Annotated in this window: 202 protein-coding genes, 1 tRNA gene, 2 pseudogenes and 1 riboswitch (1 of these 206 running past the window's edge); of the genes and pseudogenes, 133 read left to right on the forward strand and 72 right to left on the reverse strand. The window is 63.7% G+C overall.

All coding sequences use genetic code 11. The features are described from left to right. The first annotated feature begins 310 nt into the window (after positions 1-310). The gene (locus AT302_RS00460) at positions 311-550 is read left to right on the forward strand and encodes a hypothetical protein (RefSeq protein WP_058376715.1); all 240 of its coding nucleotides are present in this window, start codon (positions 311-313) and stop codon (positions 548-550) included. Here the strand turns inward: AT302_RS00460 and AT302_RS00465 are convergent. Both AT302_RS00465 and psrA read right to left on the reverse strand, forming a co-directional pair. Next, complete coding sequence (locus tag AT302_RS00465) at positions 544-1,851, reverse strand: MFS transporter (protein ID WP_058376716.1); 1,308 nt, start codon at positions 1,849-1,851, stop codon at positions 544-546. The genes AT302_RS00460 and AT302_RS00465 overlap by 7 nt on opposite strands. 292 nt (positions 1,852-2,143) lie before the next feature. Next, complete coding sequence (gene psrA / locus AT302_RS00470; protein WP_058376717.1) at positions 2,144-3,250, reverse strand: iron-containing alcohol dehydrogenase PsrA; 1,107 nt, start codon at positions 3,248-3,250, stop codon at positions 2,144-2,146. 165 nt (positions 3,251-3,415) lie between these two features. On the opposite strand from psrA, the gene AT302_RS00475 reads away from it, so the two are divergent. The 3 genes from AT302_RS00475 (at position 3,416) to AT302_RS00485 (ending at position 9,416) form a co-directional block, all read left to right on the forward strand. Next, positions 3,416-4,279, forward strand: coding sequence for a LysR substrate-binding domain-containing protein (locus AT302_RS00475; protein ID WP_058376718.1), 864 nt, complete (start codon positions 3,416-3,418; stop codon positions 4,277-4,279). An 88-nt stretch (positions 4,280-4,367) separates the two neighbouring features. Continuing rightward, entirely contained in the window at positions 4,368-5,483 is a 1,116-nt protein-coding gene (locus tag AT302_RS00480; RefSeq protein WP_058376719.1) for a Fic family protein, read from the forward strand. Between the two features lie 297 nt (positions 5,484-5,780). Then, complete coding sequence (locus AT302_RS00485) at positions 5,781-9,416, forward strand: hypothetical protein (RefSeq protein WP_058376720.1); 3,636 nt, start codon at positions 5,781-5,783, stop codon at positions 9,414-9,416. Between the two features lie 80 nt (positions 9,417-9,496). Here AT302_RS00485 and AT302_RS00490 read toward each other — a convergent pair whose 3' ends face one another. Then, on the reverse strand, positions 9,497-10,351 hold the full coding sequence (locus AT302_RS00490) for an undecaprenyl-diphosphate phosphatase (RefSeq protein WP_058376721.1): 855 nt from the start codon (positions 10,349-10,351) through the stop codon (positions 9,497-9,499). 258 nt (positions 10,352-10,609) lie between these two features. Continuing rightward, entirely contained in the window at positions 10,610-11,929 is a 1,320-nt protein-coding gene (locus tag AT302_RS00495; RefSeq protein ID WP_058376722.1) for an O-acetylhomoserine aminocarboxypropyltransferase/cysteine synthase family protein, read from the reverse strand. Positions 11,930-12,200: 271 nt separating this feature from the next. Between AT302_RS00495 and AT302_RS00500 the strand changes: the two genes are divergently transcribed. Beyond that, on the forward strand, positions 12,201-13,154 hold the full coding sequence (locus AT302_RS00500) for a dienelactone hydrolase family protein (protein ID WP_084655950.1): 954 nt from the start codon (positions 12,201-12,203) through the stop codon (positions 13,152-13,154). A gap of 471 nt (positions 13,155-13,625) precedes the next feature. On the opposite strand, the gene AT302_RS00505 is transcribed toward AT302_RS00500, so the two are convergent. Continuing rightward, positions 13,626-13,928 (reverse strand): DUF4148 domain-containing protein, encoded by a 303-nt coding sequence (locus AT302_RS00505; RefSeq protein ID WP_058376723.1) that lies wholly within the window; start codon positions 13,926-13,928, stop codon positions 13,626-13,628. A 312-nt stretch (positions 13,929-14,240) separates the two neighbouring features. After that, entirely contained in the window at positions 14,241-14,663 is a 423-nt protein-coding gene (locus tag AT302_RS00510) for a hypothetical protein (RefSeq protein ID WP_058376724.1), read from the reverse strand. 187 nt (positions 14,664-14,850) lie between these two features. On the opposite strand from AT302_RS00510, the gene AT302_RS00515 reads away from it, so the two are divergent. Beyond that, positions 14,851-15,195: a DUF2288 domain-containing protein gene (locus AT302_RS00515; RefSeq protein ID WP_058376725.1), complete on the forward strand. Its 345-nt coding sequence runs from the start codon at positions 14,851-14,853 to the stop codon at positions 15,193-15,195. A gap of 28 nt (positions 15,196-15,223) precedes the next feature. Here AT302_RS00515 and AT302_RS00520 read toward each other — a convergent pair whose 3' ends face one another. Together AT302_RS00520 and AT302_RS00525 are read right to left on the reverse strand one after the other, a co-directional pair. After that, positions 15,224-15,598, reverse strand: coding sequence for a hypothetical protein (locus AT302_RS00520; RefSeq protein WP_058376726.1), 375 nt, complete (start codon positions 15,596-15,598; stop codon positions 15,224-15,226). A 71-nt stretch (positions 15,599-15,669) separates the two neighbouring features. Next, the gene (locus AT302_RS00525; RefSeq protein WP_058376727.1) at positions 15,670-16,563 is read right to left on the reverse strand and encodes a LysR family transcriptional regulator; all 894 of its coding nucleotides are present in this window, start codon (positions 16,561-16,563) and stop codon (positions 15,670-15,672) included. 197 nt (positions 16,564-16,760) lie between these two features. On the opposite strand from AT302_RS00525, the gene AT302_RS00530 reads away from it, so the two are divergent. Beyond that, the gene (locus AT302_RS00530; protein WP_237172033.1) at positions 16,761-18,164 is read left to right on the forward strand and encodes an MFS transporter; all 1,404 of its coding nucleotides are present in this window, start codon (positions 16,761-16,763) and stop codon (positions 18,162-18,164) included. A 26-nt stretch (positions 18,165-18,190) separates the two neighbouring features. Here AT302_RS00530 and AT302_RS00535 read toward each other — a convergent pair whose 3' ends face one another. Continuing rightward, positions 18,191-19,099: a LysR family transcriptional regulator gene (locus AT302_RS00535; RefSeq protein ID WP_058376728.1), complete on the reverse strand. Its 909-nt coding sequence runs from the start codon at positions 19,097-19,099 to the stop codon at positions 18,191-18,193. A 202-nt stretch (positions 19,100-19,301) separates the two neighbouring features. Here AT302_RS00535 and AT302_RS00540 point away from each other — a divergent pair, with 202 nt between their 5' ends. Then, positions 19,302-20,492: an MFS transporter gene (locus AT302_RS00540; RefSeq protein ID WP_058376729.1), complete on the forward strand. Its 1,191-nt coding sequence runs from the start codon at positions 19,302-19,304 to the stop codon at positions 20,490-20,492. 81 nt (positions 20,493-20,573) lie between these two features. Here AT302_RS00540 and AT302_RS00545 read toward each other — a convergent pair whose 3' ends face one another. Together AT302_RS00545 and AT302_RS00550 are read right to left on the reverse strand one after the other, a co-directional pair. After that, positions 20,574-21,425: a TOBE domain-containing protein gene (locus tag AT302_RS00545; protein ID WP_058376730.1), complete on the reverse strand. Its 852-nt coding sequence runs from the start codon at positions 21,423-21,425 to the stop codon at positions 20,574-20,576. A gap of 702 nt (positions 21,426-22,127) precedes the next feature. Further along, positions 22,128-23,729 carry an EAL domain-containing protein gene (locus AT302_RS00550; RefSeq protein ID WP_084655952.1) on the reverse strand — a complete coding sequence of 534 codons (1,602 nt, stop codon included), beginning with the start codon at positions 23,727-23,729 and terminating at the stop codon, positions 22,128-22,130. 437 nt (positions 23,730-24,166) lie between these two features. On the opposite strand from AT302_RS00550, the gene AT302_RS00555 reads away from it, so the two are divergent. Continuing rightward, entirely contained in the window at positions 24,167-25,399 is a 1,233-nt protein-coding gene (locus AT302_RS00555) for an MFS transporter (RefSeq protein WP_058376732.1), read from the forward strand. Between the two features lie 111 nt (positions 25,400-25,510). Here the strand turns inward: AT302_RS00555 and AT302_RS00560 are convergent, their stop codons facing one another. Both AT302_RS00560 and AT302_RS00565 read right to left on the reverse strand, forming a co-directional pair. Further along, positions 25,511-25,909 carry an RT0821/Lpp0805 family surface protein gene (locus AT302_RS00560; RefSeq protein ID WP_058376733.1) on the reverse strand — a complete coding sequence of 133 codons (399 nt, stop codon included), beginning with the start codon at positions 25,907-25,909 and terminating at the stop codon, positions 25,511-25,513. Positions 25,910-26,052: 143 nt separating this feature from the next. Beyond that, entirely contained in the window at positions 26,053-26,964 is a 912-nt protein-coding gene (locus AT302_RS00565) for a MurR/RpiR family transcriptional regulator (RefSeq protein ID WP_058376734.1), read from the reverse strand. A 252-nt stretch (positions 26,965-27,216) separates the two neighbouring features. Between AT302_RS00565 and AT302_RS00570 the strand changes: the two genes are divergently transcribed. From AT302_RS00570 to AT302_RS00615, 10 genes are all read left to right on the forward strand, one after another. Then, complete coding sequence (locus AT302_RS00570; protein WP_058376735.1) at positions 27,217-28,560, forward strand: aspartate aminotransferase family protein; 1,344 nt, start codon at positions 27,217-27,219, stop codon at positions 28,558-28,560. Continuing rightward, complete coding sequence (locus AT302_RS00575) at positions 28,557-29,387, forward strand: BKACE family enzyme (RefSeq protein WP_058376736.1); 831 nt, start codon at positions 28,557-28,559, stop codon at positions 29,385-29,387. Before AT302_RS00570 ends, AT302_RS00575 begins: the two co-directional genes overlap by 4 nt. Positions 29,388-29,551: 164 nt before the next feature. Then, positions 29,552-31,201, forward strand: a complete 1,650-nt coding sequence (locus AT302_RS00580) for a methyl-accepting chemotaxis protein (RefSeq protein ID WP_058376737.1) — start codon at positions 29,552-29,554, stop codon at positions 31,199-31,201. Between the two features lie 36 nt (positions 31,202-31,237). Then, complete coding sequence (locus AT302_RS00585) at positions 31,238-31,750, forward strand: chemotaxis protein CheW (protein WP_058376738.1); 513 nt, start codon at positions 31,238-31,240, stop codon at positions 31,748-31,750. Continuing rightward, positions 31,747-33,243 carry a CheR family methyltransferase gene (locus AT302_RS00590; RefSeq protein WP_058376739.1) on the forward strand — a complete coding sequence of 499 codons (1,497 nt, stop codon included), beginning with the start codon at positions 31,747-31,749 and terminating at the stop codon, positions 33,241-33,243. The genes AT302_RS00585 and AT302_RS00590 overlap by 4 nt, the downstream gene beginning before the upstream one ends. A 5-nt stretch (positions 33,244-33,248) precedes the next feature. Beyond that, positions 33,249-33,926, forward strand: a complete 678-nt coding sequence (locus AT302_RS00595; RefSeq protein WP_058376740.1) for a chemotaxis protein CheW — start codon at positions 33,249-33,251, stop codon at positions 33,924-33,926. After that, positions 33,923-36,349 (forward strand): hybrid sensor histidine kinase/response regulator, encoded by a 2,427-nt coding sequence (locus AT302_RS00600; protein ID WP_058376741.1) that lies wholly within the window; start codon positions 33,923-33,925, stop codon positions 36,347-36,349. Before AT302_RS00595 ends, AT302_RS00600 begins: the two co-directional genes overlap by 4 nt. Next, positions 36,349-37,362, forward strand: a complete 1,014-nt coding sequence (cheB, locus tag AT302_RS00605; RefSeq protein ID WP_058376742.1) for a chemotaxis response regulator protein-glutamate methylesterase — start codon at positions 36,349-36,351, stop codon at positions 37,360-37,362. Before AT302_RS00600 ends, cheB begins: the two co-directional genes overlap by 1 nt. A 13-nt stretch (positions 37,363-37,375) precedes the next feature. Next, positions 37,376-38,422: a diguanylate cyclase gene (locus AT302_RS00610; RefSeq protein WP_407668816.1), complete on the forward strand. Its 1,047-nt coding sequence runs from the start codon at positions 37,376-37,378 to the stop codon at positions 38,420-38,422. Positions 38,423-38,482: 60 nt separating this feature from the next. Further along, positions 38,483-39,220 carry a glutathione S-transferase gene (locus AT302_RS00615; protein ID WP_058376744.1) on the forward strand — a complete coding sequence of 246 codons (738 nt, stop codon included), beginning with the start codon at positions 38,483-38,485 and terminating at the stop codon, positions 39,218-39,220. A 10-nt stretch (positions 39,221-39,230) separates the two neighbouring features. Here AT302_RS00615 and AT302_RS00620 read toward each other — a convergent pair whose 3' ends face one another. The 3 genes from AT302_RS00620 to AT302_RS00630 all read right to left on the reverse strand — a co-directional run bounded on the left by AT302_RS00620 (position 39,231) and on the right by AT302_RS00630 (position 42,394). Further along, on the reverse strand, positions 39,231-39,797 hold the full coding sequence (locus tag AT302_RS00620) for a GNAT family N-acetyltransferase (protein ID WP_058380003.1): 567 nt from the start codon (positions 39,795-39,797) through the stop codon (positions 39,231-39,233). Positions 39,798-39,982: 185 nt separating this feature from the next. Next, a complete protein-coding gene (locus tag AT302_RS00625) occupies positions 39,983-41,401 on the reverse strand; it encodes a TAXI family TRAP transporter solute-binding subunit (RefSeq protein WP_237172034.1) in 1,419 nt (472 codons plus the stop codon). A gap of 72 nt (positions 41,402-41,473) precedes the next feature. Continuing rightward, on the reverse strand, positions 41,474-42,394 hold the full coding sequence (locus tag AT302_RS00630; RefSeq protein ID WP_058376745.1) for a LysR family transcriptional regulator: 921 nt from the start codon (positions 42,392-42,394) through the stop codon (positions 41,474-41,476). A gap of 273 nt (positions 42,395-42,667) precedes the next feature. On the opposite strand from AT302_RS00630, the gene AT302_RS00635 reads away from it, so the two are divergent. From AT302_RS00635 to AT302_RS00645, 3 genes are all read left to right on the forward strand, one after another. Further along, the gene (locus AT302_RS00635; RefSeq protein WP_084655954.1) at positions 42,668-43,864 is read left to right on the forward strand and encodes a M20 aminoacylase family protein; all 1,197 of its coding nucleotides are present in this window, start codon (positions 42,668-42,670) and stop codon (positions 43,862-43,864) included. Then, positions 43,861-45,171 carry an MFS transporter gene (locus tag AT302_RS00640; RefSeq protein WP_167365765.1) on the forward strand — a complete coding sequence of 437 codons (1,311 nt, stop codon included), beginning with the start codon at positions 43,861-43,863 and terminating at the stop codon, positions 45,169-45,171. Before AT302_RS00635 ends, AT302_RS00640 begins: the two co-directional genes overlap by 4 nt. A gap of 255 nt (positions 45,172-45,426) precedes the next feature. After that, on the forward strand, positions 45,427-46,257 hold the full coding sequence (locus tag AT302_RS00645; RefSeq protein ID WP_058376747.1) for a hypothetical protein: 831 nt from the start codon (positions 45,427-45,429) through the stop codon (positions 46,255-46,257). A 93-nt stretch (positions 46,258-46,350) separates the two neighbouring features. Here the strand turns inward: AT302_RS00645 and AT302_RS00650 are convergent, their stop codons facing one another. The 7 genes from AT302_RS00650 to AT302_RS00680 form a co-directional block, all read right to left on the reverse strand. Beyond that, entirely contained in the window at positions 46,351-47,853 is a 1,503-nt protein-coding gene (locus tag AT302_RS00650; protein WP_058376748.1) for a M81 family metallopeptidase, read from the reverse strand. Continuing rightward, positions 47,850-49,112, reverse strand: coding sequence for a Zn-dependent hydrolase (locus AT302_RS00655; protein ID WP_058376749.1), 1,263 nt, complete (start codon positions 49,110-49,112; stop codon positions 47,850-47,852). The genes AT302_RS00650 and AT302_RS00655 overlap by 4 nt, the downstream gene beginning before the upstream one ends. A gap of 120 nt (positions 49,113-49,232) precedes the next feature. Further along, positions 49,233-49,934, reverse strand: coding sequence for an ABC transporter ATP-binding protein (locus AT302_RS00660; protein WP_058376750.1), 702 nt, complete (start codon positions 49,932-49,934; stop codon positions 49,233-49,235). Beyond that, positions 49,931-50,698 (reverse strand): ABC transporter ATP-binding protein, encoded by a 768-nt coding sequence (locus tag AT302_RS00665; protein ID WP_058376751.1) that lies wholly within the window; start codon positions 50,696-50,698, stop codon positions 49,931-49,933. Before AT302_RS00665 ends, AT302_RS00660 begins: the two co-directional genes overlap by 4 nt. Further along, entirely contained in the window at positions 50,695-51,690 is a 996-nt protein-coding gene (locus tag AT302_RS00670) for a branched-chain amino acid ABC transporter permease (protein WP_157125643.1), read from the reverse strand. The genes AT302_RS00665 and AT302_RS00670 overlap by 4 nt, the downstream gene beginning before the upstream one ends. Continuing rightward, the gene (locus AT302_RS00675) at positions 51,690-52,547 is read right to left on the reverse strand and encodes a branched-chain amino acid ABC transporter permease (RefSeq protein WP_058376753.1); all 858 of its coding nucleotides are present in this window, start codon (positions 52,545-52,547) and stop codon (positions 51,690-51,692) included. Before AT302_RS00675 ends, AT302_RS00670 begins: the two co-directional genes overlap by 1 nt. 160 nt (positions 52,548-52,707) lie before the next feature. Next, entirely contained in the window at positions 52,708-53,913 is a 1,206-nt protein-coding gene (locus AT302_RS00680) for an ABC transporter substrate-binding protein (protein ID WP_058376754.1), read from the reverse strand. A 290-nt stretch (positions 53,914-54,203) separates the two neighbouring features. Between AT302_RS00680 and AT302_RS00685 the strand changes: the two genes are divergently transcribed. Then, complete coding sequence (locus AT302_RS00685) at positions 54,204-55,250, forward strand: FadR/GntR family transcriptional regulator (protein WP_058376755.1); 1,047 nt, start codon at positions 54,204-54,206, stop codon at positions 55,248-55,250. Between the two features lie 11 nt (positions 55,251-55,261). Here AT302_RS00685 and AT302_RS00690 read toward each other — a convergent pair whose 3' ends face one another. From AT302_RS00690 to AT302_RS00705, 3 genes are all read right to left on the reverse strand, one after another. Further along, positions 55,262-55,849, reverse strand: a complete 588-nt coding sequence (locus AT302_RS00690) for a molybdopterin-dependent oxidoreductase (protein ID WP_058376756.1) — start codon at positions 55,847-55,849, stop codon at positions 55,262-55,264. Between the two features lie 1,587 nt (positions 55,850-57,436). Further along, the gene (locus AT302_RS00700) at positions 57,437-59,818 is read right to left on the reverse strand and encodes a BTAD domain-containing putative transcriptional regulator (protein WP_058376758.1); all 2,382 of its coding nucleotides are present in this window, start codon (positions 59,816-59,818) and stop codon (positions 57,437-57,439) included. A gap of 421 nt (positions 59,819-60,239) precedes the next feature. Further along, positions 60,240-61,277: an aliphatic sulfonate ABC transporter substrate-binding protein gene (locus AT302_RS00705; RefSeq protein WP_058376759.1), complete on the reverse strand. Its 1,038-nt coding sequence runs from the start codon at positions 61,275-61,277 to the stop codon at positions 60,240-60,242. Positions 61,278-61,960: 683 nt separating this feature from the next. Between AT302_RS00705 and AT302_RS00710 the strand changes: the two genes are divergently transcribed. Both AT302_RS00710 and AT302_RS00715 read left to right on the forward strand, forming a co-directional pair. Beyond that, entirely contained in the window at positions 61,961-64,222 is a 2,262-nt protein-coding gene (locus tag AT302_RS00710) for a TonB-dependent receptor (RefSeq protein WP_058376760.1), read from the forward strand. A 165-nt stretch (positions 64,223-64,387) separates the two neighbouring features. After that, the gene (locus AT302_RS00715) at positions 64,388-65,074 is read left to right on the forward strand and encodes a Fe2+-dependent dioxygenase (RefSeq protein ID WP_058376761.1); all 687 of its coding nucleotides are present in this window, start codon (positions 64,388-64,390) and stop codon (positions 65,072-65,074) included. 154 nt (positions 65,075-65,228) lie between these two features. Here the strand turns inward: AT302_RS00715 and AT302_RS00720 are convergent, their stop codons facing one another. Beyond that, positions 65,229-65,792, reverse strand: a complete 564-nt coding sequence (locus AT302_RS00720) for a periplasmic heavy metal sensor (RefSeq protein WP_058376762.1) — start codon at positions 65,790-65,792, stop codon at positions 65,229-65,231. 243 nt (positions 65,793-66,035) lie between these two features. Next, positions 66,036-66,443: a DoxX family protein gene (locus AT302_RS00725; protein WP_058376763.1), complete on the reverse strand. Its 408-nt coding sequence runs from the start codon at positions 66,441-66,443 to the stop codon at positions 66,036-66,038. A gap of 374 nt (positions 66,444-66,817) precedes the next feature. On the opposite strand from AT302_RS00725, the gene AT302_RS00730 reads away from it, so the two are divergent. The 3 genes from AT302_RS00730 to AT302_RS00740 all read left to right on the forward strand — a co-directional run bounded on the left by AT302_RS00730 (position 66,818) and on the right by AT302_RS00740 (position 68,922). Continuing rightward, positions 66,818-67,414 carry a hypothetical protein gene (locus tag AT302_RS00730; RefSeq protein ID WP_058376764.1) on the forward strand — a complete coding sequence of 199 codons (597 nt, stop codon included), beginning with the start codon at positions 66,818-66,820 and terminating at the stop codon, positions 67,412-67,414. Positions 67,415-67,629: 215 nt separating this feature from the next. Next, positions 67,630-68,031: a PaaI family thioesterase gene (locus AT302_RS00735; protein ID WP_058376765.1), complete on the forward strand. Its 402-nt coding sequence runs from the start codon at positions 67,630-67,632 to the stop codon at positions 68,029-68,031. A gap of 42 nt (positions 68,032-68,073) precedes the next feature. Continuing rightward, positions 68,074-68,922, forward strand: coding sequence for a patatin-like phospholipase family protein (locus AT302_RS00740; protein ID WP_058376766.1), 849 nt, complete (start codon positions 68,074-68,076; stop codon positions 68,920-68,922). A gap of 96 nt (positions 68,923-69,018) precedes the next feature. Here AT302_RS00740 and AT302_RS00745 read toward each other — a convergent pair whose 3' ends face one another. Further along, positions 69,019-70,029 (reverse strand): D-2-hydroxyacid dehydrogenase family protein, encoded by a 1,011-nt coding sequence (locus AT302_RS00745; RefSeq protein WP_058376767.1) that lies wholly within the window; start codon positions 70,027-70,029, stop codon positions 69,019-69,021. Between the two features lie 580 nt (positions 70,030-70,609). Here AT302_RS00745 and AT302_RS00750 point away from each other — a divergent pair. The 3 genes from AT302_RS00750 (at position 70,610) to AT302_RS00760 (ending at position 73,446) form a co-directional block, all read left to right on the forward strand. Next, positions 70,610-72,490, forward strand: coding sequence for a phosphoenolpyruvate carboxykinase (GTP) (locus AT302_RS00750; RefSeq protein WP_058376768.1), 1,881 nt, complete (start codon positions 70,610-70,612; stop codon positions 72,488-72,490). A 231-nt stretch (positions 72,491-72,721) separates the two neighbouring features. Next, the gene (locus AT302_RS00755) at positions 72,722-73,009 is read left to right on the forward strand and encodes a DNA-binding protein (protein WP_157125644.1); all 288 of its coding nucleotides are present in this window, start codon (positions 72,722-72,724) and stop codon (positions 73,007-73,009) included. A gap of 14 nt (positions 73,010-73,023) precedes the next feature. Beyond that, complete coding sequence (locus AT302_RS00760; RefSeq protein ID WP_322788723.1) at positions 73,024-73,446, forward strand: type II toxin-antitoxin system VapC family toxin; 423 nt, start codon at positions 73,024-73,026, stop codon at positions 73,444-73,446. Between the two features lie 24 nt (positions 73,447-73,470). Here the strand turns inward: AT302_RS00760 and AT302_RS00765 are convergent, their stop codons facing one another. Both AT302_RS00765 and AT302_RS00770 read right to left on the reverse strand, forming a co-directional pair. After that, complete coding sequence (locus tag AT302_RS00765) at positions 73,471-74,103, reverse strand: response regulator (protein ID WP_058376770.1); 633 nt, start codon at positions 74,101-74,103, stop codon at positions 73,471-73,473. Next, positions 74,100-75,482, reverse strand: coding sequence for a cache domain-containing protein (locus AT302_RS00770; RefSeq protein ID WP_058376771.1), 1,383 nt, complete (start codon positions 75,480-75,482; stop codon positions 74,100-74,102). The genes AT302_RS00765 and AT302_RS00770 overlap by 4 nt, the downstream gene beginning before the upstream one ends. Positions 75,483-75,758: 276 nt before the next feature. Between AT302_RS00770 and AT302_RS00775 the strand changes: the two genes are divergently transcribed. Together AT302_RS00775 and AT302_RS00780 are read left to right on the forward strand one after the other, a co-directional pair. Continuing rightward, positions 75,759-77,825, forward strand: a complete 2,067-nt coding sequence (locus tag AT302_RS00775) for a carbon starvation CstA family protein (protein WP_058376772.1) — start codon at positions 75,759-75,761, stop codon at positions 77,823-77,825. Positions 77,826-77,964: 139 nt separating this feature from the next. Continuing rightward, positions 77,965-78,162, forward strand: coding sequence for a YbdD/YjiX family protein (locus tag AT302_RS00780; protein WP_058376773.1), 198 nt, complete (start codon positions 77,965-77,967; stop codon positions 78,160-78,162). A 7-nt stretch (positions 78,163-78,169) separates the two neighbouring features. On the opposite strand, the gene hemN is transcribed toward AT302_RS00780, so the two are convergent. Next, on the reverse strand, positions 78,170-79,816 hold the full coding sequence (hemN, locus tag AT302_RS00785; protein WP_237172035.1) for an oxygen-independent coproporphyrinogen III oxidase: 1,647 nt from the start codon (positions 79,814-79,816) through the stop codon (positions 78,170-78,172). Between the two features lie 377 nt (positions 79,817-80,193). Here hemN and AT302_RS00790 point away from each other — a divergent pair, with 377 nt between their 5' ends. Beyond that, positions 80,194-81,162 (forward strand): LysR family transcriptional regulator, encoded by a 969-nt coding sequence (locus tag AT302_RS00790; protein ID WP_058380007.1) that lies wholly within the window; start codon positions 80,194-80,196, stop codon positions 81,160-81,162. 105 nt (positions 81,163-81,267) lie between these two features. Here the strand turns inward: AT302_RS00790 and AT302_RS00795 are convergent, their stop codons facing one another. From AT302_RS00795 to dprA, 3 genes are all read right to left on the reverse strand, one after another. Beyond that, positions 81,268-83,961 (reverse strand): DNA topoisomerase III, encoded by a 2,694-nt coding sequence (locus tag AT302_RS00795; RefSeq protein ID WP_058376774.1) that lies wholly within the window; start codon positions 83,959-83,961, stop codon positions 81,268-81,270. Positions 83,962-84,136: 175 nt separating this feature from the next. Then, positions 84,137-84,523 carry a thioredoxin family protein gene (locus AT302_RS00800; protein ID WP_058376775.1) on the reverse strand — a complete coding sequence of 129 codons (387 nt, stop codon included), beginning with the start codon at positions 84,521-84,523 and terminating at the stop codon, positions 84,137-84,139. 76 nt (positions 84,524-84,599) lie between these two features. Beyond that, complete coding sequence (dprA, locus tag AT302_RS00805; RefSeq protein ID WP_237172036.1) at positions 84,600-86,039, reverse strand: DNA-processing protein DprA; 1,440 nt, start codon at positions 86,037-86,039, stop codon at positions 84,600-84,602. 131 nt (positions 86,040-86,170) lie between these two features. Here dprA and def point away from each other — a divergent pair, with 131 nt between their 5' ends. From def to AT302_RS28385, 20 genes and pseudogenes are all read left to right on the forward strand, one after another. Then, on the forward strand, positions 86,171-86,674 hold the full coding sequence (def, locus tag AT302_RS00810; RefSeq protein ID WP_058376777.1) for a peptide deformylase: 504 nt from the start codon (positions 86,171-86,173) through the stop codon (positions 86,672-86,674). A gap of 255 nt (positions 86,675-86,929) precedes the next feature. Beyond that, positions 86,930-88,753, forward strand: coding sequence for an ArnT family glycosyltransferase (locus AT302_RS00815; RefSeq protein WP_058376778.1), 1,824 nt, complete (start codon positions 86,930-86,932; stop codon positions 88,751-88,753). A 70-nt stretch (positions 88,754-88,823) separates the two neighbouring features. After that, on the forward strand, positions 88,824-89,807 hold the full coding sequence (fmt, locus tag AT302_RS00820; RefSeq protein WP_058376779.1) for a methionyl-tRNA formyltransferase: 984 nt from the start codon (positions 88,824-88,826) through the stop codon (positions 89,805-89,807). Positions 89,808-90,034: 227 nt separating this feature from the next. Next, positions 90,035-90,895, forward strand: coding sequence for a zinc metalloprotease HtpX (gene htpX / locus AT302_RS00825; protein WP_058376780.1), 861 nt, complete (start codon positions 90,035-90,037; stop codon positions 90,893-90,895). 216 nt (positions 90,896-91,111) lie between these two features. Next, entirely contained in the window at positions 91,112-92,425 is a 1,314-nt protein-coding gene (gene rsmB / locus AT302_RS00830; protein ID WP_058376781.1) for a 16S rRNA (cytosine(967)-C(5))-methyltransferase RsmB, read from the forward strand. Beyond that, positions 92,422-93,006, forward strand: a pseudogene (locus tag AT302_RS00835) (DUF4390 domain-containing protein); the annotation flags it as partial. The gene rsmB and the pseudogene AT302_RS00835, both read left to right, overlap by 4 nt. Positions 93,007-93,337: 331 nt before the next feature. After that, entirely contained in the window at positions 93,338-95,629 is a 2,292-nt protein-coding gene (locus AT302_RS00840) for a sensor histidine kinase (RefSeq protein WP_058380008.1), read from the forward strand. Continuing rightward, positions 95,630-96,367, forward strand: coding sequence for a response regulator (locus AT302_RS00845; RefSeq protein ID WP_058376782.1), 738 nt, complete (start codon positions 95,630-95,632; stop codon positions 96,365-96,367). A gap of 111 nt (positions 96,368-96,478) precedes the next feature. Further along, positions 96,479-96,554: transfer RNA gene (locus AT302_RS00850), tRNA-Phe, on the forward strand. 211 nt (positions 96,555-96,765) lie between these two features. Continuing rightward, the gene (gene queC, locus AT302_RS00855) at positions 96,766-97,509 is read left to right on the forward strand and encodes a 7-cyano-7-deazaguanine synthase QueC (protein WP_058376783.1); all 744 of its coding nucleotides are present in this window, start codon (positions 96,766-96,768) and stop codon (positions 97,507-97,509) included. A gap of 22 nt (positions 97,510-97,531) precedes the next feature. Beyond that, on the forward strand, positions 97,532-98,167 hold the full coding sequence (queE, locus tag AT302_RS00860; protein WP_058376784.1) for a 7-carboxy-7-deazaguanine synthase: 636 nt from the start codon (positions 97,532-97,534) through the stop codon (positions 98,165-98,167). 9 nt (positions 98,168-98,176) lie between these two features. Beyond that, a complete protein-coding gene (queD, locus tag AT302_RS00865) occupies positions 98,177-98,620 on the forward strand; it encodes a 6-carboxytetrahydropterin synthase QueD (RefSeq protein ID WP_058376785.1) in 444 nt (147 codons plus the stop codon). Between the two features lie 630 nt (positions 98,621-99,250). After that, positions 99,251-99,394 (forward strand): hypothetical protein, encoded by a 144-nt coding sequence (locus AT302_RS27460; RefSeq protein WP_157125645.1) that lies wholly within the window; start codon positions 99,251-99,253, stop codon positions 99,392-99,394. Between the two features lie 59 nt (positions 99,395-99,453). Continuing rightward, positions 99,454-99,876, forward strand: coding sequence for a DsrE family protein (locus AT302_RS00875; RefSeq protein WP_058376787.1), 423 nt, complete (start codon positions 99,454-99,456; stop codon positions 99,874-99,876). Between the two features lie 181 nt (positions 99,877-100,057). Continuing rightward, positions 100,058-100,768 (forward strand): tetratricopeptide repeat protein, encoded by a 711-nt coding sequence (locus AT302_RS00880; protein ID WP_157125646.1) that lies wholly within the window; start codon positions 100,058-100,060, stop codon positions 100,766-100,768. A 294-nt stretch (positions 100,769-101,062) separates the two neighbouring features. Beyond that, positions 101,063-102,268, forward strand: coding sequence for a PrgH/EprH family type III secretion apparatus protein (locus AT302_RS00885; protein WP_058376788.1), 1,206 nt, complete (start codon positions 101,063-101,065; stop codon positions 102,266-102,268). A gap of 54 nt (positions 102,269-102,322) precedes the next feature. Next, entirely contained in the window at positions 102,323-102,574 is a 252-nt protein-coding gene (gene sctF / locus AT302_RS00890) for a type III secretion system needle filament subunit SctF (RefSeq protein ID WP_058376789.1), read from the forward strand. 69 nt (positions 102,575-102,643) lie between these two features. Continuing rightward, a complete protein-coding gene (sctI, locus tag AT302_RS00895) occupies positions 102,644-102,976 on the forward strand; it encodes a type III secretion system inner rod subunit SctI (protein WP_058376790.1) in 333 nt (110 codons plus the stop codon). Continuing rightward, on the forward strand, positions 102,973-103,734 hold the full coding sequence (locus AT302_RS00900) for an EscJ/YscJ/HrcJ family type III secretion inner membrane ring protein (protein WP_218918981.1): 762 nt from the start codon (positions 102,973-102,975) through the stop codon (positions 103,732-103,734). Before sctI ends, AT302_RS00900 begins: the two co-directional genes overlap by 4 nt. Positions 103,735-103,805: 71 nt before the next feature. Next, positions 103,806-104,078, forward strand: coding sequence for a hypothetical protein (locus AT302_RS28385; RefSeq protein ID WP_407668855.1), 273 nt, complete (start codon positions 103,806-103,808; stop codon positions 104,076-104,078). Here the strand turns inward: AT302_RS28385 and AT302_RS00905 are convergent. The 6 genes from AT302_RS00905 to AT302_RS00930 all read right to left on the reverse strand — a co-directional run bounded on the left by AT302_RS00905 (position 103,988) and on the right by AT302_RS00930 (position 111,393). After that, complete coding sequence (locus AT302_RS00905) at positions 103,988-104,905, reverse strand: hypothetical protein (protein WP_058376791.1); 918 nt, start codon at positions 104,903-104,905, stop codon at positions 103,988-103,990. The two genes, AT302_RS28385 and AT302_RS00905, sit on opposite strands and share 91 nt — an antisense overlap. 274 nt (positions 104,906-105,179) lie before the next feature. After that, entirely contained in the window at positions 105,180-106,328 is a 1,149-nt protein-coding gene (gene rodA, locus AT302_RS00910) for a rod shape-determining protein RodA (RefSeq protein WP_058376792.1), read from the reverse strand. Further along, on the reverse strand, positions 106,328-108,622 hold the full coding sequence (mrdA, locus tag AT302_RS00915; protein WP_058376793.1) for a penicillin-binding protein 2: 2,295 nt from the start codon (positions 108,620-108,622) through the stop codon (positions 106,328-106,330). The genes rodA and mrdA overlap by 1 nt, the downstream gene beginning before the upstream one ends. Positions 108,623-108,674: 52 nt before the next feature. Further along, on the reverse strand, positions 108,675-109,187 hold the full coding sequence (mreD, locus tag AT302_RS00920) for a rod shape-determining protein MreD (protein ID WP_058376794.1): 513 nt from the start codon (positions 109,185-109,187) through the stop codon (positions 108,675-108,677). Between the two features lie 9 nt (positions 109,188-109,196). Then, a complete protein-coding gene (gene mreC, locus AT302_RS00925; protein ID WP_058376795.1) occupies positions 109,197-110,165 on the reverse strand; it encodes a rod shape-determining protein MreC in 969 nt (322 codons plus the stop codon). A 184-nt stretch (positions 110,166-110,349) separates the two neighbouring features. Then, positions 110,350-111,393: a rod shape-determining protein gene (locus AT302_RS00930; protein ID WP_010805637.1), complete on the reverse strand. Its 1,044-nt coding sequence runs from the start codon at positions 111,391-111,393 to the stop codon at positions 110,350-110,352. Positions 111,394-111,942: 549 nt separating this feature from the next. Here AT302_RS00930 and gatC point away from each other — a divergent pair. From gatC to AT302_RS01005, 15 genes are all read left to right on the forward strand, one after another. Next, positions 111,943-112,242 carry an Asp-tRNA(Asn)/Glu-tRNA(Gln) amidotransferase subunit GatC gene (gene gatC, locus AT302_RS00935; RefSeq protein ID WP_058376796.1) on the forward strand — a complete coding sequence of 100 codons (300 nt, stop codon included), beginning with the start codon at positions 111,943-111,945 and terminating at the stop codon, positions 112,240-112,242. 117 nt (positions 112,243-112,359) lie between these two features. Continuing rightward, entirely contained in the window at positions 112,360-113,850 is a 1,491-nt protein-coding gene (gatA, locus tag AT302_RS00940; RefSeq protein ID WP_157125647.1) for an Asp-tRNA(Asn)/Glu-tRNA(Gln) amidotransferase subunit GatA, read from the forward strand. A 74-nt stretch (positions 113,851-113,924) separates the two neighbouring features. After that, positions 113,925-114,386, forward strand: coding sequence for a hypothetical protein (locus AT302_RS00945; protein ID WP_058380012.1), 462 nt, complete (start codon positions 113,925-113,927; stop codon positions 114,384-114,386). 118 nt (positions 114,387-114,504) lie between these two features. Further along, the gene (gene gatB / locus AT302_RS00950; RefSeq protein WP_058376797.1) at positions 114,505-115,977 is read left to right on the forward strand and encodes an Asp-tRNA(Asn)/Glu-tRNA(Gln) amidotransferase subunit GatB; all 1,473 of its coding nucleotides are present in this window, start codon (positions 114,505-114,507) and stop codon (positions 115,975-115,977) included. A gap of 247 nt (positions 115,978-116,224) precedes the next feature. Next, complete coding sequence (locus AT302_RS00955) at positions 116,225-117,031, forward strand: polyphosphate kinase 2 family protein (RefSeq protein WP_058376798.1); 807 nt, start codon at positions 116,225-116,227, stop codon at positions 117,029-117,031. 212 nt (positions 117,032-117,243) lie between these two features. Then, positions 117,244-118,680, forward strand: a complete 1,437-nt coding sequence (locus tag AT302_RS00960; protein WP_064675015.1) for an efflux RND transporter periplasmic adaptor subunit — start codon at positions 117,244-117,246, stop codon at positions 118,678-118,680. Continuing rightward, the gene (locus AT302_RS00965; RefSeq protein WP_084655960.1) at positions 118,677-121,832 is read left to right on the forward strand and encodes an efflux RND transporter permease subunit; all 3,156 of its coding nucleotides are present in this window, start codon (positions 118,677-118,679) and stop codon (positions 121,830-121,832) included. The genes AT302_RS00960 and AT302_RS00965 overlap by 4 nt, the downstream gene beginning before the upstream one ends. Before the next feature lie 526 nt (positions 121,833-122,358). Then, the gene (locus tag AT302_RS00970) at positions 122,359-122,985 is read left to right on the forward strand and encodes a type II secretion system protein (protein ID WP_167365766.1); all 627 of its coding nucleotides are present in this window, start codon (positions 122,359-122,361) and stop codon (positions 122,983-122,985) included. 315 nt (positions 122,986-123,300) lie between these two features. After that, positions 123,301-123,540: a toxin co-regulated pilus biosynthesis Q family protein gene (locus AT302_RS27795; RefSeq protein WP_058376800.1), complete on the forward strand. Its 240-nt coding sequence runs from the start codon at positions 123,301-123,303 to the stop codon at positions 123,538-123,540. Positions 123,541-123,590: 50 nt separating this feature from the next. Beyond that, positions 123,591-125,351 (forward strand): secretin N-terminal domain-containing protein, encoded by a 1,761-nt coding sequence (locus AT302_RS00980; protein ID WP_157125648.1) that lies wholly within the window; start codon positions 123,591-123,593, stop codon positions 125,349-125,351. A gap of 1 nt (position 125,352) precedes the next feature. Further along, a complete protein-coding gene (gene pilO2 / locus AT302_RS00985) occupies positions 125,353-126,651 on the forward strand; it encodes a type 4b pilus protein PilO2 (protein ID WP_058376802.1) in 1,299 nt (432 codons plus the stop codon). Continuing rightward, entirely contained in the window at positions 126,641-127,099 is a 459-nt protein-coding gene (locus AT302_RS27800) for a hypothetical protein (protein WP_167365767.1), read from the forward strand. The genes pilO2 and AT302_RS27800 overlap by 11 nt, the downstream gene beginning before the upstream one ends. Then, positions 127,083-128,807, forward strand: coding sequence for a GspE/PulE family protein (locus AT302_RS00995; RefSeq protein WP_058376804.1), 1,725 nt, complete (start codon positions 127,083-127,085; stop codon positions 128,805-128,807). Before AT302_RS27800 ends, AT302_RS00995 begins: the two co-directional genes overlap by 17 nt. A 57-nt stretch (positions 128,808-128,864) precedes the next feature. Further along, a complete protein-coding gene (locus tag AT302_RS01000; RefSeq protein ID WP_058376805.1) occupies positions 128,865-129,956 on the forward strand; it encodes a type II secretion system F family protein in 1,092 nt (363 codons plus the stop codon). 2 nt (positions 129,957-129,958) lie between these two features. Beyond that, complete coding sequence (locus AT302_RS01005) at positions 129,959-130,849, forward strand: prepilin peptidase (protein WP_058376806.1); 891 nt, start codon at positions 129,959-129,961, stop codon at positions 130,847-130,849. Here the strand turns inward: AT302_RS01005 and AT302_RS01010 are convergent. Further along, entirely contained in the window at positions 130,820-132,499 is a 1,680-nt protein-coding gene (locus tag AT302_RS01010; RefSeq protein ID WP_058376807.1) for a GMC family oxidoreductase, read from the reverse strand. The two genes, AT302_RS01005 and AT302_RS01010, sit on opposite strands and share 30 nt — an antisense overlap. Positions 132,500-132,811: 312 nt before the next feature. Here AT302_RS01010 and AT302_RS01015 point away from each other — a divergent pair, with 312 nt between their 5' ends. After that, positions 132,812-134,476: an isovaleryl-CoA dehydrogenase gene (locus tag AT302_RS01015; RefSeq protein WP_058376808.1), complete on the forward strand. Its 1,665-nt coding sequence runs from the start codon at positions 132,812-132,814 to the stop codon at positions 134,474-134,476. A 199-nt stretch (positions 134,477-134,675) separates the two neighbouring features. Continuing rightward, on the forward strand, positions 134,676-136,064 hold the full coding sequence (locus tag AT302_RS01020) for a coniferyl aldehyde dehydrogenase (protein WP_407668856.1): 1,389 nt from the start codon (positions 134,676-134,678) through the stop codon (positions 136,062-136,064). A 243-nt stretch (positions 136,065-136,307) separates the two neighbouring features. On the opposite strand, the gene metK is transcribed toward AT302_RS01020, so the two are convergent. Further along, on the reverse strand, positions 136,308-137,486 hold the full coding sequence (gene metK / locus AT302_RS01025) for a methionine adenosyltransferase (RefSeq protein ID WP_058376809.1): 1,179 nt from the start codon (positions 137,484-137,486) through the stop codon (positions 136,308-136,310). Between the two features lie 192 nt (positions 137,487-137,678). Between metK and AT302_RS01030 the strand changes: the two genes are divergently transcribed. The 5 genes from AT302_RS01030 to AT302_RS01050 all read left to right on the forward strand — a co-directional run bounded on the left by AT302_RS01030 (position 137,679) and on the right by AT302_RS01050 (position 142,736). Further along, entirely contained in the window at positions 137,679-138,575 is an 897-nt protein-coding gene (locus tag AT302_RS01030) for a lipid A biosynthesis lauroyl acyltransferase (protein ID WP_058376810.1), read from the forward strand. A 42-nt stretch (positions 138,576-138,617) separates the two neighbouring features. Continuing rightward, positions 138,618-139,469 carry a diaminopimelate epimerase gene (gene dapF / locus AT302_RS01035; protein WP_058376811.1) on the forward strand — a complete coding sequence of 284 codons (852 nt, stop codon included), beginning with the start codon at positions 138,618-138,620 and terminating at the stop codon, positions 139,467-139,469. 168 nt (positions 139,470-139,637) lie between these two features. Continuing rightward, a complete protein-coding gene (locus AT302_RS01040; RefSeq protein WP_058376812.1) occupies positions 139,638-140,315 on the forward strand; it encodes a DUF484 family protein in 678 nt (225 codons plus the stop codon). 171 nt (positions 140,316-140,486) lie between these two features. Further along, positions 140,487-141,374: a tyrosine recombinase XerC gene (xerC, locus tag AT302_RS01045; RefSeq protein WP_084656500.1), complete on the forward strand. Its 888-nt coding sequence runs from the start codon at positions 140,487-140,489 to the stop codon at positions 141,372-141,374. 147 nt (positions 141,375-141,521) lie between these two features. Then, positions 141,522-142,736: a class I SAM-dependent rRNA methyltransferase gene (locus AT302_RS01050; protein ID WP_058376813.1), complete on the forward strand. Its 1,215-nt coding sequence runs from the start codon at positions 141,522-141,524 to the stop codon at positions 142,734-142,736. Between the two features lie 44 nt (positions 142,737-142,780). Here AT302_RS01050 and AT302_RS01055 read toward each other — a convergent pair whose 3' ends face one another. Next, positions 142,781-143,656, reverse strand: coding sequence for a DMT family transporter (locus AT302_RS01055; RefSeq protein WP_058376814.1), 876 nt, complete (start codon positions 143,654-143,656; stop codon positions 142,781-142,783). 135 nt (positions 143,657-143,791) lie between these two features. Between AT302_RS01055 and AT302_RS01060 the strand changes: the two genes are divergently transcribed. The 7 genes from AT302_RS01060 (at position 143,792) to hslU (ending at position 151,809) form a co-directional block, all read left to right on the forward strand. Beyond that, positions 143,792-144,286, forward strand: coding sequence for a Fur family transcriptional regulator (locus AT302_RS01060; protein ID WP_058376815.1), 495 nt, complete (start codon positions 143,792-143,794; stop codon positions 144,284-144,286). A gap of 91 nt (positions 144,287-144,377) precedes the next feature. Next, positions 144,378-145,466 carry a CobW family GTP-binding protein gene (locus AT302_RS01065; protein ID WP_058376816.1) on the forward strand — a complete coding sequence of 363 codons (1,089 nt, stop codon included), beginning with the start codon at positions 144,378-144,380 and terminating at the stop codon, positions 145,464-145,466. A 389-nt stretch (positions 145,467-145,855) separates the two neighbouring features. Beyond that, on the forward strand, positions 145,856-146,275 hold the full coding sequence (dksA, locus tag AT302_RS01070) for an RNA polymerase-binding protein DksA (protein ID WP_058376817.1): 420 nt from the start codon (positions 145,856-145,858) through the stop codon (positions 146,273-146,275). A 294-nt stretch (positions 146,276-146,569) separates the two neighbouring features. Next, the gene (locus AT302_RS01075; protein WP_058376818.1) at positions 146,570-147,040 is read left to right on the forward strand and encodes a hypothetical protein; all 471 of its coding nucleotides are present in this window, start codon (positions 146,570-146,572) and stop codon (positions 147,038-147,040) included. A gap of 295 nt (positions 147,041-147,335) precedes the next feature. Next, on the forward strand, positions 147,336-149,426 hold the full coding sequence (locus AT302_RS01080) for a TonB-dependent receptor (RefSeq protein WP_084656501.1): 2,091 nt from the start codon (positions 147,336-147,338) through the stop codon (positions 149,424-149,426). A gap of 284 nt (positions 149,427-149,710) precedes the next feature. Further along, positions 149,711-150,262, forward strand: coding sequence for an ATP-dependent protease subunit HslV (gene hslV, locus AT302_RS01085; protein ID WP_058376819.1), 552 nt, complete (start codon positions 149,711-149,713; stop codon positions 150,260-150,262). Between the two features lie 188 nt (positions 150,263-150,450). Then, the gene (hslU, locus tag AT302_RS01090; protein ID WP_058376820.1) at positions 150,451-151,809 is read left to right on the forward strand and encodes an ATP-dependent protease ATPase subunit HslU; all 1,359 of its coding nucleotides are present in this window, start codon (positions 150,451-150,453) and stop codon (positions 151,807-151,809) included. Between the two features lie 105 nt (positions 151,810-151,914). Here the strand turns inward: hslU and AT302_RS01095 are convergent, their stop codons facing one another. Then, the gene (locus AT302_RS01095) at positions 151,915-152,457 is read right to left on the reverse strand and encodes a response regulator transcription factor (protein WP_058376821.1); all 543 of its coding nucleotides are present in this window, start codon (positions 152,455-152,457) and stop codon (positions 151,915-151,917) included. After that, entirely contained in the window at positions 152,454-153,722 is a 1,269-nt protein-coding gene (locus tag AT302_RS01100) for an ATP-binding protein (RefSeq protein ID WP_058376822.1), read from the reverse strand. The genes AT302_RS01095 and AT302_RS01100 overlap by 4 nt, the downstream gene beginning before the upstream one ends. A gap of 218 nt (positions 153,723-153,940) precedes the next feature. Here AT302_RS01100 and AT302_RS01105 point away from each other — a divergent pair, with 218 nt between their 5' ends. Further along, complete coding sequence (locus AT302_RS01105) at positions 153,941-154,441, forward strand: copper chaperone PCu(A)C (protein ID WP_058376823.1); 501 nt, start codon at positions 153,941-153,943, stop codon at positions 154,439-154,441. 171 nt (positions 154,442-154,612) lie between these two features. On the opposite strand, the gene AT302_RS01110 is transcribed toward AT302_RS01105, so the two are convergent. Next, a complete protein-coding gene (locus AT302_RS01110; RefSeq protein WP_058376824.1) occupies positions 154,613-154,939 on the reverse strand; it encodes a hypothetical protein in 327 nt (108 codons plus the stop codon). A gap of 498 nt (positions 154,940-155,437) precedes the next feature. On the opposite strand from AT302_RS01110, the gene argB reads away from it, so the two are divergent. From argB to AT302_RS01135, 5 genes are all read left to right on the forward strand, one after another. Then, positions 155,438-156,343: an acetylglutamate kinase gene (gene argB, locus AT302_RS01115; protein ID WP_058376825.1), complete on the forward strand. Its 906-nt coding sequence runs from the start codon at positions 155,438-155,440 to the stop codon at positions 156,341-156,343. Positions 156,344-156,472: 129 nt separating this feature from the next. Beyond that, positions 156,473-157,165, forward strand: coding sequence for a Dph6-related ATP pyrophosphatase (locus AT302_RS01120; protein WP_058376826.1), 693 nt, complete (start codon positions 156,473-156,475; stop codon positions 157,163-157,165). A gap of 82 nt (positions 157,166-157,247) precedes the next feature. After that, the gene (locus AT302_RS01125; RefSeq protein WP_157125649.1) at positions 157,248-158,261 is read left to right on the forward strand and encodes a hypothetical protein; all 1,014 of its coding nucleotides are present in this window, start codon (positions 157,248-157,250) and stop codon (positions 158,259-158,261) included. A 375-nt stretch (positions 158,262-158,636) separates the two neighbouring features. Then, positions 158,637-159,365: a hypothetical protein gene (locus tag AT302_RS01130; protein ID WP_157125650.1), complete on the forward strand. Its 729-nt coding sequence runs from the start codon at positions 158,637-158,639 to the stop codon at positions 159,363-159,365. Between the two features lie 37 nt (positions 159,366-159,402). After that, positions 159,403-160,326 (forward strand): hypothetical protein, encoded by a 924-nt coding sequence (locus AT302_RS01135; RefSeq protein ID WP_058376829.1) that lies wholly within the window; start codon positions 159,403-159,405, stop codon positions 160,324-160,326. Between the two features lie 42 nt (positions 160,327-160,368). On the opposite strand, the gene AT302_RS01140 is transcribed toward AT302_RS01135, so the two are convergent. Next, entirely contained in the window at positions 160,369-161,274 is a 906-nt protein-coding gene (locus AT302_RS01140; protein ID WP_058376830.1) for a LysR substrate-binding domain-containing protein, read from the reverse strand. Between the two features lie 186 nt (positions 161,275-161,460). On the opposite strand from AT302_RS01140, the gene mdlC reads away from it, so the two are divergent. The 3 genes from mdlC (at position 161,461) to AT302_RS01155 (ending at position 166,140) form a co-directional block, all read left to right on the forward strand. Beyond that, positions 161,461-163,089, forward strand: a complete 1,629-nt coding sequence (mdlC, locus tag AT302_RS01145; RefSeq protein ID WP_058376831.1) for a benzoylformate decarboxylase — start codon at positions 161,461-161,463, stop codon at positions 163,087-163,089. Positions 163,090-163,184: 95 nt separating this feature from the next. Then, positions 163,185-164,645 (forward strand): aldehyde dehydrogenase, encoded by a 1,461-nt coding sequence (locus AT302_RS01150; protein WP_058376832.1) that lies wholly within the window; start codon positions 163,185-163,187, stop codon positions 164,643-164,645. Positions 164,646-164,754: 109 nt separating this feature from the next. Then, positions 164,755-166,140 (forward strand): MFS transporter, encoded by a 1,386-nt coding sequence (locus AT302_RS01155; protein WP_084655964.1) that lies wholly within the window; start codon positions 164,755-164,757, stop codon positions 166,138-166,140. 23 nt (positions 166,141-166,163) lie between these two features. On the opposite strand, the gene AT302_RS01160 is transcribed toward AT302_RS01155, so the two are convergent. From AT302_RS01160 to AT302_RS01175, 4 genes are all read right to left on the reverse strand, one after another. Then, a complete protein-coding gene (locus AT302_RS01160) occupies positions 166,164-167,162 on the reverse strand; it encodes a M24 family metallopeptidase (protein ID WP_058376833.1) in 999 nt (332 codons plus the stop codon). Between the two features lie 196 nt (positions 167,163-167,358). Continuing rightward, the gene (locus AT302_RS01165) at positions 167,359-168,303 is read right to left on the reverse strand and encodes a PDR/VanB family oxidoreductase (protein WP_058376834.1); all 945 of its coding nucleotides are present in this window, start codon (positions 168,301-168,303) and stop codon (positions 167,359-167,361) included. Beyond that, on the reverse strand, positions 168,300-169,358 hold the full coding sequence (locus AT302_RS01170; RefSeq protein WP_058376835.1) for an aromatic ring-hydroxylating dioxygenase subunit alpha: 1,059 nt from the start codon (positions 169,356-169,358) through the stop codon (positions 168,300-168,302). The genes AT302_RS01165 and AT302_RS01170 overlap by 4 nt, the downstream gene beginning before the upstream one ends. A 93-nt stretch (positions 169,359-169,451) precedes the next feature. Next, positions 169,452-170,120 carry a GntR family transcriptional regulator gene (locus tag AT302_RS01175; protein ID WP_058376836.1) on the reverse strand — a complete coding sequence of 223 codons (669 nt, stop codon included), beginning with the start codon at positions 170,118-170,120 and terminating at the stop codon, positions 169,452-169,454. Positions 170,121-170,334: 214 nt separating this feature from the next. Between AT302_RS01175 and AT302_RS01180 the strand changes: the two genes are divergently transcribed. The 20 genes from AT302_RS01180 to AT302_RS01275 all read left to right on the forward strand — a co-directional run bounded on the left by AT302_RS01180 (position 170,335) and on the right by AT302_RS01275 (position 190,245). Further along, the gene (locus AT302_RS01180) at positions 170,335-171,177 is read left to right on the forward strand and encodes a gallate dioxygenase (RefSeq protein WP_058376837.1); all 843 of its coding nucleotides are present in this window, start codon (positions 170,335-170,337) and stop codon (positions 171,175-171,177) included. Next, the gene (locus tag AT302_RS01185) at positions 171,174-171,533 is read left to right on the forward strand and encodes a protocatechuate 3,4-dioxygenase (protein WP_058376838.1); all 360 of its coding nucleotides are present in this window, start codon (positions 171,174-171,176) and stop codon (positions 171,531-171,533) included. The genes AT302_RS01180 and AT302_RS01185 overlap by 4 nt, the downstream gene beginning before the upstream one ends. Positions 171,534-171,546: 13 nt before the next feature. Continuing rightward, the gene (locus AT302_RS01190) at positions 171,547-172,887 is read left to right on the forward strand and encodes a LysR family transcriptional regulator (protein ID WP_058376839.1); all 1,341 of its coding nucleotides are present in this window, start codon (positions 171,547-171,549) and stop codon (positions 172,885-172,887) included. Between the two features lie 395 nt (positions 172,888-173,282). Then, complete coding sequence (locus tag AT302_RS01195; RefSeq protein WP_058376840.1) at positions 173,283-174,479, forward strand: ABC transporter substrate-binding protein; 1,197 nt, start codon at positions 173,283-173,285, stop codon at positions 174,477-174,479. A gap of 109 nt (positions 174,480-174,588) precedes the next feature. Beyond that, a complete protein-coding gene (locus AT302_RS01200) occupies positions 174,589-175,461 on the forward strand; it encodes a branched-chain amino acid ABC transporter permease (protein WP_058376841.1) in 873 nt (290 codons plus the stop codon). A 13-nt stretch (positions 175,462-175,474) separates the two neighbouring features. Then, entirely contained in the window at positions 175,475-176,551 is a 1,077-nt protein-coding gene (locus tag AT302_RS01205) for a branched-chain amino acid ABC transporter permease (RefSeq protein ID WP_058376842.1), read from the forward strand. After that, the gene (locus AT302_RS01210; RefSeq protein WP_058376843.1) at positions 176,548-177,297 is read left to right on the forward strand and encodes an ABC transporter ATP-binding protein; all 750 of its coding nucleotides are present in this window, start codon (positions 176,548-176,550) and stop codon (positions 177,295-177,297) included. The genes AT302_RS01205 and AT302_RS01210 overlap by 4 nt, the downstream gene beginning before the upstream one ends. Further along, positions 177,290-178,000, forward strand: a complete 711-nt coding sequence (locus AT302_RS01215; RefSeq protein WP_058376844.1) for an ABC transporter ATP-binding protein — start codon at positions 177,290-177,292, stop codon at positions 177,998-178,000. Before AT302_RS01210 ends, AT302_RS01215 begins: the two co-directional genes overlap by 8 nt. A 50-nt stretch (positions 178,001-178,050) precedes the next feature. Continuing rightward, on the forward strand, positions 178,051-178,806 hold the full coding sequence (locus AT302_RS01220) for a PIG-L deacetylase family protein (RefSeq protein ID WP_058376845.1): 756 nt from the start codon (positions 178,051-178,053) through the stop codon (positions 178,804-178,806). After that, complete coding sequence (locus AT302_RS01225; RefSeq protein WP_170936061.1) at positions 178,803-179,516, forward strand: 4-carboxy-4-hydroxy-2-oxoadipate aldolase/oxaloacetate decarboxylase; 714 nt, start codon at positions 178,803-178,805, stop codon at positions 179,514-179,516. The genes AT302_RS01220 and AT302_RS01225 overlap by 4 nt, the downstream gene beginning before the upstream one ends. A 2-nt stretch (positions 179,517-179,518) precedes the next feature. Next, positions 179,519-180,667 carry a 4-oxalomesaconate tautomerase gene (locus AT302_RS01230; protein WP_058376846.1) on the forward strand — a complete coding sequence of 383 codons (1,149 nt, stop codon included), beginning with the start codon at positions 179,519-179,521 and terminating at the stop codon, positions 180,665-180,667. Continuing rightward, complete coding sequence (locus AT302_RS01235) at positions 180,664-181,422, forward strand: alpha/beta fold hydrolase (RefSeq protein WP_058376847.1); 759 nt, start codon at positions 180,664-180,666, stop codon at positions 181,420-181,422. The genes AT302_RS01230 and AT302_RS01235 overlap by 4 nt, the downstream gene beginning before the upstream one ends. Then, on the forward strand, positions 181,419-181,889 hold the full coding sequence (locus tag AT302_RS01240; protein ID WP_058376848.1) for a nuclear transport factor 2 family protein: 471 nt from the start codon (positions 181,419-181,421) through the stop codon (positions 181,887-181,889). Before AT302_RS01235 ends, AT302_RS01240 begins: the two co-directional genes overlap by 4 nt. 188 nt (positions 181,890-182,077) lie before the next feature. Then, a complete protein-coding gene (locus tag AT302_RS01245) occupies positions 182,078-183,124 on the forward strand; it encodes a porin (RefSeq protein ID WP_174554622.1) in 1,047 nt (348 codons plus the stop codon). Positions 183,125-183,530: 406 nt separating this feature from the next. Next, a complete protein-coding gene (locus AT302_RS01250) occupies positions 183,531-184,925 on the forward strand; it encodes an MFS transporter (protein WP_237172038.1) in 1,395 nt (464 codons plus the stop codon). A 189-nt stretch (positions 184,926-185,114) separates the two neighbouring features. Next, positions 185,115-185,918: a pyrimidine 5'-nucleotidase gene (locus AT302_RS01255; protein WP_084655965.1), complete on the forward strand. Its 804-nt coding sequence runs from the start codon at positions 185,115-185,117 to the stop codon at positions 185,916-185,918. 10 nt (positions 185,919-185,928) lie between these two features. After that, entirely contained in the window at positions 185,929-186,585 is a 657-nt protein-coding gene (gene slmA / locus AT302_RS01260) for a nucleoid occlusion factor SlmA (protein ID WP_058376852.1), read from the forward strand. A gap of 389 nt (positions 186,586-186,974) precedes the next feature. Then, positions 186,975-188,165, forward strand: coding sequence for a homoserine O-succinyltransferase MetX (metX, locus tag AT302_RS01265; RefSeq protein ID WP_058376853.1), 1,191 nt, complete (start codon positions 186,975-186,977; stop codon positions 188,163-188,165). Next, entirely contained in the window at positions 188,162-188,836 is a 675-nt protein-coding gene (gene metW, locus AT302_RS01270) for a methionine biosynthesis protein MetW (protein ID WP_237172039.1), read from the forward strand. Before metX ends, metW begins: the two co-directional genes overlap by 4 nt. 125 nt (positions 188,837-188,961) lie before the next feature. Beyond that, a complete protein-coding gene (locus AT302_RS01275) occupies positions 188,962-190,245 on the forward strand; it encodes an AmpG family muropeptide MFS transporter (RefSeq protein ID WP_058376854.1) in 1,284 nt (427 codons plus the stop codon). Here AT302_RS01275 and AT302_RS01280 read toward each other — a convergent pair. The 3 genes from AT302_RS01280 to AT302_RS01290 all read right to left on the reverse strand — a co-directional run bounded on the left by AT302_RS01280 (position 190,230) and on the right by AT302_RS01290 (position 192,805). Continuing rightward, the gene (locus tag AT302_RS01280; RefSeq protein WP_058376855.1) at positions 190,230-190,967 is read right to left on the reverse strand and encodes a hypothetical protein; all 738 of its coding nucleotides are present in this window, start codon (positions 190,965-190,967) and stop codon (positions 190,230-190,232) included. The two genes, AT302_RS01275 and AT302_RS01280, sit on opposite strands and share 16 nt — an antisense overlap. Before the next feature lie 11 nt (positions 190,968-190,978). Then, positions 190,979-191,752 carry an exodeoxyribonuclease III gene (locus AT302_RS01285; RefSeq protein WP_058376856.1) on the reverse strand — a complete coding sequence of 258 codons (774 nt, stop codon included), beginning with the start codon at positions 191,750-191,752 and terminating at the stop codon, positions 190,979-190,981. A 90-nt stretch (positions 191,753-191,842) separates the two neighbouring features. Then, positions 191,843-192,805 (reverse strand): LysR family transcriptional regulator, encoded by a 963-nt coding sequence (locus tag AT302_RS01290; protein WP_058376857.1) that lies wholly within the window; start codon positions 192,803-192,805, stop codon positions 191,843-191,845. 198 nt (positions 192,806-193,003) lie between these two features. Here AT302_RS01290 and AT302_RS01295 point away from each other — a divergent pair, with 198 nt between their 5' ends. The 14 genes from AT302_RS01295 (at position 193,004) to AT302_RS28390 (ending at position 206,234) form a co-directional block, all read left to right on the forward strand. Further along, entirely contained in the window at positions 193,004-193,462 is a 459-nt protein-coding gene (locus tag AT302_RS01295; protein WP_058376858.1) for a CidA/LrgA family protein, read from the forward strand. Positions 193,463-193,592: 130 nt separating this feature from the next. After that, positions 193,593-194,276, forward strand: a complete 684-nt coding sequence (locus tag AT302_RS01300) for an LrgB family protein (RefSeq protein WP_058376859.1) — start codon at positions 193,593-193,595, stop codon at positions 194,274-194,276. 123 nt (positions 194,277-194,399) lie between these two features. Further along, a riboswitch (S-adenosyl-L-homocysteine riboswitch) is annotated at positions 194,400-194,527 on the forward strand. 32 nt (positions 194,528-194,559) lie between these two features. Then, the gene (gene ahcY, locus AT302_RS01305; RefSeq protein ID WP_058376860.1) at positions 194,560-195,975 is read left to right on the forward strand and encodes an adenosylhomocysteinase; all 1,416 of its coding nucleotides are present in this window, start codon (positions 194,560-194,562) and stop codon (positions 195,973-195,975) included. 115 nt (positions 195,976-196,090) lie between these two features. Continuing rightward, on the forward strand, positions 196,091-196,450 hold the full coding sequence (locus AT302_RS01310; RefSeq protein ID WP_058376861.1) for a phage holin family protein: 360 nt from the start codon (positions 196,091-196,093) through the stop codon (positions 196,448-196,450). 75 nt (positions 196,451-196,525) lie between these two features. Beyond that, the gene (locus AT302_RS01315; RefSeq protein WP_058376862.1) at positions 196,526-197,383 is read left to right on the forward strand and encodes a TlyA family RNA methyltransferase; all 858 of its coding nucleotides are present in this window, start codon (positions 196,526-196,528) and stop codon (positions 197,381-197,383) included. Positions 197,384-197,420: 37 nt separating this feature from the next. Beyond that, a complete protein-coding gene (gene metF, locus AT302_RS01320) occupies positions 197,421-198,251 on the forward strand; it encodes a methylenetetrahydrofolate reductase [NAD(P)H] (RefSeq protein WP_058376863.1) in 831 nt (276 codons plus the stop codon). Between the two features lie 441 nt (positions 198,252-198,692). After that, on the forward strand, positions 198,693-200,333 hold the full coding sequence (locus tag AT302_RS01325; protein WP_058376864.1) for an ABC transporter substrate-binding protein: 1,641 nt from the start codon (positions 198,693-198,695) through the stop codon (positions 200,331-200,333). 200 nt (positions 200,334-200,533) lie between these two features. Then, positions 200,534-201,538, forward strand: coding sequence for an ABC transporter permease subunit (locus AT302_RS01330; RefSeq protein WP_058376865.1), 1,005 nt, complete (start codon positions 200,534-200,536; stop codon positions 201,536-201,538). 12 nt (positions 201,539-201,550) lie between these two features. Further along, the gene (locus tag AT302_RS01335; protein ID WP_058376866.1) at positions 201,551-202,471 is read left to right on the forward strand and encodes an ABC transporter permease subunit; all 921 of its coding nucleotides are present in this window, start codon (positions 201,551-201,553) and stop codon (positions 202,469-202,471) included. Next, entirely contained in the window at positions 202,468-203,493 is a 1,026-nt protein-coding gene (locus AT302_RS01340) for an ABC transporter ATP-binding protein (protein WP_058376867.1), read from the forward strand. Before AT302_RS01335 ends, AT302_RS01340 begins: the two co-directional genes overlap by 4 nt. Continuing rightward, positions 203,490-204,536, forward strand: coding sequence for a peptide ABC transporter ATP-binding protein (locus tag AT302_RS01345; protein WP_084655966.1), 1,047 nt, complete (start codon positions 203,490-203,492; stop codon positions 204,534-204,536). Before AT302_RS01340 ends, AT302_RS01345 begins: the two co-directional genes overlap by 4 nt. Positions 204,537-204,586: 50 nt before the next feature. Then, positions 204,587-205,534, forward strand: a complete 948-nt coding sequence (locus AT302_RS01350; RefSeq protein ID WP_322788724.1) for a TraB/GumN family protein — start codon at positions 204,587-204,589, stop codon at positions 205,532-205,534. A gap of 146 nt (positions 205,535-205,680) precedes the next feature. Continuing rightward, a complete protein-coding gene (locus AT302_RS01355; RefSeq protein WP_058376869.1) occupies positions 205,681-205,935 on the forward strand; it encodes a hypothetical protein in 255 nt (84 codons plus the stop codon). Between the two features lie 47 nt (positions 205,936-205,982). Beyond that, positions 205,983-206,234 carry a type II toxin-antitoxin system RelE/ParE family toxin gene (locus AT302_RS28390; RefSeq protein WP_084655967.1) on the forward strand — a complete coding sequence of 84 codons (252 nt, stop codon included), beginning with the start codon at positions 205,983-205,985 and terminating at the stop codon, positions 206,232-206,234. A gap of 33 nt (positions 206,235-206,267) precedes the next feature. On the opposite strand, the gene ureG is transcribed toward AT302_RS28390, so the two are convergent. The 17 genes and pseudogenes from ureG to urtA form a co-directional block, all read right to left on the reverse strand. Then, on the reverse strand, positions 206,268-206,906 hold the full coding sequence (gene ureG / locus AT302_RS01360) for an urease accessory protein UreG (RefSeq protein ID WP_058376870.1): 639 nt from the start codon (positions 206,904-206,906) through the stop codon (positions 206,268-206,270). A gap of 81 nt (positions 206,907-206,987) precedes the next feature. Further along, complete coding sequence (locus AT302_RS01365) at positions 206,988-207,713, reverse strand: urease accessory protein UreF (protein ID WP_058376871.1); 726 nt, start codon at positions 207,711-207,713, stop codon at positions 206,988-206,990. A 196-nt stretch (positions 207,714-207,909) separates the two neighbouring features. Beyond that, positions 207,910-208,542: pseudogene (ureE, locus tag AT302_RS27995) on the reverse strand (urease accessory protein UreE); the annotation flags it as partial. Positions 208,543-208,677: 135 nt separating this feature from the next. Continuing rightward, the gene (gene ureC, locus AT302_RS01380; RefSeq protein WP_058376874.1) at positions 208,678-210,378 is read right to left on the reverse strand and encodes an urease subunit alpha; all 1,701 of its coding nucleotides are present in this window, start codon (positions 210,376-210,378) and stop codon (positions 208,678-208,680) included. Further along, positions 210,375-210,680, reverse strand: coding sequence for an urease subunit beta (locus AT302_RS01385; RefSeq protein WP_058376875.1), 306 nt, complete (start codon positions 210,678-210,680; stop codon positions 210,375-210,377). Before AT302_RS01385 ends, ureC begins: the two co-directional genes overlap by 4 nt. Positions 210,681-210,711: 31 nt before the next feature. Beyond that, a complete protein-coding gene (locus tag AT302_RS01390) occupies positions 210,712-211,347 on the reverse strand; it encodes a HupE/UreJ family protein (protein ID WP_058376876.1) in 636 nt (211 codons plus the stop codon). Between the two features lie 51 nt (positions 211,348-211,398). Then, positions 211,399-211,701, reverse strand: a complete 303-nt coding sequence (locus AT302_RS01395; protein ID WP_058376877.1) for an urease subunit gamma — start codon at positions 211,699-211,701, stop codon at positions 211,399-211,401. 171 nt (positions 211,702-211,872) lie between these two features. After that, positions 211,873-212,595 carry an amino acid ABC transporter ATP-binding protein gene (locus AT302_RS01400; RefSeq protein WP_058376878.1) on the reverse strand — a complete coding sequence of 241 codons (723 nt, stop codon included), beginning with the start codon at positions 212,593-212,595 and terminating at the stop codon, positions 211,873-211,875. Next, positions 212,582-213,232, reverse strand: coding sequence for an amino acid ABC transporter permease (locus AT302_RS01405; protein WP_058376879.1), 651 nt, complete (start codon positions 213,230-213,232; stop codon positions 212,582-212,584). Before AT302_RS01405 ends, AT302_RS01400 begins: the two co-directional genes overlap by 14 nt. Further along, positions 213,229-213,909, reverse strand: coding sequence for an amino acid ABC transporter permease (locus tag AT302_RS01410; protein WP_058376880.1), 681 nt, complete (start codon positions 213,907-213,909; stop codon positions 213,229-213,231). Before AT302_RS01410 ends, AT302_RS01405 begins: the two co-directional genes overlap by 4 nt. An 18-nt stretch (positions 213,910-213,927) precedes the next feature. After that, the gene (locus AT302_RS01415; RefSeq protein ID WP_058380020.1) at positions 213,928-214,698 is read right to left on the reverse strand and encodes a transporter substrate-binding domain-containing protein; all 771 of its coding nucleotides are present in this window, start codon (positions 214,696-214,698) and stop codon (positions 213,928-213,930) included. Between the two features lie 368 nt (positions 214,699-215,066). Next, positions 215,067-215,924, reverse strand: a complete 858-nt coding sequence (locus AT302_RS01420) for an urease accessory protein UreD (protein WP_058376881.1) — start codon at positions 215,922-215,924, stop codon at positions 215,067-215,069. A gap of 104 nt (positions 215,925-216,028) precedes the next feature. Beyond that, positions 216,029-216,730 (reverse strand): urea ABC transporter ATP-binding subunit UrtE, encoded by a 702-nt coding sequence (gene urtE, locus AT302_RS01425; protein ID WP_058376882.1) that lies wholly within the window; start codon positions 216,728-216,730, stop codon positions 216,029-216,031. A 2-nt stretch (positions 216,731-216,732) separates the two neighbouring features. Continuing rightward, entirely contained in the window at positions 216,733-217,602 is an 870-nt protein-coding gene (urtD, locus tag AT302_RS01430; RefSeq protein ID WP_058376883.1) for an urea ABC transporter ATP-binding protein UrtD, read from the reverse strand. After that, complete coding sequence (gene urtC, locus AT302_RS01435; protein WP_058376884.1) at positions 217,599-218,810, reverse strand: urea ABC transporter permease subunit UrtC; 1,212 nt, start codon at positions 218,808-218,810, stop codon at positions 217,599-217,601. The genes urtD and urtC overlap by 4 nt, the downstream gene beginning before the upstream one ends. Beyond that, positions 218,811-220,442 carry an urea ABC transporter permease subunit UrtB gene (gene urtB / locus AT302_RS01440; protein WP_084655968.1) on the reverse strand — a complete coding sequence of 544 codons (1,632 nt, stop codon included), beginning with the start codon at positions 220,440-220,442 and terminating at the stop codon, positions 218,811-218,813. Positions 220,443-220,614: 172 nt separating this feature from the next. Continuing rightward, positions 220,615-221,811: an urea ABC transporter substrate-binding protein gene (gene urtA, locus AT302_RS01445; RefSeq protein ID WP_407668839.1), complete on the reverse strand. Its 1,197-nt coding sequence runs from the start codon at positions 221,809-221,811 to the stop codon at positions 220,615-220,617. Positions 221,812-222,401: 590 nt separating this feature from the next. Here urtA and AT302_RS01450 point away from each other — a divergent pair. From AT302_RS01450 to AT302_RS01475, 7 genes are all read left to right on the forward strand, one after another. Continuing rightward, positions 222,402-223,691: an MFS transporter gene (locus tag AT302_RS01450; protein WP_058376887.1), complete on the forward strand. Its 1,290-nt coding sequence runs from the start codon at positions 222,402-222,404 to the stop codon at positions 223,689-223,691. A gap of 98 nt (positions 223,692-223,789) precedes the next feature. Further along, positions 223,790-224,776 (forward strand): GlxA family transcriptional regulator, encoded by a 987-nt coding sequence (locus tag AT302_RS01455; protein WP_058376888.1) that lies wholly within the window; start codon positions 223,790-223,792, stop codon positions 224,774-224,776. Between the two features lie 265 nt (positions 224,777-225,041). Continuing rightward, positions 225,042-225,200, forward strand: coding sequence for a hypothetical protein (locus AT302_RS27470; RefSeq protein WP_157125652.1), 159 nt, complete (start codon positions 225,042-225,044; stop codon positions 225,198-225,200). Positions 225,201-225,279: 79 nt separating this feature from the next. Further along, positions 225,280-226,452, forward strand: coding sequence for a radical SAM protein (locus tag AT302_RS01460; protein WP_058376889.1), 1,173 nt, complete (start codon positions 225,280-225,282; stop codon positions 226,450-226,452). Further along, entirely contained in the window at positions 226,453-227,460 is a 1,008-nt protein-coding gene (locus AT302_RS01465) for a hypothetical protein (protein ID WP_058376890.1), read from the forward strand. 56 nt (positions 227,461-227,516) lie between these two features. Next, positions 227,517-228,770, forward strand: coding sequence for an HlyD family secretion protein (locus AT302_RS01470; protein ID WP_058376891.1), 1,254 nt, complete (start codon positions 227,517-227,519; stop codon positions 228,768-228,770). A gap of 57 nt (positions 228,771-228,827) precedes the next feature. Then, positions 228,828-230,686, forward strand: the 5' portion of a protein-coding gene (locus AT302_RS01475) for a peptidase domain-containing ABC transporter (protein ID WP_167365768.1). 265 nt of this gene lie beyond the right edge of the window; 1,859 of the gene's 2,124 nt are visible here — the first part of the coding sequence; it begins with the start codon at positions 228,828-228,830; its stop codon lies beyond the right edge, outside the window.

Raw genomic sequence — 230,686 nt, forward strand, 5'->3', positions numbered from 1 at the left:
ACGCCGATCGCCACGCAGTTGCGAAGCTGCTGTGGCGTAGATGGGTGTAACCGGTTGATCCGACCGATGGGATATTGCGCGAGCCTTAGCTCGCGCGGGGTTCATGCAGCGTGAACCCTTTGCCGATGCCTCGCGATGGCTGGCAATGGTTTGGCAAGCGCGACCAATCGCTTCAACAACTCCCCGATTATTTCATTTTCAGCAATGCGTCCTTCTCCGGGACCGCGTTTTTCTCATGCGTGCGCGAGCGTAGATTGGCGGCAATGGTGGCGCCCGTCGTGGACGTCGCTTCCGACAGGAGAAATGGAAAATGAAACACGCTCTGATCGCTTCGGCCTTTGCTGCCGCCGTGCTGACCGTTGGCGCTGCCCAAGCTGCCGAAAACACGCAATCGCAACAAGCGCAGCCGCAACAAACGCAAGCTCAGGTGCAGGTGCAGCAACAAGCCCAGCCGGGTCCTGTTGCCGCCCAACAAACCACGACCGTGGCACCGGTGTATGAAGTGCCGGGTCGCGTGAACCGCGCCGGTTCGATCTACTTCGGTCAGTAAGTCTTCTTCATCGCCGCGGCGCACGCGGCGGAGAGGCACCCGACGGCGACCACATAGACCGCGATCCACCACGGTTTGTGGCCGCCGTATTCGAGCAGCGTGGCCGCCACCAGCGGCGTGATCGAGCTCGAAACAATCCCCGACACCTGATACACCACCGAGATACCCGTGTAACGCACGCGCGTATCGAACAGTTCGCAGAACATCGAGGCTTCCGGCCCGTAGACGAACGCGTACACCACGCCCAGCGGCAAGATCACCGCGAGCGACACCCACCAGATGTTTGTCGAGTAGTGCATGACGGCCAGCGCCGGAATCGACGACAACCCGCACGCCATCGCCCCCCAGCCGAACACGCGACGGCGCCCCACCCGATCGGACAGCTTCGATGCGTAGGGAATCGTCACGACGAGCACCAATGCGGCTAGCGTGACTGCCACCAGCACGGGTGTTTTCGGGAAGTGCAGCGTCCCCACCAGATAGGAAATCGCGAACACGGCGTAGACGTTGAACACGACGCCGTCGATGTAGCGCGCCCCCCAGCCGAGCAGCACGTTGCGACGGTAATCCCGCGCAATCTCCTTGAGCGGCACGTGCGCCACGTGCTGGCTGTCCTTGATGCGCGCAAACTCGGGCGTCTCGAGCACCTTCAGCCGGATGAACATGCCCACGGCCACCAGCACGAGACTGAGCATGAAGGCGAGCCGCCAGCCCCACGACATGAACTGCGCATCGGTCAGCGTCGACGAGAGCAAGGCCACGACACCGGTCGACAGGCACAACCCGACAGCCAGCCCGATCTGCGGGTAGGCCGCAAACTGGCCGCGCTTGTCGCGGGGGGCGTACTCGAAGGCCATCAGTACCGCGCCGCCCCATTCGCCACCCAGCCCGATGCCTTGCAACAGGCGCAGGAAAAGCAGGATCAAGGGTGCGGCGATGCCAATGCTTTCGTAGCTCGGCACCAGCCCGACCAGAAAGGTCGATACCCCCATGATGGTGAGCGTGATGATGAGCAGTGGCTTGCGCCCGATTTTGTCGCCGAAGTGACCGAACAGAATGCCGCCGAGCGGGCGGGTGGCGAAGCCCACTGCGTAGACGGTATAGGCCAGTGCGGTGGCGATGAAGGCATCGCCGCTGGGGAAGAAGAGCTTGTTGAAGACGAGTCCTGTGACAGTGCCGTACAGGAAGAAGTCATACCATTCGACGGTCGTGCCGATCAGGCTGGCAAGCGCGACCGTACGCACTGCCTTTTCGGCAGAGACGGTATCGCTGTTGCCGATCCCGGTGAGAACCTGTTCCATTGCGCCTCCTGTTGATGCGCCGCGCCGTGGCGGCGCGCTGCGACGCTCCGGTCTGCGCCGGGGCGTCTGTCTCCATGGTTGTCTCGTGACCGCGCGTTGGACCGGCGGCTGTTTTTTCGATAATGGCTGTTGCGGGGACTGCGGATAAGTCTCGGAAATGCCTAGGTAAGCTCAAGCGAAGCGACGCTGCAAATGGCCACGCGCCGGTACTTCAGGACTTCAGGACGACAGCGACAAACTTCGGTGGCTCGCCGCGCGCAGTGCCGCACGGCGATGAAAGAACGCAGGCCGCTCAGGCCGTCGCCCCGATGAAGTTGCGACCGCGCGGGCCGTTGAGTGCGGCGGCGATCATTGCCGTCGATTCGGGCTCGGTCACTCCATAGGCGGCGAATTCCGTCGCCACCCCCAGATCGTTCAGAAACGCCGTGAGCTTTTCGGGTGCACCGGCGATATCGCCGTCGAACACTTGCGCAAGTACGGCGTCGCGGTCCGAGCGCCGGCCGATCGCCAGCCGCATCACGGCCGGCAGCGTGAACGAGCACGCAATGCCATGCGGCAGCCCGTGGCGAATCGTCATGTCGTAAGAAATCGAATGGGCGAGCGCCGTCTTCGTGTTCGAGAACGCCATGCCCGCCTGCAATGCGGCGAGCGCAGCGGCGCGGCGCAGGTCGATATCGCCCGGCGACGCCATGAGCTGCGGCAGCACGCGCATCATGTCGCGCGCTGCGGTGACCGCGAAGGTGTCCGAGATGGGATTCGCGTTGACGTTCCAGATCGCTTCCAGCGCATGCGAGAGCGCATCGAGACCGCTTTGCAACGTCACAGAGCGGGGCAGCGAGCGAGTGAGCCGGGGATCGACGATGGCGGCTTCCGGCCACGTCTCGGGCAAATGCAGCGAGTATTTCTTACGCTTCACGTGCCGGTCCCAGAGCGTGGCCCACGGCGTGACTTCGCTGCCGGTGCCTGCCGTTGTGGGGATGGTGATGAGCCGCTTGGTGCGCGTGGGCTTGAAGGTGCCGCCCGCATCGAGCGCATCGACCAGCGTGCTGAAGCGGTCGTCGTCACCGGCGACCATCAACAACTTGGCCGTGTCGAGCGCGCTGCCGCCACCGAGTGCCACGATCACCTCGCACTGTCCGTAGCGGCGCCAGAAGTCGCCGTACATCGGTGCCAGTTCGCGCACGTCGGGGTTCGGGCTCACCTGATCGATCACGCCGGCAAGCTGGCCGCCGAGCAGGGCTTCGACCTGCCCCGTCATGCCCAGCGCCCGGGCTTCGGGCATGGTGACCAGCACAACGCGGCGCTGGCCGACCAGGGCCGGCAACTGGGCGAGGGCGCCGTCGCCGAAGTGGACGTTGACCGGGTTGTGAAAGCTAAGAATGCGCGAACGTTCAGTCATGGCGGATGGCGGGGACGATGCCGCGTTTGCCGCTTCGCACCCGGCGAAGCGAACGGTTGGCGAAAGATTGAGCTGGATTATGGTGAGCGCCGTCCTATACTTCCAATTCACATTTTTTCGCCAACCTATTGGTAAAACCTATACCTCGTCACGGGAGCGTCATCGATGCGGATTACCCAATTGCGTTCGTTCCATGCCGTGGCGCATCACGGCAGCGTGACGCGCGCGGCGCAGGCATTGCATGTGAGTCAGCCGACGATGACGACGCAGATTCGCGCGTTGGAAGAGACTTACGGCATCGAGTTGTTTTATCGGCACGGTCGCGGATTGACGCTGACGCCAACGGGCAAGGCGCTGTATTCGGTGAGCCTGCGCATCTTTGCGGACGAGGCGGAAGCGCTTGGTCTGCTCAAGGAGCATGGCGGGCTGAGAACGGGGGAGTTACGTCTCGGTGCGGTGGGACCGCATCACGCGATGGAGATCGTGGCGGCGTTTCGGCCGCGTTATCCGGGCATTGCCATTTCGATGCGTGCGGGTAACTCGGAGGAAATGATCGACGGCCTGCTCGCGTATCGCACGGATGTTGCGGTGCTGGCGCGTTATCAGGATGACACGCGCCTGCACGCTGTGCCGTACCGCACGCATCCGGTGGTGTTGCTGGTGCCACGGGGTCACCGGTTTGCGCGGCGTCGCAGTGTGAAGCTGGCGGAACTGGCGGGCGAGTCGATGCTGATGCGCGAACCGGGGTCGACGACGCGTCACGCGCTGGAGGCGGCGCTTGCCTCGGCGGGCGTGGTGCCGGACGTTTCGATGGAAATCGGCAGCCGCGAGGCGATTCGCGAAGCGGTGATTCTCGGGCTGGGCATCGCGGCGGTGTCAGCGCGCGAGCACATTCCCGATGAGCGGCTGGCAGTGGTGTCGATCAGCGACGCCAAAGTGGAAACAACCACCGTGGTGGTGTGCCTCGCAGAGCGCCGTGAGTCGCGCATGATCGCGGCGTTTTTGGATGTTGTTGCCGGGATGGTATGACGCGCTTGCGGTGAATGTCGGGTGTAATCGCCGCAGAATATGCGGTGATTAATTTGCCCCTGCGGTGAATCCTCGCCATAATCGCCGCATGGAACGCGGTGATTGGCTCTATCTCTGGCAGGCCCCCGAATGGCCGGCAATGCGCTACGACATGGCAATGCTGGCGCGTCCGCTTGCGCGTGTCAGTCGCGCGCAGGGGCGCTTGTCTGGCCGCATGGCGGATGTCGGGATGTCTTTGCGGGACGAAGCCAGTCTGGCGGCGCTCACAGAGGACGTGCTCAAGACCAGCGCCATCGAAGGCGAGCAACTCGACCCGGCGTCGGTGCGTTCGTCCATCGCGCATCGCCTCGGTGTTGATATCGACGCCCTCGCGCCCGTGGATCGCCATGTCGAGGGGGTTGTGGAGATGATTCTCGATGCGACACAGCGTAGTGCCGAGCCGGTCACGCGAGAGCGTCTCTTCGGCTGGCACGCGTCGCTCTTTCCGACCGGTTACTCGGGGATGTCGCGCATCGCCGTAGCGAGCTGGCGCGACGATGCCAGCGGCGCCATGCAGGTGGTCTCCGGCTCGCACCACCGGCAGCGTGTGCATTTCGAGGCACCCCCCGCTGCAAGACTGGACGAGGAGATGACACGCTTTCTCGGCTGGGTGAATCATGAGTCGGACGAACTCGCTCTGATCAAGGCGGGCCTCGCCCATTTCTGGTTTGTGACGCTGCATCCCTTCGATGATGGCAACGGCCGAATCGCGCGGGCGATCGGTGATTTGCTGCTCGCGCGCGGCGATGGCAGTCCGCAACGCTTCTACAGTCTGTCGGCGCAGATTCAGCGTGAGCGCAAGGGCTACTACGAAATTCTCGAGCGAACCCAAAAGGGCACGTTGGATGTCACGGCGTGGCTGCTATGGTTCTACGACGCACTGGAGCGTGCCATCGAGCAAGCCGACAAGACGCTTGATGCGGTACTTCGCAAGGCGCATCTGTGGCAGCAATGGGCGACGTTGTCACTCAACGCTCGTCAGATCAAAGTGCTCAATAGCCTGCTCGACGATTTCGATGGCAAGCTTACGAACGCCAAATGGGCGGCACTTGCCAAGTGTTCGCCGGACACCGCGCTACGCGACATGACAGAATTGCTCGATCACGGCGTGCTGCGTAAAGGCAGTGGGGCTGGGCGCAATACGTCCTACGAGTTGGCCGACTAACATGCGTCCTCACGCGCGACACACGCGTCAACGACAAAAACCGGCACGTCGCTAGCGACAGCACCCTCTGGTCAATGGCATCACCCTCTCCCGTTTGACTTGGAGAAGATGATGCCCTTCACACGCGTCGCGCCGCATCGCGCAAGCGCTTCCCATTGCGTCGGACGCTTGCCCGCCGCGCTCGCCCGAAATGACCGCGCACACGCGCGATTCCTGCTCAAACATGCTCGACAATGCGCGCCAGCCCCGCGACGCGGTGTTGCGCGCGAAACGTCCCAGATAGACTCGTCGGCGACCGTGCAGAGCGGCAACGCCGGGGCGGCTGCCAAAGCGTTGCTGTTCGGCATGTGTTTTCTCGGCGCACAGGTTTGTCGCGCGGACGTGTCGCGTCCGGCGTCGCTTGACACCAACGTGCGCACTTCCGATATCGACCGCGCCCTTGCGTCGCTATTGCCGCCATCGCCGGAGACACCCGCGCTGCGGTGCGCGGCATTGCCAGTGGCCGCCGCATCAGTCCTCCACCCGCTCAGCGTCGCGACATTCTTCTCGTGGGGCGAGGCGCGATTCTCACAGGCTTGTCCGCGTGCCCCGCTGCGTTGCTCCGGCGAGAGCGCACCCCCCGCCGTCACCGATGCGCTTCCAACGCAGGCGGATGTGCTGCGCGCAGCGCTGAGTGCCGTTCCGTCGGCCGACACCGCACAAAAAACACCGGCCGAGCGAGACTCGATAGCCCGGCAGTTCGTGACGCGCGTCGATCCCCTCATGGCGCGGCACGACGCGAGCGGTATGCGCTTCGGGAGCCTTGACTGGGCCTTGGCGCGCATCGGGTGCGCATTGATCGGCGACGAGGCGAGTGATTGGGCACCGAACGAGTTGGCTGCGGTCGCACTGGCCATGCTTCCGGCCCATGGCGACACCGAGGCGAGTGCTATTTTTCTCTCCCGGTTCATGTCCGTCGTCACACGGATGGCGCTGGCGCACGACGTTATCGAACCTGACGAAGCCAAACGTCTCGACACGGCCACCCGCGCTCGCGCGATCGCCTACTTTCGATGGCGTGTTCAAGACATGCTCGGGCAGGGCGAACGTCTTGCCGCTGCCGCCGGATTTCTGCCGACGCGTCGTGCAATCGCGCGCGAGCGCGTGGCGAGCGCAGGCGTATCCCCCGATCTGACGATTCAAGTGAACAAACATCGCGTATGGATCGGACTCTGGACCGCATCTGCCCACCCTATGGTCTTCCCGCCATGCATGCACGTCGAAGGGATGTACACGCCCGTCGATCTGCTGATGCATGACTGTCTGATCGATCTCAAGCGCGACGCCCCCATGGTGCATACCCGGCTGGTCGAGGCCGACGTGACACACGACAGCATCACCGAGTCATTCGAGGCGCACTACGCCACGGCGATTCCCGCGCTCGCTCACACGTTTCTGATGCCCGTGCTTCAGGCGCGTATCGATGCCATGAGCGACACCGACCGTCAGTTCTGGCGATGCGGCGACTGGACCCTCCATCGCGCGGCAGGAACGCTCGCGATGCAACCGTTGCCAGACGATGCCGGCGGCGCGCTGGGCGTGGTGTTGCCGGATGAAGGGGCGGGCAGAACCGACGAAATTCGCCACTTCACGTTGCTGATGTCGATTCGCCGCACATCCGCATCGGGTGTGCGCGAGGTGCGTCACTATTTGATTACACCGTCTACGCTGCAAGTCATTCGGCTTGAGGCCGATCTGGCGGCACGGCTGAACGCGGGCCAAACGCCGTTCGTCGCTGTGCCCCGTGTTGCAGGGCAGTCTGCGGATCGTAGCGGGCGGCCAATGTGTACCGACACCGTCAAGCGCGTAGATTGCGGCGCGACGATCACGGCGACGCAAGGGGCGGCGGAAATTCTTGCCGCGCCGTTCCACGCCTTACACGACGCTTCATTCGCCATGACGGCCACCGAAGCCGAACATGCGGCACGTCGTGAGGCGCTGCTTGGACTATTGCCGTTTTATCGCTGCGTGCAGGACGTGCGTGCAGCAAAGGCGGGCACCGTATTCGATTGTGCGATCGATCTGGCCGGCCTCATTCCGCTGGCAGATGCCGGACTCGATGCCGCCAACACCGCAACGCACTTGCTGACGGCGCTCGGCCCGGACGAGTGGCTTGCGTGGTCTGAAAAACCGATCGCGCACGGCTTGCCCGTATTGCGCGAGAGCACGCCGGCGCAGCTTGCCCATTGGCTCGACGTTGGGGCTCGCGACGGTATGCACCTTGCTGAGGTATCCATTCGCCTGTTCGATCCGGGCTTCGCCGCCGCTTGGCATCTCAGTCATGGTGTGGCCGGTGGCGCACACGCATTGTTCGAGCGCCTGTCGAGAATGCCGGTATTGCGGCGGCACTTGCCGCGATTTCGGGCGCGTATCGAGACACCGACCGGCGCAGCCCACGCAGCACCGTCTCGCGCGGTGCAACGGCCAGACGGTCACGAAGGCGGCGTCCAGCGTGGCGGCAGCCGTCTGCGGGTTCCCGAGGCGCGTCTCCCGGTGCATGCCTCCGCGCCTGAGTCACCGATGCTGAATCAACTGTGCCGGACCCGCCGCAGCCCGCCGGAACATGACAGCGCTTGTTCGCAACTCGCCCCGGTGGGTGGCTACGTCCGGCCGTATCCACAGGGGGGCGGCGAGACGCGCTATCAGTTCGATGCCGGCACGCAGCGCTTCGAGACCTTCGACAGTCAAGACGCCGCCATGAGAACGGTCGTGGTCGATGATGTGACCGATGCCGGGCAACTGGTGGAACGAGAGTATCTGTTGATCGGCGGCGATGTTGTCTGGCGGCATCTCGATAGCGCCCGGATGCTCGTGACGGCGATCAATCGCGTCACGCAGGGGGTCCTTCACGATTTGTTGTCGCTCAAGGGCGCATTGGGAAAGGCCCCTCGCTATGTCGTCGCCGATGTGCCAGTCACCACAGTGGGTGGCGACGTACGCACGGTGCAGATTGCCGCACGTTATGCCACCTTCGCGGACCATCACGGACACTGTACTCATGTCGTGCGAGTGCAAGGTACGCACTACGTGTTCAAAATCGAGCACGGGTGGACTGCCGAGCCTGTGGCGGGACACCCGGTTACCCTGTTTCGCGCCACCGATGTCGACGTTGCGAATTACCTCCAGTTCAGGGCACTGCTGCACACACCTTACGCGGGCGACATCGTGGTGTACGAAGGCGTTTCGCAATTCCAGCGGGTGGCGTCTTTGTCCCGCACGGAGCAGATGCGTATCAAGCGTATTGTTTTACGCGTGCAAAAAGTACAGCTCGACGCGCTGCTTTGGCTGACAGACCCGATGAATCGTGCGGAAACGGAGTTGCTCCTGCAACGGTTTACGTCCATCGGGCAGGTCGCGAGTCTACGTGTTGCGCTCATGGGCGCGCTCGAATCGATGACAAGAGCCGCGCCGAAGTTCGTTGCGAACTATCGGACCCGGGTTGCCGTTGCCTTGATGGTGGATCCTGCGATGCCAGGCACCGCGGCGGTCGGCGGGCTGCAATCGCAGGTGGTCAGCAATCGGGCGAAGATGCCGGTGGTCTATCTCAACGAAGATGGGCTGAGCGAGCGCACGACAGAGAGTCTGGCGGGCGTCATGCTCCATCAAATGACGCGGGCGGTGCTTGGCGCTGCGGATCGGCTGTCCGAGGCATCGTCCTTGCCCGCGGCCATTGAGGACTTTGGCGAGCTGGTGGATCTCAGACCACTGGTCGCGGTCACTCAATCGGTGCCGCCCGAGGTGCTGGTGCGGCATGCGCCCACGCTGGAGCATCTGATCTTCATGTGCGCCTATTTGCGCGATCCGGCACGTGCGGAAGAGGTCAGGCGTTTCACGTGGCGCTCGACAGACTCATACTGGCGTATGAGTCCGTGGAGTATTGACGATACCGTGTGAAGTCCACCAACTAGGAAGACAAAGGCCGGTGCTATTTTCTCTGGCGTCACCGGCCTTGAGCTTGAACACACGCGAAAACGTCAGCTCAGATACTGGCTCGAGAACAGCACCACGGCCGAGGCCACGAGGCAGTAAATACCGAACAGGTACCAGCGGCCATGCTCCAGCCAGCGCGAGAGCCAGCGCAGAGCGATCAGGCCCGCGAAGAAGCTGAACACCATACCGACGAGACACGGCGTGAGCACCGTCATGAAGTGGCCCGAGAAGGCCTGCGTGGCGCCCGACTTGTACAGGCGGTAAGCCTCCTTGACGATCACCGGCGGGGTGAGCACCACGGCCAGCGCGAAGCTGAATTCTTCAACACGAATCTTGTCGAGTCCGCGCAGCATGCCGGTCGAAATGGTCGAGCCCGAGCGCGAGAAACCACGGAACGGCAGGCACACGCCCTGCACCGCACCGATCCATGCGGAGTCGGCGGCACGCATCGGACGGTCGCCCATCGGCGGGCGTTTGCGGCCCGAGATGAGGATCAGGATGCCCGCCATCGCCAGTCCCGCCGAGATGATGTACAGATTGCCGAACAGATGCTCGATCTCGGAATGCTGCGTGCCGCGCATCAGCACCTTCTCGATGAACAGCATCAGCGCAATGCCGATCACGCCGGTGAAGGCGGTGGCGACAATCACTTGCTTGGCGTTGTGGACGAAGTCGCGGCGGGACGAGAAGTAACGCTCGCGCCACGATTTCCAGAAGTACACGATCACCGCCAGCATCGTGCCGGTGTGCAACATCACCAGCAGCAAGGTCATCTCGGGGGCAGTCGGGTCGAGCCCCATCAGTTTCTCGGCCATGATGACGTGCGCAGAGCTTGAAACGGGCAACAACTCCGCCACGCCCTGCACAATCGCGAGCACCAGCACTTGCAAATAGTCCATGCGCAATCCTTGGGAAATGGGCAAGCACACTACGCTGCAATCATGTCGTTTTGGTGACAGTCATATGACGGCGTCGCCGATCCCTGCCCCCGACCAGCTGCCGCGCATGATACCCCGTCACAATTGGCTTGGAATGAGGACTTTGAACACGCACTTTGCCGGCCGCCAGCACGATGTCGCGCTGAAATGACAACGGGCGCCCGTGGGGATGCCCGTTGTTTCATCAGCAGAAACGTGCAGAGAAGACTACGCCGCGTTTCAGAGGCGTGCGAGGGCCTGATCCAGATCGGCCAGCAGGTCGTCGATGTGTTCGATACCGATCGACAGGCGCACGGTTTCTTCGCTCACCCCCGCCTTGCGCAATTCTTCCGGCGAGAGCTGGCGGTGCGTGGTCGATGCCGGGTGCGTGGCCAGCGACTTGGCGTCGCCGATGTTTACGAGGCGCGTGAAGAGCTGCAATGCATCCTGGAACGACGCGCCGGCCGCACGGCCGCCCTTCACCCCAAACGTCAGGATGCCCGGACCGCGCCCCGACAGGTACTTCTTCACAAGCGCGTTGTCGGGATGCTCGGGCAAACCGGCGTAGTTCACCCACTCGACCTTCGGATGCTTCTTGAGGAACTGCGCCACCTTCAGCGCGTTCTCGGTGATGCGGTCCAGACGCAATGCCAGCGTCTCGATGCCTTGCAGGATCTGGAAGGCATTGAACGGCGAGATGGCCGCGCCGGTGTTGCGCAGCGGCACCACGCGCGCGCGGCCGATGTACGCGGCGGGACCAAAGGCTTCTGTATAGACCACGCCGTGATAGCTCACGTCCGGCTCGTTCAGGCGCTTGAAGCGCGTCTTGTGGTCGGCCCACGGGAATTTGCCGGAGTCGACGATGGCCCCGCCCAGACTCGTGCCGTGCCCGCCCAGATACTTGGTGAGCGAATGCACGACGATGTCGGCACCGTGCTCGAACGGACGCAGCAGATACGGTGACGGGACGGTGTTGTCGATGATGAGCGGGATGCCGTGACGATGCGCGATTTCCGCCAGTTTGGCGATGTCGGTGACGTTGCCCAGCGGGTTGCCGACGGACTCGGCAAAGATTGCCTTGGTCTTCTCGTCGATGAGCGGCTCGAACGACTCGGGCTCACGCGGATCGGCAAAGCGCGTGGTGATGCCCGAGAGCGGCAGCGTGTGCGCGAGCAGGTTGTAGGTGCCGCCGTAGAGGGCGCTCGCTGCCACGATGTTGTCGCCCGCCTCGGCAATGGTCTGAATCGCATACGTGACGGCCGCCTGACCCGAGGCGAGGGCCAATGCCGCGATGCCGCCTTCGAGCGCCGCGACGCGCTGTTCAAGCACGTCCTGCGTCGGGTTCATGATGCGGGTGTAGATGTTGCCGGGCACCTTCAGGTCGAACAGATCGGCGCCGTGTTGCGTGTCGTCGAAGGCATATGCCACGGTCTGGTAGATCGGTACCGCCACCGCACGCGTGGTCGGGTCAGGGCGATAACCCCCGTGCACGGCCAGCGTTTCCAGGCGCCACTTCGGCGCTTGGGCGTTCTCTTCGGTGCTCTGTGTCTTCTCGGTCATGTCGATTGTCTCCGGATAAACATGACGTTCCATTTATGGAACGGGTGGGTTGGCAGGTTGATTGGCGAGTTTGCTTAGCGCATTTGTTTAGGTATCCGAGGACATTCTAATGGCCCGCTCAGAGACGCCTTATCTCTGATCGGCACATGCTTAGCTCTGCCCGGGTGCAACGGTTCGTAATATCGCGCGTAATAGCGCTTACGTTTGGGCGTTATTCGGCTGGATATACTCGATTCACGCTGATTCACCATCGCTACGGAGTTGCCCGATCATGACGTTTCGTTCTGCGCTTTTTGCGCGTCTCAGCACGCACGCCGGTGTGCCGGGGCGTGCCGCTTTGCGATGTGCGTTGGTGTTTGCCTGCATGGCGGGCGCGTGGTCGGCGACGGCGCATGCGCAGGAGAAGATCAGCATTCCTTCGCTGGATATGGATACCGCCGGTAAGCCAGTGATGCTCGACGCGTACCTCTTTCGCGCGCCCAACGCCAACGGGCCGACGCCTGCGGTCGTGTTCATGCACGGCTGTAACGGCATGATCACGCGTAAGGGCAAGATCGACAGCCGCGAGCTCGATTGGGCGCAGCGATTCAATGCGCAGGGCTATACGGTGCTGGCGGTCGACAGCTTTACGTCGCGCGGGCAGGCCAGCGAATGCCGGGGCGGCGGGGACGTTCGACCGTCAGTGGAGCGTCCGCGCGATGCCTACGGCGCGTTGCGGTATTTGCAGCAGTTGCCGGGCATCGCGCCAGATCGCATCGCGCTGATGGGCTGGTCGCACGGCGGTGGCACGGTGCTGTACTCCGTGGGGCCGCGCAGCCCGGGCAAAGTGCCGGTGGCCGCGCCCGTCTCAACGGCGCCCTCACCGCCTGACTTTGTGGCAGCGGTCGCGTTCTATCCGGGGTGGTGCAACACGAAGGCGCAAGGGCCCGGCTGGTCGACGCGTATCCCGTTGCTCGTGCTGATCGGTGCCGATGACGTCTGGTCCAAGCCGGTGCCGTGCGATGCGTTTGTTAAGGACGTGACGGCCAAGGGCGCACCGATCACCTTCCACATGTACCCGGGCGCGTATCACGACTTCGACTATCCGAATCTGCCGCTACGCGAGCGCCCCGAGTTCACCAACCCGAAAACCCATATCGTGCCGATCACAGGCACGCAGCCGGAAGCCCGCGACGACGCTATCGCTCGCGTTACCGCATTTCTAGCGAAGGCTTTTGCATCCTGATTTTCTGACGGATCAAAACAGCTAGGGAATTTCGGCAAACGATGCAGATGCCCGGCAGGCGGGCATCTGCGGGCGATTCGTAGAAAGTTGTGCACCGGGTATCCACAGGTTAATCACCGTAAAACCCCCGGATCTCCACAGATAATCCACTGGTAATGCCGGGGTTATCCACGGCATATCCACAGCTTGTTCACGGCTTATCCACGCGATATCCACTCGAACAAGGCGACTTATCCCGTAGTTATCCCTGTGCCATCCACTGACTGTCCACAGACTTGTCCCCGTGCGAATCACAGCTTGTTCACCGGGTTATCGACAGACTTATCCACAGTTTGCTGAAGTGGCATCGTTTCGCGCAGATAAAACAAAATCGGCCGCTGGAATTGCGGCCGATTTGTCATCGGTGTGGGTGCGTGACCCGGAGTCGCGTCGCGCCTAACAGCGGCGCTGGCTCACGGGCACATACGGCGATCAGCTACCGAAGTAAGTGCTACCTGCGCTGGCAACGTTGGTCACCGAACCCGCCATCACCGGCTGTGCGGCGCCGCCAACCTTGGCAACCGTCGTCGGATACACCGAGTCGTGTTGTTCGAGCAGACCGGCTTGCTCGGCTTGGACCAGTTCCGTGCGGACCTGTGCGCGGCTCACGGCGCTCGTTTGCGGAACCCATGCGAATTCCGAAGGACCTTCGAAAGCGTCGCTGGCAAAGGCCGAACCGGCCGACACAGCAAGCATTGCGGAAACCAGAGCCGAGGTAATAAGCGTGCGTTTCATGATGTTTTCTCCTGTCGTTTGAACGTTGGCGGTGTTCGTTTCACCGTCGACAGTTGCAGTCTATTGCTCGTATCAATCGCAATAAAGTCGATAATTGTCTATTTTAAATTGCTGTTTTAGAAATAATGTGCGCAAGACAGGACAGCCGTATGCGCGCGAGTGAGCGCTAACGCAGCGGTGGCGGGGGTTTCGGGCTGAGGGAGGTCTGAATGCGACACCGCCGCCCGGGCGTGAGCCTCGGGCGGCGGTGTGGTGGATCAGCGAATCAGGGGCTGATCGCTGGATCGCTGTACGGCGAGATGCCTACGCGGCTCAGGCGTCGTCGTCGAGCCAGGGCACTTCGACGTCGGTCAGGAACGCGACCATGGCGAGCGGACGGGCTTCGTGATGCCCCAGCTTGCCGTCGGCGCGATGCCATTCGACCTGGAACGTCTCGGGGTACTTGTCGGCACGAAGCTGCACGGTGCGCAGTTCCTCTTCGTCGGCTTCGTCGATCGGGCCGTCGAACGACAGCACGAGCGATTGCGGCCACACGCCGTCTTCCGGGTCATAAATCTTGTCGCCACCCGGCACGTCCACGACTGCGTCGACGCCGATCGTCTTCGATGCGGCCACGATCATCTCGCCAAGGGCACGCAGCAAGGCAGTGGCGCGCGCGGAGTTGATCTGGCGCATGGCGAGATCGCCGCGCGTCAGGGCTTGTTCCAGCTTGGGATCGGTTTTTTGTTTGGTCATGCGGGTCCTCGGTAAAACGTTAGTCACCATGCAGCGCGGCGAGTGATACCACTTCCGACTTCAGCGGCGTGCGTGGGGTTCCGATGCTACCACCGTCGCGCGCGCCGGGGCGCATTACAATGCGGCTTTCGTCATTTGAATTACCCCGGGTGCAGGCAATTTTCAGCCTGCGCCGCCTGGAGCCGTCATGGATTCACCCAAGCAAGATCAAGCCCCGCAAGCCACCGCCAACACCGCCAGCGAGACGTATGGGCGTCTGCTGGGCGAGACCGCCAAGATCGACTGGAAGGATCTGGAATCGTTTTTCGCGCGCGGCGTGCTGCTGTACGTGGCGCCGGGCGTCGATCTCGTCTCGGTCGCGGAAGCCGTGGCCAACGACGATACGCCGGTCGTGACCCAGTGGCTCTCGTCCGGTCTGGTGCAACGCATGCAAGCCGAACATGCCAGCGATTTTGCCGCCCGCACGCCCGAGTTGTGGGCCGTGGTGGTCGCGCCGTGGGTGCTCGTGCAAGAGCGCTCCGTCAGTCTGTGATGGCAGTCTGCGAAGTCAGTCGGCGAGGTCAGTCGGTAATGCCGGCTTCGACCAGTCGCCGCGTGCAGTCTTCCAGCAGATCTTGCGCGACGGTTGACGCAAAGGCGTAGTCCGCGTCGAGCGATTCCGTCATCTCATGCGCTGTGTACAGACCTGCTTCGCGCGAGAGCGTGCCGGCCAGTTCGCGCGCGAAATCGTCGCTCAACTCTGACAACACGCGCCGCTCTGCCAGCGGCAATTGCAGTTTCGAGCGCGACAGCCAAAGCTGCGCCAGCGACGCGCCCTGCTTGTCGGTCATCCACTGCCCATGTTCGTAAAAGGCCGACAGCCGCTCGGCCGTCAGCGCGAATAGCAGCGCGCGACGGGTGTTGAAATTCAGACGAATCGGTGTGGCTTCCGGCATGACGATTGCACTCTCCGGTGAATGTTGAACAAGGGGCAAGTGAGCAGGGGTACGCAAGGGCGCCAAAGGTATCACGCAAACAGCCGCAGCAGCGCGGTGCGCGCGTGGCGGATCAATTCGGTCTCGTCGGCACGTCCGGGTATCAGATGGAATTCGGCGCGCGGCAGCGGCGGCAGACCTAACGACGGCGGGCACACGATGAGGTCGGACGTGAGCGCCGACTCATTCAGACACGAAATTCCCAAGCCTGCCCCCAACGCGAGTTGCATCCCCGCGACACCCGCGGCCGAGTGCGAGACGCGATATGGCACCTTGTGACGCTCCAGCACAGTGAGCACGAGACTTTGCAGCGCACATGACGGCGGCAGCGTGACGAGGGGCAGCGGCTCGCCCAGCGGTTCGGCGAGCGTGGACGACATCGCCCAGACCAGCCGCTCGCGGCGCACCAGTGTGCCCGGTGCCCGGTAGCCCAGCGTCTTCGCGCCCTTGCCTACATCTTCATTCATCAACCGCAGCGCCAGCCCCACATCGAAATGTTCGCCGGTCAGCGCCGTGCGCTCGATCTGCGCACTCTGCATCGCACTCACATGCAAACGCAGGCGCGGGTACAGGCTCGCGAAGCGCTTGAGCACGCGGCCCACATCGTGTGGGCGGTAGTAATCGGTGATGGCGATGCGCAACTCGCCGTCGAGCAACACGCCTTGCAAGTCTTCAAACGCGGCCTCGGACAGGGCGGAAATCTGCCGCGCATAGGCAATCAGGCGCGTGCCGGCCGGCGTCGCGCGCATGCCCTTGCGTGAGCGCACCAGCAGCGGCTGACCCGCCCGCTCTTCCAGCTTCTTCAATTGCTCGCTGACCGTCGATTGCGACAGGAAGATCAGTTCGGCTGCGGCCGAAATGCTGCCCGCATCGTGAATGGCGATGAAGGTACGTAACTGCGTGAGGTCAAAGGCACGGGCGTTCATGACGGCTCCCGGGAGGGCGGTATCGCTGCGGTATCTCGTTGGGTGAGGCCGATCCTGCGCCCCTCGGCGTAGATAATCCGGAAAACACGATATAAGGCATCGAATTTTCCCGCTTTTCCGATGGATTGTCTATCCGTACGATGCGTAGCATCCCTCCTCCTCTGCGACGTGCCTCCGGGCCGTGCACCGTGTCACTCATGAACGATCGCCTATCGTGTACCGCCGCGCCGCCCGGCCCGGCAATTCCCCTGATGCCGCTCAACCCCGGCCCTGCGCCGACGGTATTGCCCGCCGCTGACGCGGGGCTGCGCCGTGGCGGCGTCCGTCCGCTGGGGCGTGAGCACCGCTGGAAAGTGCTGGGCGTGGGGGTGGCGGCCAACGCCAGCTTTGCCGCCGCCTTGGGCGGCCTGCCGGCGACGGCCGTGCAGATGCGCAGCGACTACGCGCTCGCCAACGGCGACCTCGGCCTTGTGCTCGGTTTGATCGGGCTGGGCATCGCCGTCTCCGAATTGCCCTGGGGCATGCTCACCGACCGTTGGGGCGACCGGCGCGTGCTGCTGGTCGGACTGATGGTGACGGCGGCGGCATTGTTCGCGATGGGTATCTGGGTGGTGCCGACACCCCGGCATGTGCCGCCGATTCCGTTGCTGGCCGCAGGCATGCTCGCCATCGGCGTGCTGGGGGGCAGCGTCAACGGGTCGAGCGGGCGCGCGGTGATGCGATGGTTTCATGACGGCGAGCGCGGGTTGGCGATGAGCGTGCGGCAGTGCGCGGTGCCGCTGGGTGGCGGCATCGGGGCAATGCTGCTGCCCGGGGCCGCGCTGCATTTTGGTTTCGCCGTCGTCTATATCGGGTTGGCAGTCGCCTGCGTTGCGGCAACGTACATGGCGTGGCTATGGCTGCTCGAACCGCCGGAAGAAGCGCATGAGTCGGCCGATGCCGCACGGGTTGCGCCAGTGCGTGCCGGTGCAGCCGCCAGCGCGCCCGTTCAGTACTCGCCGCTGCGCGACGCACGGTTGTTGAGTACGGCGCTGGGTATGGCCGTGCTCGCCATGCCGCAAATCGCTGTGCTGACGTTCGGGACCGTCTTTCTGCATGACTTTGCGCATGTGAGCGTGCTGACGATTTCGCTCACGCTCGGGGCAGTGCAGACCGGGGCGGCGCTCACCCGGGTCTGGAGTGGGCGCTATACCGACAAGCACCGCAATCGTCCGCAATATCTGCGCGTGTGCACGGTGACGGTAGGCGTCGTCTTTGCGCTGCTGGCGACACTGGTGGCCGCGCTGACGCTGCGCCCGGACTGGGTGGCGCACGGCACACCGTGGCTCATCGCGCTGCTGATCGTGGGCGGCATGGTGGCGTCGGCGTGGCACGGCGTGGCGTTCACCGAACTGGCGACGCTGGCGGGCGCATCGCGTGCCGGGACCGCGCTTGGCATCGGCAACACGGGCGTCTTCATGACGATGTTCGTCACGCCGCTTTCGATTCCGTTTCTGCTCTCGATCGGTGGCTGGGCACTCGTGTGGTCAGGTGGCCTCTTGTGTGCGGCGCTGGCGTGGCCGTTGTTCGTGTGGTCGCATCGTTCGCGCGTGGCGCAATAGCCTCTCGTCGCCAAGTCGCTGAGCCACTACGGCAGATGCACGTGCTCGACGAGAAAATCGAGAAACGCGCGGACGCGGGCGGGCAGGTGTCCGCCCTGTCCCACATAGACGGCATGCACGGGCTCCAGATCGCCCGGGTTGTAGTCTTCGAGCACGGCGACGAGGCGTCCTTCGCGCAGGTCGGCATCGACGTGATACCGCGAGTGACGCCCGAGCCCGAGGCCTTCAACAGCAAGCTTGCGCATGATCTCGCCATTGCTCACGACCATGTTGCCGATCTGCGGGTAGTGCGTAATACCGCCCGCCCCATCGAGAAACGGCCAGCCCTGCACCTGACGGTCGAAGTTGAAGGCCATCACGTTGTGATGAATCAGATCGGCCGGGGTGCGCAGCGGGCCATTGCGCGCGAGGTAGCCGGGGGATGCGACAACGTGCATGCGACTCTCGCCGAGCTTGCGGGCCACAAGTCGCGAGTCGCGCAACGGCCCCGCCCGCACGGCGACGTCGGCGCGTTGCTCCAGCAAATCGACGACAGTATCGGTCAGCGTGAGATCGAGCCGGATTTCAGGGAATTGCGCGAGAAATGCCGGAATGACCGGCAGCAGATACAGCGTGCCGATCGGCACACTGGCGTTCACGCGCAGCAGGCCACGCGGGACCGCACCCGCTGCGGCTTCTCGCTCCGCCGCCTCGATATCGGCCAGCACGCGGGTGGCGCGCTCGTGAAACGCGGTGCCCTCGGGGGTGAGTTGCAGGCGACGCGTCGAACGGTTGAATAGCCGCGCACCCAAGCGCGCTTCGAGACGCGCAATCAACTTGCTCACGGCCGACGGCGTCATATGCAGCGCCCGTGCCGCGGCGGAGAATCCGCCCAGTTCGGCCACGCGCGCGAAAACTTCCATATCGCCGGAGCGGTTGACGTCCTGTCGACCCATCGTCGGTGCCTCTCGTACTCGCCGTTTGACGTGTTGTGACTTGAAGTCACAAATGATTTTCCTTCGCGCAGTCTATTTCATCAATGCGAGGACGTCTATATTGCGTGGCATTGGTCAGCGTTGTCTCAGCGGTTGCTGTTTTTCTTCTGACGCACGGACGCGGCCTTTCCAAAGATTCGCAATATTCAGACAGGAGTTTCTCGTGCCCATCGCCCTTTACGCCCTGACCGCCGGTGCCTTCGGCATTGGCGTGACGGAGTTCGTCATCATGGGTCTGCTGCTCAACGTCGGCGCCGATTTCGGCGTCTCGATCGCGGCCGCAGGCCTGCTTATTTCCGGTTATGCGCTGGGTGTCGTTGTCGGCGCCCCGCTCATGACCACCGCTACCGCGCGCTGGCCGCGCAAGACGGTGCTGCTGGTGCTCATGGCGATCTTCACCATCGGCAATGCGGCTTGTGCCATCGCGCCGAGCTATACCGCGCTGATGGCTGCGCGCGTGCTGACGTCGTTTGCTCACGGCACGTTCTTCGGCGTGGGCTCGGTGGTCGCCACCGGTCTCGTGTCGCGTGAGCGCCGTGCGTCGGCTATCGCCGTGATGTTCACGGGCCTGACGGTCGCCAACATTCTCGGCGTGCCGTTCGGCACGTGGCTCGGCCAGAGCTACGGCTGGCGTGCGAGCTTCTGGGCGGTGACGGTCATCGGCGCGCTCGCGTTCGTCGTGATCGCGATGTTCGTGCCGAAGATTGCCGCGCCGAAGGACGCCGGCGACTGGCGTGCCGATTTGCGTGCGCTGGCACGCCGCCCGGTGCTGCTGGGTCTGCTCACGACGGTACTGGGCTGGGTCGGTGTGTTCGGTGTGTTCACGTACATCGCGCCGCTGCTCACCGAAGTGACCGGCTTTGCCGAGCGCGCCGTGTCGCCGATTCTGCTGATCTTCGGCGGCGGTCTGGTGGTGGGCAATCTGCTGGGCGGCAAGCTCGCCGATCGCCGCGTCGTGCCGACCGTGCTGGGCAGCCTGCTGTCGCTGTCTGTCGTGCTGGGCCTGATGACCTTTGCGCTGCACTCGCAATGGCTGTCCATCGTGTTTGTCGCGCTGCTGGGCGCTACGGCGTTCGCAACGGTCGCGCCGCTGCAACTCTGGGTGATGGAGAAGGCGTCCGGTGCGGGCGAGAGTCTCGCGTCGAGCTTTAACATTGCCGCGTTCAATCTGGGTAACGCCATCGGTGCGTGGCTGGGTGGCTTCGTGATCAACCACGGCGGCCTGACGGCGGTGCCTTGGGTGGCGGCGCTGGTGCCGCTGGCGGGGGTGGGCGTGGCGCTGTTGAGCCTGCGTCTGGATCGTCGCGATGCGCGTGCGCATCTGACGCCGAACTGCGAAACACCGGCGATGTAATCGTCGACGCGTTTCAATGACGCCGGGGCGGCGGGTTCACACCCGTCGCCCCGGTTGTTATTTGGTAACCGCCGAACGATGTCAGGCGAGCACGCCGATGATGACGCTGGTGGCGGCAAACGCCGCCGTCGCGCCATTGGCTTCTGCGAGTCCCCGGTTCACCAAGGTGTCGTGTGGCATCACGGCGGCCAATCGACCGCCGCCCGGCAACGCGAGAATCACTTCGGCCTGTCCGGTGTCGTTTGTAATCGCGACCACCGTGCCGGCCAGCCGGTTGGCCGTCGGCAAACCGGCGAGGTCTGCGCCGCGTGCGATCTCGATCCATGGCGCCTTGATGAGCGCGAAGGCGTCGCCGCCGACGGCGAGGCCGAGTGTTTGCGTGCTGCGATGCGTGAGCGACGCCGTGATCGCTTCGCCGCCGGGTAGCGTGAGCGTCACCTCGTCGTTCACGCCGCAACGACGAATCGCCGTGATCGTACCGTGCAACTGATTTCGCGCACTTGTCTGCAAGCCTAGGCGCGCAATCACCTGCCACTGCTCGTCGAAGTGTTCGAGATCGTTGGCCACCCGGGCGAGAAACTGCTGCTGGGCTGCTTCCACTGCGCGAAACGCGGCCACCAGCTTCGCGCCGCGTGCCGTCAGCGTGGTGCCGCCGCCGCCGCGCCCGCCCGTGCTGCGCGCCACGAGGGGCTCGCCCGCGAGCTGGTTCATCGCGTCGACCGCGTCCCATGCCGCCTTGTAGCTCATGCCGGCAGCCTTTGCCGCAGCCGTGATCGAGCCCTGCGTGGCAATGTGTTCAAGCAGGGCGATACGTGCCTGTCCGCCGAGCGACGAATTGCCGCGATGCAGCCAAAGTGAGCCACTCACTTGCAGTGCATTATTTGTTTCGTTGCGCAAAACATCATCCGGCGTTGAAGAAGGTTCGGAAACCATAATGTTTTTTTCGATCAAACCCAGAGGTGGTCGCATTGTAGAGGCCTACGGAACCTGTCAGAAACAATAGCCGAAAGCCCGAGTGTTGCGGCGCACCAACGGAGGTCACTTCGGAGGCCTGATTGGGGGACGAATGGGGGACGTTTCTCATCTACATTGAATTTGCCGCATGCCCCCCCAATGCCGGTCGAATCCCGCCAGACCAACGGCTTCACGGTCCTGACGAGGTGCGCCCGGGAATGCGACGTTTACCGAAGTGCCCACTCACCTGACACAACAGAAACGGGGTGAAATGATGCGCGTCAGGAATATCAAGGAAACGGTTGACGGGGCTCGATACTATCGTCTGGTTCGCACACTGCCTAACGGTAAGCGACATCAGATGCAAATCTCTTTCTCCGCGGGTGAAATGCGCTTCAGGCGTTTCGTGGCACAGCGACTCTGGTTGCTGCGCGCCGAAATGCGAGACAGTACGCGTGCGGCGGCTGCCCCTGCCCCACGCAGCAATATGCCTCAGTTGGTGTTTTAACGAAGCCATACCGCAATCGAATATCTCGCCGGGCCGGATCACTCCGCCCCGGCGTTTTCGTTTATCGAATCGGAATGTGTGGCGGCGACACCCGGGCATTAGTTGGTTGTCCTTGATATCCGGGGCAGTGCGAGATGTCGATCGAACGGCCGGTCAACCCCGCTTGGCCGCCTTCAGCCTGCCTTTCTCGGCGGCAGTTCGGCAGGTCTGGGCGTCGTCTTGACGGCCATGAGCCCGGTGCCCGCATGGGCAATCGCAAACTGCACCAGTTCATCGAACGAAATTGGCCGGGCGAACAAATACCCCTGCGCATACGTGACGTCGCGCTCGCGCAGGTAATTCGCCTGCATCTCGTTTTCCACACCTTCTGCCACGATGGTCATCTGCAAGTTGTTGGCGAGCTGGATGATCGAATCGCAGATGTTGCGCGTGACGGTGTCGTCTTCCGTCACCGGCAAGAATTCCTTGTCGATCTTCAGATAGTTGAAGTCGTATCGCTTGAGGTAGCCGATCGAATTGTTCTCGGCGCCGAAGTCGTCGAGCGCGGTTTCGATGCCGCGCCGTTGCAGTTCGGACATGACATGGCGTGCTGCCGCCGTGTCGCGAATGACGTAGCGCTCGGTTATCTCGGCCACCAGCGGATAGGTGTCGTTCAGCGACCCGTACAGCCGCTCGATGTCCTGCACGATGGTGGTGTCGCGCAGGTGCCGCTCCGCGAGATTGATTCCCATATGAAAGCCTGGCGGCAGCGCCCCCATCGACATGTCGTTGCGAATCTGCCGCAGCACGGAGCGCGTGAGATCCACGATCAGGCCGTTGCTCTCGGCAATCGGAATAAAGGCGTCGGGGCGCACGAGGCCCGCGAGCGGGTGGTGCCAGCGCAACAGCGCCTCGGCACCGGCGCAGCGGTTCGTGGCCAGTTCCATGACCGGCTGGTAATACACCTTGAATTCGTCGCGCTTGATGCCGCGTGCGATCTGCCGCCGCATGAACTGCGCCGGGCCGAGGTGGCGAAACGTCATCACGCCGAGCAGAAACGCGATGACGGCGCCGAACGACAAGAAGATGGGGGCCTGACTGGCGGCCAACTCGCGCATGAGTGTCGGGCTGCCGGCGAGCGACGTCGCAAAGTGCTCCGATGCGAGTGTGACTTGCGCGCCGCGCGTAGCGACGCCGGACGACTGAAGCAGCGGCCCCTCGGAGGTGAGCGACATCTTGCCCACGGTCATCGCCGTCCACGCGAGGTCGTTGTTCTTCACGCTATGCAGCGTTTCGGTCAGGTAGACCCCGTCGACATAGCCGAGCACGCCGTCGGTCGCCGAGGTCGGCACATACAGTGCCAGCGCGGGCGCTTCGCGGGCGTAGGGCGAGCCGGGCACGAGCAGCGTGCGGGCGCCGGTGAGCATGGGGACGACTTCGGCCGGCATGGCCATGTCGAGGCCGTCGGTCGAGCGCGGGACCGACGAACAATAGAGCTGGCCGCGTGACACGAGCCAGATCGAACGGAAGTAGGGACTGAGGGTGCCGGTGGCCTGAAGCTGGTTGCCGACGTCTTCGCAGGAGCGGCCGACCCACGGGGTCACGCCTTGAAGCGTCTTTTCCGCCTGAAGGACGATGCGCTCGAGGGCATCGCGCTGACGCACGGCTTCGTCCTGGAGAATCGACTGCGACATGTGATAAATGCGCAGCCAGCCCACGAAGAGGACAACGACAAACGTGACCGCCACGACAACCCCGGTCACCAGCCACTGCACGACTCTCGAATGTTGAATCATGTGCTGCCAACCCGGAAATAAGTGGGGCCCTTGTGTGCTGTTTGTGTTGCAGGGCACAACCCGTCAATCGACTCTACACGAATCCCTGACGGCATCCAACGCCCGATAAACCCGCACGACAAAACCCTTAGGAGTGTCGCAATCGCGTCATTTCGGCACAGGATTGACGCGATTACGACGGGTTTCCGACGGGCATGAAGCCGCCTTGGGCTACGCAACTTGGGGCGTAGCGGGGCCGAATTCAGGCCGAACGCAGGGCAAATTCATGGCGGAATCGCGACAAAACTTGGCGTAACGACGATTTACGCATGCTCTACACTTCACTCATTAAATTTCTGGCGGAATTTGAGAAATATCCCAACTTTCATGCATATCTGCGCGAAAGCCGTCGGAATCTGACCGTTTTCCCAAGCTAGAGACGTCAAGTCGTTCCTCCCATGTCGAGTCAACCTGCATCCTCCCTTGCTGGCGCCCCTACGCCGGCTGCGCAGGGCACGGCGTTCCGCGTGCTGTCTGCCATCAGCTTCTCTCACTTGCTCAACGACATGATCCAGTCGTTGATCCTGGCGATCTATCCGTTGCTCAAGGCCAATTTCGACCTGAGTTTCGGGCAGGTTGGCCTGATCACGCTGACGTATCAGATCACCGCGTCGCTGTTGCAGCCTGTCGTCGGCCTTTATACCGACAAGTACCCGAAACCGTATTCATTGCCGGTCGGCATGGGATTCACGCTCGTGGGATTGCTGCTGCTGGCGGTGGCGCCTAACTTCGGCGTGCTGCTCGTGGCGGCGGCGCTGGTGGGCATGGGCTCGTCGGTGTTCCATCCGGAATCATCGCGCGTGGCCCGCATGGCTTCGGGCGGCCGCCACGGTATGGCGCAGTCGTTCTTTCAGGTGGGTGGCAACGTTGGCTCGTCGCTGGGCCCGTTACTGGCGGCGCTGATCATCGTCCCGCACGGCCGTGGCAGCGTGGCGTGGTTCTCGGTGGCGGCGCTCGTCGCGATCTTCGTGCTGTTCCACGTGAGCCGCTGGTATGCAGCGCAGCGCGCGGCCAGCAAGGGCAAGCCGGCAGCGCGTCGTGGCGGCACGGCGCACCTGTCGCGCGGCAAGGTGATGTTCGCTATCGGCATCCTGCTGGTGCTGATCTTCTCGAAGTATTTCTACCTCGCGAGCATCAGCAGCTACTTCACGTTCTATCTGATCAGCAAGTTCCACGTGTCGGTGCAGAACGCGCAGATCCATCTGTTCGTGTTCCTGTTCGCGGTGGCGGCCGGCACGATGATCGGCGGCCCGCTGGGTGACAAGATCGGCCGCAAGTATGTGATCTGGGGCTCGATCCTCGGTGCTGCGCCGTTCACGCTGATGCTGCCGTACGCCAGCCTGTACTGGACCGGCATCCTGACGGTGGCCATCGGCCTGATTCTGGCGTCGGCGTTCTCGGCGATTCTGGTCTACGCGCAGGAGCTGATTCCGGGCAAGGTGGGGACGGTCTCGGGGCTGTTCTTCGGTTTCGCCTTCGGGATGGGCGGCGTGGGTGCTGCCGTGCTGGGTCAACTGGCCGACACGACGAGCATCGACTTTGTGTACCACGTGTGTGCGTTCCTGCCGCTGCTCGGTATCGTGACGATCTTCCTGCCGAACGTCGAGGGTCACAAGAAGGCGGCGGCCTGATACGGGTCTGATCGCCTGACGGGGCGCTGCCGGAGGCTTTCCCGGCAGCGCCCAAAACAAAACGCCGGCCTGAGCGATCAGGACCGGCGTTTTGTTTTGGTATCGACTACCTTACGGCGCGGCGCGCTTTTGCAGTTCCCACTTGCCCTTCTCGCCCGCCTTGCAGGCGTTGAGCTTGAGCGTGACGTCCTGACCCTTGGCGTTGAGCAGCACGATCAGATCGCGACAGGTCTTGTCGTCGGTCTTCTGCGTGTTGGTCGCCGTGAGCTGGCCGGTGAACTGCGTGGGCGTGCCGGTGCCCTTGTTGTTCCACTCGACGGTCTCGTTGTCCTGCTTGTTGGAGAGCACGTCGTCGGCCGCTTTGGCGAGCGACGCGTTGTCCTTCGCGCGCAGCCAGGCCAGCGGCGAATTGCTCATGAACGTGAGATTGGAGGCGGCGAGCACGGGCGCGGCGGCGCCTGCGCCGATGAGAAGTGCTGCGCCAAGCGCGAGCAAACGGGTATGCGACATTCGGAGTCCTTGAGATTGTCGGGCGGGGACGGTGCCTGCCGGTGGCTGCGAGAGCAGCGCGGCCCGCACGGTGCCTGAAAACAGAACTCGCACCGGTGCGGCGGCAGGGGACGCGTCGATCATAAAAGAATCCGGGCGCGGCGTCATCCCGCCCCTTTCCCCGTGCCCGTGCCGGTCGGCGTCACATACGCGCCCGTGCCGTGCAACTGATCTTCGGCCAGCTCCAGCGCGCGCACCGCGCCGCGACCCTTGCGGGCGAGCAGCATTTCGACCAGCGTCTCCACCACGGCAATGCCCGCCGTAATCGACGGAAAGAACGACGGACTCTCGTGCGAGAACAGCACTGTGGCGTCGGCGTCGAGCGCCAGCGGCGAGACGGTGGAATCGGTCAGCGCCAGCACCCGCGCACCCGCTGCCTTGGCCGCACGCGCCACGATCAGCGCTTCATTCGAGTACGGCGCAAAGCTGATCACGACGACCACGTCGCGCGCCGAGAGCGCCCGCAGTTCCATCTCCAGCGTGCCCGCTTCGCCGCGAATCAGGTGCACCGTCGGGCGAAACAGCCGGTAGATGTACTGGAACGTGAAGGCAATCGGGAAACAAGCGCGAAAACCCGCCACATGCACGGTGCCCGCACTGGCGAGCAATTCCACGGCGGCCCCGAGCGACTGATTGGCCCCCGCTTCGGTCAGGTCGAGATTGTTGTGCTGCACCCGAAACATCTCCGGCACCATGCGCGCCGCATCGCCTTCGCGGATGACCTGCCGCGCGCGGCTCGCATACGGCTGCGGCCCCAGACGGATCGATTCGAGAAACAACTCGCGCAGGCCGTGCCAGCCGTCGAAGCCAAGATGCTGTGCCAGCCGCACGAACGTGGCCGGTTGTACGCCCGCTTCGGCGGCAATCGCCCGCATCGAGCTGATGGGCACCTGCTGGGGGTGGTCGAGCAGAAAGCGGGCGCCCGCCTGAAACTGCGGGCTGAGGTGGGGATAGCGCTCGCGCAGCAGAGTGTTGAGCTGGTCGAGCGATTGCGGCAGCACTGGGGCTTCGTTCATTGGGGGAGAGCAACACGGCAACGTAGGTGTGTAACGATTGTTGCATGAAATGCCACAAGCGCGCACGCGTAATCTCCCAGACGCTTGCCGTGCGGGGAAATGGCAGGTGTGGTAACGCTGTTGCGCGAATGTTGCGATGTTAAAATCAGTGAAACATATGTTGCAAACAACGGACGCTGAGCCTACACTTGGCGACATTGTTGGCGCGTCGCGAACGCTGGCGCGCGCATTCTTTCCGTCAGGGGTTATGGCATGACTCACGTGTTTCACCGCAATCCGCGCCAGACGCTGCCCGTCGCCGTCGGCGGCGAGGGCATCGAGCTGATCGACAGCACCGGCAAGCGCTATCTCGACGCCTGTGGCGGCGCGGCCGTGTCGTGTCTCGGGCATGGCCACCCGCGCGTGATTGAAGCGATGCAGCAGCAGGCCGCACAACTGGCCTATGCGCATACCTCGTTCTTCACGACCGAGGTGGCCGAGCAACTGGCCGATACGCTCGTCGCGAGCGCGCCGGGCGATCTGAATCATGTGTATTTCGTGAGCGGCGGCTCCGAAGGCGTCGAAGCGGCACTCAAGCTCGCCCGTCAGTACTTCGTCGAAATCGGTCAACCGCAGCGCCAATATTTCATCGCGCGCCGTCAGAGCTATCACGGCAACACGCTGGGCGCCCTCGCCATCGGCGGCAACGCCTGGCGTCGCGAGCCGTTCCTGCCGTTGCTGGTGCCCGCGCATCACGTCTCGCCGTGCTTCGCCTATCGCGAGCGCCATGAGGGCGAGACCGACGACGCGTACGTGCAGCGTCTCGCCGACGAACTGGAAAACAAGATTCTCGAACTCGGCGGCGACAGCGTGATCGCGTTCGTCGCAGAAACCGTCGTCGGTGCCACTGCCGGCGCGGTGCCGCCGGTGGGCGACTACTTCAAGCGCATCCGCGCCGTGTGCGACAAGTACGGCGTGCTGCTGCTGCTCGACGAAGTGATGTCGGGCATGGGGCGCACGGGGTATCTGTACGCCTGCGAAGAAGACGGCGTCGTGCCCGACATTCTCGTGATCGCCAAGGGGCTCGGCGCGGGCTATCAGCCCATCGGCGCCATGCTCTGCACCGACAAAATTTACAACGCCGTGGTCGACGGCTCCGGTTTCTTCCAGCACGGCCATACGTATCTGGGCCACGCCATGGCGTGCGCTGCCGCACTGGCCGTGCAACGCACGATTGCCGACGAGCATCTGCTCGACAACGTGAAGGCGCGCGGCGAGCAACTGCGTGCCCGTTTGCGCGAGGTCTTCGCCGATCACCCGAACGTGGGCGATGTGCGCGGCCGTGGCTTGTTCGTCGGCGTTGAGTTTGTGGCCGACCGTGCGACCAAACAGACGCTGCCGGCGGCCGACAAGATGAACGCCCGCTTGAAGGCGGCGGCCAAGGCGCGTGGCCTGTTGATCTACCCGATGGGCGGCACTGTCGACGGTGTGCATGGCGATCACGCACTGATCGCCCCGCCGTTCATCTGTCAGCCCAAGGACATCGACCGCATCGTCGAATTGCTGGCGGTGGCCGTGGCCGACGTGACCGGTGTTCCGGCAGGGGCTGCGGCATGACGCGCGCCTATGCTCTGGCGGTAGCCCCGAACGGTGCCCGCCGCACGCACGCCGATCACCCGGCACTGCCGATGACGCCCGACGAGCTTGGCGCGTGCGCCAAGGCGTGTCTCGACGCGGGCGCAGCCATGATTCACCTGCACGTGCGCAAGGCCGATGGCACGCATAGCCTCGAAGTGCCCGATTACGTGGCAGGTATCGCGGCGGTGCGCCGCGCCGTCGGCAACGCGCTGGTGCTTCAGGTCACGACCGAAGCCGTCGGCATCTACACCCCTGAACAGCAGATCGCGACGGTGCACGCACTGCGCCCGGAAGCGATCTCCGTGGCACTACGCGAAGTGTTGCCCGACGCCGCGCACGGCCCGGCGGCCGAGGCGTTCTTCGAATGGCTGTGGCAGGAGAACATCGCCACCCAGTACATCCTGTACGACGCCGAGGACGTGGCGCACTACTGGCGCCTGCGCGCCAAGGGTGCGATTCGCCCGGGCCGCCACTGGGTGCTGTTCGTGCTCGGGCGGTATAGCTTGGGGCAGTTGTCGGCACCGTCGGATCTCTTGCCGTTCCTTTCGTCGTGGCAGGCCGGTGGCGAGAGCGCCGGCGCTACGCCTTGGGCGATGTGCGCCTTCGGCCCGCGCGAAGCCGAATGTGCGCTGGCGGCGGTGTTGCAGGGCGGCCACGCTCGCATCGGCTTCGAAAACAACTTGTATTTGCCCGACGGCAGCGTTTCGCCGGGCAATGCCGCTTCGCTTGGCGTGTTGCGTGCCGCCGCAACCCCGCTGGCATTGGCGCCGATGTCCGCCGATGCGCTGCGCGAGCTCACCCGTTGAGCTATCCCTCGGGGGAAACCCCGGGGAAGACGCGAAATAAGGGCAAATAGACGTTTTGACCGCCGCCGCCCGGGGGTGCCGCTGTAATAGAATCGGCGTTACCTCAAAAAGCCTCGTGCCGCCCTGTGCGGCGCCGGGCGCGAACACCGACACGGGAGCGCGGCGTGAAACACTGGTCGATCCGACATCGCATTCTGGCCAGTTTTGGCCTGATCCTCGCATTGATGGCGCTGATGGCCGGCGTCGCTTACACGCGTCTCGCTGCCATTGAGCGCGAAGCGTTCAGCGTGGAGTCCGACTCCACCCCGGGCCTGTACTACAGCACCATGCTGCGTGGAGCGTGGTTCGAGAGCTACCAACTGCTGCAACAAGTGGTGGCCATCGACGACAACGACAAGTCACGCGCCGTCGACCTCGATGCGCTGCGCGCGGCCGACACCAAGATCGATGGCTGGATCAAGGACTACGGCAACACGGTCAATCGTGCGGTCGACCGCATGCAATACGACGAAGTGCGCGGCGTTCGCCAGCAGTACGGCCGCATCGGCAATGAAGTGCTCAAGCTCGTAGCCAACGGCCAGATGCCCGCCGCCCGCGCCATGCTCTCCGAACAGCTCTACCCGGAATGGGGACGCGGGCGCGCCGCGATCCAGCGTCTGGTCGACACCAACAAGACCTTCGCCGACGAAGCCACCCACAACATTGCCGAGGCAGTGACTGCCGCGAAGGCCACGCTGCTCATCACGCTGGCCGTGGCATTGGGTTGTGCGGTGCTGTGCGGCTGGTTGTTGTTCAAAGCGGTCAGCGTGCCGCTGGCGAACGTAATGCAGATTCTCGAAGTCATGCGCTCCGGCGATCTGACCAAGCGTCTCGATCTGGACCGGCGCGACGAGTTCGGTGCGCTCGAAGCGGGTTTTAACCGCATGACGGACGAGTTGACCGGGCTGGTCGGGCAGGCGCAGAAGTCGGCGCTGCAAGTGACGACCTCCGTGACGGAGATTGCCGCCACCTCGCGTCAGCAACAGGCCACAGCGTCCGAGACGGCGGCCACGACCACCGAAATCGGCGCGACCTCGCGTGAAATTTTCGCCACTTCGCGCGACCTCGCCCGCACCATGACCGAAGTGGCTGGCGTTGCCGACCACGCGGCGTCGCTGGCAGGTACCGGCCACGTCGGCCTCACGCGCATGGAAGACGCGATGCGCCACGTGATGGAAGCTGCCGGGTCGGTGAACGGCAAGCTCGGCATCCTCAACGAGAAGGCCGGCAACATCAATCAGGTCGTGACCACCATCACCAAGGTGGCCGACCAGACCAATCTGCTCTCGCTCAATGCCGCCATCGAAGCCGAAAAGGCCGGTGAGTATGGTCGCGGGTTTGCGGTGGTGGCGACCGAAATTCGCCGCCTCGCCGATCAGACGGCGGTCGCGACCTACGACATCGAGCAGATGATCAAAGAGATTCAGTCGGCCGTGTCGGCTGGCGTGATGGGCATGGACAAGTTCGCCGAGGAAGTGCGACGCGGCATGGACGAGATGCGTCAGGTGGGCGATCAGCTCGCGCAGATCATCGCGCAGGTGCAGACGCTGCCGCCGCGCTTTCAGGTCGTCAACGAGGGCATGCAGGCGCAGGCCACCGGCGCCGAGCAGATCAATCAGGCACTGGTGCAGCTCTCGGAGGCTGCGCAGCAGACGGCCGAGTCGTTGCAGCAGTCGAGTCAGGCCATCGAAGAACTCAATCACGTCGCTAATGGACTCAAGAGCGGCGTGTCGCGGTTCAAGGTGCTGTCGAGCACGCCCGCCGGGCTGGTTTGATTGCCACGCGCATTTTGACTATTCGCGGACACCGCCATGCTGTTCCTGCGCTTTGCCATCGCCACCGATCACTACGTCATTGAGGCCAGTCATGTGGCCGAGGTGCTGCCGTGGCTCGCGCTCAAGCGTCTGCCCGCCGCGCCCGCTTGGGTGGCCGGTGCGTTCAGCTATCGCGGCGAGCCGGTGCCGGTGCTCGATCTGACCCATCTCGCGACGGGCACGGCGGCGCCCGCGCGCCGCTCGACCCGTCTCGTGCTCGTGCACTACCCCGAACCGGGTCCGCAGGCGCGGCGTCTTGGCGTGCTTGTGGAGCGAGCCACCGATACGTTGCGCGCCGACGCGCAGGCATTCCGCGCGAGCGGTGTCGATTTGCCCGAGGGCCGCTATCTCGGCCCCGTGCTCGATACGGACGACGGGCTGGTGCAGTGGGTGCGCGTGGACCAGTTGCTCACCGACGAAGCGCGCGCGTTGTTGTTCGACGCCGCCCGTGACGTTTGCGATGCGCTCGAACCCGACACGCCGCCGGAATCAACGGGGAGCGCGTCATGAGCCCCGTGCAACAGATCGAGCGCTTGCTGCGCGACACGATGGGGCTCGACGCCGGCACGCTCGGCGCGAACGCTATCGAGCGTGCCGTACGCGCCCGGCTGGCGGTGCTGTCCCCCGAGACGAACGACACGTCGACCTACTGGCAATTACTCCAACATTCGCCGCAGGAATTGCAGGCACTGATCGAAGCGGTCGTCGTCCCCGAGACGTGGTTTTTCCGGCATCGCGAGGCGTTCACGGCGCTCGCGCAGATGGCGACCGAAGAACGCGCCGCGCGACGCGGCACCGTGCGTGAAGGCCAGGCGTTGCGGCTGTTGAGCCTGCCCTGCGCCACTGGCGAAGAACCCTATTCAATGGCGATGACGTTGTTCGATGCGGGCTTTCAGGTGGGCGACTTCACCATCGATGCGCTCGACATCAGCGAACGCGCGCTCACGATCGCGCGCGAGGGCGTGTATGGACGCAACTCATTTCGCGGGCCGGCCGCCAATCTGCTGTTTCGCGATCGCTACTTCACGCCGCAGGGCGAGACCTATCGCGTGAACGGCGCGCTGCGCCCGCCGATTCGCTGGCATGCAGGCAACCTGTTCGACCCCGCGCTCGTTGACCGGCTGGGCACGTTCGATTTCGTGTTTTTCCGCAACGTACTGATCTATTTCGACCGGGAAGGCCAACGCCGCGCGATTGCCGCGCTCGAGCGGCTGATGCGCATGGGCGCAACGCTGTTCGCCGGCCCCGCCGAGGGGGGGTCGCTCACGTCCAATGGCTTGTCGTCGACGGGCCACGTGCAGGCGTTTTCGTTCCGATTGGCAGGGCCGCAACGCGACGTGACCTCGGCCCCCGCCGGGGCAGTGCCCCTCACGGGCACGCTGTCGACGTTCAACGCGCAGACGTCCACACACACGTCCCGCTCATTTCACACGTTCGACGCCACCCAACATCGGCGCGTGCATGCCGTGCAGGTGACACCAGCACTCTCCACGCCGACAGCGATGCTCGCGACGCCAGTGGTCCCGCTAGCGCCGGCGGCAACACCGGGTGCGCGAGGGGTTGGCAATCCGCTCACCCCTGAAACCTCGCGCGCGGGGACCACCGCGTCCCGCCGATCTGCGCAGACCCCCGACATCGCGCGGCAACTGCAAGAGGCGCAGACGCTGGCCGATGCCGGTGATTTCGCGCAGGCCATTGCGTTGTGCCGAACGGTGCTCGCCACTGACCGTGCCAATGCGCAGGCGGAATATCTGCTGGGACTGGTGGAAGACGCGCGCGGCGACGCACAACAGGCCCTCGTGCATTACCGTCGAGCCCTTTATCTCGACCCGGGTCATTACGAAGCACTCGTGCATTGCGCGGCGCAACTCGATGCGCGCGGCGACGCGGCAGGTGCACGCCGCCTGCGAGAGCGTGCCGAACGCGCCGAGCGGATCGACCCGGCAGACCGCACGACCGACGCCCCTCATGATGCGCACCGCCACGGGGCCAGACATCGATGACTGACATGACGAACACCACGAACGGCGAATCGCCGCGCGAGCCCACGTCGCAAGACGGCCCCGAGGCGGGCCGTCAGGCTGGCGCGCGCCGTTCGGCCCTGTCGAGCGATAGCGCCCTGCATCGGCAGGCCGCCGATCTGCTCGACCGGTTGCCCGTCGTGCCCGCTGACCCGGCACCATGGCGTGCCGCAGCACACGACGAAGCCACGTCGCGCGGGGCGGCGCTGCTGTTGTTCCGTCTGGCGGATGAATGGCTCGCGCTGCCGGCTTCCGTCATCGAAGAAGTCTCGCCGATGCGGGCTTGGCACACGGTGCCGGGGCATCGGCAGCGCGCGCTGCTCGGGCTGGTCAATCTGCGCGGTGCGCTCGTGCCGTGCGTGTCGCTCGGCGAATTGCTCGGCGTGCAGCCTGCGGCGCAACCGCTGGCGACACCGGCGAACACGTGGCGCACCAGCACGTCGCGCCTGTTGGCCATGCGCCATGGCGCGCATCTGAGTGCCTTCCCGGTCACGGAAGTGCATGGCACGGTGACACCGGCGAGCAGTGCGTTGGGCACGGTGCCCGCGACGGCACTCGGTGCATCCGATGGCTTCGCCCATGCTGTACTGCATTGGCGCGAACGAGTCGTGGGCTTGCTGGACCCGGCGCGCGTGGCCGCGGCTTTTGACCGGAGCCTTGGATGAGCGACGATCTGCAAAACGCCTCGCTGCTCGATCTGTTCCGCATGGAGACGGAGACGCAGGCACAAGTGCTCGGCGACGGACTGCTCGCGCTGGAGCGCACGCCGACCGACGCCACACGGCTTGAGGCGTGTATGCGCGCGGCGCACTCGCTCAAGGGGGCGGCACGCATTGTCGGCGTCGATGCTGGCGTGGCGCTCGCTCACGTGCTCGAAGACGCCTTTGTCGCGGCACAACGCGGCACGCTCCGGCTGGACACCGCTTACATCGACAAGCTGTTGCAGGGTGTCGATCTGCTCATGCGCATGGCGCACCCACCGGGCGGCGACATGGGTTGGGCGCAAGGCGCAGGCAAAGCGGAGATCGACACGTTTGTCGCCACACTGACGGCGCAACTGGCCGAGTTGCCCGAGAACACCACGGGCAGCGCCTCCGAAGCGTTCGACTACGCGAGCTATGGCTTGTCGTCGCAGGACGTGTCGCCCGTTACACCCGCACTGTCGGCGTCATTGACCGAGATCGGGCAGACCCAAGCGACCGGTGAGGCGATTCCGCCTGCATTGGCATCGCTGACTGAATTGCATCAACCCCATGAGGCCGACAGCATCATGGGACTGCCGGGTGGATACGACACCGACGACCGGCATGACGTGGGCGAAGGCGACAATGCTGCCCGCGCGTTGCGCGTGTCGGCCGATACGTTGAACCGCCTGCTGCGGTTGTCGAGCGAAGCGCTCGTCGCCTCGCGCTGGTCGCAACCGTTTGCACAATCGTTGCAGCGTCTGAAGCGTCATCAGCACGAAGCGGGCGAAGCACTCGACCGCATGAGCACGGCATTGACGCACGCCGCCAGCACCGATGAAGACCGCCAGACGTTATTGAGTGCGCTGGCGGACCTGCGCCGTGCGCTCGGCGTCGGCAGTCAGTTGCTCGGCGAGCAACTGCACGAACTCGATCAGTTCGATCGCCGCTCAACCCAACTCTCGCAGCGCCTCTACGACGAAGCACTCGCCTGCCGGATGCGCCCGCTCGGCGACCGGCTGGGTGGCTTCGCCCGCATGGTGCGCGATCTCGGCCGCTCGCTCGGCAAGCCCGCGCAGCTCGATATTCGCGGTGCGGATACGCAGGTCGATCGCGACATTCTCGATCAGCTTGAAGCGCCGCTTGGTCACTTGCTGCGTAACGCCGTCGATCACGGGCTGGAAAGTCAGGCACAACGCCTCGCAGCGGGCAAACCGGCGCAAGGCAAAATTACGCTCAGTGCACGCCATAGCGCTGGGCTGCTGCTGGTGAGCGTCGCCGACGACGGCGCAGGTATCGATCTCGACCGGGTGCGCGATGCGGTCGTGGCGCGCGGTCTGGTGACGATGGAAACGGCGCAGCGGCTCGACGACAACGAACTGCTCGAATTCCTGATGCTCCCCGGCTTTACGCTGCGCGACACCGTGACCGATGTGTCGGGGCGAGGCGTGGGACTGGACGCCGTGCGCGCGATGGTCGCTGCCGTGCGCGGCACGGTTCGCATCGAACATTCACCGGGGCGCGGCACGAAGTTCGTATTGCAACTGCCGCTTACGTTGTCGGTGGTGCGCAGCCTGCTCGTGGAGATTGGCGGCGAATCCTATGCGTTGCCGCTGGCGAGTCTGTCGCGCACGCTTGCCCTCGCGCCCGAGCACATCGAAATGCTGGAAGGCCGACCGCACTTCACGCTCGACGGCCGTCAGATCGGTGTCGTCAGCGCGCGGCAGGTGCTTTACGGCAGCGAGCCGGTTGCGGCCCCCGGTGCCCAACCGGTCGTGGTGATCGGCGACGGCGAGGCGCGTTACGGACTGGCCGTCGACAAGTTTCTCGGTGAGCGCATGCTCGTTGTGCAGCCGCTCGATGCGCGTCTGGGCAAGCTGCCGAACATTGCCGCTGGTGCGCTGGCCGAAGACGGCACACCGTTGCTCATCATCGATCCGGCCGACTTGTTGCGCTCGATCGCAAAGGCCGTAGAGACCGGCTCGCTGGAGCGTCTGCCTGCCCGTGCGGCGCAGGGCGGCGTGGCGGTGCGCAAGCGCGTGCTGGTGGTCGACGACTCCTTGACCGTGCGCGAACTCGAACGCAAACTGCTGGCCGCGCGCGGCTACGACGTGAGTGTGGCCGTCGATGGCATGGACGGCTGGAATGCTGTGCGCAGCGAGACGTTCGACATGGTGATTACCGATGTCGATATGCCGCGCATGGACGGCATCGAGCTCGTGACGCTGATCAAGCGCGACGCGCGCACGGCGGATTTGCCGGTCATGATCGTTTCATACAAAGATCGCGAGGAGGATCGTCAGCGCGGGCTCGATGCCGGTGCGGATTACTATCTCGCGAAGGGCAGTTTCCACGACGACGCGCTCCTGCGTGCCGTGGTGGATCTCATCGGGGAGGCGCAGTGATGAAGATCGGTATCGTGAACGATTCGGTCATCGCCGTGGAAGCGCTACGTCGTACGCTTGCACAGCGCCCGGGGCTGGAAGTGGCCTGGGTGGCTTACGACGGTGCGCAGGCGGTGTCGATGTGTGCACCGGTGCCGCCGGATCTCGTGCTGATGGATCTGGTGATGCCGGTGATGGACGGTGTGGCGGCCACGCGCGAAATCATGCGCCGCACGCCGTGCCCGATTCTGATCGTGACGTCCGATGTGGGCCATCACGCAAGTCTGGTGTTCGACGCGATGGGCGCTGGTGCTGTGGACGCGGTCGACACGCCGGTGCTGGGCGGTTCCGATCTGGCGCGTCCGGCGTCGTCCCTGCTTGCCAAGATCGATGCGGTGGCCGCACAACAGGCCGAGGCCAACGCCGTCGTGCCGGTCGCCCCCATCGCGCCGCCGATAACGCCGCGCACCGACGCACTGATCGCCATCGGCGCATCGGCGGGTGGGCCGGCCGCGCTAGCGACATTGCTTGGCCGGTTGCCTGCGAATTTTGCGGCCGGGGTGATCGTCGTCCAGCACGTGGACGACGCGTTTGCGCCCGGCATGGCAGCATGGCTCGATCAGCAGACGCCGCTCACCGTGCGGCTGGCGCAAGCAGGCGACCGACCGCTGGCGGGAGAAGTGCTGCTCGCGGGCGGCAACCGGCATTTGCGACTGGACGCAAGCGGGCGTTGCGCGTATTCGGACGAACCCAAGAGCGCCGTGTACCGGCCCTCCATCGATGTATTTCTGCAAAGCGTGGCCGAGTGCTGGCGCGCCCGTGCGGTGGGCGTGCTGCTCACCGGTATGGGGCGCGACGGCGCGGCCGGGCTGGGTGCCATGCGCACGCGCGGCTTCATCACCATCGCGCAGGATCGCGCGACGAGTGCCGTGTATGGCATGCCCAAGGCGGCAGCGGAGGCTGGCGCGGCTTCCGAAATCTTGCCGCTCACGATCATCGCGCCGCAATTGATTACGCTGTTTGGCACTGTTTGACAGGACGCACATCATGACAACAACCCCACGCCAACCCACGCCGCCCGCCGCTCTGCCGACCGGCTCCGAGAGCAGCCTGAACGATTCGTCGGCGATGGTGTTGCTTGTCGACGATCAGGCGATGGTCGGGGAAGCGATTCGCCGCGCGCTGGCAGGCGAGCCGAACATCGACTTCCACTATTGTTCGAATCCCGACGAAGCGCTTCGCGTGGCCGAACAAACGCGCCCGACCGTGATTCTTCAGGATCTGGTGATGCCGGGCACCGACGGCCTGTCGCTGGTACGGCAGTACCGGTCGAGCCCGCTCACGCGCGATATTCCGATCATCGTGCTCTCGACCAAAGAAGAGTCGACCATCAAGCGCGAAGCGTTCGCGGCCGGTGCGAACGACTATCTGGTCAAGCTGCCCGACACCATCGAACTGGTCGCGCGCCTGCGCTATCACTCGCGCTCGTACATGAACCTGCTGCAACGCGACGAGGCTTACCGGGCGCTGCGCGAGAGCCAGCAGCAATTGCTCGAAACGAATCTGGAACTGCAACGGCTCACGCATTCCGACGGGCTCACCGGGCTGGCCAATCGCCGGTACTTCGACGAGTACTTCGGTGCCGAGTGGCGCCGTGCACTGCGTGAGCAGCGCGAGCTGGCGCTGTTGATGATCGACGTCGACAACTTCAAGATCTATAACGACACCTATGGCCACATCGCGGGCGACGACGTGTTGCGCCGTGTGGCCCAGACGCTGGCCGATTCGGCGACGCGTCCCGCCGATCTGGCCGCGCGCTTCGGCGGCGAAGAGTTCGTGATGGTGTTGCCGAATACGTCATCGGCCGGGGCCGCGATCATTGCGGAGAAGGTGCGCGCGCAGATCGATGCGATGGGTATTCCGCACGTCGGCTCGGCCAACGGCCGCAATGTGACGATCAGTCTCGGCGGCGCGGCGCTGGTGCCGCGCACGCACATGGCGTCGACCTCGCTCATCGAGTCGGCGGATCTGGCGCTCTACCGCGCCAAGCAACAGGGCAAGAATCGGGTGGAGATGCAGCCGGGCGTCGCGTGATACGCGATGCGTGACGTGTGAAGCGCGATTCGCTGGCCTGAAACAGCCTGAGGAGGTGGCATGACCTTCGAACTGTTCTATTGGCCGGGCCTGCAAGGGCGCGGTGAGTTTGTCCGGCTGGCCTTCGAAGCGACCGGCACGCCGTTCGTGGAAATCGTGCAAGGTGACGGGCCGGGACAGGGCATGGACGGCATGCTTCACACGATGGACGACCCCGCCTGCATCGATCCGCCCTTCGCGCCGCCGTTCCTGCGCGCGGACGGCGAATTGATCGGCCAGACAGCCAATATCCTCGCGTTTCTGGGGCCGGTACTCGGTCTCGTCGGCGAATCGCCACGCGCCCGCCGCTTCGTCAATCAGTTGCAACTCACGCTCGCCGATCTCGTCGCCGAAGTGCACGACGGCCACCATCCGATCTCCAGCAGGCGCTATTACAGCAACCAACGGGCCGAGGCGCGCAAGCGCACCGCCGAGTTGATCGACTATCGCCTGCCCAAGTTCTTCGATTATTTCGAGCGCGTGCTGGCCAATAATCCACACGCTGGTGGATGGCTCTCAGAGGGCGCGACGTCATACGCCGATCTGTCGTTGTTTCAACTGATTGCCGGGTTGAATTACGCATTCCCGCGCGCAATGGCGGGTTTTGCGAAGGCGTATCCGCGTTGTCAGGGCGTGCACGACGGCGTTGCACGGCAACCCCGTATCGCGGCGTATCTGAAGTCGCCGCGACGCATCCCGTTCAATACGACGGGCATCTTCCGGCATTACAAGGAACTGGACCGCGCGTCGCCGTTCTGACGCGCACTGCCTACTCGGGCAGCGTGGTGTCGCCCGCGTTGAGCGGGCGTTGCATGAGCACGGTATCGACCCAGCGGCCAAACTTGAAGCCGACGGATTTGAGCGTACCTGCGTGCACGAAACCACACGATGCGTGCAGACCCAGTGATGCCGCATTGCCGCTATCGCCCACGTTCGCGATCAGTTGCCGCCACGGCCCGCCCTCGCAGCGCGCGATGAGCGCGAGCAACAGCGTGCGGCCCACGCCCTGTCCGATGGCATCGGGGGCGAGATACACCGAATCTTCCAGCGTGAAACGATAGGCCGAGCGCGGCCGGTAATGCGTGGCATACGCATAGCCGAGGACTTTGCCATCGCGCTCTGCAACCAGATACGGCAACCCAGCATCGATCACCTTGGCGCACCGTGCGTGCATCTCCGCCTGACCCGGTGGCACCTCTTCGAACGAGGCCGAACCGTTCAGCACGTGGTGGGCATAGATGGTCGTGATAGCGGGGAGATCGTCGTCGCGCACGGGGCGAACGACGCAAGCGACGAGCGCCTTCTCAGTGGGAGCAGGCACGGGAGCGGAGGTCATGGCGAGCAACGGCATACGGACGTTCGGCAGCAAAGGCGCTTACGGTGGGCAGGGTGGGTACGGTGGGTGGGGTGGGCAGAGATGACTGGCATCCCCGCCCGAAACATTGCCGCAGTTTGCGCTGCACCGGTCCATAAGAAAAGCTTGTGATGGTTATGACATGCATAAGCATCGCTTTGAGGTGACTACGCGTGACCGGTCGGTGCCGGGGCGCTGTCCACACCGTCGGTACGGTCCGGGTGCGGTACGGGTTCGGCGTTCATGGTATCGAGCCGCTGCCGCACGAAACCGATGTGCTCGCGCAGCACGTAGAACTGGTCGGCATACGCGAGCGGAATCTTCAGCCGGTTCACCGCTGCCTCGATCGCGTCGAGCCGGTGACGCAGGCTCTTGTACTCGGTGTGGGCATCGTCGGCGAGCGCCTCACGCTCCAGCGCAATGAGCGCGCCATACCAGCGATACAGCCGCGATTTCACGCGCCAGCTATACAGCGACGGCACCAGCCGGAACGCCGGGATCAGCACCACAATGATCGGTACGAGCAGCACGACGATACGGTCGGCGAGGCTCGCCACCCAGAACGGCAGATGCCGGTACAGGAAGCCCTTGCCTGACTTGTAGTAGCGCGCGGCGTCGTCGGAGAGCGGAAATTCGTGCACTTGCGACGACGGGAATTCGTCGGCGCGTTGCAGCAGGTTGGCCTTGCCGTGCACTTCGCGGGCGGCTTCGATCAGCAGATCGGAGAGCGCCGGGTGCAGGCTGTCGCGCGCCACGAGTTCGACCGTGGGGCTGATGACATGCACCGGCTGCGCGGGCAAATTCTTGCCGAGATCGAACACGCCGCGCGGCAGCGTCAATTGATTCAGATAGGTGAAGCGGCGTGTGTAGGCGTCGGCTTGTGCAAAGTCCATCAACCGCACGCCGGGGGTGCGTATCAGCTTGCCCATTGTCGGGCCGGTGGCGGTATCGCCCGAGAGCATGGCGGCGTCGACGCGGCCATCGACGAGCGCCTGCGCGGCTTCCTGCCCGTCGTACGAAGTCAGGTCAGTCGGGCCGCCCGGCTCGATGCCGTTCGCTTTGAGCAAGGCGAGCGCCAGCGCGCGGGCACCGCTGCCTTCGCGGCCGATGGCGATGCGTTTGCCGGTGAAGTCGGAGAGTTTGGTGACGCGCGGGCCGCGATAAAACACGGAAATCGGCGCGTAAAACACGCTGCCGAGCGAGACGAGGCCATCGATGTCGAGCTCACCCGACACGCCGCCCTGTACGAGACCCAGATCGACATTCTGCTTGCTGTCCGCCAGACGCTCCACATTCTGGCGCGAGCCTTCGGAGGTCAGTACGTTGAGCGTGATGTCGTTGCGCGCAAGGATCGTCTTGTAGCGCTGCGCGGCGTTCCAGAACGAACTGCCTTCCGGTCCGGCACTGATCGTGATGGTGCGTGGCGGGGCGGGCTGTACGAGCCACACGGCGAGCCAGATGGCCGCGATGGCGACAAGCACGACGGGGCCGAAGGAGACGGCGAGGTCGCGCCAGGAGATCGCGACAAAGCGCGCACGCAGTCGTTTGTGGGCAGGCCCGGAGGGTTGGTTCTCGTCGGTCGTCATCGGCAGGCAGGAATATCCAACACCCGGCCGATGATACGCCATCTGCGGTGAGTGCCCCGTGTCATTGCCCGATCAGCGCTGGGCCAGACTCTGCGCGAGTTGCTTCCAGAGGTGATCGGCTGCGGGGGAAAGCCGACGACCGACCCGCGTCATCATCTGGCTGGAGAAACCGGTCGCGATCGGGTGATCGATGGGGACCGCGACGAGTTCGCCCAGTTCGATGCCGCGCCGCGCGGTAACCGCCGACATGAAGGCGACACCGAGTCCGGCGGCTGCCAGCGTTTGCGCGGTGTTGAACAGGTCGACCCGATACGCCGGAATAACGTTGAGCCGCACGGTTTCGAGCACGGAGTGGACGAAGTGCTGCACGCCGTAGGCCTCTGTCATGAAGATCAGCCGCTCGTTGGCTAACTCCGTGGGCGGCACGCTCGCCATGGTGGCAAACCGGTGCGAGGGCGCGACCACCGCGCATAACGGCTTCGCAGCGAACGGGTGAATCCGCATGGCGGGGTCGTCCGCCGAGCGCACGCACAGGCCGATGTCGACCACGTCGTCGCGCACGAGCGAGAGCACCACAGGCGTGGGGCCGGAGCGTATCTCGACGAGGATGTCCGGATACGTCATCGAGAAGCGTTGCAGGGCGCGCGCGATCAGGTTGCCGATAAAGCCTTCCCCTACACCGATGGCGACCCGTCCGCGCTTCAGATGCCGGTACTCCTCCAGCCGTGCCGAGAGGTCGCGCTGGCGGCGTTGCCCGTCGCGGTAGTAGTCGATCAGCACCTGACCGATCTCGGTCACGCTCACGTTACGTCCGCGCCGCTCGATGAGCGGGAAGCGCAGTTTGCGCTCCAGTGCAGCGATCTGGCGGCTGACGACCGACGGGTTCACGCCGAGCGATTCGGCCGCCATGCGCACGCCGCCCGTGCTCGCAATCTCGGTGAGGTACTTGAGCGGACGCTCACCGATCTCGTCCATCCATGCGTCGTTCGTCATCTCTGCTTCACTGTCCCGTTCGAGCGATTTCGTTCCCAAGGCGGCTGCCGTAGCGCTCACCACCCCAGATGCTGCATAAATGAACGAAATTCACCATAAATCTTTGATTTGTGATGGTTTTCTGGATCGTAGCCGCAACAAATCTCCCGACGTCATGCCGTCAATTGTTGCTTTGAGAGCAACATTTTGGACGGGTTTGCGTCATGGGTGGGAATTTTCGTCGGTGCAATACTCCGCTACTTCGCGGTATTCAAAAATAGAGAGGAGCCCCCGATGAGTGAGATTCGCTTCTGTGAGGTGAGCGATCTGGCCGACGCGCGTGAGCAGTTGGCCGACATTCGCCACCATATCCACCAACACCCCGAACTGTCCTACGAGGAAGTCGACACGTCACGTTACGTGGCGGAGAAGCTTGAGGGTTGGGGATATCAGGTCACGCGCAACGTGGGTGGCCACGGCGTAGTGGCATCGCTCACCGCGGGCACCAGCGGTCGCACCGTGGGCGTGCGCGCCGACATGGACGCGCTGCCGATTCACGAGCAGACCGGCCTCGCCTACGCCAGTGTGCACGACGGCAAGATGCACGCTTGCGGCCACGACGGTCACACGACCGTGCTGCTGGGCGCTGCACAGCAACTCGCCAAGACGCGCAATTTCGACGGCACCGTGAATCTGATTTTCCAACCGGCGGAAGAAGCCGGTTCGAACAGCGGCGCCGAGCAGATGATCGCCGACGGTCTCTTCGAGCGCTTCCCGTGCCAGGCGATTTTCGGTCTGCACAACCACCCGGGCGTGGCCACGGGCACGTTCGGTTTTCGCGCGGGCCCGCTGATGGCCGCCTGCGACACCGTGAAGGTGAAGATTCATGGCCGTGGCGGTCATGCCGCACGTCCGCATCTGGCCGTCGATCCGGTGATGATCGGCAGCAGCCTCGTGATGGCGCTGCAAACGGTGGTGGCTCGCAACATCGATCCGACCGAAGCCGCCGTGGTCACGGTCGGCACGTTCCACGCCGGTTTCGCACCGAACGTGATTCCCGAATCGGCCACGATGGAAATGAGCGTGCGCTCGTTCTCGGCAGCAGTGCGCGCCAAGCTCGAAGAGCGCATTCGTGCGCTGGTCACGACGCATGTCGAAGGCTATGGCGGCACGGCCGAGATCGAGTACATCCGCGGGTATCCGGTGCTCGTGAACAGCGAAGCCGAAACGGAATTCGCGCGCAGCGTGGCCGAAGAACTGGTGGGCAACGAGCACATCATTTCGCCGTTCCCGCCGATCGCCGGCAGCGAAGATTTCGCGTACTACCTGCAAAAGGTGCCGGGCTGCTTCATCCGCCTCGGTAACGGCGTGGGCGAAGGCCGCCCGATGCTGCACAACGCCAAATACGATTTCAACGACGACAATCTGACCATCGGGGCCGCCTTCTGGACGCGTCTGGTCGAACGTTTCCTTGCGAAGGACCGAGCATGAGCACTGCAACGCAATCGTTTCCGGCGAACGACACCAGCGCCTCGCCGATGACCCCGGCGCAACAGCGCAAGGTCGTCTTTGCCGCCGTCATCGGCAATCTGCTGGAGTTCTTCGACTTCACGGTCTACAGCTACTTCGCACTGACCATCGGCAAGCAGTTCTTCCCGTCGGACGATCCGATCACGTCCTCGCTGCTGGCGTTCGCCGTGTTTGCCGTGGGTTTCGTGATGCGCCCGCTCGGCGGCATCGTGCTCGGCCGTTACGCCGACCGCGCCGGCCGCAAGCCCGCGCTCACGCTCACCATCGGCCTGATGGCCATCGGTTCGGCCGCCATCGGTCTGGCACCGACGTACGCGCAAATCGGCATTGCTGCGCCGTTGCTGATCGTCGGCGCGCGCCTGTTGCAGGGTTTCGCACAGGGCGGCGAGTTCGGTGCGGCGACGGCCACGCTGCTGGAAGTGGGCGGTGCGAAGAGCCGTGGTTTCCGTGCGAGCTGGCAGTTGGCAAGTCAGGGCGCTGCTGCGCTGCTGGGCTCGGGCCTTGCCGCGAGTCTGGGCTTCCTGCTCTCCGACGACACGATGCACAACTGGGGCTGGCGTATTCCGTTCTTGCTCGGCACGTTGATCGCCCCGGTCGGTATCTACCTGCGCCGCCATATTCAGGAAGAGCCGCCCAAGGCGAAGGTCGTCGCCGGGCGCAACGATCCGAAGCGCGCCGTGTACGTGCGTAACTGGTTCCTCACGATCTTCTCGATCATGGGCATGTCGGTGTCGACGTACGTGATGATGTATTACATGCCGACGTACTGCATTCAGTACCTCGGACTGCCGCCGAAGATGTCGATGCTCGCGGGCGTTGCCGCCAGCACGATCTCGCTGGTGATGTGCCCGATCTACGGCGCATGGTCGGACAAGATGGGCCGCCGCAAGCCGCTCACGATCACCGGCCGCGTGTTGCTGATCGTGCTGCTCTACCCGGCGTTCTGGGTCATGACGCACTTCCCGTCGCTGCCGGTGGTGCTCGCGGCGCTGGTCGTGCTGATGTTCTGCTACACGATGGGTTCGGCACCGGCGTATGCGCTGATGCCGGAGAACTTCCCGAAGCATCTGCGTGCAGGTTACATGTCGAGCGCTTACGCCATTGCCGTGTCGCTGTTCGGCGGCACTGCACAGCTGGTGGCGGGCTGGTTGATTCGTGTCACGGGCAACAAGATGGCCCCGGCGTGGTACATGATCGCCTGCGTGCTGATCTCGCTTATCGCTGTGTCGATGTTTGAAGAAACCGGCAACAAGGTGCTCGACGAGTAATCGTTCGACGCTTGAGGTATCTGAGGTATCGCTTCACTGAGGCGGCGACGGGAGACTGTCGCCGCCTTTTGTTTTTTGCGGGAGACGGCGCGAATCCTGTCATGACACTGCGGTGCCGGGCATTGGGATTGCACACCGTGTGGGCAGCCGGGCACAGACCCACGGCAGTCTTCGATAGTGGGCGCGTGAGCGGTGGGGGACGATCCCGCCACGGTGTGCCGAGGGGTTCGGCGCACCACTACAGGAGCGCTCGCTATGCCGGTTATCCCTTCCGTCTCACTCTCGCCGTCGGTCTTCTCCCCGCCGGCGGCCCCACCTGCCACGGTGGAGTCACTTGCCTTCGCGGCTGCGCAGGTCACTTCGGTGCCGTTGCCGCCTGTGGGCAGCGCAAGCCCGCGCGACCGATCCCCGACGTTGGACGCACGGCTGGCGCAGTTGCTGTCCGCCGATCTGCGGTCGGCGGGCGTGCACGTCGCGGCGCGCACGCGCCGCAGCATCTACGATCATCCGGTGGTCAACAAGACCCTCACCAATCTGTTTTACGAGATGAGCGCTGCGAATGCGCGCGGCGTCGGACCGCTGTCGAATCGGGAATTGCTTAGCAGGCTGATCGAGCAGGCGCCGGAGGATGGGATATCGCAGGCGTCCATCCCGCGACTGATGGCCTATCGTTTGCCGTCGCTGTTGCTCACCGAGGATGGTTTCGAGCCGGGCACGATGAATGCGCTGTACTACAACCTTGGCAAACTGCGGTCATTCGCCTTCAGGCAGGCACCGCCGCCGCCGTACGTTGCCGAGGGGCGGGCATTGCTCGACGGTCTGATCGCAATGGACCACGAGGAGCACCTCGTCGCCGAACTCTCCCGTCGGAGCAATGTGGCGGTCATGGTCCATGCCAAAGCCAACAACGTATCCGGTCTGGAAAACTGGGCGGCTTCGGACGGCTATCCGCCGCATCTCATTGCTGCCCGCGCCGTGGTGTTGGATCACGTCAATCACGAACGCGGAGAGCCGACCGTCGTCGAGGCCGAGATCGAGGCTCGCCGCGTCGTCGCCGGAAACGATACCTTGGACAGTGCCGTGTAACGCTGCAACATCGCCCGGCAACTGTGGACCTGCGTGACGACACCGCTCGACGGCAGGCGTCGTTGATCCCGATCGCAGCGACGCCCATTTTTGCTACGGTGCGTCGAACGTGACGTCCCGATCCAGCGGATACACCGGACGATTCACGCGCGAGAACGGGAACAGCGCGTAGTTCGAACTCGTCACGCCGTTGCTGTCGCATTCCACCAGCCCCGCCGAGATCGGCACGAACACCGGGCGGCAGTACATGCGGGACTTGAGCAGCAAAAAGCGCTCGCTGCGCGGATCGAGCCCCACGCACGTGAAGACACCGTGGTCCCACGGCTCGTGCGTGCGCTCGGTGACCACGATGCGCGCTGTGCCGATATCGAACAACACCGTGCGGCCCATGTAGCAACGCTGCCCGGTGTATGTCGGCCCGGTGACGATATATTCGCCATCGCTGATCTTGCGCACGATGCCGGTGAGTACCGGTGGTGTCTTGGTGATGCCCAACTGCGGCATGGCGCGCTTGTTGCCGAGGGCAAGCGTGAGCTCCGCGCCCTCGCCTGCGGCAATGAGCGTGGCGACCGCTTCCGGATCACAGAGCGGCCCCACGCCAATGCCGGAGAGGCCACCCGCGAGCGCTGCCTCCAGCACATCCATCGTGTCGCAGGTGCCGCCGGACATGCAGTTATCGCTGTGATCGAGCAGCAGCACCGGCTTGTCGGCACCCTGCGCGAGTCGTTTCGCTTCGGCAATCGATTCGGCCAGTGGCGCACTGTGATAGACAAAACCGTCACGCTCGTCCCATGCCTGCCGCGCGATGCGATCAGCCACCGCCTGTGCGCGTGCGACACCATCATTGCCCTCGTCGGCAGTGACCACCACGCTGATGCATGGCGCCGGAATGTCGGCCAGCGAGAAGCCCGAGAAGACCGACACCGCCGGAATGCCCTCCTCGGCCTCCGCACGGCGTGCCGCATCCAGTGCGCGCTTCATTGCACCACCGTGGCTCGTGCTGCGCAGCGAGTGCACCATCAACGGCGGCTGTTGCCACACCACGCGAGGGCGGCGTTTTCCAGCCAGCAAGTCGAACAGCAGCCGTCCGGCATGCTCGCCGGTTTCGTACATGTCGACGTGCGGATAGGTTTTGAAACCCACGACGATGTCGGCGTTGGTCACGATCTTCGACGTGACGTTGGCGTGCAGATCCAGTGCGACGGCAATCGGGGTGTCTGGTGCGGCAGCACGAACGCGTTCGAGCAGATCGCCCTCGCCGTCGTCACTGTTCTCGGCCACCATCGCGCCGTGCAGATCGAGCAGAATGGCGTCGACACCCGTCGCCGCTGCGACGATGCGACGGCACAGTTCGTCATATGCCGCCGCTGCGACCGGGCCACTCGGATTCGCACCGGCAGACACCGGCGTCACCATCTCGGCGCCCGCCGCTTGCGCCAGATCGATGAAGGCCGCCATCGCGGTGCGCATGCCCTTGTTGTCGCGATAGGCCTCACCGTCATACGTCGGTCCGTGATTGCCGAACGCTTCAATCGGTGTCGGCACGGGCGAGAACGTATTGGTCTCGTGATTCATGCGGGCAATCATCACTTTCATGCGACACCTCCCGCGCGTTGCAGCATCGCCTGAAGCAGCACGTTGCAACCGGCTTCCAGATGCGCCGGATCGGCGTCTTCGATTTCGTTGTGGCTGATGCCGTCCTTGCAGGGCACGAAGATCATCGCCGTGGGCGCCACACGCGCGAGATAAACGGCGTCGTGCCCGGCACCGCTGATCGCATCCATCGACGACAGTCCGAGCGCCTGCGCGCCGCTGCGGATGGCCTCGACGAGTTCCGGTGCAAAGGGTTGCGGCGGAAAGTACACCACTTGCTCGACTGTCACATCGATCCCGTTGGTGGCGAGTGCGGTGCATTCGGCGCGCAACTTGGCATCGAGCACATCGAGTGTGGCGTCGTCGGCGGCACGTAAGTCGACGGATAACTTCACGCGCCCGGGAATGACGTTGCGCGAGTTCGGATAGTTGTCGACCCAGCCCACGGTGCCGCGCGAATGCGGGGCATGTTCACACGCGATGCGATTGACGGCCTGAATCAGTTGCGCCGCACTCAACAAAGCGTCGCGACGTAGTTCCATGGGTGTGGGGCCTGCGTGGGCTTCCATGCCGGTGATGACCACGTCGTACCAACGCTGTCCCAGTGCGCCCTGCACGACGCCGATGGTCTTGTGGTTGGCCTCCAGCACAGGACCCTGTTCGATGTGCGCTTCGAAGTACGCGCCGACGGTGCCCGGTTTTCCGATGGGGGATTCCGATCCGGCATAACCGATCGCGGCGAGCGCGTCGGCCACGCTGATGCCGTCGTGGTCCTTCTGTACCAGCGCGTGATCGAGCGTGAAGGCGCCTGCGTAGACGCCGGAGCCCATCATCACCGGCACGAAACGCGAGCCTTCCTCGTTGGTCCAGACGGCGACTTCGAGCGGCGCGTCGGTGTCGATGCCGCGATCGTTGAGCGTGCGCAGCACCTCAAGCCCGGCGAGCACGCCATAGTTGCCGTCGAACTTGCCGCCAGTGGGTTGCGTGTCGATATGGCTGCCGGTCATGACGGGGGGCAAGTTGTTGTTGCGCCCGGCGCGCCGCGCAAAGATATTGCCGATGGCATCGACACGCACGGTGCAGCCGATCTCCGTCGCCCACTTCACGAAGAGATCGCGGCCCTGCCGGTCGAGATCGGTCAGCGCCAGACGGCACACGCCGCCCTTGGCGGTGGCACCGATCTGCGCGAGTTGCATGAGGCTGTCCCACAGGCGCGCGCCGTCGATGCGCACTGCGGCAGCGGTTGGGTCGAGACGTTCCATGTTTCACCAGTCCTTAGGGGCGTCCGCCCCGCCGAGGGGCGGGCGGACGCATTGGCACAATGGCGCGCGCGCTGAGCGGCGTAGCGAGCGCGCCGGGTTCGTTGGTACGGCGTCGGGCGCTCAGGCCACGCCCACGCCGAGGTAGCGGTCTTTGACCACGTCGTCGGCGAGAAAGGCGGCGTTGTCGGCGCCGTAGACGATCACGCCCTGCTCGACGATGTAATGCCGGTCGGCGAGCTGCGTGCAGACTTCCAGATTCTGTTCGACCAGCAGGATCGCGACGCCCGCCTGTTTGATGAGTTTCAACTGCGCCACGATCTCTTCGACGATCACCGGTGCCAGTCCTTCCACCGGCTCATCGAGCATGAGCAGGCGCGGGTGATTCATCAGCGCGCGGCCAATGGCAAGCATCTGTTGTTCGCCGCCGGAGAGCTGCGCACCGCCGTTTTTGCGACGCTCCTGCAAGCGCGGAAAGATGCGGTAGATATCGGCGAGCTGCCACGGGGAATCGCGTCGCGCACCGAGCTTGAGATTCTCTTCAACCGTGAGCAGCTTGAAGATGCCGCGATGCTCCGGCACGAAGCACACGCCACGCGCCGCAATGCGGTGAGCGGGCTGACCCGCGACCGGTTTGCCGAGGAACGAAATGCTGCCCGCTTTCGGTGTAACGACACCCGCGATGGTCTTGAGCGTGGTCGACTTGCCTGCGCCGTTGCGCCCGAGCAGGGTGACGAGTTCGCCGTCACCGACCGTCAGCGAGACCCCTTGCAAGATGTGGCTCTTGCCGTAATAGCTGTGAACGCCTGCGACGTCGAGAATCATGCGCGGCCTCCGGTGATCATGTTGCCGAGATACGCCGCGCGCACGCGCTCGTCGGCGCGAATGGCATCGGGTTTGCCTTCGACCAGCACACGGCCTTGCTGCATCACGGTGATCGTGTCGGAGATGTCCATCACGATGTTCATGTTGTGCTCGATGAGCACGACGGTGTGATCGTCACGCAGGCCGCGAATGAGTTGCTTCATGTCGTCGAGATCGTCGATACCCATGCCCGAGGTTGGCTCGTCGAGAAAGATTGCCTTGGGACGTGCAGCGAGTGCCATGCCGACTTCGAGCCGGCGCTGCTGTCCGTGCGAGAGTGCACCTGCGGCGGTGTTGGCGTGACGCGTGAGGGCGAGCCGGGTGAGTACGTCGTCGACGACGGATGCGCAGGCGCGGGCACCTTCCGCTTTGCTCCAGCACGACAGCGCACGACGCGGTGTAACGCCAAGCGCCGCGAGCCGGAGGTTCTCTCGCACCGACAGGTTCTGGAACAGCGCCGTGACCTGAAACGAACGCGCGATGCCGCGCTGTACGCGCCGGTAGTCGGCTTCGGTCGTCACGTCGTGGCCATCGAACAGGATGCGCCCTCCCGAGACGGGAACGGTACCCGTGAGCATGTGAAACAGCGTGGTCTTGCCCGCGCCGTTCGGGCCGATCACGGAGTGCACCGTGCGCGGCGCGACGCGCAGATCGACGCCATGCAGGGCCGTGAACTTGCCGTAGCGTTTGACGATGCCGGCGGCTTCGATGAGAGCGTCGCTCATGTCGGGTCTCCCTGCGTGTCCAGTTTGCTGCGCTCATCCGCATCGGGCCGCTTTCCACCCAGCCGGTACCACAACGACTCGGCCACGCCCCAGAGCCCCTTGTGCATGAACAGGCTCACGGCGATGAGCAGCAGGCCGAGTAACAGCAGCCAGCGCGGCCACAACGTCGAGAGCCAGTCGGATGCCAGCACGTAGAACGCTGCGCCAAGCACCGACGCGAACAGGTTGCCGGTGCCGCCAATGACCGTCATCACGAGAATCATCTCGCTCGTGTGGTACTCGATGTTCGACAGCGGTGCGATGCCCGTCATCAATGCATGCAGTGCGCCGGCCAGCGCGGTGACCGCGCCCGAAATCGCGAAGGCCACGAGCTTGAACGTCTTCACGTGGTAGCCGATGGCCGCCGCTCGCGTTTCGTTGTCGCGAATGGCGAGCAATGTGCGCCCGAACACCGAATCGGCCACGCGCAGCAGCACCGCGAACACGATCAGGAAGATCACCGCCACGAAGGTGTAGTACTGCCACGGCGTGGTGAGCGGGATCAACGTCTGGCCGCCGACAGCGAGCGATTTGCGCGGGATGTCCAGCAGACCGTTGTCGCCGCCAGTCCAATCAGTGGCGGTGTAGGCGACGAAGTAGAACATCTGCGCGCAGGCGAGGGTGAGCATCACGAAGTACGTGCCCTTTTGCCGGATCGCAAAGCTGCCGACGACGGCGGCGATCAACGCACCGAGCACGATGGCGATGACGATGGCCAGCGGCATGGGCAGCGCCGTGCGCGTGAGCAGAATGCCGAGCGTGTAACTGCCGAGGCCGAAGAAGATGCCTTGACCGAACGACAGCAACCCGGTGTAGCCGAGCAGCAGGTTGCAGCCCAGCACTGCGAGGGCGTAGACGAGGACTTCGGTGGCGAGCGTGCCCGACGAGAGCGTCGCGGGCAGGATCAGCGTGACGGCGGCAGCCAGCAGCCAAAAACGATAGCGTACGAACATCATCCTCTCCCGAGCAGGCCGTGCGGGCGCATGAGCAGCACGGCCGCCATCGCCACATAGATCATCAGGCGTGCGCCTTCCGGCCAGATCGTGCTCATCAGACTTTGCACGATGCCGATCACCAGCCCCCCGACCAGCGCACCGGCGAAGCTGCCCATGCCGCCGATCACCACCACGACGAACGCGATGCCCAGCGCCTCGATGCCCATGAACGGTTCGACGCCGCGCACGGGGGCGGCGAGCACACCGGCGAGTGCAGCGGTGCCCGCCCCGAGGGCGAATGCGAGACTGAACACGCGAAACACGTTGATGCCGAGCAGCGACACCATCTCCGACGACTCGCTGCCCGCGCGTACCGCGCTGCCGAGCCGGGTGCCTTCGAGCAGCCACCAGAGAAGGGCGGCGAAGACCGCAGTGAAGCCAATCAGGAAGAGGCGGTACTTCGGATAGATGAAGGTGCCCCACATCACGACGCCGTCCAGTGCCTGCGGCACCGGCACGTTGTCGCCGAGCGGGCCCCACACGATGATGACCAGCTCCTGCACGACGAGGGCCAAGCCGACGGTCACGAGAATGTGGAACTCATGCGGCTTGTCATAGATGTGCGAGAGCAAGACCTTCTCGGCAATCCATGCGACGACGGCCACGACGATCGGGCACACGATGAGCGCGAGCCAGAACGACAGGCCCCATTGCATTGCCTGAAAGCAGAAATATGCGCCGAGAAGATAGAAGGCGCCGTGCGCGAAGTTCACGAAGCGCAACAGGCCGAAGATGATCGATAACCCGACGGCGAGCAGGAAGTACAGCATGCCGATGCCGACGCCGTTGATGACTTGCAGCAAATAAACGTTCATGCGCGTCCCGAAGAGCTTGAGTGGACGTGGGCCGCCGCGCGGGCGTATGCGTAGTGTTATGCGCCGCGCGGACGACAGATGCGGGGACGATGATGACGCGTCCCCGCGAACGACGACAGCCGAGTGCATTGGGTGTGCCAATAACGCACGGCTGCGCCAATCAGGCCATCTTGCACTCGGTCTTGTCGAGCGGCAGGAACGATTTACCGGCGCTCACGATGTCGGCATAGTCGTCGGGGTTCTTCATCTTCGACTTGGCCTTGCCTTTGAGCAGGTAATAGTTCTTGAGCACCTGATGGTCGCCCTTGCGGATTTCTTCCGGACCCGTGAGGCCGTCGTACTTCATGCCTTCCATCGCGGCGATGACCGCCTTCGGATCGGCGCTGCCTGCCTTGACCATTGCATCGAGCATGAGCTTGGTGCAGATATACGAGCCGGCGAGGCTGTAGTTCGGGTTCTGCTTGAAGCGGTCTTGCGTGCGCTTGACGAGGTCGAGATTGAGCGGCGAGGCCACGGCGTGCCAGTACTGCGCGCCGAAGTACACGCCGTCGCACAGATCGGCACCGAGCGTCTCGAACTGCTCCAGACCCGAGGCCCACGCCATCAGGATCGTGCAGTTGTTTTTCATACCGAAGCTCACGGCCTGACGCAGCGTGTCGGACGACTGCGAGCCGAAGTTCAGAATCAGCAGCACGTCGGGTTTGGCCGCGACGGCGTTGGTGAGATAGCCCGAGAATTCCTTCTCGGTGAGCGAGTGGTAGCTGTTGCCCACGTGCTCGATGCCCTTCTCTTTGAAGATGTTTTTCGCGGCGGTGAGCAGGCCGTCGCCGAACACGTATTGCGGCGTGATGGTGTACCAGCGTTTCGCTTTCGGGTGCGCGTCGATCAGCGGACGCACCGTTTGCTCGATGGCGCCGAACGTGGGCACCGACCAGCGGAAGGTCGCGCTGTTGCAATCCTTGCCGGTAATTTCGTCGGCGCCAGCCGTGGTGATGAAGATGCCGCCGGCTTTCTCGGCTTCCTTGCCCATCGCCAGCGCCTCGGACGACAGAATGCCGCCCGCGAAGAAGCGCGCGCCCTTTTGCTGGGCAATTTCCTGCACGCGGCGAATGGCCGTGGCGGGCTTACCTTCGGTATCGAGCGTGGTGTAGGCGAGCGGACGGCCAAGCACTTTGCCGTACTGCTCGACGATGAGCTTCATGCCGAGATCGGCAAACTTGCCGTTGGCGGCGAAGGGGCCCGACATCGGCACCGGGCATGCCAGTTGAATGGCGCCGGAGGCCTGTGCGAACGCGTCGCGGGCGGTGAGTAGGGAGCCAGGCAAAGACGCAGCGGCGGCGAGCTTCAACAGTTCACGACGATTCAAGATGGTCTCCAATGAAGGGGAGCAATCGTTCATGGGGTGCAAACGTGCAGCGCGTCACGCTCGGGTCAGGCAGCAACCTGGTAACGACGATATGCGACGTCCGGGGCCTAGGGTCTGTTCCCCCTAATTCCTATCCGTCATATTTATCATGATAAATAGGATGAATTTGATCGTAGGTATAATGCTTTTCGGTGTCAATCGGGAAAAAATACGAGATCGAAGTCACCGGAGTCACCGAACTTAACGGCGTGCCGGTCTGACCGGTGAACACGAGCCTAATGAGGCGCCACATGGCATTGGATCCGCAAACGATGCGAGAACCGTTGGAAATCAAACAGCAGAAACGCGGCGATCTCGTCGCCGAGGCCATCAAGCGTCTCATCACCGAAGGCAACCTGTTGCCCGGCGATCGGTTGCCGCGCGAGATCGAGTTGCAGCAGATGTTCGCGGTGTCGAAGAGCACCATCCGTGAAGCGCTCAAGTCGCTTGAGGTGCAGGGGCTCATCAAGGTGAGCACGGGGCCGTCGGGCGGCGGCATGGTGGTGGAGGTGCCGCTGGAGCGCACCTTCCAGTTGATGCAGAACTATCTGTTCTTCAAGGAAGTGAGCATCGACGACATCTACACCGTGCGTCAGTTGCTTGAACCGGCGTTGGCGGCCGGTGCGGTGCCGCATCTCACCGAGGAAGATTTCGCGGCGCTTGAAAACAACATGTCGTGTTGCAGCCCCGCGTCGCACGACCGGAGTGAACTGCTGCGCCAGCGTCAGGCCGACGTCGACTTTCACGATATTCTCGCGGCCGCCAATCCGAACAGTTTTCTGCGCTTCACGTGCGAACTCGTCAACGAGATGATTCGCCAGCTGATTGTGTTCGGCAACGAAACGCCGCGCAAGGAACACGAGAAGTTCGGCACGGCCAACGTCAACATCCACCGTCAGATCACGGACGCCGCGCGGGCGGGCGACGTGGAGCGCGTGCGTACGCTCATGCAGTTTCATATGCAGGAGGCGCGCACCTACATCAAGCGCATGAACGGCAAGTTGCGCGGGCGGTTAATTCTCGATTCGGATATTGCCGACATGCAGCAACGGGTTCGCTCGCAGAGTGCGGCAGCGGCAGCGGCGTCGGCACCGGTAAAGACGCCGCGCGCGCCTCGCAAGACGGCGGCGAAGGTGGCGACGAAGGCCGACCTGAAGACGGCCCCGAAGACGGACGCGAAGGCGACGGCGAAGACCGCCGCGAAGACTGTCGAGAAGGCGACCGGGAAGGCCGCAACGAAGAAAGGCCCGGCCAAGCCCGTGGCGGCCACCCGGGCGGCGGCGCGCAAGAAGGGTTGATTCGCGCTGCGTCAGCGCGTGCCGGCGCCGGACTCTGCCAGATGAACGGTGAGCCGTGTGAGGGCGCGCACCTGCCGTAATGCCACGCGCAAATCACACGTGGAAATCAGGCCGATGCCGCCTTCGTCTTCCCCGAGCGGCCGGCCGTCGCGTTCATACACCACGAGTGCACCTACGCCAACCGGCGTGTTGTACAACTCGTGCCACGAAAACATGACCGTATAGCCGTCGGCACCCTCTGCCAGCACATAGGCACGGGTGAAGTCGCGCGCTTGCGGTAAGCGCAGGCGCGCCACGTCGAGCAGCGCCGTGAGCCGCACACCCTTGTATTCGCTCGCGCTGCGCACTTTTCGTCCGGACAGACACACGACATCGAGCGCACCCGTGAGTTGGGTCGGCAGCCGCATCAGCGAGGCGAGGTCGAACGAGTGCCGTCGATTCACACAGCCAGAGACCACGACTTCGTGCGAGACGAGCGACGTGATGGGCGATGGCGGACTCACCAGCGTGAGCGACGCACCGTGGGTGGCCAGACGAGACGTATCAGAGGCGGCAGCCGGCGTGTTGGACGCCGACGCACGCAAGGGTTCGATGGGCATGTCGGATTCGGTGTACGGGCTTGGGGGCACCGGTGGCATCAATATAGCCGCCGCCCCCGGCACGGACATACGAGGTGCCTGATAGCCGCTATTCGGCGCGCAGCAAGGGCTCGCGAAGGCGCGTCATAGGCACCGGCGTGCCGGTGCGATGCCGTCAGACGGCACCGGCTGCCGGACCCACTTGCGTATCGACGTACCGATTAGCTACCGCAGCGGGCCGTGTGTCGATCGGGCAGCTTCGCCGTCACATCGGCGAGCATGGCACGGGCTTCCTGCACGTCGGCCAGACTTTCTCCGCCTTGCAGGCCATCGAGGGCTTCGCGCAGCAGCACGGCACACTCGGCATCTCCCGGTGAATTGCCACCCCCCACACGCAGCAGACTGACGGCCGCACGCAACGTGAGCATCGGCGAGGCCTGTGCGCGCGCGATCTGCAACGCATGTTCGAGCCACGGCCGTACGGCGTCTTCCGGATGATGTCCCGCGCGCAGGAAGTCACCCTTCTGCCGCAGGAATTCCGCCTGCCAGTGCCCGTCGTTGCGACGTGCCGACACGTGCGCACCGCGTTCTGCCGCATGCAGGCCCAGCGCAATGTCGCCGGTCCCCGCGCAGGCTTCCACGAGCAGACCGAAGAAGATGCCTTCCACGCCGCCCATGATTTCGCTTAGACGCCCGACGCTATCGGTGATGCGCTCCAGCCCGGCCGCGTCGCCGCGCGAGGCGAGTGCCCAGCCGCGAATCGTCTGACCCGCCAGCGCCCAAAGCGCCACACCGGTTTCTTCCGACACTTCGGTGGCTTCGCTGGCCAGCGCTTCGGCCGACGCGACTTCACGCCGCAGGCGGCGCAGCAAGGCGGCGAACACCAGCGCAAACGAGAACGAGTAGCGGCGGCCTTGCTGACGGCCCATCGCGAGCGCTTCTTCGCTGGCGGCGAGCGAGGCGTCGTGCCGGCCCGTGAACCAGTAGGCCCACGACAGGAACGACAGCCCGGTGATCTTGGCGTCTTCGCCGAGGCCCGTGTCTGCCGTCTCCGGACGGTAATGCGCGATACCGGTTTCGAGCGCCGTCACTGCGCCGCCGAAGTCGCCCTGACAGCACAGGCTGTTGCCGAGTGCGTAGTAAGCGTGCGCGAGCAGCGGCGCGTCACCAGCCTGTTCGGCGATCAGGATGAGCTTACGCGCCAGATCGACGCTGCGGTCAAAGTCGCTCCACGAACTGGAGCCGAGCCACAGTCCCCAGTAGACGGGGAACAACGCGACGTCGTCGCCCATCGGCTGGGCAAGCGCGAGCGCCGTCTCGAAGTTGTGCCGCGCGGGTTCCGAACCGTAGCCGTGCAGCGAGACGAGCGGCACGCCAAGCGCCATGCGCAGTTGCAATTCGTGCGGCGCGGTTTGGGTGCCGGGGCCCGTCTGACGCAACACGTCGAGTGCGCTCTGGTAGTGGGCGCAAGCCTCACGAAACGCCTGACGTCCGGTGGCATAACCTCCCGCCAGCCGGTAATGCTCGATGGCGGCGTCGGGTTCGTCGGCCTGACGGAAGTGCCACGCGAGCACTTCAGGTTCGGTCTGGACGATGGCCGGGTCGTGCTCACGCATGGCGAGCGCAATCCGGCGATGGGCGTCCTGACGGCGTTCCTGCGGTTGGGCGTCGTAGGCGGCTTTGTGCAGCAACGCATGACGGAACACATAGCGCCCGCTTTCCTGTCGCTGCACGAGTGCGCAGGCGACGAGCGTGTCGAGCGCGCGTTCGACGAGGGGCATCGTGCGCCCGCTCGCAGACGCGAGCAGACGCGAGCAGATCGGCGTGGAATTCCTGACCGAAACATGACGCGAAATGCGCCACCGGCTTGGCACTGCCAGCCGCATCGATGCGCGCCATCATCAACTCTTGCAGGCTCGCTGGCATGGGCATGCCGCCGGCGTTACGCCCGCCTTGCTGGGCGGCGGTCGCGCGGGCGAGTTCTTGCAGGAACAGCGGCACGCCTTCGGCCAGATGCACGATGCGCTCACGCAACGCGGCGGGCAGGGCGACGCGGGGGGTTGCCGCCCGCACGATGGACGCCGCCGCGCCCGCGTCGAGCGGCGCAAGATCGATCCGCCGCAATGCGACGGTGTGCCGCCACGGCACTTCGAATTCGGGACGCGCGCAGACCATCAGCAGACGGCCGGCGGGCGGATTCTCGGCCATCAGCGCGAGCAGTTCCTGCGTCGATGGGTCGGCCCAGTGCGCGTCGTCGAGCAGCAGCACGCCGCCATCCGGCAGCAGCGCGGCGAGCAGTCGTGGCGCTTCGTCGAGAACTGCCTGCTTCCACGCGTGCGGTGCGGCGATGTCGGCGGGCGTCTCGAACAGGTGGCGCAAACGCCGGTAAGCGAGCAGCGCCGGTTGCGGCAATTGCGAGGCTTCGGCGACCGATTGCGCACGCAGCCAGCGCACGATGGGATGGAACGGCGTACCGGCACCGTCTTGCGCGCAGGCAAGATCTATCACGCGCAAGCCGCCGGTTTCGACGAAATGGCGAGTGAGCGCCGACTTGCCGATACCGGCTTCGCCGATCACAAGGGCGACGACACCATGGCCGGTGCTCGCGTCGCGCCCGCTGGCGTGGGCTGCACCGAGTTCGGCGAGCGCCGAGTCGCGTCCGAAGAGCATGGCGGCACGACGGCGCGAACGGCGCTCGGGCGTCGGGTCAGGATTGACGCGAAATACGGGGATGTCGCGATTGGCATGGCGCTCGCGCACGCTGCCGTGCGGGGTGCTGGCCAGCGCTACGCCGATCAGACGCTGTGTCGCGTCGCACATCAGCACTTCGCCGGGCTGCGCCATGTCGGCTAGTTGCACGGCAGAGCGCGAGACGCGTCCGCCCGTGTCGGGGCTGTCGTCTGCCGCCGAGCTGATGACGAGGCCGGTGTGAACGCCCACACCGATGCTCACGCGCGCGGTGGTGGCTTGCGCACAGCGCATGGCGGCTTCTACGGCATGGCGGCCGGCGCCTTCGAGTGCCGTCGGGTAGCCGAAGTAGCCAAGCAGTCCGCCCGTGGGCGTGCGCACCGTGTAGCCCCATGACTGACGCAGGATCGTTTCGCACTTCACCAGCGGCGGGCGCATCACGCCCACCAGCTGGTCGGGGTCGTCGATGCCGTTGGGGGCGAGTTCGACGGCGACGACCGTCACCTGCCGCCGTTCGGGGCCGGTGGCGCGCTGTTCCATGCGCGCAGGCGGCGTTTCGAGCAACTGGGTGAGGGCCTCGCCCGGCAGCTCGCCGAGTTCGTCACGCAGGATGTCGCACAGGCGGCGATATTCGTTTTCCGCTTCATCGCGGCGTCCCGCACGCAACAGCAGCGCGAGCAGGCACTGCCAGCCGGATTCGTCGAAGGGCGCGAGCGAGACGAGCTGACGCGCATGGGCAAGGGCCTGGTCGAGGTCGCCCAGGCGGGCGTAACCGTCGGCCAGCAGGCGTTCGCCGAAGACCCGGCGGCGCTGGTATTCGTCGCGCTGCAACTCGATCCATTGCTCGAGGTCGGGGGTGTCGCGCACGGACAGGCCATGCAGGAACGGACCTTGGTAGAGCGCGACGGCATCGGCGAGTTGTTGCAGATGGGCGGCGAGATCGAGGCCGGTCACGCCGTCGAGCGTGCGGCTGGCCTGCGTGATCATGCTCGCGAAAACGTGCGCGTCGATCCACAGGCCGGTCTCGGGGCGCAGGCGCACGACTTGTCGGTCCGACTCGAAGAGTTCGTCGCCGAGCGTGTCGCGCAGATGGAAGAGCATGCGCTTGAGCTTGTCGCGCCCGCCCTGGCCGTCTTCATCGGGCCAGAACAGGTCGGCCAGCGCGCCGCGGGTGTGGAAGCCCGGTTGCAGGGCGAGATAGGCGAGCATGCCGCGTGCCTTCGTGTACTTCACGGCGCACGACTGTTTGCCTTGTTCGACCCGCATCGGTCCGAGCAGGTAGAGCGATCTGGTGGCTTGCATTGTCCCTGGACGGCGAATAGGCAACGTCGGCGCTCGCCCGGGGGCGAGTACCGACGTCGCGAATTTCATGATGTCGTCGTGCCTGGCCTTCGCACAGTCACGTCACGTGGCGTTCCCGGGTACCCCGGGGCCGGCGTGAGCGGGCTGGGCGAATGGCGAGTCTGGCACAACGCCAAGGGCCGTTCCGGGGGGGCTCCGGCCGTCTTTGTTCTCGTATTGCAGGCCCAAGTATAAACAGGTGTATGAATCTCGTCGGCAATACCCGAAAAATCCGTCAGTTATTGTCTGAACCGATGCGTCGCGCGCGGGGTTTTTGCAACAGTTGGCGGCCCCCGGTGCGCCTGGCGCAACGGGGGCGCCCGGTGAGGGCTTCGGCGCGCTGACGACGTCGGGCGGGTCGCCGTTTCGAGACGCGTCAGTATCAGGCGGGCGCTTGCCAGATGGTGGCGTCGGCCGCGTCGATACGCTTGGGCAGGAGTCCGGCTTGCGTGAAGACGTCGGCAATGCGTTGTTGCTCGGCAATCGCATCGCGCACGACTGGCTGCACGTCGTAGCTGCGCCGGCGGTTCGCGGCTTCGACAATGGCGGGATCCAGCCCCCACACCGGCGCCAGTTGCGCGGCGGCTTCGCGAGGGTTGGTGCGTACCCACTGACCGGTTTCGCGCAGGGTCTGATAGACCGCACGCAGCACGGCGTCGTGATCGCGGGCAAATGCGGGGGTGGCGAGGTAGTAGCGCTGGTAGCCGGCCAGTCCGCGTGCGGTGCTCAGTACGCGCACCTTGTCCTGTTGCTCGACGCTGGCGAAGAACGGGTCCCATGTGACCCACGCGTCGACATTGCCGCTCGCGAAGGCGGCGCGCGCGTCGGCCGGTGTGAGATAGGCGGGCTGCACGTCAGTGAATCGGAGTCCGACACTTTGGAGCGCGGCGATCAACAGATAGTGCACGCCTGCGCCTTTCGTCACCGCCACCCGCTTGCCCTTGAGATCGGCCAGTGAGCGGATCGGCGAGTTCTGCGGCACCAGAATGGCTTCGGCGTCGGGCGAGGGCGTCTCACGTGCGACGTAGGCAATACGTGCCCCGGCGGCCTGCGCAAAGACAGGCACTGTGTCGGCCACGTCGGCCGAAAAGTCGATGCTGCCGACGTTGAGCGCTTCAAGCAACGGCAGGCCGCTGGTGAATTCGTGCCACGTAAGCGTGACGTTGTGCGGCGCCAGCGCCTTCGCGAGAGTGCCTCGGGTCTTCGCGAGCACGATGAGGGTGGACGACTTCTGATAGCCGATGCGCAGCGTGAGCGGCGCGTCTGCGGCACGGGCGTTGCCGCTTTGCGTCAGCGAACCCAGTGCGCCGGCGACGGCGCCCAGCGTGCCCGTTGCGGAGAGTGCACCACCGGCCAGCAGCGTGCTCCCGGTTCGTTGGAGAAAGTGACGTCGGCGGGCAAGGTCGGGTGAATGGGGCATGGAAAATCGGTCGGAACGAAGCAGTCTGCGGGAAATGCAGCGGGTCCGGACCGTGACACGGGCGGCGCGCTGCGCTTGCCCGACTTGTAACGCGTCACCCCGGCAGCGCGCCAACAAGTTATTCGACTTTGCTTAGCGACGTGAGGCGCATATCGATATTTGCCTGATGGGGCGGCGAGACTTTCTCGCCATCAACGCCCCGTCATTTCGCGCCAACGGCGGCGATATTGACAGGTGAAACCAAACGCCCACTCTCGAACCCTCCCGAAACTGTCAGGTTTGCTTAAGAATTCAGCAGCCGTTGCATCTATGGCCCTAGGGAAAACCCCTGCATCGTGCTTCGGACACGCGGTATTACCGACAGGGTGTCGAGAAAGCATTTGCCATGCTTTCAGCGTCTTACCTGAGGTGCGCACGATATTGGTGCAAACGTATTACGACGTATTACAAAAAATCCCTTAATTTCATAGAGTTACCATCCTTTCGGATGCTTGAAATGAAAATCATTCCTATTTATATTCGCGCCGCAAGTCGGGGAGGGACGGGCGGCACTTCAGGGATCGCGTAGATCGGGTGCGGCGGTCGTTCTCCGGCGCAAATTTCGACGCTGGCCACGAGCACAGAGGAATGCACGGGCTCATGGACTGGCGCGCAATCAACGACGACGCACACCGACACCGATCATGATGCAACGCAAGCCGCTGGCCCTCGCGATGATGGCCCTCTTCGCAACGCCACTCGCCACCACCTTCGCTACGCCGGCGATGGCCCAAAGTACCGGTTCCAGTGCGTCTTCAAGCGCGCCTGCTACCGCCGGGGATGCTGCCGCTGCACCTGCTGCACCCGCCGCCAATGCGCCTGCCGCAGCGCTGCCGCAGACCGAGGTATCCGGCACGTCGATTCGTGATGAATACCAACGCGATATGTCGACCGTCGGCGGCAAGGTGCCGACCGCCATTCGCGACATTCCGCAATCGGTGACGGTCATCGACAAGGCCGTGATGCAGGCGCAGGGCGCGACTTCGTTCGCCGACGCGTTGCGCAATTCGCCGGCCATCACCATCGGCGGCGCAGAAGGCGGACAGATCGGCAACAACATCAACCTGCGCGGTTTCACGGCGCGCACCGACATTTATCTCGACGGTTTCCGCGACCGCGGCCAGTACTATCGCGACACGTTCTATCTCGACTCCATCGAAGTGCTGGAAGGCCCGTCGTCGATGCTGTTCGGCCGGGGTTCGACCGGTGGCGTCATCAATCAGGTGAGCAAGCAGGCCAACCTCAAGCCGCTCAACGAAGTGTCGGGCACCATCGGCACCAACGACCGCTATCGCACGTCGTTCGACGTCAACCATCCGCTCTCCGATACGGCGGCGTTCCGTATCAACGGCTTCGCGCAAGACATTCACACGACGCGCGACGTGATGAGCAATCAGGACTTTGGCATTGCGCCCACGCTCAAGCTCGGCATCGGCACGCCGACGCAGATCACCCTGTCGGCGCTCATCGAGCATAACCACGACATGCCCGACTACGGCACCGTGGGGTATAACGGTCACCCGCTGCCGATCTCGAAGAATCAGTTCTACGGCCTGACGACCGATCGCACGGTGCAGGACGTGATGAGCTTCTCGGCCAAGATCGAGCACAAGGTCGACGACAGCCTGAAGATTACCAACCAGACGCAATACAGCCGCTATGTGATCGATGCCGTCGAGACCGCGTCGCACGCGGTGGGCGTGCCCAACGGTTCGGGGGGCTTCACGACGCTGCCGACCGGGCAGACGGCGGGCATTCCGTCGTATTCGCTCGATCAACTCTGGGTGCAGTTGCAGAGTCACGACCGCAAGATCACCGACACGTCGCTCTATAACCAGACCGATGTCGTGAAGAAGTTCGACACGGGGCCGTTCAAGCACACGCTGATCGCCGGCGCGGAAGTCGGCCGCGACACGTACGAGAACCAGACGTATCTGCGCACGGGTGCGGGGCAGGCGTCGGGCTATTTGGGCTGGATTCCGGCGAATAGCCAGGCGTACTACTCGAACCTGCCGAACGTGACGCAGACCACCGGCAACCTTGCGCAGGGCAGCGCAGAGTCGGTGGCGTTCTATGCGAACGACACGATCGAGCTGACCAAGCAGTGGAAACTCGTCGGCGGTTTGCGCTGGGATCGCTACAAGGCGCAACTCTCGAACACGCTCAATGCGCCCGGCTACGCCACGCAGACCGTCAACTACACGAGCGTGCGTACGGGCCTGATCTATCAGCCGAGTGAATCGCAGTCGTATTACTTCTCGTACGGCACGTCGTTCAACCCGTCGCTCGAACAGCTCACCGTCACGAACAACACGCAGGCACTGCCGCCCGAGACGAACCAGTCGTTCGAAGTGGGCAGCAAGTGGAACCTGTTCGACGACAATCTCTCGATCAACACCGCGCTGTTCCAGGTGACGCAGAACAACTCGCGCACGCAGACCGGCACGACCGGCGAGTACTCAGACGCGGGCAAGGTGCGCATTCGCGGCGCCGAGGTCGGCGTGACGGGCCACATCACCACGAACTGGCAGGTGATGGGCGGCTACATGTTCCTGAACTCGCAGGTGCTGCAAGCGAACGACGGCACGCAGGGCAATGTGCTTGCCAACACGCCGCGTCACTCGGTCACGTTGTGGTCGACGTACACGCTGGGGCACTGGGAAGTGGGTGGCGGCATGAATTACATGTCGATGCGCTATGCGGCGAACACGAACCTGATTCGTGTGGGCGGCTACACGCGCTGGGACGCGACCGTGGCCTACCACCAGCCGAAGTACGATATCCGCCTCAACGTGCTGAACGTGTTCAACAAGAACTACTTCGACGCGTTGATTCCGTCGGATGGCGGGCGTTCGGTGCCGGGCGTCGGGCGCACGGCGATGCTCACGGGTACGTACCGGTTCTGATGGTGATGGCGTCGCCCGCGGGTCCGGTCGCCTTCACGGCTTGATCCATCGCAAGCGGGCGGCCGCCGCGCTGGCCGGCGCCGGTCAAAATGACGGACAATACGAGGCGCGAGCCGGCGTTGTCGCCGCGCTCGCGCCTTGCTATTTCACGAGGGATGCCCGCCGATGTTGCTGCATGTGCCAAATGTTCTCAGCCCCGATCAGGTGCGCTGGGTGCGCGCCAAACTGGATAACGCCGGAGATGCCTGGGTGGACGGGCTGGCCACGGCCGGCTATCAGGGCGCGCCCGTCAAACAGAATCAGCAGATCGACGAACGCTCGGCCATCGCGCGGGAGTTGGGTGACGTGATTCTCGGCGCGCTCGAACGCCATCCGCTTTTCATCAGTGCCGCGTTGCCGAACAAGGTCTATGCGCCGATGTTCAACCGCTACGGCGAAGGCATGCACTTCGGCAATCACGTCGACGGGGCGATTCGTCTGCAACCGGGCAGCGGCATGCGTATTCGCACGGACGTCTCGGCCACGCTGTTTCTCGCGAACCCTGATGAATACGACGGCGGCGAACTGGTGATCGAAGACCAGTACGGCGCGCATCAGGTGAAGCTGCCGGCGGGCGATATGGTGCTGTACCCGGCGACGAGTCTGCATCGCGTGAACGCGATCACACGCGGCTCGCGCGTGGGCTGCTTCTTCTGGGTGCAAAGCCTGGTGAAGGACGACACGCAGCGCACACTGCTCTTCGATATGGACAACGCGATCCAGCGGCTCAATTCATCCGACGCGGACGAGACCGCACGCCGCACGCTGATCGGTTGTTATCACAACCTGCTGCGGATCTGGAGCGAGACCTGAGCCGCGCGGCGCACGGGTTCGCCAGTGCGCCAGTGCGCCAGTTCGCCAGTTCGCCGATCCATAAAAAACGCCCGGTCCCAATGGACCGGGCGTGTCACGAAGCGCCGGACTGTCGCGTCCGGCTGCGCTGGCCTCGCGCTTATTGTTACTGGAGTTACTGAGCAGCCGGCGGCGTCGCTGCCGGGGCGCCCTGGGCACCCTTGTGCATCTGCTGGCGATGTTGCATGGCCTTGTCGTGCCAGTCTTTCATCTTGGCCCAGCGTGCCTTGATGGCGCTGCTCACGAGGGTCTTCTGAGCGTCATCCAGACCGTTGTAAACATTCAACCAGGCATCCTCGGTCTGGCTGCGAAGCTGACGGTTCTGATCGAATTCCTTCTCGCGGGCGGCGCGCATGCCAGCCAGATCGAGAATCTTCTGATCCTTCGCCTGCATCATCGACTGACGCAATTGCTGGCCGTTCTGGCGCATCGCGTCATGGTTCTGCTTCGACGTGGCCACCGCTTGCTGCCAGGCTTGTTCCTGTTGCGGGTTGAGCTTCAGTTGGTCATGCAACTTCTTGATGTCGCCCAGCCCCCACGGACCGTGACCGCCGCGCATGTGGTGCATTGCGGCTTGCGGACCCGTGGCCGGCGCGGTGGCGTCGGCGGCATGGGCAATGCCAAACATCGAAGTGGCGACGAGGACAGCCGACGCGGCGGCGATCTTCAGTTTGCGCATGGTGTTGACTCCTGTTGATACTGCCGGAATTGGCATTTTCAGAGTAAGTCATCGCCCCGCTGAACAGGTTGCAAAGTGCAACGGCCGTATTACTCGACGTTACCAGCGCCCGCTTTCGCAATATTCCGAAACGACTCGGCCCGCCTATGTCGTTGGTGTTCGACAGAGGCGGGCCGTTGTGAAGTTCACGTGACAGCGAGTGACGCTTTCAGTTCCCCACGTTCAGACTTGTTCAGGGTTTGCTCAATCCCACGCGCCGCGGCCACCCGACACGCTGTAGCGACCCGCGCCGAAGAGAATCACGCACAGGCCCATGAACAGATAGAAGCCTTGCAGTTCGAGTGCCCAGCCGCCGGTCTTCGACAGTTCGCCGAGTTGGCTCAGGTGCACCAGTGAGAAAGCGACGAGCATGTTGCCCACCACAAGCACGCCGCCCAGACGGGTCAGCACGCCGAGAATCAACAGTACCGGTGCGAGAACTTCGCCCAGATAGGCACCGTAAGCGAGAAAACTCGGCAAGCCATGCGACGTGATCATGCCTTCGATGAATCCGACGCCGTTGATCACTTTGCTCACGCCGTGAAACAGCAGCAGGATACCGAGGGTAAGACGCAGGATCAGTTTGCCAAGATCGTCTTTGGTGCTCTGCATAGTAAGGCTCCTTCCTTTCTTGCGGATGTGCGCAACGGGGGCTGATGGGTTCGGGGTTCGGTCGACGCGCTCAGCAGGGCGGCGCGCCGTGCAAATCGGCACCACTGTATCAAATCGTTACCGCGCTGTCTGCGGGACTCCCAACCTTTTCAGGCACTTGGCAAGAATTACCGCCGGCCTGGGGATTACAGCCTGTTACTTTTGCGGCGACGCCGTTACACGGCGGCTGTCGGCGGGCGGGCGCCGGGCCACGTTATTCGCCTTAAGGACACGGCAAACGATCGGCAATCCCGCCGACGGTACCGGGCCCCGACCGGCATCAGGCCGACGCGGTGCGCCAGCGGCCCACCGCGCAAGCAAATAAGGAATCCATCATGAACGTTCGTAAAACTCTTATCCTGAGCGCCGTGACCGTTGCCCTCGGTGGTGTGTTCGCCGGGCAAGCCTTCGCTCAGAGCACCGCGACCGAAACCTCGCGCGACATCAACCAGCAGCAACGCATCGAGAACGGTCTGAAGAGCGGCCAGTTGAGCACCAAGGAAGCGTCGAGTCTGGAGAAGGGCGAGGCCAAGATCGATCGCATGCAAGCGCACGCCGATCACACCGGTGACACGGCCGCACAGAAGGCCCGCATCGCTGCGGCGCAGAATCATGAAAGTGCCAAGATCGCGCAGGCCAAGAGCAACGGCGTTGTGGCCAACCCGAATTCCAAGTCGTCTGAGCGGATGCAGGCCGACGTGCAACGCAACGTGAATCAGCAGAAGCGCATCGCTCAGGGGCAGGCCGCAGGCACGCTCAACAACCATCAGGTCGGCAGTCTCGAGCACGGTCAGGCGCATGTCGATACCGCTGAAGCGCACGCGGGCAAGAACGGCCACGTGAGCACGGGCGAGCAAGCTGGCATTCAACACAAGGAAAACCACCAGAGCAACCGCATCCGTCAGGACAAGACGAACGGATCGAACGGATAAGGGGCTGCGCCCCGGTCAAGCGGCCTTGGCTTCACGGGTCCGCCAAAACCACACGCACGCGCGGTACTGACGCGGTATTGAAAGAAGCGCCATCAAAAGGCGCTTGCGCCACCCCTCACCGGGTGGCGCTTTTGTTCTGGGGCACGGCGTCTATCCGGTTGGGGCTATCATCGTCGTCACGAACTCAACAACGATTCACGACAAGGATGATCAGGATGGAGCTGGTGCAAGCGCAGAAGATGCTCGAAGAACTCGTCTCGCCTTGGGTGCGGCAACTGAATTTGCAGGTCGTGGCGACGGGGGCCGAACAAAGCGAGTTGCGTCTGCCATTTGACGCGGCGTTCAAACATGGCGGCGGCGTCATCTGCGGTCAGGTGTTCATGGCGGTGGCCGATACGGCGATGGTCGTGGCGTTGTCGGCGGCGCTTGGCGGCTTTCAACCGATGACAACGGTCACGTTGAACACGCAATTCATGCGCCCCGTGACGCAAGGCGATCTGCGCGTGATTGCGCGCATTCTGCGCCGGGGCAAGAATCTGGTGTTCGGCGAGATCGAGATTTTCGACGCGTCCGGCAAGATGGCGGTGCACGCGACGACGACGTATGCGTTGCTCTGAGCGCGATATCGGCAGACGTAACGGCACGGCGGGGAGGCTACGGTGTTCGATCAGATCGTATTTGCCGGCGGCGGCAATCGCTGCTGGTGGCAGGCGGGGTTCTGGGAGCGGGTGACGCGCGAGGTGCCGTTGCAACCGCGCGTCATTGCCGGTATTTCGGCCGGGGCTGCCACGGCCTGCATGCTGCACATGCGCGCGTCGGATTGGGTGATGGATTACTACCGGCAAGCGCTCGCCGGCAATCGCAAGAACGCCTATTGGGGCAACCTGCTGCGGCGTGAGCGCGTGTTTCCGCATTACCGGATCTACCGTCAGGCATTGCTCGACATTTACGACGGTCAGTTGGAGAAGCTGGCCTCCGGGCCGGAGATTCGCGTGGGGGTTTCGCACATCCCGCGTTGGCTCGGGCCGAGATCGGCGACGGCAGCGGGTCTCGTGGCGTACAACATCGATAAACACGTGCGGCGCACGCTGCACCCGACACTTGCGCGGCAACTGGGGTTTCGACCCGAGTTTGTCCGGGCGCAGGATTGTGCGACGACGTCGGATCTGGCCGATCTGATGTTGCAGTCGTCGTGCACGCCGCCGTTCACGCCGATCTTGCGGCGAGGCGGCCGGGCGGTGCTCGATGGCGGCATGGTAGATAACGTGCCCGTCGATGCTTTGGATGCAACGCCGGGGCAGGTGTTAGTGCTGGTGACGCGGCGTTATCCGCGTCCGCAGATTTTCACGCAGCATCACGCGGGGCAGGACCGGCTGTATGTGCAGCCGTCCGTGCCGGTGCCGATTTCGAGTTGGGATTACACGCGGCCCGACATGATGGGGCCGGCGTATGACCTTGGCAGAAAGGATGGCGAGACGTTCCTGCGCCATCTGGAGACGCTGGGGTAACGGGTGAGCGGGGCAACATCCCGCGCCGCAAGAAGGCGTTGCCGGGGTCGTCAGATTTGCTGCCTCCGCCGAACCCGCCTCCCGATTACCGTTCGCTTAGCGCCCGAAGCCCAGCAACGCGGCCGGGTTCGCCACATGCGCGCGGTCGCCGTTCAGGAAGTCGACGATGTTCTGGAACGCCACCCGGAAGTACAGCTCGTAGCTTTCGTGCTCGACGTAGCCGATGTGCGGCGTGCAGACGCAGTTCTCGAGGCGCAGCAGCGGGTTGCCTTGCAGAATCGGCTCGCTCTCGAAGACGTCGATGGCCGCCATGCCGGGGCGTCCGCGATTGAGCGCCGTGATAAGGCCGTTCTCTTCCACCAGTTCGGCGCGGCTCGTGTTCACGAAGAGCGCCGTCGGCTTCATCTGCTGAAGGTCTTCGAGTTTGACGATGTGACGCGTCTCGTCGTTCAGGCGCAGATGCACCGAAAGCACATCGCTTTGCGTGAAGAGTTCTTCCTTGCTGTCTGCCACGCGCAGACCATCGGCCGCCGCCGCTGCGCGCGAGCCTTCGCGACCCCAAACCATCACTTCCATGCCGAAGGCTTTCGCGTAGCCCGCGACGAGCTTGCCGATCTTGCCGTAGCCCCAGAGCCCGAGCGTCTGACCACGCAGCACCTGACCGAGACCGAAGTTCGGCGGCATGCTCGACGACTTCAGGCCCGACTGTTGCCAGGCGCCGTGCTTGAGGCTGGAGACATATTGGGGAATGCGGCGCTGGGCCGCCATGATCAGCGCCCAGGTGAGTTCGGCGGGGGCTGTGGGGGAGCCGACACCTTCGAGCACGGCCACACCGCGCGCAGTGCAGGCGTCGATGTCAATGTGATTGCCGGCGCGTCCGGTCTGACTGATGACGCGCAGACGCGGCAGTTTGTCGATGAGCTGGGCGGTGATTGCCGTGCGTTCGCGAATCAGTACCAGCACCTCGGCTTCGCCGATACGGGCGCTGAGCTGGCCGACGCCCTTGACAGTGTTATTGAAGACTTTGACGTCGTGTCCGGCGAGCAGGGAAAAGCAGTCGAGCTTGCGAACGGCATCCTGATAGTCGTCGAGAATGGCAATTTTCATGGCAAAGCGTAATCGGTTCCGCGCCCGGCTTGTGGGCCGCGCGCTGACGTAACAGTTGTCGGAGGCCGCCATGTTCGGCGGGCGCACTGGTCGTTGACTCGGCTGGCGCCTATCCGGCAAAACCCGGACAAAAACCGGGCAAAACCCGCACCAGCCTTGTTGCGACGCAGCACCGGCGCGATTTGCGCGGTGGTATGCTGACGCCTCGTTTTGCATAGTATGGCAGGTGTCCTGGCAACCATGGCGAAACCGCCCAAACACGATGGCAAAAAATCGAACCCACCCCGCAAAAGCAAGTCGGAACTGGTGAGCGAGACGCCTGCTGCGCACCTACCCGTGCGCATGTTGCCCCCTGCCTTCCCGCGTGTGCTGCACGTTGTGCGGCATGCTCAATATTTCACGCGGCCCGTGCCGGTGGGCGCCGGATTTTCCGGTGCACATGGCAAGCGCCGGGACCTTGTTGCGCGTCCGGTATCCCCAACCGGTCGTGCTGTCCCGGCGTGCCGACACCCAGCGGTGCCCGCGCGACGAACGCTCTGCGTTCGCCCCGATTTACCGACTCTGCATGGAGACAACCCCCATGACGCAAGCCAGTAGCGCGAGCGCGCTCAATTCCTCCTCGTCCAATGTCGTCACACGTGATCTGCCCTCGTGGGTGCGTCATCGCAAGTTGATCGACTGGGTCACGCAGATCGCTGCGATCACCCAGCCCGTGCGCGTCGTGTGGTGCGATGGTTCGCAAGAGGAATATGACCGTCTGTGTGAGCAGATGGTCGCCGCCGGTACGATGAAGCGGCTCAACCCGGCCAAGCGCCCCAACTCGTTCCTCGCGCTGTCCGATCCGTCGGACGTTGCCCGTGTGGAAGATCGCACGTTCATCTGTAGCGAGAAGCGCGAAGACGCCGGCCCCACCAACCACTGGATCGATCCGCGCGAAATGCGCACCACGCTCGATGGCCTGTTCGAAGGCTGCATGCGCGGGCGCACGATGTACGTCGTGCCGTTCTCGATGGGCCCGCTGGGTTCGCCCATTGCGCACATCGGCGTTGAACTGTCGGATACCCCGTATGTGGCCGTGAACATGCGCATCATGACGCGCATGGGCCGCGCCGTGTACGACGTGCTGGGCGACGACGGCGAGTTCGTGCCGTGCGTGCATACCGTGGGCAAGCCGCTGGCCGATGGCGAGAAGGATGTCGCCTGGCCGTGCAACAACACCAAGTACATCGTTCACTTCCCCGAAACGCGCGAGATCTGGAGCTACGGCTCGGGCTACGGCGGCAACGCGCTGCTGGGCAAGAAGTGCTTTGCGCTGCGCATCGCGTCGAAGATGGGCCGCGATGAGGGCTGGCTGGCCGAACACATGCTGATCCTCGGCGTGACTTCGCCGCAGGGCAAGAAGTACCACGTCGCTGCCGCGTTCCCGTCGGCCTGCGGCAAGACCAACTTCGCGATGCTGATTCCGCCGAAGGGTTTTGAGGGCTGGAAGGTCGAGACCATCGGCGACGATATCGCGTGGATCAAGCCCGGCAAGGACGGTCGCCTGTACGCGATCAACCCCGAAGCCGGTTTCTTCGGCGTGGCACCGGGCACGAGCCAGAAGACCAACCCGAACGCGCTCGCAACGCTTGGCGAGAACGTGATCTTCACCAACGTTGCGCTGACCGATGACGGCGATGTGTGGTGGGAAGGCCTGACGGATACGCCGCCGGCGCATCTGATCGACTGGCAGGGCAAGGATTGGACGCCGGAGAGCGCGAAGGAATCGGGCCGCAAGGCGGCGCATCCGAATTCGCGTTTCACGGCACCCGCATCGCAATGTCCGTCGATCGACGCCGACTGGGAAAACCCGGCAGGCGTGGCCATCGACGCGTTCATCTTCGGCGGCCGCCGCTCGACCACCGTGCCGCTCGTGACCGAAGCGCGCGACTGGACGGAAGGCGTGTACATGGCGGCGACCATGGGCTCGGAGACCACCGCTGCGGCGGCCGGTCAGCAGGGGGTGGTGCGCCGCGATCCGTTCGCGATGCTGCCGTTCTGCGGCTACAACATGAGCGACTACTTCCAGCACTGGCTCGACACGGGCGCGCATCTCGACAAGACGGGCGCCACGCTGCCGAAGATCTACTGCGTGAACTGGTTCCGCAAGGGTGCCGATGGCAAGTTCGTGTGGCCGGGTTTCGGCGAGAACATGCGCGTGCTGGCATGGATGCTGGGTCGTATCGATGGGACGGCGCAGGGCGTGGAAAACGCGTTCGGCATCACGCCGCGCTACGAAGATCTGAACTGGGACGGTGTGTCGTTCACGCCGGCGCAGTTCAACGACGTGACGTCGATGGATCCGGCCGCGTGGCACGAAGAGTTGAAGCTGCATGCTGAGCTGTTCGAGACGCTCAAGCACAACCTGCCGCAAGCGCTGCTCGATACGAAGGCAGATATCGAGCGCCGGTTGAAGGCGTGAGTCATCAGGCGTTAGTGGCAGAGGCTGTCGAACGAGGGAGATGGTTGCCTGACGATTGACGCGTCTCACCGCACACGCCGCTGTGCTGACAAACTATCCCGTCGAGGGAAACTTCGGCGGGATTTTTTATTGCTTTGTGAACTGTCCGAAAGGCTTGCCAGACGCGGTTTTCAGCGACTTCTGGCGTGTTTGCGGTGATAGCATTTCCTCCGTGGTCTGCAACGGATCACGATGATCTTTTACGAAGAAAAGGAAATGCGCATGTCAAAGAAAACGTCTGTCAGAAAGTCTTCCATGAAGGGAAAAATGCCCATGCACACGATGGTGATCGATGGCATCGATGAGCCGCTCATGCGGTCGATCAGGTCGCGTGCCGCCTTGCATGGCAGAACACCCAAGGAAGAAGTGTGGTCGATTCTGGATAACGTCGCGCGCCGACCGGGATTCCGGTCGCTAGAGGACGCTATTCTGAATTTTCCGAACGTCGGGCTCGACAGCGATTTCGAGCGCGTGAATTGAAGTAGCGGAGAGGAATGATGTATCTGCTGGATACCAACGTTATCAGCGAATGCCGGAAAGCCAGCCAAGGGGACGCTGGCGTCCAGCGTTTTATTCGTCACGCAATTCGCCACAAGATTCCGAGGTTCCTGTCGGTGATCACATTGGGCGAATTGCACAGAGGCGCCCGTGTGCTTCGCCATCGAAACGATACTGCTCAAGCGGTACTACTGGAGAATTGGATCGAATCCGTAAAGTGCGACCACGCCGAACGGATCCTCTCGATCGATCAGACCATCTGCTACGAATGGGCGCGTTTGCGCGTGCCTCGACAGGAGCACGCCATCGACAAGCTGATCGCTGCGACGGCGTTGGTTCATCGGTTGGTTGTCGTCACACGCAACGTCAAGGATTTCACGGATACCGGTGTGGAGGTACACAACCCATTTCTGCACTGAAGAGTACGACGACGGCTCTCGTCCTTACAGCCGATTCTCCACCGCGAACTTGATCAACTCCGCTTGCCCTTCGATACCGAGCTTGCGTTTGATGTTGAGTCGATGGGTTTCGACGGTGCGCACTGACAGGTCCATTTCCGTAGCGATCTGTTTGTTAGCCAGTCCGCGTGCGATGAGCGTCAGAATTTCGCGCTCGCGTGGCGTGAGCGAGTCGATGGGCCCATGCGAGGTCGATGCCTGCACGACGCGTGCTGCGATCGCTGCGCTGTAATACGCCTCGCCTTTCGCCACACGCTCGATAGCGGTCACGATTTCATGCGCCGGTGCGTCCTTGAGCACATAACCACGCGCACCAGCACGCACCGCCTGACGAACATACTCGGCGTTGTCGTGCATCGACAGAATCAACACGGCGATGTGCGGAAACTGTTCGCGAAACTGCGCCGTTAATTCAATGCCGTTGGTGCCGCGCATGCTGATGTCCATCAGCGCCAGATCGGGCGACGCCGTCTTGGCCCGCGCCAGCGCTTCCGCTGCATTGCCGGCTTCACCGACAACTTGCAGATTGGGCGCTGCATCGAAGCGCGCGCGCAAGCCGTCACGCACGAGGGGATGATCGTCGATCAGCAGCAAACGGATAGGGTGAACTTGAGTCATTGGCGTGAAGCGTTGAGCGCCGCTTTGGCGGCAGCGGGCGTGAGCGGTACCCACGCACTGATGGTGGTGAGGCCGGGCCACGATTGAATGCCGAGCGCACCGCCGACGGCATCGAGCCGCTCGCGCATATTGCGCAAGCCGATGCCGTGACGCGGGTCGTGGTGCACGTCGGTGACGTCGAAACCGCGGCCGTCGTCGGCAATCGACAGGTGAATACCTTCCGCTTTGAACACCAGCAATATCGACACGCGCGACGCGTTCGCATGCCGTTCGATATTGGTGAGCGCTTCCTGTGCGATGCGGAAGAGCATGGTCTTGATGTTGTCGTCCAGCGCCGGGGCCTCGCCCTCGACATGCATCTCGACCGGCAGGCCCGCATGCGAGCCGAACTCGCGTGCAAGTTGGTCGATAGCGGCGGCCACGCCGAGATCGTCGAGCATCGCGGGACGCAGCGCCTGTGAAATGCGCCGCACTTCGCCGAGCGTGCCGTTCAGTCGCTCAATCGCCACACCAAGCGTCGTGCTTGCCGCGGCAGGAGAACCCGGCAGACGCATCGATGCCGATTCGAGCAGCAGCTTGACCGAGACGAGCAACTGGCTGATGCCGTCGTGCAACTCCCGTGAAATACGCGAGCGCTCGACTTCCTGCGATTCCACGACCTGCCGTGCCAGTTGGCGCAACTTGGCGTCGGCCGTCTTCAACTCGGTAATGTTCACGACCAGACCGCAGAGCCCGACGATCGCCAGACACGTCGACGCAATCATCGTGATCCAGATCAGCGTGCGGTCGATGTTGCTTTGGGCGCGTTCGTCGGACTGACGCAGCGTGGCCTCCACATCGTCGAGATAAATGCCGGTGCCGATCATCCAGCGCCAGCGCGGCAGCGCGATCACGTAGCTCAGCTTGGGCGCCGTCTGCCCCAGCGACGGCTTCTCCCACGGGTACTGCACATAACCTCCGCCAGCGCGTGCCGCTGCGATCAACCGTTGAATCGTCGGCGCACCTTCCGGGTCCTTGAGCGACCACAGGTTGTGACCGACCAGCTCGGGCTGACGCGGGTGCATCAGGCTGTTGCCCTCGAGATCGTAGACGAAGAAGTAACCGTCTTTGCCGAACTCCATGCGGGCAAGCGTGGCGAGTGCCTCCGCGCGCGCCGCCGGCGTGTCCGGGCCGTTGTAGAACGGCTCGATGGCGTTGCGCGCCAGCCCGACGTAATGCAGCAGCTCGGCGCGCTTGTTGGCGAGCGATGCGGTCTGCACTGCCTCGTGCTGCGCACGTGCCAATTCATTGCCCTGATAGCGCACGGCGAGGGCGATGGCGACCATCGCGAGGGCAGCCGGCAGCAGTGCCAGCACGAAAAATTTCTGTCGGAGATTCATGACGTTCAGGAGCCTGCAAGGCCGCTTTTTAGCGGCATTCGCTACGTATTATCACGTAGTGTGCCTGCGTAGTTTCGCGCTTGTGGCACGTCAGGCAAACGCCAATACTACACGGCGAATCGTGCCCTGGTTGCTATCAGACCCTCGCTTCAAGAGGGCCATGCCTTGCGCCACGCTTCGCGACATCGACACGATGTCAAAAAACAAAGGCGGGACCGCGCCGACACGGCACAGTCCCGGGTCGCTGCCCTAAGGAGGCAGTTCCGAGGAGAGACAATGAATCGAATCTGGCAACAACTGCCCTGGGCAGCGGTGGCCGTCGTCGGCGCGTGCGCGCTCGGCACGGTCGCCCTATCGCGCGGCGAAACCATCAGCGCACTCTGGATCGTGATCGCAGCCATCTGCGTTTATCTGATCGCTTACCGCTTCTACAGCAAGTTCATCGCCACACGCGTCGCGCAACTCGACGGCTCGCGCATGACGCCGGCATGGCGCCATAACGACGGCCTCGACTACGTGCCGACCAACAAGTACGTGCTGTTCGGTCACCACTTTGCCGCGATTGCCGGTGCGGGTCCGCTGGTCGGTCCCGTGCTCGCCGCGCAGATGGGGTATCTGCCGGGCATGTTGTGGATTCTCGCCGGCGTGGTTTTTGCAGGCGCCGTGCAGGACTTCATGGTCCTGTTCATCTCCACGCGTCGCGACGGCCGCTCGCTCGGCGATCTCGTGAAGTCGGAACTCGGCATGATCCCGGGCGTGATCGCGCTCTTCGGCGCGTTCCTCATCATGATCATCATTCTTGCGGTGCTCGCGCTGATCGTGGTCAAGGCGCTCGCCGGTTCGCCCTGGGGCACGTTCACGGTCGGTCTCACGATTCCGATCGCACTATTCATGGGCGTCTACACGCGCTTCATTCGCCCGGGCCGTATCGGCGAAGTGTCGATCATCGGCTTCATCGGGCTGATGGCCGCGATCTACTTCGGCCAGAGCGTGCATGACAGCGCTACGCTCGCGCCGCTGTTCACGTTCGACGGCAAGCAACTCACGTGGATGCTCATCGGCTACGGTTTCGTCGCCTCGGTGTTGCCGGTGTGGCTGCTGCTTGCCCCACGCGATTACCTCTCGACGTTCCTGAAGATCGGCACGATTCTCGCGCTCGCCATCGGCATTCTGGTGGTCGCGCCCGAGCTGAAAATGCCGGCGCTCACGAAGTTCGTCGACGGCAGCGGCCCGGTCTGGTCGGGCAAGCTGTTCCCGTTTCTCTTCATCACGATTGCGTGCGGCGCCGTCTCGGGTTTCCATGCACTGATCTCTTCGGGCACCACGCCGAAGCTGCTCGATAACGAAGTCAATGCGCGCCTGATCGGCTACGGCGGCATGCTGATGGAATCGTTCGTCGCCATCATGGCGCTGGTCGCCGCGTCGGTGATCGACCCGGGCGTGTACTTCGCGATGAACAGCCCGGCCGCTGTGATCGGCACGACGCCGGAAGCCGTGGCGCAAGTCGTCTCGGGCTGGGGCTTCTCGATCACGCCGGACGTGCTCACCGCGACCGCCAAGGCCGTGGGCGAGAACACCATCATCTCGCGTGCAGGCGGCGCACCGACGCTGGCCGTCGGCATGGCGCACATCCTGCATCAGGTGGTGGGCGGCGAAGCGATGATGGCCTTCTGGTATCACTTCGCGATTCTGTTCGAAGCGCTGTTCATCCTGACGGCTGTCGATGCAGGCACGCGCGCCGGCCGCTTCATGCTGCAAGACTTGCTCGGCACCTTCGTGCCCGCGCTCAAGCGCACCGAGTCGCTGCCCGCTAACCTGATCGCCACGGCCCTGTGCGTGGCGGCGTGGGGGTACTTCCTGTATCAGGGCGTGGTCGATCCGCTGGGCGGCATCAATACGCTGTGGCCGCTGTTCGGTATCTCGAACCAGATGCTGGCCGCGATTGCGCTGATGCTGGCCACCTGCGTGCTGTTCAAGCTCAAGCGTGAGCGCTTCGCCTGGGTGACGATTCTGCCTACGGTCTGGTTGCTCGCCTGCACGCTGACCGCCGGCTGGCAGAAGATGTTCGATCCGGATCCGAAGGTCGGCTTCCTGGCGCACGCGGCCAAGTATCAGGCAGCACTTGCCGACGGCAAGCTGCTTGCCCCGGCCAAGTCGGTCGCGCAGATGCAGCAGATCGTGTTCAACGATTACGTGGACGCCACGCTTGCCGGTGTGTTCATGTTCGTGGTGGTGGCTGTGGTGCTGTTCGGCTTGCGCACCATCGTGCTCGCCCGTCGCGCCAACAAGCCGACAGCCAGCGAGACGCCGTTCGAACCGATGCCGTCCGGCCAGCGAGTCTGACGCAGTGCAGATCCCGATGGCGGACTACGGGTTCGCCTCGGGATCGCTGCTGAGATGGCTGACGGAATTAGTGACGGAATTAGAGACGGAATTAGTGACGGAACTACCGGCGGGATTACCCAAATGAGCAGGAGTCGCCATGTTTGAAGATGTCGGCAAGATGGGACGTTATCTCGGGCAGAGTCTGCGCCTGATGGTCGGGCTGCCCGATTACGGGACCTACGTGGCGCACATGCAGGCCACCCATCCGGACAAGCCGGTCATGGACTACGAGGCGTTCTTCCGCGAACGTCAGGAAGCACGCTACGGCGGCAAGAGCGGCGGGCGCTGCTGCTAGCATCGCCTCACATCACCTTTGCGCACCGCGAATTCGCCGCACTGCGCCGATAGCTGTCGAAAACCTGTGCGATGACGCGCACGAGTAACCGCCCGGCCGGTAGCACGCGCAAGCCGCGCGCATCGATGGCGACCAGACCGTCTTCGGCGAGGTCGGCCAACTCACCCAGCTCCGCAGCGAAGTACGCCACGAAGTCGATGTCGTGCGCCTGCTCGATCACCTCGAAGTTCAGCGACATATGGCACATCAGGCGCGAGATCACATCGCGCCGCAGCCGGTCGTCGTCAGTGAGCCGCACACCTCGCGTAATGGCCAATCCCCCCGCATCGATGGCCTCGTAGTACGTCTTGAGGGTCTTGGCGTTCTGCGCGTAGCTGTCGCCTACACGGCCGATGGACGACATGCCCACACCGATCAGATCGCAATCGGCGCGCGTGCTGTAGCCCTGAAAATTCCGATGCAACGTGCCCGCCGCCTGTGCGCGGGCGAGTTCGTCGTCGGGGCGTGCGAAGTGATCCATGCCGATGTAGACGTAACCCGCTGCGGTCAGCCGCGCGATGATCGTCTGTAACAACGCCACTTTTTCCGGACCGGCCGGCAGGTTGTCCGGCAGACAGCGCTGCATCTTGAACTGCTGCGGCAGATGCGCGTAGCTGAATACCGACAGCCGTTCAGGGGCCATCTCGATGACCGCATCAAGCGTCTTCGAGAACGACGCTGGCGTTTGATGCGGCAACCCGTAAATCAGATCGAAATTGACCGAACGAATCCCGCAATCGCGCGCGGCATCGAGCGTGGCTTCGACCAAGGCGCGCGGCTGCACGCGATGAATGGCCTGCTGCACGCGCGGATCGAAGTCCTGCACGCCAATCGACAGACGGTTGAAGCCGAGGGCGCGCAACGCGCGAATCGATGCTGGCCCGGCGCTGCGCGGGTCGATTTCGATGGAGTATTCCGCAGTGTCGTCCGGGGCCATCACGAACTGACGGCGGATGGTATCGACCAGCGACGCAATCTGTTCCAGCGAGAGAAACGTGGGGGTGCCGCCGCCCCAGTGCATCTGCGCGAGCGTACGCCCCGCGCCGAGCAGCGATGCCTGACGGGCAATCTCAGTGTGCAGGCGTGCCACATAGGCGTCGGCATGCGAGCGGTTGCCGGTGACGATCTTGGTGCAGGCGCAGTAAAAACACACGGTGTCGCAGAACGGCACGTGCACGTAGAGCGAAAGCGGTTTGCCGGAGCGCTTGGACTGCGCCGCCGCACGGGCGTAATCGCTCGTACCGAAGTCGTCGTGGAATTGCAGTGCGCTCGGGTACGAGGTGTAACGCGGCCCGTTGACGTCGTAGCGGCCGAGCAGGCGGGCGTCGACGCGCAGCGGGGGCGTCTTCGATGGGGGCGGCGCAATGATAGCGGAGGTGGCCGGTGCGATGTTCGAAGAAGCGTCCGAGCCACGCGAAGCGCAGGAGGGACACGTCCCCTGACATTTGCGTTCGGTGGCGGGGGCAGGGGCGTCCTCGGCGCGTGGCGTCGACAGGGTGGGGTGGGGTTGCATGACGAAGCCTGAAACGAGAGTGATGCCCCACTCTAGCCACGCGATGCCGGTCGAGCCGTGACCTGCGTCAAACCGTGCGCTCAAGCCCTGAAGTTGCGACATTTGGTCGCATTCAGCGCTTTTACAGGGCAAAACGGGGTCGGATGCGGGGCAAATGCGCGATGCCGGGCGCGCCTGTCATGCTCACGCATGCACGCGCCGCATGGCAGAACTGCACCGGAATCATTGCCACGTCGGGCAAATTTCGGCTGCCTACGGTAAGCTAGCGCCTTATCGAAGTCCCCCGCCGCGTCGACGGCCCTGGCGGCACGTACGCGGCCCACCCCGGAAGGTTCCGGGGCGGCGGGCCGACCGGTGCCCCGACGACCCGCAACTACCCATCGGAAACGGTTGTGGGTAGCGGCAGGTTCGCCCCCATGCTCGCAGGTGCGCAACGCATCTTCGCCGGAACGACGCGGCACATCACGATTGGAAACAACATGGACCGTCTGCAATCGATGCGCGTTTTCGTCAAGGTGGCCGATAACGGGAGTTTTGCCCGTACGGCCGCTCAGATGGATCTGTCCGCCGCCGTGGTCACACGTCACGTCGCAGAACTGGAGTCGCATCTCGGCGTTCGCCTGCTCAACCGCACCACGCGCAGTCTCTCGCTCACCGGTGCCGGGCAAGTGTATCTCGAGCGCTGCCGGCAGATCATCGACGAAGTCGACGAGGCCGATGCCCTGATCTCAAGCGCTTCACGCGATCCGAAGGGCACCCTGAAGGTCGTTGCCCCCGTGTCGTTCGGTTTGCGCAACCTCGCGCCGCTCATCAAGAAGTATCAGGAAATGCACCCGAAGGTCGTGGTTGACCTCACGCTCACCGATCGTGCGATCGATCTGGTCGAAGAAGGCTACGACTGCGGCATTCTGCTGACCCGCATGATCAACAGCGAAAGCCTGATCTCGCGGGTGCTCGCCGAGACGCGCGTGATGCTGTGCGCTTCGCCGGCCTACATTGCCGAGCACGGTGAGCCGGTGACGCCGCAGGAACTGAGCGAGCACGGCGTGCTGGGGCTGCCCAACGACTTCTGGAGCGATGACCGCGTGTTTTCGGGCCCGGAAGGCGAAGTGCGCGTGCGTGTGCAGAACAAGTTCATCTGCAACAACACGGCGCTGTTGCGTCAGTCGGTGCTGCTCGGGCACGGCATTGCGTTCCTGCCGTCGTATCTGGTGGGTAACGATGTCCGCGACGGCGATCTCGTCGCGCTGCTGCGCAACTTTACGCAAACGCCGATCGATGTCTCGCTCGTCTACCCGAGCCGCAAGTATCTGTCGGCCAAGACGCGTGGCTTCATCGACCTGACGGTCGAGTACTTCCGTCAGAACGAGGGCATCTCGGCCGCCGAGCGCTGGGTGCCGCCCAAGCTGCCGTCGCCGACCACGCCGAACGCCGAAATTCCGGTATGACAGTCTGAGCGAGCGCTACCGCGCCCCAAAAGCAAAACGGCCACTCCCGTGAGGAAGTGGCCGTTTTTCATTGACCGTGACAGTCAATACGCGACAGACAGTCGATCAGAACGGCGCATCGTCGTCGTCAAAGGCATCGCCAGCCGCGGCCTTGGTCGGCTTGGCTGCCGTTTTCGCCGCCGCCTTCTTTGCCGGGGCCTTCTTGGCAGCAACCTTCTTCGCCGGGGCCTTGGCAGCGGCGGTCTTGCGTGCCGGTGCGGCCGCTTTCTCGTCACCACCCTCATCGCCTTCGGCATCCGCCGCCTTGGCGGCCGTCTTCTTCGGCGCCTTGGCCTCGAATTCAAAGCCGATCTTGCCGTCCTTCTGCTGGGCCAGATACGCCTTGAAGTTGCGGCCCGTGCGCGACGACTTGAAGTTCGTCAGCAGGTCGGTTTTGCCTTCGGTCAGCAGCTTGTGAATCTGCTCGCGCGAGATTTCCTGCTGCAAGATCACCTTGCCCGACGTGAAGTCGCACGACTTCGGGTTGGCCACGGCGTTTTCACACACATAACGCATGCCGTGCTCGAAGACGCGACCGCCGCACTTCGGGCACTTGCCGACCGGCTCTTGACCAGTGAAGTCCGGGGCTTCCCCGTCTTCGTCGCCGTTGTCCTGACCGAAATCGAACTCCAGCTTGTAGCCCATTTCGTCGTCGGGCGAGAGCTTGAGAATGGCCGAGAACGGACGGCCCATCTTGCTGCGGAAACCCGACAGCGGCCCGATCGTCTTGTTCTTGAGCAGCTCTTCGACTTCCGGAATTTCGAACTGACGTCCGCCCGGGATCTTCGAGATCGAGAAGCTGCAATTCGAACAGGCGAAACGACGGTAGTTCTCTTTGACCACGCCGCCGCAATGCGGGCAGGGCGTGCTGAGCGTCGCGTAGTCGCCGGGAATCGTGTCCGAATCGTATTCCTTCGCGCGCTTGACGATGGTCTGCGTCATCTGCGCGATTTCCTGCATGAACTCGTCACGCTTCAGGCCGCCGCGCTCGATCTGCGAGAGCTTGGCTTCCCATTCGCCGGTGAGTTCGGGCAGCGTCAGTTCGTCCACGCCGAGCCCGCGCAGGAGCGTCGTCAGTTGGAACGCCTTGGCCGTCGGATGCAACTCACGGCCTTCGCGGATCAGATACTTTTCGCCGAGCAAGCCTTCGATGATGGCCGCACGCGTGGCTGGTGTGCCGAGCCCCTTGCCAGCCATGGCCTCGCGCAGTTCGCCGTCTTCGACGAGCTTGCCAGCGCCTTCCATCGCCGAGAGCAACGTGGCTTCGCTGTAGCGCGCCGGCGGCTTAGTTTGCAAGCCAACGGATTCGACCTTGTCGACACCGACCTTCTCGTCCTTCGCGATCGGCACAAGGGTCGGGGCGTCTTCCTTGCCGTCCTTGCCTTCACCGGCGGATTCTTTGCCGTAGATGGCGAGCCAGCCGGCTTGCGTGAGCACCTTGCCTTCAGTCTTGAAGTGATGGCCGACCACTTCCGTGATCCGCGTCGTCACCTGATACTCGGCGGCGGGGAAGAACACCGCCAGGAAGCGCTTGACCACGAGGTCGTACAGCTTCTGCTCCGGCTCGGACAGGTTCTTCGGCGCTTGCAGCGTCGGGATGATGGCAAAGTGATCGCTGATCTTGCTGTTATCGAAGATCCGCTTGTTCGGCTTGACCCAGTCCTTGGCCAACACCTGATTGGCGAACTGGTGATAGTTGTTGCTCTCCTTGAGCACGGCCATCGTCTCTTTGACGGTGTCCAGATAGTCTTCAGGGAGGGCGCGCGCGTCGGTACGCGGGTACGTCAGCACCTTGTGCTTTTCATACAGCGCCTGCGCCAGACCGAGCGTGTTCTTGGCCGAGAAGCCGAACCGGCCGTTGGCCTCACGCTGCAAGCTCGTCAGGTCGAACAACAGCGGCGAGAGCTGCGTGGTCGGCTTCGACTCTTCCGTCACCGTGCCATGCTTGCCGCGCGTGGCCGCCACGACCGATTCGGCCGCCGCCACACTCCACAGACGCGAGTCGCGCTGCTCGGGATCGAACTCGTTGCGCTTGAACTTCGGATCGAACCAGCGGCCTTCGTAGAACCCGGCCGCACAGACGAACTCGGCCCGCACTTCCCAATAGTCGCGCGAGACGAACTTGCGAATCTTTTCTTCCCGCTCGACCACGATCGAGAGCGTCGGCGTCTGCACGCGGCCCACGGTCGTCAGGAAGAAGCCGCCGCCCTTGCTGTTGAAGGCGGTCATGGCACGCGTGCCATTGATACCCACGAGCCAGTCGGCTTCGGCACGGCTGCGGGCGGCATCCGCCAGCGGCAGCATGTCTTCGTCGGTACGCAGGCGCTTGAAGCCATCGCGAATCGACTGCGGCGTCATCGATTGCAGCCACAGACGCTTTACCGGCTGCTTCGCCTTCGCGTGCTGGGCAATCAGACGAAAAATCAGTTCCCCTTCGCGCCCCGCGTCACAGGCGTTGATCAGCAGGTCGATGTCCTTGCGCTTGATCAGCTTGGTGAGCACCTTCAGGCGCGACTCGCTCTTGGCGATCGGCTTGAGGTCAAAGTGGGGGGGAATCACGGGAAGGTTGGCGAAGCTCCACTTGCCGCGTTTGACTTCATAGTCTTCCGGCGCGCCGATTTCGACGAGGTGGCCAACCGCCGACGAGATGACGTAATCGTCGTTCTCGAAGTACTCGTCATGCTTGGTAAAGCCGCCCAGCGCCCGCGCGATGTCATTCGCGACGGACGGTTTCTCGGCAATGATCAGAGCTTTTGACATGACGTTAGGTAATGTAGAGGGGGTGTCGCCAAGCGACATTCGTTGGCTTTATAACATATAGCGAATCCGGCGTTGCCGTCGGATCGGGCACAAGGCGGCCCCGAAAGCGGCACATCATAAGCGCGTCGCAGGCCGGCGGCAAGGTCGCAGGTACCCGGAGCGGGGCACCGGGGCGTCAGCCGAGCAGGTGGGCACGCAGCGCGGGTGCTGCCACACGGGTGTCGCCCAGCACACCGGCGTCGAGCATGCGCTCGAGAATGCCGATCGCAGGCAGCAGGGGCCCGAAAAACCGTGCCTCTTCACCGGTTTGGTGGGCGTCCTGCACGAGCAGGGTCGGAAAATTCTCGATGTCGTGGTCGTCCAGCCAGTCGGCGTGCGTCTCGATATCCACCCAGACGAAACACAGTTGCGGATGGCTGGCCGCCAGTTGTTCCAACGCCTCGCGGTACTCGCGACAGGTGCCGCACCACGCCGCACACAGGCAGGCCACCAGACGCGTCTGGCCGTCGGCCAGTGCCGTGGCAAGCGCGGAACGATCGGCGACAGGGTCGAGAACAGGCATGGTATCGGGGTGTCGGGGGTATCTGGGTTTTTGGGGGTGGTCGCGCCGGCCGGTCGAGTCGGTCGGCTCGACATCGTCACGCGGGTGCCTGCGGCGTCAGACGGACAAAACAGGCGCCCGGCGCGCGTGCAATCCAGCCGTCGAGTTCGAGCACGCTCAGTTGCTGGAGGACCGTGACGATGTTCAGCCCGGTGCGCGCACAAAGCGTGTCGGCGCTCGACGGATCATAACCCAGCGCTTCGAGAATCGCTGCGGCAGGCGGGGCTAGTCCGGTGGGTCGGCGTATGGCGGGGCCTGCCTGTTGGGGCCGTCGGGGCGATCCGGTCGACTCGGTCGATCTATTCGATCTATTCGGTCTGTTCGGTCGTGCAGGCGTCCGGGGTGTCGCTGGAATGGGCTTGGCCGTTGTGGTTGTCGGCGGAACCCTCCGGCCATAGACCGGCGGCGAGGCTGCCGTGTTCCCCGGCAGGCCAAGCGCCTCAAGCACGTCGTCCGGCGAGGTGACGAGTGTGGCGCCGTCGCGAATCAGCGCGTGGCAACCCGCGCTTTGCTGTGCATGGATCGAACCGGGCACGGCGAGGACGTCGCGCCCCAGCTCGCCCGCCAGACGCGCCGTGATGAGCGATCCCGACTTCGTTGCGGCTTCGACGACCAGCGTGCACCGGGCAAGTGCCGCGATCAGCCGGTTGCGTTGCGGGAAATGCGCGGGCCGGGGTGGCGTGCCGACAGGAAACGGCGAGATAACGAGGCCGTTGGCGCTAGAACCGCCAATACGTTCGGCCAGCGCCCGGTTGCGAGCGGGGTAGACGCTGTCCGGTCCGGTGCCGATGACCGCGCAGGTCCCGCCGGGCGTGTCCAGTGCGCCTTCATGGGCTGCCGCGTCGATGCCCGCCGCGAGCCCGGAAATGATGGTGACGCCCGCCTCACCCAACTCCCGCGCGAAGCGTCTCGCGTTCTCCCGGCCCTGCGGCGAGGCAAGGCGGCTGCCGACAATGGCCACTGCCGCTGACCCGGCGCGGTTCGCCAGCGTGGCGTCACCGCAGCAATAGAGCATGGGCGGGGCATCGCCAAGGTCGAACAACGCGCGCGGATAGTCCGCCTCGGCCAGCGTCAGCACGGTGCAGCCCGGCCGCGCGGCCCAGTCGAGGGTGCGGTCGATCAGCTCGCGCAGCACCGCAGAGGGGCGTGCCTGCAGCCGCACCGTGATCTCGTGTGGCACCACGCGGGCGAGCTCATCGGGTGTCGCACGAAAGATCGCATCAGGCAGCCCGAACGCCGCCAGCAGACGCCGCACGGCAGCGGGCGGCACCTGTGGCGTGGCGCAGAGCCGCAGCCATGCCTTGATATCTTCCGTGCCGGCCCCGATCTGTGAAGCGTCGATGGCGGCACCTCCCGCCTCGTTCGCGTTGACGGAGGCGTCAGTGGCCGCAATTTCGCGCCGAGGCCCGTCTGACACGGGAAGTGCGGCGCCGCCCGCCAGCGGCGAGAGGGGCGCTGTGCTAAAATTTTTCATCATCCGGTAAGCATTGACCGGGGGGCCAAGGCTGGCGAAGCCTGCGGCGCGTACGTCGCGACGTGTTTTCGCCATCGCTCGATTGTGAGTTGGCGTGAACCCCGATGGCAATGCGGCGATATCCCGTTTTCACCATGGCACTCCTGAATATTCTTCAATACCCCGATCCGCGTCTGCACAAAGTGGCCAAACCTGTGGCCGAAGTGGACGACCGCATCCGTCAACTCGTCAAAGACATGGCCGAGACCATGTATGACGCCCCCGGCATCGGTCTCGCGGCCACGCAGATCGACGTGCACGAGCAAGTCATCGTGATGGATCTGTCCGAAACGCGTGACGAGTTGCGGGTGTTCATCAACCCGCAGATCGTGTGGCGCAGCGACGAGCAGAAAGTCTACGAAGAGGGCTGCCTGTCGGTGCCCGGCATCTATGACGAAGTCGAGCGTGCCGACCGCGTTCGCGTGCGCGCCCTCGACGAGAAAGGCGAGAAGTTCGAGCTCGATGCCGATGGCCTGCTTGCCGTGTGCATTCAGCACGAGATGGATCACCTCAAGGGCCGGGTGTTCGTCGAATACCTCTCGCCGCTCAAGCGCAACCGCATCAAGCAGAAGATGAAAAAGCAGGTCGAGCGCGCGTAATTGGCTTCAAGCCGCATCCAACCGCATCAAGCGAACGCCCGCCGAGCACCAAGCGAGTGCCAGGCAGCACCCAGCGGGATATTGGCGTCTGAAGGGGATTTCACCCCGTCAGACGCTCGCCGCCTGAGATGGCGCACGCAGTAAAGTCATCTATACTTGCAGCGAATTTTTGCGCCAGCCTTGGCGCGAAACCCTGCTGCGACGGGACGTCAACGGGACGTTTACCGTCGGGCCCAACCCGATCGGTTTTCCCGGATGTCCATCGTTAATGCTTCGTCGGCGGCTTCGTCGGCATCGTCGGCCTCATCGATTTCAACATCGTCCCGTCGCCGCAAGATCTATTGGCTGAGCGCCGCACTCCTCTTCGCTTTCCTGCTTGCAGGATTGTTCGACCGTGATCCCTGGAAGGCCGACGAGCCGTATTCGGTTGGCATGGTGCTCAACTTCTTCCGTGGCCACGATCTGATCGTGCCGCGTGTGGGCGCCGATCCGTTTGTCGAAAAGCCCCCCGTCATGTATTGGACCGGTGCGATCTTCGCGCGCCTCACGTCTGCCGTGCTACCTGTGTTTCAAGGCGCCCAACTGGCCGTGTTGGCGTGGCTTCTGATTGCCGTGTTCTGCGTGGCCCGACTCGCGCAGCGTTTGCACGCGCCGATGTCGACATCCAATACCGGCACTGCCAACCAATTCAACTGGCTCGCACCCATGCTGATGGTGGGCAGCTTCGGGGCCATCGAAAACATCCACAAGCTCACCGCCGACGTGCCGCAAATGGCCGGTGCTGCACTGGCACTGTTCGCGCTCGCACGTTTGGCCAGACCGACGGCCTCGTCGTGGCGTTGGGGCCTGCTGCTCGGCACCGGCGCGGGCATCGCCTTCCTCAGTAAAGGCCTGTTGGTGCCCGGCGTGCTCGGCCTCACCGCGTTGGCTGCGTTCGCGTTGCCGGCCTACCGCACGCGTCGTTATGCCGCTGCGCTCGGTTGGGCCGTGCTGGCGGCGCTACCTTGGGTGGTCATCTGGCCGGCGCTGTTCTGGCGTGCCTCCGAGCCGCTCTTCATCGAATGGTTCTGGGACAACAACTTCGGCCGCTTCTTCGGCTTCGTCCATCTGGGTGGCGAGCGCAAGTCGTATTGGAGCGACTTCCGGAGCCTGCTGGCATTGACCTTCCCGGCAGGCTGGCTCGCCGTGGGGGCGCTGGTTGCGCAACTGCGTGGCTGTAATGAAGGCAGCGTTGGAAGCGGTGCTGAAAGCCGCGGCGCTGGACGTGGCGGCCTGCGCCGCTTCGTCACCGAGCGCCCCGAACTGGCCATGCTGTGGCTGTATGTCGTGCTGTTCGTGCTCACGCTCGTGACGTCGTCGGCCATTCGCGACATCTACATGCTGTCGATCTTCCCGGCGCTCGGCGTGCTCGGAGCGGGTGTGCGCTTGCCGAACTGGCTCGAAAGGACGTGGTCGATCGTCGCGCTGGTATTGATGAGCGTGCTGGGCGTGTTCCTCTGGGTGCGCTGGGGGCTGCAACTCGGCGGCCACGGTCATGTGGCCGCAGGCCCGATCGGCAAATGGCTGCCGCTCGACTACGTGCTGCCGTTCTCGCCCGGGCTGGTGCTGGGCGCGGTGATCATCGCCGCCCTGTGGGTGGCGGCCATCGTCTACCGCCGTCAGCTCGGCGCACTCGTGTTCGGCTTCGCCGGATTGATGTTCGTGTGGGGCACGCTCTCGACGCTGTTGCTGCCGTGGATCAACGAGGCGCGCAGCTACCGCACGCCGTTCGTTGCGATGATGACGACGTTCGTCGACGCGGGTGGAACACTCAACGGCAACTGTGTCGGCTCGTTCAACGTGGGGGAATCGGAGCGCGCGATGCTCGATTACTTCGTCGCTATCCGCCCGGTGCAACTGCCGAGTCTGGCGCAGGCGTCCGAGTGTCGGGTACTGTTGGTGCTCGACAAGGCGGCCGCGCGGATCGACGCCCCCGCCGGGTGGCGCGAAATCTGGCAGGGCGGCCGGGCCGGCGACACCAATGAGCGTTTCCGCCTGCTGGTCGCGCCCGGCGTTACCCTGACGCCATTGCGTCAATAAAGCGCTGCCACGGCGCTACGCCAACCCACGCCCCCCAAGTCCTCAAGCAGTAGGCAGGAGAACATTCGTCATGACGCTTCGTATCGTATTCGCCGGCACGCCGGAATTTGCACAAACCGCGCTGGCCGCCATCGATGCGGCGGGTTTTCCTGTCGAGCTGGTGCTCACGCAACCTGATCGACCGGCAGGGCGAGGTATGAAGTTGCAAGCGAGCCCGGTCAAACGCTACGCCGAAGCGCACGGCATGCCGGTCGCACAGCCGCCGTCGCTGCGCCGTAACGGCAAGTACCCGGAAGCGGCGATTGCTGCCATCGACCAACTGCGCGCGCTGGCGCCCGACGTGATGGTGGTGGCGGCTTACGGCCTGATCCTGCCGCAGGAAGTGCTCGATCTGCCGCGCTACGGCTGCCTGAACATTCACGGGTCGTTGCTGCCACGCTGGCGCGGTGCAGCCCCCATTCACCGCGCGATCGAAGCGGGCGATGCCGAGACGGGCATCACCATCATGCAGATGGACGCGGGTCTGGACACCGGCGCCATGATCTTGCGCGAAGCCGAACCCATCGGCCCCGAGGACACCACGGCCACGTTGCACGACCGCATGGCGGCGCTGGGCGGCAAGCTGATCGTAGACGCACTGCGCCAACTCGCGCGTGACGGTAAATTGCCGGCCGAGCCTCAGCCCGACGCCGGCGTGACCTATGCTGAGAAGATAGCCAAGCAGGAAGCGGCGCTCGACTGGCGCCGTCCGGCGCAAGCGCTGGCACGTCAAGTGAGGGCGTTCGATCCGTTCCCCGGTGCGCTGGGCACCCTGCGCGGCACGGCCGTGAAGCTCTGGCGTGCGAATGCCGTCGACGGCAAGGCCGGTGCGGCGCCCGGTACCGTGCTCGAAGTGAGCGCTGACGCCGTGGTCATCGCCTGCGGCGAAGGCGCGCTGAGCGTGACCGAATGCCAGAAGCCGGGCGGCAAGCGACTTCCGGTGCGCGAGTTTCTCGCAGGGTTTGCCATCGCGCCGGGTGACACATTCGACGCCGTGCCGGGCAGCGATGCCTGACCTCGACGCCTGACATCGGCAAGTCAATTGCGGGTTTTATTCTTCAAAATTCGATAAACGACCCGCAAACATCGGTGAAAGCGTCGGCAAGCAGCGGTAACCGCACGGAAATGGCGCGCAATTTGCTTGCGGACATTGAATTTTCGATGAGTTGCCTCATCTAACGCCCGAGGACACGCGAAGTGCGTGCAATCCTCAGGTCACCCAGATTTGCAGAGGAGAACACCATGTTCAATTGGATGAAGACCACCCTGCTGATGGCGGCCATCACCGCGTTGTTCATGGTGGTGGGCGGCATGATCGGCGGCAAGCAGGGCATGATGCTCGCGCTGGCAGTTGCGCTCGCGATGAATTTCTTTTCGTACTGGTTCTCGGACAAGATGGTGCTGCGCATGTACAACGCGCAGCAAGTCGACGAGACCAGCGCACCGCAGTTCTACAACATGGTGCGCGAGTTGTCGCAACGCGCCGGGTTGCCGATGCCGAAGGTGTATCTGATCAATGAAGATGCGCCCAACGCGTTCGCGACCGGCCGCAATCCGGAAAATGCGGCCGTGGCGGCGACCACGGGCATTCTGCGGGTGCTCTCCGACCGGGAACTGCGCGGCGTGATGGCGCACGAACTGGCCCACGTGAAGCACCGCGATATTCTGATTTCGACCATCTCGGCCACCATGGCCGGTGCGATCTCGGCGCTGGCCAACTTCGCCATGTTCTTCGGTGGACGCGACCAGAATGGCCGTCCGAGCAATCCGATTGCGAGCATTGCGGTGGCGATTCTCGCGCCGTTGGCCGCCTCCCTGATCCAGATGGCCATTTCGCGGGCGCGTGAATTCGAGGCCGACCGTGGCGGTGCCGAGATTTCGGGCGATCCGCAGGCATTGGCGGCGGCGCTCGACAAGATTCATCGCTTTGCGCAGGGCATTCCGTTCGAGGCCGCCGAGCAGCATCCGGCCACGGCGCAGATGATGATCATGAACCCGCTCTCGGGCGGTGCGATCGCCAATCTGTTCTCGACGCACCCGGCCACTGAAGAGCGTATTGCACGCTTGATGGAGATGGCACGCACCGGACAATATCCGGTCTGAGCCCGGGGTCAGATCAGCGTCAGATCGGGGCGCACCGGTACGAGAACCAACGCCAACCATCGCGAACCCCGTGAGTGAGGACTGACCGCGCATGGCCCGACGGTGTCCTGCGGGTCACCGTCCGTTGGCTGTCAGTCTGCTATCCTGTCGCCCGACAGCCGTCCGATAGCCCCATATGCCCGCCGTCGCGCGGGCATATTTGTTTGTAGAAAGCCCATGCCGCAAGCCACTCTGCCCACCGAATCTCTGGCGTACGCGCTGCAACGTGCCGCGCAAACCCTCGAATCTGTCCAGAAGGGCATGGCGTTGCCGCAGGCACTCGCACAGGCGACCGCACAGTGTGCCCCGGGCACCCGCGCCGCCACACAGGATCTGGCTTACCGCACCGTGCGCCGTCTCGGCAGCAGCCGCGCCTTGCTGGCGGTGCTGGTCAAGCCCGCGATGCAGGCGCGAGTGCGCGACATCCTGCTGTGCGCACTCGCGCTGCTGCAAGACCCTGTGGAAGACGCTGCGTACACCGAATTTACTGTGGTCGATCAGGCCGTCGAAGCCATTGCCGCGCAACGCCGCACCGCTGCCGCGAAGGGGCTGGCCAATGCCGTGCTGCGCCGCTTCCTGCGCGAGCGCGAGGCGTTGCTGGCCCAGATCGCCAAACAGCCCGAAGCCCGTTGGAACTACCCCACGTGGTGGATCAACACCGTGCGCGACGCGTATCCCGACCAATGGGAGACGTTGCTCACCGCTGGCGACAGCCGGGGCCCGATGACCCTGCGTGTGAATACGCGACGCGTGAGCGTGGCGGCCATGCAGGAGAGTCTGTCGCTCGCCGGTATGGCGTCCGAAGTGATTGGCCCGGTCGCCCTGCGCCTCGCGCAAGCGGTGCCGGTGGACCGGCTGCCGGGCTTTGCCGAAGGCTGGGTGTCGATTCAGGACGCGGGGGCCCAACTGGCTGCCCCGCTCGTGCTCGGTGAGAATCCGCAGGCCGGCATGCGAGTGCTCGATGCGTGCGCAGCGCCGGGCGGCAAGACCGGTCATCTGCTGGAACTCGCCGACGTGCAGGTCACGGCGCTGGAGTCGGACCGCACCCGCGTGCCGCGCATTTACGAAAACCTGGAGCGCCTCGGGTTGTCGGCCGACGTGCGCATCGGCGACGCGGGCAATCCGGCCAAGTGGTCGGGTGGTGGCTGGGACGGCGTCCCGTTCGACCGCATTCTGGCCGACGTGCCGTGCTCGGCGGCGGGTATCGTGCGCCGGCATCCGGACATTCGCTGGTTGCGCCGTGCCGACGACATCCCGGCGCTGGTGGCCGAGCAGCAGCGCATCTTGCTGTCGCTGTGGGAAACGCTGGCCATCGGTGGCGAGCTGGTCTACGTCACCTGCTCGATCTTCCCATCGGAAAACGAACAGCAGGCGCAATGGTTTGAACGGGTTCGCACAGATGCGGTACGATTGGACGCTCCCGGGCAATTGCTGATGACCCCTGGCGGCGCCCATGACGGCTTCTATTACGCTCGCTTCCAGAAACGGTGACTTTCTCCCAACGGCTACTGGCCTGCCTGCTGCCGCTGCTGTGCGTTGTTACGCTCGGCTTTGCGGGACCCGCACGTGCCGACAACGAAATTCAGGTGCGCGAAGCCCGGCTCGAATCCTCCGAGGGTGGGTGGACGCTTGACGCGCGCTTCGCGTTCGAACTCAACAGTAGCCTGGAAGACGCGGTCAATCGCGGTATCTCCCTCTACTTCACGACCGACTTCGAACTCACCCGCTCGCGCTGGTACTGGTTCGACGAGAAGGTCGTCACCAACTCGCAGAGTGTGCGGCTGTGGTTCCAGCCGCTGACGCGCCAGTATCGCGTCTCAAGCAACAACGGCAACAGCAGCAACAGCGGCCTGCAACTCGGCTTCAGTTCGTTGCGTGAGGCGATGGCGCTGGTGCGCAACGTGAGTGGCTGGCGCGTCATCGAGAAAGGCGTGGTCAAGCCCGGCACGCAATATCAGGCGTCGGTGCGCATGCGGCTCGACAATGCCCTGATGCCCAAGCCGTTCCAGATCGATGCGGTGAACAATCGTGACTGGAACCTGAGCTCAGACTGGGCGCGCTTCCTTTTCTCGCCACCCCAACCGCCTGCGTCAGCCAGCCTGCCGGGGGCGGGGGGCGCAAACGCGATGGCTTCTGCGGCGCCTGCGGTTGCGCCGACGCCGGCATCGGGCAATGCGCCCGCCAGCGCGTCGGGCACGTCGTCTGCCAAGGCCGCGCCGGCACTCCCGATTACATTGCTGGCCTCGCCTTCTGACGAGGACACCGCGTCGAGTCCCGTCGCGCGTCTTACCGGCCGTCTGCCGCTGGCGTTCAGCGCGGCGTTGCCGCCAGGGGCGTCTCGTGTCAAGTAACAACGGCGGCGGCCTGCTCAAGCGCATTGTCATTCGCACGCTGATCGTCACGATGGCGCTGGTCGCCATCGGCCTCTTCGGCCTGCTCGCGCTTGCCTCCGCCAACACGGAATTCTTCGATCGCTACTATTCGCTGCTCTACACGGCGAACATCGCGGTGGCGATCATCTTCGTCTTCATCGTCGGCGCGCTGATCTGGATCATTCTGGTGCGCCTGCGCCAGCGACGCTTCGGCACGCGCCTGCTCGCCAAGCTCGCGATCTTCTTCGCGCTGGTGGGCGTGTTGCCGGGCGGCATCATCTATCTGGTGTCGTTGCAATTCGTCTCGCGCAGTATCGAGTCGTGGTTCGACGTGCGTGTGGAAACCGCGCTCGACTCCGGGCTCGAACTCGGCCGCGCGATTCTGAACAACGGCTTGTCCGATCTGAGCGCCAAGGCGCAACTCGTCGCGGACAATCTCACCGCGGGCGGCGACAAGGGCGGCACGCTTACGCTGCTGCGCATGCGCGACCAGTTCGGCTTGCAGGACGCGACGATCGTCGACGGCAACGGCCGTGTGCTCGCCTCCGCGTCGGGCAACTTCAACGCGCTGGTGCCCGACTTGCCCACACCGCTGATGCTGCGTCAGGCGAGGGCGCAGTCGCGCGGCTACACGGCCATCGAGGGTGGCGGCGAGGGCTACGACCGGCACACCTCGGACGACCAGTTACGCTGGCGCGTGGTGTTGCGTATTCCCTCGAGCTACACGTCCTCGCTGCAAGACGAAGAGCGCTTCCTGCAAGTCACGCAACTGGTGCCCGCCAATCTGGCGCAGAACGCCGAGGCGGTGCAGAACGCCTATCGTGAATACCAGGAGAAGGCGCTTGGCCGGACCGGCCTGCGCAAGATGTATATCGGCACGCTGACGCTATCGCTGTTTCTCGCCACGTTCGTGGCCATGATGCTGGCGCTGGCGCTCGGGAGTCAGTTGGCGCGGCCGCTGTTCCTGCTCGCGCGCGGCACGCAAGAGGTGGCTGCGGGCGATCTCTCGCCCAAGGGCGAAGTGCGTACCAACGACGAGTTGGGCTTCCTCACGCAGGCATTCAATGCGATGACGCGGCAACTCTCCGATGCGCGCGCCACGGTCGATCGCAACCGGCTGGCGCTCGAAAGCTCGAAGGCTCACCTGGAAAGTATTCTGTCGAGCCTGACGGCCGGGGTGTTCGTGTTTGACCGGGATTTCCGGCTGACCACGGCCAACTCGGGGGCTGAACGCATCTTCAAACAGAGTTTCCAGGGCGAATTGAATCGTTCGCCTTCGCACATTCCGGCCCTCGTGGAGTTTGGCGAAACGTTGCGCCGGGCGTTTGCCGATCGCGATGCCAATGCCGATCTCGGCCCCGGCGGTCACTGGCAGCAACAGATCGGCCTGACGTTGCCCGGCGAAACCGATTCGGTGACCTTGCTCGTGCGCGGCTCGCATCTGCCCGAGCCGGCGATGGCGGTGGCGGGGGTGCCCACGCGCTCGGGTGGCGGGTATGTGGTGGTCTTCGACGACATCAGCGACGTGATCTCTGCACAGCGTTCGGTGGCGTGGGCGGAGGTCGCGCGGCGTCTTGCGCACGAGATCAAGAACCCGCTCACGCCGATTCAGCTCTCAGCCGAGCGCTTGCAGATGAAGCTGTCCGACAAGTTGCCGCCGGCCGAAGCCGAATTCCTGCGGCGCGGCGCGACGACCATCGTCAATCAGGTCGCGGCGATGAAACGCATGGTCGACGACTTCCGCGATTACGCGCGCCTGCCGCCGGCGATCATGCATTCGCTGCAACTCAACGAGCTGATCGGTGAGGTATTGACGCTGTACGGGGTGGATGAAGGGCGTGGTGCGATCCGTCCCTACCTCGGTGCAGACCTGCCGGAAATTCGGGGCGACTCGACGCAATTGCGGCAGGTTATCCATAATCTGCTGCAAAATGCTCAAGATGCAGTGAGCGGAACCGAAAACCCTCTTATCACTGTGGAAACGAAGACAGTAGAATACGCAGGTACGGACGCGGCTCCCGGAGAACCGAAGCGCACGGCAGTGCGTCTCACGATCACGGACAATGGGCCGGGCTTCCCGGCACGCATCCTGACCCGCGCATTCGAACCGTATGTGACGACCAAGGCAAAGGGCACGGGACTCGGTCTGGCGATGGTCAAGAAGATCATCGACGAACACCAGGCGCGCATCGACATCCGCAATCGCACGTTGCCCGAAGGTGAGGGCAGTGCGGGAGCACAGATTTCGATCTTGTTTACTCAATTGGCTGACGACCAGGATCTGTCGCGCAACAAGCCGGCAGAGCACACGAAGGTAGCGTAAATGGCAACCATTTTGGTGGTGGATGACGAAATGGGAATCCGGGAGCTGCTCTCGGAGATTCTGAGCGACGAGGGGCATGTCGTCGAGGTGGCGGAGAACGCACAGGAGGCTCGCGCCTATCGTGCGGCGCATACCCCCGACCTCGTGCTGCTCGATATCTGGATGCCCGATACCGACGGCGTGACATTGCTCAAGGAATGGGCGGCACAGCAACTGCTGACCATGCCGGTGATCATGATGTCGGGTCACGCGACGATCGACACCGCCGTCGAGGCGACCAAGATCGGCGCGCTCAACTTCCTCGAAAAACCGATTGCCTTGCAGAAATTGCTGCAAGCGGTCGAGCAGGGACTCGTGCGCGGCAAGCGCGACGCCGTCGGCGGAGCGCCCAGCGCGTTCGATGCCGCCGACGACGAGCTCGAGACCGGCGTGTTCGGCGAGAGCGAACCCCGCCACGCGGCAACGGGCCTGAACGGCACCACGGTGCACGCGCCGTTGGGTGCTCATGATGCCGACGGGGCCGTGGGCGTCGGTGGTGCAGGACTCGCCGCAGACATCTCGTTCGACGTACCGCTGCGCGAAGCGCGCGATGCCTTCGAGCGCGCGTACTTTGCTTATCATCTGGCGAAGGAACACGGCAGCATGACGCGTGTGGCCGAGAAGACGGGACTCGAGCGCACGCACTTGTATCGCAAGCTCAAGCAGTTGGGTGTGGAGCTTTCCAAGAGCAAGACCTGAGGTCACCGGCGAAAGTCCGGGGCGTCGAGCGGCCGGCGCGCAATTCCCGCAGGTTTTTTCGACAAAGGGCTTGCGAAAATCATCAGGGCTCTCTATAATCGCTTTTCTCTTGGCCCGGTAGCTCAGTTGGTAGAGCAGCGGATTGAAAATCCGCGTGTCGTTGGTTCGATTCCGACCCAGGCCACCAAATTCGAAGGGCTTGCGCACAGCGCAAGCCCTTTTTGCGTTTCACGGAAACGCGCCCCGATGAGGGGTATAACGCCCCGCTGATATTGCGCCGATTGCGTTATGTCGCGTGACCCTCTCCCGCACGCGGGCTGCCCCGGTAGCCTGAATCGCGTGCCCGGCCCCCGTCGTCCTGACGGCGAGGGCGATACTGATACTGCTAGCGCAAGATCATGACGACAAGCACCGATTCCGCTCTGGTTCTGTTCTCCGGTGGACAGGATTCGACCACTTGCCTCGCGTGGGCGCTCTCGCGCTATGCGCGCGTCGAGACGCTGGGCTTCGACTATGGCCAGCGTCACAGCGTCGAGCTGGAGTGTCGCACCGACGTTCTCGCCAAGATGCGCCAGCGCTTCCCGCATTGGGCACCGCGCATGGGCGACGATCACATGATCGACCTGTCGATCCTGGGGCAGATCAGTGAGACTTCGCTCACGCGTGAGACCACCATCGCGATGGCGGCCAACAACCTGCCGAACACGTTCGTGCCGGGCCGCAATATCCTGTTTCTGACGATCGGCGCAACGATCGCCTATCGCCGAGGCCTGCGCGTGCTCGTGGGCGGCATGTGCGAGACGGACTTCTCGGGCTACCCCGACTGCCGCGACGACACCATGAAGGCCTTGCAGGTCGCGCTGAACCTGGGCATGGACCAGCGTTTTATCGTCGAGACGCCGCTGATGTGGATCGACAAGGCCGACACCTGGCAGATGGCGCAGGATCTCGGCGGCAACCTGCTGGTCGAAACCGTGCGTGAAGACACGCATACGTGCTATCTGGGCGAGCGCAGCGTGCTGCATCCGTGGGGTTACGGCTGTGGCGAGTGCCCGGCGTGCCAACTGCGTCAGCGCGGCTACGAGCAGTGGCGTGCGCGCGGTAATGACGCGGATAATCATCAGACGCACGGCGCGGCCTGATCCATCAAGAATCGAGAGCATCATGACGTACGCGGTTAAGGAAATCTTCTACACCTTGCAGGGCGAGGGCGCGAATGCCGGCCGCCCGGCGGTGTTCTGCCGGTTTGCGGGGTGCAACCTGTGGACCGGGCGCGAAGAGGACCGTGCCGAGGCCGTATGCCAGTTCTGCGATACCGAATTTGTCGGTACCGATGGCGAGAACGGCGGCAAGTACCGCACGCCGGCCGACCTCGTGGCGCAGATCGTGGCGTTGTGGCCGGAAGGCGACCGCGCGCATCGCTTCGTGGTTTGCACGGGCGGTGAGCCGCTGCTGCAACTGGATGCCCCGCTGATCGCGGCACTCCATGCCGAGGGCTTTCGCATCGCTGTAGAGACCAATGGCACGCAAGTGGTGCCCGAAGGCATTGACTGGGTGTGCGTGAGCCCGAAGGCCGATGCCGGGCTGGTCGTCACGCGTGGCGACGAACTGAAGGTGGTAGTGCCGCAGGATCGCCAGCGTCTGGCCGAATACGAGACGCTCGACTTCACGCACTTCTATCTCCAGCCGATGGATGGTCCGCTGCGCGACACCAATACGAAGCTGGCGATCGATTATTGCAAGTCGCATCCGCGCTGGTCGCTGTCGATGCAGACGCACAAATACCTGAATATTCCCTGAGCCGTTGCCGTGATTACGATTACCCGGAAACTTGAATTCGATGCGGGCCACCGCATTCCCGACCACCGCAGCCAGTGCCGCAACCTGCACGGGCATCGCTACGTGCTCGAGATCACGCTCGCGGGCGAGGTGAGCCGAGAGAGCGGCGCGTCGGACAACGGCATGGTGATGGATTTTGCCGACGTGAAAGCACTCGCCAACGAGCACCTTGTCTCGGTGTGGGATCACGCGTTCCTCGTGTACGAGGGCGATACGGCCGTGCGCGATTTTCTGGCGACGATGCCCGACCACAAGACGGTCGTGTTCGATCGCGTGCCGACGGTCGAGAACCTCGCGGCCGCCGCGTTTGACAAACTGAGCGGCGTATTCGACGCCCACTACGGCCGCGACCTGCGACTGGTGCGTTTGCGCTTGTACGAGACACCGAACTGCTGGTCGGAAGTCACGGCGTAACGCATTAACGGTGCCGCGAAGCCCCCGCGAAAACGAGCCGAAGCTTGCCAAGTTTTAGGTGGGAGCTTTCCGAATTCGGTGGGCACTGACCTACCGAGACGCGAATTCGAAAGCATCCGTCGAAAGCCGGGGCAGCCCGTCGTGAGACATCCGAAAGTGTGAGCCCGCCAGATCCTGAGTCTGGCGGGCTTTTTCACTTCTGGAAGAATCATGACGAGAGTATCTGTTACCGAACTTCGATGGGCGCCGGTCGACAATGAAAGAAACGGCGGCGGCGTCCCGCCTGACATCGTGCGGGATTTGAATCAAGCGCTGAATCTGCGCCGGGTTGGCTTGCCACCATTGCAAATCGACGCAACGTCGACGATCGTGCCGCCCCCGGCATCGTACGAAAGACGTGCGGTCCTGCGCGACGCACTACGCACCGATCTCGCATCCGTACGCCGCATGCCGGACGCCGAAGAGGCCCCTCGCGCGGCACCCGACAGACACGCCCGCGGAGGGACGCGAAATCAGGACGGCAGACGCGGGAATCTGGCTGTGCAACCCGGTTGGACGCCACCCAGCGCAAGACGGGCAGCGATTCCCGCTGCATACGAGCGACGCCCCGAACCCGCCGTCGACAAAGACTTGCCCCCGTCATACGAATCGCAAGTCGCTTCGCCGCTGGCCTACACATCGCTGAACGTCCCGCCGCCGTATGCACCACCGGACAAGGCGTGGCTGGGTGCGTTCTTCGGCCAGCTCCGCCGCGCGGACGTCGATCACGGCTGAACGGCGCCATCGCGATATGATGCGAGTTGCACACCGTAACTCATAGGGGACAACTCAAAATGAAATCGCTTCTGCGCGGCTTGTTCGCCGCTTTGCTGTTGACGGCGTTTGCTTTGCCCGCCACGTCGGCGTTTGCGAAAGACAAAGTCGTGTACCACATCAATGACGCCGAAAGTCAGGCGCTCGCCGGGCTGCGCAATATCCGCAATCAGCTCGATACGGTCCCGGATACCGATGTCGTGGTCGTCGCGCATGCGAAGGGCGTTGACTTCCTGATGAGCAACTACAAGGATGCCGCGACCGTCGGGCCGCTCGTCGCCGCACTGCATGGCCGTGGCGTGAAGTTCGAGGTGTGCGAGATCACCATGAAGCAGCGCAATCTCACGAAAGACCAGTTCGTGCTTGAGGCCGACTTCACGCCGTCGGGCGTGGTGGAGCTCACGCGTCTGCAACAACAGGGCTACGCGTATATCAAGCCGTAACGCGACATCGTGGAAATGCGACTCGGGCGCGTGATGTTCGCGCCCGGTCGACGTAAAAGCCGCACCCCGAACGCCGGATATCGATCTGGTCTTCGGGGTGTTTTCGTATGCGACGTCACTCGCCGACGCGCGTCGCCGGTTTGGCGCACAATAGGCGCGTGCCCGTCCCCGGAGGTACCTCATGTCGACGTCTTACGCCATGCGCTGGCTGCTCGCCAGCACCACGCTCGCGCTAGTGAGCGTTGCGTGCCAATCGATTCCCTATGCGGTGGCGGCGGCGCAGGCCCCCGCGCAGGCACTCACCGACCGGGCAGTCCATGACTATGAGGCGGGTCAGCAGACACAGGCGCTCGATGAGTTTCGCCGGGCCGCGCAGCAGGGCAACCGGCTGGCCCAGTTCGACTACGCGATGATGTTGCTCGCAGGCGAGGGCGGCACCCCCGATCCGCAGGGGGCCGTGCAATGGCTTGATCGGGCGGCCAACGCCGGCATGACGCAGGCACAGTACGTGTACGGCAAGATGTACGACGATGGCTACGTCGTGGACAAGTCGATTCCACAGGCCAACCACTGGTACGAGAAGGCCGCCAAGCAAGGCCACGTGCAGGCGCAGGCGGCCATTGCCAACGAGTACTTCATCGGTCGTGGCGTGCCCAAGGATTACAAGATCGCCTTCGGCTGGTACGAAAAAGCGGCAAAGGGTGGCGATCTGCCGTCGCAATACATCGTGGCTAGCTACTACGAGCGCGGCTACGGTGTCGTCACTCCCGATCTCAATCAGGCCCGCTTCTGGTACGAGAAAGCCGCTGCGCAGGGGGATGTTGCTGCGCAGGGCAAACTCGATGCCTTCAAGCGGCAGGGCGCGCCGGGTAGCGCGGCGTCTACCCGCTGACCGCCCGAACTGACGCCCTCACGCCTCCCACGCCTCCCACGCCTCCCCAAGCCCTCACATCTCACTTCCGACATCGCGAGCCACGCCGCACGTGGTCGCCAAGTCGCGTCTGCAAATCATGATCACTGTCGGGAGATTTAAGAAGAATCCCATCAGGACTCGTCGGCTTAGCGTCAGTAGCATCGGCGTCAACGATGTTACTCATAAGGAGCGCGAACGCCGCAGGTCGCGGAGGACTTCGCGGGGGTTGCCGACCCGCACCGACCGCACACGCTGCCCGTTTGCGAAGAATCGATGGCGCCAGACACTTCGACGGATGCGATCGAAAGCGTGCAGCACAGTGCCGTATTGCGGCTGCTCACCGGGCCGATGCGTGGTTGCGAGTTCACGCTGACCGAGGGTGTCACGCTATTCGTCATCGGCCCGAGTGATCCGGCCGTCGACCGCGGCTGGCAAGCGGATATGCCGCCGAACGCCATTTACGTGCCGATGGATGGCGAGGGTGACAACTTCGAGGTACTCGTCGATCACGACGACCGCCCGGGTCTCTTCGTCAGAGTGTTGAGTGACGTGGCGGGCAGAGAGGTCGCTATCGACGCGACCCAGATCGCGGAGATCGGAGACGTGTGCATCGGTGTCAGGCGCGTGAATGAACCTTGGTCGACGCACGTCTCGCGCAGCATGTGCGCCCAACGTGGCCCATCCGACGCGGTACAGCACTCGGTCGGGCGCCGCCGCTGGCAACAGATGTTCTGGGGCACATTGCTGCTCGCGGTCCTCGCAGGCGGCGTTTGGTTCTACGTCCGTAGCGCGCCGCAACGTCAAGCCGAAGGCATTGCCGAGTATCTGGAGACGATCGGCGGCCGTGCACAGGTGCTGCCGGGCACCGACGGCATGATGTACGTGCTCACGGAAGACAGCGCACAGCGTCTGTCCCTGACACGCATCCTCGGTGCTGCCGTGATCCAGCGCGAGGGGCTGGTCGTGCTCGCACTCGACGAAGAGAACGAGCGCATCACGCAGTGGATCGACGCCTCGCGTAATCAGGTCCCTTACTTCAAGCTGTATTTCGACGATCCGGCGGCGCCCGAACTCTGGGTCGGCAAGCAGCATTTCCGGCTCTCGGAACACGAGGCCACACAGTTCCGCAGCCTGCTGCACGAAAAGATGCCCTACGCGAAGCGGGTGAGCATCGTGCCGCACGACGAAGCGGACGCCAGTAACGAGGCCGAAGACGCGCTCAAGCGCCAGATGGTGCCGTTTCTGCGCACCGATACCCCCGAGGGCGTGACATTTCACATCAGTGCTGAACTCGACGACGTGCAACTGCGCCGGCTGTACAGCTTCATGCAGAGCTTTGCCAAGCGCTGGGGGACCAAGCTCGTGCGCTTCAACGTTGATTTGCGCGACGACTGGACGGGGCAGAAATCGTACGCCTACGGCACGATGGCCTACATCAAAGAGGGGCCACATCAGTGGCAGTTTGTTAACCGACAGTAAGCAGTAAGCGGCAGTGACCGGCAGCGACCGGGAGCCAGCCGCCAAGGAGACGTCATGACCACCATCAATGCACCCGACGATCTGCGATCGCTCGAGAAGATATCGGCATCGTTCGACGAAAAGGCCAGGACGCTGAAGCAGCGCGTCGACGATGCGCTCGCGGCCATTCAGGGCGACGCCAGCGATGCGCAGACACTTGCCAAATATCAAGCCGTGCTCGGGGAGTACACGCTGGTGCAGAGCGCGCAATCCGCCTCCGTCAAGACTTGGCGCGATACCGCCGCCGGCATCATCCAGAAGTTCTGACGTCGCGCGCCTCACCACCGTCTGCATCGTCCGTCTTCTGCCCTTTGCCCTTCATCCAGCGAGCCCCCCATGTCGACCGCTCCCACGGCACTCTCGCCACCATCGCGCCCCACGGCGCCCCCGGTGTTTTCCACTGCCGATACTTCGACATCGGTGATCGCCGGTCAACCCGACACCGGCGATTCGCTGGCGTCGCGCTTCCTGCGCGCCGCCGCCGACATGTCCGCCCGATTCGAAGCCGATCGCACGCAGATTGCCGATGACGTCCACCGGATCGACCCGACCGACCTCGTGGCCATGAACGCCATGCAGGCCCGGCTGGCGCAATACAGCCTGGATGTGTCGATGACGTCCACGCTTGCCCGCAAGGTCGTCGGGGCCGTGGAGGCGTTATTAAGGTGAAGCATCGCTACGTCCTCGTCGTGTGTGCACTCATGCTGCTGGCCGGTTGCCGGCGCGGCGAGATGTTGCTCACGTCGCTCGACCAGCAGCAGGCCAACGAAGTCGCGGCGGTGCTGCTTCGTCACGACATTGCGGCGGAAAAGGTCGATGCCGGCAAGGCGGGCTACGCGATCCGAGTCGACGCGAACGACTTCCCATCCGCCGTCGACTGGCTCAAGACCTACGACCTGCCGTCGCGCCCGCGTGTGGAGATCGCCCAGATGTTTCCGCCCGACGCGCTGGTGGCGTCGCCGCGCGCCGAGCGCGCGCGATTGTATTCGGCCATCGAACAACGGCTTGAACAGTCGCTGCGTCTCATGCGTGGCGTGCTGGCCGCGCGCGTTCACGTGAGCTACGACGTAGAAGGTCTCGCCGCAGACCAGGGGCAATCGGCCCCTCACATTGCTGCGGTCGCGATCTATCAGAACGACGTGGATGCGACTGCGCTCATCAACGATGTGAAGCGCTTTCTGAAGAACAGCATCGACGACGTGCGCTACGAAAACATCTCAGTGGTGCTTTCGCCGCAACCGGCCGCCATCGATGTGCCAGCCAAGGCGCCGGTGAGCCACGACAACGCCGGGTCCGGGTACTGGACAACGGGGTTGCTCGCGCTGCTGCTCGCTTTCGCCGTCGTGGCCGGCATCGGCATGCTGACGCGTGCGCGTTCGCGGGCGGCAAGGCAACGCCCATTCCCGACGCTGGAGGACCTGCCATGACCCTGACGCCCGCGGGCAAGCCCTGCCTGCGCGAGTCGCCCAGTGCGATCGCGGTCAACTGGCGAATGATGATGTTCGACCCGGTGTCGTATATCCACCCGGCGCACTTCGCGTTGCCCGAGCCGTTCTCGTCGCCGCGTCAACGTGCCGTCGTCAACGAGATTCTGATCGTTGCGCTGCGGCTCATCGCGCAGGTTGGCCCCGGTGGTCCGGACAACGCCGGACAGTCGGGGCCGGTGGACACTACGCTGGATCAGAGACCGCGGTTCGCGAGCATTTGCCTGAGCAGACCCGAATTGAACCCAGACTGTTGCTGCAATTGTTCTACGAAGGTGAGGGGCTGATTCGTTTGCAGGGCACGTGCGGCACGTGCAGCACGGACAGTGTTCTGACTCGCTGCCGAAAACGTGGCGCTGCGCACGATGTCAGTGCGGGGTTTCGGCTTGGGAGGTTGCGCCGCCGTGGTGACGTCGGGCAGCGATGCGTTGCGCGGCATTGGCGTGGGACGCCCGAGCGTTGCTGCGATCGCGACCGGCACCGCACCCGGCGAACGACGCGGTGCCGCAATCGGCACGGCCGGAGCGCCCATGCCGGCCGCGCGCGCACGTGCGGCTTCAACACCGTTGCGCAACGCCTCGCGATTCATTTTCGGCGGCAGCGGCGGCGTATCGCCGGGACTGCGCGCGAGCTCCGCCATGATCTCCGGCAACAGGCCCCAGTCAGCTTTGTTGGGTATGGTGGAGGTGCCAATGCTGCCGGCACGGGCTCGCGCATCCGGTGTGATGTGCTTTGGGCTCGCCAACGCCGGTGCACTGGCGGACCGGGGGCGGTGCATCACCGATGATTTGCGTGCTTGCGCGGGCGGCGGGGAATAAGAATCGCAATGCGTTCGCAAGGTCATGATCAGGTCCTGCGTGGCGGGCTTGCTCAGGCGTAGCGAGTCTTGCTGGAGCGTCGATTTCGCGCTCTCGCAAAACTGGTTCTGCTTGAGAAATTTCAGCGCCCGATGCGTTTCCTTCGGATGCAGCAAGTACTGCATGCCCTTGTAGATCGTGAGCGAACCGTCCTTGCGGATGCCGACGCGAAGGTCTTGCGTATCGAAGGCTTCCGTTTTCAGGTACTCCAACGTCGCAGATGACTTGTTGGCAACCGAGTGCAGCGTATTTGACATGACGTAATCTCCTCTTCCAATGGGACGCACGCGCACGCTGTCCCGCGAGAGACACCGGTGTTCCGGGTGCCGCTGGCAAGGGTTTCGCGTCGGGCCGTGCAGGATCAGATTCGGTTTTACGCGATGCGCATACCAGCGACTCGCAGATAACGCTCATCGTCAGGCCGGTGAGCGGACGATGAAAAACAAACGGCAGAGCGAAGGCTCTGCCGTTGTTGTGACGACACGCTGAGCGGGTATCAGCGCATCGGTGTGAAGGGGACGTTGAGCGCCGTCAGCTCTGCATCAATCGCTTCTCGCGCGCGACACTCATCAGAATGCCAATGCCGAGACCCAGGGTCACGAGCGCCGTACCGCCGTAACTCATGAACGGCAGCGGCACGCCCACCACAGGCAGAATGCCGCTCACCATGCCCATGTTCACGAAGGCGTAGGTGAAGAAGATCATCGTCACCGCGCCCGCGAGCAAGCGGCCGAACAGCGTGGCGCCCGACGCGGCAATCATCAGCCCGCGCGCGACCAGCAGCAGATACAGCAGAATCAGCACGCCTTCGCCGATCAATCCGAACTCCTCGGCGAACACGGCGAAGATGAAGTCGGTGTGCTTCTCGGGAATGAATTCCAAATGGGCCTGCGTGCCCTTGAGCCAGCCTTTGCCCATGGTGCCGCCCGAGCCGATGGCGATCACCGACTGAATCGTGTGGAAGCCCTTGCCCAGCGGGTCGGACGTCGGGTCGAGCAGCGTGCACACGCGGTGCTTCTGGTAGTCGTGCAGGATGTGCCACTCGACGTCGGGCTGACAAATTTTGTCTTCCAGCGCGAGGATTGTGCCAATGCCGATGATGCCGGCGATGAGCACCGGCAGAATCAGCTTCCACGACAACCCGGCCAGATAAATCACGTACAGCCCGGCGGCGGCCACCAGCAGGCCGGTGCCCAGGTCGGGCTGCTTGGCGATCAGGCCCACCGGCACGCCGAGCAGCGCAAGCGCGGCCAGATAATCGAACCAGCGAATGTTGCCTTCGCGTTTCTGGAAGTACCACGCCAGCATCAGCGGCATGGCGATCTTCATGATCTCGGACGGCTGGATCACCATGCCGACGTTCAGCCAGCGCTTAGCACCCTTCTTCGTCAGGCCGAACATGGCGACGGCAATGAGCAACGCCACCCCGGCGGTGTAGAGCGGCACGGCAAACTTCATCAGCGTTTGGGTGGGCATCATCGCGAGCACCCACATCAGGATGAATGTCAGCACGATGTTGCGGATCTGGTCTTCGACGCGCCCGGGCACGTCGATGCTGGCGCTGTAGAGCGTGACGAGTCCCACGCACAGCAACAGGAACACGATCAGCGCGAGCGGCTTGTCGAAGGCGACGAACAGGCGCTTGACCTGTTCTTTCCACGTATGTTTGTCGAGCGCCATCATGGCGTTCCTCCTTGCGCGCTTTGTGCACGGATCGCCGCGCGATGGCGGGCTTCGTCGGCAACGGTCGGGCTCACGGCAGGCTGACGTTGTGGCGTTGGCGGTGCGGGTGGTGCTTTGGCAGCGTTTGCGGCACTCGGTGCCGACGCTTTGCCACCGGCCGGCTGTGCCGCGCCGGCGACGGCTGCCGAGGCAACGCCTGCGGCACCCGGCGCAACGCGCGGGACGGTCGTCGTGGCCGGATTGGCCGGGCCGTAGCCCGCCGCAGCACGCAGCCCCAGTTCGGCGGCGCTGGCGGGCGGTGCGTCAGGCGCAGCCGACACGCCCGTGCCCGCGACGCCGGACGCGGCGCCCGGTACCGACGCCCCGGCTTGCAGCGCGGCCGCCTCGGCAGCGCGCTCCTTCGGTTCGTCCACGAGGTAGTAGTCGAGCAGACGGCGCGCCACCGGACCGGCCTGCGCGCCACCCCAACCGGCGTTCTCCACGATCAGCGCGATGGCGATCTTCGGATTTTCGGCAGGTGCGAAGGCGATGAACAGCGCGTGGTCGCGCTTGAACTCCGGAATCGCGTTGTGGTTGTACTTCTCGTTCTTGCCCAGCGAGTACACCTGCGCCGTACCGGTCTTGCCGCCGGCGTCGTACGGCGCACCAGCGAATGCCTGACGGCCCGTGCCTTCCTTGATCACACCGACCATCGCGCGTTTGACGAAGTCGATGTCGGCCTGCTTGTACGGCAGACGCGCGCTCTCGTGCGGCACGGTGAGCTGGCGCGAGTGCGACACGGGGTCTTCCACCGCCTTCACGAGGTGAGGCTTCATCACCACGCCGTCGTTGGCCAGCGTGGCCGTGGCGTGGGCGAGTTGCAGAATCGTGAACGAGTTGTAGCCCTGACCGATGCCCAGACTGATCGTCTCGCCGTCGTACCACTTCTGCTGCGCAGCCGTTTTGTAGGCTTTGCGCTTCCACTCGGTCGAGGGCAGGATGCCGCGCGCTTCGCCTTCGATGTCGATGCCGGTCAGCTGGCCGAAGCCGAGCGGCTTCATGAAGTCGTGGATCGCGTTCACGCCGAGGTCGTGCGCGAGCATGTAGTAATAGGTGTCGTTCGACACCACGATCGAGCGGTACATGTCGATCCAGCCCTGACCGTTGCGCACGTCGTTGCGGAACGTGTGGTTGCCGAGCGTGAACGAGCCCGTGTCCTGAAAGCCCCAGTTGGTCGTGCGCTTGCCCAGCGTCAGGGCCGCGAGCGCCATGAACGGCTTGTAGGTGGAACCGATCGGGTAGGTGCCGCGCAGCGGACGGTTGAGCAGCGGCCGGTCGGCCGAGTTGTTCAGGGCGTCCCAGTTCTGCTGATCGATGCCTTCGACGAACATGTTCGGATCGAAGCTTGGCGCAGAGACGAAGGCGAGCACGTCGCCGGTCTTCGGCTCGATCGCGACCACGGCACCGCGCCGTCCGGCAAACGCCTGCTCGGCGACCTGCTGGAGCTTGATGTCGATGGACAGCACCAGGTTGTCGCCCGGCGTGGCAGGCGTGCGCGAGATCGTACGCACCGGCCGGCCGCCGGCGGTCACTTCGATTTCTTCGAAGCCTGTGATGCCGTGCAACTGCGTCTCGTAGCTCTGTTCCACGCCGATCTTGCCGACGTAGTCCGTGCCCTTGTAGTTGTTCACGTCGCGGCGGATGTCGTACTTCGCGCTATCGCTGTCGTTCTCGTCGCTCATCGCCTCGATGCGCTGGCGATCGCGTAGCGAGATGCGGCCGATGTAGCCGATCACGTGCGCGGCGGTCTCTCCCAGCGGATATTGCCGGAACAGACGTGCGTGCACGTCGACCCCGGGGAAGCGGAAGCGTTGTGCGGTGAAGCGGGCGACTTCGTCATCGGTCAGGCGCGTGCGGATCGGCAGGCTCTCGAAGCTCTTGCTGTCGTCCATCAGCTTCTTGAAGCGGGCGCGGTCGCGTGGCGTGATGTCGATCACGTCGGACAGATCGGTAATCAGATCTTCGAGCGGACGGCCGATCTTCGACGGCGTGATTTCCAGCGTGTAGGCGGAGTAGTTACGCGCGAGCACTACGCCGTTGCGGTCCATGATCACACCGCGGTTGGGCACGATCGGGGCGAGCGAGACGCGGTTTTCGTCGGCTTGCAGGGCGTACTGATTGTGGCGGAAGACTTGCAGATAGACGAAACGGACCGCGAGCAGGCTGAAGCAGATCAGCACAAAGAGCGCGGCCGCCGTCACCCGCAGGTGAAACGTCTGTAGTTGCTGCTGGGGATTCTTGAACTCGGTCATGCTGGCGGGTACGGGCGGGCCATGGTGGTGCGATCGTTCGGGTGGCGGCCCATCAGATCGGACGCGTGTCGTCGCGGTCGACGGCGCGCTTCTGAGGCGCCAGCAGCAGGATACTGATCACGGGCCAGAGCAGCGCTTCGACGAAGCTGGCGGCCAGCGGCCACCATCCCGGAAACGCAGCACCCGTGGCGAGCCGGATGATGAACGGCACCACGTGGGCAAGTAACAGCAACGGCAAGACAGTCAACGCCTGGCCGAGCAGCGTGAAAAACAGCACCCGGCGGTGGATCATGATAGCGCCGTACGACAGCAGCGTGTAAGCGAGCGCATGCTCACCCAGCAAGCCGGCGTTGTGCACGTCCATGAGCAGGCCGACGAGGAACGCCACGCCCATGCCGACCTTGCGCGGCTGGTGGATGTTCCAGAACATCAGCACCAGCGCGACGAAGTCGGGCATGGCGGGGGCGTGGCCCCACGGCATCAGGTTGACCAGAAACGCCACCACGAGACTGAGCGCGATGAAGTACGGATTGACCGGCAGCAGGATGTATTGCGGTCGTGGCATGTCGATTCCTTAATGGCCTTTCTTGACGGCCGGCGCGCGCTTCGGGTCGGCTCGCGTGGCGCCCTTTTGGCCGGGCTTTTCACCGCTGGCCGACGGATCGGAGGCGCGCGCGAGATCGGCGGCGGCGTCCGGATGCAGGGCGAGCGGCGTGGTGTATTGCAGGACCAGCACCTGGCGCTGGCTGCGAAGGTTGGCGACCGGCTGGCACAAGATGCGCGCGAAGGCGGTGTCCGAGACGCGATCGACCTTGGTGATGCGCGCCACGGGCAGACCGGCCGGGTAGATGCCGTCCAGACCGCTGGTGGCGATCTCGTCGCCGACCTTCACGTCCGCCGACAGCGGGATGAAGCGCAGGTCGAGCACGTCGCCGCGCAGGCCGCCATAAATCACGCTGTGCACGCCGCTACGGGTGACCTGCACGGGCACGGCCTGTTCTTTGTCGGTCAGCAGCGTCACTTCGCTTTGGAGCAGGAACACCCGCGAGACCTGACCGAGCAGGCCCTGCTCGGTGACGACCGGCGCGCCAAGCTTCACGCCATGCTTCGTGCCGCGATCGATGACCACGCGCTGCGTGAACGGGTCGCGCGTGTCGTATTCGATTTCGGCGGGAATGCTGGGCACCGGCAGGCGCTCGCGCAGCGTGAGCAACTGGCGCAAATGTTCGTTCTCGGCGACGAGCTGATTGTTGCGCTGGGCTTGTACCGCGAGCTCGAGGTTTTTCTCGCGCAGTGTGCCGTTCTCGGTCGTGAGCTGGTTTTCCGTCGAGAAGAAGCCTGCGACGTTCAGGATGGCATCGCGCGGCAGCAGCATCATGCGCTGCACGGGATAGAGGGCGGTACCGACGACAGTGCGCACTCGCTCAAGCGTGTTGTAGTGCGAGTCGACCACGAGCAGGCCGATGGCGAGCGCGACAAAACAGATCAGCCGGGCCAACGCCGACGGACCCTGTTTGAACAGTGGCGGCGGACTGTACTGCATGGTGGGCCCTTCAGGGGAGCACGCGCAGCAAGGCGCTGCGGTGCGCGAATGGTGTCAGTCGGGCGCGACCGGGCGGCATGGCAATGCCCCCCGTGCGCGTATGAGTGCAGCGTAGCCCGTCCGGTCTGGCGGGGTGTGGATGGTGTTGCCCCACCGCGCCGGACGACGGACCACGCACGTTGGCTTACTCGTAGGAGAAGATGCTGCCGAGCTTGTCCATACGCTCGAGCGCCATGCCCGAGCCACGCACCACGCACGTGAGCGGGTCTTCGGCGACGAGCACCGGCAGACCGGTTTCTTCGGCGAGCAGGCGATCCAGATCACGCAGCAGTGCGCCACCGCCCGTGAGCATCATGCCGCGCTCGGCGATGTCGGCGCCCAGTTCCGGCGGCGTCTGTTCGAGAGCGATCTTCACCGACGACACGATCTGGTTCAGCGGATCGGTCAGGGCTTCGAGAATTTCGTTGCTGGAAATCGTGAAGGCGCGCGGAATGCCTTCCGACAGGTTGCGGCCCTTGACTTCCATTTCCTTGACTTCCGAACCCGGGAAGGCCGAACCGATCTCTTTCTTGATCGCTTCTGCCGTTTGTTCGCCGATCAGCATGCCGTAGTTGCGACGGATGTAATTGACGATGGCTTCGTCGAACTTGTCGCCACCGACGCGGACCGAGCCCTTGTAGACGATGCCGCCCAGCGAGATCACGCCGACTTCGGTCGTGCCGCCGCCGATGTCGACGACCATCGAGCCCGTGGCTTCCGAGACCGGCAGGCCGGCACCGATGGCGGCAGCCATCGGCTCTTCAATGAGATACACCTGCGAGGCGCCGGCACCGTGTGCGGCTTCCTTGATGGCGCGGCGCTCGACTTGGGTCGAACCGCACGGTACGCAAATGATGATGCGGGGCGAAGGCGAGAACAGGCGCGATTCGTGCGCCATCTTGATGAACTGCTTGATCATCTGTTCAGTGACCGTGAAGTCGGCGATAACGCCATCCTTCATCGGGCGGATCGCCTCGATGTTGCCCGGTACTTTGCCAAGCATCTGCTTGGCTTCCTTACCGACGGCCTGAATCGTCTTCTTACCGCTCGGACCACCTTCCTGACGAATAGCAACGACTGACGGTTCGTCGAGGACGACGCCCTTGCCGCGCATATAGATCAGAGTGTTTGCCGTGCCGAGGTCGATGGCCAGGTCGTTGGAGAAATAGCTGCGAAGAAAACCGAACATGCAAAATCCTGTGTTTGCGTGAGACCGCCCCAAGGGATGTGACTGGGACGGCTGCCTGTCATCTGGGTTCCGGACTGTTCGCAAAAAAAACGCCAGGCGCCACGCGGCGGCTCGCGAATCGTGCGGACAAACCGAGGAATGCTGTGCCGGCAGGAGGCGGGGCTGCCTTCGTAAATTCGTCGCGTCAGGGTCATCCACTGGACTGCGCGATCGTCTGTCACGCCCCCCGGACTTGCCGTGGCCCACCTGCGCGACAGCGGCGAAGGGTGCAAAAACACGCTTCGACGCAAATTTAATGCGCAATGATACCTTATAATTTCGCAGGTTTTGCAGGAAAAACGAGCACGTTGACACCACATTCGGCTCCCCCGGCCCTCGCGCCGAAAGCCCCGTGGCACGGCGTGCCAGCCCTCCTGCGCAGCCCGGTGCACGGAGTAAAACCGCGCGTGATCGCCAAAGCGAGCGCGCATTCTCCGCATCCTGTCCCTAATTTCGGCGTCAGGCCTGCATTCGGCTGCTCTCCAATGCGCATTTTTTCGGGATTTCTTCATGGCTTTGAATCTCTCCGACGTCAAACGCATCGCCCATCTCGCACGTCTGGAGCTGGCGGATGACGAGGCGGCTCACATGGAAAAGGAGCTCAACGGCTTCTTCGCGCTCGTCGAGCAGATGCAATCGGTCGACACGACAGGCGTCGCTCCCCTCGCGCATCCCATCGAGCAAATTCAAGCAGTTGCCCAACGACTGCGTACCGATGCCGTGACCGAAGTGGTCGATCGCGACGCGAATCAGCGCCCGGCACCTGCGGTTCAGGACGGCCTTTATCTGGTGCCGAAGGTTATCGAGTGACGATCGCCGCGCGCCGGTGCGCCGGGTAGCCCGGTCACCGCGCGACACGTTGCGGCGCGCTGGCGCTATCCACCCATCGTGCCCCGTCACTCCCTCATGTGCTCTATTGCCGCCACCATGGAACAAGATCTGATTCATTTGCAGGACCTGCGCGCTGCGCTCGACGCCAAGCGCGTGTCGAGCGTCGAGCTCACGCAACACTATCTGTCGCGCATCGCCGACGCCGCTGACCTCAATGCCTTCGTGCAGGTCGACGCCGAAGCCAGCCTCGCGCAGGCCCGTGCCGCCGACGCGCGCATTGCCGCCGGCGAGGGTGCCAACCGTCCGCTGCTCGGTATTCCCGTGGCGCACAAGGACGTGTTCGTCACGCGCGGCTGGCGCAGTACCGCCGGTTCGCGCATGCTCGAAAACTACGTCAGCCCGTACGACGCGGCCGTGGTTGAGCGTCTGCTCGATGCCGGCATGGTCACGCTCGGCAAGACCAATATGGACGAGTTCGCGATGGGTTCGTCGAACGAAAACTCGTACTTCGGTCCGGTGAAAAACCCGTGGGACAAGCGCGCCGTCCCCGGCGGTTCGTCGGGTGGTTCGGCGGCGGCCGTCGCGGCACGCCTCGCGCCCGTGGCCACGGGTACGGACACCGGCGGCTCGATTCGCCAGCCGGCCGCGTTCTGCGGTGTGACCGGCATCAAGCCGACGTACGGCCGCGTGTCGCGCTACGGCATGATTGCCTTCGCGTCGTCGCTCGATCAGGGCGGCCCGTTCGGCCATAGCGCGGCAGACTGCGCGTGGATGTTGAACGGCATGGCCGGTTTCGACGCGCGCGATTCCACCAGTCTGGAGCGTGCCGACGAGGACTTCGCCCGGGGTCTGGGCAAGCCGCTTGACGGTGCCACGGCCGACAAGCCGCTCGCCGGTCTGCGCATCGGTCTGCCGGCGGAATACTTCGGTGAAGGGCTCGACGCCGACGTGCGCGACGCCATCGACAACGCGCTGGTCGAATTCGAGAAGCTCGGTGCCGTGCGCGTGCCGGTGACGCTGCCGAAGACCGAGCTGTCGATCCCCGTTTATTACGTGCTGGCTCCGGCCGAAGCGTCGTCGAACCTGTCGCGCTTCGATGGCGTGCGTTTTGGCCATCGCGCGGCCGAGTACGGCGATCTGCTCGACATGTACAAGAAGTCGCGTGCCGAAGGTTTCGGCACCGAAGTGAAGCGCCGCATTCTGGTGGGCGCGTATGTGCTGTCGCATGGCTACTACGACGCGTATTACCTGCAAGCGCAGAAGATTCGCCGCCTGATCGCGCAGGACTTCCAGAACGCGTTTGCCCAGTGCGACGTGATCATGGGCCCGGTGGCGCCGTCGGTCGCATGGAACCTCGGCGAGAAGAGCGCCGACCCGGTGCAGATGTATCTGGCCGATATCTACACGCTGTCGGTGAGTCTGGCCGGTCTGCCGGGCATGAGCCTGCCGGTGGGACAGGGCCGCGAATCGCGTCCGGTCGGCCTGCAAATGATCGGTAACTACTTCGACGAAGCCCGCCTGCTGCAAGTGGCCGACGCGTTCCAGCGCGCGACCGACTGGCACAAGCGCGCGCCGGCGGGCGTATAACGATGGCCCGCCAGCGCGTTGTGACTTCGCCCCTCGCCCGCACTGCCGGCGACCGTGCGCGTCCCGCTGCCACGATGCAGCGCGTGGGCCGTCTGGCGGCACTGGCCGGATTGGCCGCGACCGTGCTCACGCTCGCGTCGTGTAGTCTGCCGTTCAGCCGCCCTACGCCAATTGCGTACCGAGAAATCAATCTGTCGGGCTATTGCTCGCAGACGGATGAAGACGGTTTTCGCGAGCAGGCGACGTTGAAGGTGTCGGCCAATCAGGTGCAGGCACTCGACTGGCGTTTGTGGGTGGGTAAGCGCGGCAGTTGCCACTTCAATCTGGCGGATTTTCATCAGACGCAGTCGCGCCCGAGTATCGAGTTGCGCGCGAACAGCGGCAGTTGCAAGCTGCTGATCTGGCAAGACCCGGGCAACGTGACGATCGGTCATGCGAACTGCGAGGCGTATTGCACGCCGGGCGTCTATGAGAACGCGTGGCCCGTGAGCTTCGATCCGCGCTCGGGCATTTGCGCGGCAGGCACGCGCCGGTAATTTGACGAACAGGCGGGTACGTTTGCCGGAGACATCGCACAACGCGATACCGGTGACGAATCCGCAGCAACGGCAGGGCGAGCGCGCCGTGCCGACAAGTTGAGACAGGGTGAACCTTATGCAATGGGAAGTCGTTATTGGTCTGGAGACGCACGCACAGCTCTCCACCGCTTCCAAGATTTTCTCGGGCGCATCGACGCAATTCGGTGCCGCCCCCAACACGCAGGCGTGTCCGGTGGACCTGGCGCTGCCGGGTGTGCTGCCCGTGCTCAATCGCGGCGCCGTCGAGCGTGCGATCGAGTTCGGTCTCGCCATCGGGTCGACCATTGCGCCGCGCAGCATCTTCGCGCGCAAGAATTACTTCTACCCCGATCTGCCAAAGGGCTACCAGATCAGCCAGTACGAGATTCCGGTGGTGCAGGGCGGCTCGCTGAAGATTCAGGTCGAAGCCGATGCCCGCACGGGGCGTGAAGCCTACGAGAAGGTGGTGACGCTCACGCGTGCTCACCTGGAAGAAGACGCGGGCAAGTCGCTGCACGAAGACTTCGCAGGCATGACGGGCATCGACCTGAACCGCGCCGGTACGCCGTTGCTGGAAATCGTGACCGAGCCGGAAATGCGCAGCGCAGCGGAAGCCGTGGCGTACGCCAAGGCGCTGCACGGTCTGGTGGTGTGGCTGGGTATTTGCGACGGTAACATGCAGGAAGGCTCGTTCCGCTGCGACGCCAACGTGTCGGTGCGCCCGGTCGGTCAGAAGGAATTCGGCACGCGCGCTGAGATCAAGAACCTGAACTCGTTCCGGTTCCTCGAAGAGGCAATTCTGTACGAAGTGCGCCGTCAGATCGAGCTGATCGAAGATGGCGGCAAGGTCGTGCAGGAAACGCGTCTGTATGACCCGGACAAGAAGGAAACGCGCTCGATGCGCAGCAAGGAAGATGCGCACGACTATCGCTACTTCCCGGACCCGGACCTGATGCCGCTCGTGATCGATGCCGAATGGATCGAGCGCGTGCGTGCCGGGCTGCCTGAACTGCCGGCCGGCATGCAGGTGCGCTTTGTCGAGCAATACGGCCTGTCGGAATACGACGCCGCCGTGCTCACGCAGTCGAAGGCGCAGGCGGGTTACTTCGAAGCCGTGGTGGCCAAGGCCGGTGCGGCCAGCGCCAAGCCGGCGGCGAACTGGATCATGGGCGAGCTGTCGTCGCTGCTCAACCGCGAAGACATCGGTATCGACGCCAGCCCGGTCTCGGCCGCGCAGTTGGCCGGTCTGCTGGCACGTATCGCCGACAACACGATTTCGAACAAGATCGCCAAGGAAGTCTTCCAACTGATGTGGGAAGAGCGCGCCACCGACGACGGTGCTGCCGATCGCCTCATCGAAGCGAAGGGCCTGAAGCAGATCACCGACACCGGCGCGATCGAGAAGATCATCGACGAAGTGCTGGCCGCCAACGCCAAGTCGGTCGAGGAATTCCGGGCCGGTAAGGAAAAGGCGTTCAACGCGCTGGTCGGTCAGGCGATGAAGGCCACCAAGGGCAAGGCCAACCCGGCGCAAGTCAACGAACTGCTCAAGAAGAAGCTGGGCGCCTGAATGAGCGCCTGAATGAGCGCCTGAATGAGCGCCTAAGGTTCAGCGCATCACGCCAAAAGCGCGGCAGCCGGTACGGTGCCGCGCTTTTGCGTTTGCGGACGGCGCTCCCGCGTCCTGCTCGCACTCCCCGGCCTTATCTGCCCGCGTGATTCGCTTATATCGGGCTTTTTTTCTCCCCCCCGCAATTTGCGCGATACTGCCACTCTGGCGCCCCGAAGGGCGTGCGCTTGTCACGAAGGAGTTGGCGATGTTCGAGAAATACCGCGTACCGTTTGGCAAGAAGCTCGACCTGTCGGACTACGATCCGGCCGACAAACCGTTCTCGGGCGATAGCAAAGACGACGACAAGGAGCGGTTGGCCGAGCTGGCCGCGAAGCTCGACGAGTTGCAGACCATCCTGCACGCCAACAGCAAGCACCGGGTGCTGCTCGTGCTGCAAGGCATGGACACCAGCGGCAAGGACGGCACCATTCGCGCCGTGTTCCAGAACGTGGACCCGCTGGGCATTCGCGTGGCCAACTTCAAGTCGCCCACACCGATCGAGCTGGCGCGCGACTTTCTGTGGCGCGTGCACATGGTGGTGCCCGCTGCGGGCGAGCTGGCCATCTTCAATCGCAGCCACTACGAAGACGTGCTGATCACGCGCGTGCACGACTGGATCGATGCCGACGAGTGCAAGCGCCGCTACACCCACATCAACAATTTCGAACAACTGCTGGTCGACAACAACACGACCATCATCAAGTGCTTCCTGCACATCTCGAACGAGGAGCAGCGCAAGCGCTTGCAAGAGCGTATCGACGACCCGAACAAGCACTGGAAATTCGAGCTGGGCGACCTCAAGGAACGCAGCTTCTGGCCGCAATACACCAAGGCGTACGAAGCCGCTTTATCGGCGACCTCGACGGAAAATGCGCCGTGGTATATCGTGCCTTCCGACTCGAAACGTCACCGTAATCTGATGGTGGCAGAGTTGCTGGTGCAAGCACTGACTGACCTCAAGTTGTCCTATCCACCGGCAAGACCCGAATTGACGGGCATGAAGGTGGAATGAAACCTTGCAGGGTCCGGGGCGAATAGCAAAACAAGGGGTGTTGAGGTGACGTGAGCGGCCGTGGGAAACCACGGCCGTTTTAATAGAAGAAACCGGCGCAGCCGGACGGGCGGGGGCCTGTCGTGCTGAATGGGCGTATCGGACCTGTCGAATTGATCGAATAGATCGAACAGGGCGAACGGATCGCGCCGCATGGGGAAACGGGGAAGAAGATGAGTGACGAGAACGCCCGCCGGCCATTGCCGGTGGCGGGGGACAAGGCTGCCGCCCATCAACAGCAGGCCGGCCACGGCGCGGCCACGGCAAGCGAAACGGCTTCGGACGGCAAATCGGGTAACAACTCGGGTAACAAATCGGGTAACAAGCGCCCCCGCCGTTGGGTGGTCGCCGTACTGGCGGTCGCAGTGGTGGCAGGGGCCGGTATGTGGCTGCGTTCGCGCGGGGCCGAGAAGCCGGTCAAGGCGGCGTTGGCCCCATCGGTGACGGCGGCCACGGTCGACGTACGTGACGTGCCTGTGCGGCTGGTGGCAAACGGGACGGTCACCGCGCGGCAGACCATCGAAGTGCGTCCGCAGATCTCCAGCATCATCCGTCAGGTGCATATCAAGGAAGGCGACTTCGTCAAAGCGGGGCAACTGCTGTTCTCGCTCGACGCACGCATGGACGAGGCCAACCTCAAGAAGGTACAGGCACAACTCACCAAAGACGAAGCCGATCTCGCCAACGCACGCCGCACGCTGGCGCGCACGAAGCAGTTGATCGCTGAGCACTTCGTCTCGCAAAGCGCGCTCGATACGGCGCAGAGCGGCGTAGACAGCCTCACCGCGCAGGTCGCGGCCGACCGTGCGGCCATCTCGGCCAGTCAGGTCGCGGTCGACTACAACCAGATTCGCGCCGGTATCGACGGCCGCACCGGGGCCATCAACGTGCATCCGGGCAGTCTCGTGACGCCGGGCGGCGCGGCGCTCGTGACCATTACCCAACTCGATCCGATCGACATCAGCTTCACGCTGCCGGAAGGCGCACTGGCCGAGTTGCAGGCGGCGCGTGCCGGTGGCCCGGTGGCGGTCACCGCCACGCTGGGCACGACGGGGATGACGGCGACGGGCCAACTCAGCTTCATCGATAACGCGGTGGACTCGCAGACCGGCACGATTCGCCTGAAGGCGGCATACGACAATCGCGACGCGAAGTTGTGGCCGGGGATGTATCTGAACATCGCCGTGATCGGCCGCATTCTGAAGCAGGCCAGCGTAGTGCCGCCGCAAGCGGTGCAGACCGGCCCGGACGGCAAGTTCGTCTACGTGATTGGCGCAGACGGGAAGGTGAGCGCCAAGCCGGTGAAGGTCGGCTATGTGGAAGCGAAGCTCGCGGTCGTCGAAGGCGTGCCCGCAGGCGTACGCGTCGTGCAGGAGGGCGCGGAGAATCTGCGGCCCGGTAACAAGGTGACGGTGGTCGCCTCGCGCGAAGGGGGCGAAGCGACGCCGCAGACGACGCCGGCGAAGGACGCGACGAAGGCCGCCGCTGCCGGTGGCGAAGCCGCGAGCGCCAAAGCGAACAAGGCTGCAACCGATGCGGCAACCGCCACGTCCACCGAAGTGCATACCGCTGACGCTGCTGACGCCACCTCGCCGAAGAGCACGCCATGAACCTCTCCGAACTATGTATCCGTCGGCCGGTGATGACGATTCTGCTGTGTGTGGCAGCGGTCGTCGCTGGGTTGATCGCTTACGGACAGATTCCGATCTCTGCCCTGCCGAGCTACAACTCGCCGGTGATTCAGGTCACGGCGACGCTGCCCGGGGCGAGTCCGGAGACCATGGCGGCGTCGGTTGCGGCGCCCATGGAAAAGCAGTTCTCGACGATTGCGGGCGTCGCGGTCATCAGCTCGACCAATACGCAGGGCACCACCTCGATCATCATCGAGTTCGATAGCGACCGCGATATCGACGCGGCCGCCGTCGACGTGCAGGCCGCGCTCTTCCGCGCGCAGCGCAAGCTGCCAGTGGAGATGACCACGCCACCGTCATATCGAAAGGTGAATCCGGCCGACGCGCCAATTCTCTTCCTCGCGATGAATTCGCCGTCGATGTCGCTGGCCGAACTCGACGATTACGCCGAAAACCTCGTTTCACCCACGCTCTCCACGCTGCCCGGCGTGGCGCAGGTGCTGATCTTCGGGCAGAAGCGCTTCGCGGTACGCGTGAAGGCGCGACCCGATGCGCTGGCCGCCCGCAAGCTCACGCTCGACGACGTGGCCCGTGCGCTGGCCTCGGCCAACGCGAACAGCCCCGTCGGTACGCTCGACGGCAGCCGCCAGACGCTGACCATCGAAGCCAACCGCCAGATGACCAAGGCCGACCAGTTCGCGAACCTGATCATCGCGAGCGTGAACGGCAGCCCGGTCTATCTGCGCGACGTGGCCGAAGTGCAAGACAGCGTCGAATCGGTGAAGACCGGCAGTTGGGTCAATGGCGAGCGCTCAATCGTGCTGGCCGTGCTGCGCCAGCCGAACGCGAACACGGTGGCAACCGTCGATCAGGTGAAGGCGGCGCTGCCGCGTCTGGCCGAGCAGATGCCGCAGTCGATTCAGGTCAAGCTGCTCAACGACCGTTCGGTGTCGATTCGCGAATCGATCGACGACGTGCAGTTCACGCTGGGGCTCACGGTGATTCTGGTCACGCTCGTGATCTTCCTGTTCCTGCGCCGGATGGCTGCCACGATGATCCCGGTGATGTCGCTGCCGGTATCGTTGATTGGCACCGTCGCGCTCATGAAAGGCATGGGGTACTCCATCGACAACATCTCGCTGCTGGGTATCACGCTGGCGGTGGGGCTGGTGGTGGACGACGCCATCGTGATGCTCGAGAACATCGTGCGCCACATCGAGAACGGCGTGCCACCGCTGCGTGCCGCACTCGTCGGCTCGCGCGAAATGGGTTTCACGATTCTGTCGATCTCGATTTCGCTGGTGGCCGTGTTCATCCCGATCTTCTTCATGCCGGGCGTGATCGGGCTCATGTTCCACGAGTTCGCGGTGGTGGTGTCGCTGGCAATTCTGGTGTCCGCCGCCGTATCGCTCACGCTGATTCCGATGCTGTGCAGCCGGTATCTGAAGCACGAGCAGAGCGAAGGTTTGGGGTTGCGCGCCACGCAATGGTTTGAAGACGGCTTCGTGTGGGTGCAGGACCGCTACGTTCGCAGCGTGGATTGGTGTTTGGCGAATCGCAAGTGGGTGATGGGCGCGGCGGGGGCGACGTTTGTCGCGACCGGGGTGCTGTTCGCCACGATTCCGAAGGGCTTCTTCCCGAGCGAAGACATCGGTCAGATTCAGGTGACGGCCGAAGGTGCGCAGGATATCTCGTTCACGGCGATGTCGACGTTGCTGCGTCAGGCGGGCGACATCATTCGCGCGAATCCCGCTGTGGATACGGCGATCGTGTCGGCCAGTGACAGCAATCAGGGCCGCATGTTCATCAACCTGAAGCCGCACGGCGAGCGCCCGCACATGAGCGAGGTACTCGAGACGCTGCGCCGCGACGTCAAGCAGGTGCCGGGGCTGAACGTGTACTTCAACCCGGTGCAGAACCTGCAACTGGGCGGCAAGCAGAGCAAGAGCCGCTATCAGTACGTGATGCAGAGCGTGAAGCCGGGTGAGATGCAGGTGTGGTCAGACAAGCTGATGAACCTGATGCGCGCCGACCCGATCTTCCGCGACGTGACGACCGATGCGCAGATGAAGGGCCTGCAAGCGCAGCTCACCATCGACCGCGACAAGGCGAACACGCTGGGTGTGGCGATTGGCGACATTCGCAGCGCGTTGTATAGCGCGTTCGGCGAGCGGCAGGTGTCGACGATCTACACGCCGAGCGACAGCTATCAGGTGATTCTGCAAGCGGCGGATAACGACCGTCGCGACGAGGGCGCCTTCGACAAGATCTACGTGCGAGGCAAGGGCGGCGCGCTGGTGCCGCTGTCGGCGGTGGCGACGGTGGAACGCAAAATGGGGCCGGTGTCAGTCAATCACCAAGGCCAGTTGCAGGCAGTCACGCTGTCGTTCAATCTCGCGCCGGGGGCGGCGCTGGGCGATGCGTCGAAGAAGATCGTCGGCTTCCAGCGTCAACTCGGCTTCCCGCCGAGCATCATCACGAGCTGGGGCGGCGATGCGGCGGCGTTTCAGGCGTCGCAGTCGAGTCAGGTGGTGTTGCTGGTGGGCGCGTTGCTCGTGATTTACGTGCTGCTTGGCGTGCTCTACGAGAGCTACATCCACCCGCTCACGATTCTGGCGGGGTTGCCGTCGGCGGCAGTTGGCGCGTTGCTGACGTTGCGGCTGTTCGGCATGGATCTGTCGTTGATCGCGGTGATCGGCATCTTGATGCTGATCGGCATCGTGAAGAAGAACGCCATCATGATGATCGACTTCGCCCTCGACGCGCAGCGCAACGGCGGCATGACGCCCGATCAGGCGATCCGGCAGGCGTGCGCACTGCGCTTCCGGCCCATCATGATGACCACGCTGGCAGCGTTGATGGGTGCACTGCCGATTGCATTGGGCTTGGGGGCGGGCGCGGAATTGCGTCAGCCGCTGGGGCTGGCGGTGGTCGGCGGGTTGTTGTTCTCGCAGGTGATTACGCTGTACATCACGCCGGTGATTTATCTCTATCTCGACCGGTTCGCCGGTAAGGGGCCGCTGGTGCTGCCGGGAGATCGCGCGGCGAACGATGGCGGTGACGATGGCAGCGATGCCGATGCCGGACACGGTGTGGCGCGTGCCGAACGTCATGTGGCCGCAGTGCACTGACGTTCGGAGGTTCGACGCTTGAGGATGGCGGCAGGTGGCGCGACTTTGTCGCGTGATCTGCCGCCATTTTCATTGACGGCGTTGCGGGTTGCCATCGAGCGACGTCGGACATTTCATCAGTCGTGCCAAAACAGGCCACGCAACGTGGCTTGTGAAACCGCTGAATCGCGGCGAAAACGCCTTCCGCTGCGAATACTCGTTCTGCGGTTGGTTCGATTCCTAATGTCGTCGTTTGTGACGTGACGGCTTTTCTTCAGGTCTCTCCTTGCATCGCCTTGATCGGGCGGGAACACGCGCCGATTCAGTTCGCTGCGGCTCAGTGACACCCCCTATCGGAAACCGCGTGTGAATGGGCGTTTTCACGCCGGTGCCGATTGTCAATTTGCTAAAGACGCGGTTCGCACCCGACAACGCGGCGCATTGCCTTCAGGCATAAATCGGCCCTGTCGTTGCGAAGGCGAATTCTGCGGCGCTTCGAATCTTTCCCCTCTCAATAACTTCTGATCTCGGACGAGGACTTATGGCTATGCAAGTGAATGCAGGTGCGCTCGCACAATTCAAAACGAAGATGACCCAGCGCCTGAACAAACGCCGTCAACGCGGCGTGACGCTGGTGGAACTGGCAGTGGCGGTGGCCGTGATGGGTTTGATCATGGCCGGGGCGATGGTGGGGGTGCCGAAGTTAATGGCCAGCGTGAAGATGACTCAGGAGCTGAAGGATTGGCAGATGGCGTCACTTGCGGTGCAGAACGCAGTGGCATCGGGTCGTCTCCTGGCGACTGGTACGGACCAAGACACTGTTGTCGCCTCGGGTGTGATGGACGGCTTTAATCGGAGCGGAGCCAACCTGCTGAATCGGTTCGGCGGTGCCATAACCGTAGTTGGGGTGACCGCAGGTGGGTTCCCATCCAGCGGAATACAGGTGACGTCGTTGGGTTACCCGTCGGAACAGTGCAAAGAGCTTGCGGCGAAGATGATGCCTTCCTTCTCGACACTCACAATCAACGCGGTATCCGTAAAGGCACCGAACATTCCACTGACGCAATCGATGACCCTGGTGAACACTACGTGCGATTCGACGGTAAATCCTGACGACGCCGATCAACCGCTCGACGCGACGAGAGCGGACTTAGTGTTCACTTTCGCTGGTTGAGCTCGGTATTTCTAAATCAAGAACCGGAGGCTAGAGAGCATGAAAGGTCCCAAGCTCGGCTTCGTAGTTCTGCTGGTGCTTACGACAACCGTATCGCCAGCAGTCATGGGGAAAGACGAGACCGAATCGTCCTCGATCGCGACGGCGCTCCCGAGTCACCGGCCCTTGGTTGCGAGCGCAGCCCGCGTGTTGCGGTCTGTTCCTGAGCCAATGGTAGGCATACATGACGAGGGCGAACTAGTCCTTGCGACGTACGTCGCTGAAAGCTCCGTCGAAACTAGCGCGCCCTTAGTTCCAATCGAAAGATCGCTCGTCGTGAGGCCAAGCGACGGCCGCATCTCGCAAGCCATCAAACGCTACGCCGAATCTCACGGCTGGCAACTCGCATGGGAAATCGAGCGCGACTTCCCGATCGAGTATCCGGCGACGTTCACGGGTGACTTCCTCGGCATCATCGAGCAGGTGGTGCTGTCGTTGCAAAACAGCGACGCACCGATTCGCGTGAAAGTTTATGAGGCCAATCGCGTGCTGCGCGTCGTGCACGCCACGCAATAACGTTGGTCGTGCGTCACACGGCAGCCCACTATAAAAAAGACCAGCAACCCATGAGAAAGCGACTCGGCGTATTGTGCGCCATCACGTTACTGGCGGCGTGCGGTACGCCGGGAATGCTCGGCAAGACCGACGCGAACGTCACGCAGGCGCAGCAAGCCGTGCGCTCGGCGCTCGACGCAAAATCCGCTACACCGATTCGCACCATCGAGCACGTCGACGGCGCGTGGCTCGCCAGACATTCCGTGGCGATCGAAGCCACCGAATCCCTCCCTGATTTCTTCAAGCGTAACGTCCGCTTCTCCACCGGGGCGCCGCTAGCCATGTCGGTAGTGCTCGGGCAGATCGCACGCGGCAATGGGCTGACGATTCGCGTCGCGGCAGATGTGTCGTGCGACGACGGCGGCGGTTCGGGGCGAGGCGGCAGCCGTGGCGGCGGGGGATCGTCAAAACTCTTCCAGATGAACTGTACCGACAGCGGCGAGCCCGCCGTGCCGCTGCACTACAACGGCACGTTGTCCGGCCTGCTCGATACCGTCGCGTATCGCTCGGGCACGCACTGGTCGTATCGCGATGGTGTCGTGCAGTTCACTCGCTACGTCACGCGCAGCTTCCAGATCAAGATGATGCCGGGCAGTTCGACGTTCAGCGCTTCGGTAGGCAAGAAATCGGAGATGAAGGCGGATCGCGGCGCGTCGGGCGGCAGCGGCGGCGGTGGGTCGGCCGGTGGCGTCAAACTCGACTTCAATGCCGACGCCAAGGTGACGACGGAATCCAAGCTCGACTACTGGGCCGATCTCGTCAAGACGGTCTCCGACATGCTTTCCGATGGCGGGCGCGTCACGCCGTCGGTGGTCACGAGTTCGCTCGTCGTCACCGACACCGCTGAGGTGATGGAGCGCGTGAAGCGATACATCGACGCCGAGAACGCGGTGCTGGGCCGTCAGGTCAAGCTGCGCGTGCAGGTGTACTCGGTCACGCTGGAAGAAAACTCCGCCGCGGGCATCGACTGGAATCTGGTCTATCAATCGGCGGGTGGTTTGGTCGCGGGGCTCGGTGGCCCGGCGCTCGGTGGCGCGCTCATGGCGCGCAAGGGTGGCCTGAGCGTGAGCAAGATTCCTCGCGGTGTGCTGGCCGGTTCCACGGCTTTCATCAAGGCACTCAGTCAGCAGGGACGTGTGAGCGCCATCATCGACACGACCGTCGTCACGCTGAACAACCAGCCCGCACCGGTTGCCGTGACACAAAATCAGGGCTTCGTCGCGCAGACCAGCATGACGCCCGGAAACTACGGCGGCCAAGCCGTTGTCACCGCAGAGCAGTCGGTGCTGACCACCGGCTTCGTGATGAACTTGCTGCCTACCGTCATGGATAACCGCAGCGTGATGTTGCAGGTGCAGATCGATATGTCCGATCTGAAGAAGCTCGAGAAGATCAATCTGCGCACCGGCAAAGAAGCACCGAGCGGTAGCGACGCTGGCGGCAAGGGCGGCGGAGGTACGAGCGTCAGCGTTGATGGAAAAGATGTGAAGGTTGCCGTCGACGGCGGCAAGGACGAAGACGATAAAGGCCGCCACGACGACGGCCTCGGCACGGGAACCTTCATGCAGCTGCCACTGACGGCATCGATACAGACGATGCAGCGGGCGTCGTTGAAGTCGGGCGACACGCTGGTGCTCAGCGGCTTCCGTCGCAAGGACGACAGCACCGACCGCGACGGCATCTTTGCTTACGAGGGCGGTACGAAAGAAGCGCGTCAGCGGGTGAACGAGGTCGTCATCGTGATCTCGCCGGAACTGACCGAGGGCGTGTGAGATGACGCGCGCACTCTCCAATCATCTCGTCGTCGGCGCGCAGTGGGAGACGCTCATCGGTTTGCAAAAGGAACCGACGGAGATTCGTGGCCTCGCCCGAAGCCGCGACGCGTCGCACTTCGCTGTCGCGGATGACGGCTCCGGCACCCGCACCGTCGGACTCATGTCGCTGCCCGTTGCGCCCAAAGGCGATGCGATGCCCGATCGTTACGCACTCGCCGCCGTGCTGGGGCAGATGGTCGAAGGCGTGAACGTCGCGTTCGTCCATGCCGATCCGGACGACCCTTCGGCGGCGATGTTCGTCACGCTGCGAGACCGGCGACCCGACGTCGACACTGTGTTGCCGCTTGCGCATTTGAAGGCGCGTCTGGCGGGATGGACGGCTGAGGTCGAAGGTCCGGTGAAGATCGCCGGGATGGAACTGCCCGAGCTGCCGCCTCCGGACGTTCCGCTCTCGCTCGATGCCATCGCCGAACACGCGCGTCGCGAGCGGCCTGCCGAGGCGCGGTTGCAGCTAGTGCGCAAGCCGTTACCCGCGCGAGAACTGGCCATCGCTGCCGTGGCACTCCTGATCGTCGCGGGCCTTGGCGGCGCAGGGTGGCTTGGCTGGTCGTGGTACGACGATCTGCAACAGCAGAAACTGGCCGCCGCCAATCGAGTCGATCCGATCGACGCTTACAAGCGCTCGCTCGCACGGGCCATCGCCGCCGAGCCGTTTGCCTTCGGCGCGGATTACGCGCAGCGCGTGCAGTCGGTGGTGCAGGCGCTTCCGGCCAATGCTGGCGGGTGGCGTCCGGCAAGCATCGATTGCAATGCCGCGCGATGCAGCATCGACTGGCGGCGAAAGGAGGGTGGCACGTTCGATCTGCTGCTTTCACAGCGGCCCGACGCGGTGATCGTCGATCTGGACCATGCGAAGGAAGTTGTGGCGATCGCAGACGAACGTCAGGACGCGGACGCCGCCGCCGATGCCGCCGATGCCCGCGTCACGCCGATTCCCCGCAATCAGTTTCTTCGCACGGCAGGCGCGCGTTTGCAGGCATTGGGTGATTACGGCATGGATATCTCGCTCACGATGGCCGAGCCGCTGGTGAAGCCACCGCCTGCGACAGCGGCCGGACAGGACGTGCCGCCGTCCATTGCCAAAGGCGAATGGCAGATGGCCGGTCATCTCGCGTTTCTCGATTCGGTCGCCGGTCTGATGATGCGTGCGGGCAACATGTCCCTGCGTGACGTGAAGATCGACATCAGCGACGGCAAGCCCGTCTTCACCGCTCAAGGCACCTACTATGTCCACTAGATCACGTCATCTCGTCCGGTTAGCGGTGGCCTTCACCGCTTTTCTCGTCGCGCCCGCCACTGCGTCCGCCGAAGAGAATATCGACGCGTTTGCGCGCGCTCACCTCAAGGCGTCGCAAGACGCACAGGAGGATAAAGCGGCCGGCAATGGACCATCGCCGGACGGCATTGCCCCCGATGTGACCAGCAAGCCCGCCCGCGCAGACCTGCCGCCCGAGTTGCTGTTCATACAGGGTGTGGAGAACACCACCGTCGCGTACCTTCGGGTCGACGGTCGCTTCGGTCACACGGTGAAGCGCGGTGATCACGTCGGCGAGTGGCAGGTCGTGAGCATCGGTGACGATTTCGTCGACGTGAAGCGGCATGGCAAGCCCGCGCGTCTGCTGCTGCCTGATGCCTTGGCTGTCAAGCATGCGGCACAGGGGCGGCACGATGGCGACGATCGGTGAACGCCTGCGCGTCGCTTGGGCGCGAGCGAACGGACGCAGCGGCACACGTCCCGTTGCCCGCCCCGTCGCCGACCTGAGATCGGAGGATATCCAGACCTTCGGCTGGCGTCAGGATCTCGGCCTGACACTTGCCGGCGCCGAGCAAGGCTCGCTCGTGCTGGTGGCGATGAAGCCGCGGTTGTTTCTGGTGCTGATCGAGCACACGACCTTCGTGCGCATGCAAGGCTCCGATCTGCTCGAGCGTTTCGATCAGGCGGTGCGCGCCACGCATCGTCTCGATCTTGAAGGCATCTATGTCGGCACCACCGAAGAAATTCTGCTTATGCAGTCGCAGTTGCAGCAGCAGGGCGACGACGATGGCCGTTCCGACGAGCAACGCACCGGGGCTTATCGCAACTTCGATTTGCTCATCGAGAAGGCAGTCGAGGCCGGTACGTCAGACATTCACTTCGAGTTTCGCGACGGGCAGCATGTGAAGGTGCGCATGCGCATTCACGGCAAGCTGCGCGTGACCGGCGACAGCGACCGGCTCTCGCGCGACTATCACGCAATGCTCGACGCGGTGTCCGCCGCGTACAACTCTCGGGCCGATCCGAGCAGCCGCAGTCATAACCACTTCGATGAAGATCAGCATCAAAGCTGCTCGATCCCGCTCTCCATTCGCCAGCGCAAGTATCAGTTGCGGTTCCAGAGCGTGAAGGAGAATCGCGGCGTGGACGTGGTACTGCGCTTGCTGCTCAACGAAGCGGTAGAGGGCGATGTACTCTCGCTCTCGCAGCTTGGCTATTCCGACGATCAGGTCGAAGTGCTCGAAGACGCGGTGCATCGCAGCCCGGGTCTCACGATTATTGCGGGGGAAACCGGGTCGGGGAAGTCCACTACGCTACGCACGCTGATGATGTACGAGCGCGACTCGGGCAAGAAATTCTTCTCCATCGAAGATCCGGTCGAGTACATCCAGCCGCACATGACGCAGATTCCGATTCAGCGCCGCGCCGAAGACGGTGCGGGCGAGTCGGCGTTCGGTGCCGCCGCCAAGGTGTTGTTGCGGGGGGACCCGGACAAGCTCATGCCCGGCGAGATTCGCGATTCGGAGACGGGTTCGTTTGCGAAGTCGATGACGGAGACCGGCCATCAGGTGCTGTCCACGGTGCATGCGTCGAGCGCGTTCGGCATCATCCCCCGTCTCGTCAGTGATGAAATCGGTATGCCGCTGGCTGCTGTCACGTCACCCAACTTTTTGACGGCGATGGTGTATCAGAAGCTGATCCCGGTGCTGTGCGAGCACTGCAAGCTGCCTGCGATCGGAAATCTCGACACGGCGGCGCTCGACGTCATTGCGGCGCTCGGTATCGATGTCACCAACGTTCGCGTGGAAGGGGCGGGCTGCGAACGATGCAAGGGGCGCGGCACCGCAGGGCAAACCGTTGTCGCCGAAGTCTGCGAGTTGACCGATGACATGCTTGATCTGCTGCGCGAGTCGCATTTCTGGGAAGCCGAGCGGCAATGGCGAGCGAGTCACAACGGCGATCTCACCAGTCCGGACATGACGGGAAAGACCGCCATCGAGCACGCGATCTACAAGATGTCGCAGGGGCGCATCGACCCGCGCGACATCGAAGCGTCCTTCTACAAGCTGAAGAAGTATCACCTTCCCCAAGCCACCGCGCCGACGGCTACGACGCCGCGGCGACTCGCGAGTGTGTGAGTCGTCGCGCGCGCTTTCTTCCATCGCAACAATGTTCTGACGTTTCACCTCCACGCCATGCTCGACGCCGCCAATCGATTGCTCGCCAAACTCTCACCGCCCCGTGACGCCTATCCGGGGCTGGCCAAGGCGAAGCGCCAATTCCACAAGACCCGTGCGAAGTTCTACAGCGATTTTGCCGACGCGATCGAAGACGGTGCGAATCCGTTCGACCTGTTCTCACGCCGGTGTGCTCGCGCGAAGGAGCGCCGCAATGCGATGGCGCCGCTGTATGCCGTATGGCGCGACAGAGCCAGCTCGAAGAACTTGCGCAAGTCACTGGAGGGCACGATTCCGGAGGCCGATCTCGTGGTCATTGCCGCTGGGGAAAAGGGTGACTTGCCCGGCACGCTGCGCTTTCTCGCGCGCGTCGTGACGTTGCAGCAGCAGACGCGCAGCGCGATCTCCGGGGCGATCACGCTGCCGATTTTCATGTCGGTGCTGCTCGCAGCAATTCAACTCGGGGTGGCCTACGGGATGATGCCGATCATGACCGAGATCATGCCGCCAGAGAAGTTTCCGATGATCGGTGCGTGGTTGTACAACATGTCGGGGTTTGTCGCCAACTGGTGGCCGCTGATTTACGGTGTGCCGTTGGTGTTGCTGGTGGTCATGTCGTGGTCGCTCAGCCGCTGGACCGGCCCGCTGCGGCGCCGCTTCGATGACTTCGGGCCGTACGCTGTCTATCGTGACGTGCGCTCCGGCGAATTCCTCGTGGCACTCGCGGCGCTGACCAGCGCCAAGACCTCGGTCTTCGATGCCATCTCGTTGCTCCTCACCGGCGCGTCACCGTGGATGCGCTCGCATCTGTTGCGCATGCGCGCGTCGCTCAGAAGCGACAGAAGCATGATCAAGGCGATGGATACGGGGCTGTTCAACGAGGAGGTGTTCGATCGTCTCGTTGAATATTCCGGGCGGACCAACTTCGACGTCGGTATTCGCAAGATCGGCTTGATGACCATCGAGGAGACCGCCGAGCGAATCAAGGCACGTGCGGCGGCGGCGCGCTCGGTGCTGATGGCGTTGGTGGGGATAACGATCGTGGTGACTGTGGCCGGCATGCTGCAAATCGGTCGCGCAGCAGGCGAGCACGCGCAATCGATGATCTGAATATGGCGAACGTTCTGGACCTGCTGGCGCATGCGATAAAAGCGCTGCCGCGTGAGAGCTTCGCGGCGATGTTGGGCATTCTTGGCCTGTTCATCGGCAGCTTTCTCAACGTGGTGGTCTGGCGGCTGCCACGCATGCTTGAAGTGCAATGGGCACGCGAAGCTGCCCACTGGGCCGGACATATGCCCCCCGTCACACCGATTTTCAATCTGGCGTGGCCCCCCTCGCGTTGCCCACGTTGCGATAGCCGCATCCCCGTCTGGCACAACCTGCCCGTTGTGAGTTACCTGCTGCTGCGCGGCCGCTGTTCGCACTGCCATGTCGCCATCAGCTTGCGTTATCCGTTCGTTGAATTGAGTGCGGGCGTCATGTTCGCGGCCATCGGCTGGACGTTCGCGCCGTTGATGCTGTACGCGACGATGTTCGCGTGGTGCGGTTTTGGCGCGGCCTTGCTCGCGCTTTCGCTCATTGATGCGGAAACCCGCCTGTTGCCCGACGTGATCACGCTGCCCCTTCTATGGATCGGTCTGCTGCTGAGCGTGGCAGGCGTGACGGTGCCGGTGAGTGATGCGGTACTCGGTGCGGCGCTGGGCTACGTCGCAATGTGGCTCATTGCCGGTGGTCACTTTCTGCTGACCGGACATGAGGGGCTGGGTGGCGGCGACGTGAAGCTTGTCGCCGCCTGTGGTGCGTGGCTCGGATGGATCGGCGTGCCGCTCACGCTGGCGTTCGGCGCCGTGGCGGCAACGCTCGCGTTTGGTGTACTCGGCATACTGCGCGGCCGCACGATGTGCGGGCCGCTGCCGTTCGGCCCGTGGCTCGCCGCCGGGGCCGTAGCAAGTGCGCTTTGGGGCGAACGGTTTTTAGGCCTGTGGCTGTACGCGGGCAGCTAACGTTGCATGTCCGGCATTGGCCGCGCGGTCATGACTGACGTCCACGCCGCCGACGTGCCGCTGCGTTTGCCGCAGGATCATGTCCGCCGCCTTCTCCCCGATCATCATCGACGGCGCGTTGGTATTGCCGCCAATCAACGTCGGCATGACCGAGGCGTCGACAACGCGCAGTCCCTCAACGCCCCGCACTCGGAGTTCGGTATCGACCACCGACGCCGCATCGTTGCCCATGCGGCAGGTGCCGACCGGGTGATAGATGGTGTCGGCGCGCTCGCGAATCAGTGACGTGAGTGCTTCGTCCGATTCCACGCCGCGACTGTGCAGTTCCCTTCCGCCAAAGCGTGCGAGTGATGGTGCCGCGAGAATCCGGCGTATCACGCGGGCGCCGCGCAGCAGCGTATCGACGTCTTCCTGTGCTTGCAGGAAAGCCGGGTCGATCAGCGGCGCATCACGCATATCACCCGTGGCGAGTGTGACGCGGCCGCGGCTCTTCGGGCGCAACACGCAGGCATGCAACGACAGGCCGCGCCGCAGATGCAGACGCCGGTTGTGGTTGTCGCAAATCCCCACGAGAAAGTGCATTTGCAGATCGGGGCGAACGAGGCCCGGATCGCTCTTGAGGAAGCCGCCTGCTTCGGCAACGTTGCTCGCGAGCAGGCCGCGCTTATCTCGCAGATACGCCACGCCCTGCATCAGCAAGTGCCACAGACCCGGCGGGGTGTAGCCGACCAGATCGCTGTGCGCGACGTATTTGTTGATGATGAAATCGATGTGGTCTTGCAGATTCTCGCCGACGTTCGGCGAATCGACGCGTACCGCGATGCCATGCTCACGCAATTGTTCTGCCGGGCCGATGCCCGAGCCCATCAGCAACTGCGGCGAGTTGAAAGCGCCGGCGCTGAGAATCACTTCCGCACGCGCTTTGAGCGTCTCCAGCGCACCGCGACGTTGCAGCGTGACGCCCGTCGCGCGCATGCCGTCGAAGGTGATGCGCTGGACCAGTGCATCGGTGATCACATGGAGATTCGCGCGAGTTTTACCATGCAGATACGCGCGCGCGGCATTCCATCGCTCGCCGTCCTTCTGCGTGACCTGATAGATCCCCGCGCCTTCGTATTGCGCACCGTTGAAGTCGCTGGAAACGGGGAAACCCGCTTCGCGTGCCGCATCGACATAGTGCTGCGAGAACGGGTTGACGGTGCGCAAATTCGCTACGTTGAGCGGGCCGCCGCTGCCGTGCCAGTCATCGGCACCGCGTTCGTTGTTTTCATTGCGCCGGAAGTAGGGCAGCACGTCGTTCCAGCCCCAGCCCGTGCAACCGGCTTGCGCCCAGTCGTTGTAGTCGTCGGGGTGTCCGCGCGTGTAGATCATGGCGTTGATCGAACTCGATCCGCCCAGACCCCGGCCGCGTGGCTGATAGCCCTGACGCCCGCCAAGACCCGCTTGCGGTGTGGTGCGAAACCCGTAGTTGCGCCGCGACCGGAATGGCACCAGCGCCGCGAGCCCTAGCGGCAGCCTGACCAGAAAGCTGTTGTCGGGCGGGCCCGCTTCGATGAGGGCGATCGTGCGCCCGGGCAAGCCGTCGGCCAATCGTGCGGCGAGCGCACAGCCCGCCGAGCCGCCACCGACAATGACGTAGTCATAGTCCATGCTGTCATCCTCCCTTGGATGGGCACTGCATTGCCTGCTTTGTATTTATCTTTCTTGTGCACTGCTATTCGCCGCACCGCTTGCGTCAGATTGCGGTGACCTGAAGCGGCGGCACTCATTGTAGGCAGACATTTCTCCGATTCGCGCGCGATGTGAAGCATTCCTCTAATTTGTGCGGACGGCAGAGTTCAACCGCTATGATGAAATGATCAACTTGGTGTGACCGTCCGATTGAGCGCAATAGCGTCCATCGACGGGCATCAACGACCCGCACGGCACGCACACGGCTGGCATACCCGGAGGGAGACACGGATGGCTGAGGCTTGGCAAACCCACGACGTCACCAATCAGGTGCCGCCGCTCGTCGATTACAACCTGTACGCCACCGATGCCGCTTTGCAGGGCGCCGTGACGACGTTCAATGCCGGCTGGCATGCGAAGGAACTGCATCGTCAGGGCGCACGATTGGGCGAGGCGGAAGTGCAGCAATGGGCCGAGACGGCGAATCGCCATGAGCCCGAGTTGCAGAACTTCGATGCCCGCGGCAATCGCATCGATCACGTGGAATTTCACCCGGCTTGGCACGCGCTGATGGGGCTTTTGCGCGGTGCACAATTGCAATCGCTGCCGTGGGCGCATCCGCAGGCGGGCGCGATGGCGGCGCGCACAGCGTCGTATTTTCTGCATGCGCAGAATGAAGCGGGGTCGCTGTGTCCGACCACGATGACGTTTGCCAGCATTCCGGTGCTGTCGAAGGTGCCGTCGCTGTTTCCCACGATCAAGGACAAACTGTTCGCGCCGCAGCACGACCCCCGTGATTTGCCGCTCGCGCAGAAGCACACGATGCTCGTCGGCATGGGCATGACCGAGAAACAGGGCGGGTCGGATGTTCGCACGAACACGACGGTCGCCCGCGCGCTGGGTGGTGATACGTATTCACTGGTCGGTCACAAGTGGTTCTTCTCCGCGCCACAATGCGATGCGCATCTGGTGCTCGCCCGCGCTGACGACAGCGACGCGCTGTCGTGTTTCTTCGTCCCTCGCTACACACCCGACGGTCACAAGAATGCCGTGCAGATACAGCGCTTGAAAGACAAACTCGGCAACCGCTCGAACGCGAGCAGCGAGGTCGAATTTCAGGGCGCTTACGGCACGCTCGTGGGCGCGCAGGGACGCGGTATTCCCACGATCATCGAGATGGCGACGTACACGCGCCTCGACTGCGTGATCGGCAGCGCCGCGATGATGCGCACGGGTGTCGTGCAGGCGATTCATCACGCAAGGCATCGCACCGCGTTCGGCGCCAAGCTGGTCGATCAGGATCTGATGACGACCGTGCTTGCCGATCTCGCGCTGGAGTCGGAAGCGGCGACGTGGCTCGCCATGCGGCTGGCGCAGTCGTTCGATGCGGCCGAGTCGGATGACGACGCGCCGCTTGAACGCGCGTGGCGACGCATCGTGTTGCCCGCCGCGAAGTTCTGGGTGTGCAAGCGCGCGCTCGAACTCGCGGGCGAATGCATGGAAGTCTGGGGCGGTAACGGCTATGTAGAAACCGGGCCGCTCGCGCGCTTGTATCGTGAGGCGCCGGTCAATTCCATCTGGGAAGGTTCAGGCAACGTGATGTGCCTCGATGTGCTGCGTGCCATCGGGCGTGAGCCTGAGGTGGCGCAGGCATGGTTCGACTGGCTGGGCCAACGCGTGGGCGCACACGCGCCGTTGCGTGCGGCGTTGGCGCAGTTGCACGGCTGGCTCGCTGCCGACCCGGCAACGCACGCTGTGCGCGCGCGTGCGATTGCGCAACAGATCGTGCTGCTCGCACAGGCCGCGTTGTTGCTTGAACATGCCCCTGCCGAGTTGGCGCATGGCTTCGTCGAGAGCCGCGTGACGAATCATGGCGGCCGCGTCTACGGCGTGATGCCCGATTCGCTGGCCGTCGGTGTGCAACGCGAATGGCTGGATCGTGCGTTCGCGGGCTGAACCTCAATATCCGCAATATCAGCAATATCCGCAGCACTCGCAATATTCGCAGGACGTGCAGTACCAAATGACAATAATGACAACGGCGGCCACCGGCGGCCACAGGGAGGACGGGATGGGACACAACCACGAGTTCGGCGGCCTGCACGACGCACCGCCCGCGTTGCACGCGGCATCCGACGACGATATCGCACGCGCCATGCTGTTGCCACGTTTCGACGCGATGCGCCGTGCACACGACGCCGCGCCGCAAGTCGGCTGGCCGGCACGCAAGGCGCATCTCAAGGCCGTGCAAGCGATGCTGCACCAGTATCGCGAGGCGTTTGCCAAAGCCATCGACGAAGACTTCGGCGGCCGGTCGGCGGAAGAGACCGACATGCTGGAATTGTTCCCATCGCACGGCAACCTCAAGCATGCGCTGGCCAACACGCGCCGGTGGATGCGCGGCACGCACGGCTGGGCCAACCTCTGGCTGTTGCCTGCTCGCACGGCCATCGTGCCGCAGCCACTCGGCGTTGTCGGCGTGATCGTGCCGTGGAACTACCCGCTGTTTCTTGCGGTTGGACCGCTCACCGATGCATTGGCGGCAGGAAACCGCGTGATGCTCAAGGTCTCGGAAGTGACGCCGCGTTTTGCGGAAGTCTTCGCGAAAGCCGTCGCCGAATTTTTCCCTGCCGAGTGGGTGACCGTTGTCACCGGCGACGCGCAGGTGGCCCGCGCGTTTTCGACGCTGCCGTTCGATCACCTGCTGTTCACGGGAGCGACGTCGATCGGGCATCACGTCATGCGCGCGGCGAGTGAACACCTCACGCCCGTCACGCTCGAACTGGGCGGCAAGTCACCAGCGATCATCGGGCCGGGGGCACGCTGGGAGCATGCGGTCGAGCGCATCATGCTCGGCAAACTGGTCAACGCTGGGCAGACCTGCGTCGCACCGGACTATGTGCTGGTGCCGCGCGAAAAACTCGATGCATTCGTTGCGACGGCGCGTCAGGTGGCGGCTCGCTTGTATCCCGATGCAGTGAACAATCCGCAATACACGAGCATCGTCTCGCCGCGCCATTTCGAACGATTGACGGGGCTTGCGGGGGAAGCCGCGGCGCAGGGGGCGACGTCGCATGCGCTGTTCGATGCGCCTGCGCAAGCCGAGCGCCGACGCTTGCCGCCGGTCGTTATCACGGGGGTGCACGACGGCATGCGTGTCATGCGCGAGGAGATTTTCGGGCCGCTGTTACCCGTAGTGCCGTATGACGACCTCGACGCGGCCATCGCCTATGTGAACGATCGTCCGCGCCCGCTGGCGCTGTACGTGTTCGATACCGATGACACGCGTATCGACCGGGTGGTGGACGGCACGATTTCAGGCGGTGTGACGATCAACGACACTCTGCTGCATGTGGCCGAGCATGGGCTGCCATTCGGTGGCGTGGGATCATCCGGCATGGGCGGCTATCACGGTGAAGCCGGATTCCGCACGTTCTCGAAGGAGAAGCCGATTTTCCGGCAGGCGCGATTCAATGGCGCCGGTCTGCTCAACCCGCCGTATGGCAAGCGATTTGCCATGATGATCAAGCAGTTGCTGCGCTGAGTCGGCGCACCGGAATTTGAAAGCCTCGCAGGCAAAGAAAAACCCCGCCGGGAAGACCCGAGCGGGGTTTTTCTTTACGTCATTACGTCATTACGTCATTACGTCATTACGTCATTACGTCATTACGTCATTACGTCATTACGTCATTACGTCATTACGTCATTACGTCATTACGTCATTACGTCTTCACGTCGTTCCGTCTGCCGCCAGCGTGCGCCAGCGGAGACATGCAGCGTGTGACGCTTACGCGACGGCGCGCAGGCCGGCGTCGGCCAGCAGGGCGTCGGCGCGGTCCGTGGCTTCCCACGTGAATTCCGGCTCTTCACGGCCGAAGTGACCGTAGGCAGCCGTCTTCTCGTAGATCGGACGCAGCAGGTCGAGCATCTGGATGATGCCCTTCGGACGCAGGTCGAAATGCTTTTCGACCAGCTCGGCGATGCGTTGATCGCTGATCTTGCCCGTGCCGAACGTGTTGACCATGACCGACGTCGGGCGCGCCACGCCAATGGCGTACGACACCTGAATCACGCACTTCGAGGCCAGACCGGCTGCCACGATGTTCTTCGCGACATAACGGCCGGCGTAAGCGGCGGAGCGGTCGACCTTCGACGGATCCTTACCCGAGAACGCGCCACCACCGTGCGGTGCGGCACCGCCGTACGTGTCGACGATGATCTTGCGGCCCGTCAGGCCGGCATCGCCTTGCGGACCGCCGATCACGAAACGACCGGTCGGGTTCACGAGGAACTTGATGTCGCCCTTGATCAGCTCGGCGGGAAGCACCGGCTTGATGATTTCTTCGATGACGGCTTCGCGCAGCGCTTCCAGACCGATGTCCGGCGAGTGCTGCGTCGACAGCACGACCGTGTCGATGCTGTGCGGACGGCCGTTTTCGTACTTGATGGTGACTTGGGACTTGGCGTCCGGACGCAGCCAGTTCAGGCGGCCGTCGCGGCGCACTTGCGACTGGCGCTCGACCAGACGGTGCGACAGGTAGATCGGCAGCGGCATGAGTTCCGGCGTCTCGTCGCAGGCGTAGCCGAACATCAGGCCCTGGTCGCCGGCACCTTGATCGAGGTTGTCGTCATGGGCGCGGTCCACGCCTTGGGCGATGTCGGGCGACTGGCGGTCGTAGGCGACCAGCACGGCGCAGCCCTTGTAGTCGATACCGAAGTCGGTGTTGTCGTAGCCGATGCGGCGAATGGTTTCGCGCGCAACTTGCTGATAGTCCACCGTGGCGGTCGTGGTGATTTCACCCGCGAGCACGACGAGACCGGTGTTGCAAAGCGTTTCGGCGGCGACGCGCGCGTATTTGTCCTGGGTCAGGATCGCGTCAAGGACAGCATCCGAGATTTGGTCAGCGACCTTGTCCGGGTGACCTTCGGATACCGATTCGGAAGTAAAAAGATAATCGTGCGCCACTTCTGGCTCCTCTGTAACGAATGATTGGCGACTCACGTAGCCGTCATCGGAGAAGAAGCGGCGACGCTTTAGCGGATAAGTTAATCGGATGGGCTGCCTCGATAGGGTGGCTCATCCGAATCGCCCCGCAAGTTGTCAGTTAACTCGGCGATGTCGCTTATTATACGCCCCTGTAGAAAATCTGCTGGCGACATGGCAACCACTCCCAAGAAATCCATCGGGTACTACGTGAGCGTAGGCCTGCTGCGGGGGCTCAACCTGCTCCCCTATAGCTGGGTCGCGCGTTTCGGCGCGGGCCTCGGACAACTTTTGTACCTCATTCCCAGCTCGCGAAAGCGCGTGGTGCACACCAATTTGCGCCTGTGTTTCCCGCACTGGGACGACGCCACCCGCGAGCGCGTGGCGCGGGCGTCGTTCGTGCACGCCATTCGCAGCTACGCCGAGCGTAGCGTGCAGTGGTTTGCCGACGGCAAGAAGCTGGAAAAGCTGATCGAGCTCGATTCGGCCGTGGATCTGCGCGATCCGAACATGCCGCCGACCATCCTGCTCGGGTTCCACTTCGTGGGGATCGAAGCCGGCTCAGTTTTCATCAATTACTCGCTGCACCGGCCCTGCGCGTCGCTCTACACGCCGATGTCGAACCCGGCGTTCGATGCCATGGCCCGGGAGCAGCGCGGCCGGTTCGACGCCGAAATGATCCCGCGCGGCGACAGCGCCCGCGACGTGCTGCGCATGTTTCGCAAGAAGAAACCGGTCATGCTGGCCGCCGATATGGACTACGGCGCGCGCAATTCCACGTTCGTGCCGTTCTTCGGCGTCGAGGCCTGCACGCTGACTTCGGTGTCGCGTCTGGCGGAAGTGGGCCGAGCGCAAATCCTGCCGTTCATTGGCGAAGTGCTGCCGAACTACAAGGGCTACCGGCTCAAGGTCTTCCCGGTGTGGGAAAACTACCCCAGTGGCGATCCCGACGCCGACGCCCGCCGCATGAACGCGTTTCTGGAAGAACAGATTCTGAAAATGCCGGAGCAGTACTACTGGGTGCACAAGCGTTTCAAGACCCGCCCGGAAGGCCAGCCGGGCGTGTATTGACCGGCACCGGATGCGCGTCGACTTCTCCTCTACAATAGCGGCATGAAGCTCAAATTCACCAAGATGCAAGGTGCCGGTAACGACTTCGTCGTGATCGACGGCATCTCGCAGACCATCGATTTCACGCCCGAACAGTGGCGTGCGCTCGCCGACCGCCATTTTGGCGTCGGCGCGGACCAGCTTTTGCTCGTAGAACGCTCGGCATTGCCGGACGTGGACTTCCGTTACCGCATCTTCAACGCCGATGGCGGCGAGGTCGAGCATTGCGGCAACGGCGCGCGCTGCTTCGTGAAGTTCGTGCGCGATACGGGGCTGACCGACAAGCGCTCGGTACGCGTCGAAGTGCAGCAGGGCGTGATTACGCTCACCGCGCGCGAAGACGGGCAGGTCAGCGTGGATATGGGCGCACCGATTCTGACGCCATCGGATGTGCCGTTCGACGCGAGCGGGCTGGAAGGCCGCCGCGAGGGCAACGACACGCTCTGGCCGCTGGATGTGGCCGGCAAGACCACGTGGATTTCGGTCGTGTCGATGGGCAACCCGCATGCCGTGCAGGTGGTCGATAACGTCGACACGGCGCCGGTCGAGACCGACGGCCCGCTGGTCGAGCGCCACGCGCGCTTCCCGCGCCGCGTGAACGCCGGTTTTCTGCAAGTGGTCGACAAGCATCAGGCACGCCTGCGCGTATTTGAGCGCGGCGCGGGCGAGACACTCGCCTGCGGCACGGGCGCCTGTGCTGCGGCGGTGGCGGGCATTCGCCGGGGCTTGCTCGCCTCGCCGGTCGCCATCGAGACGCATGGCGGCACCCTCACCATCGAGTGGGATGGCGCCGCCGGCCCGGTCATCATGACGGGGCCCGCCGCAACGGTCTTCGAGGGCACCATCGAGATCTGATACCGTGTTGCCCGCAAGGCGCCCTGTGGCATCGGCCATGGTGGGAATGGGCGCCCGCAAGACCGATTTGGTTTCTGAAGCTTCTGATTTCGCGACCCTGACGGCCGCCGGGTCTCCTTGTGCAAGCAGGGTGCGGTGCGGTTTTCGATGAACAGCAGACGGACACTCATGAACGACCGAGATATTGCGGAATACCTGATCGCGCATCCCGACTTCTTCGAACGCCACGCCGAATTGCTGGCGGGCGTGCGCCTGACGAGCCCCCACGGACAGCGGGCGGTGTCGCTGCAGGAGCGTCAGATCGAGATGCAGCGCGAGAAGACCAAGCAGATCGAGCGACGCCTCGCCGAACTGATGCGTTACGGCCACGAAAACGACGATATCTCGGCCAAGCTGCACCGCTGGACCCTCGGCCTGCTCGGCGAGCGCGATCCGCATGCGCTGCCCGATGCCATTGCCCGAGGGCTGCGCGACGTCTTCAATGTGCCGTTCGCCGCCGTACGCGTGTGGAATGTCTGCGCACCGTATCAACCGGCCGAATTTGCCCGCAGCGTCAGCGAAGAAGTGAAGATTTTCGCGTCGAGTCTGGCGACGCCGTATTGCGGCGCGAACACCGGTTTCGAAGCGGTCACGTGGCTCGGCGCACCGGCCGATCCGGCCTCGGTCGCGCTGCTCGCCTTGCGCGACCCGCTCGCGCAGCAAGGTGCCGACGCCCCGGTGTTCGGCCTGCTGGTGATGGGCTCGGACGACGCCCGCCGTTTCCACGAAGGCATGGCGACCGATTTCCTGTCGCAGATCGGCGAACTCGCGGGCGCGGCGCTGAGCAAGCTGCGCGCGGACGACTGAGTCGCCCCGGGCGCTACCGTGGCCAAGCCAGACGCCAAGCCGAAAGCCAAGGCAACGCCCAAGCCGCGCGGCACCGCCGCCGCCGGTGCCACCGGTGAGGCGCCGGAATCCTCCGAGATCGCTGATATCCCCGAAGCCCCCCTTCAGCCGGGCATTCAGGCCTATCTCACCATGCTGGCGAGCGAGCGCAAGCTCGCCGCGCTGACCCTCGAGAACTACACCCGCGACCTGCGTCAGTTGCAGACGATGGCGAAAAGCCGTCCGCTCGACGCGCTGGCGCACGGCGACATCCGCAAGTTCGTGATGCAGATGCACAGTCAGGGGCTCGTTGGCCGCTCGATTGCCCGCAAGCTCTCGGCATGGCGCGGCTACTACGCTTGGCTGGCCCAGCGTTCGGCGCTCGCGGCGAATCCGGTCGACGGGGTGCGCGCGCCGAAGCAACCCAAGCCGCTGCCCAAGGCGCTGTCGCCCGATCAGGCGTCGGCGCTGGTCGAACACTCGACCGGCACCTCGGCCGAAGCGCTGCGCAACCGGGCAATGTTCGAGTTGCTGTACTCATCGGGGTTGCGGCTGTCTGAGCTGACCGGGCTCGATCATCGTTACGTCGAAGCCGATGGCTATCGCTCCGCAAGCTGGCTGGATCTGGCCGAACGCGAGGTGATCGTCACCGGTAAAGGCAACAAGCGGCGCCGCGTGCCGGTGGGCGAGAAAGCGGTGCAAGCACTGACTGACTGGTTGAATGTCCGCGCCGGGCTGACGGCTGCCGAGCCGCACGCCCTGTTTCTGTCCGCACGAGGCAAGCGGATCGGCGCGCGGGCCGTGCAGCAGGGGCTGTCGCGCCACGCGCTGGCGGCGGGGCTGCCCACGCATGTCCATCCGCACATGCTGCGGCATTCGTTTGCGACCCACGTGCTGCAATCGTCGGGTGACCTCCGGGCCGTGCAGGAAATGCTCGGCCACAGCAACATCTCGACCACGCAGATCTACACGAAGCTCGACTTCCAGCATCTGGCCAAGGTCTACGATCAGGCGCACCCGCGCGCGCGCAAGAAGACCTGACTCCGCCGTGGCGCTACCCCGACTCGGTGTAGAATCGCGTCCTTCCCCAGCAAGTCCCGCCCGTGTGCCGACGCCCCGTCGTGGCGACGCCGCACGCCGTGCCGCAAGACTTGCCGCTCTCCGAATGCAACCGTTGGCCTGCTCCACATGAACACCTTGATCCTCAAGCCCGGCAAAGAAAAATCCTTGCTGCGCCGCCATCCCTGGATTTACGCCACCGCCGTGGCGAATGTGGAAGGCAAACCGGCCTCCGGCGCGACGGTCGTGGTGCGTGCCGCCGACGGCCGTTTTCTGGCGCGCGCCGCGTTCAGCCCGGTGTCGGCCATTCGCGCCCGTGTCTGGACCTTCGACGAGAACGAGCCGGTCGATCACGCTTTCTTCAAACGTCGCGTCGCAGCAGCGCTGGCCTATCGCGAGCAGATGGTGCACGACACCGGCGCGACCCGCCTGATCTTCGGCGAGGCCGACGGCCTGCCGGGTCTGATCGTCGACCGTTACCAGTCGGCACCGGGCCAACCCGCGAGCGACCAACTGGTGTGCCAGTACATGGCCGCCGGCGTGGAAGTGTGGAAAGACGCCATTACCAAGGCGCTTGTGGCCGCAACGGGCTGCCCGAACGTCTATGAACGCTCCGACGCTGCCGTGCGCGAGCGCGAAGGGCTGCCGAGCATTACCGGCGTACTCGCCGGGGCCGAGCCGCCCGAAGCACCCGAGTCGCTGACCACGCACGAGTGCGGCGTGAAGTACTACGTCGATGTGCGCCACGGCCACAAGACGGGCTTCTACGTCGATCAGCGCGACAACCGCCTGCTGGTCAAGCAACAGGCCAAGGGCCGCGACGTGCTGAACTGCTTCTGCTACACGGGCGGTTTCTCGCTCGCGGCATTGGCGGGTGGCGCGCAGAGTGTGCTGTCGATCGATTCGTCGGGCGAGGCGCTGGCGATCGGCGCGCGCAACGTCGAACTCAACGGTTTCGACGCCTCGCGTACCGAATGGCGCGACGCCGATGTGTTCAAGACGCTGCGGGCCTTGCGTGAAGAGGGACGCACCTTCGACATGATCGTGCTCGACCCGCCGAAGTTCGCCCCGTCGGCGCACCACGTCGATCGTGCCGCGCGTGCGTACAAGGACATCAATCTGGCGGGCTTCAAACTGCTGCGTCCGGGCGGTCAGTTGTTGACGTATTCGTGCTCGGGGGCCATCGACGCTGACCTTTTCCAGAAGATCGTGGCCGGTGCTGCGGTTGACGCGGGGGTCGATGCGCGTATCCTGCGCCGCCTGTCGGCGGGCATGGATCACCCGATGCTCACGCAATTCCCCGAAGGCGAGTACCTCAAGGGTCTCTGGCTTCAGCGCATCTGAGGTGTCCGGGGGCTCAGGCCCCCAAACGGATAACGGATAGCCGATCAGCCCAACGTCAGCGCGACGACCCCCAGCGCGATCAGTACGGCGCCGCCGACCCGGCGGCGCATCTCGCCTTCGCCCAGCAGCCGTACCCCGAGCAGGGCCGCCACCATCATCGACATCTCCCGCGCCGGGGCCACGTGCGAGACAGGCGCGTATTGAAGCGCCGTCAGGATCAGGAAGTAGGACATCGGCGAGATCAGCGCAATCAGCACGATCTTGCGCCAGTTGGCGCGCCAGAGTAGCGACACTCTGGCTGGCCGCGAAAGCGCCACCGGGGCGGACAGCACCACGCGCACCACGTTCTCGAGGTAGTAGTAGACGAGCGGTACGAGCATCAGCGTCTTGACGGCGTAAGCATCGGCCAACGTATACGCTGCGATGAATGCGCCGGTGAGCACGCCCCAGCCGGCCCCGGCATGCATGGTGCCGCGCCGGAACAGCCGCTCGCCGCCGGCAATGATCAGCACGCCGCCGACCACCAGCCCGATGCCGACGAGCGCCAGCCAGCCCGGGCGCTCGCCCAGCAGCACGATTGCGCCCAGCGACGAGAGCAACGGCCCGGTGCCGCGCGCGAGCGGATAGACGACCGAGAGATCGCCGACCCGGTAGCCGCGTTGCAGCACCAGCGTGTAGCCATAGTGGAGCAGGGCGCTTAAGGCGATGACGGCCCAGCCGCGCCAGTCCGGCCAGTCTGCGTGTGAACCGATGAGAAAGAACAGCGCGAGCGGCGTGTAGAGAACGACCGTCAGCAGCGCGTAGAGAAAGACCAGTTGGGGACCGCCACCCTCCGTGGTGTCGATGCGTTTGGCCAGAAAATTCCACGTGGCGTGCAGAAAAGCGGCGGTAACAACGAAGGCAAGGGCGGTCGGCGACATGGCGGGAGGCGTTTTTTGTGACAATTGTATGACGCATCGCCTGTCCGCTTTCAGCCAATTTGGGTGGACATCCCGTGAAATGCCCACTTTTGCAACTCGGTTGCAGCGTTCACGGCGCTGTGCTTAAATCGATTCATGAGCCTTACTCAACTACAACCGTATCTGGAAGCCGCCCGCGCGAGCTTGCAGGAGCAATCGGGGCGCGTGACTTCGGGACGTGTCCGTGTACTGGCCCTGCTGCTCAAGGCAGGCCGCCCGCTCACCCATCAGGAAGTGCTGGCCGATCTGGCGACCGACACCGATCCGCTCGACCGCGTGACCGCCTATCGCGTGCTCGACTGGCTGGTCGCACAGGGCTGGGCGATCAAGCAGGCCGGCGACGACCGCATCTTCCGGTTCGTCATGGCCGAGCACGTCGACCCGCAGCGGGCCGCGTCGCCGCGCCCGCATACGCAACACGGTCATTTCCGCTGTGTACGCTGCCACCGCACGTTCTGCCTTGACGATTGGCCTCAGCATCCCCAATTAAGTGAGCGCGAACTCAAGCGCCTGCCCAAGGGATTCGTGGGCGAACAGGTCGAGCTGATGATTCACGGCACTTGCGCCCAGTGCGCGGGCGCCCCCAACTGACGCGTGCCAAGCCGCTTTTTGCCAGCTCGGGTACATTGAGCGGCATTCCAGCGGCCTGCGGCACACCGCTTCACTACAGGACATTGCATTCATGACCCCCGTCACTATCCTGACCGGCTTTCTCGGCAGCGGGAAAACCACGCTGCTCAAGCGCATCCTGACCGAGGCGCACGGCATGAAGATCGCCGTGATCGAGAACGAGTTCGGCGAAGAGAACATCGACAACGACATCCTCGTGCAGGAAAACGCCGAGCAGATCGTGCAGATGAGCAACGGCTGCATCTGCTGCACGATTCGCGGCGATCTGGTGCAGGCGCTGTCCGACCTGAACAGCCAGCGCGATGCCGGCACGATCCAGTTCGACCGCGTGGTCATCGAGACCACCGGTCTGGCCAACCCGGGCCCGGTGGCGCAGACCTTCTTCATCGACGATGAAGTGGCCGACACTTACCGCCTGGACGCCATCATTACGCTGGTGGACGCCAAGCACGCCCAGAAGCAACTCGACGAGCATGAAGTGGTGCAGCGTCAGGTCGGCTTTGCCGACCGTCTGTTCATCACGAAGGCCGATCTGGTGACGCCCGAAGCCGTCGACGACCTGAAGCATCGCCTTGCGCACATGAACCCGCGCGCGCCGCAGCAGGTGGTCGATTTCGGTAAGGCCGATCTGAAAGAGATCTTCGACATTCACGGTTTCAACCTGAACGACAAGCTCGACATCGATCCGGAGTTCCTCGCCGCCGACGATCACGCGCACGACCATGATCATGGGCATGACCACGGCCATGACCATGGCGACCATTCGCATTGTGACCACGATCATGGCCACTGTGATCACGAAGGTCACGATCATGGCCACCACCATCATCACGCCCATCACGACGACGCAATCAAGTCGTTCGTGTTCCGCAGTGAAAAGCAGTTTGATCCGGCCAAGCTGGAGGATTTCCTGGGAAGCATCCTTCAGGTGTACGGCGAACGCTTATTGCGTTATAAAGGCGTATTAAACATGCGCGGCATCGACCGCCGGGTCGTGTTCCAGGGCGTGCACCAGATGATGGGCAGCGACGTGGGCACGAAATGGCAACCGGGCGAGACACCGAATACCAAGATGGTGTTCATCGGTGCCGAGCTGCCGAAAGACATCATCCTGCAAGGGCTGGAGCGCTGTCTGGTCTGAGCGGGACCGCCGTTTCGGGCAACGGGAAACCCCTTAAACGGGGCTGTTGACTGATTCGGTTACAATAGCTGCCCACTGGGTTGCCGCCAGCGAATTCACGCGGCATACCGGGGGGAAGGCAGGGGAGCACCGCAATGGCCACCGCCTCTCGCAAGACAGCCACCGCACGCCCCACGCGCCGGGCAGAACCGGCGCCGGATGCGGGCGCCAAGCGTGCTCCAGCAGGCAAGCCGAAGACGGGTGAGAAAGCCGCCGCCAAGAAGGGGCCGCCCAAATCACCCGGCAGGAACGTAACCCAGGACGCCGCCAGCGGCACCGCCGGCAAGCAAGACGCTCCACCCGCTAAAGGAGCGTCGCCGGACTATCCGAAAGAGACGCCACAAAAACCCATGAGCAAGAAAAGACTTTTGACCGAGGCCGAAATTCTGAAGATGGGCGAGAAGGACTACATGAATGAAGATCAACTCGCCTTCTTCAAGGATCGTCTGGAAAAGCTGCAAGAGGAAATTCTGCGTAACGCCGGCCAGACGACCGAGAACCTCCGCGAAACCATTCTCGTACCTGATCCGGCCGACCGCGCCACGATCGAAGAAGAACACGCACTCGAGCTGCGCACCCGCGACCGCGAGCGCAAGCTGCTGAAGAAGGTGCAACAGTCGCTCGCCCGCATCGAATCGGGTGAGTACGGCTGGTGCGAAGAAACCGGCGAGCCGATCGGCATCCCGCGTTTGCTCGCACGCCCGACGGCCACGCTGTCGCTCGAAGCACAAGAGCGTCGCGAGCTGCGTCAGAAACTGTTCGGCGATTGATTTGAACGCGATTTGAACCTGATTTGAATGCCATTCAAGTCAGGTTCGAATCGAATGCATTCGAAAAATTTCGAATGCATTTAAGCCAGGCACCGCGCGGTGGCGGTGCTTCGGCCCCTCGGTTTGCAAAGGGCATGTCTTCGTGACATGCCTTTTTTGTTTTCTCTTTTTGATCGAGAGGGCACCCGGGAAGGCTGACTGTCGCCTGCGCGCAACGTCACACAAAGCTCGCGGCAGGGCTCGCTTTATGGCAAAATTGCAACTCAGTTGCAATTGAGCTTTTCCATCTCTTCCATGCCGTCCTTCCCGTTCACCTTCCGATACTGGCGTGCCCGTTTGCGCGCGCCGGCGAATCGTGGGCGCAGCGGTTGGGTGGCGTGGCTCATCGTGGCACTGCTGTGCGTGCAGATGTGGGGCTTGCAGCACGAGATCGTGCACGCCCGGCAACTGGCGGACACCGGCGTGTCGGCGGCGGCCGCTGCGACGGACAACGCGGCAGACGCTGATGCCGACACCGATGACGATGCCGACGCACAGAACGCATGGGCGCCGGTCAATCCGAGCCTCGCTCACACCGTCTACGGCAGTCACCACCACTGCCATCTGTTCGAAGGCGCCACGCTGGCGGCCGCCATGGCCGTCGCGGTGCTGGAATGGCGCGCCGATAGCCACACGGATCTCACACCATCGCGCGCTACGGGCCGCTCGCATGCCAGTGCGCTCACGCTGCCGTTCCGCTCTCGCGCCCCGCCTGTCACGGTCTGAACTTCCACGCGCTGCACGCGCGACTTCCCGCTGAAACGTTCTTCATTTGCCACACAGCTTGACGGCGTTGCCGACGGCTGCGGGCAAGGTCGCCATTCGTCTGCGCCCACGCGGCTGCGGCGCATGTTGTGACGGCGTTCGTGCGTGCCGATCGACGGGTACCCCGTCTCAGACCTGACAACACAACAACGACATGGCATCTCCTACCCTCAACGTGGCGCGTGCGCGCGCTGCGGTCTCGTTCTCCTTTGCCCCGGTACCGCTTGCCGTAGGCCTGACGCTGGCCTTCGCTGCCATGCAGGCGAACGCTGCTGACGCGTCACCCGCTACCACCAACGCCACCACCAACGCCACCTCCAACGCCACCTCCAACGCCACCTCCAACGCCACCACGGTGCCTACCTCCGCTACCGTCTCCGGCGACGATGCGCTGGCCCTCTCGACGACCTTCGTCACCGGCAACCCGCTTGGCCGGGCGGCAGCCGATCTCACGGTGCCCGTCACGGCACTCGACGGACGCGCGCTGGTACTGCGCCGCACCGGCACCCTTGGCGAGACGCTCGACGGTCTGCCCGGCGTCTCATCGACCTCATACGGCCCGAACGTGAGCCGCCCGATCATTCGCGGTCTCGACGGCGACCGCATCCGCGTGTTGCAAAACGGCACGGGCGCGCTCGACGCGTCATCGCTGTCCTACGACCATGCCGTGGCCCAAGACCCGCTCTCCATCGAGCGCATCGAAATCGTGCGCGGCCCGGCCGCGCTGCTCTACGGTGGCAACGCCGTGGGCGGCGTGGTCAACACCATCGACAACCGGATTCCGCGCGAGCCGATCAACGGCATCTCGGGCGCGGCCGATCTAAGCTACGGCGGCGCTAATCGCGAGCGTGCGGGCGCGGCGTTGATCGAAGTGGGTAACGGCCAGTTCGCATTCCATGTCGACGGCTTCGCACGCAAGAGCACTGACCTGCGCATCCCGGGCCTTGCCCGCTCCGCGCAACAGCGTGCCCGTGACCCCGAAGGCACCGAGCAACCGTCCGGCACGCTGCCCAACAGCAACGGGCAGGCGAGCGGTGCGGCCGTTGGCGCGTCGTGGACGTGGGCGAACGGCTATAGCGGCTTGTCCTACTCCGGTTACGACTCCGACTACGGCACGGTGGCCGAAGAAAACACGCGCATCCGGCTGCGTCAGCAGCATCTCGCGCTGGCGAGCGAAGTGCGCAATCTGAGCGGTCCGTTCACGGCCCTCAAGTTCAACTTCGGCTACACCGACTACGAGCACAAGGAGATCGAAAACGGCCAGACCGGCACGACCTTCAAGAACCACGGCTACGAAGGGCGTATCGAAGCACGTCACGCGAAGATCGGTCCGTTCGAAGGCGCCGTCGGCGTGCAGTTCTCGCAGAACACCTTCTCGGCGCTCGGTGAAGAGGCGTTCGTACCGAAGAGCGATACCAGCAACGTGGCCCTTTTTGCGCTCGAGGAATGGGCCGTGAATCAAGCCGTGAAGCTCTCGTTCGGTGCGCGCATCGAGCACACGCACGTGAAACCAACGGCGGGCGGCAGCGACCGTTTCGACAATCTGCCCACGCGCAACTTCACGCCGGGCAGTGTCTCGGCGGGGGCTGTCTTTGCGCTGGCGCCAGCCTGGTCGGTAGCGTTGAACACGTCGTATACCGAACGCGCGCCGACCTTCTACGAGTTGTATGCCAACGGTCCGCACGCGGCGACCGGCATCTGGGAAATCGGCAACGCGCAATCGAAGCTTGAAAAGGCGTTTTCGACCGACCTGTCGTTGCGTTACGCGAATGGTCCGCACAAGGGCAGCGTCGGGGTGTTCTACAGCCGCTTCTCTAACTTCATTGCGCTGGAGAACGCCGGCCGTTCGGTGAATGGAGAAGGCGAGCCGGTGACGTCCGGCGGTCTGCCCGTCTATCAATATGCAGGTGTGCCGGCGGAGCTTTACGGCGTAGAAGCCGAAGGCCGCGCCCGGGTGTGGCAGGGCTACGGCAATGTGGACGTGGAACTGCGCGCCGACTACACGCTCGGCCGCAATCGTGACACCGGCGAGCCGCTGCCGCGCATCGCACCGTTGCGTCTGACGGCGGCGCTCGCGTACGGCCTCGGCCCGTGGGGCGCCCGCGTGGAAATGGTACATGCGAGCAATCAGGGGCGTGTGCCGGCGGGTGACCTGACGACCAACGGCTACACCACGCTCGGCGCGGCACTCACGTATCAGTTCAAGACTGGCGGCGCGCAGTGGCTCGCGTATCTCAAGGGCGAGAACCTGACGAATCAGGAAGTGCGTCTGGCCAGTTCGTTCCTGCGCGACATTGCACCGCAGGGCGGCCGTGCGGTGCGCGTCGGTCTGCGTACGACTTTCTAAGCGGAACCCACCGCATAAACGGGGGAATTTCCGAGAAATTCCCCCGCCATTCCCCCATCCGCGTGGTGCAATGCCGCGCGAACGGCGCCTTCCGTGCCTTATCGAACAGCACGCAAATCCCATCAAACAAGCTGCCGTCGACGCCTCTTGATATTCCTTCGATTGCCCTAAACTACAGTCACGTCTCGCCCGGTCGGGCACGTTCTCACAGCATGGGGGGCGCGCACGGTGAAGTCCGGGCCAATCGTTACGGGGCGCAAGACGCCCCCCGAAAAGGAACAGGCATGGAGCAATATCACGGCACCACCATCGTCTCCGTTCGGCGCGGCGATCAGGTCGCGCTCGGCGGCGACGGTCAGGTCACGCTCGGCAATATCGTGATGAAGGGCACCGCCCGCAAGGTGCGAACCGTTTATGACGGCAAGGTCATGGTCGGTTTCGCTGGCGCGACGGCGGATGCGTTCTCGCTGCTCGATCGTTTCGAGGCGAAGTTGCAGAAGCATCAGGGTCATCTGACGCGCTCGGCCGTCGAACTCGCCAAGGACTGGCGTACCGACCGCATGCTGCGCCGGCTCGAAGCGATGATGATCGTCGCCGATGCCGAGACCACGCTGGTGATCACCGGCAACGGCGACGTGCTCGATCCGGAAGGCGGCGTGGCCGCGATCGGTTCGGGTGGCTCGTACGCCGAGGCGGCGGCGCGTGCGCTCGTGCAGAACACGGATTTGTCGCCGGCCGAAATCGTGAAGAAGGCGCTCACGATTGCGGGCGACATGTGCATCTACACGAACCAGAACCACATCATCGAGTCGCTGCCGCAGAAGGCTGCGAAGTAATGTTCTGCAACGCGGATCTGCAAAGCAAATCCGTGCAGCATTCAACGCAACGACTCACGACCAACGAGCAGCAAGTGACGACGGTCGACGCGCACGCCGCAGCAGGTGGACTCCTGCGGCGTGACTTGCCGGCCGGGGTATGACCGGCCGGGCGTCACCCTGATCGAAACCCTAATTTGGCGAACGTCATGACCCATATGACCCCCTCCGAGATCGTTTCCGAACTCGACAAACACATCATCGGCCAGAACAAGGCCAAGAAGGCTGTCGCGGTGGCATTGCGTAACCGCTGGCGTCGCCAGCAGGTGGCGGACCCGCTGCGTCAGGAAATCACCCCGAAGAACATTCTGATGATCGGGCCGACCGGCGTGGGCAAGACCGAGATCGCCCGTCGTCTGGCCAAGCTGGCCGACGCGCCGTTCATCAAGGTCGAAGCGACCAAGTTCACCGAAGTGGGCTATGTGGGCCGCGACGTGGACAGCATCGTGCGCGATCTGGCGGAAATTGCCATCAAGCAGACCCGCGAAGCCGAGATGAAGAAGGTGCGCACCACGGCCGAAGATCGTGCCGAAGACCGCATTCTCGATCTGCTGCTGCCGACGGGCCGCGAGTCCTCGCGTGACATCCGCTTCGGCTCGGTGTCGCATGAACCGGAACCCAGCACCGAAGATAACGCCACGCGTCAGACGTTCCGCAAGCGGTTGCGCGAAGGCGCGCTCGACGACAAGGAAGTCGAGCTTGAAGTCGAGATTCCGGCGCAGGGCATGGAGATCATGGGCCCGCCGGGCATGGAAGAAATGACCGAGCAGATCAAGGGCATGTTCGCGAACCTGGGCAACCAGCGCAAGAAGCGCCAGAAGCTCAAGATCAAGGACGCGCTCAAGATCCTGACCGACGAAGAAGCGTCGAAGATGCTCAACGACGAAGAGGTCAAGCAACTGGCACTGCGCAACGTCGAGCAGAACGGCATTGTGTTCCTCGACGAGATCGACAAGATCGCCACGCGCAGCGAAGTCGGCGGCGGCGATGTGTCGCGTCAGGGCGTGCAGCGCGACTTGCTGCCGCTGGTCGAAGGCACGACCGTGAGCACGAAGTTCGGCATGATCAAGACGGACCACATCCTGTTCATCGCGAGCGGAGCGTTCCATCTGGCCAAGCCGAGCGACCTGATTCCCGAGTTGCAAGGCCGCTTCCCGATCCGTGTCGAACTCGACTCGCTGTCCGTCGAAGACTTCGAATCGATTCTCACGCAGACCGATGCGAGCCTCGTGAAGCAATATCAGGCGCTGCTCGCGACCGAAGACGTGGCACTCGAATTCGCGCCGGACGGTATCAAGCGTCTCGCGGAGATCGCGTTCTCGGTCAACGAGCGCACCGAGAACATCGGCGCACGCCGTCTGTACACCGTGATCGAGAAGCTGCTGGAAGACGTCTCGTACAACGCCGGCAAGCAGGCGAATCAGGTCGTCACCATCGACGCGGCTTATGTGGACGCGTCGCTTGGCGAAGTCGCACAGAACGAAGACCTGTCGCGCTACGTGCTGTAACGCCATCGATCCGTCGTTTGCGAAATGAAGAACGGCCCCATTCGGGGCCGTTTTTTTATGCGCGTCGAACTGGCGTCGAACGTGCTGCCGAACTGCCGGCGTGCCTTACTGCTTGACCGGTCGCTTCAGCAGCTTGCGTTGCAGCGTACGGCGATGCATGTTCAGCGCGCGCGCGGTCGCGGAGATATTGCCGTTGTGCTCGGCGAGCACGCGCTGGATGTGCTCCCATTCGAGGCGCGCCACCGACAGCGGCGACGGGTTTTCGAAGGCCTCGTCGGCCTGCGTCTCGCTGGCATCGTTGCGCAACGACGCGAGGATGGTGTCGGCGTTGGCGGGCTTGGCCAGATAGTTGTCGGCGCCGTCTTTGACGGCCTGCACGGCCGTCGCAATGCTCGCGTAGCCCGTCAGCACCAACATGCGTGCCTTCGGTTGCAGGGCGCGCAGCGGCGCGATGAGCGGCAACCCCGAGTCGTGACCCAGATGCAGGTCGACCGAAATCAGGTCGAACTGACGCGTGCGTGCCGCGAGCAATGCGGCGGCGCCGTCGGCGGCAATCTGCACGTCGTATCCGCGGCGCGTGAGTGCGCGAGCCAGCGTTTCGGCGAAAACGACGTCGTCGTCGATGAGAAGAAAATGGGAGGCGTTCATGTCTGACTCCGCGAGCCGAAGAAGAAGGTGGCCATCGGCAGGCGCAGCTCGGCGCGCGTGCCTTGCGGCGTATTGGGGGTGAGGATGATGTCGCCGCCGAGACGTTGCGCACTGGCAAAGGCGAGATACAGGCCCATGCCGTGTCCGCCGTGTGTGCTCATGACGGGGGAGTTGCCCAGCCGCGTACGCAGTTCGGCAGTCATGCCGGGGCCTTCGTCGCAGACGGTAAAGCGCAGATCGTCGGGGGCCACTGCCACATCGAGCGTGACCGACGACGGGCTGAAGTACGCGGCGTTATCGAGCAGGATAGTGAGGATCTGCCCGACCTGTACGGTGTCTTCGATACGCGCGGTCAGTTGCGGCGGCACGTGCAACTGAAACTGCACCTGCGGGTGACGCAGGCGCCATTGCGTGGTGAAAGCCGGCAGCCATTCCGCGAGGGCCTGACGCACCGGTGCCGCTGCGCGCATCTGCACATGACCGATGGCGCTTTTGCACAGCGCAATCTGTTGTTCCAGTGTCTGCAAATCGGGTTCGAACGGTTTGAGCGAGGCGTTGCCCACGCTCTCGCTGCGCAACTCACCGACGACGACGGCCATGGTGGAGAGCGGCGTGCCGAGCTCGTGAGCGACACTCGCGGCCTGCGCACCTAGCGCGGCCATGCGCTCATCGCGCAGCAGGCGCTGTTCGGCACGTGCCAGTTGGGCATCGCGGGCACGCAGCGCCCGCGACATGCGTGACACGAACCACGCAATCACCAGCACGCTCACCACGAAGTTGACCCACATGCCCGCGAGGTGAAGCCGCAGCAGGTTGCCCGGGTCGGCGAGATCGAGCGGCACGTACTGGAAGTTCAGCGCGCCGTAAGCGACGAGCGAGAGCAACGCGAGTTGCGACGCGTTACGCCATGGCAGCACGGCGGCGGCAATCGCGAGACCGGGGAGGAACAGCGAGACGAAGGGATTGGTGGCGCCGCCCGAGAAGAACAACAGGGCGGTGAGTGCCGCCAGATCGACCAGCAACTGCCCCATCAGATCGAGATCGGTGCGCCGCTTGGCGCGCTCCACACCACGTCGTGCCCGAATCCAGGTGAGCACGTTGAAGAGCACTTCGAGCGCCACGATGGTGAGCATCGGTTCGAGCGGCAGACGCACGCCGAGCCAAAGTTGGGCGACACCGATAGTGGCCAACTGGCCGACGATGGCCAGACAGCGCAGCCAGAAAAGCTGAACGACGTTGGTTCGCTCGATAGGGAAATGAGTCATACGACAAGTGTACCAAGAGCGGCCCACCGGCCGTCCGGCCGCGCCGGGCGCTGCGACACTCTGCCGCACGCCAAAATTCCATGTATTACCCAGGCGCCACGCACCATGCGCAAGCCACGACTACAATGAATGTCCACGTCCTGCGCGACACATCGTCGCGCAACGTCTCATGCGATACAAGGCCGGTATCCACCGGCCCACAACCAAAAGGAGTTTGCATGAAACACAAGATTTGGGTGGCTGCTGCACTGAGCCTGGCGACGGTCTCGGCATACGCACAGGTCGCCGTCTCCGACGCGTGGGCCCGCGGCACCGTGCCCGGCCAGACCGCCACCGGTGTGTTTATGACGTTGCAGTCGCGCGATGCGACCACGCTCGTCGGCGTGAGCACCCCGGCTGCCGCCACGGCGGAAGTGCATGAGATGAAGCTCGAAGGCACGCTCATGAAGATGCGTGCCCTGCCGAACGGCCTGCCGCTACCGGCAAATCAGCCGGTGCAACTCAAGCCGGGCAGCTATCACATCATGCTCAACGACCTGAAGGCACAACTGAAGAAGGGCGACACCGTGCCGGTCACGCTGCGCTTTGAGAGTGCCGATCACAAGAAGACGGAGCAACAGGTGCAAGTGCAGGTGCGCGACCTGACGGCGCCGGCCCCGGCGGCGGGCGGTGCCATGAGCGCCATGCCGGGCATGGCGCACGGCTCGCATAGCCAGTAAGGCAGCGCGGCCATGGCCAACAAGTCGCTCAGTACCCGCCAGAAGCTGATGTTTCGCGGAACGGGCGGCGTGCGCGGGGTGGGCGCCAAAAGTGGCGCGGTCGGCAGCTTCGGCGCTGCCGCGCCACGCGGCAAGCCGCCTGCGCCGACAGCCCCCGGGCGCAAGCCCGGTTCAGGTCTTGTTGGTGGGCGGCGTGGTGGGATTGATGGCGTCGTTGATGCTGCCTGTGAGGTCAGCCGGGGTGCCGCTGAGACTGACCCCGGCGGCCACCAGCGCCGCACGAAGGCACGGGGGGCATAGGCACGCGCCGACGCCGAGCCGGGCCGAGGCCGGTAGATGTGGCCAGTCGAGACACCAGCAGGTCACCGTCGTGGCGCAGGCACTCGCTGCATCCGCTGTGTTCACCTCAGTCGATTGCGCGCCGCACGACACGACACTGCCGCACTGTGGACAACGGCTGCCGTCGGCGGGCAGCGGCGTCTTTCCTTCACCTTCCATACTTGATCCCGAGTGAGTGGGGTGGCCCGGCCTTCCCCCGAGCGACCCGGCGGCGGTTCGGGTCCGTGACCCCGGGCCGTCATTTCCAGCCTGTGAGAAGTATCCTGCCCCGGACTGCCCATCGTAGCGCCGTCGACGCCTGCCAAGTTGCACAACTGCAACAGCCTTGGCGCTGTCATCGGCTGGCCACAGCACCCGCGACGAAGACCGGCAAACGACCCATCAGACGGGGTTTGGAAGACGTTCCGGAAAAATCGGCCACTAGCGGGCGTCCGCCGTCGAGTGAAAGGGGTGATACGCGGGTGACATCGTAGCCCGGTCACGGGGCGGAATTGGCCGCATTTGCCGATGGCGCCCGACACGTGCCGAAGGGTAGCGGGACGGGCGCGCGCAGGCAATACGGAAGTGCTTCCAAAACCGGGCAAAGCCCAGCACGCACGGGCTTCTTGGCTGTACAATGCGCCGTGTTTCTGGTCCACCTGCGAAAACGTTCCCGCCATGTCCGATCTGCAACCGAATTCCATCGACGACATCGCACCCGCTCTCAAAGCCGAGATTCTGGCCGAGGCGATGCCGTATATCCGCAAATATCACGGTAAGACCGTGGTGATCAAATACGGCGGCAACGCGATGACCGAGGAGCGCCTGAAGCAGGGCTTCGCGCGCGACGTCATTTTGCTCAAGCTCGTGGGCATCAATCCGGTCGTGGTGCACGGCGGCGGCCCGCAAATCGATCAGGCACTCAAGAAGATCGGCAAGCAGGGCACGTTCATCCAAGGCATGCGCGTCACGGATGAAGAGACCATGGAAGTGGTCGAATGGGTGCTCGGCGGCGAAGTCCAGCAGGACATCGTGATGCTGATCAACCAATACGGCGGCCAGGCGGTCGGTCTCACCGGCAAGGACGGTGGTCTGATCAACGCCCGCAAGATGCTGATGCCGGATCGCGAGAATGCGGGCCAGTTCATCGACATCGGTTACGTCGGCGAAGTCGATTCGATCAACCCGGCCGTGGTGCGCGCGTTGCAAGACGACGCTTTCATCCCGGTGATCTCGCCGATCGGCGTGGGCGAAGACGGTCAGGCGTACAACATCAACGCCGACCTCGTGGCGGGCAAGCTCGCGACGGTGCTGGGCGCCGAGAAGCTGGTGATGATGACCAACATCCCGGGCGTGATGGACCGTGAAGGCAATCTGCTCACCGATCTGTCGGCTCGCGAAATCGACGAACTGTTTGCGGACGGCACGATCTCCGGCGGCATGCTGCCGAAGATTTCGTCGGCACTCGACGCGGCCAAGAGTGGCGTCAAGTCGGTGCACATCGTCGACGGCCGTATCGAACACTCAGTGCTGCTCGAGATTCTGACCGAGCAACCGTTCGGCACGATGATCCGCTCGCACTAAGTACTACGCACTAAGTACTACGCAATAAGTACGCTGCACTAAGTACGACGCAATAAGTTTCACTGGCGGACCCTGCGGGGTCCGCTTTGCATTGGCCCCATCAAACGCGCTCGATCTGACCTCGACACCATGCCCACGCCCGCCTTCTTTTCATGGAGCGGCGGCAAGGACTCCTGCCTTGCCCTGCATCACGCCCTGTCTTGCGACGCGAGCGGCGCACCGCATTTCGACGTGCGCCGTCTGCTGGCGATGTTCGACGAATCGGGTGACAGCTCCCGCTCGCACGGGTTGCCTCGCGAGTTGATGCAGGCGCAGGCCGATGCGCTGGGCATTGCACTCGATATCGGACAAGCGGGCTGGAAAGGCTACGAAGCGGCGTTCATCGCGCGCTTGCAGGCGATGCGTGCCGAGGGCATCACGCATGGGTTGTTCGGCGACATCGATCTGCAACCGCATCGCGATTGGGAAGAAAAGGTGTGCGCGGCGGCGGGCATGACGGCGGTGTTGCCGCTGTGGCAGCGTGAGCGTCTGGTGCTGGCCAACGAGTTCATCTCGCTGGGGTATCGCGCGGTGATCGTCTGTGTCGACGGTCGCTACCTTGGGCCAGAATTCGTCGGTCGCGAATACGACGATGCGCTGCTGGCCGACTTGCCGGCCAACGTCGATGCATGCGGTGAGAACGGCGAGTTCCACACGTTTGCGTACGCGGGTCCGCGTTTCGCGCAACCGGTGGCGTGGCGCATCGAGCATGTCGAAACCATCCACGGTCCGGCCGAGTACGGCGGCACGCCGTACCATCGCGCGAGCATCGTGATGCGGTAATTGCGACATCCGCACGTCCGGCGACGATAGCCGCACGCTCGTCGAGGCAACATCATCGCCGATACTTTTTCGGAGGATGGACATGCCTGCAATTCAACCGTATGTTTCGCCGAATGTATCGCCGAATGCATCGCCGCTTGCCCCGTCCGCCGGGGTGCTGAGCGTCGGTGTTTCTGCCTTCACGCCATTCACCGAAACCGGTGCGATCGCTCATCGCAGCGCCGGACTTTCGGCAAATTTCAGCGCAGTGGCAAACCGCGCGGGCGACGCTTCAGATGGCAGATCCGCAGCGACGCCGGCGATCCACCAACGTCACCCTCGCTCCTCGTTCCCCGCACCGTGCAACACTCGCTATCCGGCAGCCGGTGGTTTCACGCGCCAGAGCCTATCCAAGCCGCAGCAGATTTCTCCGCAGAACCACACACAATTCCTGCGTGCAAACGCCGAGAGCGTAGTGTTCGGCGAATTGCTGGAAATGCTGCGGCCGGTGGGCCGATGCCCGAATCGACACTATGTCTGGAGCGTCGAACTCCGAGACGAACTCGAGCATCGCATGTATTGCCTCGGCATCTATGCCTACACCACCCTCCACAACATGGCGCTCAAGCATAAGATCGCGTCGCTGATGGTCGACGGTTCGGGGTATTTTCCGGGCACCGTCGGAGCGGTCTTTTACGACATCGGCTTCGAAGCGTTACGGCGTCGCGGGGTGTCGCATCGGGCGCTGGACGATATCCCGGCATCGCGTATCGAGGGGGCTGGCCGGTTCGCCGTGCGAGAGATACTGATGAGCCGGACGAACCCGCGAGATCCCTATCATGGCTTCACCGCCTATTTCAAACCGTTGCAGTTCCACGCACATGCCAACGGCATGCACGACGCCGCCGACATGCTCGACCGCATTACGCGCGATGATTCTTTCGGGTCTCCGGTGACCGGGCCTTCTGACGCCGCCAGCTTTCTTGCGGACGAGGCATCGCTGCTCGACGCCCATCTGCAACAGTGCGAACGGGCCGCCCAACCGAGTGCCTGGGAGAAATTCGTTGCAACGTACGTGAGGCCGGTGATCGGTGCGCGGTGGTTCTCCCGGCTGTAAGACTGTGTTCCGCGACAGACCCGCGTGCAGTTACGTCATTCGAGCGTCGGGCCACAATAGCCCCGAGCGTGGCAAGACAACATCATCCCCCCGACACTTCTCAGGAGGATCGATATGCCCGCATTGCAGCCCTGCTTAACGTCGGCGCCAACACCCGGATGTCTGAACGTGGGTGCTCCAGTGGTGCTGCCCGGCATCGCCAGCTCACGCGCGAGTGCGTTCAATCGCCACTTCGACAACGTGTCGAACCGCATGGGCGATGCGTCCGGCGAGGTGACTGACAACGCACCAACGCCGCGTATCGCGCACTCACGCCACACACGCGAGATACGTAAGGATGGATGCATCACGCGTTACCCGACGCAGGGAGGATTCATGCGCGACAGCCGATATGGCGCGCAGGAAATTTCACCGCAGGATCACACGCGATTCTTGCGCGCGAACGCCGAAAGCGCCGTGTTCGGGGAACTGCTGACATTGCTCCGGCCAAAGCGCGATTGCCCGAACGGCTATTTTCAAGACAATGCCACGTTAAGAGGCGAACTCTGGAAGCGCATCCAGTGCTTGAAAATCGACGGATACGTGTCGGTCAACGGCATGGCGGTCACGCACAAGATTCCGTCGCTGCTGATCGACGATGCGAAATATCTACCCGGCTCTCCCCGCGCGATCGCCTACGACATCGGCTTCGAAACGTTAAGCCGCCATGGTCGCGACGCCGGCGCAATCCAACGAAAACCCGTCGCGAGAGTCGAGGCTGCCGGCAGGGCCGCGATAAGACACATCCTCGCCGAACGACCTGACGGGCGCGATCCTTATCGCGGGTTCACCCCCCACTTCAAATCGTTGCAATTCCATGCGCATGCCAACGGGATGCAAGACGCCACCGACATGCTCGATCGCATTACGCGCGACGATTCGTTCGGCCACCCGGTGACGGGCCCCACGGAAGCGGCCGACTTTCTGGCAAACAACGCGTCGCCGCTCAAAGCGCATTTGCGCCAGTGCCACGAGGCGGCCAAACCGGGCCGCTGGCAGCGATTCGTGGGCACCGTCTTCAAATATCGGCCGATCCCCTTGCTGCTCAAACTGTTCGGTCGTTGATCGCTTTGTCCATCCGCTTCTGTTCCCGAGAATTGACATGCCTGCACTGCGTCCCTTTATACCCCCCGGCCTCCCGTCGTACATCCCAATCCTTCCTCCTGTGGCGGGGATCGCCGGTGAGGTAACGCTTGAGGGCGACTTCAGAACCGTAACGAACTACACGGGGCGATTGCCGCCCTCAGCGACGGACGCCAAGTTGCCTGAGCGCAATATCCGTCGGGCGGTCGATGGGCCGTGCAATACCCGCTATCCCGTACAAGGTGGTTTCACACGGCAAAGTACACGGCAAGCCGAAGCCATTTCGGCCGATAGACACGTGTATTTTTTTCACGAAAACGCTGACAACGTGCTGTTCGGAGAACTGCTGGAAATGCTTCGTCCGGTGGACGCATGCCCGAATCGACGGTACTGCCACAATGTCGAACTGAGAGACGAACTCGCGCACCGAATCGTCTGCCTGAGAATATCGGGATACATTTCCGTCGGTGAAATGGCGCTCAGACACGAGATACCGTCGCTGCTGCTCGACAGCACCGAATACTTCCCGGGCTCGGTTGGGGCGAACTTCTACGACATTGGCTTCGACGTGCTGGTGTCGCGCGGCCAGCGACGCCGCGCGGTACACGAAATGCCGATGGAAGATGTCCGGAACGAAGGCAGCCAGGAAGTGAAACGAATACTGGCGAGTGAGCAGGACCCGCGCGATATGTATTCGGGCTTCTCCGGATTCTTCAGGTCCTTGCAGTTTCACGCACACGCGAACGGCATGCAGGACGCGGCGGACATGCTCGACAGAATCACGCGCGACGATTCCTTCGGTCGCCCGCTGGCCGGGGCGGCACTCGCCAGCGCGTTCCTTATCGCCGATGGCTATGCGCTGAGCAACCATCTGCACCAATGCGCGCTCAAAAGCGTGCGGCCCAGCGCGCCGCCACCCAGCAGGGCGTGCGCAATTCTGTAGTCGCGCGATGCGGTCGCGTGCGCAGGGAAGGGGCGCTACCTTTCAGGCAGCCGCCGTCAGCCGCCGTAACTCGTCGAGCAACTTCACGGCAGGGCTGGGCAGAATGCCCTGCCGGCGGCGAAACGCCGTCAGCGTTCGTGTGGCGCGCACGGTCGGAATCGGCAGCGTGTCCATCACGCGCGCTTTCGCTTCCACGTCGTACATTGGTTCCGGCATCCATGTGAGAAAGCCGCAGCGCGCCACCATGCTCTTGAGTACCGGCACCGAACGCGTTTCCACGACAATGTTCGGCAGCCCCAGTCCATGTGCCGCAAACACGCCCTCCATATGTGCGTAAGGTGCAGTGCCGCGCGGCGGAATGGCCCAGCGCTCGCCCAGCGTATCGGCGAGCGCGATGCGTTTCTGTTTGCGCAGCGGATGATCGCAAGCGGCCACGACAAAGCTGTCGTCCTGCCAATGGCAATCGCCAATCGCCACGATGTCGTCGGTGTCGGGCGCGACGGTCGATAGCGCGAGATCGATCTCGTGACGCATCAGCCCCTGCGCCAGCCTGTCCCACACCCCTTCGATGATTTCCACGCGCAGATTCGGCCAGCGCGTCAGCACACGATCGATCGCGAGGGGCAGCACGTGACTGGCAATCGCGCCCACGGCGCCGACCTTGATCGTGCCTTTCGACAGCCCGCGTAGCGCATCGATTTCTTCGCGCGCCAGTTCGGCCTCGCGGGCGAGCAGCATCGCGTGGGGCAGCAACGCCTGCCCGACTGCCGTGAGCTCCATCCCCTTGCTATGCCGTTCGAACACCGCCGCGCCGAGATCGGTCTCCAAGCGCTTGATGGTGCGGCTCAGTGCCGGCTGCGTGAGATGCAACTCCGTCGCGGCACGCCCGAGGCTGCCGGTGGCGACGATGGTCGTGAACGCGCGCAGTTGCTGGAGGTTGAGGCTCATGGGCAGGCGATCTCGGGAAATGGCATCACAGAAAAGTCATGCAAAAGCGTAATGACTTCGGCACATAAAAGCAATTCCAGTGCATATATCGGCTGCCTATACTCGCTCGCATCACCCGACGCATCGCGATCGCCCGGATCGTGACGGCCGTTGGGACCAACAAGATCAACGAGACAAGCGCAAGTTATGAACGACAGCCGAGAACTGCGTGCTGGCGAAGCCGCCGGCACCACGACCCAACTCACCGTGCGCGAGGTCGTCATCGACCTGATGCGACGCCACGGCATGACCAAGGTCTTTGCCAACCCCGGTTCAACGGAGCTGCCGTTGTTCCGCGATTTCCCTGCCGATTTCGAATACGTATTGGGGCTGCAAGAAGCGGTCGTCGTTGGCATGGCCGATGGGTACGCGCAGGCGACCGGTAACGCAGCATTCATCAACCTGCACTCGGCAGCCGGCGTAGGCAACGCCATGGGCAACATCTTCACGGCGTTCAAGAACCAGACGCCGCTCATCGTGACTGCCGGTCAGCAAGCGCGCTCGATCCTGCCGTTCGATCCGTTTCTCGCCTCGGTGCGGGCCACCGAATTGCCACAGCCGTACGTCAAGCTCAGCCTGGAACCGGCGCGCGCCGAGGACGTGCCGCTCGCCTTGGCACGTGCCTATCACGTCGCGATGCAGGAGCCGAAGGGCCCGGTCTTCGTATCGATTCCGGTCGATGACTGGGACCGTGCGGCCGAACCCGTGCCGCCGCGTCAGGTGAGCACGCGGGTGCAGCCGGACGCCGCCGCACTCGATCAACTCGGGGCGGCGCTCGACGCGAGTGAGCGTCCGGTCTTTGTCGTGGGTTCGTCGATTGATCGCGCCGGCGCTTTCGATGCCGTGGTCGCGCTGGCCGAGCGTCACAACGCGCGCGTGTTCACCGCACCGATGTGCGCGCGCTGTGCCTTCCCGGAAGACCATCGCCTGTTCGCGGGCTTCTTGCCGCCGATGCGCGAGAAGATCGTCGGTCTGCTGGGCGGCCACGATCTGATTCTGGTCATCGGCGCACCGGCCTTCACGTATCACGTGGAAGGCGCCGGCCCGCATGTGCCCGCAGGTGCGGCGCTGTTCCAGTTGATCGAAGACCCGGGCGTAGCTGCGTGGACACCGGTAGGCGCCTCCGTGGTCGGCAACGTGCGCCTTGGCGTCGAAGCACTGCTCACGCGTGCCGCCCCTCGGCTGCGTGCCTTGCCCGCGCCGCGTACCGTCCCGCCGGTGGCGACGCCGGAGAACGGCGACGCACCGATGTCGACGGCCTTCGCGCTGCAAACCCTCGCCAGTCTTCGCGCCACGCAAGACATCGTTGTCGAAGAAGCTCCGAGTGCACGCTCGGTCATGCAGCAATACCTGCCCTTCACGCAGGCCGGCACGTTCTTCACGATGAACAGCGGTGGTCTCGGATATTCGATGCCCGCAGCCGTCGGCGTGGCGATGGCCAGCCCGGGCCGCCGCGTGATCGGGTTGATCGGCGACGGCTCTGCGATGTACTCGATTCAGGCGCTGTGGAGTGCAGCCCAACTGCGCCTGCCGATCACGTTCGTGATTCTGAACAACCGCCGCTACGCCGCATTGCAGGACTTCGCGCCATCGTTCGGCTTCGGTCCGCACGACCCGGTGCAGGGCACCGATCTGCCGGATCTCGATTTCGTGCATCTCGCGGCAGGTATGGGCGTGCGCGGCGAGCGCGTGACGCAAGCGCTTGCGCTGCGCGACGTCTTGTCGCAGGCCATCGAGAGCGGCGAGACCCGTCTGGTCGAGATCGAGGTGGCATGATGCACAGCGCGCGCGCATGCCTGACACCGGCATACGCCAACCTGTGACGACGCCTTCACGGCGTCCTGCGAATTCAGCAAAACAAGGAGACATGCATGCAAACCCCTCAGACGCTCACGATGCTGATCGGCGGCCAACGTGTTGCCGCGAGCAATGGCGCAACGTTCGAACGGCGTAACCCGCTCGATGGCGAAGTCGCCTCACGTGCCCCGGCAGCCACGCTCGACGATGCGCGCGCTGCTGTGCGTGCTGCGTGGGCGGCATTCCCGGCGTGGTCGAAGACGGGCCCGAGCGAGCGCCGCGCACTGCTGATGAAGGCAGCCGATCAACTCGAAGCGAAGGTCGAACAGTTTCAGGCCGCGATGGCGGCAGAGACGGGTGCCTCCGGGCTGTGGGCTGGCTTCAACGTGCATCTGGCGGCGCAAGGTTTGCGCGAAGCCGCCTCGATGACGACGCAAATTGCTGGCGAGGTGATTCCGTCGGACGTCCCCGGCAGTCTCGCCATGGGCATGCGGCAGGCCGCAGGCGTGGTGCTTGGCATCGCCCCGTGGAACGCCCCAGTCATTCTTGGCGTACGCGCGCTGGCCTTGCCGCTCGCATGCGGCAATACGGTCGTGTTCAAAGGTTCCGAGTTGTGCCCGGCCACGCATGGACTAATTGCCGATGCACTCGAAGAAGCCGGTTTGCCGCCGGGTGTGGTGAACTTCGTGACGAACGCGCCGCAAGACGCTGGCGCGATTGTCGATGCGTTGATCGCCGAGCCTGCCGTTCGCCGCGTGAACTTCACGGGCTCGACACGTGTGGGCCGCATCATTGCGACGCGCTGCGCCGAACACATCAAACCGGCCGTGCTGGAGTTGGGTGGCAAGGCGCCCTGTCTGGTGCTCGACGATGCCGATCTCGAGGCCGCCGTGAATGGTGTGGCCTTCGGCGCATTCGCCAACTCGGGACAGATTTGCATGTCGACCGAGCGCATCGTCGTGGCCGAAGCCATTGCGGATACCTTCACCGAGAAGCTGGCGGCCAAGGCGCGCGCGCTGCCGCTGGGTGACCCGCGCAACGGCCCGGTCGTGCTTGGCTCGGTCATCGACATGGCGACCGTCGAGCGCTGCAACGCATTGATCGACGACGCGCTGGCGAAAGGGGCAACGCTGCTTTGCGGCGGTCGCGCCGAGACCACGCTGATGCCCGCGACGCTGCTCGATCACGTCACGCCCGACATGAAGATCTACCGCGAAGAATCGTTCGGCCCGGTCAAGGGCATCGTGCGCGTGCAAGACGATGAAGCCGCGATTGCCTGCGCCAACGACAACGCTTACGGCCTGTCGTCGGCGGTGTTCAGCCGCGACATCGCGCGTGCGATGCAGGTCGCCGCCCGCATCGAATCCGGCATTTGCCATATCAACGGCCCCACGGTGCACGACGAAGCGCAGATGCCGTTCGGCGGCGTGAAGGCGAGTGGCTGGGGACGCTTCGGCGGCAAGGCCGGTATCCACGAGTTCACCGATTTGCGCTGGGTGACAGTGCAAACGACACCGCGTCACTACCCGTTCTAAGCCATCAGGCCGGGTCAGCGCGGTCATTCAGTTCCAGTCAGTTTCGTAATGCAAGACCACCATACCGCCGCAGCCGGGAGACCGGAACAGACGGCCGGAGGAGACAACCGTGTCACAACCTTTTGAAACCGCCCCTGCGGGCGGCGGCAACCCGATGGCGGAGTCGCAGCGCAATGACGCCGCGCCAGGTGCCGCACCCAGTGCAACATCAAGCGCCCCGAAAGGCGCAGCGGCGGGCTATGGCCGGGTGGTGGCGGCAAGCTGCTTCGGCACGGCCATCGAGTGGTACGACTTCTTCGTCTATGGATTTCTCGCGCCCATCGTGTTCGACCGGTTGTTCTTCCCGCAGCTCGATCCGATGGCGGGGATGATCGCGGTGTTCGCGACGTTTGCCGTCGGCTTCGTCGCGCGGCCGATCGGCGGCATTGTGTTCGGACACTTCGGCGATCGCATCGGACGCAAGTCGATCCTGCTCTTCACGCTGATTCTCATGGGCGTGGCGACCACGCTCATCGGTTTGCTGCCCACGTACGACATGATCGGCATGTGGGCGCCGATCATGCTCGTGACGCTGCGGTTCGTGCAGGGCTTCGCACTGGGCGGAGAATCGGTCGGCGGTTTGCTGATGACGGTCGAGGGGGCCCCGGCACATCTGCGCGGCCTGTTCGGTGGACTGATTCAGGCGGCCGGGCCGACGTCGATCGTGGGCGCATCGCTCGCCATTGTTCTGATCACACGGCTGCCGGAAGAGGATCTGCTCAGCTGGGGCTGGCGTATCCCATTCCTCGTGAGTCTGCTGCTCGTCGCACTCGGCACGTACGTGCGTCTGAAGGTCGAAGAGTCGCCGACCTTCAAGGCCGTCGAGAAGCACCGCGAGATCGCCAAGGTGCCGGTCGTGGAAGTGCTCACGCACTACTGGCGCCCGACGCTCGTGACGTTCTTCATCTGTCTGGCCGAGACGAGCTTCTTCTATCTCGTGGCGATTTTCTCGCTGTCGTATGGCACCAAGACGCTCGGCCTGCCGCGCGGCATGATGGCCGACGGCGTGCTCTACGCGAACATTCTGGCGATGCTCACTATCCCGGCGTTCGGTATGCTCTCCGACAAGCTGGGGCGACGCCCGATGTTCCTGATGGGGCTGGCGGCGACGGCGATCTTCATCTACCCGTTCTTCCTGATGATGGGCAGCAAGGAGACCGCACTGGTCGTGATGGCGATCGTTATCGGTGCGGGCGTGATCCACCCGATGATGTTCGGCCCGGAGGGCAGCTTCTTCTCGGAGTTGTTCGATACCCGCGTGCGCTTCTCGGGCGTGTCGCTGGGCAAGCAGATCGGTACGGTGCTGGGCGGGGGGCTCGCCCCGATGATCGCGGCGAGCCTGCTGGCGTGGAGCCATGGCCAGATCTGGCCGGTGATCGTGTACTTCCTCGTGCTGGCGGCGATGGCGTTGGTCTCGACGTTCCTCGTACGCGAAACCAAAAACCGCACGCTGTGACGGCGTGATGGTGCGGCAGGCGCTTAGCTCAGGTAACTGAGCGGCGCGTCGCGATTCGCGCAGCCCGCAAGGTGCTGAGCGATGGGCAACGGGTCGCGACGGCTGTATTCACGTAACTGCAAATTCTCGGTGCGGATACGGCGCAACAGATGCTCCCGAAACGCCGTCTCCGACTTGTCGCTCTCGGCAGGCGGCGCGTCGAGCAGACCCATCGAGACGAGATGGAAGTCGGAGATTGCGTTGACAGGTGGCGTGGTGCCGAGGTCGGCCAACCGGTTCAGTTCGCGGGCGACCTTGTTCAACCGGGCGTCCATCAAGTTGTTTCGATGTTGTGCGAGCGTGGGTAAGGGGGCCGGAATCGCGCTCCCCAGTTGAAACGACTGATCGAATTGCAGGGCCTTGAGCGAGCCGATCGTGAGCGTCGCATCGTCCGTCATCAACGACATCAGGCCAGTTTCATGACAGAAGTGGCCCAGATCGAACAACTGGCCATAGCCCAGATGGGCCATCTTTTTCTCCAGCAACTGACCCAACTCGAAGCACCGTGCGGCCGGCTTTGCCGGGCACCCATTCACGGCGGGCAAGATCGCGTAAAGCGCCTTGAAGGCGACGTCGTGGATGGCCTTTCGAATGTCGTGAACACAATCCGGCACGCTTGCCGTGCGCCATTTCTCGGCGCAGGCGTCAATCAGGTCGTCGCCTTTGCGAGTGGAGACAGGCGGCGCGTGATGCACCGGTTGTGAGAGTGGAACGAGCTTCGTCAGGACGGCGGCGGGCGAACCGAATCTGTCATGTTCGGCGGGCCGTCCGTCCAGACGCCGCACGTCTTCGTCATCGCGACGCGCGCGTTGCACGGCGACCAGTGAGTCGTTATCGAGTCGATCGATAGCGGGCGGGGCAAGCACCGGTTGTTGCACCAGCGCAGGAAAGGGGATGGCGGCGAGACCGGCCGACGCGTTGAAGGACGCGTTGAAGGACGCGTTGAAGGATGCGTTGTGGGATAGCGCGAACATGATGGGCATAACCTCTCGAAGATGGCAGGGCAAAGGGGCCGGGCGCGGATCGGACAGCGCTCGCCATCGTAGAAGTGTCCCGCTCAGGAGGTTGTCGGTTCGTGCGTGGGGTGTTGGGAAAGCGAACGGCAACACAGCAAGCGAAACGCCCTGCTCGCAAAGCGAAGCAGGGCGCTCACATCACCGTGCGGTGAGTCGGATGGCGCTACAGATCCAGCACGAGCATGGCCGATTTGCTGCGCGAACAGCAGGGCAGCATCTGATCGTTGGCGGCGCGCTCTTCATCGGTCAGATAGACGTCGCGATGATCGGGGGTGCCGTCGATCACGCGCGTGAGACACGTGCCGCAGACACCTTGCTCGCACGACATCTGGATTTCGACGCCTTGTGCCGCGAGCGCTGCCACGATGGTCTCGTCTGCCTTCACGTCGATCACGCGCCCCGTCGAATGCAGCTTGACTTGAAACGGCGCATCGATCGCACCGTCGGTCGCGGCGGGTGCGGCAAAGTATTCGCGATGCACATTGCCCTCGGGCCATTGCGCAGCTTCTGCACGCGAGAGTACGGCATCGATGAAACCGGCCGGTCCGCACACATACAGATGCTTGCCGCCCGACGGTTGCGCAAGGATCGCGGTGAGATCGGCACGGGCCCCCTCGCTGTCGTGATAGACGCGCGTGTTCCCTGCGAGATCCGCCTGCGCGAAGCGTTCGCCGAACGCCGTACGGGCCGGCTCACGCGTGCAGTAATGCACTTCGAACGACGCCCCTACCGCAGCCAATGCCTCGGCCATCGCCAGAATCGGCGTCACGCCGATGCCCCCGGCGAGCAGGATGCTGTGCTTCGCCTTGTCCACCAGCGGGAAGTGATTGCGCGGTTCGCTGATCTCCAGTTCGACACCGGCCGACAGCGCGTGCATGCCGGTCGAGCCGCCACGCGATGCGGGGTCGCGCAACACGCCGAGACGATAGCGCCCGGTGTCCCCGGGCGCATTGCACAGCGAGTATTGGCGCACGAGTCCGCCGGGCAGATGCACGTCGATATGCGCGCCGGCGGTGAAGCCCGGCAGCGGGCTGCCGTCGAGACTCACCAGATCGAAGGCGCAGATATCGGTTGCGACGTCCTGCTTGTTTGCCAGCCTGACTTTCATGCTGCGTGCTCCGCGTCTTGCGTGGCGCCCGCACGCTCGGCATCGATCAGACGATCGAGTACCTTACGCGATTGCACGCCACCGGCGTCGATGTTGAGCTTGAGAATCTTCTTCTCCGGATACGCCGACAGGTTGCGTTGCTGCGCTTCGAGCACATCCTGGTCTTCGGCGAAGATGCCGCCTTGGCCGCGCTTGATCGCCGCGGTCAGCTCGGCGTCTTCCGGCTTGAAGTTGCGTGCCATGCCCCAGAAGTACCAGATCGACTCGTCGGTCTCGGGCGTGATGAAGTCCACCACGATGCTGCCCGCCTTCTTGTCCGCAGGGGCGTTGTAACCGCCATGGCCTGCGTGCGCGACACCCACTTCGATCATCACGTGGCTCGGCGGCGTGAAGCGGCAGATCTGCCAGCGATCGCACGGCACCTGATCGTCCAGACCGTTCGCGCGCAGTGCGCTCGCCCAGAACGGCGGCGCCTTGATGTTCTCCATGTGACGCGCGGTTACCACGCTGTCACCTTCCGTGACCGTCTTCGGCGGCGCTTCTTCGATTTCTTCCTGCCCGATGCTGCTCGCGTGCACGTACGTCTCGTGCGTGAGATCCATCAGGTTGTCGATCATCAGGCGGTAATCGCACTTGATGTGATACAGGCCGCCGCCATAGGCCCATTGGTCGCTCACGGCCCATTCCAGATGCGGAATTTCGTCGGCGTTGGCGAGCGCGGCATCGCCGGGCCACACCCACACGAAGCCGTAACGCTCCACGCACGGGAATGCACGCGTCTTCGGAAAACCGCCGACGCGCTGGCCGACCATCTTCGTGCACTTGCCGCCGCCATCGACCGTGAGGCCGTGATAGCCGCACACCAACTGGCCGTCCTTCACGAAGCCCAGCGACAACGCCGCGCCACGATGCGGGCAGAAGTCTTCCAATGCCGCTACCTTACCGTCGCCGTCGCGGAAGAACACCATCGGCTCGTTGCAGACCTTGCGGCCCAGCGGCTTCTCGGCGAATTCGTCCGGCGTGCAGGCTACATACCAAGTGTTTTTGAGGAACATGATCGTTTGTCTCCTTGGCGCGCCTGGGGACGGCGCACTCTTGTTTCGATAGGGAATGAGGAAAAGGTCGGCGGGCGCGCGGGGTCGAAACCCTCAGAGCAACTGCGCCCCCATGCTGTGTTCTTGCGTGACGATGTGCTCGCGGCACATGAATTCGGCGCGGTCGGGCTGACGCGCGGCAATCGCCTCGACGATGGCGTGATGCTGGCGATGGGCATACGCGATGATGTCTGCGTACTGACGGCGATCTTCGTGCCCGAACGCGACCGTGCGGGGGGCGACGAACGGCACCAGATTGCAGCGCGCGATAAAGCCTTCGAGCAGCGGATTGTGGGCACCCGTCACGAGCAGATCGTGAAAGCGCGCGTTGAGCGACGCGTAGCCGATCTGCACTTCCGGCGTCATGGTGTGATCGGCCAGCAACGCATCGCCTTCGGCGAGCAGGTCGCGCAGTTGCTTGAGCAATTCGGCGCTCGCGCCCTTCTCGGCCAGCAGACGGGCGGCATAGCCTTCGAGTGCGCCGCGCAGATGCAACGCTTCCACGCTCTCGTCCCGGGTGTGGGCACGCACCGCATAACCACGCTGTCCGGCGCGTACGACCAACCCTTCCTCCGCGAGTACCGGCAGCGCTTGCCGGATGGGCATGCGCGAGACCCCAAGCTGTTCGGCGAGCTTGGCTTCGGCCAGACGTTCGCCCGGGGCGAGCTCGCCCTTGAGAATCATCTCGCGCAATTGAACGGTGGTCGGCGTGGGGTGCAGCATGCGTTTCCTTTGGGTCGCTGGATGGCATGGCCGGTCATGAATACGCCGGCCTTTTTTCATTATGGGATCCCGTAAATCCAAATCGCATCAGTAGATACCCTGCTTTATGCAAATATGGGATCCCGTATAGACTCGGCCCTGCATAAATGCGGGCGGTGTCATGCGTGCCATGACGCCATCCGGCATCACAAGACAAAAGAGACGGAGACTTATCGTGGCAAAGATCATTGGGGGGATTGGCACGTCGCACGTGCCGACCATCGGCGTGGCGTACGACAAGGGCAAGCAGCAGGATCCCGCGTGGGCGCCGCTGTTTCAGGGCTACGAGCCCGTGGCGAAATGGCTGGCCGAGAAGCAGGCCGACGTGCTCGTGTTTTTCTACAACGATCACGCCACGACGTTCTTCTTCGACATGTATCCGACGTTCGCGCTGGGTGTGGGCGAGTCGTTCCCGATTGCCGACGAAGGCGCGGGCCTGCGCCCGCTGCCGCCGATTCGTGGCGACGTGGCGTTGCAGGCACACATCGCCGAGTCACTCGTGAACGACGAGTTCGACCTCACCGTGTTTCAGGACAAGCCGATCGATCACGGTTGCGCCTCGCCGCTGCCGCTGCTCTGGCCGCACAAGCCGGACTGGCCCGGCACGGTCGTGCCGATTGCCATCAACGTGTTGCAGTATCCGCTGCCCACGGGCCGCCGCTGTTACCGGCTGGGGCAGGCTGTGCGCCGCGCGATCGAGTCGTACCCGGAAGACCTGCGCGTCGTGGTCGTGGGCACGGGCGGCCTCTCGCACCAGATTCACGGCGAGCGCACCGGCTACAACGACGAAGCATGGGATCGCGAATTCCTCGAACTGCTTGAGCACGAGCCGGAAACGCTGGCCGAACTCAAGCACGTGGACTACGTGCGCCGCGGCGGCGCCGAAAGCGTCGAACAGATCATGTGGCTGTCGATGCGCGGTGCGCTCGGCCCGAACATCAGGCGCCTGCATCTGAACTACTACCTGGCAACCACCACGGCGATGACCGTCGCGCTCTACGAGGAGGAGGCCGCATGAATCCGCAACTCGAAGGCATCGAATCGATCACCGGGACTTACGCGTTCGATTTGCGCGTGAGCAACCGCACGCTGCACCTGAATCGCTTTTTCTGGCACATGATCCGCGCCGAGAACCGCGAAACGTTTCTGAACGATCCGGCCGCCGCGATGACCGCAGCTGGCCTGTCGGCTGAGGAGCAGGCGTTGGTGCAAACGCAGGACTGGCTCGGCCTCGTGCGCCATGGCGTGAACTTCTTCGTGCTGGAGAAGTTTGCGCGTGTGGTGCGCAAGACCAATCTGGAGGTGTACGCAATCATGCGTGGCGAGTCGCTCGACGACTTCATGGCAACGCGGCGCGTGCCGACGATGCGCTGAGCGAGCCCTTTGCATGTCGATCGACACCGTCATCAGTCTCACCAACGCCCCCCCGACGTCGAGCCTTGCCTGTCATGAGCGCGGCACTTGGAGCCGCGCGCCGCAGAACAACGATGCCTCGCTGCTATGCCGCAAGTTGCGTGGCTTGCGCGCGATGGTCGCCGTCCTCGAATGCGACTCGGTCGCGCGGGCGGCGCGCATGCTGCATCTGTCGCAGTCGGCGGTGGCGCGCTCGATCTCCGATATCGAGGCGGAGCTGGGCTTCCCGTTGTTTCATCGCAGCGGGCGCGGCCTGATTCCGAACGCGGCGGGGCAACGTCTCGGCGTACGGGCGACGCGTGCACTGGCAGAGTTGGCCAACGGCTATCGCGAGGCCTTTGCCGCCACGGCGTCACAGGCGGACGGCGGGGCGCGTGCGGCGAGCCGCTTTGCGGCGGTGGTGGCGCCACAACAACTCACGAGCTTCATCGCGGTGGCAGAGCTGGGCAGCGGTCCGCTGGCGGCGACCCGTCTGCAATGCTCGCAACCCACGATTCAACGCAATCTCGATCAGCTTGAAGACCTCATCGGCATCAAGCTGTTCCGGCGCACGCCGCGCGGCACGCGTCTGACCGACGAGGCGCAGGCGTTACTCGGCCCGGTCAAGCGTGCGCTCGCGGAGCTGGCGATTGCGGAGGACGAACTCGCGCCGTTCGGCGGGCGTCAGCAAGGCACGGTGATCGTGGCGGCGCTGCCGTTGTCGAGCGGCTTTCTGTTGCCGAAAGCCATCGACAGCCTGTTGCACAAGTCGCCGTATCTCACGGTGACCGTCGTCGACGGCACGTACGAGGCGCTGGTGCGTCAACTGCGACAGGCCGACGTCGACATGATCGTCGGCGCGTTGCGGGCGAACGACGTGCCGGCCGACATCCGGCAGGAAGCGTTGTTCGAAGACCACCTGTCGGTGGTCGCGCGTGCCGATCATCCATGTCTGACGATGGGGCGCGAGCCGACGCTCGCGGAACTGGCGCAGTACGGCTGGGTGAGCCCGCTGCCGTGCACCCCTGCGCGCGGCGTGTTCGAACGCGTTTTTCGCGCAGAAGGACTCGCGCTGCCACAGACGCAGGTGCATGCGAGCAGTTCACCGGTGGTGCGCGGCTTGCTGCTGTCGAGCGACCGGCTGGCGTTGCTCTCGCCGGTGCAGATCACTTCCGAGTTGCGGACTGGCGAACTCGCGGTGGTGCCGGTCGCGCTTCAGCATGCGCGTCGCGCCATCGGTCTCGCGACGCGTCGCGACGGTCTGTTGTCGCCTGCCGCAGAGCAATTGCTCGACGAACTTCGGGCGCTCGCTCCGACAGTGCAGCACCCGAACTGACCCTGTGCGGCACCCCCGCACGACTCCCTCCGCGAGCGCGGCGAAATTCGCCGGAATCGCCATGACTTGCATGTCGCGCGACTGGCTCGCGCGAGTGCGCTCTCCCGCTTCGACGCACTAACGACGCCCGCCCGCACAGCCTTGTGCCGCGGGCGTTCCACGGGTGGTGCTGCGCGTGTCCCGCAGCGCGAAATTGCGTGCGTCGAAATCGTTCCATAACGTAGGGGAAATCTCGGGGATATACGAAAAACGCAACGCTGGACTCGGGAGTTTCATTCGACGTCACCTTTTCGGCTGCCTAAGCTGTTCCGGACATCATCGAAAAGGCCCGCCTCCCCGGCGCGGACCTCAACAAAAAACGGAGCGGCGCGCGACGCCGACGAGGAGACGACACCATGATGAAGCGCCACTTGTGGCTCGCTGTGGCACTTGCGAGCGTTTGCCAGTTCACCTCCATGGCCGCACGCGCCGACGACATCAAGATCGGCGTGCTGGGCCTGTTCTCCGGTTCCGCCTCGTGGTGGGGCACCGAGTACCGTCGCGGCATCAACCTGTGGATGGAGCAGAACAAGAACAAGGTCGGTGACGACACGCTCGTGATTCTGGAGCGCGATGAAGGCGGCGTGAATCCGCAACGCACGCGTCAGCTCGCACAGGAACTCGTGGTGCGCGATCAGGTGCAGTACCTGTTCGGCGGCTCGTTCACGCCGAACGTGCTGGCCATGGCCGACGTGGCCAACCAGACCAAGACGCCGCTCGTGATCGGCAATTCGGGCACGTCGAGCGTGACGCTCAAGTCGCCGTACTTCGTGCGCACCGGCTTTACGCAATGGACCGTGAGCGTGCCGCTGGTCGAATACGCCGCGAGCAAGGGCATCAAGAACGCCGCCATTGTGGTGGCCGACTTTGCCACGGGCTACGACGCGATCGACGCGTACTCGGAAACCTTCAAGAAAGCCGGCGGCAAGATCAGCGTCGAAGTGAAGGTGCCGCTGGGCACGACGGACTTCTCGAGCTATCTGCAACGCGTGCGCGATGCCAAGCCCGAAGCCGTCTTCATGTTCATGCCGGTGGGCCCGATGTCGGCCGGTTTCGTGAAGGCCTTCAAGGAGCGTGAGCTCGATAAGGCCGGCATTCAGCTCTTCGCGACGACTGAGACGATGGAGTCGGACCTGCCGGCCATCGGCGACAGCGCACTGGGCACGATCACCGCACTGCACTACTCGCCGTACCTGACGTCGCCGGAAAATACGACGTTCGTGAAGGCCTATAAGGCCAAGTACGGTCCGGGCGCGCTGCCGTCGATTGCCTCGGTGTCGGCGTACGACTCGATGACGCTCATCGCCCAGATGATCAAGGCCACCAAGGGCAAGAAGGACGCCGACAAGGCCATCGCCGCCGTGAAGGGCTACGCCTGGACGAGCGCACGCGGGCCGGTGTCGATCGACCCGAAGACGCGCGAAATCATCCAGAACGTGTACATCCGTCGCGTGGAGACCATCGACGGCAAGCTCGGCAACAAGCCCATCGAGACGTTCAAGTCGGTGGTCGAGCCGTGGCATCTGAGCCACCCGCAAGTGGCGGCCAAGTAATCCACGCATTCGATGCGATCGATGCGCTCAACGTCATCGATGTGATTGATGTGATTGATGTAACAGCGAGCGCCCACGCGCTCGCTCCCCCCGCCCCCGGTACTTCCTCATGACGCAATCGCTTGCCACTTTCCTGTCGTTGTCGATCGACGGTGTGGCTTACGGGATGCTGCTGTTTCTCATCTCCGTAGGTCTCACGGTCACGCTCGGCGTGATGCGCGTTGTCAACCTCGCGCATTCCGCCTTCGCCATGATCGGCGGTTATTTCACCCTGTGGGCCATGCAGCATGCCGGGCTCGACTTCTTTGTCGCGCTGCTCGTCGGTGTGGCCGGCACGATGGTGCTCGGCGCCGTGCTCGAGCGCACGCTGTATCGCTGGGTCTACACGGCCAACGGTCTCGGGCAGTTGCTCATGACGATCGGGCTGGCGTTCATCATCTGCGCCATCGCCAAGCATCTCGCGGGGACGGAGCTGCAAACCATTCCGGTGCCGCAGGGGCTGCGCGGCACGTGGGATCTGGGTGGCTTCTCGGTGTCGATCTATCGCATCTTCGCGCTGGTGTGCAGCGCCGTCGTGGCACTCGGTATCTGGTGGGGGCTGGAGCGCACGCCGTTCGGCGCCAAGCTGCGCGCGGCGGTCGACAACCCGCGCATGGCGCGCTGCGTCGGCATCGACGTGCCGCTCGTGTTCTCGATCACGTTTGCCATCGGTTGCGGCCTGTCGGGGCTTGGCGGTGCGTTGTCCAGTCAGATTCTGCCGCTGGAGCCGTACTACGGGCTGAAGTATCTGGTGCTCGTGCTGATCGTGGTGGCCGCCGGTGGTCTGGGCAGCCTGCGTGGCTCGCTGTACGCCGGTCTGCTGCTCGGTCTCATCGATACGCTGGGGCGCTACTACGTGCCTGCGCTCGGCGCTTTCATGATTTATCTGGCCGTGCTGGCCATTCTGCTGATCCGCCCGCAAGGGTTGGTCGGCCGCGCCTGAGCGGAGGGTGACGATGCAAAACACGAATCCCTCCCAACTGTCGGCGGCCGGTGTGGCGCAGGTGGCCCCGGCACTGCGCCGCAAGCGGCTTGGCGTGCTCGATGCCGTGCTGCTGGTCGCTGCCGTGGCGACGTACTTCTTTGCCGATCTGTATCTCGCGCTCGCCACGAGCGTGGTGATCATGATCATCTTTGCGCTCTCGCTCGATCTCGTGCAGGGCTACTGCGGTATCGAAACACTGGGTCATGCGGCGTTCTTCGGCAGCGGCGCGTATGCCGCCGGACTGTTCGCGCTGCACGTCTCGCCGAACCCGCTGCTGGGTCTGGTCGCTGGGGCACTCGTCGCGGCGGTGGTCGGGTTGATCACCGGCATCGTGGTGCTGCGCGTGAGCGGGCTCACGCAGATCATGCTCACGCTCGCGTGCGCCACGCTGCTGTATGAGGCGGGCAACATCGCCAAGTCGATCACGATGGGCGACGACGGCCTGACCGGCTACACCATCGCCCCCGTGCTCGGCCTGTTCGAGTTCGATATCTACGGCCACACGGCGTATGTCTATGCGCTGGTGGTGCTGGTGGTGGTCTTTCTGTTCACGCAGTTCCTCGTCAACTCGCCGTTCGGTCTGACGGTGCAGGGCATTCGCGAGAACGCCATGCGCATGTCGCTCCTGGGCGTTCGCGTGGGTTTCCGCCGCCTGATGCTGTACACGATCGCCGCTGCGGTGGCCGGTGTGGCCGGTGCGCTCTCCGCGCAGGTCAACAACATCGTGGCACTCGACACGCTGTCGTTCACGCTGTCGGCCAACGTGCTGGTGATGCTGGCGCTGGGTGGCACCGGACGCCTCTACGGTGCGGTACTCGGCGCCGTGGTGTTCATGGTGTTGTCCGACCGTATTGCCGCCATCGATCCGACCAACTGGCTGGCCGCGTTGGGCGTGCTGCTGATCGTGGTGGTGCGCTTCGCGCCGGACGGTCTCATCGGTGTGGTGGATCGCTTCGCGCTGCGTGCGCGCCGCCGTAATACGGGCCATGCCTCCGTGCCCGCCGATGCGAACGCCAAGGCGAGCGCAGACAAGGAGGTGACGCTGTGAGCGCCGCACTCGAAATTCAAGGGCTGTCGAAGCGCTTCGGCCAGCTCGACGTGACCCGCAATGTGACGCTCTCGCTGCAAGCCGGTGCACGTCACGCGCTGATCGGCCCGAACGGCGCTGGCAAGAGCACGTTGATGAACCTGCTTACCGGCGTGCTCAAGCCCAACTCGGGCGTGGTGCGCGTGGGCGGCACCGACGTCACGTCGATGCCCTCGCACAAGCGCGTGAAGCTCGGGCTGGCGCGCACGTTCCAACTGAACACGCTGTTCAACACGCTGACCGTGGCCGAGAACGTGGGCCTCGCGCTGACCTCGCGCCGCGGGCTCGACGGCCGCATCGGCAAACCGCTGGCGAGTCGCCCCGAAGTGGTGGAAGAAGCGGCGGAGCGTCTGCGTGCACTCGGCATGCTCGATCTCGCGGGCCGTCGTATCGACGAACTCGCTTATGGCCAGCGCCGTCAGGTGGAGATTGCGCTGGGGCTGGCACTCGACCCGAAGGTGTTGCTGCTCGACGAACCTGTCGCAGGTGTGCCGTCGGGGCAGGGCCGCAAGTTGTTCGACCTGCTCGAACGTTTGCCTGAAGACGTGGCGGTGATGGTCATCGAACACGACATGGATCTGGTCTTCCGTTTTGCGCGCCGTATCACCGTGCTGGTGGAAGGTGCCGTGCTGATGGAAGGCGAGAAGGAAGAAGTGCGCCGCGACTCGCGTGTGCGCGACATTTATCTGGGGCGTCGCCATGACTGACATCCTGCTCGAAGCCGGCGGACTTAGCGCGGGCTATGGCGAGACCATCGTGCTCGAAGACCTGAGCCTGCGGCTGGCCGCTGGCGAAGCCATCGCCATTCTGGGCCGCAACGGTGTGGGCAAGAGCACGTTGTTGCTCAGCCTGCTCGGGCTGACCACGCGCCACGGCGGCGTGATTCGCTATCTCGAAAACGACATCTCGCATTGGCCTGCGTACAAGCGGGCGCGCGCCGGTCTCGCACTGGTGCCGCAGGAGCGCGAGATCTTCAAGTCGCTCTCCGTCGAAGAGAACCTGCAAGTGTCAGCCATGGGTGAGGCGTGGACGCTGGAACGCGTGTACGACCTGTTTCCGCGACTCGCCGAGCGGCGCCGCAATCTGGGCAATCAGCTCTCGGGCGGCGAGCAGCAGATGCTCGCCATCGGCCGCGCGCTGATCGGCAACCCCCGTGTGGTGCTGTTCGACGAACCCTTCGAAGGGCTCGCGCCGGTGATCGTCGATCAACTCGTCGACGCGTTCTGGAAGCTGCGTGCCGACGGCGGCATGGGCGTCGTGCTGGTGGAACAACACGCCGAACTGGGGCTGGAATTGACCGACCGCGCGCTGGTGCTCGACCGGGGCCGCGAGGTCTGGGCAGGGCGCAGCAGTGAACTCGCAGCGTCGCCGGAATTGCTCGGTGCGCTCGTTGGGCTGGAAAGCGTTTGATCGCCGGTGGATGGCACGACGCATTACGCATCACGTATTGACGGAACATCATGACGACATCACAGAACACAAATACGACGGCGCTCTCCGGCCTCGTCGTCAGCGCCCACTCGGCAGACTTCGTCTGGCGCGCGGCAGGCACCATCGCCACGCACGTGGCGCAGGGCTATCGCATGAAGGTCGTCTGCCTCTCGTTCGGCGAGCGCGGCGAGTCGGCCAAGCTCTGGCGCAAGGGCGCCGAGATGACCGAAGCCAAGGTCAAGGCAGCACGCCGTGAAGAAGCGCAACGCGCGGCCGACATTCTCGGCGCGGAAATTGAGTTTCTCGATATCGGCGACTACCCGATGCGCGTGTCCGACGAGACGCTGTTCCGTCTCGTGGATATCTATCGCGAGTTGCAGCCGTCGTTCGTGCTGAGTCATTCGGAGAAAGACCCGTACAACTTCGATCATCCGCTTGCGATGCACGTGACGCAGGAAGCCCGCGTGATTGCTCAGGCCGAAGGCCACAAGCCGGGCGAAAAAGTGATTGGCGCCCCGGCGGTGCTGGCGTTCGAGCCGCACCAGACCGAGCAGTGCGAATGGATTCCCAACACGTTTGTCGACATCACGCCGGTGTGGGAAACGAAGCGCGCGGCCATCGAGTGCATGGCCGGTCAGGAACACCTGTGGGATTACTACACGCGCGTCGCCCTGCAACGCGGCGTGCAAGCCAAGCGCAACATCGGCATCACGGCCACGCGCGACATCAAATATGCAGAGGGGCTCATGCGTCTGACGCCCGTCGTTACGGAGCAACTGTCATGATTCGCGGCGTCGTCGTTCGTCAAATTCCCCGCGTCGATGCGGCCACGCTCGACATTTTGCGCAGCGCAGGCAGTGCCACCGTGCACGAAGCGCAGAGCCGTCTCGGTCTGATGGCCACCTACCTGCGCCCGATTTACGCCGGTGCGGCCGTGGCAGGCAGCGCGGTGACCGTGCTGGCGCCGCCGTCGGACAACTGGATGCTGCACGTGGCCGTCGAACAGGCACAGCCCGGCGATATCGTCGTGGTCGGCGTGACCTCGCCGTGCGACGACGGTTACTTCGGCGACCTGCTCGCCACGTCGATGAAAGCGCGCGGCGTCGCAGGGCTCGTCATCGACGCCGGTTGCCGTGACATCGCCACGCTGACCGAGATGAAATTCCCGGTCTGGTCGAAAGCCATCTCCTCGCAGGGCACGGTCAAGGAAACGCTCGGCTCGGTGAACGTGCCGGTCGTGTGCGCGAATCAGATCGTGCATCCGGGCGACGTGATCGTGGCCGACGACGACGGCGTGACGGTCGTACCGTACGCCACGGCGCAAGCGGTCGCCAAGGCGGCTGCGGCGCGCGGTGCCGACGAAGCGTACAAGCGCGGCGTGCTCGCGGGCGGCACGCTGGGTCTGGACTATTACAAGATGCGCGAGCGTCTGGCTGCGAAGGGCCTGCGCTACGTCGACTCGCTCGACGAGCTCGACGCGTCGAAAGGTAACTGACGATGACCGTGGGCGAACTCGTGAAGCACTCGCAATCGCACTCGCAGACACGCATCGACGCAGCGGTTATCCGCGGCGGCACGTCGAAGGGACTGTACTTTCTCGCCGGCGATCTGCCCGCCGATGCTGCGACGCGCGACGCCGTGCTGCTCGCCGCGATGGGCTCGCCCGACGCGCGCCAGATCGACGGCATGGGCGGCGCGGACCCGCTCACGAGCAAGGTGGCGATTGTCTCGCGTTCGACGCGTGACGATGCCGACGTCGATTACCTGTTTGCCCAAGTCGTCGTGGACGAAGCGCGTGTCGATTACGGGCAGAACTGCGGCAATCTGCTTGCCGGGGTCGGACCGTTTGCGATCGAGCGGGGGCTCGTGGCGACGACGGGCGATGTGACGAACGTCGGCATTCACATGGTTAATACCGGGCAGGTGGCGCTCGCCACCGTGCAGACGCCCGCCGACTTGGTGAAGTACGACGGTGACCTGGCCATCGACGGCGTGCCGGGCACGGCCGCGCCGATTCCGTTGATGTTCCGCGATACCGCCGGTTCGACTTGTGGCGCGTTGTTCCCGACGGGGCAACGTCAGGATGTCATCGACGGTGTGGCTGTGACCTGTATCGACAACGGCATGCCGCTAGTGCTGATGCGCGCGGCGGATCTGGGCTGCACCGGCACGGAGTCGTGCGAACAGTTGGAGACGAGCGGGGAGTTTCAGCCGCTGCGCGAGAAGATCGAAGCGATTCGTCTCGCCGTCGGCCCGCGCATGAACCTTGGTGATGTGCGCTCGCGCACGGTGCCCAAGATGTGTCTCGTGGCACCGCCGCAAGCGGGCGGCGCGCTGCTCACGCGTTGTTTCATTCCGCATCGCTGCCACTCGTCGATCGGCGTGCTGGCGGCGGTGAGTGTGGCGACGGCCGCGGCATTGCCGGGCACCGTCTGCCACGAGATGGCAGTCGTGCCGGATGACGCCGCGCCGCTGTTGTCGATTGAACACCCCACTGGCGAATTCACCGTGCGCCTGACGCTCGCATGCAACGACACCGGTGAAAGCGAAGTGACAGGGGCCGGGCTGCTGCGCACCGCGCGCTGGCTCTTCGACGGTCAGGTGTGCATACCGCGTAGCGTCTGGGCGCAGGGAGGGAAGCCATGAGCACCGAACGTCCCCCGTTGCTCATGCTTCCCGGCTTGCTCTGCGATCAGGTGGCGTGGGCCGCCACGGCCGCGCTGCTGCCGGAATACGACTGCCGTGTGCCCGCATGGGGCGCACTCGACACGATCGAGGCCATGGCGCGTCACGTGCTTGCGACGGTGACCGAGCCGCGCTTCGCCGTTGCCGGGCATTCGATGGGCGGGCGCATCGCACTCGAAGTGGTGCGTCTCGCACCGGCGCGCGTCACGCATCTCGCCTTGCTCGATACGGGGTATCAGGCCTTGCCCGAAGGCGAGGCTGCGGAGAAGGAGCGCGCAGGTCGCGCTGCGTTGCTGGCGCGCTCCCGTGAAGCGGGCATGCGCGCGATGGGGCAGGTGTGGGCCACCGGCATGGTGCATCCCGACCAGATCGGCACGCCGTTGTTCGACGCGATTCTCGACATGATCGAGCGCAGCCACCCCGACCAGTTCGCCGCACAGATTCACGCGCTGCTGGGCCGCCCGGACGCGACGCCGCAACTCGCAGGCATTCATTGCCCGACGCTGGTCCTGTGCGGCAGGCAAGACACGTGGAGCCCGCTCGCCCGGCACGAAATCATGGCCGGGATGATGCCTCACGCCACGCTGTGCGTGATCGAAGAGAGCGGCCACATGAGCCCGATGGAGCGCCCGCAAGCCGTTGCCGCCGCGCTGCGCGCATGGCTGGCTACGGCACCCATCGACATCCATTCCGATAGCACGGCACGACTCGCATGAGCGCTCAAGACACGACACCCGAGATTGACCAGAACACCCTCGACGCCATGCTCGCCAAGCAGGCCTGTCAGGACCTCGTGACGCGGTTTGCCGCGTGCAACGACCGGCGCGATCCGCAAGGGCTTGCCGCGCTCTTCACCGAGAAAGGTGTGCTGGTGCGTCCGGGCAGCGACCCGTTGGTCGGGCAGGCGGCAATCGCGGCGGCGTATGCCGACCGTCCTGCCGAACGGCTCACGCGGCACCTCGTCGGCAACGTGCTGATCGACGTGACATCGGGCACCGGTGCCATCGGCAGCAGCACCGTGCTGTTGTGGAGCGGATCGACGCAAGACGTGGCGGGGCCGTTCGGGCGTCCCGCACAGGGGCGGCAGGTGATGGGCGAGTTCGAAGACACGTTCGTCAAGACGGCACAGGGTTGGCGCATCGCGAGACGCGAGGCGCGTTTCACGTTCGTGCGCGACGCGTGAGGGGTCACGCGATATATCGCACGCGATTCACGATTTAGCAGTTTGCAGTCTGGAGGTAGCAGGGCAAAAGAAGTCAAAAGGCGGGCCGGCGTCATTGCCGCCAGTCCGACGTTTGGCGTGGGGTAGTCGTGCATTCATAAAACAAGGGGACAGAAGTGAAATTGAAATACGCATTGGCCGCAGGCCTGATGCTGGGTGCAGGCCTGGCACAAGCACAAAGCAACGTCACGTTGTACGGGATCGTCGATACCGGCATCGCCTATTACAACAATGCCGCCGGTGGCGGCAGCTTCGTCGGTGAACCGACGCTGACCGGCAAGGTGCCGTCGCGCTTCGGCTTCAAGGGTGTGGAAGATCTGGGCGGCGGTCTCAAGGCCGTCTTCACGTTGGAAAACGGCTTTCAGCCGGGCACGGGCGGCCTGAACTACGGCGGGCGTCTGTTCGGGCGTCAGGCCAACGTCGGGCTGTCGGGCGCGTGGGGTACGTTCCTCATCGGCCGCCAGAACAACATGACGTTCTACGTGACCGGTAACGCGGACGTGATCGGACCGTCGATCTTCTCGCTCGCGAGTATCGACCCGTACATCGCCAACGCGCGCAGCGACAGCGCCGTGGGTTATATGGGCAAGTTCTATGGCGTGACGCTGGGCGCGACGTACAGCTTCGGGCGCGATGGTTCGGCAGCCGGCGGTCCGTCGGCCACGAACTGCGCGGGTAACGTGGCGGGCAACTATCAGGCATGTAAGCAATTCACCGGCCTGATCGGTTACGACTACGAGAACTTTGGTATCTCGGCATCGTACGACCAGATGCGCGGCAACACGGGCGCCGCCGCACCGCTGACGAGCTCGCAATACACCGACTCGCACGCTGTGATCAACGCGTACTACAAGTGGTCGTCGGGTCGCGTGGGCGGTGGCTGGATTCACCGCAACGTGAGCGCCGATGCCGCATCGCTCAGCTCGGACATCTACTTCCTCGGCTTCACGTACCTGCCGACGATCACGTGGGCGTTCGATGCGCAGGCAATCCGTTACCAACTGAAGAGCCGTGCCAACGCGACCATGCTGATCGGCCGCGCCACGTACTCGCTGTCCAAGCGTACGTCGCTGTACGGCATGGCCGGTTGGGTCGCGAACAGCCAGAAGGGCGTGGTAGCGATCGCCGCCGGTGGCTCGGTGGTCACGGGCGCGAACCAGTTCGGCACGATGCTGGGTATCCAGCACACGTTCTGATCGCGCTGAGTCGTTGATCCGCTGACGCGAACTTTGTTTCGCGTCTGTCCGATACGCGGCGTCGCGCGCGTGAATTCGTCCGGGGGGGCGATTCACATGCCGTGCGGCGCCGCGTCACTCCCTCCTGCTGCGGCATACGACGTGGTGGCGGTGCCGCGCACCACGAGAGAGTGATCCGGCAGACGTCGCGTGGCCGTACCGTGTGCAGCCGTACATTCCCCGAGCTGCACCATCGCACGCGATCTTCCTGCCCGGCCCGGGTGGTTCAGTCAACCGTTCCCCGGGCCGTCCATTTTTCCCCCGTCAGTGTCGGCGACGGTGTGGCTTGCGCTATAGGGTTTGCGCGCTGGCACTTTCGCGCGCTGGCGCTGGCGCGCTCCCGTATTGCATTTCCGGTAACCTGCGCATGTCCCAAAGCCTGACCCAACCCATGCCACCTTCCGCGCCGCTGGCCGATGGACTGAGCGCACGCGCTCGCCGCATCGCCGTGCCGTCCATCCTGCTCGGCACCTTTCTAGGCAATCTCGACGCGTCCATTGCCAACGTCGCGCTGCCGACCATCGCGCGCGATCTGGTGGCCGACCCGGCGTCGACGGTGTGGGTCGTCAACGCTTATCAACTGATTTTCGCCATGGCCGTGCTGCCGCTCGCTGCACTGGGCGAGAAGCTCGGCTACCGGCGCGTGTTTCTGTTCGGTGTGGCCGGTTTCACCGTAGCATCGCTCGGCTGCGCGCTCGCACCGAATCTGGCGTGGCTGGTGGCGGCGCGTGTCGTGCAGGGCTTGTGCGGCGCATGCATGTCGACCATCGTGCCCGCGCTGTTGCGGATGGTCTTTCCGCCGAACATGGGCGGTCGCGCGATCTCGTTACTGGCGTTGACCGTCGCGCTCTCGACGGCGGCAGGCCCCAGCGTGGCGGCGGTGATTCTGTCGCTGGCCGACTGGCGCTGGTTGTTCGCCATCAACCTGCCGATCGGTTTGGCCGCTTTCGTTGCCTCTTCGCGTTTTCTACCGGCGACGCCCGGGGCCGAGCGGCGGCTCGACGTGCCGGGTGCCTTGCTGAATGCCGTGGCGTTGGCACTCATCATCATCGGGCTGGGGCATGTGGGCGAGGCCGGACACCATGGCGTGGCGGCGTTGCAGATCGTGCTCGGGCTGGTGGCCGCCGTGATTCTCGTGTGTCATCAGCGTGCCCAGACGTCGCCGTTGCTGCCGCTGGATCTGATGCGCGTGCCGGTGCTCGCGTTGTCGTCGCTCACGTCGGTTGCCTGTTATATGGCGCAGACGCTCGCGTATGTCGGCATGCCGTTCCTGTTGCAGCACGCGTTCGCGCGCGGTGAAGCGGTGACGGGCTTGCTGATCACGCCATGGCCGCTGGTGATCGTATTTGTAGCGCCGCTCGCGGGCCGCTGGTCCGACCGCTTCGACAGCGCGCGCATGAGCGCGCTGGGGCTGGCAGTGTTTGCCGTGGGGCTGGCGTCGCTCGCGTGGCTGCCGGTGGACGCCTCGAACTGGGGCATCGCCGCGCGCATGGCCGTGTGCGGTATTGGCTTCGGATTCTTCCAGACACCCAACAATCGCATCATCATGATGGGCGCACCGCGCGAGCGCAGCGGGGCAGCCAGCGGGCTGATGACGATTGCCCGCACGGTCGGCATGACGCTGGGGGCCGCGCTCGTCGCGTTGCTCTTCGACGTGTATGGCGATGCCGGGGCGCACGCGGCGATGGTGGCAGCGACGGTGCTGGCGGCGGTGGGCGGTGTGGTCAGTCTGCTGCGGGTGCGGGCGAAGGCTGCCGCGTAGGCGACGTAAGCTGCACAAGGGTTCCGGCTTCTGACCCTGCTTTCGTCTCTGTCTCTGCCCGCGCTGCCAATCTCGTAAGGCTGGCTGAGTCGATTTGTCAAAGCGGGCCTTGCGCGATAGCATCGTGCCTTTCCGTGGTCTCGCTGCGGTGCCCGCCGGGTGCCGCGCTCCCCATTGCCGGTGTCCCCAGTGTCTCCTTCTCACGTACTGAGCCGACGCCGCCGGGCGAACCGCGCCCGCAGCGAACATGGCGGACGCGGCCCGGTCTGGCTGTTCGATCTCGACAACACCCTGCATCGCGCATCGCACGCGATCTTTCCGCGCATTAACCGCGCGATGACGGCGTATATCGTCGAAAAGCTGGGCTTGCCGCATGACGAGGCGAACCGCCTGCGGTTTTCCTATACGCAACGATACGGCGCGGTACTGCTCGGTCTCATCAAGCATCACGCCATCGATCCGCACGACTTTCTGGCACGGGTGCACGAGTTGCCGCCGCTGGCCGAGGTGCTGCGCGCCGAGCGCGGACTCGGGCGGCTGCTCGCGGGGTTGCCCGGGCGCAAGATTTTGCTGACCAATGCCCCCGCGACTTACGCGATGGCGATCGTCGATGCGTTGGGCATTCGCCGGCATTTTGAGCGCTGCGTGAGCATCGAAGACATGGCCGACCGGCACGCGTGGCGCGCCAAACCGGACGCGATCATGCTGCGCCGGTTGCTGGCGCGGGAAGACTTGGCGCCGCACCGCACGTGGCTGGTCGAGGACACTCGCTCGCATCTGAAGCACTTGCGGCATTTCGGCATCGGCACCGTATGGATTACGGGGCATCTGCCGACGAGAAACAGTCACGGCGACGTGATGCCGCGCAGTGGGCGCCCACACTATGTGGATATCAAAGTACAATCTCTGCGCGAGTTACGGGCGCGCCTTGCGACCGGGGCCGGCGCGAGACGTATCGCCCGGGCCGCCCGACAATCAAATCCCTACCGATAACGACCAGACGATGCAGCAGGAAAACTCTTCGAGCGGGGCCGGTTACGGCACCGCCGATGCGCTGGAGGCCGCCCCCGCGCCGGTGAAGACCACTCGCCCCAAACCGGGCGAGCGCCGTGTGCAGGTTCTGCAAACCCTCGCGGCCATGCTCGAAACGCCCAAGGGCGAGAAGATCACCACGGCCGCGCTCGCCGCGCGCCTGGATGTCTCCGAGGCGGCGCTCTATCGCCACTTCGCGAGCAAGGCGCAGATGTTCGAAGGGCTCATCGAGTTCATCGAACAGACCATTTTCGGTCTGATCAATCAGATCTCCGCGCAGGATCAGGACGGCGTGACGCAAGCGCGCGCCATCGTGCTGATGTTGCTTGGTTTCGCCGAGAAGAACCCGGGCATGACCCGCGTGCTCACGGGCGAAGCGCTGGTGGGTGAGCACGAGCGTCTGCAAGAGCGCATGAACCAACTGCTCGACCGCATCGAGGCGTCGCTGCGCCAGGTGCTGCGTCTGGCGTCCGCACAGGGCACGCTGCCGGAAACGTTCGACGCGAACTCGCGGGCCAACCTGCTGGTGTCGTACGTACTGGGCCGCTGGCACCGTTTCGCCAAGAGCGGTTTCAAGCGCACGCCGACCGAAGGCGCCGACCCGCAAGTGACGGCGCTGCTGCGCTAAATGGCATCCATGGGCGAACGACACCGTTCGCCCCTGCGTTTGCCCACGTGACCACTGCCGGCACCTGATGCTCGCTCTCATGTATGGGGCATGTATGTGTCAGGTGTCGATTCCGCAGATTACGTTATACTTTTGCAACTCGTGATGGGCCGCTGCCATGCAGACGGTATCGTTACGATGACTGGCGCGCCGATTTGGTGACTCGATTGCGGGCGCGCGAGTGGCTTTGACAGGGGCTTGTTCCGTCGAAGGCACTCAATACAAATGCGGCTAAAGAGGTCGTTCGCGCACCCCGCCCGTTTTTCGTCGACCTTTTTCCCCGCAAAGAACGCCTAAGAAACGCTGCCGTTGTTACGGACAGCGCGACCGGCATGTTTCGGACAGGAAATATGGAATCGTCAATCGGAATCGTCACGCCACAGCGGATGCATTTTGCGCAGCCGCTGGCACTGCAAAACGGCAGCACCCTCGCGGGCTACGACCTGATGGTCGAGACCTACGGTGAGCTAAATGCCGATCGCAGCAACGCCGTGCTGGTGTGCCACGCGCTCAACGCGTCGCATCACGTCGCGGGCATTGCCGCCGATAACCCCAAGGACATCGGCTGGTGGGACAACATGGTCGGGCCCGGCAAGCCGCTCGACACCAATCGCTTCTTCGTCATCGGGGTGAATAACCTCGGCTCGTGCTTCGGCTCGACCGGGCCGATGAGTCTCAATGAAGCCACGGGCACGCCCTACGGCGCCCGCTTCCCCGTAGTGACGGTCGAAGACTGGGTCAATGCGCAGGCACGCGTGGCCGACGTGTTCGGTATCCAGAAATTTGCAGCCGTGATGGGCGGCAGTCTGGGCGGCATGCAGGCGCTCGCGTGGAGCATCATGTATCCCGATCGTGTCGGGCACTGTCTGGTGATTGCGTCCACCCCGAAGCTGTCGGCACAGAACATTGCTTTCAACGAAGTGGCCCGCTCGGCCATTCTCTCCGACCCCGATTTCCATGGCGGCGACTACTACGCGCACGGTGTCGTGCCGCGCCGGGGCTTGCGCGTGGCGCGCATGATCGGCCACATCACCTATCTGTCCGACGAAGACATGGCGACCAAGTTCGGCCGTGCCCTGCGTCGAGCGGAAGTGCTGGTGGACGGTGTGAAGGGTGCCGAAGGCGGCGCGGCAGCACAGGACGACAGCTACCGCTTCAGCTTCGACGTGGAGTTCGAGGTGGAGTCGTACCTGCGCTATCAGGGCGACAAGTTTGCCGAGTATTTCGACGCCAACACCTATCTGTTGATTACGCGCGCGCTCGATTATTTCGACCCGGCACGCACGGTCGGTGGCGACCTCTCGCGTGCACTCGCCCACACCACGGCCAAGTATCTGATCGTGTCGTTTGCGACCGACTGGCGCTTCGCGCCGACCCGCTCGCGTGAAATCGTCAAGGCGCTGCTCGATACGCGCCGCACCGTGAGCTACGCCGAAATCGACGCGCCGCACGGCCACGATGCTTTCCTGCTGACCGATCCGCGCTATCACAATCTGGTGCGCGCTTATTACGAACGTATCGCCGAGGAGGTGGGGGTATGAGCCAGTCCACGGAACCGTCCAAGACGCCAACGACCAGCGCGCAAGCCGCACGTCTTGCGGCATCGGGCAATCAGATCACGGCGTCGCTCGCCGACCGCACCGATTTTCGCGTGATCGCACGCTGGATCGAGCCGGGCTCGCAGGTGCTCGATCTCGGGTGCAGCGACGGCTCGCTGCTGCGCCTGCTGGTCGATGAACTCGATGTGAGCGGCTACGGCATCGAGATCGACGATGCGGGCGTGCTGGCTTCGGCCAAGCGGGGCATCAACGTCATTCAGCAGAATATGGAAGGCGGACTCGCACTGTTCGAAGACAACAGCTTCGACACCGTCATCCTGTCGCAGACGCTGCAAACCATTCACCGCACGGCAGACATTCTGCGCGAGACGGTGCGGGTCGGCCGCGAAGCCATCGTGTCGTTCCCGAATTTCGGCTACTGGCCGCATCGGCTCTCGGTGTTGCAGGGCCGGATGCCGGTGTCGAAGAGTCTGCCGTTCCAGTGGCACAACACGCCGAACGTGCGTGTGCTCACGATCAAGGATTTCGAGGCGTTGGCCCCCGAGGTCGGTGTGGAAATTCTGGATCGCGCGGTGCTGCATAACGGGCGTCTCGTGTCGGTGGGCGCGAACTGGCGTGGTAGTCTTGCGGTCTATCGCGTCAAGCGTTCCTGAACCGACGGTTGCGGCGGCGGGGCGGCGCGCCGGGTGCTCCTGATTCGACGTCGGCAACGATCGACGCACGGGAGCGAGGGGCGGAGGCCGTTCGTCGCGCGCAGCCGGCCCCAATTGTCCTGTCCATGACCGATTCGATGCCGCCCGACGACGGGCGAGTGTTCCACCCCACGCGGATGATCATCTGCGTGATTCTCGGCTTCACCTCCGGCTTGCCGTTGTTCATCCTGCTCAATCTCGTGCAGGCGTGGCTGCGCAGCGAGCAGGTGGACCTCAAGGCGATCGGCCTGTTTGCGCTGATTCAATTCCCCTACACATGGAAGTTTCTGTGGGCACCGCTCATGGATCGCTTCGCGCCGAATCTGTTCGGGTGGAAGCCCGGGCGGCGGCGCGGCTGGATGTTCGTCACGCAGTTGCTAGTGGCCGGGGCCGTGGCGCTGATGGGGACGTATTCGCCGCAACGCGATCTGATGACGATTGCCGCGCTCGCGGCGGCGCTCGCGTTCTTCAGCGCGAGTCTCGACATTTGTCTCGATGCCTACCGCCGCGAGTTGCTCTCCGACCGGGAGCAGGGGCTGGGCACGGCGATGCATGTGAACGCCTACAAGGTGGCCGGGCTGGTACCCGGGTCGCTCGCGCTGATCATGGCCGACCATCTGCCGTGGTCGCAGGTGTTCTTCGTGACGGCAGCGTTCATGCTGCCGGGGCTGGTGATGACGCTGGTCGTCAAGGAACCGGCCATTCGCGGCACGCCGCCCAAGACGTTGCGCGAAGCGGTGGTCGAGCCGTTCCATGAGTTCGTGACGCGTGGCGGCTGGACGAAGGCACTGCTGGTGCTCGCGTTCATCTTTCTGTACAAGCTAGGCGATTCGATGGCGACGTCATTGGCGACGTCGTTCTATCTGGATTTGGGTTTCACCAAGACGCAGATCGGCGTGGTGGCGAAGGCCACGAGCCTGTGGGCGAGTGTGGCAGGCGGGATCATCGGCGGTATCTGGCTGATCAAGCTGGGCATCAATCGCGGGCTGTGGGTGTTTGGCGTGCTGCAACTGGTGTCGGTGCTCGGCTTTGCGTGGCTGGCGGAGGCCGGTGCCGTGGTGGCAGGACTCGGCGCGGTGATCGCGTTCGAGGCGTTCACGGCGGGGCTGGGGACGGCGGCATTTACGGCGTACATCGCCCGCACGACGGACCCGCGCTATACCGCCACGCAATTCGCCCTGTTCACCAGCCTCGCCTCCGTGCCGCGCACGTTTGCGAACGCGGGCACGGGGTACATCGTGGATGGCGTGGGCTGGCTGACGTTCTTCCTGATCTGCACCGTGCTGGCGGTACCCGGCATGCTGCTGTTGCCGAAGGTCGCCCCGTGGGGCGCAGACGATGACGGCGGCGTCGCTCAGACGCCGCGATAGGCCACCTTCTGGCGCTTGACCACTTGTGTGGCGAAGTCCGCGTCCGGTGGAATCGGTTCCCAGAAGAAATCCCACTGGAAGATCGGAAGGAAGTTGAATTTCTGCGAGCGGAAGATGCCCCGGTTGCGTTTGAATTCGCTATACCGATCGCCCGCGAACTCCCGGTTCACCGAGGTGAAGGGCAGCAGACGCTCCGCAATGTCCGGAAAATCGAACGCCGGATATTCCTTCGCGAGCGCCTCCAGCGCGTCGAACTGATCCCGGCCGATGACCTGAATGGCGGTCTCCGGCATGGCGTAGCGCTGGGCCCACATGACATGCCAGCCCGACTCGGTGTCATTGATGAAGTCGACGATCTGCTGGCTCAGCGTGTAGGCATCGGATTCGATGTGAACGATCTTGTCGGCGCCCATGGCGCGCGCGAGCGTCACCGAGTGCAGGAAGCTGCGCCACCATCCGGGATAGAGGCTCATGCTCTGACGCCCCAGATTGTTCTCGAAGCGCACGATGGCGTGCCCGTCGTCATGCGCCGAGAGGTCGCTCCCGGCGGCCACCGTACGGACGATCTCGGATGGCGGAAGATACGGGGAGCCGTCGTCGATCATCACTATCTTGTCGGCGTGGATCGGTCCGCGCCGGTAGTACTCGAGCCAGCGCCGATAGCGTTGCTTCCAGGCCTGGGCATCTCTCATGTAGCAGGTACAGAACAACAGGGTCTTCATCGTGCGTTCCGTTACAGCGTGTGATCGTAGTCAACGATCAGCGGTGCGTGATCGCTGAACTTGATGTCGCGGAAGACGGACGTGGTTTTGGCTTTGCCGGCGATACCCGGCGTGGCGATCTGGTAGTCGATACGCCACCCGACGTTCTTCGCATACGCCTGCCCGCGATTGCTCCACCACGTGTATTGCTCCGCGCGCTGATCCAGCGTGCGGAAGACGTCCACATAGCCGTGGTCGTCGAACAACTGCGTGAGCCACGCGCGCTCTTCCGGCAGGAAACCCGAGTTCTTCAGATTGCCCTTCCAGTTCTTGATGTCGATTTCCTTGTGCGCGATGTTCACGTCGCCGCACAACACGACTTCGCGCCCGGCGGCCTTCAACGCCAGCAAGTGCGGCATGAAGTCGGCCATGAAGCGGAACTTGGCCGCCTGACGTTCTTCACCGCTAGAGCCCGACGGGATGTACACCGAGATCACCGACAGATTGCCGTAGCGCACTTCGACGTAACGCCCTTCGGCGTCGAACTCTTGCTGGCCCCAGCCGATCACGATGTCGTCGGGCTCGCGGCGCACGTACACACCCGCGCCGCTGTAGCCCTTCTTCTCGGCGTAGTGGAAGTAGCCCTGATAGTCGTGCGGCTTGAGAAAGTCCGGCGTCATGTCCGGCAACTGCGCCTTGATTTCCTGCACACACAGAATGTCGGCGTCCTGATTGCCGAACCACTCGAAGAAGCCTTTCTTGGAGGCCGATCGCACGCCGTTCAGATTCGCAGTGATGATGCGCATAGGTGTCGATATGCCGCGCTCGTCGCGCGGCCGGGGGGAAGAATTTGTAAGCGGCAAGGATACCGCAATCGTTTGATCGCGGGCGGCGGTTCAGCGCGCCGGTTGGCGCCGCGTTGCACCAGCAATGGCCGCTTGTGCCGCCTTGACGTCGCCGTCACCGCCGGGGCCGAGGATGTCGCGCGCGAGTGCGAGCCAGCGCCGCGCCGCGTGCGAGAGGTACGAGTCGCGCCGCCACGCCATCGCGAGATCCCACGGAATCTCCGGATCGCGAATGTCCGCAATCACAAAGCGTTTCGGATCGAGTCGCGCGCAGAACGGCTCGGGCAGCAAGGCAATGCCGACGCCGTTATCGACCATCGACGCAATGAAATCCCACTGGCTTGAGCGTCCGGCGATCTTCGGTGTGAAGCCCGCTCGCCGGCACGCCGCAATCACGAATTCCGACAGCGCGAAGCCTTCGCCGTAAAACACGAACGGCTCGTCGCGAAGCTCGCCCAGCCCGACCGATGCGCGGCCCTCCCACGACGACTCGCGCGGGGCGATCAACCGCAACTGGTAATGGCACACGGGGAGCACGTCGAGAATTGCCGGGTCGATCGGCAGCAACACGGCACCCAGTTCGATGTCGCCTGCCAGCAGCGCTTGTTCGATGGCCCGGGAGCCGGTCTCGAACAACTTCATCTCGATATCCGGATAGTGCTGGTGAAACGCCCCGATCACCGGGATGAACAGATCGCCCCCCAGTGGCGGAATGCCGATCGACAACTCGCCACGCGCGACCGACTCCAGATCCGACAGCTCCTGTTGCAGTCGGGCGTAGGCGGCAAGCACGTCCTGACCGCGCTCGAATACCACCCGCCCGGCATCGGTGAGTTGCAGCCGGCGGCCCATGCCGCGCTCTTCTCGCAACATGAGCGGCGTGCCGAGCTCGTCTTCGAGCGCCTTGACCATTTTGCTCACCGTCGGTTGCGTGACAAAGAGCGCTTCCGCCGCCGCCGTGAAGCTCTGCTGTCGCACAACTTCCACAAATCCTCGCAAGGCACGCAGTTCCATTTCGGGGCTCCCGATGGCACCGTTTTGGTGCTAAAGGCCGGAAAGCCCCGTCAGATAAGGCTTTCTCATGCACTATTAGGGTTAATACTTAAATTATTCCAATTTGGAATCGATTTGATAATTGTAATTCATTATATTTATGTTGCAGCGCTTCCTATACTGCACTCCATGTTGAAGCAAAACCCCAGGGAGAGTGCCATGACCAAGATGATCGCCAGCCGTCTGTATAGCCGCAGCAAGCGCGCCGTGGACGTGGTGTGGCAGATCGCCCTGCTCACCGGCATTTACTTGGTGGCGGATGCTGCGGCGCGTCATTTTCATTTGCCCCTGCCGGGTGGTGTGCTCGGCTTGTTCGCCGTGGTCGGTCTGCTCATGAGCGGTGTGCTCAAGGCCGACAAGATCAAGCGCGGCGCCGACTGGTTTCTGGCCGAGATGATTCTGTTCTTCGTGCCGATGGTTGCCGCCGTCATGCAATACACCGATCTGCTGCGCCACGAAGGCCTGCAATTGCTCGCCGTGATCGGCGTGGGCACCGTGCTCGTGATGGTCTCGACGGCACTGGCCGTGGATCTCGCCTGCCGCGCCGAGCGCCGCATGAAGGCCGCGTTCGTGCGACTCCCGGCACGCCGTGCCGCACACGCCCACGACGTTCGCTGATCGTTGATCGTTGATCGTTGCTAATCGTCGCTGATGGCGCCTGACGGCTCGCTCGCTTCACTTCGTTAGTGGCAGCGGGCGCCGCGGGTGGCGCCACAACCCCAGTCTTAACCTCTCGCCGGATACTGTCATGAATCATACGGCGCTGCTTCTGCTCGCTCTTACGGTTGTCTTCTATTACGTGTCGAAGCGTCTTTACGCGCGCTTCGGCAAGGTGTGGCTCGGCCCGGCCATTCTCGCGCCGGTGCTGCTCATCGCCGTGATGGTCGGCGGCGACATCTCGTACACCACCTACATCTCGGATTCGCGCTGGCTCGTCTGGCTGCTCGGCCCCACGACCATCGCGTTTGCCGTGCCAATCTACGAACACCGCGACATCATTCGCCGTCACGCGTTTGCGCTCACCGTGGGCGTGCTCGTCGCGATGATCGTGGCGGTCGGCAGCTCGTTCGTGCTGGCGCGTCTCTTTGAGTTGCCGCCGGAAATGGCGCGCAGTCTGCTTGCCCGGTCGATCTCGACGCCGTTTGCGCTCGTGGTCTCCGACAAGGTCGGTGGTTCGCGCGATCTGGTGGGGTTGTTCGTGATCGTCACCGGCTTTATCGGCATGCTGCTCGGCGAAGCGCTCCTGTCGTGGCTGCCGTTGCGTACCCGCATGGCGCGCGGTGCACCGTTCGGCGCCGGTGCTCACGGATTCGGCACGGCCAAGGCGCGCCAGATCGGCAGCGAAGAGGGCGTGGTCGCGAGCCTTGTGATGATGATCAACGGCATCGTGATGGTGTTCGCTGCGCCGTTGCTCACGCACTTGCCAATCTGATGATGGGAAGGTGCATCGCCTGCACCTTCCTCGCTTTCCTCTCTTCGTTGTTCCCCCAAAAAAATAACCCTTCGAACGTCGCCCCTGACCCGACGCGCCGCATGAGTTTTGCTACAATGCGCCAGTCTTGAGGAGCGTTGCGACAGCGGATACCGCTGCCAGGCTCAAGATCCTTCCCATTGGCCCTCGCCGGCCCCCGGTTTCCCCCGGATAGTTCGGCGCGTAAGCCCCAAGAACGGCGCTCACGTCCCAACTATCTAGACATTTAGAGAAAGGAGGCGTGATGAACGCCGTAGTCGATTCGAAATTCACCGATTTCCACGTAGCCGATATCAAGCTGGCCGATTGGGGCCGCAAGGAACTGCGCATCGCCGAGAGCGAAATGCCGGGTCTGATGGCCACGCGTGAAGAATTCAAGGCCACCCAGCCGCTCAAGGGCGCCCGCATTGCCGGCTCCCTCCACATGACGATCCAGACGGGCGTGCTCATCGAGACGCTGACCGCGCTGGGCGCCGAAGTGCGCTGGGCCTCGTGCAACATTTTCTCGACGCAAGATCACGCCGCTGCGGCCATCGCTGCCGCCGGTATCCCCGTGTTCGCGTTCAAGGGCGAATCGCTCGACGAATACTGGGAATACAGCCACCGCATCTTCGAATGGCCGAACGGCGAGTTCGCCAACATGATTCTCGATGACGGCGGCGACGCCACGCTGCTGCTGATTCTGGGCAGCAAGGCCGAGAAGGACCTCTCGGTCGTCGCCAACCCGACCAACGAAGAAGAAGTGGCCCTGTACGAGGCGATCAAGCGTCACATCGCCCTCGACCCGCAGTGGTACAGCAAGCGCCTGTCGCAAATCCAGGGCGTGACCGAAGAGACCACCACGGGCGTGCACCGTCTGTACCAGATGGAAAAGGACGGCACGCTGCCGTTCCCGGCCATCAACGTCAACGACTCGGTGACCAAGTCGAAGTTCGACAACCTGTACGGCTGCCGCGAGTCGCTCGTCGACGGTATCAAGCGCGCGACCGACGTGATGATCGCCGGCAAGATCGCACTCGTGGCCGGTTACGGCGACGTGGGCAAGGGCTGCGCACAAAGCCTGCGTGGTCTGGGCGCGACGGTGTGGGTTACCGAAATCGACCCGATCTGCGCACTGCAAGCCGCGATGGAAGGCTACCGCGTCGTGACGATGGAATATGCCGCCGACAAGGCCGACATCTTCGTGACCGCCACGGGCAACTTCCACGTGATCGATCACGACCACATGGCCGCCATGAAGAACCAGGCGATCGTGTGCAACATCGGTCACTTCGACTCGGAAATCAACGTCGCGTCGACCCGCAAGTACGAGTGGGAAAACATCAAGCCGCAGGTTGATCACATCATCTTCCCGGACGGCAAGCGCATCATCCTGCTGGCCGAAGGCCGCCTCGTGAATCTGGGCTGCGCCACGGGTCACCCGTCGTTCGTGATGAGCAACTCGTTCACCAACCAGACGCTCGCGCAGATTGAATTGTTCGTGGACGGCGCCAAGTACAAGAACAGCGTGTACGTGCTGCCGAAGCATCTGGACGAGAAGGTTGCGCGTCTGCACCTGGGCCGTATCGGTGCCGAGCTGACCGTGCTGAGCGACGATCAGGCGAAGTACATCAGCGTCGACAAGAACGGTCCGTTCAAGCCGTCGCACTACCGTTATTAAGTGCTAATTAGGTAGTACCCACGCGGCTGCGCCCAGTGCGCAGCCGCGTACGAATTCTTGTAACTGCCGGTGTTGACGGCGACGTCTCGCACCGGCGTGTCCTTCGGAGCTTGCCATGCGTCTGCTGCTGATTTGGCTCATCAATGCCATCGCACTTCTCGTTTTGCCGCACATCATCTCGGGCGTTCAGCTCAAGGGCATCGGTACGGCGCTGATCGTTGCGGTCGTGCTCGGCCTGATCAACGCATTCCTGCGTCCGCTGCTCGTGGTGCTCACGCTGCCGGTCACGGTCGTCACGCTCGGATTGTTCATCTTCGTGATCAATGCGTTGCTGTTCTGGCTGGCCGCTAACGTGGTCAAGGGGTTCGAAGTCTCGGGCTTCTGGGCGGCGCTCTTCGGCTCGCTGCTGTACAGCCTGATCTCGTGGATTCTGTCGGCGCTGGTGTTCGGCGGCGACCGCGCGACTAACGTTTAACGCAACGTTTAACCGAGTGTTTATCCGGCACGTGCGCGCCCGCGTGCCTGCTTTCCTCCGCAGGAATTTGTTGTCATGCCGTCATCCCTTCGTGTCGATCAGGCACTCGTGTCGCGAGGCCTCGCGTCATCGCGTACTGCCGCGCAACGGTTGATCGATGCGGGGCGGGTGTACGTTGCCGACACGGACACCGTCCTCAAGAAAGCCAGCCAGCTCGTGGCGAGCGATGAAGTGCTCGAAGTGCGTGCCGCAGTCGACGGGCTGCCGGGCGAGGATCGCTACGTTTCTCGCGGCGGCTTGAAGCTCGAAGGTGCGCTCGCGGCGGCCGGGCTGGATGCCGATGACCTGAAGGGGCGCACGGCGCTCGACGTCGGGCTGTCAACCGGTGGCTTTGCCGACTGCCTCTTGCAGAAGGGCGTGGCGCAGGTCATTGGTGTGGATGTCGGTCACGGGCAATTGCATGGCCGGATGGTGACCGAGCCGCGACTGATTTCGCTGGAGGGGATCAACGCGCGGTACCTGACGCGCGAAATGCTGGATGCGCAGTTGGCGCAGTGGAAGTCGCCGTCGGCGAGCGAGGGGACGGCTGCGTCGGCACCCGCGTTGACGGCCCCCGAGGCGGGCTTCGATGTGATCGTGGGCGACGTGTCGTTCATCTCGCTCACGCTGGTGCTGCCGGCGCTCGCGCCGCTGCTGGCGCCGGGCGGCGACCTGCTGATGCTGGTCAAGCCGCAGTTTGAAGTGGGACGCGAGAACATCGGGCGCGGTGGCCTCGTGCGCGACGAAGCGCAATATGCGCAAGTGGAGACAAAGATCCGCACCGCCTGCGAGTCGCTCGGCCTCACGGTGGCCGGCTGGTTCGACAGCCCGATTACGGGCGGTGACGGTAACCGGGAGTTTTTCGTGCACGCCACGCATGCCAAGGCGGCATGAGTGCTACGCGAACGGCTCTCTCGATAATCAGAAGATCATGACGCAACCCTCTTTCAGCTTCGAATTCTTCCCGCCCAAGACCGCCGAGGGCGCGGAGAAGCTGCGCGCGACGCGCCAGCAACTGTTTCCACTCGGTCCGAAATTTGTCTCGGTGACGTTCGGTGCCGGCGGTTCGACCCAGCAGGGTACGATCGATACGGTGGTGGAAATCCAACGCGAAGGCGTCGAAGCGGCACCGCACCTGTCATGCGTGGGGTCGACCAAAGACAACATCCGCGACATCCTCCAGACGTACCGCAGTCATGGCATCCGTCACATCGTGGCGCTGCGCGGCGACCTGCCGTCGGGCATGGGCGAAATCGGTGAGTTTCGTTACGCGTCGGAGCTGGTCGAATTCATTCGTGCCGAGACGGGCGACTGGTTCCACATCGAAGTGGCGGCTTACCCCGAGTACCACCCGCAGGCGAAGTCGCCGCGTCTGGACCTCGAACACTTTGCCGACAAGGTGAAGGCCGGCGCCGATTCGGCGATCACGCAGTATTTCTTCAATGCGGACGCTTACTTCCGCTTTGTCGACGATGCCGCGCGCCTTGGCGTGAACGTGCCGATCGTGCCGGGCATCATGCCGATCACGAATTACTCGCAGATGATGCGGTTCTCGGACATGTGCGGTGCGGAAGTGCCGCGCTGGATCGCCAAGCGCCTCGAAGGCTTTGGCGACGACCGTGAGTCGATTCGCGCGTTTGGCCTCGACGTGGTGACCGCACTGTGTGAGCGCCTGCTCGCCGACGGCGTCCCGGGTCTGCATTTCTATACGCTCAACGCGGCAGCCGCCACCAAGGCGATGTGGCAGCGACTGGGTCTGTAAACCGGGTTTACTTCCGGCAATCACAAACTGCGTCAATGTCGGTGCGCCCCATGGCAGGGCGCATCGATCGTCTTCAGGTCTCACGGCCGCGCGCCGCGCACTCGCCGGGCCTTGCCCCTTGCCCCGCGGTACTTCAGACACTTCACATACGCGCTACGGCTTTCAAGTCGTGGCCGCTTTCGCTCCCCGCACCGGTGCAGCGCTGCACCGGTGCGCGTCATCGCTGACTGGGCGGCGATTGCGCCGATCAGGCACCTGAATGTCAATCCTAATCAAAATTAAGTGATTTCCTAATTGAAAACGCTGCAAATCGGCGAATTGCTAGGGATTTGGCGTGTTGTGACGCGAGGTAACCTTCAGTAATATTCCCGGGTGCTCGGCGGCGACCCCTAACCGGACGAACCGATCCTGAGCCTCGAAAAATATCATTCCGAGGAGCCTATGAAACGAACCCACACCCTGCGTTTGCTTTTGGCTGCTACTCTGCTTGCCGGCGCGACCGCGATCCAGTCCGCCGCAGCAGTCGAGCTCCCGAACAAGACCCTTGTCTACTGCTCTGAGGGCAGCCCGGCCGGCTTCGATCCGGGGCAACTGACCACCGGCACGGACTTCGATCCTGCCGACGCCATCTACAACCGTCTTATCGCGTTCGTACCGGGCGAAACCGGGGTGATGCCGTCGCTCGCCGAGAAGTGGGACATTTCGCCGGACAACAAGGTCTACACCTTCCATCTGCGCAAAGGTGTCAAGTTCCACACCACCGAATACTTCACGCCCACGCGGGACTTCAATGCCGAAGACGTGAAGTTCACGTTCGAGCGCATGGGCGATCGCGAGATGCCCTTCCGCAAGGCTTATCCGGCTGAGTTTCCGTATTTCGTCGACATGGGACTCCAGAAGGACATCGACCGTATCGAGATCGTCGATCCGTACACCGTGCGCTTCGTGCTGAAGCAGGTCGACGCACCGTTCATCCAGAATCTGGCCATGTCGTTCGCGTCGATCCTTTCGAAGGAATACGCAGACAAGCTGCTTGCCGCGAACAATTCCCGCGACATCGCGCTCAAGCCGGTCGGCACCGGGCCGTTCATCTTCCGCAGCTACACGAAGGACGCCACGCTGCGTCTGGATGGCAACAAGGACTACTGGAATACGAATCTGCCGCCGAAGGTGGGCAAGCTGATCTTCGCGATCACCACCGACGCCAACGTCCGTATCCAGAAGCTCAAGCGCAACGAATGCCAGGTCGCAACGTACCCGCGCCCGGCTGACGTCGATTCGCTCAAGGCTGATATTTCGGCGCAGGGCAAGGCGTCGAAGCTGAAGATGCCGGATCAGGTCGGTTTCAACCTCGGCTATGTGGCGTACAACGTGCAGAAGAAGCCGCTCGACCGCGTGGAAGTGCGTCAGGCACTCGACATGGCGATCAACAAGCAGGCGATTCTCCAGTCCGTCTACGGCTCGGCCGGACAGTTGTCGAACGGCGCGCCGATGCCGCCGACGCAATGGTCCTACGACAAGAACATCAAGCCGTCCGGCTACGACCCCGAGAAAGCCAAGGCGTTGCTCGACAAGGCAGGCGTGAAGGGTATCGAAATCACGCTGTGGGCGATGCCGGTGCAGCGTCCGTATAACCCGAACGGCAAGCTCATGGCCGAAATGATTCAGGCCGACTGGGCGAAGATCGGCGTGAAAGCGAACATCGTCACGTACGAATGGGGTGAGTACATCAAGCGCGCGAAGGCTGGCGAGCACGATGCGCTGCTCATTGGCTGGACCGGCGACAACGGCGATCCGGACAACTGGCTCGGCGTGCTGCTCGGCTGCGATTCGATGAACGGCAACAACTTCTCGAAGTGGTGCTACAAGCCGTTCGACGATCTCATCAAACAGGCACGTCAGACCACGGACGTCGCGGCGCGCACGAAGCTGTACACGCAGGCGCAGGAAATCTTCGCGCAGCAACTGCCGTTCTCGCCTATCGCGCACTCCACGCAATACAAGCCGATGGCGACGAACGTGAAGGGCTTCAAGCTCAGCCCGTTCAGCCGTAACAGTTTTGCTGGCGTGTCTCTCGACTGATACGCGATAAATGCTCGACTGATCGGGTTTCACTGCCCGGTAACACGCAATAGATTGGTATCAAGCAGGCAGACCCGGCCGCCGCGCCGGATCTGCCTGCCGCACCAAGACAAACGGTCGTTCACGACTGAATAACGCGGCACAGCGCCACCCGTCCTGCCGCCGGGGGCGGGCGGTGCGCAAGCCCACGGAACCCTCATATGCTGAGATTCGTCCTGCGACGACTGGGCATGGTGATCCCGACCTTTATCGGCATCACCGTCCTGGCGTTCGCGCTGATCCACCTCATTCCCGGCGATCCGATCGAAGTGCTCGTGGGCGAGCGAAACCTCGACCCCGTCATGCACGCCGAAGCTATGAAACGGCTCGGGCTCGATCAACCGCTCACCACCCAATACTTCGTCTATCTGAAGCACGCCGCGCAAGGCGACCTCGGGCGCTCCATCGTGACCAACGAAGGCGTGCTGCACGAGTTCTTCTCGCGCTTCCCCGCCACGCTCGAACTGGCCACGTGCGCGATGCTCTTCGCGCTGATCGTCGGCCTGCCTGCCGGTGTCGCCGCGTCGTTGCGGCGCGGCAAGATGCTCGACCACACCACGATGGGGGCGGCGCTGACCGGCTATTCGATGCCCATCTTCTGGTGGGGGTTGTTGCTGATCATGCTCTTCTCGGTCGATCTGCAATGGACGCCCGTGTCGGGGCGCATCGGTGTGGAATACGACGTACCGTTCGTGACCGGCTTCATGCTCATCGACACGCTGCTCTCGGGGGATCCGGGCGCGTTCTCGTCCGCCGTGAGCCATCTGATTCTGCCGACCATCGTGCTCGGCACCGTGCCGCTAGCGGTGATCGCGCGCATGACGCGCTCGGCCATGCTCGAAGTGCTGCGTGAGGACTACATCCGGACGGCGCGTGCGAAAGGGCTGTCGCCTTGGCGCGTGATCGTCGTGCACGCACTGCGCAACGCCCTTATTCCTGTGATTACTGTGATTGGGCTGCAAGTCGGCACGCTACTGGCGGGCGCGGTACTCACGGAGAACGTGTTCTCGTGGCCCGGCATCGGTAAATGGCTGATCGACGCCATTTTGCGACGCGACTATCCGGTGGTGCAGGGCGGGATTCTGCTCATCGCGACGGGCGTCATTCTGGTCAACTTGCTGGTCGACGTGCTCTACGGCGTCGTCAATCCGCGCATTCGGCACTGAAGGAGGTCAACAATGAGTGACACGCCTGCTACGCTGCCGCCGCCCGCCGCCATTACGGCCACGCCTCGCGCGCGCCTGGTGCGGGAATTCCTGCGCAGCTTTACCGCCAATCGCGGCGCGACGTTCGCCGCGATTATCTTGATATTGATGTTCCTTGCGGCCATCTTTGCGCCGATGATCGCGCCGCACAGTCCCATCGAGCAATACCGCGATTTCGTGAAGATTCCGCCCGCTTGGTTTGACGGTGGCAACGCACGCTTTCTGCTCGGCACCGACGAAGCCGGGCGCGACATCCTTTCACGCCTGATCTTTGGGGCGCGCCTGTCGTTCTGGATCGGTCTGTCGTCGGTGGTGTTGTCGCTGATTCCGGGCATTCTGCTCGGCCTGCTCGCGGCGTTTTTCCCGCGCTGGCTCGACACGCCGATCATGCGCCTGATGGACATGATGATGGCGCTGCCGTCGCTGCTGCTGGCCGTGGCCGTGGTGGCCATCATCGGGCCGGGACTCGCTAACACGACCATCGCGATTGCCATTGTGACGCTGCCCGCGTATGTGCGTCTCACGCGCGCGGCCGCCATCGGCGAATTGCAGCGCGAGTACGTGACTGCCTCGCGTATGGCCGGTGCCGGCACGCTGCGCTTGATGTTCTCGACCGTGCTGCCGAACTGTGCGGCCCCGCTGATCGTGCAGGCGACGCTGAGCTTCTCGGTGGCCATTCTCGATGCGGCGGCGCTCGGCTTTCTCGGGCTGGGCGTGCAACCGCCGCTCGCCGAGTGGGGTTCGATGCTCGCGTCGGCGCGCGACTATATGGAAAGTGCCTGGTGGATTGTGACGCTGCCGGGTCTTGCGATCGTCATCTCGGTCCTTGCGATCAACCTGGTCGGCGACGGCCTGCGCGACGCCCTCGACCCCAAACTGAAGCGAATCGCATGAGTCTGCTCACTATCCGCAATCTATCGGTCGACTTCGAAGGGGCACGCGCCGTCGAAGGCATCGACCTCGACGTCGGCCAGGGCGAAATTCTCGGCGTGGTCGGCGAGTCCGGCTCGGGCAAGAGCGTGACGATGCTCGCGCTCATGGGGCTGATCGACGCCCCCGGGCGTGTCACTGCCGACGAAGTCAGCTTCGACGGACGCGACCTGCTGCACGCCTCGGCGCGGCAGCGACGCAACATTGTCGGGCGCGACGTGTCCATGATCTTTCAGGACGCGCTCTCGAGCCTGAACCCGAGCTATTCCATCGGCTATCAGATCGGTGAAGTGCTGCGCCGGCACATGGGACTGCGTGGCCGGGCGCTGCGCGATCGCATCGTGGAGTTGCTAGAACAGGTGGAAATTCCCGATGCCGCGAACCGGCTCGGTGCGTATCCGCATCAACTCTCGGGCGGGATGAACCAGCGCGTGATGATCGCGATGGCGATTGCGTGCCAGCCGAAGTTGCTGATCGCCGACGAACCGACGACCGCGCTCGACGTGACCATTCAGGCGCAGATCATGGCGTTGCTGCTGCGTTTGCAGCGCGATCACGGGATGTCGCTCGTGTTGATTTCGCACGATCTGGCCGTGGTGGCCGAAGTGGCGCACCGCGTGGCCGTGATGTACGCGGGGCAGGTGATCGAGGTGCAGCAGGTCCCGGCGCTGTTCGACGCACCGCATCATCCCTACACCGAGGCGCTGCTTGCGGCGATTCCTGAACACAACCGAGGCGTGCGACGCCTGCATACCTTGCCCGGCGTGGTGCCGGGCCGCGACGATCGGCCGGCCGGGTGTCTGCTGTCGCCGCGCTGTCCTTATGCCGATGATCATTGCCGCACGGTGCAACCCAAGCTTGAGCCCTATACCGGGCCGACAGCCATCGGGTCGCCGCGCGTGCGGTGCTTCAAGCCACTGCCACATGCGGCGGGTGGTCTGACGGGTGGTACGGCAGGTGGACTGGTCACCGGAGGTGCGCAATGAGTGAAACCGTTTTCGCGACGCCGCCGGGCGGCCCGGACACTCCGCAAACAACGACGCGTGAGCGTGAGCCGAATCGTACCGTGCTGGCCGCCCGCGATCTGAAGCGTTTTTACACCGTCAACCGGGGCATGTTCCGTGCGGACGCGAGCGTCAAGGCCCTGAACGGCGTGTCGTTCGAGTTGTCGGCTGGCCGGACACTGGCCGTGGTGGGCGAGTCGGGGTGCGGCAAATCGACGCTGGCACGGGTGCTGACGTTGATCGAGCCGCCGACGTCCGGCACACTCGCCATCGACGCGACCGAGACAACCGGGGCATCGGCGGGCGATCTGGCCCCGTTGCGTACGCGGGTGCAAATGGTGTTCCAGAACCCGTACGCGTCGCTCAATCCGCGCAAGACGGTCGGGCAGGCGCTGGATGAGCCGCTGGCCATCAATACGGCGCTCACCCGCGCCGAGCGGGGCGAGAAGATTGCGGCGATGATGCGCACGGTGGGGCTCCGCCCGGAGCATGTGGCGCGGTATCCGCATATGTTCTCGGGCGGGCAGCGGCAGCGCGTGGCGATTGCGCGGGCGATGATTCTGTCGCCGGCAATCGTGGTGGCGGACGAGCCGGTCTCGGCCCTGGATGTCTCAATTCAGGCACAGATCCTGAATCTTTTCATGGATTTGCAGGACCGATACGCGACGAGTTACGTATTCGTGTCGCATAATCTCGCCGTGGTCGAGCATGTGGCCGACGACGTGATGGTGATGTATCTCGGCCGCGCGGTCGAACACGGCCCCAAGGCCGCCGTGTTTGGCCGGCCGCTGCATCCGTACACCAAGGCGCTGATGTCGGCCACGCCGGCCATCAAGCCGAGCGAGCGGCGCGTGAAGATTGCGTTGATCGGCGAGTTGCCGTCGCCGCTGCGCCCGCCGCCGGGGTGTGCGTTTGCGCCGCGCTGTCCGTATGCCGTCGACCATTGCCGAGAGGAAGTGCCGCAATTGCGCGAGCTCGAAGGACGTCTGGTGGCGTGCCATCGGGTTGAAGACATTGAGGGATGACGAGATTGGGTGGACCACCACGCGCGACGCATGTCCGTCGGGGCGTCGCTTTGACCGGTTGGCTGCTGGGCTGCCTGCTGATGACGCTCGCCGTCACGCTCGATGCGGCATCGACGGTGACACCTCGCGTCGTTACGCCGCGGGCGTTGCCGCTGGTGGTGCCCGAGCCGGGCGAATCGCCGCCCGGCGCCAATCTGCCGTTCTACGAAGCCCGCAAGGGCGACATGACGATCTACGTCATGGGCACCCTGCACGTCGGCAAGCCCGACGACTATCCGTTCCGCAAAGTGGTGGTCGATGCGCTGCGCGTCTCGAAGGTGGTGGCGTTCGAGCTCTCGCCTGACGATCTGACGATGTCGCAGGACGACGTGCAGAAGTACGGCATGTGTACGCGCGCGTGTCTGCCGAGGATGATTCCGGCGCCGCTATGGCGCAAGTTGCGCGACCGCCTCAAGGGCAATCCGGCGATGCTCACCGAGATTCGCCACATGCGGCCGTGGCTGGCGGCGCTGCTCGTGGAGACGCTCGACTCGATGGGGGCCGACCTGCAAACGGAATACGGCACCGAGAATCAGTTGGAGAACATCTACCGCGGGCGCATCGTCGGGCTGGAGTCGTTGGCCGAGCAGATGGATGCGTTCACGGGGTTGTCGGCGGCACAGCAAAACGAGTTGCTGGCGCAGGAGCTGGTGCTGACGCCCAAGAAGGCCACGGCACAGGTGGAGGAGTTGCACCGGCTGTGGCGCGCGGGCGACGCGGAGCTGGTGTTCGACTGGTCGCAGGGCAAGGCGGCACAAGTGCGACGCAATGTGGCGCTGGCCGACGCCATCGACGAGCGCATTCTGTACTCACGCAACCGCCGCTTTTTGGCGCGGATGCTGTTTCTCGCGGACCCGGGCAAGCCGGTGTTCGTTGCCATCGGCACGCTGCATCTTGGCGGCCCGCATGGCGTGCTGCAACTGCTGCGAGAGCATGGTTTCTCGGTAGCGCAGCGCTAGTCCGAAACCCGCTTCGGACATCAGGGCGGTTCCGTTAGGAATCGCCCGATAACTTCCCGACCCGCATTGACGTTCCCCACCGTGGACGGTTAATTTGTGATCACTCGCTTGAGTGGCCCCCCAGCCAACGGAACGCTGTCATCACAATGACCATCGATATGGAGTTTTACAACGACGCTGCCAAAGAAGTCGTTGCCACGCAGCGCATGACAACGGAATTCCCCTCTGTTTCCATGCGGGAATATTCGACGCCACACTACGATACCGAGGCGTACGACGAGGGCATGATTCAGAGCGTCCTCGAAGGTCTCGCCGATCTTGAGGCCGGGCGGACGATCCCGGATGAGGTGGTCAGCGCTGAAGCTGATGCGTGGGTAAGGAGCGCATTGGAACGCTTGTGAGCACGACAATTCGCTGGACGCAGCGTGCGCAACGAGATCGTATCGTCATGAGAAATACGCTGGCAAACCTAAGTCTGAGAGCCGCGGTACATTTTGAAGAACGGATAAAGCACGCAATGAAAAACTTGCGTGCTTTTCCATCGATAGGTCGCTTGGGCGAGCTGAGAAACACACGTGAGCTAGTCGCTCACAGACATTACCGATTGGTTTATCGACTAGGAGAGAACGCAGTCACCATCATCGCACTACATAACGTCGGTCGCCCTTGGCCTCCCAAGGTCCATTCGTACCACGATTGACCCTTCCATTCGGCCGGTGGCCCTCGCATCCCCTCAAGCCAGCATCCCTCGCGCCTCAATAAACTGGATGATTTCCTGAAGGCCCTTGCCTTCCTTCATGTTGCCCATGACGAAGGGGCGCATGCCGCGCATTTTCTGCGTGTCGGCGCGCATGATGTCGAGCGACGCGCCGACGTAGGGCGCGAGATCGGTCTTGTTGATGATCAGCAGATCGGATTTAGTGATGCCGGGGCCACCCTTGCGCGGAATCTTCTCGCCACCGGCCACATCGATCACGTAGATCGTCAGATCGGATAACTCGGGGCTGAACGTAGCCGCGAGATTGTCGCCGCCCGATTCGATGAACACGACATCGGCATCGGGAAAGCGCTCCAGCATGCGCTCGACCGCTTCAAGATTGATCGAGGCGTCTTCGCGAATCGCCGTGTGCGGGCAACCCCCCGTTTCCACGCCCAGAATGCGCTCGGGTTCAAGGGCGCCGGCGACAGTCAGCAGGCGCTGATCTTCCTTCGTGTAGATATCGTTGGTGATGACCACGAGATCGTAACGGTCCCGCATGGCTTTGCAGAGCATCTCCGTCAGCGTGGTTTTGCCGGAGCCGACCGGGCCGCCGATACCGACACGCAGCGGCGGATTCTTCTTGGTACGACGGGCGTTGGCAGATGTCGTCATAAGGAGTGTCGTGAGTGGCACAGAGTGATGAGGGTCGAATTGGGGGAGTGAAGCGGCGAGCGCGCGAAGCACACGCACACCTCACGAACGGAACAGCCTTGAGTACTGCGTCTCGTGGCGCGACGCCAGAATCGCGAGCGCCGGAGAAAACGTATTGATTCGGTCGTCGGGCAATGTCGCGGCGCGGTGCGCAGCGTCGATGATGCGCGGCCGCAGTGCCACGATCACGCGCTGCGCAGCGAGTTGCCCCAACGGCACCGCTTTGAGTGCACCCGCCACCTGATTTTCCAGCCAACTGAATGCGTAGGCGACGAGCATGTCCGCAAGCGGCGCGCCATGCGTGAGCGCGGCGAACGCAAATGCCGTCGGTAACGCGATCGGGCGAATCGACGCCAGTTGCTCACGTTGCGCGGCCGTGCCCCACTCGAGCGACATCGCCAATTGCGTGAGCGACCAGCCCATTTGTTCGGTTTCGGCGCGAAGCTCGGCAGCCTCTCTCGTCGCCAGCAGCCAGTCGTTCACACGGATCAGTGCGGTGAAGTCATTCGCTTGCCAGTGACGCCATTGTCTCGCGAGCAGTGCCAGCTCACCCGTGGTGAACACCCCGTCGAGTTGACTGGCGATCCAGCGTTCTGCCCCGGGAGCATCGACGATGATGCCGTGCTCGACAGCGGCTTCGAGCCCTTGCGAATAGCTGAACGCCCCGATGGGCAACGCGGGCGACGCAAGGTGGAGCAGCGCCGCAAGCGATTGCAGCGACGCCGCCGCAACGGGCTCAGTGAGAGGACTGGCCAGACTTGCCGTCATCGGGGGCGCTCGAAGGAGAAGCAGTGGGATTCACAGACGCATCGCTTTCGCTGGAAGACGAATGCGCGTGATCGTGGCCGCAGTCAGGGCCGTGAACATGTGCAGGCGCGTGCGTGTGGCCATGATGGGCATGGTCATGCCCGCAGTCGGGACCGTGAACGTGCCCATGATCATGACCACATTCGGCGGTATGCACATGCCCGTGCGAGTGCCCGTGATCGCAATCCGGGCCGTGAACGTGCGCATGACCATGCTCATGATCGTGATCGTGGTCATGCGAATGGGAATGCGAGTGCCCATGGTCATGCGAATGTCCATGGTGCTCATGGAAAACCTGCTGCGCGAGCGCATAGTCTTCCGCGAACGTCGCGTCGTGGCCGTGTTTGTGGCCGCCGCCGTAGGCACCGGCTTCCGGCTCGAAGGGCATCAGCGCTTCGGCCACGTCGACATCCAGTCGCAGCAGCATATCGCGCAGCACCGGATCGGATTCGAGCTTGAGATACCCGTCGCCAACTTCGACCGGCGTATGACGATTGCCGAGGTGATACGCTGCCCGGGTGAGCGCGAGCGGCGTCGATGCCGTCACCAGCAACACCGTTTCCGGCGCGGCCTCTACGCGAATCAATCCACCATCGTCCGCGACCAGCACATCGCCACCGCGCAGCACCGTGCCGCGCGGCAGGAACACCGCGACTTCTTCACCGGTTTCCAACGTGGCACGCAGACGGCTTTTGCCGCGTGCATCGAAGGGCAGCACCAGCGCAGGTGCACGACGTGCGAGCGGTGCCGCGATGCGACCGGCTTCGAAGCGCTTCTCGACGCGACGCAGCGTCGCCGAAGAAGACGATGAGGACGGCGAAGACGACACAGCATCCGCCTCGTCGTCAGCGTGAAGATGAGAGGAAGAATCGGGCGCGGAGTCGGGTGCTGAATCGGGCGCTGAATCGGAGGCTTGCGACATGGTCTAGAAAAGGAAATAACGTTGCGCCATCGGCAGCACGGTCGCCGGCTCGCACGTCAGCAGTTGCCCGTCGGCGATGACCTGATAGGTCTCGGGGTCGACGCTGATCTGCGGCAGCCAGTCGTTGTTGATCATGTTGGCTTTGGTCACCTGCCGGATATTGCGCACCGGCACGATGCGCTTGGACAGACCGTAACGGCCCGCCACGTCGCCATCGTACGCCGCTTGCGACACGAACGTCAGCGAGGTGCGCGCCATCGCCCCGGCGCGCGCCCCGAACATCTCGCGATAGTGCACGGGCTGCGGTGTCGGGATCGACGCATTCGGGTCGCCCATCAGCGCTGACGTGATCATGCCGCCTTTGAGAATCAGCGACGGCTTCACGCCGAAAAACGCCGGTTCCCACAGCACCAGATCCGCCCATTTACCCACTTCGACCGACCCAATTTCATGCGCCATGCCGTGCGTGATGGCGGGGTTGATCGTGTACTTCGCCACATAACGCTTCACGCGGAAATTGTCCGCTTGCGCCGAGTCGGTGCCTAGCGCGCCGCGCTGCACCTTCATCTTGTGTGCCGTCTGCCATGTGCGCAACACCACTTCACCCACGCGCCCCATGGCTTGTGAATCCGAGGAGATCATCGACAACGCGCCCAAGTCATGCAGGATGTCTTCGGCGGCAATCGTCTCGCGACGGATGCGCGACTCGGCGAAGGCAATATCCTCGGCAATCGCGGGGTCGAGGTGATGGCACACCATCAACATGTCGAGATGCTCGTCGAGCGTGTTGATGGTGTAAGGCCGCGTCGGGTTGGTCGACGACGGCAGCACATTCGGCTCGCCGCAGACCTTGAGAATGTCAGGCGCGTGTCCACCGCCAGCACCTTCGGTGTGATACGTGTGAATCGTGCGGCCCTTGATCGCCGCGACCGTCGCTTCGACAAAACCGCCTTCGTTAAGCGTGTCGGTGTGAATGGCGACCTGCGTATCGGTGGCGTCGGCGACCGACAGGCACGCGTCGATGGCCGCCGGGGTCGAGCCCCAGTCCTCGTGCAGCTTCAACCCGATGGCGCCGGCTTCGATCTGCTCGGTGAGCGGCTCGGGCTGACTCACGTTGCCCTTGCCGAGAAAGCCGAGGTTGATCGGCCAGCCGTCCGCCGCCTGCAACATGCGCTCGATGTGCCACGGTCCGGGTGTGCACGTCGTGGCATTGGTGCCAGTGGCCGGGCCGGTGCCGCCGCCCAGCAACGTCGTCACGCCCGACGACAGCGCCTCTTCGATCTGTTGCGGACAAATGAAGTGGATGTGCGAATCGATACCGCCCGCCGTGACGATCATGCCTTCGCCCGCGATGACTTCGGTGGCGGCGCCCAGCGGAATCGTCACGCCCGGCTGAATATCCGGATTGCCGGCCTTGCCGATGCCCCAGATGCGGCCGTCTTTCAGCCCGATGTCGGCTTTGACGATGCCCCAGTGATCGATGATCACGGCATTGGTAATGACGGTGTCCACCACGTCGGCGCGCGTGCGTTGCGACTGGCCCATGCCGTCGCGAATGACCTTGCCGCCGCCGAACTTCACCTCTTCGCCATAGATCGTGTAATCGCGCTCGATCTCAATGATGAGTTCCGTATCGGCCAACCGCAGCCGGTCACCGGTGGTCGGGCCGAACATCTCCGCATAAGCGCGGCGTGAAATCTTCATAAGGCCCCCATGACACGCCCGGCAAAGCCGAATACGCGCCGATCGCCCGCCAGCGCAACCAACTCGACCGTGCGTTGCTGACCCGGCTCGAACCGCACGGCAGTCCCGGCGGCAATGTTCAGACGAAATCCGCGCGCAGCTTCTCGGTCGAATTGCAGCGCGTCGTTGACTTCATAGAAATGGAAATGCGAGCCGATCTGAATCGGCCGGTCACCGGTGTTGGCGACCGTCACGCTGATCGTGGGGCGTCCCACGTTCAGTTCGATCTCGCCAGCAGCGGTTAGCAGCTCTCCGGGAATCATGCGTGTCTCCTCAAGGGGGCTACGTCCGCGCTCAGGCCGCGACGGCCAGCAATGACACGCCGTACGCCAGCACGCCCGCGCCCAGCAGGCGCGGCACCCACACCGTGCGCTCACGCAGCGCGACACCCGCCGCGATGCCGATGCAATGCAGCCCGCCCGTGGCGAGCAGGAAGCCGGCCATGTAATGCATGGCACTGGCTTCATCCGGCAACTCGGCACCGTGCGCGAAACCGTGGAAGATAGCGAACGCACCAACCACGGCAGCCCCGGCCCAGCCCGGCAACTTCGTGCGTGTGGCGAGCATCAGCCCGAGCACCAGCAGCGAGACGGCGATCATCGGCTCAACGCCCGGCAACGCAAACCAATGCGACATGCCGAGCAAGCCGCCGACAGCAAGCATCGCGACGAACGCGATGGGTGCCAGCCAGACGCGGCGGGAGGTGAGCGCGCTCCACAGGCCGACGACGATCATGGCGCACAGGTGGTCGGCACCGGTGAGCGGATGGACGAAGCCCGCGACAAAGCTGCTGGCGGCGTCATGCCCCGGGTGGCCCGGATGCGCGAGCGCAGCACCCGACGCGGCGAGCAGGGCGAGACCGGCAACCGCGCGTGACCAGCGGCGAGTCGATGAGGGACCGGATACGGTGAACGAGTGATCGCGTGACATGGTGCGTCCTTCGGGTGTTGTTATTGACGTCTACTGACGAGAATTGATGAGTTACGGAATCGGGTGATGCACGGTCACGAGTTTCGTGCCGTCGGGAAACGTGGCTTCGACCTGAATGTCGGGAATCATTTCGGGCACGCCGTCCATCACGTCATCGCGCGTGAGCAAGGTCGTGCCGTAGTGCATGAGTTCGGCAACCGTTTTGCCATCGCGCGCGCCTTCCATGAGCGCTGCGCTGATGAAGGCCACGGCCTCCGGATAGTTCAGCTTCAGGCCGCGTGCGCGCCGGCGTTCGGCGAGCAAGGCGGCGGTGAAGATGAGCAACTTGTCTTTTTCGCGAGGAGTGAGCTTCATCGTGACAGGTGAATTTCAATGCGAAGCAATTAGGGTGGACAGGCCCTGAGGCGCGCTGTAGCTGCTCATCATAAGCACGGCGATCACGCCGCGCCACTGCTCTTTGACACGATTAGAGGGCGCACCAAAATCGTGCGAATGACCCATCGGCAGCGCCTTTCCACTGAGACGTTATTGGCAGATAAAACGCTGCAATTCCGGCGTCGTCGGGCGGGTGAACAGCGCCTCGGGTTCGCCCGATTCCCAGATCTTGCCCTGATGCATGAACACCACCCGATCCGACACGTGGCGCGCAAAGCGCATCTCGTGCGTGACCAGAATCAGCGTCATGCCTTCTGCCGCCAGATCTTCCAGCACCTTCAGCACTTCGGCGACCAGCTCTGGGTCGAGCGCCGACGTAATTTCATCGCACAGCAGCACTGCGGGCGACATGGCGAGCGAACGCGCAATCGCCACGCGCTGCTGCTGACCGCCCGAGAGTTGCGACGGATAGCTGTCGAACTTGTCGGCGAGCCCGACCTTGGCGAGCATGGCGCGGGCGACTTCACGGGCATCGCCGGACGCGGTCTTCTTCACGACCTTTTGCGCGAGCATCACGTTCTCGCCAGCCGACAGATGCGGGAACAGGTTGTACTGCTGGAACACCATGCCGACCTTCAGGCGCAGGGCGCGCAGATCGGTGTCGCGTGCGCCGACGAGCACGCCGTCGACCGCTACGCTGCCGGCGTCGAAGTTCTCCAGACCGTTAAGCGTGCGCAGCAGCGTGCTTTTTCCCGAGCCGCTCTTGCCGATGATCGACACGACCTGACCGCGCTCGACGCTCATGTCGATCCCCCTCAGCACGGGGTTTTCGCCGAAGCGCTTTTGCATGCCCCTGACTTCAATGAGCGACATGGAGTTTCCTTTCGAGATGACGCGCCCATAACGACAGCGGATAGCAGGCAGCGAAGTAGAACAGAGCGACCAGCCCATAGACGGTGAACGGCTGGAAGGTCGCATTGGTGAGCATGGTGCCGGTCTTGGTCAACTCATCGAAACCGATGATCGAGGCGAGCGCCGTGCTCTTGACCACCTGCACCGAGAAGCCGACCGTCGGCGCGATGGCGATGCGCAGCGCCTGCGGCAGAATCACGTGACGCAACTGCTCGCCGTAACGCATGGCGAGGCTCGACGAAGCCTCCCACTGCCCGTGCGGAATCGCATCGACGCAACCCCGCCAGATCTCCGTGAGATAGGCGCTGGTGTACAGCGTGAGACACACGGCTGCGGCAACCCACGGCGAGACTTCCAGACCCAGCAACGGCAGACCGAAGAAGACCAGAAACAACTGCATGAGCAGCGGCGTGCCTTGAAACACTTCGATATACAGCGCGACGGCACGTGCCGCCCATTGCACGCGGCCCACGCGAATGACCAGCAGCACGAGCGCCACGAGCCCGCCGCAGACGAAGGCGATCGCCGAGAGCGCGAGGGTCCAGCGCCCGGCCATCAGCAGGCCGCGCAACATGTCCCAGAGGGTGAATTCCATCATCGCGCACCCCCTTTGACCGTGCCGCGAAACAGACGCCGTGCGCAGCGCATCAGCACACGGCGAAGCGCGATGGCCAGCACGAGATACACGCCCGTGACGATCAGATAGCTTTCAAATGCGCGGAACGTGCGCGACTGGACGAAGTTGGCCGCGTAAGAGAGATCGGGCACCGAGATTTGCGATACCACTGCGGAGCCCAGCATGACGATGACGATCTGACTGGCGAGTGCAGGGAACACCTTCGCAAATGCCTGCGGAAGAATCACGTGACGCAGAATCTGCGCGCGCGTCATCGCCAGCGATTGCCCGGCTTCCGACAGCCCGCGTGGCACCGCGCGCATACCCGCACGAATGATCTCGGTCGCGTAGGCGCCGAGGTTCACGCTCATGGCGATGACGGCCGCCGTGGTCTCGTCAATATGAATGCCCAGACTCGGCAGCCCGAAGAAGATGAAGAAGAGCTGCACGATGAAGGGCGTGTTGCGAATCAGCTCGACGTAGAGCCCGGCGATGGCCTTGGCCCAGCGCGAGCCCTCCTCGCGCGCGACGGCGCACAGCGCGCCGATGACGACACCCACTACCGTAGACACAGCAGTGAGCGCCACCGTCAGCGCGGCGCCTTTTACGAACAGCATCAGGTATTGCCGCAGATCGGCAAAATCGAGAACGTAGTGCATCGGAGGGGCAGACCCGTTTTACAGGTCGGCAGGCAGCGGGGCGCCGAGCCACTTCTGCGAGATCTTGCCCAGCGAGCCGTCCTTCTTCGAGGCCGTCAGGATGTCGTTGACCTTCGCGAGCAGGCGCGGCTCGTTCTTGTTCAGGCCGACAAAGCAGGGCGAGTTCTTGATGAGGAACTTCGGTTCCGGCAGCTTCGGCGGGTGCTTGGCGAGAATGGCGGCGGCGACCACGTTGCCGGTGGCCACCAGTTGCACCTGACCCGACAGGAATGCCGAGATCGTGCCGTTGTTGTCTTCGAAGCGCTTGATGGTCACATCGGGCGGCGCGACCTTGGAGAGTTCAAGGTCTTCCACCGCGCCACGCGTCACGCCGATGGTCTTGCCCGAGAGATCGGCGGGCTTGGCAACGGCGATGTCTTTCGGACCGAACACGCCGTTGTAAAACGGGGCATAGGCTTCCGAGAAGTCGATGACTTTCTCGCGATCGGCGTTCTTGCCGAGGCTGGAGATCACCAGATCGGCTTTGTTCGTGGTGAGGTACGGCACGCGGTTGGCGCTGGTCACCGGCACGAGTTCGAGCTTCACGCCCATGCCCTTGGCGAGCAGCGCGGCGGTGTCGATGTCATAACCGACCGGCTTCATGTCCGGGCCGATCGAGCCGAACGGCGGGAAGTCGGCGGGCACGGCGACACGCAGCGTCCCGCGCTTGGTGATGTCGTCCAAGCCGTCGGCATGGGCCGCGCGCGGCATGGCGACAGCGAGCGCGGCGATGGCGCTCATCGAGAGCATTAGTGCGGTGAAGACACGGCGGGCGCGAGCGCGCGCGCCAACGGTAGCAACGACGGCATGGTGCGGGACGGCAGTACGGGTGAACGGCAGCATAGCGGCAACCTCGGTTCGGTGTATCGGGGGCGAGCGATCCGGCGACAGGAGCGTCCCGGCGGCCGGATCATCTGGTCTGACCGGTCGATACAGTGAGGTAGCAGGAATCGTGCCTGAGGCAGAGAAAGACCGTGCGACGGTGCTGCCGACCGGATCCACGCGCGCATTGCCGTGTCGGGAACGCGCCGCGTCGGGCCATGCGCCACCGATAACGCCCTGAATTGGTGCGTCAGCGCGGTGTCGCGCAGGAGGGTGTCACCGTTTTGGTGCCGGGGTCAGGTTGCCCAAAGACGCAGCGGTTCGGCGGGTACGCCATGCACGATCGGGCGTAATGCCAGCCAGTGCCGGATCATCAACTGACGCACGGTTTCCATGTCGTGACCCAGCACGCGCAATACCAGCACGTTGCCCGGCAGGCAGGTCACCCCCGCGCGCAAATCATCCTGAAACGGCAAGTCTGCGGCGAGCGTTTCGGCGAATTCGCGTGTGCACGCCGGGCCAACCGCCCATAGCGTCGCGAACACCGGGAAGCCCGCGAGACCGGTCACGCCCGTGCGTTGCGCATCGTCGGCACCGAGTACGGCCTGCTCGGCCCAGAGCAGGCGATCTTGCGCGTCGCGTAGTTCGAACGTCGCGCGCCACTGGCCTTGCGTCCATTGTTCGCCTGCTGCCTGACGGCCGAGCAGCGTCGCGTCCCAACCGATGACAGTGGCGTTCTCGCCAAGACGCACGCGGATGTTCTGCTTCGCATCGGCCTGTTCGAACACGATGTTCTCAAGCGGCAGCCAGTCGAGTTTTGCGCCCGCGCCGAGCGTGAGCGCGATGTCCTGCGTGCCAACGCGGCCTTGCGACTTGTACCACTTCGTCGCACCGGGCGTGGTCAGCACAGCATGCGCGCGATCCTCAAGCCGGACGTCGATGTCGAGACTGTCGCCGCCCGCGATACCCCCGGGGGGATGCACAATCACGGCGTGGCAAATGCCCGGGCCTTCGGGATGCAGCGATTTCTGCACGACGAGCGGGCCCTGATGACGGCGTGTCGCGAGCACGGTGCGCTCGCCCGTGCGTGCGAAGCCGAGCGAGAGCGCGGCATGCCAGCCGGGGATGGATGGGTTCGGGGTGTTCATGAGCATCAGGCGATTCGGATTGCCCGAAATCTAGCACGGCGCAGCGCCGTCATCGGCAGGGCCGGGCGGCGAGCGCTTGCGCAGAATGCAGTACAGCGGTATCGCGAAGATCAGACCGCCACCATATGCCGTACGCCATCGGCTTCCATGTCTTTGCCGAGACCGCTGGCCACGATGGCGCCCCGGCTCATCACGCGATAGTGATCGGCGAGCGCGAGGGCGAAGTCGTAATACTGCTCGACGAGCAACACCGTCATGCCGCGCTCGTCCACCAGCCGGCGCAGCGTTGCGCCGATGTCCTTGATAATCGACGGCTGAATGCCTTCGGTCGGTTCATCGAGAATCAGCAGTTGCGGGTCGCTCATGAGCGCCCGCCCGATGGCGAGTTGCTGTTGCTGACCGCCCGACAGATCGCCGCCGCGTCGCTGCTTCATGTCGCGCAGCACCGGAAACAGATCGTAGATATGACTCGGAATGCCGCGCTTGGCCTCGCGAGCGGGCTTGCTTGCCGCACCGATCAGCAGGTTCTCTTCAACCGTCAGGCGCGGGAAAATTTCGCGGCCCTGTGGCACGTAAGCGAGGCCAGTGGCCACGCGCGCGAAGGGCGGTGCCGAGGTGAGGGTCTTGCCACGCCATGCGATGCTGCCCGACTTCACCGGCACCACACCCATGAGGCATTTGAGCAGCGTCGTTTTGCCGACACCGTTACGGCCCAGCAGTACGGTGAGTTGCGCGTCGGGCACGGTGAACTCCACGTTGCGCAGGATGTGGCTGCCGCTGTAGTACTGATTGAGTGCGTGAATTTCGAGCATGGTCAGCGTCCCAGATACGATTCGATCACGCGCTCGTCGCGCTGCACGACGTCGAGCGTGCCTTCCGCAAGCACACGGCCCTCGGCCATCACCGTCACGAGTCCACTGTCACCGGAGAGTGCGGCGACGAACGCCATATCGTGCTCGACCACCATCATCGAGCAGTGCCCGCGCAGCCGGTTGAGCAAGTCGGCGAGTTGCGCGGTCTCTTCGTCGGTCATGCCGGCAGCGGGCTCGTCGAGCAGGAGCAACTGCGGCTGCTGCATGAGCAACATGCCAATCTCCAACCGCTGCTTCTGTCCGTGCGACAACTGCCCGGCCTGCACATGCGCCTGATGTTCGAGATGCGTCAATGCGAGCACTTCTTCGATACGGCGGCGGATTGCGGGCGTGAGCGAGGCCCACAGCGCACGGAACCAGCGCTTGTCGCCTTTCTCGCCCGCGTAAGCGAGTTCGAGGTTTTCCCAGACACTGTGCTGCTCGAACACCGTCGGCTTTTGAAACTTGCGCCCTACGCCGGCCTCGGCGATGGCGGGCTCATCGAGTCGCGTGAGGTCGAGCGTCTGACCGAGAAATGCGCGGCCGGCGCTGGGGCGCGTCTTGCCGGTGATGACATCCATCATCGTCGTCTTGCCAGCGCCGTTCGGGCCGATGATGCAGCGCAGTTCGTCGGTGTGAATCGCCAGCGACAGGTCGTTGAGCGCACGAAAACCATCGAACGACACGGAGATGTTTTCGAGATAGAGAATCAGCCCGTGCGACGTGTCGATCTCGCCCGGCACCACGAAGTGCGACATGCCCGTGGTGTCACCACTGACCGATGTCTCGTGGGGCGCTTCGGCGACTTGGCCGGCATCGATGGCGGGGATCATGCGCGGTCTCCGGTGGCGGGGTGCGGGGCGTCGCCTTCGGCATGGGCCGGGGCGTGCTGGGCCTGCGGGCTGCGCTTGCGCGAGAGCTGTGTCACGAGCCCGATCACGCCCTGCGGCAACAACAGCGGCACGAGCACGAACATGGCGCCGAGGAAGAACAGCCAGTACTCGGCGAAGTACGCCGTGAAGTAGCTCTTGGCGCCATTCACGAGAAACGCGCCGACGATGGCGCCGATGAGCGAGCCACGTCCGCCGATGGCGACCCAGATAGCCATTTCGATGGAGTTCACCGGGGCCATCTCGTTGGGGTTGATGATGCCGACCTGCGGCACGTACAGCGCGCCCGCGATACCGCACAGCATGGCCGAGAGTGTCCAGACGAAGAGCTTGTAGCCTAGCGGCCGATAGCCGAGAAACATCGCCCGCGACTCGCCGTCGCGAATGGCGGTCACCACGCGGCCGAACTTCGAGACGACCAGCGCACGGCACAGCAGCAAGGCACCGACCAGCACGGCGAACGTGATAAGGAACAGCACCGTGCGCGTGTTGGCCGACGTTACCGAGTAGCCGAGAATGCGCTTGAAGTCGGTGAAGCCGTTATTGCCGCCGAAGCCGGTTTCGTTGCGATAAAAGAGCAGCATTGCCGCGAACGTGAGGGCCTGCGTGATGATCGACAGATACACGCCCTTCACCCGCGAGCGAAACGCCAGATAACCGAAGATCCATGCGACCGCGCCGGGCAGTGCCACGACGAGAAACATCGCCCAAGCGAAGTGCTCGGTGCCCGTCCAGTACCACGGCAGTTCCTTCCAATCGAGAAACACCATGAAGTCGGGCAAGTTGCTGTGATATACGCCGTCGCGGCCGATGGAGCGCATCAGATACATGCCCATCGCATAGCCGCCAAGCGCGAAGAACAGGCCGTGACCGAGGCTCAGAATGCCGCAGTAACCCCACACGAGGTCGAGTGCTAGCGCGGCGATGGCGTAGCACATGATCTTGCCGACCAGCGTCATGGCGTACGCCGACAAATGCAGCGGATGCGCTGGCGGCAGCACTAGCGCACACACCGGCACGAGAATCAGCACGGCGAGCACGAAGGCGAACAGCACCGGCGCCACATGTTTTGGCAGCAGCCGTGCGCGGGACGGCACGTCGAGCGAGATCGACGGCGTGATGCCGGGAGGCAGAAAGTTGGGTGTCTGCATTCAGGCCTCCGCGCTGCGCCCTTTGAGCGCGAACATGCCCTGCGGGCGTTTCTGGATGAACAGCACGATCAGAATCAGCACGGCGATCTTCGCGAGCACGGCACCCCACATCGGTTCGAGCACCTTGTTGGCAACGCCCAGACCGAACGCACCGACGATCGTGCCCGCGAGTTGACCCACGCCACCCAGCACCACCGCCATGAACGAGTCGATGATGTAGCTCTGTCCGAGGTCGGGGCCAACGTTGCCGATCTGCGAGAGAGCGCAGCCGCCCAGCCCCGCAATGCCCGCACCGAACGCGAAGGCATAGCTGTCGACGCGCCCCGTCTTCACGCCGACGCAGGCGGCCATCGACCGGTTTTGCGTGACGGCGCGAATGAACAGACCCAGACGTGTGAGGTTGAGCACGGCCCACGTGAGTGCCACGACGACCAGTGCGAACACGAGAATCACGATGCGGTTGTACGGCAGGATCAGGTTCGGCAGCACGGCGATGCCACCGCTCATCCACGTGGGGTTCACCACTTCGACGTTTTGCGCGCCAAAGAGCGTGCGCACCGCCTGAATCAGCAACAGGCTGATACCGAACGTGGTGAGCAGCGTCTCGAGCGGGCGGCCGTACAAGTGTTTGATGACGGTGCGCTCAAGCACGAAGCCGAGGGCCGCTGCTACGAAAAACGCAGCGGGCACGGCGGCCACGAGGTAGAAGTCGAACGCGCCGGGTGCAAAGCGATGGAACAGCGTCTGCACGACGTAGGTGGCATACGCGCCGACCATCAGAAATTCGCCGTGCGCCATGTTGATGACGCCGATCAGACCGTAGGTGATGGCAAGTCCCAGCGCGGCGAGTAACAGCACGCTGCCTAACGACAGCCCGGCGAAGATTGTGCCGAAGAACTCGCTGCGGCGCTGGGCAGCGGCGAGTTGCGTGAGGGCGATGTCGGCGGCGCTGCGCACGTTGGCGTCGGGTTCTGCATAGCTGCCGTCGGGTTGTTTTGCCACGATGGGCAGCAGCAGGTCGCGCATCTGCGGATCGCCTGCCGAGGCGATCAGGTCGATGGCTTCACGGCGTTTGGCCGGCGACGCATCGTGCAGTGCCGATTGTGCCCAGAGCTGGTCGAGCCGTTTCTTCAGGACCGGGTCGGATTCCTTCTGGCGCGCCTGCTCGATCAATGTCTTGAATGCGGGCGACGGGTTCTGCAACATCGTGTCGATGGCCTGCGCGCGAGCATCGTGGTCGGCGGAGAGGAGGGCACTGGCCGCCGCCGCTGTGCCGACTTTGGCGCGCAGCACATTGTTGAGCGTGAGCGACTGGGCATCGTCGGCTTTGACGGCCGCGCCCGTGATCGGGTCGACGTACTTGTCGCCGTCTTGAATGGCAATGCGCGGGTTCGTGTCGCCGACGGTCACGGCCGTGTCGTCGGCCAGTGCCTTGAGCAAGGCAACGGCTTGCGGCGAGGCGTCTGCGGCGAGGTGGTCGATGGCCTGCGCCTTGGCGTCGAAGTCGTCGCCTGCGAGTGCGGCAACATCGGCATCGGTGACAGCCGCACGCGCGGCCATCGGTGTCATCAGCGCAGCACCCAGTGATAGCAGGACAAGGGTGGCAGCGGTCCAGCGTCTTATCGTTATCATCGAGACGTCTCCGTGCGCTGGCCACGGTCAAAGCGTTGGCCGCTGTTGACCGCTGGTCAGCGCGAGGAATTTGCGCCGCGTGCCGGCCGGTCAGGGCGGCACACGGCGACGGCAAAACATCGGTGGCATCGGACCGGGGTCAGACCGGGCTCAGGCCGGGTTCAAACCGGGGTCAAACCTTATCGGGCTTGCCTTCGTTCCCCGCGATGAACGGGCTCCACGGCTGGGCGCGAATCGGTGCTTTGGTCTTCCACACCACGTTGAACTGACCGTCCGGACGGATTTCGCCGATCATCACGGGCTTGTGCAGATGGTGGTTGCCGTCCATCGCCATGTCGAAGCCGTCGGGCGACTTGAAGGTCTGGCCGATCATGGCCGTGCGGACCTTGTCCACATCGACGCTGCCGGCCTTCTCGACCGCCTGCTTCCACATGTGCATACCCACGAAGGTGGCTTCCATCGGGTCGTTGGTCACGCGCTTGTCGCCGCCCGGCAGGCCCTTCGCCTTGACGTAGGCAAACCATTCCTTCTTGAACGCGTCGTTGGTCGGGTTCTTCACCGTCATGAAGTAATTCCACGCGGCCAGATGACCCACGAGCGGCTTGGTATCGATGCCGCGCAGCTCTTCTTCACCCACCGAGAAGGCGACGACCGGTACGTCAGTGGCCTTCAGGCCTTGATTGCCGAGTTCCTTGTAGAACGGCACGTTCGAGTCGCCGTTGATGGTCGAGATGACCGTGGTCTTGCCGCCTTGGGCAAACTGTTTGATGTTCGCGACGATGGTCTGATAGTCGCTGTGACCGAACGGCGTGTAGACCTCTTGAATGTCTTTGTCGTCCACGCCCTTCGAATGCAGGAAGGCGCGCAGGATCTTGTTCGTCGTGCGGGGGTAGACGTAGTCGGTGCCGAGCAGGAAGAAGCGCTTGGCGCCGCCGCCTTCCTTGCTCATGACGTATTCCACGGCGGGGATGGCCTGCTGATTCGGCGCGGCACCCGTGTAGAAGACGTTCTTCGACATCTCTTCGCCTTCGTACTGCACCGGGTAATAGAGCAACCCGTTGAGTTCTTCGAAGACCGGGAGCACCGACTTGCGCGAGACCGACGTCCAGCAGCCGAACACGGCGGAGACTTTGTCCTTCGTGAGCAACTGGCGGGCCTTTTCCGCGAAGAGCGGCCAGTTCGAGGCCGGATCGACCACCACGGCTTCGAGCGGGCGGCCCATCACGCCGCCCTTGGCGTTGATGTCGGCAATGGTCATGAGCGCGACATCCTTGAGCGACGTCTCCGAGATGGCCATCGTGCCCGAGAGCGAGTGCAGGATGCCGACCTTGATGGGCTGCTTGCTCTGCGCGAACAAGTTGGGCGCCATGCCGGTGAGCGAAGCGGCGCCCGAGAGGGCCGCCATCTGGAGTAGCGTGCGTCGTTTCATGATACGTCTTCCCCTTTCCTGGTTAGACCGGTGGATCCGGTACCAGGGGACTAACGCAAGGGCCGTGCCAGCGACGCGTATTCACTGTGGTCATGGCCGTGCGCTTGCCGTATTGGACGCCTCGGCGCGTGCGCCAACCCCTGAATTCACGCCGGTATTCAAACTTGCATCCAAGTTTCGGGGCGACGCAAAAGGGCGGACTTTCCGGATGGGGTATCCGTCTTTCGGCTGATGGTCAGCCTCAGGAGGGAAGCACGTTGGTGCGAGTACGCGCTGACTTGGTGCGCACTGAATTGGCGCGGAAGGGGGGGCGGATGTGTGGCTGGGTGGATTGCCGCATCGGGTCAACTGCTCATGCAGGGCGGCGGCGTGTTCGAGGCGGGACAGTCAATGCTGTCTGCCATGGTGTGGCATTTTTTGATGCATGATTGGCATTCGTGCCAAATCGGCCGACGGCAAGATGACGACTTCCGACGTTCCCCGAAGTCTCCCGAAGTCTCCTTATCCCGCCAAGACATAGCGACACTCCTATGACCGATGCCGTTGCCGGGCGCACCGCGCCACCGTCCGATCCTGATCAAAGCAGCGAGCCCGCTGCACGCCGCGCCCGCCAACTGGGGCGTCGCTATGCCGCCGTGCTGGCGGCGTGTCAGGCGCTCTATACGGCGGCGCTATCCGTCGATCTCACCCTCACCGGGCTGGTCGGCTACGTGCTGGCGTCCGACAAGGGCTACGCCACGCTGCCGTTCTCGCTGATTACGGTGGCCTCGGCCATTACGACGATCTTCGCCTCGATGCTGATTCAACGTATCGGGCAGCGCTTCGGTTTCGCGTTGGGGGCGGCATTCGGCACGGTGGGCGGTCTGGTGTCGGTGATGGCGATCTACCAACAGCACTTCGCCATGTTCTGCGCAGGGACGGCCTGCGTGGGCGTGTTTCAGGCATTCGCCCGTTACTACCGGCTGGCAGCGGCCGACGTCGTGCCCGTCGAAGACAAGCCGCGGGCCATCTCTATCGTGCTGACCGGCGGTGTGATCGCTGCCGTGATCGGCCCGGCACTCGCTGCCGGTAGCAAGGACTGGCTGGCGCCCGTGACCTTCGCGGGGTCTTACCTCGTCGTCACGTTGTTGTCGGGCATCTCGTTGTTGCTGCTACTGGGTTTTTTGCGCGACTTGCCCGTCCATGTGGCGACCGGTACCGCAGGGGATGCCGCGGCATTGCCCGCGCGCGGACTCGGCGAGATCATGCGCCAGCCGATCTACATGGCGGCGCTCGCCAACAACCTGATCGGCTTCATGGTGATGATGTTCGTGATGACGGCCACGCCGATTGCGGCGGTCGCGTGCGGACACAGCATCGACGATGGGGCGCACATCATCGAGTGGCATTTGGTGGGGATGTACGCGCCGTCGTTCTTCTCCGGGCATCTGGTCAAACGATGGGGCGTGGTGCCGGTGCTGTTCATCGGTATCGGCATGAGCGCGCTGTGCGGCGTGCTGGCGCTGATGTCGACGAGCCTGCCGTATTTCTACGCCGCACTGGCGTTCCTCGGTGTGGGCTGGAACTTCATGTTCGTGGGGGGCACGACGTTGCTGACGTTGTCCTATCGCCCGGCCGAGCGGGCGCGTGCGCAGGCGGCCAATGAATTCATCACGTTTGCTGGTACAGCGCTCGCGAGCCTGTTTGCCGGGCAACTGCTGGCGCGCTTCGGGTGGGCCACGATCAATCAGGCGACGTTCCCGTTGCTCGCCATCGCAGCGCTTGCGACGCTCTGGTACGCCGTCGATGCGCGACGCCGGACCGTGGCGGCGACGGCTTGATGCTCGGGTGCGCGTGGTTTGCGTCGCTGAATGAACACTGAACCGGACACCGCTCCCGAACTGTGATTTGTGATTCGCTATTTGTTATTCGCTAACTCATGACCGAACCTCGCCTCGTCGCCTTCCTCATCGTGCCGCCGTTCGTGCTGCTGGATCTTGCCGGTCCGCTCGATGCGTTTCACGCGGTGATCCGTAACGCGACGGAGCTTGGGCAGCCGGCGCCATATCGCACGGTCGTCGTGTCGGCGCACGGCGGGCCGGTGGAGACGGGCTCGGGGATCACGCTGCACACCGAGCCGATGCACTCGCTGGCGGCGATGGAAGTGGATACGTTGATTGCAGTGGGTGGCGCGGTGATGCATCGGCCTGCGGTGCCGGATGTGGTGGGTGACTGGTTGCGTGATTACGCACCACGCGTACGTCGTGTGTGTTCCGTCTGCGTGGGGGCGTTCATTCTCGGCGCCGCCGGGTTGCTCGACGGACGCCGCGCCACCACGCACTGGCTCGACACGGCCATGTTGCAGACGTGCTATCCCAAAGCGCGAGTGGAGTCAGACCCGATCTACGTGCGCGAAGACCCCGTATGGACGTCGGCAGGCATCACCGCTGGCATCGATTTGGGGCTGGCACTGGTGGAAGACGATCTCGGTGTGGATGTCGCCTTGCAGGCGGCGCGACGTCTCGTGGTGTTTCTCAAACGTGCGGGTGGCCAGTCGCAGTTCAGCCCGCCGTTGCAGGAGCAGTTCGCAGCGGGGGCACCGTTCGGGGACCTGCATGGCTGGATGGCCGATCGTCTGGACGGCGACTTGTCGGTGATGCGTCTCGCCGAGCAGGCGAACATGAGCCCGCGCACGTTCGCCCGCAGCTATCTCGCCAAGACCGGCACAACACCGGCGAAAGCTGTGGAGCGCATGCGTCTCGAAGCGGCGCGCTTTGCGCTGCTCGACTCTGAAGCACCGCTCAAACGCATCGCGTCGCGTGTGGGTTTCGGTGACGAGCAAAACCTGCGGCGCGCGTTCGTGCGTCAGTACGGGGTTACGCCCGCTGCGTACCGTGAGCGGTTTGGCGTCGAGACCTCGCTCTGAGCGCGGTAACGCGCACGCTTCGTACCCGCTTCGCACCTGCTTTTCCCCCTTCCAAAAGCTTCGCGTCACGTACCTTGTTACCTGACGCGCGTCATCGCACAACAACTTTCGGAATTCTCCGATATCAAGCGCTGCGTCATCCGGTCAACATGTCTGCCTGACTGACGCCCCCCTGCTGTCTCTCCAGTCTCCCTCGCATCACGTCTCGTTGGCGGCCCGCAGCCAACGGGACGATTTTTCTCGCGGGCTATCAGGAGATGTCTCCATGACGAAGCAAGCACTCATCGCGCAACTGACCGAAAAGCAGAACGCCGCTAAGGACGACGGTTCGATAAAAGAAATTCCGCAGAGCGAACTTGACCAGATCTCGGGGGCCGGTCGCGGCAACGCGTTTGTGAACGCCACGTGGAGCCGTGCGATGTAACGCACGGTCGAGCAGCGAATCGAGCGGGCGACGGTCGTGCTTCAGACTGCCGCCCGCTTGCAGCGGGAGGAGACACGCCGTGAAACAGTATGTCGAAGTGATTCTCAAGATGTCCGAGCGGTGCAACATCAACTGCACGTACTGCTATTTCTTCAACAAGGAAAACAAGGATTACGAAGACAACCCGCCTTATCTGTCGGCCAAGACGGCAAGGGATTTCGTCCGATTCCTCACGTCGTCGGCGCCGAATCTCAAAGACACCACATTTCAGATCGATCTTCACGGCGGCGAGCCGTTGATGCTGAAGCCTGAGCGCTTCGAGGAGATCGTGACCATCTTGCGCGACGGGCTTGCCGAAGCCGAGGCCGTGCAATTCACCGTGCAGACCAACGCGTTGCTAGTCGACGAAACGTGGCTGGACCTGTTCTCACGTCTGGATATCTATGTGGGCGTCAGCATCGATGGACCGAAGATTTATCACGATGAGAATCGCGTCGACAAAAACGGCGAGGGCACCTTCGACAGAACGGTGGAAAAGATCGCACTGCTTCGGCAAGCCGTGGAAGCGAAGCGAATTCCCGGACTCGGTGCGATCTGCGTGATGAATCCGAAATTCGATGCGCAGCAGGTCTACGACACGCTGACCCGTTCGCTCGGCATCACACAGTTGCAGTTTCTGTTTCCGGATGAAACGCACGACTCGATTGACCCGGCGAATGTGGCGGCGCTGACGCAGTTCAGCAAGGCGCTGTTTCAGTGCTGGATGGACGACGAGCGAGGCACCGTTCGCATCCGGTCTTTTGATCGCGTGCTGGACGCGATTCTTGCTGACGGCCCGCGCAAGGCGGTGATCCATGACGAACTCACCCACAGCACGGTCTTCACGTTATCAAGCGCGGGTGACATCGGGCACGACGACACGCTGCGCAATGTGATCCCCGAGATTTTCTACGCGGGTATGAACGTCGCGGATGTCACGTTCGCCGAGTTTCTCGCGTGGCACGGCACGATCAGCGCGTTGCTGGCGCGGCATTCGGTGGCCAGCGTCTGCCGTGTTTGTGTCTGGCGAGACATCTGCGAGATCGCCACTCGCTCGGACACGGCGCTCCATCGCTGCAAGTCCGGCGTAGCCGACCAACACACCGTGTATTGCGATTGCCTTAAGGCGACCTACGAAAAAGGTGCCGAGTATCTCGCGTTACGAGGCGTACCCATTCGGGACATTTCGAGAAATCTTGTGGAGACGCATTAAATGCAAGGCAAGTTGTTGGTCAGTTCATTTCTGCCTCGGATTTTCCGTCACGGGGCGCTCGCACTTTCATGTCTGTGGCCATTTGCGAACGATGCGAATGCTGGCACATGCAGCGCGCCGTGGCCGAATGTGCAACCGATGCTGGAATCGGCGATTCGATATAGCGACGACGTCAAGAAGTCGGACCCATACATCACACTCACGACGCGCGGCCGACCCGTGAAGATGTTGCTGGATACCGGCTCCAATGTGCATGTGATCTGGGACACGCGATTGCTGGGGGGTGATCGTGTTGTGAGGTCTGATGGTTCTCGCGCTACCGATGAAACCTCGGGGGGCGTTGATGGAAGCGAAACCCTCCATGCGATTGCGTCATCCACGTTAGCCCAACGTACCGTTCTTGAGATGATCGATGCGCAGGGCAGACGGGTGACGGAGTCGTTTTATGTGATCGACGAAACGCCGCTGATGGCAGACGGCTTTTCCGGGATCATCAGCCCGCAATACCTTGCGCAAGAGAAGGTCTCGGTCATCGACTTCAAACATGACTGCTTCTTCGTGAGCGAGCGGTTCGATCCCGAGGCCAGTGGGAAATTTGTCATGTCTGCCGGGCGTGCATTACCAAACCCGCATCGCGTGATGGCGATTCCGATTGGCGTGATGGGGGTGCGGGTTCCTGTCGTCGTTGATTCCGGGGCTTCCGGTACGACGCTGCTGGGACGCGTGATTGAACACTCGCCCCCCGGTCTGCGGCTCCCCATGAGCATTGATTTGCTGGGGAACGCCATCGCGAGTGATGAGCGTGCAAGGCTGGTAGATCTGACGATCAACGGCGAGACAGTGATGCGCCATCCGGTAGCGCCCGCGTTGGTTCTCCGCGACAAAGGCATCGTGAGTCTGGGGGCGATCGGCATGGACATCCTCAAGGACCGCATTCTGTTCCACGACGACGATCGCCATCGCTTCGTCTTTCTCGAAGGTGTTGCGGCGCGTGGCGTGATCGACTGAGACGACTGTCGATAGTCGCTAGTCGCACTGCAACATCGACATTTCCCGGGGCGTCCATGTTTCGCGATGCAGCGCTGGCGGCAGATCGGCCGCAATGGCTTGGCGAAGTGTTGTTGTTACCACCGCTGTCTCTTCGGATTGCCGCCGTCGGCTCGGCGGTTTTGGCCATGGTGACCGTCATGTTTTTGGCTTGGGGAACGTACACGCAACGTGCGACGGTTGCTGGCCGCTTGGTGCCTTCTGTGGGGTTTGCAAAGGTCTATGCGCCGAGTGCCGGCGTTGTCATCAAGCGACATATCGTGGAAGGGCAGCACGTCAATAAAGGGGAGGTTCTCTTTGTGCTTTCCGCCGAGCGTCGAACCGGGGCAGGGGAGGCGGTCCGCTCACAGGTGGCTCAGCGAATCGAGGCGCGCGTCGTGTCTCTGCAAGATGAGGTGGCCGACATGACACGTATGCATTCGATGGCGCAGGCGGCGCAGCGGCAAACGATCGCCGCCCGTTCCGAGGAGCTGGCAAAGCTTGATGGCCTGATTCAGAGCCAACGCGAGCGAGTGACGCTCGCCAGTGCCAATGCGCATCGGTATGAACGCCTGCTTGCCCAGTCCTACGTCTCTCGTGAGCAAAGTCAGGAAAAGCGCGCAGCGTATCTCGAACAACGTGCGCAGTTTCAGTCTCTCCAACGCGAGCGGATCGTCATGACCCGGATGTTGAGCGTCGACCGGCAGCGGCTTGATTCGCTGCCCCACGCACAGCGGGTCGAGTTCGCGCAGCGCACACGCGAGCTTGCGCTACTGAAGCAAGAACTGGCCGAGAGCGAAGGGCAGCGAGAGTTCTCCGTGACTGCCCCCACTGGCGGTATCGCGACAGCGGTGGTGTCGGAAATTGGTCAAACGGTCTCCTCTGCGACGCCGCTGATGTCGATCGTGCCGACAGACTCGCCACTCGAAGCCCACCTTTACGTGACGAGCGACGCTGTCGGTTTTATGCAGGCGGGTGATCCGGTCCGCCTTCGCTATCGCGCATTCGCGCATCAGAAGTTCGGCCAATTTCCCGGCACCGTGACGTCTGTCTCGTGGGCCGCGCTCCCGCATGCCGATATCGCCGATATCGATCCCTATGAGGGCGGCAAGGGAACACAGGCACCGCTTTACCTCGTCAAAGTCAGTCTGGATGCCCGGTCAGTCCATGCCGGCAATCAGAAATTGGTGTTACGCGCCGGCATGCAACTGGACGCCGATGTCATGCGCGAGACGCGGCGACTCTATGAGTGGGCGTTTCATCCGCTGCAAGGTCTCAGGCAGCAATGGTGAGGCACGCGTCGTCCGATGCTCGATAAGCGCCGGTCCGGTGACACACTCGGTCGTCGCGTGCCGTCCGTTCTTCAGACGGAAGCGGCCGAATGCGGTCTGGCGTGTCTGGCGATGATCGCCGGCTTTCATGGGCATCAAATCGATCTGCCTTCGCTGCGCGCGCGTTTCCCTATGTCGCAGATGGGCGTGACGTTGGCGAATCTGGTCAGCATTTCACGACGTCTGAATCTTGCCAGTCGGCCGGTCAGTCTTGATCTCGATGCGCTCGGTAAGCTGAAACTCCCCTGCATCCTGCATTGGAACTTCAACCACTTTGTCGTGCTGGTGCGCGTCGGTTCGCGGGGTCTCTCGATACACGATCCTGCGCAGGGACCACGCACAATCAGTCTGTCGGAGGCGTCCCGATCGTTCACGGGGGTAGCGCTGGAGCTTTGGCCGCATGAAGCGTTTGTTACCCGGAACGAGAAAAGGAATACGCGTGTGACTGACCTGCTGGGCACCGTCACCGGCTTGATCCCCGCGATGGCGCAAGTGTTTGCCTTGGCGTTGTCGTTGGAAATCTTCGTGCTGGTCTCGCCGTTCTACCTTCAATGGGTGATCGATCACGCGCTGGTCTCGGGCGACCGTGATTTATTGCTCACGCTGATGATCGGGTTCTTCTTGCTGCTCGTGTGTCAGCACGGCGTGGCTGCGCTTCGGTCGTGGGCACTCATGCGATTGGGCGCGACATGGAATCTGCAATGGCGCGCGAATCTGTTCTCTCATATGGTCCGTCTCCCGGTGCAGTACTTCATTCGACGTCATCTCGGGGATGTGCTGTCGCGATTCGGCGCGGTCGACGAAATTCAGCGCACGCTCACCACGTCATTCATCGAAGGCGTGCTCGACGGCGGCATGGCGCTCCTGACGCTTGCGCTGATGTTTATTTACAGTCCGCCGCTGGCTGCCATCGCCCTTGGTTTCATGGTGCTATATGCGGTGATTCACCTCGGTCTGTTTCGCGCGATGCGCCGCGCGACCGAGGCGCATCTGGTTCACGCGTCGCGCCAGCAGAGTCATTTTCTGGAGACGCTGCGAGGCATCAAGACCATCAAGCTCTTTTCGCGAGAAGACGATCGATGCTCGACATGGCTGACATTGCTCGTGCGCCAGATCAACGCCGATCTGCGGATTCAGTGGCTGACGATGATTCACAAGCACGCCAACGGCTTTCTGATGGGGGTTGAGAACATTCTGATCATCTGGCTGGGGGCCACGTTTGTGATTGACGGCCGGTTCACGGCGGGCGCGTTGATCGCGTTGCTCGCGTACAAATTGCAGTTTCAGACACGGATGAGTTCGTTGATCGACAAGCTGGCCGAGTACCGGATGCTTGGGTTGCAGGCCGCCCGACTGGCCGACATTGCGTTGAGTGCGCCGGAGTCTCCCGAGACGGTCCTCTCGGACGCGGCCACAGAGATGTTTGCGGACCGCGATGCAGCGCTTGAAGTCTCGCGGCTCAGCTTTCGGTATAGCGAGTACGAGCGTCTGATTCTTGAGGACGTGACGTTCTCCATTCGGGCGGGCGAATCGGTGGCGATCGTCGGGCCCTCGGGATGCGGTAAGTCGACCTTGGCGCATTTGCTGCTCGGCATTCTGACGCCGACTTCCGGCGTGATCCAACTCTCGGGCAAGCCAGTTGGCGCGTTGGGCGTCGGTCGTTTGCGACAGGCCGTTGGGACCGTCATGCAGGACGACACGTTGCTGGCCGGGTCGCTCGCTGACAACGTGAGCTTCTTCGACACGCAGGCGGATGCCGCATGGATTCGTGAGTGCGCGCGGCTTGCCTGTATCGACGAGGAGATCGAGGCCATGCCGATGGGCTACAACACCCTCGTCGGCGATATGGGGACGGTGCTCTCCGGGGGGCAGAAGCA

Origin of the sequence: Pandoraea norimbergensis (assembly GCF_001465545.3) — a bacterium.
GTDB classification, from domain to species: Bacteria; Pseudomonadota; Gammaproteobacteria; order Burkholderiales; family Burkholderiaceae; genus Pandoraea; species Pandoraea norimbergensis.

What these genes read in the sequence shown, in the direction of transcription:
- AT302_RS00460 (WP_058376715.1), top strand. Translation starts at nt 311, where the DNA reads ATGAAACACGCTCTGATCGCTTCGGCCTTTGCTGCCGCCGTGCTGACC.
- AT302_RS00465 (WP_058376716.1), bottom strand. Translation starts at nt 1,851, where the DNA reads ATGGAACAGGTTCTCACCGGGATCGGCAACAGCGATACCGTCTCTGCC.
- psrA (WP_058376717.1), bottom strand. Translation starts at nt 3,250, where the DNA reads ATGACTGAACGTTCGCGCATTCTTAGCTTTCACAACCCGGTCAACGTC.
- AT302_RS00475 (WP_058376718.1), top strand. Translation starts at nt 3,416, where the DNA reads ATGCGGATTACCCAATTGCGTTCGTTCCATGCCGTGGCGCATCACGGC.
- AT302_RS00480 (WP_058376719.1), top strand. Translation starts at nt 4,368, where the DNA reads ATGGAACGCGGTGATTGGCTCTATCTCTGGCAGGCCCCCGAATGGCCG.
- AT302_RS00490 (WP_058376721.1), bottom strand. Translation starts at nt 10,351, where the DNA reads ATGGACTATTTGCAAGTGCTGGTGCTCGCGATTGTGCAGGGCGTGGCG.
- AT302_RS00495 (WP_058376722.1), bottom strand. Translation starts at nt 11,929, where the DNA reads ATGACCGAGAAGACACAGAGCACCGAAGAGAACGCCCAAGCGCCGAAG.
- AT302_RS00500 (WP_084655950.1), top strand. Translation starts at nt 12,201, where the DNA reads ATGACGTTTCGTTCTGCGCTTTTTGCGCGTCTCAGCACGCACGCCGGT.
- AT302_RS00505 (WP_058376723.1), bottom strand. Translation starts at nt 13,928, where the DNA reads ATGAAACGCACGCTTATTACCTCGGCTCTGGTTTCCGCAATGCTTGCT.
- AT302_RS00510 (WP_058376724.1), bottom strand. Translation starts at nt 14,663, where the DNA reads ATGACCAAACAAAAAACCGATCCCAAGCTGGAACAAGCCCTGACGCGC.
- AT302_RS00515 (WP_058376725.1), top strand. Translation starts at nt 14,851, where the DNA reads ATGGATTCACCCAAGCAAGATCAAGCCCCGCAAGCCACCGCCAACACC.
- AT302_RS00520 (WP_058376726.1), bottom strand. Translation starts at nt 15,598, where the DNA reads ATGCCGGAAGCCACACCGATTCGTCTGAATTTCAACACCCGTCGCGCG.
- AT302_RS00525 (WP_058376727.1), bottom strand. Translation starts at nt 16,563, where the DNA reads ATGAACGCCCGTGCCTTTGACCTCACGCAGTTACGTACCTTCATCGCC.
- AT302_RS00530 (WP_237172033.1), top strand. Translation starts at nt 16,761, where the DNA reads ATGAACGATCGCCTATCGTGTACCGCCGCGCCGCCCGGCCCGGCAATT.
- AT302_RS00535 (WP_058376728.1), bottom strand. Translation starts at nt 19,099, where the DNA reads ATGGGTCGACAGGACGTCAACCGCTCCGGCGATATGGAAGTTTTCGCG.
- AT302_RS00545 (WP_058376730.1), bottom strand. Translation starts at nt 21,425, where the DNA reads ATGGTTTCCGAACCTTCTTCAACGCCGGATGATGTTTTGCGCAACGAA.
- AT302_RS00550 (WP_084655952.1), bottom strand. Translation starts at nt 23,729, where the DNA reads ATGATTCAACATTCGAGAGTCGTGCAGTGGCTGGTGACCGGGGTTGTC.
- AT302_RS00555 (WP_058376732.1), top strand. Translation starts at nt 24,167, where the DNA reads ATGTCGAGTCAACCTGCATCCTCCCTTGCTGGCGCCCCTACGCCGGCT.
- AT302_RS00560 (WP_058376733.1), bottom strand. Translation starts at nt 25,909, where the DNA reads ATGTCGCATACCCGTTTGCTCGCGCTTGGCGCAGCACTTCTCATCGGC.
- AT302_RS00565 (WP_058376734.1), bottom strand. Translation starts at nt 26,964, where the DNA reads ATGAACGAAGCCCCAGTGCTGCCGCAATCGCTCGACCAGCTCAACACT.
- AT302_RS00570 (WP_058376735.1), top strand. Translation starts at nt 27,217, where the DNA reads ATGACTCACGTGTTTCACCGCAATCCGCGCCAGACGCTGCCCGTCGCC.
- AT302_RS00575 (WP_058376736.1), top strand. Translation starts at nt 28,557, where the DNA reads ATGACGCGCGCCTATGCTCTGGCGGTAGCCCCGAACGGTGCCCGCCGC.
- AT302_RS00585 (WP_058376738.1), top strand. Translation starts at nt 31,238, where the DNA reads ATGCTGTTCCTGCGCTTTGCCATCGCCACCGATCACTACGTCATTGAG.
- AT302_RS00590 (WP_058376739.1), top strand. Translation starts at nt 31,747, where the DNA reads ATGAGCCCCGTGCAACAGATCGAGCGCTTGCTGCGCGACACGATGGGG.
- AT302_RS00595 (WP_058376740.1), top strand. Translation starts at nt 33,249, where the DNA reads ATGACGAACACCACGAACGGCGAATCGCCGCGCGAGCCCACGTCGCAA.
- AT302_RS00600 (WP_058376741.1), top strand. Translation starts at nt 33,923, where the DNA reads ATGAGCGACGATCTGCAAAACGCCTCGCTGCTCGATCTGTTCCGCATG.
- cheB (WP_058376742.1), top strand. Translation starts at nt 36,349, where the DNA reads ATGAAGATCGGTATCGTGAACGATTCGGTCATCGCCGTGGAAGCGCTA.
- AT302_RS00610 (WP_407668816.1), top strand. Translation starts at nt 37,376, where the DNA reads ATGACAACAACCCCACGCCAACCCACGCCGCCCGCCGCTCTGCCGACC.
- AT302_RS00615 (WP_058376744.1), top strand. Translation starts at nt 38,483, where the DNA reads ATGACCTTCGAACTGTTCTATTGGCCGGGCCTGCAAGGGCGCGGTGAG.
- AT302_RS00620 (WP_058380003.1), bottom strand. Translation starts at nt 39,797, where the DNA reads ATGACCTCCGCTCCCGTGCCTGCTCCCACTGAGAAGGCGCTCGTCGCT.
- AT302_RS00625 (WP_237172034.1), bottom strand. Translation starts at nt 41,401, where the DNA reads ATGACGACCGACGAGAACCAACCCTCCGGGCCTGCCCACAAACGACTG.
- AT302_RS00630 (WP_058376745.1), bottom strand. Translation starts at nt 42,394, where the DNA reads ATGACGAACGACGCATGGATGGACGAGATCGGTGAGCGTCCGCTCAAG.
- AT302_RS00635 (WP_084655954.1), top strand. Translation starts at nt 42,668, where the DNA reads ATGAGTGAGATTCGCTTCTGTGAGGTGAGCGATCTGGCCGACGCGCGT.
- AT302_RS00640 (WP_167365765.1), top strand. Translation starts at nt 43,861, where the DNA reads ATGAGCACTGCAACGCAATCGTTTCCGGCGAACGACACCAGCGCCTCG.
- AT302_RS00645 (WP_058376747.1), top strand. Translation starts at nt 45,427, where the DNA reads ATGCCGGTTATCCCTTCCGTCTCACTCTCGCCGTCGGTCTTCTCCCCG.
- AT302_RS00650 (WP_058376748.1), bottom strand. Translation starts at nt 47,853, where the DNA reads ATGAAAGTGATGATTGCCCGCATGAATCACGAGACCAATACGTTCTCG.
- AT302_RS00655 (WP_058376749.1), bottom strand. Translation starts at nt 49,112, where the DNA reads ATGGAACGTCTCGACCCAACCGCTGCCGCAGTGCGCATCGACGGCGCG.
- AT302_RS00660 (WP_058376750.1), bottom strand. Translation starts at nt 49,934, where the DNA reads ATGATTCTCGACGTCGCAGGCGTTCACAGCTATTACGGCAAGAGCCAC.
- AT302_RS00665 (WP_058376751.1), bottom strand. Translation starts at nt 50,698, where the DNA reads ATGAGCGACGCTCTCATCGAAGCCGCCGGCATCGTCAAACGCTACGGC.
- AT302_RS00670 (WP_157125643.1), bottom strand. Translation starts at nt 51,690, where the DNA reads ATGTTCGTACGCTATCGTTTTTGGCTGCTGGCTGCCGCCGTCACGCTG.
- AT302_RS00675 (WP_058376753.1), bottom strand. Translation starts at nt 52,547, where the DNA reads ATGAACGTTTATTTGCTGCAAGTCATCAACGGCGTCGGCATCGGCATG.
- AT302_RS00685 (WP_058376755.1), top strand. Translation starts at nt 54,204, where the DNA reads ATGGCATTGGATCCGCAAACGATGCGAGAACCGTTGGAAATCAAACAG.
- AT302_RS00690 (WP_058376756.1), bottom strand. Translation starts at nt 55,849, where the DNA reads ATGCCCATCGAACCCTTGCGTGCGTCGGCGTCCAACACGCCGGCTGCC.
- AT302_RS00700 (WP_058376758.1), bottom strand. Translation starts at nt 59,818, where the DNA reads ATGCAAGCCACCAGATCGCTCTACCTGCTCGGACCGATGCGGGTCGAA.
- AT302_RS00705 (WP_058376759.1), bottom strand. Translation starts at nt 61,277, where the DNA reads ATGCCCCATTCACCCGACCTTGCCCGCCGACGTCACTTTCTCCAACGA.
- AT302_RS00710 (WP_058376760.1), top strand. Translation starts at nt 61,961, where the DNA reads ATGATGCAACGCAAGCCGCTGGCCCTCGCGATGATGGCCCTCTTCGCA.
- AT302_RS00715 (WP_058376761.1), top strand. Translation starts at nt 64,388, where the DNA reads ATGTTGCTGCATGTGCCAAATGTTCTCAGCCCCGATCAGGTGCGCTGG.
- AT302_RS00720 (WP_058376762.1), bottom strand. Translation starts at nt 65,792, where the DNA reads ATGCGCAAACTGAAGATCGCCGCCGCGTCGGCTGTCCTCGTCGCCACT.
- AT302_RS00725 (WP_058376763.1), bottom strand. Translation starts at nt 66,443, where the DNA reads ATGCAGAGCACCAAAGACGATCTTGGCAAACTGATCCTGCGTCTTACC.
- AT302_RS00730 (WP_058376764.1), top strand. Translation starts at nt 66,818, where the DNA reads ATGAACGTTCGTAAAACTCTTATCCTGAGCGCCGTGACCGTTGCCCTC.
- AT302_RS00735 (WP_058376765.1), top strand. Translation starts at nt 67,630, where the DNA reads ATGGAGCTGGTGCAAGCGCAGAAGATGCTCGAAGAACTCGTCTCGCCT.
- AT302_RS00745 (WP_058376767.1), bottom strand. Translation starts at nt 70,029, where the DNA reads ATGAAAATTGCCATTCTCGACGACTATCAGGATGCCGTTCGCAAGCTC.
- AT302_RS00750 (WP_058376768.1), top strand. Translation starts at nt 70,610, where the DNA reads ATGACGCAAGCCAGTAGCGCGAGCGCGCTCAATTCCTCCTCGTCCAAT.
- AT302_RS00755 (WP_157125644.1), top strand. Translation starts at nt 72,722, where the DNA reads ATGATCTTTTACGAAGAAAAGGAAATGCGCATGTCAAAGAAAACGTCT.
- AT302_RS00760 (WP_322788723.1), top strand. Translation starts at nt 73,024, where the DNA reads ATGATGTATCTGCTGGATACCAACGTTATCAGCGAATGCCGGAAAGCC.
- AT302_RS00765 (WP_058376770.1), bottom strand. Translation starts at nt 74,103, where the DNA reads ATGACTCAAGTTCACCCTATCCGTTTGCTGCTGATCGACGATCATCCC.
- AT302_RS00770 (WP_058376771.1), bottom strand. Translation starts at nt 75,482, where the DNA reads ATGAATCTCCGACAGAAATTTTTCGTGCTGGCACTGCTGCCGGCTGCC.
- AT302_RS00775 (WP_058376772.1), top strand. Translation starts at nt 75,759, where the DNA reads ATGAATCGAATCTGGCAACAACTGCCCTGGGCAGCGGTGGCCGTCGTC.
- AT302_RS00780 (WP_058376773.1), top strand. Translation starts at nt 77,965, where the DNA reads ATGTTTGAAGATGTCGGCAAGATGGGACGTTATCTCGGGCAGAGTCTG.
- hemN (WP_237172035.1), bottom strand. Translation starts at nt 79,816, where the DNA reads ATGTCGCAACTTCAGGGCTTGAGCGCACGGTTTGACGCAGGTCACGGC.
- AT302_RS00790 (WP_058380007.1), top strand. Translation starts at nt 80,194, where the DNA reads ATGGACCGTCTGCAATCGATGCGCGTTTTCGTCAAGGTGGCCGATAAC.
- AT302_RS00795 (WP_058376774.1), bottom strand. Translation starts at nt 83,961, where the DNA reads ATGTCAAAAGCTCTGATCATTGCCGAGAAACCGTCCGTCGCGAATGAC.
- AT302_RS00800 (WP_058376775.1), bottom strand. Translation starts at nt 84,523, where the DNA reads ATGCCTGTTCTCGACCCTGTCGCCGATCGTTCCGCGCTTGCCACGGCA.
- dprA (WP_237172036.1), bottom strand. Translation starts at nt 86,039, where the DNA reads ATGATGAAAAATTTTAGCACAGCGCCCCTCTCGCCGCTGGCGGGCGGC.
- def (WP_058376777.1), top strand. Translation starts at nt 86,171, where the DNA reads ATGGCACTCCTGAATATTCTTCAATACCCCGATCCGCGTCTGCACAAA.
- AT302_RS00815 (WP_058376778.1), top strand. Translation starts at nt 86,930, where the DNA reads ATGTCCATCGTTAATGCTTCGTCGGCGGCTTCGTCGGCATCGTCGGCC.
- fmt (WP_058376779.1), top strand. Translation starts at nt 88,824, where the DNA reads ATGACGCTTCGTATCGTATTCGCCGGCACGCCGGAATTTGCACAAACC.
- htpX (WP_058376780.1), top strand. Translation starts at nt 90,035, where the DNA reads ATGTTCAATTGGATGAAGACCACCCTGCTGATGGCGGCCATCACCGCG.
- rsmB (WP_058376781.1), top strand. Translation starts at nt 91,112, where the DNA reads ATGCCGCAAGCCACTCTGCCCACCGAATCTCTGGCGTACGCGCTGCAA.
- AT302_RS00840 (WP_058380008.1), top strand. Translation starts at nt 93,338, where the DNA reads ATGGCGCTGGTCGCCATCGGCCTCTTCGGCCTGCTCGCGCTTGCCTCC.
- AT302_RS00845 (WP_058376782.1), top strand. Translation starts at nt 95,630, where the DNA reads ATGGCAACCATTTTGGTGGTGGATGACGAAATGGGAATCCGGGAGCTG.
- queC (WP_058376783.1), top strand. Translation starts at nt 96,766, where the DNA reads ATGACGACAAGCACCGATTCCGCTCTGGTTCTGTTCTCCGGTGGACAG.
- queE (WP_058376784.1), top strand. Translation starts at nt 97,532, where the DNA reads ATGACGTACGCGGTTAAGGAAATCTTCTACACCTTGCAGGGCGAGGGC.
- AT302_RS00875 (WP_058376787.1), top strand. Translation starts at nt 99,454, where the DNA reads ATGAAATCGCTTCTGCGCGGCTTGTTCGCCGCTTTGCTGTTGACGGCG.
- AT302_RS00880 (WP_157125646.1), top strand. Translation starts at nt 100,058, where the DNA reads ATGTCGACGTCTTACGCCATGCGCTGGCTGCTCGCCAGCACCACGCTC.
- AT302_RS00885 (WP_058376788.1), top strand. Translation starts at nt 101,063, where the DNA reads ATGGCGCCAGACACTTCGACGGATGCGATCGAAAGCGTGCAGCACAGT.
- sctF (WP_058376789.1), top strand. Translation starts at nt 102,323, where the DNA reads ATGACCACCATCAATGCACCCGACGATCTGCGATCGCTCGAGAAGATA.
- sctI (WP_058376790.1), top strand. Translation starts at nt 102,644, where the DNA reads ATGTCGACCGCTCCCACGGCACTCTCGCCACCATCGCGCCCCACGGCG.
- AT302_RS28385 (WP_407668855.1), top strand. Translation starts at nt 103,806, where the DNA reads ATGTTCGACCCGGTGTCGTATATCCACCCGGCGCACTTCGCGTTGCCC.
- AT302_RS00905 (WP_058376791.1), bottom strand. Translation starts at nt 104,905, where the DNA reads ATGTCAAATACGCTGCACTCGGTTGCCAACAAGTCATCTGCGACGTTG.
- rodA (WP_058376792.1), bottom strand. Translation starts at nt 106,328, where the DNA reads ATGGCGCTCGACAAACATACGTGGAAAGAACAGGTCAAGCGCCTGTTC.
- mrdA (WP_058376793.1), bottom strand. Translation starts at nt 108,622, where the DNA reads ATGACCGAGTTCAAGAATCCCCAGCAGCAACTACAGACGTTTCACCTG.
- mreD (WP_058376794.1), bottom strand. Translation starts at nt 109,187, where the DNA reads ATGCCACGACCGCAATACATCCTGCTGCCGGTCAATCCGTACTTCATC.
- mreC (WP_058376795.1), bottom strand. Translation starts at nt 110,165, where the DNA reads ATGCAGTACAGTCCGCCGCCACTGTTCAAACAGGGTCCGTCGGCGTTG.
- AT302_RS00930 (WP_010805637.1), bottom strand. Translation starts at nt 111,393, where the DNA reads ATGTTCGGTTTTCTTCGCAGCTATTTCTCCAACGACCTGGCCATCGAC.
- gatC (WP_058376796.1), top strand. Translation starts at nt 111,943, where the DNA reads ATGGCTTTGAATCTCTCCGACGTCAAACGCATCGCCCATCTCGCACGT.
- gatA (WP_157125647.1), top strand. Translation starts at nt 112,360, where the DNA reads ATGGAACAAGATCTGATTCATTTGCAGGACCTGCGCGCTGCGCTCGAC.
- AT302_RS00945 (WP_058380012.1), top strand. Translation starts at nt 113,925, where the DNA reads ATGCAGCGCGTGGGCCGTCTGGCGGCACTGGCCGGATTGGCCGCGACC.
- gatB (WP_058376797.1), top strand. Translation starts at nt 114,505, where the DNA reads ATGCAATGGGAAGTCGTTATTGGTCTGGAGACGCACGCACAGCTCTCC.
- AT302_RS00955 (WP_058376798.1), top strand. Translation starts at nt 116,225, where the DNA reads ATGTTCGAGAAATACCGCGTACCGTTTGGCAAGAAGCTCGACCTGTCG.
- AT302_RS00960 (WP_064675015.1), top strand. Translation starts at nt 117,244, where the DNA reads ATGAGTGACGAGAACGCCCGCCGGCCATTGCCGGTGGCGGGGGACAAG.
- AT302_RS00965 (WP_084655960.1), top strand. Translation starts at nt 118,677, where the DNA reads ATGAACCTCTCCGAACTATGTATCCGTCGGCCGGTGATGACGATTCTG.
- AT302_RS00970 (WP_167365766.1), top strand. Translation starts at nt 122,359, where the DNA reads ATGCAAGTGAATGCAGGTGCGCTCGCACAATTCAAAACGAAGATGACC.
- AT302_RS00980 (WP_157125648.1), top strand. Translation starts at nt 123,591, where the DNA reads ATGAGAAAGCGACTCGGCGTATTGTGCGCCATCACGTTACTGGCGGCG.
- pilO2 (WP_058376802.1), top strand. Translation starts at nt 125,353, where the DNA reads ATGACGCGCGCACTCTCCAATCATCTCGTCGTCGGCGCGCAGTGGGAG.
- AT302_RS27800 (WP_167365767.1), top strand. Translation starts at nt 126,641, where the DNA reads ATGTCCACTAGATCACGTCATCTCGTCCGGTTAGCGGTGGCCTTCACC.
- AT302_RS00995 (WP_058376804.1), top strand. Translation starts at nt 127,083, where the DNA reads ATGGCGACGATCGGTGAACGCCTGCGCGTCGCTTGGGCGCGAGCGAAC.
- AT302_RS01000 (WP_058376805.1), top strand. Translation starts at nt 128,865, where the DNA reads ATGCTCGACGCCGCCAATCGATTGCTCGCCAAACTCTCACCGCCCCGT.
- AT302_RS01005 (WP_058376806.1), top strand. Translation starts at nt 129,959, where the DNA reads ATGGCGAACGTTCTGGACCTGCTGGCGCATGCGATAAAAGCGCTGCCG.
- AT302_RS01010 (WP_058376807.1), bottom strand. Translation starts at nt 132,499, where the DNA reads ATGGACTATGACTACGTCATTGTCGGTGGCGGCTCGGCGGGCTGTGCG.
- AT302_RS01015 (WP_058376808.1), top strand. Translation starts at nt 132,812, where the DNA reads ATGGCTGAGGCTTGGCAAACCCACGACGTCACCAATCAGGTGCCGCCG.
- AT302_RS01020 (WP_407668856.1), top strand. Translation starts at nt 134,676, where the DNA reads ATGCTGTTGCCACGTTTCGACGCGATGCGCCGTGCACACGACGCCGCG.
- AT302_RS01030 (WP_058376810.1), top strand. Translation starts at nt 137,679, where the DNA reads ATGGCAACCACTCCCAAGAAATCCATCGGGTACTACGTGAGCGTAGGC.
- dapF (WP_058376811.1), top strand. Translation starts at nt 138,618, where the DNA reads ATGAAGCTCAAATTCACCAAGATGCAAGGTGCCGGTAACGACTTCGTC.
- AT302_RS01040 (WP_058376812.1), top strand. Translation starts at nt 139,638, where the DNA reads ATGAACGACCGAGATATTGCGGAATACCTGATCGCGCATCCCGACTTC.
- xerC (WP_084656500.1), top strand. Translation starts at nt 140,487, where the DNA reads ATGCTGGCGAGCGAGCGCAAGCTCGCCGCGCTGACCCTCGAGAACTAC.
- AT302_RS01050 (WP_058376813.1), top strand. Translation starts at nt 141,522, where the DNA reads ATGAACACCTTGATCCTCAAGCCCGGCAAAGAAAAATCCTTGCTGCGC.
- AT302_RS01055 (WP_058376814.1), bottom strand. Translation starts at nt 143,656, where the DNA reads ATGTCGCCGACCGCCCTTGCCTTCGTTGTTACCGCCGCTTTTCTGCAC.
- AT302_RS01060 (WP_058376815.1), top strand. Translation starts at nt 143,792, where the DNA reads ATGAGCCTTACTCAACTACAACCGTATCTGGAAGCCGCCCGCGCGAGC.
- AT302_RS01065 (WP_058376816.1), top strand. Translation starts at nt 144,378, where the DNA reads ATGACCCCCGTCACTATCCTGACCGGCTTTCTCGGCAGCGGGAAAACC.
- dksA (WP_058376817.1), top strand. Translation starts at nt 145,856, where the DNA reads ATGAGCAAGAAAAGACTTTTGACCGAGGCCGAAATTCTGAAGATGGGC.
- AT302_RS01075 (WP_058376818.1), top strand. Translation starts at nt 146,570, where the DNA reads ATGCCGTCCTTCCCGTTCACCTTCCGATACTGGCGTGCCCGTTTGCGC.
- AT302_RS01080 (WP_084656501.1), top strand. Translation starts at nt 147,336, where the DNA reads ATGCAGGCGAACGCTGCTGACGCGTCACCCGCTACCACCAACGCCACC.
- hslV (WP_058376819.1), top strand. Translation starts at nt 149,711, where the DNA reads ATGGAGCAATATCACGGCACCACCATCGTCTCCGTTCGGCGCGGCGAT.
- hslU (WP_058376820.1), top strand. Translation starts at nt 150,451, where the DNA reads ATGACCCATATGACCCCCTCCGAGATCGTTTCCGAACTCGACAAACAC.
- AT302_RS01095 (WP_058376821.1), bottom strand. Translation starts at nt 152,457, where the DNA reads ATGAACGCCTCCCATTTTCTTCTCATCGACGACGACGTCGTTTTCGCC.
- AT302_RS01100 (WP_058376822.1), bottom strand. Translation starts at nt 153,722, where the DNA reads ATGACTCATTTCCCTATCGAGCGAACCAACGTCGTTCAGCTTTTCTGG.
- AT302_RS01105 (WP_058376823.1), top strand. Translation starts at nt 153,941, where the DNA reads ATGAAACACAAGATTTGGGTGGCTGCTGCACTGAGCCTGGCGACGGTC.
- AT302_RS01110 (WP_058376824.1), bottom strand. Translation starts at nt 154,939, where the DNA reads ATGGAAGGTGAAGGAAAGACGCCGCTGCCCGCCGACGGCAGCCGTTGT.
- argB (WP_058376825.1), top strand. Translation starts at nt 155,438, where the DNA reads ATGTCCGATCTGCAACCGAATTCCATCGACGACATCGCACCCGCTCTC.
- AT302_RS01120 (WP_058376826.1), top strand. Translation starts at nt 156,473, where the DNA reads ATGCCCACGCCCGCCTTCTTTTCATGGAGCGGCGGCAAGGACTCCTGC.
- AT302_RS01125 (WP_157125649.1), top strand. Translation starts at nt 157,248, where the DNA reads ATGCCTGCAATTCAACCGTATGTTTCGCCGAATGTATCGCCGAATGCA.
- AT302_RS01130 (WP_157125650.1), top strand. Translation starts at nt 158,637, where the DNA reads ATGCGCGACAGCCGATATGGCGCGCAGGAAATTTCACCGCAGGATCAC.
- AT302_RS01135 (WP_058376829.1), top strand. Translation starts at nt 159,403, where the DNA reads ATGCCTGCACTGCGTCCCTTTATACCCCCCGGCCTCCCGTCGTACATC.
- AT302_RS01140 (WP_058376830.1), bottom strand. Translation starts at nt 161,274, where the DNA reads ATGAGCCTCAACCTCCAGCAACTGCGCGCGTTCACGACCATCGTCGCC.
- mdlC (WP_058376831.1), top strand. Translation starts at nt 161,461, where the DNA reads ATGAACGACAGCCGAGAACTGCGTGCTGGCGAAGCCGCCGGCACCACG.
- AT302_RS01150 (WP_058376832.1), top strand. Translation starts at nt 163,185, where the DNA reads ATGCAAACCCCTCAGACGCTCACGATGCTGATCGGCGGCCAACGTGTT.
- AT302_RS01160 (WP_058376833.1), bottom strand. Translation starts at nt 167,162, where the DNA reads ATGCCCATCATGTTCGCGCTATCCCACAACGCATCCTTCAACGCGTCC.
- AT302_RS01165 (WP_058376834.1), bottom strand. Translation starts at nt 168,303, where the DNA reads ATGAAAGTCAGGCTGGCAAACAAGCAGGACGTCGCAACCGATATCTGC.
- AT302_RS01170 (WP_058376835.1), bottom strand. Translation starts at nt 169,358, where the DNA reads ATGTTCCTCAAAAACACTTGGTATGTAGCCTGCACGCCGGACGAATTC.
- AT302_RS01175 (WP_058376836.1), bottom strand. Translation starts at nt 170,120, where the DNA reads ATGCTGCACCCCACGCCGACCACCGTTCAATTGCGCGAGATGATTCTC.
- AT302_RS01185 (WP_058376838.1), top strand. Translation starts at nt 171,174, where the DNA reads ATGAATCCGCAACTCGAAGGCATCGAATCGATCACCGGGACTTACGCG.
- AT302_RS01190 (WP_058376839.1), top strand. Translation starts at nt 171,547, where the DNA reads ATGTCGATCGACACCGTCATCAGTCTCACCAACGCCCCCCCGACGTCG.
- AT302_RS01195 (WP_058376840.1), top strand. Translation starts at nt 173,283, where the DNA reads ATGATGAAGCGCCACTTGTGGCTCGCTGTGGCACTTGCGAGCGTTTGC.
- AT302_RS01200 (WP_058376841.1), top strand. Translation starts at nt 174,589, where the DNA reads ATGACGCAATCGCTTGCCACTTTCCTGTCGTTGTCGATCGACGGTGTG.
- AT302_RS01205 (WP_058376842.1), top strand. Translation starts at nt 175,475, where the DNA reads ATGCAAAACACGAATCCCTCCCAACTGTCGGCGGCCGGTGTGGCGCAG.
- AT302_RS01215 (WP_058376844.1), top strand. Translation starts at nt 177,290, where the DNA reads ATGACTGACATCCTGCTCGAAGCCGGCGGACTTAGCGCGGGCTATGGC.
- AT302_RS01220 (WP_058376845.1), top strand. Translation starts at nt 178,051, where the DNA reads ATGACGACATCACAGAACACAAATACGACGGCGCTCTCCGGCCTCGTC.
- AT302_RS01225 (WP_170936061.1), top strand. Translation starts at nt 178,803, where the DNA reads ATGATTCGCGGCGTCGTCGTTCGTCAAATTCCCCGCGTCGATGCGGCC.
- AT302_RS01230 (WP_058376846.1), top strand. Translation starts at nt 179,519, where the DNA reads ATGACCGTGGGCGAACTCGTGAAGCACTCGCAATCGCACTCGCAGACA.
- AT302_RS01235 (WP_058376847.1), top strand. Translation starts at nt 180,664, where the DNA reads ATGAGCACCGAACGTCCCCCGTTGCTCATGCTTCCCGGCTTGCTCTGC.
- AT302_RS01240 (WP_058376848.1), top strand. Translation starts at nt 181,419, where the DNA reads ATGAGCGCTCAAGACACGACACCCGAGATTGACCAGAACACCCTCGAC.
- AT302_RS01245 (WP_174554622.1), top strand. Translation starts at nt 182,078, where the DNA reads ATGCTGGGTGCAGGCCTGGCACAAGCACAAAGCAACGTCACGTTGTAC.
- AT302_RS01250 (WP_237172038.1), top strand. Translation starts at nt 183,531, where the DNA reads ATGTCCCAAAGCCTGACCCAACCCATGCCACCTTCCGCGCCGCTGGCC.
- slmA (WP_058376852.1), top strand. Translation starts at nt 185,929, where the DNA reads ATGCAGCAGGAAAACTCTTCGAGCGGGGCCGGTTACGGCACCGCCGAT.
- metX (WP_058376853.1), top strand. Translation starts at nt 186,975, where the DNA reads ATGGAATCGTCAATCGGAATCGTCACGCCACAGCGGATGCATTTTGCG.
- metW (WP_237172039.1), top strand. Translation starts at nt 188,162, where the DNA reads ATGAGCCAGTCCACGGAACCGTCCAAGACGCCAACGACCAGCGCGCAA.
- AT302_RS01275 (WP_058376854.1), top strand. Translation starts at nt 188,962, where the DNA reads ATGACCGATTCGATGCCGCCCGACGACGGGCGAGTGTTCCACCCCACG.
- AT302_RS01280 (WP_058376855.1), bottom strand. Translation starts at nt 190,967, where the DNA reads ATGAAGACCCTGTTGTTCTGTACCTGCTACATGAGAGATGCCCAGGCC.
- AT302_RS01285 (WP_058376856.1), bottom strand. Translation starts at nt 191,752, where the DNA reads ATGCGCATCATCACTGCGAATCTGAACGGCGTGCGATCGGCCTCCAAG.
- AT302_RS01290 (WP_058376857.1), bottom strand. Translation starts at nt 192,805, where the DNA reads ATGGAACTGCGTGCCTTGCGAGGATTTGTGGAAGTTGTGCGACAGCAG.
- AT302_RS01295 (WP_058376858.1), top strand. Translation starts at nt 193,004, where the DNA reads ATGACCAAGATGATCGCCAGCCGTCTGTATAGCCGCAGCAAGCGCGCC.
- AT302_RS01300 (WP_058376859.1), top strand. Translation starts at nt 193,593, where the DNA reads ATGAATCATACGGCGCTGCTTCTGCTCGCTCTTACGGTTGTCTTCTAT.
- ahcY (WP_058376860.1), top strand. Translation starts at nt 194,560, where the DNA reads ATGAACGCCGTAGTCGATTCGAAATTCACCGATTTCCACGTAGCCGAT.
- AT302_RS01310 (WP_058376861.1), top strand. Translation starts at nt 196,091, where the DNA reads ATGCGTCTGCTGCTGATTTGGCTCATCAATGCCATCGCACTTCTCGTT.
- AT302_RS01315 (WP_058376862.1), top strand. Translation starts at nt 196,526, where the DNA reads ATGCCGTCATCCCTTCGTGTCGATCAGGCACTCGTGTCGCGAGGCCTC.
- metF (WP_058376863.1), top strand. Translation starts at nt 197,421, where the DNA reads ATGACGCAACCCTCTTTCAGCTTCGAATTCTTCCCGCCCAAGACCGCC.
- AT302_RS01325 (WP_058376864.1), top strand. Translation starts at nt 198,693, where the DNA reads ATGAAACGAACCCACACCCTGCGTTTGCTTTTGGCTGCTACTCTGCTT.
- AT302_RS01330 (WP_058376865.1), top strand. Translation starts at nt 200,534, where the DNA reads ATGCTGAGATTCGTCCTGCGACGACTGGGCATGGTGATCCCGACCTTT.
- AT302_RS01335 (WP_058376866.1), top strand. Translation starts at nt 201,551, where the DNA reads ATGAGTGACACGCCTGCTACGCTGCCGCCGCCCGCCGCCATTACGGCC.
- AT302_RS01340 (WP_058376867.1), top strand. Translation starts at nt 202,468, where the DNA reads ATGAGTCTGCTCACTATCCGCAATCTATCGGTCGACTTCGAAGGGGCA.
- AT302_RS01345 (WP_084655966.1), top strand. Translation starts at nt 203,490, where the DNA reads ATGAGTGAAACCGTTTTCGCGACGCCGCCGGGCGGCCCGGACACTCCG.
- AT302_RS01355 (WP_058376869.1), top strand. Translation starts at nt 205,681, where the DNA reads ATGACCATCGATATGGAGTTTTACAACGACGCTGCCAAAGAAGTCGTT.
- AT302_RS28390 (WP_084655967.1), top strand. Translation starts at nt 205,983, where the DNA reads ATGAGAAATACGCTGGCAAACCTAAGTCTGAGAGCCGCGGTACATTTT.
- ureG (WP_058376870.1), bottom strand. Translation starts at nt 206,906, where the DNA reads ATGACGACATCTGCCAACGCCCGTCGTACCAAGAAGAATCCGCCGCTG.
- AT302_RS01365 (WP_058376871.1), bottom strand. Translation starts at nt 207,713, where the DNA reads ATGACGGCAAGTCTGGCCAGTCCTCTCACTGAGCCCGTTGCGGCGGCG.
- ureC (WP_058376874.1), bottom strand. Translation starts at nt 210,378, where the DNA reads ATGAAGATTTCACGCCGCGCTTATGCGGAGATGTTCGGCCCGACCACC.
- AT302_RS01385 (WP_058376875.1), bottom strand. Translation starts at nt 210,680, where the DNA reads ATGATTCCCGGAGAGCTGCTAACCGCTGCTGGCGAGATCGAACTGAAC.
- AT302_RS01390 (WP_058376876.1), bottom strand. Translation starts at nt 211,347, where the DNA reads ATGTCACGCGATCACTCGTTCACCGTATCCGGTCCCTCATCGACTCGC.
- AT302_RS01395 (WP_058376877.1), bottom strand. Translation starts at nt 211,701, where the DNA reads ATGAAGCTCACTCCTCGCGAAAAAGACAAGTTGCTCATCTTCACCGCC.
- AT302_RS01400 (WP_058376878.1), bottom strand. Translation starts at nt 212,595, where the DNA reads ATGTCGCTCATTGAAGTCAGGGGCATGCAAAAGCGCTTCGGCGAAAAC.
- AT302_RS01405 (WP_058376879.1), bottom strand. Translation starts at nt 213,232, where the DNA reads ATGATGGAATTCACCCTCTGGGACATGTTGCGCGGCCTGCTGATGGCC.
- AT302_RS01410 (WP_058376880.1), bottom strand. Translation starts at nt 213,909, where the DNA reads ATGCACTACGTTCTCGATTTTGCCGATCTGCGGCAATACCTGATGCTG.
- AT302_RS01415 (WP_058380020.1), bottom strand. Translation starts at nt 214,698, where the DNA reads ATGCTCTCGATGAGCGCCATCGCCGCGCTCGCTGTCGCCATGCCGCGC.
- AT302_RS01420 (WP_058376881.1), bottom strand. Translation starts at nt 215,924, where the DNA reads ATGCTCATGAACACCCCGAACCCATCCATCCCCGGCTGGCATGCCGCG.
- urtE (WP_058376882.1), bottom strand. Translation starts at nt 216,730, where the DNA reads ATGCTCGAAATTCACGCACTCAATCAGTACTACAGCGGCAGCCACATC.
- urtD (WP_058376883.1), bottom strand. Translation starts at nt 217,602, where the DNA reads ATGATCCCCGCCATCGATGCCGGCCAAGTCGCCGAAGCGCCCCACGAG.
- urtC (WP_058376884.1), bottom strand. Translation starts at nt 218,810, where the DNA reads ATGCAGACACCCAACTTTCTGCCTCCCGGCATCACGCCGTCGATCTCG.
- urtB (WP_084655968.1), bottom strand. Translation starts at nt 220,442, where the DNA reads ATGATAACGATAAGACGCTGGACCGCTGCCACCCTTGTCCTGCTATCA.
- urtA (WP_407668839.1), bottom strand. Translation starts at nt 221,811, where the DNA reads ATGGCGCCCAACTTGTTCGCGCAGAGCAAGCAGCCCATCAAGGTCGGC.
- AT302_RS01450 (WP_058376887.1), top strand. Translation starts at nt 222,402, where the DNA reads ATGACCGATGCCGTTGCCGGGCGCACCGCGCCACCGTCCGATCCTGAT.
- AT302_RS01455 (WP_058376888.1), top strand. Translation starts at nt 223,790, where the DNA reads ATGACCGAACCTCGCCTCGTCGCCTTCCTCATCGTGCCGCCGTTCGTG.
- AT302_RS27470 (WP_157125652.1), top strand. Translation starts at nt 225,042, where the DNA reads ATGACGAAGCAAGCACTCATCGCGCAACTGACCGAAAAGCAGAACGCC.
- AT302_RS01465 (WP_058376890.1), top strand. Translation starts at nt 226,453, where the DNA reads ATGCAAGGCAAGTTGTTGGTCAGTTCATTTCTGCCTCGGATTTTCCGT.
- AT302_RS01470 (WP_058376891.1), top strand. Translation starts at nt 227,517, where the DNA reads ATGTTTCGCGATGCAGCGCTGGCGGCAGATCGGCCGCAATGGCTTGGC.